207 protein-coding genes, 2 pseudogenes and 2 riboswitches (2 of these 211 only partly in view) are annotated in these 228,553 nt (G+C 71.9%); of the genes and pseudogenes, 115 read left to right on the top strand and 94 right to left on the bottom strand.

Features of this window, described 5'->3' with window-relative positions; all coding sequences use genetic code 11:
- Both JOL79_RS10530 and JOL79_RS10525 read left to right on the top strand, forming a co-directional pair.
- Window positions 1-958, top strand: the 3' portion of a protein-coding gene (locus JOL79_RS10530) for a GNAT family N-acetyltransferase (protein WP_210155531.1). Its footprint begins 251 nt before the window's first position; the window shows 958 of its 1,209 coding nt (coding positions 252-1,209); the start codon falls outside the window, past its left edge; the stop codon is at window positions 956-958.
- Between the two features lie 7 nt (window positions 959-965).
- Window positions 966-2,027 (top strand): GTP-binding protein, encoded by a 1,062-nt coding sequence (locus JOL79_RS10525; RefSeq protein ID WP_210155530.1) that lies wholly within the window; start codon window positions 966-968, stop codon window positions 2,025-2,027.
- 1 nt (window position 2,028) lies between these two features.
- On the opposite strand, the gene JOL79_RS10520 is transcribed toward JOL79_RS10525, so the two are convergent.
- The gene (locus JOL79_RS10520) at window positions 2,029-4,494 is read right to left on the bottom strand and encodes a molybdopterin-containing oxidoreductase family protein (RefSeq protein WP_210155529.1); all 2,466 of its coding nucleotides are present in this window, start codon (window positions 4,492-4,494) and stop codon (window positions 2,029-2,031) included.
- Between the two features lie 82 nt (window positions 4,495-4,576).
- Between JOL79_RS10520 and JOL79_RS10515 the strand changes: the two genes are divergently transcribed.
- Entirely contained in the window at window positions 4,577-4,978 is a 402-nt protein-coding gene (locus JOL79_RS10515) for an arsenate reductase ArsC (RefSeq protein WP_210155528.1), read from the top strand.
- 10 nt (window positions 4,979-4,988) lie between these two features.
- On the opposite strand, the gene JOL79_RS10510 is transcribed toward JOL79_RS10515, so the two are convergent.
- Window positions 4,989-5,366, bottom strand: a complete 378-nt coding sequence (locus JOL79_RS10510) for an ArsR/SmtB family transcription factor (protein ID WP_210155527.1) — start codon at window positions 5,364-5,366, stop codon at window positions 4,989-4,991.
- Window positions 5,367-5,684: 318 nt separating this feature from the next.
- Here JOL79_RS10510 and JOL79_RS10505 point away from each other — a divergent pair, with 318 nt between their 5' ends.
- Together JOL79_RS10505 and JOL79_RS10500 are read left to right on the top strand one after the other, a co-directional pair.
- A complete protein-coding gene (locus JOL79_RS10505) occupies window positions 5,685-6,740 on the top strand; it encodes an inorganic phosphate transporter (RefSeq protein ID WP_210155526.1) in 1,056 nt (351 codons plus the stop codon).
- 247 nt (window positions 6,741-6,987) lie between these two features.
- A complete protein-coding gene (locus tag JOL79_RS10500) occupies window positions 6,988-7,425 on the top strand; it encodes an ArsI/CadI family heavy metal resistance metalloenzyme (protein WP_210155525.1) in 438 nt (145 codons plus the stop codon).
- A gap of 24 nt (window positions 7,426-7,449) precedes the next feature.
- Here the strand turns inward: JOL79_RS10500 and JOL79_RS34960 are convergent, their stop codons facing one another.
- Window positions 7,450-7,902 carry a MerR family transcriptional regulator gene (locus JOL79_RS34960; RefSeq protein WP_307848469.1) on the bottom strand — a complete coding sequence of 151 codons (453 nt, stop codon included), beginning with the start codon at window positions 7,900-7,902 and terminating at the stop codon, window positions 7,450-7,452.
- A gap of 76 nt (window positions 7,903-7,978) precedes the next feature.
- Here JOL79_RS34960 and JOL79_RS10490 point away from each other — a divergent pair, with 76 nt between their 5' ends.
- The 7 genes from JOL79_RS10490 (at window position 7,979) to JOL79_RS10460 (ending at window position 14,453) form a co-directional block, all read left to right on the top strand.
- On the top strand, window positions 7,979-9,457 hold the full coding sequence (locus JOL79_RS10490) for an MFS transporter (protein ID WP_210155524.1): 1,479 nt from the start codon (window positions 7,979-7,981) through the stop codon (window positions 9,455-9,457).
- Window positions 9,458-9,550: 93 nt separating this feature from the next.
- Complete coding sequence (locus JOL79_RS10485; protein ID WP_210155523.1) at window positions 9,551-9,991, top strand: helix-turn-helix transcriptional regulator; 441 nt, start codon at window positions 9,551-9,553, stop codon at window positions 9,989-9,991.
- A 10-nt stretch (window positions 9,992-10,001) separates the two neighbouring features.
- The gene (locus JOL79_RS10480; RefSeq protein WP_210155522.1) at window positions 10,002-10,412 is read left to right on the top strand and encodes a VOC family protein; all 411 of its coding nucleotides are present in this window, start codon (window positions 10,002-10,004) and stop codon (window positions 10,410-10,412) included.
- Between the two features lie 202 nt (window positions 10,413-10,614).
- The gene (locus tag JOL79_RS10475) at window positions 10,615-11,469 is read left to right on the top strand and encodes a hypothetical protein (RefSeq protein WP_210155521.1); all 855 of its coding nucleotides are present in this window, start codon (window positions 10,615-10,617) and stop codon (window positions 11,467-11,469) included.
- A 246-nt stretch (window positions 11,470-11,715) separates the two neighbouring features.
- On the top strand, window positions 11,716-12,357 hold the full coding sequence (locus tag JOL79_RS10470) for a GOLPH3/VPS74 family protein (protein WP_210155520.1): 642 nt from the start codon (window positions 11,716-11,718) through the stop codon (window positions 12,355-12,357).
- Window positions 12,358-12,387: 30 nt separating this feature from the next.
- Complete coding sequence (locus JOL79_RS10465; protein ID WP_210155519.1) at window positions 12,388-13,860, top strand: APC family permease; 1,473 nt, start codon at window positions 12,388-12,390, stop codon at window positions 13,858-13,860.
- Window positions 13,857-14,453 (top strand): GNAT family N-acetyltransferase, encoded by a 597-nt coding sequence (locus tag JOL79_RS10460; protein WP_210155518.1) that lies wholly within the window; start codon window positions 13,857-13,859, stop codon window positions 14,451-14,453. Before JOL79_RS10465 ends, JOL79_RS10460 begins: the two co-directional genes overlap by 4 nt.
- 97 nt (window positions 14,454-14,550) lie before the next feature.
- On the opposite strand, the gene JOL79_RS10455 is transcribed toward JOL79_RS10460, so the two are convergent.
- Window positions 14,551-17,340 (bottom strand): NACHT domain-containing protein, encoded by a 2,790-nt coding sequence (locus JOL79_RS10455; protein WP_210155517.1) that lies wholly within the window; start codon window positions 17,338-17,340, stop codon window positions 14,551-14,553.
- 179 nt (window positions 17,341-17,519) lie between these two features.
- Here JOL79_RS10455 and JOL79_RS10450 point away from each other — a divergent pair, with 179 nt between their 5' ends.
- Window positions 17,520-18,629, top strand: coding sequence for an aldo/keto reductase (locus JOL79_RS10450; protein WP_210155516.1), 1,110 nt, complete (start codon window positions 17,520-17,522; stop codon window positions 18,627-18,629).
- Between the two features lie 34 nt (window positions 18,630-18,663).
- Here the strand turns inward: JOL79_RS10450 and JOL79_RS10445 are convergent, their stop codons facing one another.
- Complete coding sequence (locus JOL79_RS10445; protein WP_210155515.1) at window positions 18,664-19,296, bottom strand: GOLPH3/VPS74 family protein; 633 nt, start codon at window positions 19,294-19,296, stop codon at window positions 18,664-18,666.
- Between the two features lie 293 nt (window positions 19,297-19,589).
- On the opposite strand from JOL79_RS10445, the gene JOL79_RS10440 reads away from it, so the two are divergent.
- Window positions 19,590-20,090, top strand: coding sequence for a GNAT family N-acetyltransferase (locus tag JOL79_RS10440; RefSeq protein WP_210155514.1), 501 nt, complete (start codon window positions 19,590-19,592; stop codon window positions 20,088-20,090).
- 365 nt (window positions 20,091-20,455) lie between these two features.
- On the opposite strand, the gene JOL79_RS10435 is transcribed toward JOL79_RS10440, so the two are convergent.
- Window positions 20,456-20,935, bottom strand: a complete 480-nt coding sequence (locus JOL79_RS10435) for a hypothetical protein (protein WP_210155513.1) — start codon at window positions 20,933-20,935, stop codon at window positions 20,456-20,458.
- The gene (locus tag JOL79_RS10430) at window positions 20,932-21,480 is read right to left on the bottom strand and encodes an RNA polymerase sigma factor (protein WP_210155512.1); all 549 of its coding nucleotides are present in this window, start codon (window positions 21,478-21,480) and stop codon (window positions 20,932-20,934) included. The genes JOL79_RS10435 and JOL79_RS10430 overlap by 4 nt, the downstream gene beginning before the upstream one ends.
- 156 nt (window positions 21,481-21,636) lie before the next feature.
- Between JOL79_RS10430 and argG the strand changes: the two genes are divergently transcribed.
- Both argG and JOL79_RS10420 read left to right on the top strand, forming a co-directional pair.
- The gene (gene argG / locus JOL79_RS10425; RefSeq protein ID WP_210155511.1) at window positions 21,637-23,085 is read left to right on the top strand and encodes an argininosuccinate synthase; all 1,449 of its coding nucleotides are present in this window, start codon (window positions 21,637-21,639) and stop codon (window positions 23,083-23,085) included.
- Between the two features lie 194 nt (window positions 23,086-23,279).
- Window positions 23,280-23,888, top strand: coding sequence for a winged helix-turn-helix domain-containing protein (locus tag JOL79_RS10420; RefSeq protein ID WP_210155510.1), 609 nt, complete (start codon window positions 23,280-23,282; stop codon window positions 23,886-23,888).
- On the opposite strand, the gene JOL79_RS10415 is transcribed toward JOL79_RS10420, so the two are convergent.
- Both JOL79_RS10415 and JOL79_RS10410 read right to left on the bottom strand, forming a co-directional pair.
- Window positions 23,889-24,578, bottom strand: a complete 690-nt coding sequence (locus JOL79_RS10415; protein WP_210155509.1) for a DUF1275 family protein — start codon at window positions 24,576-24,578, stop codon at window positions 23,889-23,891.
- Between the two features lie 256 nt (window positions 24,579-24,834).
- Window positions 24,835-25,434 (bottom strand): YdeI/OmpD-associated family protein, encoded by a 600-nt coding sequence (locus JOL79_RS10410; protein ID WP_210155508.1) that lies wholly within the window; start codon window positions 25,432-25,434, stop codon window positions 24,835-24,837.
- A 503-nt stretch (window positions 25,435-25,937) separates the two neighbouring features.
- Between JOL79_RS10410 and JOL79_RS33875 the strand changes: the two are divergent.
- A pseudogene (locus tag JOL79_RS33875) lies at window positions 25,938-25,988 on the top strand (hypothetical protein); the annotation flags it as partial.
- Window positions 25,989-26,070: 82 nt separating this feature from the next.
- Window positions 26,071-26,646, top strand: coding sequence for a WYL domain-containing protein (locus JOL79_RS10405; RefSeq protein WP_230984535.1), 576 nt, complete (start codon window positions 26,071-26,073; stop codon window positions 26,644-26,646).
- On the opposite strand, the gene JOL79_RS10400 is transcribed toward JOL79_RS10405, so the two are convergent.
- Window positions 26,630-29,458 carry an ATP-binding protein gene (locus JOL79_RS10400; protein WP_230984614.1) on the bottom strand — a complete coding sequence of 943 codons (2,829 nt, stop codon included), beginning with the start codon at window positions 29,456-29,458 and terminating at the stop codon, window positions 26,630-26,632. The genes JOL79_RS10405 and JOL79_RS10400 overlap by 17 nt on opposite strands.
- Window positions 29,459-29,630: 172 nt before the next feature.
- On the opposite strand from JOL79_RS10400, the gene JOL79_RS10395 reads away from it, so the two are divergent.
- Together JOL79_RS10395 and JOL79_RS10390 are read left to right on the top strand one after the other, a co-directional pair.
- Complete coding sequence (locus JOL79_RS10395) at window positions 29,631-29,981, top strand: VOC family protein (protein WP_210155506.1); 351 nt, start codon at window positions 29,631-29,633, stop codon at window positions 29,979-29,981.
- A 59-nt stretch (window positions 29,982-30,040) separates the two neighbouring features.
- Complete coding sequence (locus tag JOL79_RS10390; RefSeq protein ID WP_210155505.1) at window positions 30,041-30,493, top strand: iron chaperone; 453 nt, start codon at window positions 30,041-30,043, stop codon at window positions 30,491-30,493.
- Window positions 30,494-30,529: 36 nt separating this feature from the next.
- Here JOL79_RS10390 and JOL79_RS10385 read toward each other — a convergent pair whose 3' ends face one another.
- The 6 genes from JOL79_RS10385 to JOL79_RS10360 form a co-directional block, all read right to left on the bottom strand.
- The gene (locus tag JOL79_RS10385) at window positions 30,530-31,684 is read right to left on the bottom strand and encodes an alpha/beta hydrolase family protein (RefSeq protein WP_210155504.1); all 1,155 of its coding nucleotides are present in this window, start codon (window positions 31,682-31,684) and stop codon (window positions 30,530-30,532) included.
- Between the two features lie 38 nt (window positions 31,685-31,722).
- On the bottom strand, window positions 31,723-33,144 hold the full coding sequence (locus JOL79_RS10380) for a S41 family peptidase (protein ID WP_307848467.1): 1,422 nt from the start codon (window positions 33,142-33,144) through the stop codon (window positions 31,723-31,725).
- Complete coding sequence (locus tag JOL79_RS10375; RefSeq protein ID WP_210155503.1) at window positions 33,138-34,217, bottom strand: ABC-2 membrane transporter-related protein; 1,080 nt, start codon at window positions 34,215-34,217, stop codon at window positions 33,138-33,140. Before JOL79_RS10375 ends, JOL79_RS10380 begins: the two co-directional genes overlap by 7 nt.
- Window positions 34,214-35,104: an ABC transporter ATP-binding protein gene (locus tag JOL79_RS10370; protein WP_210155502.1), complete on the bottom strand. Its 891-nt coding sequence runs from the start codon at window positions 35,102-35,104 to the stop codon at window positions 34,214-34,216. Before JOL79_RS10370 ends, JOL79_RS10375 begins: the two co-directional genes overlap by 4 nt.
- Entirely contained in the window at window positions 35,101-35,493 is a 393-nt protein-coding gene (locus tag JOL79_RS10365) for a GntR family transcriptional regulator (protein ID WP_210155501.1), read from the bottom strand. Before JOL79_RS10365 ends, JOL79_RS10370 begins: the two co-directional genes overlap by 4 nt.
- Window positions 35,494-35,560: 67 nt before the next feature.
- Complete coding sequence (locus JOL79_RS10360) at window positions 35,561-36,268, bottom strand: SDR family oxidoreductase (protein ID WP_210155500.1); 708 nt, start codon at window positions 36,266-36,268, stop codon at window positions 35,561-35,563.
- A gap of 65 nt (window positions 36,269-36,333) precedes the next feature.
- On the opposite strand from JOL79_RS10360, the gene JOL79_RS10355 reads away from it, so the two are divergent.
- Together JOL79_RS10355 and JOL79_RS10350 are read left to right on the top strand one after the other, a co-directional pair.
- Entirely contained in the window at window positions 36,334-37,140 is an 807-nt protein-coding gene (locus tag JOL79_RS10355) for a helix-turn-helix transcriptional regulator (RefSeq protein ID WP_210155499.1), read from the top strand.
- An 82-nt stretch (window positions 37,141-37,222) separates the two neighbouring features.
- The gene (locus JOL79_RS10350; RefSeq protein WP_307848466.1) at window positions 37,223-38,032 is read left to right on the top strand and encodes an ArsR/SmtB family transcription factor; all 810 of its coding nucleotides are present in this window, start codon (window positions 37,223-37,225) and stop codon (window positions 38,030-38,032) included.
- Window positions 38,033-38,042: 10 nt separating this feature from the next.
- Here the strand turns inward: JOL79_RS10350 and JOL79_RS10345 are convergent, their stop codons facing one another.
- The gene (locus JOL79_RS10345; protein WP_210155498.1) at window positions 38,043-39,290 is read right to left on the bottom strand and encodes a glycosyltransferase; all 1,248 of its coding nucleotides are present in this window, start codon (window positions 39,288-39,290) and stop codon (window positions 38,043-38,045) included.
- A gap of 331 nt (window positions 39,291-39,621) precedes the next feature.
- On the opposite strand from JOL79_RS10345, the gene JOL79_RS10340 reads away from it, so the two are divergent.
- The 4 genes from JOL79_RS10340 to JOL79_RS10325 all read left to right on the top strand — a co-directional run bounded on the left by JOL79_RS10340 (window position 39,622) and on the right by JOL79_RS10325 (window position 43,441).
- Complete coding sequence (locus tag JOL79_RS10340; protein WP_210155497.1) at window positions 39,622-40,242, top strand: dihydrofolate reductase family protein; 621 nt, start codon at window positions 39,622-39,624, stop codon at window positions 40,240-40,242.
- 52 nt (window positions 40,243-40,294) lie between these two features.
- Complete coding sequence (locus tag JOL79_RS10335; RefSeq protein ID WP_210155496.1) at window positions 40,295-40,618, top strand: YciI family protein; 324 nt, start codon at window positions 40,295-40,297, stop codon at window positions 40,616-40,618.
- Window positions 40,615-41,853 (top strand): RNA polymerase sigma factor, encoded by a 1,239-nt coding sequence (locus tag JOL79_RS10330; protein WP_307848464.1) that lies wholly within the window; start codon window positions 40,615-40,617, stop codon window positions 41,851-41,853. Before JOL79_RS10335 ends, JOL79_RS10330 begins: the two co-directional genes overlap by 4 nt.
- A gap of 145 nt (window positions 41,854-41,998) precedes the next feature.
- On the top strand, window positions 41,999-43,441 hold the full coding sequence (locus JOL79_RS10325; RefSeq protein WP_210155495.1) for a pyridoxal phosphate-dependent decarboxylase family protein: 1,443 nt from the start codon (window positions 41,999-42,001) through the stop codon (window positions 43,439-43,441).
- A 6-nt stretch (window positions 43,442-43,447) separates the two neighbouring features.
- Here JOL79_RS10325 and JOL79_RS10320 read toward each other — a convergent pair whose 3' ends face one another.
- Window positions 43,448-43,888 carry a YkvA family protein gene (locus tag JOL79_RS10320; RefSeq protein ID WP_210155494.1) on the bottom strand — a complete coding sequence of 147 codons (441 nt, stop codon included), beginning with the start codon at window positions 43,886-43,888 and terminating at the stop codon, window positions 43,448-43,450.
- 40 nt (window positions 43,889-43,928) lie between these two features.
- The gene (locus JOL79_RS34955) at window positions 43,929-44,054 is read right to left on the bottom strand and encodes a hypothetical protein (RefSeq protein WP_269143769.1); all 126 of its coding nucleotides are present in this window, start codon (window positions 44,052-44,054) and stop codon (window positions 43,929-43,931) included.
- A 154-nt stretch (window positions 44,055-44,208) separates the two neighbouring features.
- On the opposite strand from JOL79_RS34955, the pseudogene JOL79_RS10315 reads away from it, so the two are divergent.
- Window positions 44,209-44,371: pseudogene (locus JOL79_RS10315) on the top strand (IS5/IS1182 family transposase); the annotation flags it as partial.
- 18 nt (window positions 44,372-44,389) lie between these two features.
- Here the strand turns inward: JOL79_RS10315 and JOL79_RS10310 are convergent.
- Window positions 44,390-45,154, bottom strand: a complete 765-nt coding sequence (locus JOL79_RS10310; protein WP_210155493.1) for a maleylpyruvate isomerase family mycothiol-dependent enzyme — start codon at window positions 45,152-45,154, stop codon at window positions 44,390-44,392.
- Here JOL79_RS10310 and JOL79_RS10305 point away from each other — a divergent pair.
- On the top strand, window positions 45,143-45,286 hold the full coding sequence (locus JOL79_RS10305) for a hypothetical protein (RefSeq protein ID WP_210155492.1): 144 nt from the start codon (window positions 45,143-45,145) through the stop codon (window positions 45,284-45,286). The genes JOL79_RS10310 and JOL79_RS10305 overlap by 12 nt on opposite strands.
- 64 nt (window positions 45,287-45,350) lie before the next feature.
- Here JOL79_RS10305 and JOL79_RS10300 read toward each other — a convergent pair whose 3' ends face one another.
- Both JOL79_RS10300 and JOL79_RS10295 read right to left on the bottom strand, forming a co-directional pair.
- Entirely contained in the window at window positions 45,351-45,995 is a 645-nt protein-coding gene (locus JOL79_RS10300) for a response regulator (protein WP_210155491.1), read from the bottom strand.
- Window positions 45,980-47,209: a sensor histidine kinase gene (locus JOL79_RS10295; protein ID WP_307848463.1), complete on the bottom strand. Its 1,230-nt coding sequence runs from the start codon at window positions 47,207-47,209 to the stop codon at window positions 45,980-45,982. The genes JOL79_RS10300 and JOL79_RS10295 overlap by 16 nt, the downstream gene beginning before the upstream one ends.
- A 48-nt stretch (window positions 47,210-47,257) precedes the next feature.
- Between JOL79_RS10295 and JOL79_RS10290 the strand changes: the two genes are divergently transcribed.
- The gene (locus JOL79_RS10290) at window positions 47,258-47,830 is read left to right on the top strand and encodes a Tn3 family transposase (protein WP_210155490.1); all 573 of its coding nucleotides are present in this window, start codon (window positions 47,258-47,260) and stop codon (window positions 47,828-47,830) included.
- A 115-nt stretch (window positions 47,831-47,945) separates the two neighbouring features.
- Here the strand turns inward: JOL79_RS10290 and JOL79_RS10285 are convergent, their stop codons facing one another.
- The 7 genes from JOL79_RS10285 to JOL79_RS10255 form a co-directional block, all read right to left on the bottom strand.
- Window positions 47,946-48,767, bottom strand: coding sequence for an NAD(P)H-binding protein (locus tag JOL79_RS10285; protein WP_210155489.1), 822 nt, complete (start codon window positions 48,765-48,767; stop codon window positions 47,946-47,948).
- 14 nt (window positions 48,768-48,781) lie between these two features.
- Window positions 48,782-49,402, bottom strand: coding sequence for a TetR/AcrR family transcriptional regulator (locus tag JOL79_RS10280; protein WP_230984533.1), 621 nt, complete (start codon window positions 49,400-49,402; stop codon window positions 48,782-48,784).
- Window positions 49,403-49,529: 127 nt separating this feature from the next.
- Window positions 49,530-50,027, bottom strand: coding sequence for a MerR family transcriptional regulator (locus JOL79_RS10275; RefSeq protein ID WP_210155487.1), 498 nt, complete (start codon window positions 50,025-50,027; stop codon window positions 49,530-49,532).
- Window positions 50,028-50,037: 10 nt separating this feature from the next.
- Window positions 50,038-50,898 (bottom strand): SDR family NAD(P)-dependent oxidoreductase, encoded by an 861-nt coding sequence (locus JOL79_RS10270; protein WP_210155486.1) that lies wholly within the window; start codon window positions 50,896-50,898, stop codon window positions 50,038-50,040.
- A 176-nt stretch (window positions 50,899-51,074) separates the two neighbouring features.
- Entirely contained in the window at window positions 51,075-51,869 is a 795-nt protein-coding gene (locus tag JOL79_RS10265) for a class I SAM-dependent methyltransferase (protein ID WP_210155485.1), read from the bottom strand.
- Window positions 51,870-51,979: 110 nt separating this feature from the next.
- The gene (locus JOL79_RS10260) at window positions 51,980-52,921 is read right to left on the bottom strand and encodes an NADP-dependent oxidoreductase (RefSeq protein ID WP_210155484.1); all 942 of its coding nucleotides are present in this window, start codon (window positions 52,919-52,921) and stop codon (window positions 51,980-51,982) included.
- Between the two features lie 37 nt (window positions 52,922-52,958).
- Entirely contained in the window at window positions 52,959-53,774 is an 816-nt protein-coding gene (locus JOL79_RS10255) for an alcohol dehydrogenase catalytic domain-containing protein (RefSeq protein WP_210155483.1), read from the bottom strand.
- 86 nt (window positions 53,775-53,860) lie between these two features.
- Between JOL79_RS10255 and JOL79_RS10250 the strand changes: the two genes are divergently transcribed.
- The gene (locus JOL79_RS10250; protein ID WP_210155482.1) at window positions 53,861-54,430 is read left to right on the top strand and encodes a TetR/AcrR family transcriptional regulator; all 570 of its coding nucleotides are present in this window, start codon (window positions 53,861-53,863) and stop codon (window positions 54,428-54,430) included.
- A gap of 47 nt (window positions 54,431-54,477) precedes the next feature.
- Here the strand turns inward: JOL79_RS10250 and JOL79_RS10245 are convergent, their stop codons facing one another.
- The 3 genes from JOL79_RS10245 to JOL79_RS10235 form a co-directional block, all read right to left on the bottom strand.
- Window positions 54,478-55,224 (bottom strand): hemerythrin domain-containing protein, encoded by a 747-nt coding sequence (locus JOL79_RS10245; protein WP_307848462.1) that lies wholly within the window; start codon window positions 55,222-55,224, stop codon window positions 54,478-54,480.
- Between the two features lie 186 nt (window positions 55,225-55,410).
- Entirely contained in the window at window positions 55,411-55,791 is a 381-nt protein-coding gene (locus JOL79_RS10240) for a VOC family protein (protein WP_210155480.1), read from the bottom strand.
- Window positions 55,788-56,567 (bottom strand): arsenate reductase/protein-tyrosine-phosphatase family protein, encoded by a 780-nt coding sequence (locus JOL79_RS10235; protein WP_210155479.1) that lies wholly within the window; start codon window positions 56,565-56,567, stop codon window positions 55,788-55,790. The genes JOL79_RS10240 and JOL79_RS10235 overlap by 4 nt, the downstream gene beginning before the upstream one ends.
- A gap of 83 nt (window positions 56,568-56,650) precedes the next feature.
- On the opposite strand from JOL79_RS10235, the gene JOL79_RS10230 reads away from it, so the two are divergent.
- The 6 genes from JOL79_RS10230 to JOL79_RS10205 all read left to right on the top strand — a co-directional run bounded on the left by JOL79_RS10230 (window position 56,651) and on the right by JOL79_RS10205 (window position 65,155).
- On the top strand, window positions 56,651-57,802 hold the full coding sequence (locus JOL79_RS10230; RefSeq protein WP_210155478.1) for a GDSL-type esterase/lipase family protein: 1,152 nt from the start codon (window positions 56,651-56,653) through the stop codon (window positions 57,800-57,802).
- Between the two features lie 172 nt (window positions 57,803-57,974).
- Window positions 57,975-60,362, top strand: a complete 2,388-nt coding sequence (locus tag JOL79_RS10225) for an ATP-binding cassette domain-containing protein (RefSeq protein ID WP_210155477.1) — start codon at window positions 57,975-57,977, stop codon at window positions 60,360-60,362.
- 22 nt (window positions 60,363-60,384) lie between these two features.
- A complete protein-coding gene (locus tag JOL79_RS10220; RefSeq protein WP_210155476.1) occupies window positions 60,385-61,341 on the top strand; it encodes a tyrosine-type recombinase/integrase in 957 nt (318 codons plus the stop codon).
- A 440-nt stretch (window positions 61,342-61,781) separates the two neighbouring features.
- Window positions 61,782-62,432 carry a lysophospholipid acyltransferase family protein gene (locus JOL79_RS10215; RefSeq protein ID WP_307848461.1) on the top strand — a complete coding sequence of 217 codons (651 nt, stop codon included), beginning with the start codon at window positions 61,782-61,784 and terminating at the stop codon, window positions 62,430-62,432.
- Between the two features lie 113 nt (window positions 62,433-62,545).
- Complete coding sequence (locus JOL79_RS10210) at window positions 62,546-64,150, top strand: penicillin-binding transpeptidase domain-containing protein (protein ID WP_307848460.1); 1,605 nt, start codon at window positions 62,546-62,548, stop codon at window positions 64,148-64,150.
- Between the two features lie 141 nt (window positions 64,151-64,291).
- The gene (locus tag JOL79_RS10205; protein WP_210155474.1) at window positions 64,292-65,155 is read left to right on the top strand and encodes a class I SAM-dependent methyltransferase; all 864 of its coding nucleotides are present in this window, start codon (window positions 64,292-64,294) and stop codon (window positions 65,153-65,155) included.
- 103 nt (window positions 65,156-65,258) lie between these two features.
- Here JOL79_RS10205 and JOL79_RS34950 read toward each other — a convergent pair whose 3' ends face one another.
- Together JOL79_RS34950 and JOL79_RS10195 are read right to left on the bottom strand one after the other, a co-directional pair.
- On the bottom strand, window positions 65,259-66,716 hold the full coding sequence (locus JOL79_RS34950) for an SMP-30/gluconolactonase/LRE family protein (RefSeq protein ID WP_210155473.1): 1,458 nt from the start codon (window positions 66,714-66,716) through the stop codon (window positions 65,259-65,261).
- 358 nt (window positions 66,717-67,074) lie between these two features.
- Window positions 67,075-67,347, bottom strand: coding sequence for a DUF3040 domain-containing protein (locus tag JOL79_RS10195; RefSeq protein WP_210155472.1), 273 nt, complete (start codon window positions 67,345-67,347; stop codon window positions 67,075-67,077).
- 135 nt (window positions 67,348-67,482) lie between these two features.
- Between JOL79_RS10195 and JOL79_RS10190 the strand changes: the two genes are divergently transcribed.
- The 7 genes from JOL79_RS10190 to JOL79_RS10160 all read left to right on the top strand — a co-directional run bounded on the left by JOL79_RS10190 (window position 67,483) and on the right by JOL79_RS10160 (window position 74,364).
- Window positions 67,483-68,517 carry an Rv2578c family radical SAM protein gene (locus JOL79_RS10190; RefSeq protein ID WP_210155471.1) on the top strand — a complete coding sequence of 345 codons (1,035 nt, stop codon included), beginning with the start codon at window positions 67,483-67,485 and terminating at the stop codon, window positions 68,515-68,517.
- Between the two features lie 91 nt (window positions 68,518-68,608).
- Window positions 68,609-69,328 carry a class I SAM-dependent methyltransferase gene (locus JOL79_RS35390; RefSeq protein WP_210155470.1) on the top strand — a complete coding sequence of 240 codons (720 nt, stop codon included), beginning with the start codon at window positions 68,609-68,611 and terminating at the stop codon, window positions 69,326-69,328.
- Window positions 69,329-69,481: 153 nt separating this feature from the next.
- Window positions 69,482-70,711: a glycosyltransferase family 4 protein gene (locus JOL79_RS10180; RefSeq protein ID WP_307848459.1), complete on the top strand. Its 1,230-nt coding sequence runs from the start codon at window positions 69,482-69,484 to the stop codon at window positions 70,709-70,711.
- A 104-nt stretch (window positions 70,712-70,815) separates the two neighbouring features.
- Window positions 70,816-71,703 (top strand): ABC transporter ATP-binding protein, encoded by an 888-nt coding sequence (locus JOL79_RS10175; RefSeq protein WP_210155468.1) that lies wholly within the window; start codon window positions 70,816-70,818, stop codon window positions 71,701-71,703.
- Complete coding sequence (locus tag JOL79_RS10170) at window positions 71,703-72,461, top strand: ABC transporter permease (RefSeq protein ID WP_210155467.1); 759 nt, start codon at window positions 71,703-71,705, stop codon at window positions 72,459-72,461. Before JOL79_RS10175 ends, JOL79_RS10170 begins: the two co-directional genes overlap by 1 nt.
- 23 nt (window positions 72,462-72,484) lie before the next feature.
- Entirely contained in the window at window positions 72,485-73,762 is a 1,278-nt protein-coding gene (locus tag JOL79_RS10165) for a sensor histidine kinase (protein ID WP_210155466.1), read from the top strand.
- On the top strand, window positions 73,759-74,364 hold the full coding sequence (locus JOL79_RS10160) for a response regulator transcription factor (protein WP_210155465.1): 606 nt from the start codon (window positions 73,759-73,761) through the stop codon (window positions 74,362-74,364). Before JOL79_RS10165 ends, JOL79_RS10160 begins: the two co-directional genes overlap by 4 nt.
- A gap of 55 nt (window positions 74,365-74,419) precedes the next feature.
- Here JOL79_RS10160 and JOL79_RS10155 read toward each other — a convergent pair whose 3' ends face one another.
- Window positions 74,420-75,235: an SGNH/GDSL hydrolase family protein gene (locus JOL79_RS10155; protein ID WP_210155464.1), complete on the bottom strand. Its 816-nt coding sequence runs from the start codon at window positions 75,233-75,235 to the stop codon at window positions 74,420-74,422.
- 170 nt (window positions 75,236-75,405) lie between these two features.
- Between JOL79_RS10155 and JOL79_RS10150 the strand changes: the two genes are divergently transcribed.
- A complete protein-coding gene (locus JOL79_RS10150) occupies window positions 75,406-76,629 on the top strand; it encodes an isochorismate synthase (protein ID WP_210155463.1) in 1,224 nt (407 codons plus the stop codon).
- 87 nt (window positions 76,630-76,716) lie between these two features.
- Here JOL79_RS10150 and JOL79_RS10145 read toward each other — a convergent pair whose 3' ends face one another.
- The 5 genes from JOL79_RS10145 to menB form a co-directional block, all read right to left on the bottom strand.
- Complete coding sequence (locus JOL79_RS10145; RefSeq protein WP_210155462.1) at window positions 76,717-77,337, bottom strand: IMPACT family protein; 621 nt, start codon at window positions 77,335-77,337, stop codon at window positions 76,717-76,719.
- 105 nt (window positions 77,338-77,442) lie between these two features.
- On the bottom strand, window positions 77,443-77,979 hold the full coding sequence (locus JOL79_RS10140; protein ID WP_307848457.1) for a flavin reductase family protein: 537 nt from the start codon (window positions 77,977-77,979) through the stop codon (window positions 77,443-77,445).
- A 172-nt stretch (window positions 77,980-78,151) separates the two neighbouring features.
- Complete coding sequence (locus JOL79_RS10135) at window positions 78,152-78,799, bottom strand: DedA family protein (RefSeq protein WP_210155461.1); 648 nt, start codon at window positions 78,797-78,799, stop codon at window positions 78,152-78,154.
- A 136-nt stretch (window positions 78,800-78,935) separates the two neighbouring features.
- Entirely contained in the window at window positions 78,936-80,585 is a 1,650-nt protein-coding gene (gene menD / locus JOL79_RS10130; RefSeq protein WP_210155460.1) for a 2-succinyl-5-enolpyruvyl-6-hydroxy-3-cyclohexene-1-carboxylic-acid synthase, read from the bottom strand.
- Window positions 80,586-80,792: 207 nt separating this feature from the next.
- Window positions 80,793-81,623 (bottom strand): 1,4-dihydroxy-2-naphthoyl-CoA synthase, encoded by an 831-nt coding sequence (menB, locus tag JOL79_RS10125; protein WP_210155459.1) that lies wholly within the window; start codon window positions 81,621-81,623, stop codon window positions 80,793-80,795.
- Between the two features lie 113 nt (window positions 81,624-81,736).
- On the opposite strand from menB, the gene JOL79_RS10120 reads away from it, so the two are divergent.
- The 3 genes from JOL79_RS10120 (at window position 81,737) to JOL79_RS10110 (ending at window position 84,899) form a co-directional block, all read left to right on the top strand.
- On the top strand, window positions 81,737-82,837 hold the full coding sequence (locus JOL79_RS10120) for an AMP-binding protein (RefSeq protein ID WP_210155584.1): 1,101 nt from the start codon (window positions 81,737-81,739) through the stop codon (window positions 82,835-82,837).
- A gap of 39 nt (window positions 82,838-82,876) precedes the next feature.
- The gene (locus tag JOL79_RS10115) at window positions 82,877-83,239 is read left to right on the top strand and encodes a hypothetical protein (RefSeq protein WP_210155458.1); all 363 of its coding nucleotides are present in this window, start codon (window positions 82,877-82,879) and stop codon (window positions 83,237-83,239) included.
- 292 nt (window positions 83,240-83,531) lie between these two features.
- Complete coding sequence (locus JOL79_RS10110) at window positions 83,532-84,899, top strand: RNA polymerase sigma factor (RefSeq protein WP_210155457.1); 1,368 nt, start codon at window positions 83,532-83,534, stop codon at window positions 84,897-84,899.
- Between the two features lie 92 nt (window positions 84,900-84,991).
- On the opposite strand, the gene JOL79_RS10105 is transcribed toward JOL79_RS10110, so the two are convergent.
- Window positions 84,992-85,387: a hypothetical protein gene (locus JOL79_RS10105; protein ID WP_210155456.1), complete on the bottom strand. Its 396-nt coding sequence runs from the start codon at window positions 85,385-85,387 to the stop codon at window positions 84,992-84,994.
- Between the two features lie 181 nt (window positions 85,388-85,568).
- Between JOL79_RS10105 and JOL79_RS10100 the strand changes: the two genes are divergently transcribed.
- Window positions 85,569-86,147: a TetR/AcrR family transcriptional regulator C-terminal domain-containing protein gene (locus tag JOL79_RS10100; protein ID WP_210155455.1), complete on the top strand. Its 579-nt coding sequence runs from the start codon at window positions 85,569-85,571 to the stop codon at window positions 86,145-86,147.
- Between the two features lie 375 nt (window positions 86,148-86,522).
- Window positions 86,523-86,723 carry a DUF5999 family protein gene (locus tag JOL79_RS10095; RefSeq protein ID WP_210155454.1) on the top strand — a complete coding sequence of 67 codons (201 nt, stop codon included), beginning with the start codon at window positions 86,523-86,525 and terminating at the stop codon, window positions 86,721-86,723.
- On the opposite strand, the gene JOL79_RS10090 is transcribed toward JOL79_RS10095, so the two are convergent.
- On the bottom strand, window positions 86,710-87,321 hold the full coding sequence (locus JOL79_RS10090) for an alpha/beta hydrolase family protein (RefSeq protein ID WP_210155453.1): 612 nt from the start codon (window positions 87,319-87,321) through the stop codon (window positions 86,710-86,712). The two genes, JOL79_RS10095 and JOL79_RS10090, sit on opposite strands and share 14 nt — an antisense overlap.
- A gap of 179 nt (window positions 87,322-87,500) precedes the next feature.
- On the opposite strand from JOL79_RS10090, the gene JOL79_RS10085 reads away from it, so the two are divergent.
- Window positions 87,501-87,845: a hypothetical protein gene (locus JOL79_RS10085; RefSeq protein ID WP_210155452.1), complete on the top strand. Its 345-nt coding sequence runs from the start codon at window positions 87,501-87,503 to the stop codon at window positions 87,843-87,845.
- A 5-nt stretch (window positions 87,846-87,850) separates the two neighbouring features.
- Here the strand turns inward: JOL79_RS10085 and JOL79_RS10080 are convergent, their stop codons facing one another.
- The 10 genes from JOL79_RS10080 to JOL79_RS10035 form a co-directional block, all read right to left on the bottom strand.
- Window positions 87,851-88,399 carry a hypothetical protein gene (locus JOL79_RS10080; RefSeq protein ID WP_210155451.1) on the bottom strand — a complete coding sequence of 183 codons (549 nt, stop codon included), beginning with the start codon at window positions 88,397-88,399 and terminating at the stop codon, window positions 87,851-87,853.
- Between the two features lie 196 nt (window positions 88,400-88,595).
- Entirely contained in the window at window positions 88,596-91,421 is a 2,826-nt protein-coding gene (gene gcvP, locus JOL79_RS10075; protein ID WP_210155450.1) for an aminomethyl-transferring glycine dehydrogenase, read from the bottom strand.
- A 75-nt stretch (window positions 91,422-91,496) separates the two neighbouring features.
- Window positions 91,497-91,603, bottom strand: a riboswitch (glycine riboswitch).
- Window positions 91,604-91,693, bottom strand: a riboswitch (glycine riboswitch). It lies immediately after the preceding riboswitch.
- 55 nt (window positions 91,694-91,748) lie between these two features.
- On the bottom strand, window positions 91,749-92,366 hold the full coding sequence (locus tag JOL79_RS10070; RefSeq protein ID WP_307848452.1) for a MerR family transcriptional regulator: 618 nt from the start codon (window positions 92,364-92,366) through the stop codon (window positions 91,749-91,751).
- 155 nt (window positions 92,367-92,521) lie between these two features.
- Window positions 92,522-92,992: a bifunctional nuclease family protein gene (locus tag JOL79_RS10065; protein WP_210155448.1), complete on the bottom strand. Its 471-nt coding sequence runs from the start codon at window positions 92,990-92,992 to the stop codon at window positions 92,522-92,524.
- A 77-nt stretch (window positions 92,993-93,069) separates the two neighbouring features.
- Window positions 93,070-93,723, bottom strand: a complete 654-nt coding sequence (gene ftsR, locus JOL79_RS10060) for a transcriptional regulator FtsR (protein ID WP_210155447.1) — start codon at window positions 93,721-93,723, stop codon at window positions 93,070-93,072.
- Window positions 93,724-93,742: 19 nt separating this feature from the next.
- Complete coding sequence (locus tag JOL79_RS10055; protein WP_210155446.1) at window positions 93,743-94,246, bottom strand: FHA domain-containing protein; 504 nt, start codon at window positions 94,244-94,246, stop codon at window positions 93,743-93,745.
- Between the two features lie 209 nt (window positions 94,247-94,455).
- Complete coding sequence (locus tag JOL79_RS10050; RefSeq protein WP_210155445.1) at window positions 94,456-96,957, bottom strand: mannose-1-phosphate guanyltransferase; 2,502 nt, start codon at window positions 96,955-96,957, stop codon at window positions 94,456-94,458.
- A 3-nt stretch (window positions 96,958-96,960) separates the two neighbouring features.
- Entirely contained in the window at window positions 96,961-97,524 is a 564-nt protein-coding gene (clsA, locus tag JOL79_RS10045; RefSeq protein WP_210155444.1) for a cardiolipin synthase ClsA, read from the bottom strand.
- Window positions 97,525-97,534: 10 nt separating this feature from the next.
- Window positions 97,535-98,224 carry a response regulator gene (locus JOL79_RS10040; RefSeq protein ID WP_210155443.1) on the bottom strand — a complete coding sequence of 230 codons (690 nt, stop codon included), beginning with the start codon at window positions 98,222-98,224 and terminating at the stop codon, window positions 97,535-97,537.
- A gap of 7 nt (window positions 98,225-98,231) precedes the next feature.
- Window positions 98,232-99,920, bottom strand: coding sequence for a sensor histidine kinase (locus JOL79_RS10035; RefSeq protein WP_230984532.1), 1,689 nt, complete (start codon window positions 99,918-99,920; stop codon window positions 98,232-98,234).
- Between the two features lie 130 nt (window positions 99,921-100,050).
- Between JOL79_RS10035 and JOL79_RS10030 the strand changes: the two genes are divergently transcribed.
- Together JOL79_RS10030 and JOL79_RS10025 are read left to right on the top strand one after the other, a co-directional pair.
- Window positions 100,051-100,641 carry a class I SAM-dependent methyltransferase gene (locus tag JOL79_RS10030; protein ID WP_210155442.1) on the top strand — a complete coding sequence of 197 codons (591 nt, stop codon included), beginning with the start codon at window positions 100,051-100,053 and terminating at the stop codon, window positions 100,639-100,641.
- Window positions 100,642-100,696: 55 nt separating this feature from the next.
- Window positions 100,697-101,878, top strand: coding sequence for an acyl-CoA dehydrogenase family protein (locus tag JOL79_RS10025; RefSeq protein ID WP_210155441.1), 1,182 nt, complete (start codon window positions 100,697-100,699; stop codon window positions 101,876-101,878).
- A 21-nt stretch (window positions 101,879-101,899) separates the two neighbouring features.
- Here JOL79_RS10025 and JOL79_RS10020 read toward each other — a convergent pair whose 3' ends face one another.
- Window positions 101,900-102,598 carry a gamma-glutamyl-gamma-aminobutyrate hydrolase family protein gene (locus JOL79_RS10020; RefSeq protein ID WP_210155440.1) on the bottom strand — a complete coding sequence of 233 codons (699 nt, stop codon included), beginning with the start codon at window positions 102,596-102,598 and terminating at the stop codon, window positions 101,900-101,902.
- Between the two features lie 332 nt (window positions 102,599-102,930).
- Here JOL79_RS10020 and JOL79_RS10015 point away from each other — a divergent pair, with 332 nt between their 5' ends.
- Both JOL79_RS10015 and JOL79_RS10010 read left to right on the top strand, forming a co-directional pair.
- Entirely contained in the window at window positions 102,931-104,070 is a 1,140-nt protein-coding gene (locus tag JOL79_RS10015; protein ID WP_210155439.1) for a globin domain-containing protein, read from the top strand.
- Window positions 104,071-104,340: 270 nt separating this feature from the next.
- Complete coding sequence (locus JOL79_RS10010) at window positions 104,341-105,417, top strand: WD40/YVTN/BNR-like repeat-containing protein (RefSeq protein WP_210155438.1); 1,077 nt, start codon at window positions 104,341-104,343, stop codon at window positions 105,415-105,417.
- A 21-nt stretch (window positions 105,418-105,438) separates the two neighbouring features.
- On the opposite strand, the gene thyX is transcribed toward JOL79_RS10010, so the two are convergent.
- From thyX to JOL79_RS09985, 5 genes are all read right to left on the bottom strand, one after another.
- Window positions 105,439-106,221, bottom strand: a complete 783-nt coding sequence (thyX, locus tag JOL79_RS10005; RefSeq protein WP_210155437.1) for an FAD-dependent thymidylate synthase — start codon at window positions 106,219-106,221, stop codon at window positions 105,439-105,441.
- 121 nt (window positions 106,222-106,342) lie between these two features.
- Window positions 106,343-107,122, bottom strand: a complete 780-nt coding sequence (locus tag JOL79_RS10000; protein ID WP_210155436.1) for an ABC transporter permease — start codon at window positions 107,120-107,122, stop codon at window positions 106,343-106,345.
- Complete coding sequence (locus tag JOL79_RS09995) at window positions 107,119-108,009, bottom strand: ABC transporter ATP-binding protein (RefSeq protein ID WP_210155435.1); 891 nt, start codon at window positions 108,007-108,009, stop codon at window positions 107,119-107,121. Before JOL79_RS09995 ends, JOL79_RS10000 begins: the two co-directional genes overlap by 4 nt.
- A gap of 85 nt (window positions 108,010-108,094) precedes the next feature.
- Window positions 108,095-109,270, bottom strand: coding sequence for an amidohydrolase family protein (locus tag JOL79_RS09990; protein ID WP_230984531.1), 1,176 nt, complete (start codon window positions 109,268-109,270; stop codon window positions 108,095-108,097).
- 161 nt (window positions 109,271-109,431) lie between these two features.
- Window positions 109,432-111,558: an anthranilate synthase component I gene (locus tag JOL79_RS09985; protein ID WP_210155581.1), complete on the bottom strand. Its 2,127-nt coding sequence runs from the start codon at window positions 111,556-111,558 to the stop codon at window positions 109,432-109,434.
- Window positions 111,559-111,860: 302 nt separating this feature from the next.
- Here JOL79_RS09985 and JOL79_RS09980 point away from each other — a divergent pair, with 302 nt between their 5' ends.
- The 3 genes from JOL79_RS09980 (at window position 111,861) to mctP (ending at window position 115,405) form a co-directional block, all read left to right on the top strand.
- The gene (locus JOL79_RS09980) at window positions 111,861-113,468 is read left to right on the top strand and encodes a CocE/NonD family hydrolase (protein ID WP_307848451.1); all 1,608 of its coding nucleotides are present in this window, start codon (window positions 111,861-111,863) and stop codon (window positions 113,466-113,468) included.
- Window positions 113,469-113,618: 150 nt separating this feature from the next.
- Window positions 113,619-113,822, top strand: a complete 204-nt coding sequence (locus JOL79_RS09975; RefSeq protein ID WP_307848450.1) for a DUF3311 domain-containing protein — start codon at window positions 113,619-113,621, stop codon at window positions 113,820-113,822.
- Complete coding sequence (mctP, locus tag JOL79_RS09970) at window positions 113,819-115,405, top strand: monocarboxylate uptake permease MctP (RefSeq protein WP_307848448.1); 1,587 nt, start codon at window positions 113,819-113,821, stop codon at window positions 115,403-115,405. The genes JOL79_RS09975 and mctP overlap by 4 nt, the downstream gene beginning before the upstream one ends.
- Window positions 115,406-115,758: 353 nt before the next feature.
- Here mctP and JOL79_RS09965 read toward each other — a convergent pair whose 3' ends face one another.
- Complete coding sequence (locus tag JOL79_RS09965; protein ID WP_230984530.1) at window positions 115,759-116,760, bottom strand: DMT family transporter; 1,002 nt, start codon at window positions 116,758-116,760, stop codon at window positions 115,759-115,761.
- 111 nt (window positions 116,761-116,871) lie between these two features.
- On the opposite strand from JOL79_RS09965, the gene JOL79_RS09960 reads away from it, so the two are divergent.
- Complete coding sequence (locus JOL79_RS09960) at window positions 116,872-117,411, top strand: CGNR zinc finger domain-containing protein (protein ID WP_210155433.1); 540 nt, start codon at window positions 116,872-116,874, stop codon at window positions 117,409-117,411.
- A 33-nt stretch (window positions 117,412-117,444) separates the two neighbouring features.
- Here JOL79_RS09960 and JOL79_RS09955 read toward each other — a convergent pair whose 3' ends face one another.
- Complete coding sequence (locus JOL79_RS09955) at window positions 117,445-118,677, bottom strand: cytochrome P450 family protein (protein ID WP_210155432.1); 1,233 nt, start codon at window positions 118,675-118,677, stop codon at window positions 117,445-117,447.
- Between the two features lie 266 nt (window positions 118,678-118,943).
- Window positions 118,944-119,327, bottom strand: coding sequence for a histidine kinase dimerization/phospho-acceptor domain-containing protein (locus tag JOL79_RS09950; RefSeq protein ID WP_210155431.1), 384 nt, complete (start codon window positions 119,325-119,327; stop codon window positions 118,944-118,946).
- A 323-nt stretch (window positions 119,328-119,650) separates the two neighbouring features.
- Between JOL79_RS09950 and JOL79_RS09945 the strand changes: the two genes are divergently transcribed.
- The 4 genes from JOL79_RS09945 (at window position 119,651) to JOL79_RS09930 (ending at window position 122,917) form a co-directional block, all read left to right on the top strand.
- Window positions 119,651-121,012, top strand: coding sequence for a S8 family peptidase (locus tag JOL79_RS09945; RefSeq protein ID WP_210155430.1), 1,362 nt, complete (start codon window positions 119,651-119,653; stop codon window positions 121,010-121,012).
- A 24-nt stretch (window positions 121,013-121,036) separates the two neighbouring features.
- Window positions 121,037-121,411 (top strand): hypothetical protein, encoded by a 375-nt coding sequence (locus JOL79_RS09940; RefSeq protein ID WP_210155429.1) that lies wholly within the window; start codon window positions 121,037-121,039, stop codon window positions 121,409-121,411.
- Window positions 121,408-121,971, top strand: a complete 564-nt coding sequence (locus tag JOL79_RS09935; RefSeq protein ID WP_210155428.1) for a P-loop nucleotide/nucleoside kinase family protein — start codon at window positions 121,408-121,410, stop codon at window positions 121,969-121,971. The genes JOL79_RS09940 and JOL79_RS09935 overlap by 4 nt, the downstream gene beginning before the upstream one ends.
- Window positions 121,972-122,170: 199 nt before the next feature.
- Window positions 122,171-122,917 (top strand): dienelactone hydrolase family protein, encoded by a 747-nt coding sequence (locus JOL79_RS09930; protein WP_210155427.1) that lies wholly within the window; start codon window positions 122,171-122,173, stop codon window positions 122,915-122,917.
- Window positions 122,918-123,014: 97 nt separating this feature from the next.
- Here the strand turns inward: JOL79_RS09930 and JOL79_RS09925 are convergent, their stop codons facing one another.
- Window positions 123,015-124,028 (bottom strand): NAD(P)/FAD-dependent oxidoreductase, encoded by a 1,014-nt coding sequence (locus JOL79_RS09925; RefSeq protein ID WP_210155426.1) that lies wholly within the window; start codon window positions 124,026-124,028, stop codon window positions 123,015-123,017.
- 102 nt (window positions 124,029-124,130) lie between these two features.
- Here JOL79_RS09925 and JOL79_RS09920 point away from each other — a divergent pair, with 102 nt between their 5' ends.
- The gene (locus JOL79_RS09920) at window positions 124,131-124,703 is read left to right on the top strand and encodes a helix-turn-helix transcriptional regulator (protein WP_210155425.1); all 573 of its coding nucleotides are present in this window, start codon (window positions 124,131-124,133) and stop codon (window positions 124,701-124,703) included.
- On the opposite strand, the gene JOL79_RS09915 is transcribed toward JOL79_RS09920, so the two are convergent.
- A complete protein-coding gene (locus JOL79_RS09915) occupies window positions 124,700-125,479 on the bottom strand; it encodes an ion transporter (protein ID WP_210155424.1) in 780 nt (259 codons plus the stop codon). The two genes, JOL79_RS09920 and JOL79_RS09915, sit on opposite strands and share 4 nt — an antisense overlap.
- Window positions 125,480-125,519: 40 nt before the next feature.
- A complete protein-coding gene (locus JOL79_RS09910) occupies window positions 125,520-126,695 on the bottom strand; it encodes an ROK family transcriptional regulator (RefSeq protein WP_210155423.1) in 1,176 nt (391 codons plus the stop codon).
- A gap of 106 nt (window positions 126,696-126,801) precedes the next feature.
- Here JOL79_RS09910 and zwf point away from each other — a divergent pair, with 106 nt between their 5' ends.
- Genes zwf through eda form a run of 4 tightly spaced genes read left to right on the top strand, consistent with a single transcriptional unit; the run spans window position 126,802 to window position 131,697 of the window.
- Window positions 126,802-128,271, top strand: a complete 1,470-nt coding sequence (gene zwf, locus JOL79_RS09905; RefSeq protein WP_210155422.1) for a glucose-6-phosphate dehydrogenase — start codon at window positions 126,802-126,804, stop codon at window positions 128,269-128,271.
- A complete protein-coding gene (gene edd, locus JOL79_RS09900; protein ID WP_210155421.1) occupies window positions 128,268-130,106 on the top strand; it encodes a phosphogluconate dehydratase in 1,839 nt (612 codons plus the stop codon). The genes zwf and edd overlap by 4 nt, the downstream gene beginning before the upstream one ends.
- A complete protein-coding gene (locus tag JOL79_RS09895; RefSeq protein ID WP_210155420.1) occupies window positions 130,103-131,083 on the top strand; it encodes a glucokinase in 981 nt (326 codons plus the stop codon). The genes edd and JOL79_RS09895 overlap by 4 nt, the downstream gene beginning before the upstream one ends.
- Complete coding sequence (eda, locus tag JOL79_RS09890; protein WP_210155419.1) at window positions 131,080-131,697, top strand: bifunctional 4-hydroxy-2-oxoglutarate aldolase/2-dehydro-3-deoxy-phosphogluconate aldolase; 618 nt, start codon at window positions 131,080-131,082, stop codon at window positions 131,695-131,697. The genes JOL79_RS09895 and eda overlap by 4 nt, the downstream gene beginning before the upstream one ends.
- Window positions 131,698-131,912: 215 nt before the next feature.
- On the opposite strand, the gene JOL79_RS09885 is transcribed toward eda, so the two are convergent.
- Together JOL79_RS09885 and JOL79_RS09880 are read right to left on the bottom strand one after the other, a co-directional pair.
- Complete coding sequence (locus tag JOL79_RS09885; RefSeq protein ID WP_210155418.1) at window positions 131,913-132,935, bottom strand: LacI family DNA-binding transcriptional regulator; 1,023 nt, start codon at window positions 132,933-132,935, stop codon at window positions 131,913-131,915.
- Between the two features lie 10 nt (window positions 132,936-132,945).
- Window positions 132,946-134,562 carry a glycoside hydrolase family 13 protein gene (locus tag JOL79_RS09880; RefSeq protein WP_210155417.1) on the bottom strand — a complete coding sequence of 539 codons (1,617 nt, stop codon included), beginning with the start codon at window positions 134,560-134,562 and terminating at the stop codon, window positions 132,946-132,948.
- A gap of 427 nt (window positions 134,563-134,989) precedes the next feature.
- Between JOL79_RS09880 and JOL79_RS09875 the strand changes: the two genes are divergently transcribed.
- Window positions 134,990-136,273, top strand: a complete 1,284-nt coding sequence (locus tag JOL79_RS09875; RefSeq protein WP_210155416.1) for an ABC transporter ATP-binding protein — start codon at window positions 134,990-134,992, stop codon at window positions 136,271-136,273.
- A gap of 12 nt (window positions 136,274-136,285) precedes the next feature.
- Here the strand turns inward: JOL79_RS09875 and JOL79_RS09870 are convergent, their stop codons facing one another.
- Window positions 136,286-136,906, bottom strand: a complete 621-nt coding sequence (locus JOL79_RS09870) for an ACT domain-containing protein (protein WP_210155415.1) — start codon at window positions 136,904-136,906, stop codon at window positions 136,286-136,288.
- A 346-nt stretch (window positions 136,907-137,252) separates the two neighbouring features.
- Here JOL79_RS09870 and JOL79_RS09865 point away from each other — a divergent pair, with 346 nt between their 5' ends.
- The 5 genes from JOL79_RS09865 (at window position 137,253) to JOL79_RS09845 (ending at window position 144,321) form a co-directional block, all read left to right on the top strand.
- The gene (locus JOL79_RS09865) at window positions 137,253-138,674 is read left to right on the top strand and encodes a HAMP domain-containing sensor histidine kinase (RefSeq protein WP_210155414.1); all 1,422 of its coding nucleotides are present in this window, start codon (window positions 137,253-137,255) and stop codon (window positions 138,672-138,674) included.
- 96 nt (window positions 138,675-138,770) lie between these two features.
- Window positions 138,771-140,837 (top strand): N-acetylneuraminate synthase family protein, encoded by a 2,067-nt coding sequence (locus JOL79_RS09860; RefSeq protein WP_210155413.1) that lies wholly within the window; start codon window positions 138,771-138,773, stop codon window positions 140,835-140,837.
- A gap of 13 nt (window positions 140,838-140,850) precedes the next feature.
- Window positions 140,851-141,792 (top strand): glycosyltransferase family 2 protein, encoded by a 942-nt coding sequence (locus tag JOL79_RS09855; protein ID WP_210155412.1) that lies wholly within the window; start codon window positions 140,851-140,853, stop codon window positions 141,790-141,792.
- A complete protein-coding gene (locus JOL79_RS09850; protein ID WP_210155411.1) occupies window positions 141,789-143,051 on the top strand; it encodes an alpha-2,8-polysialyltransferase family protein in 1,263 nt (420 codons plus the stop codon). Before JOL79_RS09855 ends, JOL79_RS09850 begins: the two co-directional genes overlap by 4 nt.
- 52 nt (window positions 143,052-143,103) lie before the next feature.
- On the top strand, window positions 143,104-144,321 hold the full coding sequence (locus tag JOL79_RS09845; RefSeq protein WP_307848447.1) for an AI-2E family transporter: 1,218 nt from the start codon (window positions 143,104-143,106) through the stop codon (window positions 144,319-144,321).
- A gap of 88 nt (window positions 144,322-144,409) precedes the next feature.
- On the opposite strand, the gene JOL79_RS09840 is transcribed toward JOL79_RS09845, so the two are convergent.
- Together JOL79_RS09840 and JOL79_RS09835 are read right to left on the bottom strand one after the other, a co-directional pair.
- Complete coding sequence (locus JOL79_RS09840; RefSeq protein WP_210155410.1) at window positions 144,410-145,624, bottom strand: DUF6716 putative glycosyltransferase; 1,215 nt, start codon at window positions 145,622-145,624, stop codon at window positions 144,410-144,412.
- Complete coding sequence (locus tag JOL79_RS09835) at window positions 145,621-146,631, bottom strand: hypothetical protein (protein WP_210155409.1); 1,011 nt, start codon at window positions 146,629-146,631, stop codon at window positions 145,621-145,623. The genes JOL79_RS09840 and JOL79_RS09835 overlap by 4 nt, the downstream gene beginning before the upstream one ends.
- Before the next feature lie 168 nt (window positions 146,632-146,799).
- Here JOL79_RS09835 and JOL79_RS09830 point away from each other — a divergent pair, with 168 nt between their 5' ends.
- The 7 genes from JOL79_RS09830 (at window position 146,800) to JOL79_RS09800 (ending at window position 156,346) form a co-directional block, all read left to right on the top strand.
- Complete coding sequence (locus JOL79_RS09830) at window positions 146,800-148,293, top strand: sulfatase family protein (protein ID WP_210155408.1); 1,494 nt, start codon at window positions 146,800-146,802, stop codon at window positions 148,291-148,293.
- A 312-nt stretch (window positions 148,294-148,605) separates the two neighbouring features.
- Window positions 148,606-149,958, top strand: a complete 1,353-nt coding sequence (locus JOL79_RS09825; RefSeq protein ID WP_210155407.1) for an ABC transporter substrate-binding protein — start codon at window positions 148,606-148,608, stop codon at window positions 149,956-149,958.
- An 84-nt stretch (window positions 149,959-150,042) separates the two neighbouring features.
- On the top strand, window positions 150,043-151,017 hold the full coding sequence (locus tag JOL79_RS09820) for a carbohydrate ABC transporter permease (protein ID WP_210155406.1): 975 nt from the start codon (window positions 150,043-150,045) through the stop codon (window positions 151,015-151,017).
- Window positions 151,014-151,907 carry a carbohydrate ABC transporter permease gene (locus JOL79_RS09815; protein WP_210155405.1) on the top strand — a complete coding sequence of 298 codons (894 nt, stop codon included), beginning with the start codon at window positions 151,014-151,016 and terminating at the stop codon, window positions 151,905-151,907. Before JOL79_RS09820 ends, JOL79_RS09815 begins: the two co-directional genes overlap by 4 nt.
- Before the next feature lie 41 nt (window positions 151,908-151,948).
- Window positions 151,949-153,340, top strand: a complete 1,392-nt coding sequence (locus tag JOL79_RS09810) for a GH1 family beta-glucosidase (RefSeq protein ID WP_210155576.1) — start codon at window positions 151,949-151,951, stop codon at window positions 153,338-153,340.
- Window positions 153,341-153,372: 32 nt separating this feature from the next.
- Complete coding sequence (locus JOL79_RS09805; RefSeq protein ID WP_210155404.1) at window positions 153,373-154,392, top strand: LacI family DNA-binding transcriptional regulator; 1,020 nt, start codon at window positions 153,373-153,375, stop codon at window positions 154,390-154,392.
- Window positions 154,393-154,450: 58 nt separating this feature from the next.
- The gene (locus tag JOL79_RS09800) at window positions 154,451-156,346 is read left to right on the top strand and encodes an AfsR/SARP family transcriptional regulator (protein ID WP_307848478.1); all 1,896 of its coding nucleotides are present in this window, start codon (window positions 154,451-154,453) and stop codon (window positions 156,344-156,346) included.
- A 78-nt stretch (window positions 156,347-156,424) separates the two neighbouring features.
- Here the strand turns inward: JOL79_RS09800 and JOL79_RS09795 are convergent, their stop codons facing one another.
- The 5 genes from JOL79_RS09795 to JOL79_RS09775 form a co-directional block, all read right to left on the bottom strand.
- Window positions 156,425-156,607 (bottom strand): hypothetical protein, encoded by a 183-nt coding sequence (locus JOL79_RS09795; RefSeq protein WP_210155402.1) that lies wholly within the window; start codon window positions 156,605-156,607, stop codon window positions 156,425-156,427.
- Between the two features lie 98 nt (window positions 156,608-156,705).
- A complete protein-coding gene (locus tag JOL79_RS09790; protein WP_210155401.1) occupies window positions 156,706-157,152 on the bottom strand; it encodes a S26 family signal peptidase in 447 nt (148 codons plus the stop codon).
- On the bottom strand, window positions 157,149-158,990 hold the full coding sequence (locus JOL79_RS09785; protein WP_307848443.1) for an ABC transporter ATP-binding protein: 1,842 nt from the start codon (window positions 158,988-158,990) through the stop codon (window positions 157,149-157,151). Before JOL79_RS09785 ends, JOL79_RS09790 begins: the two co-directional genes overlap by 4 nt.
- Before the next feature lie 2 nt (window positions 158,991-158,992).
- On the bottom strand, window positions 158,993-159,535 hold the full coding sequence (locus tag JOL79_RS09780; RefSeq protein WP_210155400.1) for a TlpA family protein disulfide reductase: 543 nt from the start codon (window positions 159,533-159,535) through the stop codon (window positions 158,993-158,995).
- 38 nt (window positions 159,536-159,573) lie between these two features.
- Entirely contained in the window at window positions 159,574-160,098 is a 525-nt protein-coding gene (locus tag JOL79_RS09775) for a MauE/DoxX family redox-associated membrane protein (protein ID WP_210155399.1), read from the bottom strand.
- Between the two features lie 453 nt (window positions 160,099-160,551).
- Here JOL79_RS09775 and JOL79_RS09770 point away from each other — a divergent pair, with 453 nt between their 5' ends.
- From JOL79_RS09770 to JOL79_RS09760, 3 genes are all read left to right on the top strand, one after another.
- Window positions 160,552-161,871 (top strand): GH1 family beta-glucosidase, encoded by a 1,320-nt coding sequence (locus tag JOL79_RS09770; RefSeq protein ID WP_210155398.1) that lies wholly within the window; start codon window positions 160,552-160,554, stop codon window positions 161,869-161,871.
- A gap of 536 nt (window positions 161,872-162,407) precedes the next feature.
- Window positions 162,408-163,304 (top strand): aldose 1-epimerase family protein, encoded by an 897-nt coding sequence (locus JOL79_RS09765; protein ID WP_210155397.1) that lies wholly within the window; start codon window positions 162,408-162,410, stop codon window positions 163,302-163,304.
- A 1-nt stretch (window position 163,305) separates the two neighbouring features.
- Entirely contained in the window at window positions 163,306-164,331 is a 1,026-nt protein-coding gene (locus JOL79_RS09760) for a phosphotransferase family protein (RefSeq protein ID WP_210155396.1), read from the top strand.
- Between the two features lie 111 nt (window positions 164,332-164,442).
- Here the strand turns inward: JOL79_RS09760 and JOL79_RS09755 are convergent, their stop codons facing one another.
- Complete coding sequence (locus tag JOL79_RS09755) at window positions 164,443-164,619, bottom strand: hypothetical protein (protein WP_210155395.1); 177 nt, start codon at window positions 164,617-164,619, stop codon at window positions 164,443-164,445.
- A 124-nt stretch (window positions 164,620-164,743) separates the two neighbouring features.
- On the opposite strand from JOL79_RS09755, the gene JOL79_RS09750 reads away from it, so the two are divergent.
- Together JOL79_RS09750 and JOL79_RS09745 are read left to right on the top strand one after the other, a co-directional pair.
- Window positions 164,744-165,976, top strand: coding sequence for an FAD-dependent oxidoreductase (locus JOL79_RS09750; RefSeq protein WP_210155394.1), 1,233 nt, complete (start codon window positions 164,744-164,746; stop codon window positions 165,974-165,976).
- A gap of 39 nt (window positions 165,977-166,015) precedes the next feature.
- The gene (locus JOL79_RS09745) at window positions 166,016-167,350 is read left to right on the top strand and encodes a class II 3-deoxy-7-phosphoheptulonate synthase (protein WP_210155393.1); all 1,335 of its coding nucleotides are present in this window, start codon (window positions 166,016-166,018) and stop codon (window positions 167,348-167,350) included.
- Window positions 167,351-167,429: 79 nt separating this feature from the next.
- Here JOL79_RS09745 and trxA read toward each other — a convergent pair whose 3' ends face one another.
- A complete protein-coding gene (trxA, locus tag JOL79_RS09740) occupies window positions 167,430-167,795 on the bottom strand; it encodes a thioredoxin (protein WP_210155392.1) in 366 nt (121 codons plus the stop codon).
- Between the two features lie 131 nt (window positions 167,796-167,926).
- Between trxA and ctaD the strand changes: the two genes are divergently transcribed.
- Window positions 167,927-169,609 (top strand): aa3-type cytochrome oxidase subunit I, encoded by a 1,683-nt coding sequence (gene ctaD / locus JOL79_RS09735; protein WP_210155391.1) that lies wholly within the window; start codon window positions 167,927-167,929, stop codon window positions 169,607-169,609.
- Window positions 169,610-169,738: 129 nt separating this feature from the next.
- Here the strand turns inward: ctaD and JOL79_RS09730 are convergent, their stop codons facing one another.
- Both JOL79_RS09730 and JOL79_RS09725 read right to left on the bottom strand, forming a co-directional pair.
- A complete protein-coding gene (locus JOL79_RS09730) occupies window positions 169,739-172,117 on the bottom strand; it encodes an ExeM/NucH family extracellular endonuclease (protein WP_307848442.1) in 2,379 nt (792 codons plus the stop codon).
- A gap of 208 nt (window positions 172,118-172,325) precedes the next feature.
- Complete coding sequence (locus JOL79_RS09725; RefSeq protein ID WP_210155389.1) at window positions 172,326-172,799, bottom strand: universal stress protein; 474 nt, start codon at window positions 172,797-172,799, stop codon at window positions 172,326-172,328.
- Between the two features lie 373 nt (window positions 172,800-173,172).
- Here JOL79_RS09725 and JOL79_RS09720 point away from each other — a divergent pair, with 373 nt between their 5' ends.
- Entirely contained in the window at window positions 173,173-173,871 is a 699-nt protein-coding gene (locus tag JOL79_RS09720) for a permease prefix domain 1-containing protein (RefSeq protein WP_210155388.1), read from the top strand.
- On the opposite strand, the gene JOL79_RS09715 is transcribed toward JOL79_RS09720, so the two are convergent.
- Entirely contained in the window at window positions 173,863-174,186 is a 324-nt protein-coding gene (locus JOL79_RS09715; RefSeq protein ID WP_210155387.1) for a PadR family transcriptional regulator, read from the bottom strand. The genes JOL79_RS09720 and JOL79_RS09715 overlap by 9 nt on opposite strands.
- A gap of 95 nt (window positions 174,187-174,281) precedes the next feature.
- On the opposite strand from JOL79_RS09715, the gene JOL79_RS09710 reads away from it, so the two are divergent.
- From JOL79_RS09710 to cydC, 4 genes are read left to right on the top strand one after another with little or no spacing between them, the layout of a single operon-like run.
- Entirely contained in the window at window positions 174,282-175,469 is a 1,188-nt protein-coding gene (locus JOL79_RS09710) for a cytochrome ubiquinol oxidase subunit I (RefSeq protein WP_210155386.1), read from the top strand.
- A gap of 7 nt (window positions 175,470-175,476) precedes the next feature.
- Window positions 175,477-176,268 carry a cytochrome d ubiquinol oxidase subunit II gene (locus JOL79_RS09705; protein WP_210155385.1) on the top strand — a complete coding sequence of 264 codons (792 nt, stop codon included), beginning with the start codon at window positions 175,477-175,479 and terminating at the stop codon, window positions 176,266-176,268.
- Window positions 176,269-176,280: 12 nt separating this feature from the next.
- Window positions 176,281-178,098 carry a thiol reductant ABC exporter subunit CydD gene (gene cydD, locus JOL79_RS09700; RefSeq protein WP_210155384.1) on the top strand — a complete coding sequence of 606 codons (1,818 nt, stop codon included), beginning with the start codon at window positions 176,281-176,283 and terminating at the stop codon, window positions 178,096-178,098.
- 7 nt (window positions 178,099-178,105) lie between these two features.
- Window positions 178,106-179,857: a thiol reductant ABC exporter subunit CydC gene (gene cydC / locus JOL79_RS09695; RefSeq protein ID WP_210155383.1), complete on the top strand. Its 1,752-nt coding sequence runs from the start codon at window positions 178,106-178,108 to the stop codon at window positions 179,855-179,857.
- 146 nt (window positions 179,858-180,003) lie between these two features.
- Here the strand turns inward: cydC and JOL79_RS09690 are convergent, their stop codons facing one another.
- Both JOL79_RS09690 and lon read right to left on the bottom strand, forming a co-directional pair.
- Window positions 180,004-181,305, bottom strand: a complete 1,302-nt coding sequence (locus tag JOL79_RS09690) for a S1C family serine protease (RefSeq protein WP_210155382.1) — start codon at window positions 181,303-181,305, stop codon at window positions 180,004-180,006.
- 188 nt (window positions 181,306-181,493) lie between these two features.
- The gene (lon, locus tag JOL79_RS09685; RefSeq protein ID WP_210155381.1) at window positions 181,494-183,884 is read right to left on the bottom strand and encodes an endopeptidase La; all 2,391 of its coding nucleotides are present in this window, start codon (window positions 183,882-183,884) and stop codon (window positions 181,494-181,496) included.
- A gap of 152 nt (window positions 183,885-184,036) precedes the next feature.
- Here lon and JOL79_RS09680 point away from each other — a divergent pair, with 152 nt between their 5' ends.
- Entirely contained in the window at window positions 184,037-185,530 is a 1,494-nt protein-coding gene (locus JOL79_RS09680; RefSeq protein ID WP_210155380.1) for an MFS transporter, read from the top strand.
- A 102-nt stretch (window positions 185,531-185,632) separates the two neighbouring features.
- The gene (locus JOL79_RS09675) at window positions 185,633-187,069 is read left to right on the top strand and encodes an FG-GAP repeat protein (protein WP_210155379.1); all 1,437 of its coding nucleotides are present in this window, start codon (window positions 185,633-185,635) and stop codon (window positions 187,067-187,069) included.
- A 6-nt stretch (window positions 187,070-187,075) separates the two neighbouring features.
- Here JOL79_RS09675 and JOL79_RS09670 read toward each other — a convergent pair whose 3' ends face one another.
- Entirely contained in the window at window positions 187,076-188,641 is a 1,566-nt protein-coding gene (locus JOL79_RS09670) for an alkaline phosphatase D family protein (protein ID WP_210155378.1), read from the bottom strand.
- 130 nt (window positions 188,642-188,771) lie between these two features.
- A complete protein-coding gene (locus tag JOL79_RS09665) occupies window positions 188,772-189,350 on the bottom strand; it encodes an HAD family hydrolase (protein WP_210155377.1) in 579 nt (192 codons plus the stop codon).
- A gap of 218 nt (window positions 189,351-189,568) precedes the next feature.
- On the opposite strand from JOL79_RS09665, the gene arfB reads away from it, so the two are divergent.
- Window positions 189,569-190,006 carry an alternative ribosome rescue aminoacyl-tRNA hydrolase ArfB gene (arfB, locus tag JOL79_RS09660; protein ID WP_210155376.1) on the top strand — a complete coding sequence of 146 codons (438 nt, stop codon included), beginning with the start codon at window positions 189,569-189,571 and terminating at the stop codon, window positions 190,004-190,006.
- Between the two features lie 149 nt (window positions 190,007-190,155).
- Here arfB and JOL79_RS09655 read toward each other — a convergent pair whose 3' ends face one another.
- Window positions 190,156-190,809: a hypothetical protein gene (locus JOL79_RS09655; protein ID WP_210155375.1), complete on the bottom strand. Its 654-nt coding sequence runs from the start codon at window positions 190,807-190,809 to the stop codon at window positions 190,156-190,158.
- Window positions 190,810-190,866: 57 nt separating this feature from the next.
- Window positions 190,867-191,649, bottom strand: a complete 783-nt coding sequence (locus tag JOL79_RS09650) for an HAD-IIA family hydrolase (protein WP_210155374.1) — start codon at window positions 191,647-191,649, stop codon at window positions 190,867-190,869.
- Between the two features lie 131 nt (window positions 191,650-191,780).
- Here JOL79_RS09650 and JOL79_RS09645 point away from each other — a divergent pair, with 131 nt between their 5' ends.
- On the top strand, window positions 191,781-192,803 hold the full coding sequence (locus JOL79_RS09645) for an LLM class flavin-dependent oxidoreductase (RefSeq protein WP_307848439.1): 1,023 nt from the start codon (window positions 191,781-191,783) through the stop codon (window positions 192,801-192,803).
- Window positions 192,804-192,824: 21 nt separating this feature from the next.
- Here JOL79_RS09645 and JOL79_RS09640 read toward each other — a convergent pair whose 3' ends face one another.
- Window positions 192,825-193,718, bottom strand: a complete 894-nt coding sequence (locus JOL79_RS09640; protein WP_210155372.1) for an LLM class flavin-dependent oxidoreductase — start codon at window positions 193,716-193,718, stop codon at window positions 192,825-192,827.
- A 171-nt stretch (window positions 193,719-193,889) separates the two neighbouring features.
- On the opposite strand from JOL79_RS09640, the gene JOL79_RS09635 reads away from it, so the two are divergent.
- The 9 genes from JOL79_RS09635 to JOL79_RS09595 all read left to right on the top strand — a co-directional run bounded on the left by JOL79_RS09635 (window position 193,890) and on the right by JOL79_RS09595 (window position 203,309).
- The gene (locus tag JOL79_RS09635; protein WP_210155371.1) at window positions 193,890-194,825 is read left to right on the top strand and encodes a phosphotransferase family protein; all 936 of its coding nucleotides are present in this window, start codon (window positions 193,890-193,892) and stop codon (window positions 194,823-194,825) included.
- A gap of 17 nt (window positions 194,826-194,842) precedes the next feature.
- On the top strand, window positions 194,843-195,100 hold the full coding sequence (locus tag JOL79_RS09630) for a TFIIB-type zinc ribbon-containing protein (protein WP_210155370.1): 258 nt from the start codon (window positions 194,843-194,845) through the stop codon (window positions 195,098-195,100).
- A gap of 250 nt (window positions 195,101-195,350) precedes the next feature.
- A complete protein-coding gene (gene efeU, locus JOL79_RS09625; RefSeq protein ID WP_210155369.1) occupies window positions 195,351-196,193 on the top strand; it encodes an iron uptake transporter permease EfeU in 843 nt (280 codons plus the stop codon).
- Between the two features lie 13 nt (window positions 196,194-196,206).
- Window positions 196,207-197,361: an iron uptake system protein EfeO gene (gene efeO, locus JOL79_RS09620; RefSeq protein WP_210155368.1), complete on the top strand. Its 1,155-nt coding sequence runs from the start codon at window positions 196,207-196,209 to the stop codon at window positions 197,359-197,361.
- Window positions 197,358-198,635: an iron uptake transporter deferrochelatase/peroxidase subunit gene (gene efeB, locus JOL79_RS09615; protein ID WP_210155367.1), complete on the top strand. Its 1,278-nt coding sequence runs from the start codon at window positions 197,358-197,360 to the stop codon at window positions 198,633-198,635. Before efeO ends, efeB begins: the two co-directional genes overlap by 4 nt.
- A 123-nt stretch (window positions 198,636-198,758) precedes the next feature.
- Window positions 198,759-199,874: a hypothetical protein gene (locus JOL79_RS09610; protein ID WP_210155366.1), complete on the top strand. Its 1,116-nt coding sequence runs from the start codon at window positions 198,759-198,761 to the stop codon at window positions 199,872-199,874.
- A gap of 39 nt (window positions 199,875-199,913) precedes the next feature.
- Entirely contained in the window at window positions 199,914-201,080 is a 1,167-nt protein-coding gene (locus JOL79_RS09605; protein ID WP_307848437.1) for a toxic anion resistance protein, read from the top strand.
- Complete coding sequence (locus tag JOL79_RS09600) at window positions 201,077-202,702, top strand: vWA domain-containing protein (RefSeq protein WP_210155365.1); 1,626 nt, start codon at window positions 201,077-201,079, stop codon at window positions 202,700-202,702. The genes JOL79_RS09605 and JOL79_RS09600 overlap by 4 nt, the downstream gene beginning before the upstream one ends.
- On the top strand, window positions 202,689-203,309 hold the full coding sequence (locus JOL79_RS09595; RefSeq protein WP_210155364.1) for a hypothetical protein: 621 nt from the start codon (window positions 202,689-202,691) through the stop codon (window positions 203,307-203,309). The genes JOL79_RS09600 and JOL79_RS09595 overlap by 14 nt, the downstream gene beginning before the upstream one ends.
- A 37-nt stretch (window positions 203,310-203,346) precedes the next feature.
- Here JOL79_RS09595 and JOL79_RS09590 read toward each other — a convergent pair whose 3' ends face one another.
- The 4 genes from JOL79_RS09590 to JOL79_RS09575 all read right to left on the bottom strand — a co-directional run bounded on the left by JOL79_RS09590 (window position 203,347) and on the right by JOL79_RS09575 (window position 210,499).
- Window positions 203,347-205,299, bottom strand: a complete 1,953-nt coding sequence (locus JOL79_RS09590) for a CehA/McbA family metallohydrolase (protein ID WP_210155363.1) — start codon at window positions 205,297-205,299, stop codon at window positions 203,347-203,349.
- 153 nt (window positions 205,300-205,452) lie between these two features.
- Window positions 205,453-206,466 carry a methylmalonyl Co-A mutase-associated GTPase MeaB gene (meaB, locus tag JOL79_RS09585; protein ID WP_372446743.1) on the bottom strand — a complete coding sequence of 338 codons (1,014 nt, stop codon included), beginning with the start codon at window positions 206,464-206,466 and terminating at the stop codon, window positions 205,453-205,455.
- A gap of 8 nt (window positions 206,467-206,474) precedes the next feature.
- Entirely contained in the window at window positions 206,475-208,652 is a 2,178-nt protein-coding gene (gene scpA / locus JOL79_RS09580; RefSeq protein WP_210155361.1) for a methylmalonyl-CoA mutase, read from the bottom strand.
- Entirely contained in the window at window positions 208,649-210,499 is a 1,851-nt protein-coding gene (locus JOL79_RS09575; RefSeq protein ID WP_210155360.1) for a methylmalonyl-CoA mutase family protein, read from the bottom strand. The genes scpA and JOL79_RS09575 overlap by 4 nt, the downstream gene beginning before the upstream one ends.
- Before the next feature lie 170 nt (window positions 210,500-210,669).
- On the opposite strand from JOL79_RS09575, the gene JOL79_RS09570 reads away from it, so the two are divergent.
- Complete coding sequence (locus tag JOL79_RS09570; protein ID WP_210155359.1) at window positions 210,670-211,197, top strand: GNAT family N-acetyltransferase; 528 nt, start codon at window positions 210,670-210,672, stop codon at window positions 211,195-211,197.
- Window positions 211,198-211,244: 47 nt separating this feature from the next.
- Here JOL79_RS09570 and JOL79_RS09565 read toward each other — a convergent pair whose 3' ends face one another.
- Window positions 211,245-211,967: a peptidoglycan recognition protein family protein gene (locus JOL79_RS09565; RefSeq protein ID WP_307848435.1), complete on the bottom strand. Its 723-nt coding sequence runs from the start codon at window positions 211,965-211,967 to the stop codon at window positions 211,245-211,247.
- Between the two features lie 257 nt (window positions 211,968-212,224).
- On the opposite strand from JOL79_RS09565, the gene JOL79_RS09560 reads away from it, so the two are divergent.
- The 8 genes from JOL79_RS09560 (at window position 212,225) to fxsT (ending at window position 224,512) form a co-directional block, all read left to right on the top strand.
- Window positions 212,225-213,379 (top strand): DUF5925 domain-containing protein, encoded by a 1,155-nt coding sequence (locus JOL79_RS09560; RefSeq protein ID WP_269143768.1) that lies wholly within the window; start codon window positions 212,225-212,227, stop codon window positions 213,377-213,379.
- A 187-nt stretch (window positions 213,380-213,566) separates the two neighbouring features.
- Window positions 213,567-214,829, top strand: coding sequence for a M20/M25/M40 family metallo-hydrolase (locus JOL79_RS09555; RefSeq protein ID WP_210155357.1), 1,263 nt, complete (start codon window positions 213,567-213,569; stop codon window positions 214,827-214,829).
- A gap of 74 nt (window positions 214,830-214,903) precedes the next feature.
- Window positions 214,904-215,398, top strand: coding sequence for a hypothetical protein (locus tag JOL79_RS09550; protein ID WP_210155356.1), 495 nt, complete (start codon window positions 214,904-214,906; stop codon window positions 215,396-215,398).
- Between the two features lie 31 nt (window positions 215,399-215,429).
- The gene (locus JOL79_RS09545; protein WP_210155355.1) at window positions 215,430-216,311 is read left to right on the top strand and encodes a DUF4231 domain-containing protein; all 882 of its coding nucleotides are present in this window, start codon (window positions 215,430-215,432) and stop codon (window positions 216,309-216,311) included.
- Window positions 216,312-216,603: 292 nt separating this feature from the next.
- Window positions 216,604-216,780: an FxSxx-COOH-like cyclophane-containing RiPP peptide gene (locus JOL79_RS35985; protein WP_504739987.1), complete on the top strand. Its 177-nt coding sequence runs from the start codon at window positions 216,604-216,606 to the stop codon at window positions 216,778-216,780.
- A gap of 20 nt (window positions 216,781-216,800) precedes the next feature.
- Complete coding sequence (locus JOL79_RS09540) at window positions 216,801-219,095, top strand: FxsB family cyclophane-forming radical SAM/SPASM peptide maturase (RefSeq protein ID WP_210155354.1); 2,295 nt, start codon at window positions 216,801-216,803, stop codon at window positions 219,093-219,095.
- Between the two features lie 286 nt (window positions 219,096-219,381).
- Entirely contained in the window at window positions 219,382-220,635 is a 1,254-nt protein-coding gene (locus JOL79_RS09535; RefSeq protein WP_210155353.1) for a TIR-like protein FxsC, read from the top strand.
- Window positions 220,616-224,512: an FxSxx-COOH system tetratricopeptide repeat protein gene (fxsT, locus tag JOL79_RS09530; protein ID WP_210155352.1), complete on the top strand. Its 3,897-nt coding sequence runs from the start codon at window positions 220,616-220,618 to the stop codon at window positions 224,510-224,512. The genes JOL79_RS09535 and fxsT overlap by 20 nt, the downstream gene beginning before the upstream one ends.
- A gap of 24 nt (window positions 224,513-224,536) precedes the next feature.
- Here fxsT and JOL79_RS09525 read toward each other — a convergent pair whose 3' ends face one another.
- Window positions 224,537-225,409, bottom strand: coding sequence for an alpha/beta fold hydrolase (locus JOL79_RS09525; RefSeq protein ID WP_210155351.1), 873 nt, complete (start codon window positions 225,407-225,409; stop codon window positions 224,537-224,539).
- Between the two features lie 165 nt (window positions 225,410-225,574).
- Here JOL79_RS09525 and JOL79_RS09520 point away from each other — a divergent pair, with 165 nt between their 5' ends.
- Window positions 225,575-226,390 (top strand): DUF4253 domain-containing protein, encoded by an 816-nt coding sequence (locus JOL79_RS09520; RefSeq protein WP_210155350.1) that lies wholly within the window; start codon window positions 225,575-225,577, stop codon window positions 226,388-226,390.
- 98 nt (window positions 226,391-226,488) lie between these two features.
- Window positions 226,489-227,298: an SAM-dependent methyltransferase gene (locus JOL79_RS09515; protein ID WP_210155349.1), complete on the top strand. Its 810-nt coding sequence runs from the start codon at window positions 226,489-226,491 to the stop codon at window positions 227,296-227,298.
- Window positions 227,299-227,332: 34 nt separating this feature from the next.
- Here the strand turns inward: JOL79_RS09515 and JOL79_RS09510 are convergent, their stop codons facing one another.
- A complete protein-coding gene (locus JOL79_RS09510; RefSeq protein WP_210155348.1) occupies window positions 227,333-228,379 on the bottom strand; it encodes a lactonase family protein in 1,047 nt (348 codons plus the stop codon).
- Between the two features lie 141 nt (window positions 228,380-228,520).
- A protein-coding gene (locus JOL79_RS09505; RefSeq protein WP_210155347.1) for a cellulose binding domain-containing protein crosses the window boundary here: on the bottom strand, window positions 228,521-228,553 show its 3' portion. Its footprint extends 1,317 nt past the window's final position; only the last 33 of its 1,350 coding nucleotides appear in the window; the start codon falls outside the window, past its right edge; it ends in the stop codon at window positions 228,521-228,523.

Below are 228,553 nucleotides of genomic sequence, written 5' to 3'. Positions count from 1 at the left end.
CCTCGGGCACGACGCCGACGTGTTCCCGGCGCTGGTGCTGGGGTCTCCGGAGGCGTACCGGACGGAGATCGCCTTCAACTTCTGGACGCCGGCGCTGGCGAAGACGATGATCGACGCCGTGGTGGCCGAAGCACGGGCCGCCGGGGCGCGGAGCGTGGTCGCGCCATGGATCGCCGAAGGGCCGGGGTCCGGGTCGCTGGTCGAGGCGCTGGACGGGCACGGCGCCGGGCGGGCGTTCTGGGCGGTCGAGGACTACGTTCCACTCAATCAGGAGAGCTGGGACGCTCACCTGGCCGCGCTCCCCAAGAAGACGCGTTACCGCCTGCGCGAGGACGCCCAGCGCGCGGACGAACTCGGTGTGGAGATCAGGCGGTTCGACGGCGAGATGATCAGCCCGCAGCTGACCCGCATCGCCGAACTCATCACGAGGACGCAGCGGAAGCACGGGACCCCCACCACCCGGATCGACGTGCTGATCCAAGGGCTGATCGACGCGGGTGTGACCGTACGGGCATACGCCGGAATCCGTGACGGCGTCATCGTCTCGGCCTCGGTCGCCGTACGCAAAGGCCGCAAGCTGTACGTGAAATGGTCGGGCACCGACGACGCCGCCCTGGGCGAACGCAGCGGCGTCTACTTCCCGGTCACGTTCGTGACCGCGATCAGGGACGGGTACGCCGAAGGGCTGCGCGTCGTCGCGTTCGGTGCCGGTTCGCACCGCGCGAAGGCGCTGCGGGGCAGCCACTCGCGGGAGATCACGACGTCGCTGCTGGTCCTGGACGAGGAACTCCGGCCCGACGCGGTCGAGTGGCTGCACGCGACCGGCGAGGCCCGGCGGCGGATCTACGAGGCGTCCCGTCCCACGCCCGAGATCGACGAGACCGACGCCGTGACGCCCTCCCGGACACTTCCGTTGTTCGCCGCCGAGGCCGGCGGCGGCTGCTGCTCGAACGGATAGGTGAACCTTGATCACTTTCATTCCGCTCGGCGGATTCCTGGGCGCAGGCAAGACAACCACGATGATCGCCGCGGCCGCCGCGATCGAGGCCACCGGCCGCAAGGTGTCCGTCATCACCAATGATCAGGGCGTCGACCTGGTGGACACCAAGCTCGCCCGCAGCGCGCTCGGCGACGTTTCCGAGGTGACGGGCGGCTGCTTCTGCTGCCGTTTCGAGGATCTGGCCGCCATCGTCGTCAAGCTGGTCGACGACGGCGCCGACACGATCATCGCCGAAGCGGTCGGAAGCTGCACCGACCTGCAGTCGACGGTCGTCCGGCCGCTCGAACACCACTACGGCCGGGCGCTGACGGTGGCCCCGCTGACGACCGTGGTCGATCCGTTCCGGCTGCGGGCCTTCACCCGATCGGCGCACGAGTCCGACCTGTCGTACCTGTTCAAGCGGCAACTCGAAGAGGCCGACGTGATAGCCCTCAACAAGGTCGACATGATCCGCGACGCCGACGCGGTCCGGGGAGATCTGGCGGAGCGATACCCGAAGGCCGAGGTCGTCGCGTACTCTGCGGCAACCGGGGAGAACCTCACCGGCCTGGTCGCCGCCTGGACGGAGAAGGCCGGCAATCGCGACCACCGCATGCGGGTCGACTACGACCGTTACGCGGCGGCGGAAGCCGAGCTCGCCTGGCTCAACCAGGAGGTCGAGCTCACCGGCGACGGCTTCGACCCCGACGAATGGGGTGCCGCGGTCCTGCGGGAGCTGTCCCGCTGGGCAGCCGGCCGGCAGATCGTCATCGGCCACGCGAAACTCACCGTGGAAAGCGGCGACCGGATGGCCAAGCTCAGCCTGACCCAGGCCGGGGCGGAGCCGACCACCGACACCCGCGTCGGGACGCCGATCGAGCGAGCGAGGGTCATCGTCAACGCCCGGGTCGCCTGCCCGCCCGAGGAGATGGACGCCGCGCTCGAAGCGGCGATCCGGACGGCCGACACGGCCGCCCGGACCCGCTCCGCCGCCCAGGCGGCCACGTCGTTCCAGCCCGGCTATCCGCAGCCGGTGTACCGCATGTGAGTCAGGCCTTCCGGATCCGGCAGGCGAAGCACTTGTACGCCTGCTGGCCGGACAGGTTGTCATAGAACTGGTCGTCCACGAGCATGTTGGCCGGTTCGTAGCGGGGGCCGCCGAAGATGTCGCCCACGCGCTGGGCCGGGCCGAAGGTGTTGGGCAGGAAGACGGTGTCGGTCCTGATGCCCTCCCACAGCAGCGCCGTACCGCCGGCCGAGCCGCGCGGGCTCTCGATCACGATGTCGTCGCCGTCGCCGATGCCGTACTTCTTCGCCGTGCTGGGGTGGATCTGGATCAGCCGGACGCCGTTCTGCTGCTCGCCGGTGTACGTCCAGTGGGTGACGCTCGCGAAGTGGACCACGCTGGGCCGCCCGGTCATCCCCATCAGCGGATACTGACGGTGAACCGCGCCGTTCCCCGGGACGCCTACCGTGACCCGCTGTGTCACGGCACCGGGATTGATCGGATTTGCGACGTAGGCGTCCTGGTAGGCGATGGTCGGATGGGCACCGGTCACCTCGGGATGGGTGTAGAAGACGGGCAGCGCGCTGTGCCCGGCGGTCTTCAGCCGGGCGTCCAGTTCGGGTGTGTGGATTTCGACCTTGCCGCTGGGGGTCAGGAACCGCCGGCCCTTGGCTCCCAGGGCGGCGGTCACCTCGTACCAGGATGGATGGTCGAGGTAGAGGGCGCTGACGCCCGGATGGCGCTCGGACGGGCACGGCCAGCGCAGCGGTTCGCGGCGGGCTCTCATGCGGCGTTCGGTCATGCCGCCCATCGCGGGGGTGAGCTTCACGAACTCGGCCCAGAGGTTCGAGTAGTCCTTCCAGGTCAGCGGGAAGGCGTCGGTCCAGTAGGAGGCGGGCTTCCGGGTGTCGTTGCGGCCGAGCGCGTGTGCCAGGTCGATCCAGATGTGCCAGTCGGGGCGCGATTGTCCGACCGGTTCGAGTGCCCGTTCCTGCCAGCGGATCGCGCGGTCGTCGCGGCGCATGTAGACGCCGTCGATCTCCAGTCCGCCGGTCACGGGCAGGATGACGTCGGCGTAGTAGGCCGCCTCCTCCATGAACAGGCCGGTGTAGACGTAGAACTCCAGTTGTTCGTACGCCTGCCTGACCTGGGCGGTGTTGGCCGAGGAGAGCAGCGGGTTGCCCTCGGTCATCACGGCCCGCAACCTGTACGGCCTGCCGTGCAGGATGGAGCCGGCGAAGTGGTCGGGGCCGACGGGCAGCGCCGTTCCGCGCTCCGGCGTGGTGACCGTCAGCGCCGGCAGGTGCAGGTCGCCCGGCCAGGTGTTGTGCATGAAGTTCGCGCCGCCGCCGAGCCTGCCGATGTTGCCGGTCACGGCGGTGAGGAAGGCCAGCACGCGGTAGGTGTCGAAGGCGCCGAGCTGGTGGGAGATGCCGGCGTTGCAGAAGATGGCGGCCGGTTTGGCGCGGGCGTATTCCTCGGCCACGCGGCGGATCGTCCCGGCCGGGATGTCGCAGATCTTCGCCGCCCATTCCGGGGTGTAGCCGTGCCCGGCGAGGTGGTCGCGCAGCTCGTCGAAGCCGAGGACCCAGCGGCCGACGAACGCCTTGTCGTACAGGCCGCCGGTGATGACGTGGGACAACATGCCGAGCGCGAAGGCGAAGTCGGTGTGCGGTTTGGGCGCGATCCACTCGTCGGCCCTGGCGCCGGTGGCCGTACGGCGCGGGTCGACGACGACGAGCCTGGCCTTGGTCCTGGCCCGGCCGCGCAGCAGGTAGTCGAAGGTGACCGGGTGGGTCTCGGCCTGGTTGGTGCCCAGGAACAGCAGATATTCGGCGCTGCCCAGATCCTCTTTGCCGGTCGCGCCGTCACGGCCGTAGCCGTTGGTGAAGTTGCCCATGCCGAAGGTCGCGGCCAGCGCGTTGCCGCCGGCGTCGTTGCAGACCGGTCCGACATCGGTGTTGTTGGGGCTGCCGAGCAGCGCGAAGAGCCGGGCGGCGAGCGACCCCGTGCCGCGCGGAAGGCGTCCGGTGGTGCGGTTGGCGATCGACCGGGCCTCACCGGCGTCACGCAGCTGGAGCCACTTCTTGGCGATGACGTCGAGCGCCTCGTCCCACGTGGCCTCCTTGAACGTCGATTCGGGAGAGCCCTTGGCCCCGCCCGTACGGACAAGAGGAGTGGTGAGACGCAGCGGGTTGTAGGAGAGCTGGACCATCATCGGGCCCTTGACGCAGATCTTGCCGTCCTGGACGGGGTCGTCGGCGAAGCCGCGGACGTCGATGACGCGACCGGCCTTCACGCCGACGTCCAGGCCGCACAGCGAGTTGCAGAACTGGCAGGCCGAGCGGACGACCTTGTCAGGGTCCAACGCGGCGGACCCTTCGGTGAAATCGATGAGCTGGGGCTCATCCGGCTCCGCGGAGGCGGACTGGGGCACGACACCGCCGGCGATGAGGGCGGTGCCGCTAAGTAAGGTGCCCTGCAGAAATCCACGACGCTCGATGCTCATGGACATGAGCATATTTATGTGTATCTATATATGAACAGATCGATATTGGTGAACGAATGAGCACAGTTTGAAGGGGACCCGGATGAGTGGCAAGCCCAGCGTGTTGTTCGTGTGCGTCCACAATGCCGGACGGTCGCAGATGGCGGCGGGATGGCTGCGCCACCTGGCCGGCGACCGGATCGAGGTCCGCTCCGCCGGCTCGGCGCCCGGCCACGCGGTGAACCCGGCGGCGGTCGCGGCGATGGCGGAGGTCGGCATCGACATCGGCGACCAGCGGCCGAAGATCCTCACCGCGGACGCGGTCGAGGTCTCCGATGTCGCGATCACGATGGGCTGCGGCGACGTCTGCCCGGTCTTCCCCGGCACCCGCTACGAGGACTGGCGGCTCGACGATCCCGCCGGGCAGGGCATCGAGGCCGTACGCCTGATCCGTGACGAGATCCGGGTACGCGTGGAGAAGCTGATCGCCTCGCTGGACGTCTAGCCGGGGGGAATCAGGCGAGGGCCGGATGGAGGCCGGTCACCGTCTGGAGCGCGGCCACGGCCTGGCGGACCGCGTCGCGATTGACCGAGTACCAGATCCAGGTGCCGCGGCGTTCGGAGTTGATCAGCTCCGCCTCGCGGAGCACCTTCAGGTGGTGGCTGATGGTCGGCTGGCTCCGGCCGAGCGGTTCGACCAGGTCGCAGGCGCAGACCTCGCCGCCGGGGGACGTGGCCAGCAACTCCAGAAGCCGGAGACGGACGGGGTCGGCCAGGACCTTGAGGGCGGTCGCGAGCTTGACGGCGGCGACCTCGTCCAGAGTGACGACGCCGGTAACCGAGCCAGCGCAGTCAGGGGCCTCTGCTCCGTCGCAGCATTCTGACGTGCTCATGCTTCGAGTATGCCCTATGCCCGCGCACGAAATATCGATGCGCTTCAATATTGACATTGACCGATAAGTGAACGTGGGGGAAACTGCGCGTGAACCCCTGGTGGAGCTCCAGCCTGACGGAGGATGGGTGTCACATCCGCGCGTTCGCGCACCCCCGGCACCCCCCCGCACCGGCGCCCTGATCGCGAACAACGACACCGACGTCGCCGACCGCCTGGGCCTTTCTCGACTCGTGGACCAGCGCGCAGGCGTTCCTGACGTCTGTTCGCACACCCGCACGGTCAGATCGCACTGCCCTGAGGGACAAGGAAGCCTCTGATGCTGCTTGTCGTCTTTGTCGCCCTGCTCATCGCCCTGTCGGCCGCGAACGGCGGAAACGACGTCTCCAAAGGAGTCGCCACCCTCGCCGGAGCCGGCGCCACCGCCTACCGGACCGCCGTCATCTGGGGAACCGTCACCACGCTGGCCGGATGCCTCGTCTCCCTGGTCATCGCCGGCAATATGACCGCTCTGTTCTCTTCCGGAATCGTCGCCGCCAAGCCGACCGACGGCTTCGCGATCGCCGTGCTGGCCGCGACCGGCCTGTGGGTCGCCCTGGCCACCTGGCTGAGCCTGCCCGTCTCGACGACGCACGCCCTGGTCGGCGCCCTGGTCGGCGCGGGCATCCAGCTCGCTCCAGGCGCCGTCAAATGGGGCGCCCTACCGGCCAAGGTCGTCTATCCGCTGATCGCCTCGATCTTCGTGGCTTACCTGCTGTCGATGGCCCTGGCCCTTGTCGCGGGCTTCTTCACCCGCGCTCGCCGGAGCAGCCCGGCCCCCGTCCCCGTCGGCTCCGGTGGCCTGTCCGCCGAGGCCGCGACCGCGCGGGCCCCGCACGAGGCCCCGGCCGACGCTTCCGACGGGACCGCCTCGGGCCGGGTCGTCACCGCCGCCCACTGGATCTCCAGCGGCGCCACCAGCTTCGCCCGCGGGCTCAACGACACGCCCAAACTTGTCGCGGTCGGGTCGTTCGCGCTGGTCCCCGCGGGGATGTCGACCAACGGAATCCTGTTCATCGTGGCCTTCTCCATGGCCGCCGGCGCCCTGGCGGTCGGCATGCGCGTCGCCAGGCGGCTCGGGGAAGACGTCGTCAAGATGAGCCACACCGAGGGCCTGCGGGCCAACGTGACCACGGCCGTGCTCGTCGGGTTCGGCGCACAGGCCGGTCTGCCCATGTCCACGACGCAGGTGTCGGCGGGGGCCATCGCGGGGTCGGCCGGGCTGCAACTCGACCGCATCAAGTTCAAGACTCTGCGCGACTTCCTCATCGGCTGGACGATCACGCCCGCCTTCGCGGCAGGCGTCGCCTGGCTTCTCGGCCTCATCCTCATCTGAACCGGCACCGCGCCGGACCGGCATCGCCTCCCACACCAGGGGCGGACGGCATCCCCACCGGACGTACCGGACGCCCCACCAGATACCGCCACGCCCGTGTCAACGATTGGCAGCATTTGTTTCGACATAGCTCTAAGTTGACACTTATCTAATGAAGGCGGCAATCCGCGGATGGCGGTTGGTCAGAAGGCCATCCAGCCCGGGGGTAGCGTCGCCGCCCGCTGCTTGCGATCAAGGAGGAGAGCCCATGCCCCGTGTGCAGCTCGCTCTGCGCGTCGCCGACCTGGAAGGCTCGATCGCGTTCTACTCCACGCTGTTCGGCACGGAGCCCGCCAAGCGCCGCCCCGGCTACGCCAACTTCGCCATCGCCGAGCCGCCGCTCAAGCTCGTCCTCATCGAAGGCGAGGCAGGGCAGGAGACCCGGATGGACCACCTCGGAGTCGAGGTCGCCTCCGGCGAGGAGGTCACCGCCGCCGCCGAGCGCCTGAAGGAGTCCGGCCTGGCCACCTTCGAGGAGAACGACATCTCCTGCTGCTACGCCCTGCAGGACAAGGTCTGGGTGCACGGCCCGGGCGGCGAACCCTGGGAGGTCTACGTCGTCAAGGCCGACGCCGGCACCCTCGGCAGGAGCGCCACCGCCACAGGCGGCGATGCCTGCTGCCGTGCCACCGGCCCTGAGGCATAGAGAAAGCCGGATCAGGAATCCCGCTCACTCAGCATCCGGCCCGGCGCCCACAGCCGTATCGGCGTCGAGGCGGCCCCGATAGACATCGATCTTGCGATCGATCAGCCTGAGATTCTCACGCACTTCGGCGAGCCTGGCAGCCACCTCGGCGCGGTGGGCCTCCAGAAGCGCGAGCCGTTCCTGCTCGTTGCCGTACCCGGCGGAGACGAGCTGGGCATAGCGGCGGATGGTCTTGATGGGCATGCCGGTGGCGCGCAGTCTCGTGCACAGGACGATCCACTCGAGGTCGATCTGGTGGTAGCGCCGCCGGCCGCCGGCGGTGCGGCCGACGGGCATGGCGACCAGCCCGGCACGTTCGTAGTAGCGGAGGGTGTGGACGCTGACCCCGGTGCGGCGGGCGGCCTCGGCGATGCTCACGCCCGCCCGCTGATCGGAGGGAGCGGGTCCGGATTCCGGCTGCGGATTGACTTCGAGCACGCTCTAAATCCTAGCGTCGAGTCAGTCCCCGCAACCGTGCCGCCGAAGACTCCGGCGGTCCACCGAACGGAGCCGCATGCCCGAGCTGAGCCGGCGCCGCCGCCTCCTGGTGCTCGCCATCTGCTGCGCCAGCATCGTCGTCGTGGTGATGGACGTCTCCATCGTCAACGTCGCGCTCCCCGCGATCCGCCGTGACCTGCGTGCCTCGGAGTCCGGCCTGCAGTGGACGGTCGACGCGTACACCCTCGTGCTGGCGAGTTTCCTGGTGCTGGCCGGATCGACGGCCGACCGGGTCGGCCGCCGGCGGGTATTCCAGGTCGGCCTGGCCGCGTTCGGGCTCGGCTCGACGCTGTGCGCGCTGGCGCCGGGCATCGGCTGGCTGATCGCAGCGCGGATGGCGCAGGCCGTCGGCGGCACGATGCTCAACCCGGTGGCGATGGCCATCATCGCCACAACGTTTCCCGATCCGGTCGAGCGGGGCAGGGCCATCGGCGTGTTCGGCTCGATGTCCGGTCTGTCGCTGGCGCTGGGCCCCATCCTCGGCGGCGCTCTGGTCGACGGCTTCGGCTGGCGCTCCGTCTTCTGGGTCAACGTGCCGATCGTGGCCGCCGCGATCGTGGGCACCGCGCTGTTCGTGCCCGAGTCTCGCGCCGCACGGGCGCGCCGGCCCGACCCGGTGGGCCAGATCCTGGTGATCCTGGTGCTGGGCAGCGTCGTCTACGCGATCATCGAGTCCAAGGGGCTGGGCTGGAGTTCACCGGTCATCGTCGGCCTGCTCGCCGTGGCCGCGCTCGGCCTCATGGGCATCCTGGGCTACGAACCGCGCCGCGCCGACCCGCTGCTCGAACTGCGTCTCTTCCGCAGTGTGCCGTTCAGCGGTGCGATCATGACGGCGCTCTTCGCCCTGTGCGGGTTCAGCGCGTTCCTGTTCGTCTCCACCCAGTATCTGCAGGACGTGCGCGGAATGTCGGCGTTGACGGCCGGGCTGTGCATGCTCCCGGTCGGGCTGCCGGTCATGATGCTCTCCCCACGCGCCGGCCGGCTGGCCGCGGCACGGGGGCCCGCGCTCCCCCTGCTGGTCTCCGGGGCCGCACTGGCACTGGGCGGCGCCGCGTCGCTGTGGATCGGCGCGAGCACCCCGCTGCCGTGGGTGCTCGCCACCTTCCTGCCGTTCGGCGTCTTCCTCGGCACCGTGAACCCGCCCATCACCAATACGGCGGTCTCCGGGATGCCGCGCTCGATGGCCGGGGTGGCCGCTTCGCTGGCCTCCACCGGCCGGCAGACCGGGACCACCCTGGGAGTCGCGATCGCGGGAACGATCGTGGGACCGGCCCTGGCCCGCGGTGGAGCGGCCTCCATGGGGGCGGAACACGGCGTGTGGTGGCTGGTGCTCGGGCTCGGCGCCGGTGTCGGCGTCCTCGCGCTGTTCAGCACGGGGCGCCGCGCCATGGCCACCGCTGCCCGGGCGGCGGCGCTGTTCGAGAAGACAGACCGCGAGAGCGGTCACGAGACGGAGCACGGCACGGCCCGCCGGACCACCTCGCCCCGTCGGTGAGGCCTCCCCCGGCCGCCGTCGCCCGGAGCCTGGACGACCACATCGTCGCAGGTCAGAGGCGATCTTGTCGGCCGGCGGGTATAGCCTCTCCGCATGACTCCGGAAGAGCTCGCCAACCTCGCGCACCTGCGCCGGGCGCGGGATTTGATCGACAGGGAATACGCACGCCCGCTCGACGTGCCGACGATGGCCCGCCGCGCGCTCATGTCTCCGGCGCACTTCTCGCGGCAGTTCCGGGCGGCCTACGGCGAGACTCCGTACCGCTACCTCATGACCCGCCGGATCGAGCGGGCGATGGCGATGCTGCGCGCGGGGATGAGCGTGACCGACGCGTGCATGGCGGTCGGCTGTACCTCGCTCGGCTCGTTCAGCTCGCGGTTCAGCGAGCTTGTGGGCGAGACGCCGAGCGCGTACCGGGCGCGGGAACACGGCGCGGTGACGGCGATGCCCTCCTGCGTGGCGAAGGTGAACACCCGGCCGGTCAGAGACCTGCGGAGCAGAATTCGAGAAGCGGAACGCGAGGCCGCCGCCTAGCGTTGCCCGCATGACCATCGCACTTCAGTACTGTCACATCACTGTCAACGACGTGGACGAGGCGCTCGCCTTCTACCGCGACGCGCTCGGCCTTGAGCTGCGCAACGACGTCGCGTCCGGCGAATTCCGCTGGGTCACCCTCGGCAGCCCGACCCAGCCGGGCCTTGAGCTCGTGCTCTCCGAGCCGCACGCCGGCCGGTCGCAGGCCGACGGCGACGCCCTGCAGGAGCTCCTCACCAAGGGCGTCATGCCGATGATCGTCTTCCGTACCGACGACCTCGACGTGACCTTCGAGAAGGTCCGGGCCTCCGGCGCCGAGGTGCTGCAGGAGCCCATCGACCAGCCCTGGGGTCCGCGCGACTGCGCGTTCCGCGACCCCTCGGGCAACATGGTGCGGATCTCGCAGCAGCCGGCCGCGTAGCCGCATGCGTCCGTCCGGCCGCCGCGCCTCGGCAGGCAGCCATGCGCCCGCGAAACACGGGTAACGCACCGGCCGCCGCCCGCGATCACGATGTGTGACCAGGAAGGGCACCTCGGACGGGGTGTTCCCCCCGAGGCGCCCGGACAGGCGCCCGGCCAGGGAAGCCGGCTCAGGTCTCGCCGAGCACGGATACGGCCAGCTGATGAACGTCGTGGCCGGGAGCGTGACGGTCGCGGCCGGTGTGCTGGGCGTGTCGGGCGTCACCGCCGGGGTGGCCACCGCCCTGCTGCGCAACATCACCGAGGCCACCCTCACGGCCACGGTCATCGCGGGCGCGGGCGTGCTCGTCGGCCTCGTCTCGGCGTTCGTTCCCCGCGAGCGGACCTTCGCCGGACATCCCCGGATGCTGCGCGCCGGTCTCGTCGCGGCGACCGGGCTCGTCGTCTGGATGTGGGCAATCATCGGCTGGTCGTTCGTGGACAACGCCGGCCGATCCCCGTCCGGCTCGACCGGATGGGTGGCGTTCCTGGCCGCCATCGCCCTGTCCGCGGTCGCGCTCGCCGTGGTGGCGGGGCGCCATCCGCAGTGGCCGGTGGGACCGGTGCTGACCGTGGGCGCCCTGTACGTCTTCGGGTCCGCGGTGCTCGGCCTGGTCGTCCTGACCGCGACGGTGCTGCGCACCACGGCCCGCCCGACGATCACAACCACCACGCGGGCCTCCGGCGAGTCGGCCGTCTCGATGACCGCCACGGTCAGCGCCAGCGGACTGTCCTCGCGGGAGCGCTATGAGATCGCCGCGCAACTCCTCGACAGGGAGATGGCGCCGACACGCGTGGACACCAGGTTCCGCACGTACGCGGGACCGGACGCGCTGGGGAACCTGACGTACACCTTCAGCATCGAGATTCCCCGGGCCGCCGGTGCGACGTGGGTGGTCGTCGGCGCCGCACTCGTTCAGGAGGGGTCGAAGGCGCCTTCACCGGCCGGCGCGTGCGGCCTGTCCACGGGGCAGCGGCTCCCGGTGTCGGGCGTGACCTGCACCCTCATTCACCTCTGACCGCGCAGCCGGGTGAGGCCACGGCCCGATCCCAGGGCTCGAAGCCCCTGCCGCGACTCCCCCGCATGCCGGCCCTTCGGCCGCCCGGGCTTTCGGTTCGATGAAAACTCTGGGTAAAGCAGAAGCCTAAAAGGCGCGTTCCGCCACATAACCATGGCCAGCCGCCCAAAGTTCGGTTATTCCGTTAGCCGCCCATACGCACTCGTCGATGACAGATTAAACAAAACGCCTATATCATCGCCGATCGTGGCTGAAGGTGATCTTTCTGGCCCGTCGCTCGCCGACGATCTGTACTTCGTCATGCACGACGGCGTGACAGGTCATGCACGGCTACATCCGCGCCTGGCGAGCCTGGGGCTGGCCGGTGCCGTCATCGCCGAGTTGCTGCTGGCCGAACGTGTGGCCGTCGACCTCGAGTCGGGCCGGGACCGCCTGTACGCGACCGGCCGCGGCGCCGTCGGCGACCCACTGGCCCAGAACGTGATCGACCACGTCGACGCGGAGCCGGACCACCCGCTGGACACCTGGCTGCTCTTCCTCTCGCGCACGGTCTACGCCGACGTCCAGTCCAAAATGATCGCCGCGAAGCTGCTCAGCCCGCCCGCGAAGCGGCTGCTGAAATCTCAGCAGCCGGCGCCGACGGACACGAACACGGCCGTCTGGCCGCTCGCGCGTCTCAACCTCGCCATCCAGCGGCGCAAGCCGCCCGCCGTACGGGACTGCGTCCTCTACGGGCTCTGCGTCGCCACCGGCTGCGCCCAGCAGGCCATGTGGGAACACGACTCCGCCTTCGCGTCCGCCATGACGGCCACGCTGCCCGCACCACTTCAACGACTCATCATTCACACCGAGGTCGCCATCGGCCGCGTCGTCATCAGCCGAAGGTGACCTTCACTTCCCCATCTCACGGAGTTCCGTATGTCCCTCACAGAGAAACGGCCCAGCAGCGTCTCGTCCGCGCTGGCCGAGGATCGGCTCGGCGTGCCGTCGGTCGTTTTCTTCGTCATCTCCGCCGCGGCGCCGCTGATGGTCGTCGCTGGTTCGGTCCCCACCGCGTACCAGGTGACCGGCGTGATCGGCGTGCCGTTCGCGTTCCTGCTCCTGGGCGTCATCTTCGCGCTGTTCGCCGTTGGCTATGTGACGATGGCCCGGCACGTCGTGAACGCGGGCGCCTTCTACGCCTACGCCGCCCAGGGCCTCGGCCGGACGCAGGGAGTGGCGACCGCGTGGGTGGCGCTGCTGGTTTACAACGCCCTGCAACTCGGCCTGTACGGCATCATCGGCTCGGCGGTCGAACCGCTGCTGCAGGACTGGTTCGGCGCCTCACCCCCGTGGTGGGTGATCGCGCTGTTCGCGTGGGCGGTGACGGGTGTGCTCGGCCTGCTGCGAGTGGACGTCAACGGCCGGATCCTGTCCGTCCTGCTGGTCAGTGAGATCGCCATCGTCCTGCTGTTCGACATCGGTGACCTGATCGGCGGCGCGTCGAGCGGCATCAGCTTCGAGGGCTACAGCCCGGGGGCGCTGTTCGTCCCCGGCGTGGGCGCCGCGCTCGCCACCGTCGTCGCGGGATTCGCCGGCATCGAGTCGTCGGTCGTCTTCGCGGAGGAGTCCAAGGACCGCACCAGGACGGTGCCTATCGCCACATACCTGGGCATCACGATCATCGCCGTGCTCTACTCGATCTCCGCCTGGGCCCAGACGGTGCCCCCGGGGCCGGACGGCATCGTCAAGGCGGCGACCGACCAGGGACCCACGCTCATCTTCAACCAGGCGAGCGACCACCTGGGGTCCACCATCGCGACGGTCGGCTCCGTGCTGTTCGTGACCAGCAGCATCGCCTGCATGATCGCCTTCCACAACACCACGGCCCGCTACATCTTCGCGCTGGGACGGGAGAACGTGCTCCCGGCGGTGTTCGGGCGCACCTCGGCCCGGACGGCCGCCCCTGTAGCCGGGTCGGTGATGCAGACGGTGCTCGGGCTGATCGTCATCACCATCTACGCGGTCTCCGGGCTCGACCCCGTCACCAAGTTGTTCTTCACCTTCGGCGCCTTCGGCGGCCTCGGGCTGCTGACCCTGCTCACCGTCACGTCGATCTCGGTGATCGTGTTCTTCTCGCGCGACTCGCGGGGCGAGACCGCGTGGCGGACCCGGATCGCCCCCGCGCTGGCGATCGTGGCGCTCTGCGTGATCATCGTCCTCACGCTGGTCAACTTCGACACGGTCCTCGGAGTCTCTCCCGACTCGGCCATCCGCTGGATCCTGCCCTCCATCTTCATCGTGGCGGTCGTCTTCGGCGTCGCGTGGGGCCGGGCGCTGAAGGCGCTCAAGCCCGAGGTGTACGCCAACGTCGGCCTCGGCGCCCAGGCAGTCGCCGGAGGCTCCAGATGACCCCGGTGATCAGCAGGATGACCGACGCCGAGGCGGTCGGCGGGCTCATCGCCGAGACGTTCCACACCGATTCGATCACCAGGTGGCTGATCCCGCACGCCGAGGACCGCCTGCCGATGCAGCGGCGGTTCTTCACCATGTACGCCGAGCACGCCCTGGAGCACGGTGACGTGTACGGGATCCACGAGGGGGGCGAGCTGGCCGGGGTGGCGGTCTGGTTCACCGCGCCGTTCCCCGAGATCCCCGGCGAGCAGGAGTCCGTCGCCTCCTTCGCGGGTGACAACGCCGATCGCTACCGCCTCCTCGGCGAGCTGATGGAGAAGATCCACCCGCACGAGCCGCACCACTACCTGGCGTTCATCGCCCTGGAGCGGAGCAGGACCGGCCGCGGCCTGGGCACCCTGCTGCTGGAGGAACACCACCGCCTGCTCGACGCCGAGGACACGCCCGCCTTCCTGGAGGCCAGCAGCGAGGCGAGCCGGCGGCTCTACCTCCGCCACGGCTATGTGGACATGCCGGAGCTGCTCCGGCTGCCCGACGGCCCGGTCATGTATCCGATGTGGCGCGCGCCCCAACCGGCCGAAACGGGCTGAGGCACGCCGACGCGGCTGAAGGCCGGTGAATTCCAGCGGGCGGGACAGGGGGTGACCCCCCCTGCCCCGCCCGCCTCGTGTTAGGGCCGTCCGATCGTTACGCGGTCGTCCTGAAGGGGCGGCCGTCCTGGTCGGTGATAGTGCTGGAGCCGGACTGCCCCGCGCTGGTCCAGCTCACGTCGACGACCCACGAGCAGTCGCATCGTTCCGTCCGCACCTGTAGCTCCACGGCCACGTGTTCCATGTCCCTGACCGGGACGGCCGCCCAGGGAGTCGCGCCTCCGGGGGCGCCGAACGCGGGGTGCGCCTGGTCGAGGTCCGCCACGAGGCCGACCACGGGCGTTTCGCCGCGCGGAGCGGGCACCCGGCGGAAGGCGTCCGCCAGGTCCGTCCACGCCGCCGCGGTGACGAAACCCGTGCAGCCGACCGTCGCGCCCCGCATCGGCTTGTTCCGCGCGACGACCCGGGGCCGGATGCCCGTGATGACCGCCGCCTGGGGGACGCGGCCTCCGAACACGAGACGGAGACGGGTGACTCCCTTGTCGACGGCGCCGTTGCGGTCCAGCCACTCATGGAAGTCCAGGCCCTGCGGATGGCCGGGCCAGGTGGGATGTCCCGGCACCTTCCACCGCTGAGCTTGCGTCCCGTCGAGGTCGCAGGTGTCGTTCTCCGACACGACGAACCGCACCGGGGGATCGGCCGGCGAGAACGATTGGACGGGCGCCCCCACGGACAGGACCGCGTTCAGTCCGGCCGAGGCGATCACCCCGGTGAGCACGCCGACTGAGACGCCGGCGGCGGTGGAGAGCGAACCGCGGGACCACGCGCGTGTGCGGACGGTCTCCGCCCGTTCGGCGTCGGCCGCCTTCCCGACGGCCAGGAAGTGCTGCCGTAGCTCGTCGTGCCGGAACTGGTAGGCCCTGCCCGAGCCTCGCATCAGCCCGGCCGGCACCGCCCAGTCGAGGAACGCCGCGAGCCGCAGCGGCAACCGGCCCCGGGCAGCCTGGATGCCCAGCGAGAGCGCGTAGCGCACCGTCGTCCGGGTGAACCAGATCCCGGACAGGACGCCGATCAGGAGACCGAACGCGATGACCGCCTTCACCTCCCGATACGCGAGGTCGAAGCGGAGAACCAGGCCCAGGACGGCGGCGCCCCCGCCGCTCGTCACCAGTATGGGAAGCACGGTCACCAGCACGCCGACGACGACCTCGGTGCGCATGGCCCCGCGTACGGACACCGTCACGGTCTCGTCGACACCGGTGAAGAGGGCCGAGACGACGGCCATGCAGAGGATCGTGACGGCGGCGAACGCGAGCGCGGGGCGGCCGGCGAACCAGAGCAGCGCGACGAACAGCACAACAAGGATGGCCGCCGACAGGACGATCCGGCGCGGCACCCGGTGGACGGCCGAGACGGGATCACGCAGGTAACGCAGCGGCGTAGCGGCCGACAGCGTGCCCGCCACGACGGACCCCCCGGCCACGACGATCGCGGCGGCGGCCACCAGACCGTTGGGATCACCCGTCAGGGGCGCGATGAGGACCCACGCGACCGGAACGATGATCGCGCAGCTCAGCGCGGCGTGGACAAGCCTGGGCAGCCGCTCCCCGGAGATCGTCCACAACCGGTCCAGCGCGATGTCCGACCCCGGCCGGCCCGTCTCCCGCTGCCGTTCGAGGTGCGCGGCCAGCGTGCCGAGCCAGCGTCCGGCCTCGTCTTCTCCGTAGCGGGATCCGCGGCAGACGATCCGGAGGAGGCCGTCGACAAGGACCGCGCGGAAGCCGGCGGCCGTGGCGGCGGCCATTTCCCGGGGCGACGCGGTGAAGGCCCGGACCGCGATGGACAGCCAGAGAGGGGTACGCAGCATGGACTTGCGTTCGCCGTCCAGAGCGCGCAGAACCCGGCGCCACTCGTCCCGGACGGCCTCCGCCCGGGCGAACCTGCCCCGGAGGTAGGCGTCTACGGCGCCGTCGTCCAGTGGCATGACGCGGATCAGGGTCTCCCCGCCGACGTGCCCGGGGCAGCTCTCGTACGGCTCCGGTTGAGTGGTCAGCACGATTCCGCGCACCTCGTCCGCCGCATACGCGTCGATCCGCTCCACCGCCATACGGAGGCGGGGCGCGCCGGCCGCGGCCGGGTCGAGTTCGTCGAGCCCGTCGAGCATCGGCAGGACGCGGCCGGTGCGGACGAGTTCGCGCGCCGTCGGCGGCGGCACGTGGAACTCCTCCGCCAGTCGCGCGGCGATCCAGTCCGACAGCGCCCCGGCGTACGGGTCGTACGACGCGGCGGGCAGCCGGTAGGGCAACCGGCGATCGCCGTCGATCCCCCTCCGGCTCTTGAGACAGCGGATGGCCAGGGCGGTGATGAGGACGGTCTTGCCGGATCCGGCCGGGCCGAGCACGGTCAGGCGGGGACGCCGGAGCGCGCGGAAGTACAGATGGACCGTCGAGATGTCGCCGGCGTCGCGGCTACGGTCGTCGCCGAACACGATCAGAGGGCTGTTCTGCCAGCGTGGCACGGGCTCGTCGCTGACCAGCGACAGCCGGATGGCCTCCTCGACGTCCCCGTCGATCATCTGCTTGAGGCCGTCGACGTAGGCGGTGAGCATCCGCTCGGCCAGGAGGTCGGCTTCCCGGTCGAGCTCACCCGCGAGGATCGCCTTCGAGGCGAGCGCCCAGCCCAGGACCGTCAGCCCCAGCCCGATGACCCCCGGCGGCAGGGCCAGGATGTTCGCCCATCCGACCCACCGGTTGAACTCGTCGTCCGACGACGCGGCCACGGCCCGGATGACGGGCGTGAACGCGAGCAGCATCGCGGCTCCCGTGAGAAGCACGAGACCGCGGCGCACCCAACGGGTGCCGGCCGCCTTGCCCCATCTTCTCCTCACGGAGATCAATCATCCAGCCGGCGGCGCATCCGCGGCAGGCGTTCGCCCGTCCGGGCGGGGACCGACTTTTTGGACTGGACAGTCCATTTTTTGCCACGCAGACTGGGGCCGAACGACGGGGCCACGGCCGCGAAAGGCCGGTCTCCGCGCATCCCCATCTCGAACGGAGCGACACTGTCATGCCTCTCGACCAGTATTTCCTGCTCGGACGTTCCGGGCTCCGCGTCAGCCGGCTCGCGCTGGGCACGATGAACTTCGGCACCGGCGGCTTCCACGCGTCGTACGGCAAGACCGAGGAGGAGGCCCGCGCGATCTTCGGCCGCTACCTCGAAGCGGGCGGCAACTTCATCGACACGGCGGACTTCTACACGGCCGGTGAGAGCGAGACCATCCTCGGCGGCCTCATCGCCGGAAGCAGGGCGCGCGACCGGGTGGTGCTCACCACGAAGTTCACCAACAGCGTCGACCCCGGAGACCCGAACGCCGGCGGCAACGGCAGGAAGCACATGATCAGGGCGGTCGAGGCGTCGCTGCGCCGCCTGCGCACCGACTACATCGACCTCTTCCTCATGCACACCTGGGATCGGATCACTCCGGTGGAGGAGGTCCTCCGGACGTTCGACGACCTCACCACGGCCGGAAAGATCCGGTACGCGGGCCTGTCCGACGTGCCCGGCTGGTACGCGGCGCGTGCCCAGACGTACGCGGAGGCCCACTCGCTGGTGCCGATGGTGAGCCTGCAGCTGCCCTACTCACTCATCGACCGGACCATCGAGCTCGAGCACGTCGCCATGGGGCAGACCCTGGGGCTCGGTATCACCGCCTGGAGCCCGCTCGGCGGCGGTTTCCTCACCGGCAAGTACCGCCACACCGAGCAGGGCCCGGCAGGCGACGGGCGGCTCAGCGGCGACGGCGCGCACGGACGCACCTGGACGGAGCGGGAGTGGCGGTTCCTCCAGACCCTCGAGGACGTCGCCGCCAAGCTCGGCGTGACCATGGCCCAGGTCGCGCTCAACTGGGTCGCCACCCAGCCCGGGATCTCCTCGGCGATCATCGGGGCGAGCAGCCCCGCCCAGGTCGACGCCAACGTGGCCGCCCTCGACTTCGAACTGCCGGCCGAACTGCGCGACACGCTCGACGAGGCGAGCGCCGTGCCGCCCCCGTCGGTCTACGCGATGTTCACCCCCGGCTACCAGGGCTGGATAATCAACGCCGGAGCGAAGGTCGGGGACAAGCCGGCCGGGCACATCCCCCTCGTGCGCAACTGGACGGCCGCGAACACGGGCTGACGGTCCCGCCCGCCACGCACAGCGGTTCCGGGCCCTACCGGCGGCTGATCACCGCGCTGCCGACGGCGGCCGCCGTCTGGGCGATCAGCTCCGCGAGCGGCGCCGGCAGGGCGGCGACCGCGTCGGTGAGGTAACGGGGATCCCGGCTCCACAGCACGAACTGGGCGACTCCGGTCACGTCGAGGAGGCCCAGCAGGACGACGTTCCGCACGCCGAGGGGCTCACCGCGCTGCATCGCCAGGTTGAGACGGGCGACCGGCAGGATCGCGGTGTTAGGGTCGACCGGAACGTGCCTGCGCACCCATCTCGTGGGCGGATTCAGCAGTCCCGCGGCCGTCATCCGGGCCGCCACGTCGGCGCACGCCGTACGGGCGAGGAACTGCAGCCAGGTCTGCAGGGGATGCGCGGGTTCTGCCACCATGTGATCCAGGGCGGCCTGGGTGAGCGGGTCACCGGTCGGCGTCGTGTCGAGGAGGCCGATCCGGCCCTGCCCGGCGACCCGCACGACGGTGATCCGGCGTGGCAGCAGCAACTCGCCCACGATCGCGGCGGCCAGCCCCAGGGCGGTGAGCCGGGGATGCAACCGCATCCGCCCTGACCTGTCGTCATGCATGACGAAATAGAGATCGTTCGCCAGGGGGGCTTCCGCGAGATCGGCGTCCGTCACGAAGGGTAATCGTATAGGTCAATTGTTACGACGTGCGCCGCCGTTCCGGGATATGGCGACACGGAAAGGCCCGAATTACACCTCCTGCCGGTGAGATGTGGTGCCATGACGGGATCCGCATCACCGGGGAAATGCCCACACCTTTCGCCATGCGCTTTAAGTCGGGACCGTAATTCGGCGGAATGAAAGGATTAATGCGCCCATATGTTGGAACGCCGGCCACCCGGTCACTCCCTCTCCCCCACCCGGGTCACCCGAGGCCGGCGATTCGGCGCGACCTAGGATCACAGGTCATGGACTTCTTCGTACGTCCCGCGGGACCGCAGGACCACACGGCTCTGGGGGAGCTCACCGTCGAGGTCTATCGCGATCTGCTGCCCCAGCGGCCCGAGACCCGCGACTACATGGCCAAGATCCGGGACATGGGCAGCCGGGCGGGCGACGGGGAACTGCTGGTGGCCGTCGACGCGGCGAGCGGCCGCGTGCTCGGCGGGCTCCTGTTCGTGGTGCCCGGCAGCCCGTTCTCCAACACCGCCCGTCCGGGTGAGGGAGAGTTCCGGCTGCTCGCGGTCGCGGCGACCGAGCGGGGCCGCGGGGTCGGCGAGGCCCTCGTCCAGGCGTGTCTCAGCCGGGCGGCCGAGCTCGGCCTGCGCGCCGTGGCCATCAGCACGCAGCCCAACATGTCGGCCGCCCACCGGCTCTACCGGCGGCTGGGATTCGTCCGGGCTCCCGAACGCGACTGGGAGATCCCCTCCGGCACCCCGCTGTGGGTGTTCGTCGCCGACGTCACGTGAGCGCCTGACCCGAGCCGCCGCGCATGAGCTCGTAGAGGCGACCCCGCTCCAGCTGGATGTCGCGCATGCGCCGGCCGACCAGTTCGTGCCCCCGCCGAAGTCGGAGCCCGCAGTCGCCCGGAGGGCGGCCCTGGCCTCGTCGGGGGTAGGCGGCCGGCGGGGAGCGCGGTTCAGCTCAGCAGCATGATCACCCCGGCGAGGAGCAGCGCGCCGACGAGCGCGGCCACCACGACCAGGGCCGTCGCGCCGAACCGGCGGCGGATGAATTTGGCGTTGTGGACCATCGTGATCTCCTTCATGATTGGGCTGCGGTCGGGGTCGTGGTCAGGTCTGCGTCGTATCGCCAGGGGGGCGATCCCGGGCGTTCACTCCTCCGGGCCGGTCAGCTCGCGCACGCGCCGCAGCAGCGCCGCCCGCCGGGCATGGGCGCGCACGGTCAGCACCAGGGCCACCGCCACGAACAGGCCCCCCACCGCCAGAGCGGGTCCCGTCCCCGTGCCGCGCCGTACGGCGACGGCCGTCACGATCCCCGTGGTGGTCAGCGAGGCGACCAGGCCGATCCAGGCGGCGATCACCCGGTCGGTGGCGAACAACGCGGCCCGGCGCGTCAGCAGCCACCCGCCGTACCCGGCCCAGGCCAGGCAGAACACGGTGAACACCGCGAACGCCAGCTGGGTGCGGCCGGGCAGCGGGCCGGGCTCCGACCACCACAGCGTGCCCACGAACACCGCGCCCGCCAGGCCGGCCAGCAGCGCCGCCACCGCCCGGATCCGGGTCATCGGCGACAGCGCCGGCTCCAGCCGCTCGATCATGTCCTGCGCCGACAGGCGCGGTTCCTCGTTCATGGCCTGTATCCCTTCTCCTCCAGGCGCTGACGCAGCAGACGACGGGCACGGTTGAGCCGGGACTTGACCGTTCCGGCCGGGATCTGGCAGATGTACGCGCATTCCTCCACCGGCAGGTCCTCCAGGTAGAACAGGACGAGGATCTCCCGCTCCGGCACCGGCAGCTCCGACAGCACGCTCACCAGCGCGGCGCGATCGACCGCGGCCTCCGCCGGGTCCTCGGCGATCCCCTCGCCCGCCGTGCCGCCGGACGCGTCGCCGAATCCGGACGCCTCCCTGGCCCAGGCGTACTCACCGCGCAGCCGGTCGGTCACCGACCGCCGGGCGATCGTGAACAGCCACGGCGCGAACCGGCCGGGTTCCCTGAGCCGGGGCAGGCCGCGGACCACGGCCAGCCAGATCTCCTGGGTCACGTCGTCGGCCCGTTCGCCGTCGAGCATGCGCCGCACATACGTCCACACCGGCACCCGCCAACGGGCCAGCAGCTCGGCCAGCGCGGCGCGCTCGCCCAGCTGGGCGCGAATCACCAGCAGCTCATCGGTCATCTCGTCCTCCCGTCATCCTGCACAGTCGGGCGAGAGACCCGGCGGGTTCACGGTTCCGGGCGGCCGTTCAGCCGGGCCGTCCCGGGCCCCGGCGAGCGAGACGGCCCTTCACATCCCATTGCATCTTCATGCAGTGGTGTGTATATACTTCTACTCGTGTCCAAGGTACTCACCTCCCTGCCCGTCGGTGAACGTGTCGGCATCGCCTTCTCCGGCGGCCTCGACACCTCGGTAGCGGTCGCGTGGATGCGCGAGAAGGGTGCAGTGCCGTGCACCTATACCGCTGACGTCGGCCAGTACGACGAGCCCGACATCGGCTCAGTCCCCGGCCGTGCCACGGCCTACGGGGCGCACATCGCCCGGCTGGTCGACTGCCGGGTGACCCTTGTCGAGGAGGGGCTCGCGGCCCTTGCCTGCGGCGCCTTCCACATCCGGTCCGGCGGCCGCACCTACTTCAACACCACCCCGCTCGGGCGGGCCGTCACCGGCACCCTGCTGGTGCGCGCCATGCTGGAAGACGGCGTGCAGATCTGGGGCGACGGCTCCACCTTCAAGGGCAACGACATCGAGCGGTTCTACCGCTACGGCCTGCTCACCAACCCCTCCCTGCGGATCTACAAGCCCTGGCTCGACGCCGACTTCGTCGGCGAGCTCGGCGGCCGCCGGGAGATGTCGGAGTGGCTGCTCGCCCACGACCTGCCCTACCGGGACAGCACGGAGAAGGCCTACTCCACGGACGCGAACATCTGGGGCGCGACCCACGAGGCCAAGTCGCTTGAACACCTCGACACCGGCATCGAGATCGTCGACCCGATCATGGGCGTGCGGTTCTGGGACCCGGCCGTGGAGATCGCCGCGGAAGACGTCACCATCGGGTTCGAGCAGGGCCGGCCGGTGACGATCAACGGCAAGGAGTTCGCCTCCCCCGTCGATCTGGTGCTGGAGGCCAACGCGATCGGCGGCCGGCACGGACTGGGCATGTCCGACCAGATCGAGAACCGCGTCATCGAGGCCAAGAGCCGCGGCATCTACGAGGCGCCGGGCATGGCGCTGCTCCACGCGGCCTACGAGCGGCTGGTCAACGCCATCCACAACGAGGACACCGTCGCCAGCTACCACAACGAGGGCCGGCGCCTGGGCCGGCTGCTCTACGAGGGCCGCTGGCTCGACCCGCAGGCGCTGATGGTGCGCGAGTCGCTGCAGCGCTGGGTCGGCACCGCGATCACCGGCGAGGTGACGCTGCGGCTGCGGCGCGGCGAGGACTACTCCGTCCTGGACACCTCCGGGCCGGCGTTCAGCTACCACCCGGACAAGCTGTCCATGGAGCGTGTCGAGGACTCCGCGTTCGGGCCGGTCGACCGCATCGGGCAGCTCACCATGCGCAACCTCGACATCGCCGACTCCCGGGCCAAGCTGGAGCAGTACGCCGGGCTCGGTATGGTCGGCAGCGCCCACCCGACGTTGATCGGCGCGACGCAGGCGGCCCCGACCGGTCTCATCGGCGCGATGCCCGAGGGCGGAGCCGAGGCCATCGCGTCCCGCGGAGAGGTCTCCGAAGACGACGAGCTGCTCGACCACGCGGCTCTGGAGTCGGGCACGGACTGACCCGGCCCGCCCGCAGGCCACGACCCGCCCGCACCCCGTCGTACCCGCCGCCTATCCCGGACGCGGCGCGGACGGCGGGGTGCAGTCGGTTGACTCAAAAGGGCGGTCGTGCGAGTCCGCTGTTTCGCCAGGTACGGCACCGTGTCCGCACGGTGCGTTGACAAACCGCCACCTTACGTAAGGATGGCGGTGAAATGAGAGACGTCCTTTACCTGGAACGGATCGAGCAGGCGGAGACCCTGCTCAAACCGCAGCGCATCGAGGTGCTCCGGCAGCTGGCCGAGCCCCGCACCTGCGCGGAGCTGGCCGCCCGGCTCGACCAGACGCCGCAGCGCGTCTACTACCACGTCAGGCGCCTGGTGAAGGCGGGCCTCGCCGACCAGGTGTCCGCACGGCGGGTACGCGGCATCGTCGAGGGCACCTACCAGGCGAGCGCCCGGTCGTACTGGCTGTCCCCACGTCTCGTCGGGCCCATCGGCGGGTTGCGCGCCCGGCGGGACGAGCTGACCCTCGGCCGCCTGCTCGACCTCACCGAGGAGGTGCAGGCGGACGTCGCCGAGCTCGACCGCACCGCCCCCGGTCTCCCGTCGTTCGCCATGTCCGGCGAGATCCGGGTGCCCGCCCATCGCCGCCGCGAGTTCCTCGCCGACCTTCGATCGGCCCTGCACGAGGTGTCCGCGCGATACGGCGATCCCGGGGACGCTCCGGAGGACGGCCCGGACGGTGACGCGGACGGTGACGCGGACGGTGACGCCTTCAAGCTGGCCGTCGCCTGCTACCCGCTCCCGGGCCGCCGGGCCTGATCACCGCTTCTGCTCACTGCGGTCCGGGTAGACCAGCAGCGCGGCCAGACCGGCCGCGACCAGCGCGGCGGGCAGCGCAGGCGCAACGGGCACCACACGGACGGCGAGACATCCGCCGCCGGCCGCCCCCACAGTCAGCGCCGACAGCAGGGCGACACTGTGGAGCCGCATTCGCCGCCCACCGTTTGGAGTCGACAGCACACCGGTCAGGGTGCCGGTGAAGAAGGTCGTCGACAGACCCGAAATGCCGAACGACCGCGCCGCCCCGCTCTGCAGGCCCATCGCGACCGACGCCAGCGCCCCCAGCGTGAACCGCTCCGCCGCCGACGGCCGGCCCCCCGCGAACGACCAGGCCGCCAGCATGGCGGTCAGGAGCGCGAGCTCGCCCGCCAACACCATCGCCGTACGGCCCCGCCACTCCGGCTGCCCCGCCGTCACGGCTCCCATCGCCCGCCGGGTCGCCAGCACGCCCACCGCGAACCCGGCCAGCGCCCCACCCGCGTGCGCGGCGAGCAGCGGATCGAGACGCGCGACCGACAGGCCGAGAAGCACCAGATTGCCCGTCATGACGCTGGTGAACACGCCGCCGAGCCCCACGAAGCTGATCGCGTTCATCGCGCCCGCGGCCGCCGCCAGCGCCACCGCCATGACCATCCGCCCCTGCTCGGCGCCCTCGTCGCCAGGCCGCATGCCCCGCCTCCCGCCCCGGCCCTCAGGCCGGACTCCGAGGGCTCCTCACGGGATGATTCCCCGCCGGGCCGTCGCCGTTCGCGCGCGGCCCTCAGCCGGGGTGCCCCACGGCCGCCGGCGTGCCGGCTATGCCGACGTCCGTCACCGTCACCCGCCTTTCCGGCGGTGCCGCCTCCACCACTCTGTCCTGCAAGCTTGCCAGCGTGGCAAGTGCGCTCGCGGCGTGGGCGTGGAAGAGCGACGAGTGGGCCGGCATTCAACTGCCGAGGGCTCGCTTTTGTGGGTGGATCGTCTCCCCACGGGCGAGCATGTCAACGAACTGGGTGATACGGCGGGCTCGAGTCTCGGCGCGTTTGGCGTTCGCGATCCGATAGAGAACGGCGTAGCGGTTTTGGGCGGTGAGGATGTCGAACATCGCTTGTGCCTGCGGATTCGCGGCCAATGCGGCGGCCAGGTCGGCTGGTACCTCGATGCCGGCTTGTCCCGCGTAGGCCGTGTCCCAGCGGCCGTCGGCCTTGGCGCGTTCGACCTCGGCCGTTCCGGCCGGATGCATCCGGTCCTCGCGGATCAGACGCGTGACGATGGAGACGTTCCGCGCTGACCAGGAACTCTGCCTTCCGCGAGGGGTGAAGCGCCGGCTGAAGGTGATCTCATCCCGCCGTCGTAGCCGGCCATCGATCCAGCCGTGACACAGGGCTTCGTCGAGCGCCTGGTCATAGGTCAGGCTTGTGGGCCCGGCCGTGTTCTGCTTGGCGAGGACCAGCCACACCCCTGCCGAGCTGTCGTGGTGCCTGCCGAGCCACTCCCGCCAGGCTTGGGCATCGGTTACGGTCAGTTCCGGTAGTTCGTTGCTCATCGTCTGTGTCCCTAAGGTTGTCGGCGGTCACCCGAAGGTGGGAGCCCGGGACGGGGCCCGCCCGGAGTGGCGCTGGATCGATCAGCGGTGGAGCCGGCCGATCACGTCCTTCGCCGCGTCGCCACCGGGCCCCCTGGACGGATGACGCCCGCCCGTCTTCACCAGGTCTTGCCGGCCGGCTCCCGGATCGTATGGTTGATCCGGTTGAAGAAGTTGGTGAGTGCGATCATGCGTGCTTCCACGGGTCCTGCTCCTCGTCGGTTACGTGCGCCCATCCGGGCCCGTCCTCTGGTGCACCTTGGCGGAGATCATCGTGGCCCTAATGGACTTTTCGGCCGAGGCGTTCTCGGTCATGCCGGCGACATTACGGTGTGACCCGGTCAGAAACGGTCCTGGTTATCGAGCAAACTGTTGGCCGTGGTCAACACCTCGGCGCGGCTGCTGCGGCTGCTGTCTTTGCTGTCAACGCGGCGGTCCTGGACGTGCGCTGATCTTCAGCCCAGCTGGAGATCACCGAACGGACGGTTCGCCGGGACATCGCCCGGCTACGTGAACTCGGCTACGGCATCGAATCGGAGATGGGCCCATGGGGCGGCTACCACCTCGGGCCGGGAACCAGCATCCCGCCACTGATCCTTGACGAGGAGGAGGCCCTCGCGGTCGCTGTCGGGCTGCACCGCACGACCCGACGACAGCCAGATCTCCCCCGCGCTGCTGCTCGACCTGGCCACCGCGTGCCGGCGAGGCGAACGCACCCAGTTGACCTACCGCGACGGGGCCGGAACGACGTCCACCCGCAGGGTGGACCCCTACCGGCTTCTCGCCTACGACCTGACGCGGCAGGACTGGCGGACCTTCCGTACCGATCGCATCATCGATGCCACAGCCACCGGGCAGGCCACTGCCATGCCCGACCCGCCGGATCCGGCACACACGGTCAGCGCGGGCGTCGCGCTGAGGCCCTACCCGGTGCGGGTGACCATCCGCCTGGCCGTACCGGCCGATGAGGCCCGCAGGCTGGTGCCACCAACGGTCGGCGTCCACCGCCCGGACGGCGACGACGCCACGATCATCGACATCGGCGGGCCAGACGCCGACGGCCTGGCCCGCTACCTGCTCAGCCTCGGCCGGCCACTCCAGATACTGCACCCAGAAGAGGTCCGCCAGGCATTCCTCACCCGGACACGACAGCTCCTCAAGGACAACCAGTAACCGGACCACCCTCGATCTCCCACCTGTCCGCCGGATCGGGGGCCATCGGGGCGAGACCGAGGGCGTCGAACGCGGCCGCGCCACGCACGGCATGGTCGCCGCCGGCCAGCACCAGGGTCCGTGCGGACTGGTAGCGGCAGCCGGCGGCGTCGAACGCGTCTGCTGCGGCGAGCAACGCCTCCCGGTCGCCGTCGAGCAGGGCTTCGGCCCGCTTCACGATGGCACCGGCCACCGGGTTGCCGGCCACGACGGTCCGGGCCTCGGCCACACGATCTCGAGCGTCGGGGCTACCGGCGAGCACGGCGGCCTCTGCGCGCAGCGCGACGTACCAGTGATGCCAGATCCAGGTGACCCACTGCCACACCTGTCCGGTCTCGGGCGCCAGGCGCTCCAGCGCATCCGGCGCCTGGCCACGGTGAAGCAGCAGCATCGCGTCGAAGACGGCGCCGTAGCCGCGGGTGTTCCTCGGTGAGGGGTCGAGCCGCATCAGCACCTCGCTCCAGTCACGCCAGGCGTCGTGGTCGTCGCGCAGGCCGTGGATCGTCGCCACCGCGGCCGCCGGCGGACCGAGGACCGACCTGGCCGGGCCACCCGCCCGCTGCCACCCGTCGAGGAACCGCACGCCGCCGGTGAGCGTCTCCTCGACCTCGCCCGCCAGCGCGCCGGCCACCAGCAGCCAGCCCGTGGCACGATGACCGACTTCCGCCAGCAGGGGATGATCGGCCAGTCGCCGTGCCCATCTGCGGGCACCCCGCAGGTCGCCGGTGCCGAGGCCGGCCTCGGCGGCCTCGCTCAGCGCCTCGATCAGCTCGTGGGTGCCGGCCGGGGTGTCCGGTGCGGACGAGAGCAGCGTGATCCGGCGCCGGGCCGTGCCGGCGGCGGCGAACGTGTCACCGGCCCAGCTCTGCGCGCAGGTGAGCGTGTCGAGAGCGGCGGACTCGGTGAGCGGGTCACCCGTGCGGTGTGCCAGTTCGACCGCTCGTCCGGCGCGTGCGATCGCCACCGGGACCGCGTCGTCGTCCAGATCCTGCGCGGCGCCGATCTCGGTGAGCGCCCGACCGGCCTCGGCCAGCGCCACCGCGGCCTGAGCCGCCGGGTCGTCGCCGGCCAAGTCCCGCGCCTGGCCGATGAGCGCGATCACCTCGTCCCGCTGCGGGTTCCGGACGAACTTCCCGGAGAACCGGTAGGCGCAGGCGGCGGCGGTCGCCAGGTCACGGGCCGCGCCGATAGTGTCGCCGGTCCGGTGGGCGGCGTCCGCGGCCGCGCGGTGCAGGCGGTACATGTCCTCGCCGTTCATCCGGCAGCCGGCCACGGCCGCGGCGTGCCGGAGCATCGACGCGCCGGCGGTGGCGTCGCCGGCGAGCGCGGCCGCCTGCTCGTAGCGCCGCTGGGACTCGCCGATCAGGTGACGGGTGAAGGTCAGCTCCGCCAGGCACCTGGCGAGGCGGTACGCGACCGTGCGCTGCTCCGGCCGGTCGGCCGCCCACGCCAGGGCCGCGCGCAGATCGTCGGCCACCGCGTCGAACCCGGCCCGCCAGTCCTCCCGCGCCACCGCCAGCTCGGCCGCCCTGGCCAGGCACCAGCCGATGTGGCGGGATCGGGTGCCGGCCAGCTCGCCGGCCTCGGACAGCCGCTCCATTCCATACTGGCGGATGGTCTCCAACGCCCGGTACTCCGTCCTGCCACGGGACGCGGTCACCACGAGCAGGCTCTGCTCCGCCAGCCGGGCCAGCCCCTCGGCGACGATGCCTTCCTCGCCCCCGGCAACCTCCGCCGCCGCCACGGCGGTGAACGGCGCCACGAACACCGACACCTGGCGAAGCAGCGCCCGGTCGGCCGGCTCCAGCAAAGCATGACTCCAGTCCAGCACCCCCCGCACCGAACGGTGCCGCTCATCGGCGCGAGAGCCGCCGGTCAGCATCCGCAGCGGGTGGGACAGGGCGGCGGTGATGCCGTCCAGCCCGAGCGTGGGATATCGGGCGGCGGCCAGCTCGATCGCCAGCGCCATCCCGTCCAGCCGCTCACAGATAGAGGCGATCCGCTCGCGCAGCGCGGGATCCGGCGACCGGCCCACCGCCGCCGCCCGGTCCATGAACAACGCGACCGCGTCCGACTCACCGTCGGCGGGCATCGACAGCGGCGGGACCGGATACACCCGTTCGAACGGCACCATCAGCCGTGCCCGGCTGGTCGCCAGCACGGTCACCCGAGGGCACCCCGCCAGCAGCCGCTCGAGAAGCGGCGCCACCCCGTCGACCACGTGCTCGCAGTTGTCCAGCACCAGCAGCGCATGCCGGTCGGCCAGCGCGGCGACCACGGACTCGGTCATGTCGCGGCCGGGCTGCTCGCCGAGGCCGACCGCCCCGGCGACCGCGGTGGCGATCAGATCCGGATCGGCGACCGGCACCAGGTCGACGAACCACACCCCGTCGGAGTAGTCGCCGGCCGCTTCCGCGGCCACCGCCAGCACCAGCCGGGTCTTGCCCACTCCGCCGGGCCCGACCGCGGTCACCTGACGGTGCGCCCTGATCATCTCGCCCAGCTCGGCGCGCTCGTTCACCCGGCCGACGAACGACGTCAGCGGGGCCGGCAGCGCCGGTGCCGGACGCGGCGCCGCGGCGCCGGCCGGCTCGGGCGAGCGCCGGGCGAGCGCCCTCCGGTCCGGCACCTCCAGCTTGCGCAGCAGCGAGGAGACGTGACTCTCCACGGTACGCACCGAGATGCACAGCTGTGCCGCGATCTCGGCGTTGCTCAGATGGCTCCCGACCAGCTCCAGCACCTCGGCTTCCCGAGGTGAGATCTCCACTCCCATCACCACTGTCCAAGTTTGTCGCATCCACTCCGTTCCCCCATCCGCACCGGCCACCGTACGCAGATCCGTGGCCGGTTCCGTGGTCACCACGGATGCGGACCGGCCGGGCCGGGAGGAAAGCTGTGCATACCTACACAGCGGGTCGACGTGACCCACCACTACAGGAGTGACCATGACCGGCTCTTCCGGCATCAAGACCGTGCTTCACCCCGTGTCCGACCTGGCCAAGGCCAAGGCGGTGTACGCGGCCCTGCTCGGCATCCCGCCGCAGGCGGACTCGCCTTACTACGTCGGCTTCGACGCCGAGGGCCAGCACATCGGACTGGTGCCGGACGGCGGCCCGCAGGGCATGACGTCGCCGGTGGCCTACTGGCACGTGGATGACATCGAGGCGAAGCTGGCCGAGGTGACCGCCGCGGGGGCCACCGTGAAGGAGGCCGCGCACGAGGTCGGTGGCGGCCGCCTGGTGGCCACCGTCACCGACCCCGACGGCAACGTCCTCGGGCTGATCCAGGACCGGTGAGCGACGGCCCGAGAACCGCGAACTCCGAATATCACGATCTACACAAGGGAAGTTCCGCCATGAGCAGCACAGAAAGCAGCACGTACGAGGGTTTCACGGCCGAAGAGCGCGCCGCGATGAAGGAGCACGCCAAGGACCGCAAGAAGGCCGCGCGGCCCGGCTCGCGCGCCGACAAGGCGGCGGAGGCGGCCCGGGACGTGCTCGCGAAGATCGCCGAGATGCGGGACTCGGATCGGATCATGGCCGAGCGCGTTCACGCCGTCATCACCGGCGTCACCCCGGACCTGGCGCCGAAGCTCTGGTACGGAATGCCCGCCTACGCGCTGAACGGCAAGATCGTCTGCCACTTCCAGCCCGCGGAGAAGTTCAAGACGCGCTACGCGACACTCGGGTTCAGCGACCAGGCGAACCTGGACGAGGACACGATGTGGCCGGCCGCGTTCGCCCTGACCGAGGTGACGCCCGAGGTGGAGGCGCGGATCAGCGCCCTGGTGAAGCGTGCGGTGAGCTGACGCGCGGCCGACCCGGCGCGCAGGGGCCGCCGGGTCTCAGGACTGAGCGCAGGTCGCCGGGCAGAACCTGACCTCCGGGTAGCGTGCGGACGGCCCGTCCAGGACGGGCTGCCGCCGCCCCTTCAGCTGCAGGTCGAGAAAGGCCGCCACATAGGTCCGGTCGAGCTCGGCGGCGCGGGCCCCCGGCAGGACGCCGGCCGGGGACGTGACGCCGAGCGCGTCCGACAGCAGCGGGGCGTCGGTGAAGGACCGGTGCTCCGCGCCCGACACCACCAGCCACCGTTTCCACCCCGTCAGCAGCCGCCAGTCCCGGTCCCACGAATTGTCGAGACCGCCGGACGCGTGCTGCGGCGAACCGACGAACATGAACGGCCGGGACAGCCCCTTCTTCGGGATCCGGGCGTACGTGGTGCCGTCCAGGTCGATCCCGGCGCGTACCCGCGAGTCCTCGACCATGGTCGCCAGGGCGGCGGCCCCGCCGATCGACTGGCCCACCATCGCGATCCTGCCTCGGTCGATGAGATCGGCGCCGTCCCACTCCGACGTCAGCCGGTCGAGCACGAAGGACACGTCGGCCGCCCGGCTCTTGACCACTCCCGCACCGAACCCCGGATCGGTGTCGCTGTCACACGCGAGGCATTCGGCGACCCGCCCGTCGGACAGGGTCGTGGCGTAGTTCTCATAGGTGTGATCGATCCCGGCCACCACGTATCCCCGGCTGGCCAGATCCTCCGCCAGCGACGTGAGCGTGCTCACCGGCTCGGTGAAACCCGGAGACAGCACCACCAGAGGAAGCCCCTGCCCCACCGGTTCGGCGTCCTTGACGGCGTTCGTGCGGGTCCTGCTCAGCATGTCGTACGGCGCGCCCGTGACGCCCAGGCCCTTCAGGGTGAGCTCCGACTCCTTGGGCGTCATGTACGGCGCCCGCCGCCCGTCGCGCCGCTCGGCCGGATACCACAGGGTGACCTTGAGCTCCCTGGCCTGAACGTCGAGGTTCCAGGGATCGGGGCGCGAGGTGTCCTTCAGGTACAGGGCGGTGGTGCCGACCGCCCCGCCGCCGGTGGGCGCGGGCAGCGTGGCGGGCCCGGCCGGCGCCGTAGACGCGGCGGCGGCTCTGGGCGGAGCAGGGGCCGAGCAGGCGGACGCGGCGAGGGCGGCCAGTGCCGCCGCGGCGGCCACGATCGGTCTCATGGGCTGTTTCAGGGGGTCTCTCATGGAAAGGTCCATCCTCATTCGCGCAGCAGGGTCAGGGCCCTGGCCAGTGCGGGGTCGCGCCCGGCCGCCGCGTCCTTGGGGGTCGGCGCAACGTGATAGTCGGGCGGCACGCCGATCCGGTCGATCACCTCGCGATTCGGCCCGAGATGATGCCTGGCGGGAAAGACCAGCACGGTGTTGTTGCCGAGCAGGTACGCCTGCGCCGGGCCGGAGATCGCCCCGGCGGTTCTCGTGCCGACCAGCCGGCCGAGGTGCAGGTCCTTGACCGCGGAACTGAAGTGCTCGCAGGCCGAGGCACAGCCGCGGTCGGTGAGCACCACCAGCGGCAGGCCGAGCAGTTCGACCGTGTCATCGGTCCGCCCGGCCTCACACGCTCCGCCCGCCGTGCACTGATAGGCGGTGACCTTGCCGTGGACGAACGCGCCCAGCAGCCGGTTCGCCTCCGTTGGGCTCCCGCCGCCGTTGCCCCGCAGGTCCAGCACCACGCCGGACAGCGTCCGGCCGCTCCGCAGCCGCGAGATCGCCCGCAGGACCCGGTTCGCCGAGTCCGGCGAGAATCCGGTCATCCGCACATAGGCGACGTCGTCGTCCAGCAGCTTCGACCGCACCACCTGCAGGGCGGCCAGATCCCGCGGGTAGAGCGCGGGCTTCAGCGTCACGCTCCAGCGGCGGCCGGTGCTCTCCCGCAGCAGCCGCACCTCGACCGGGCGCGCGTCCGGATACCGCGGATACAGGGCGCCGATCGCGGGGGTGGCCTCGCCGTCGACGAACGGCGCCGACCCGTTGACCGCCTCGACGATGTCGCCCGGCCGCAGCCCGGCGGCCCGCGCCGCACCGCCCAGCACGGCGGTGACGAACAGCGGGGCGAGTGCGACGCCGGAATCGCCGTCCATCTGCGAACCGGTGACGTTCGTCTCCAGCCCCAGGCCGTAGTCGTCACCGTCGTAATAGTCGAGCGGACGCTTGAGGTCGTGCGTCCAGCGGGCGTGGTCGTCCCCGAGGGCGGCCACGATGGCCTCAAGGGTGACGACGGCCAGCCGGTCACGCAGATCGGGGACCCGGTCGGTGATCTTCCGGTAGGCGCTCGCGAAAGCGGCCCAGTCGGCCTTCCGGTCGCCGGTCAGCGCGGGCATGATCGCCTCGGGCACCTCGCGTCCATGTCGGTTGATCTCCCGCGTCAGGGCGGCGAAACCGGCGGTCAGCAGCGAGCGGGCGTCCAGCGTGGCGCCGCTGTAGTAGTCGCCGAGGATGCAGAAGTACGCCTGCCCGATGACGTCGATCGTGGTGGCGGTCTCCGCCTCCGGCGGCGCCTGGGCCCGCGCGCAGGCCGTACCGGCCGCCGCGCTCGCTTGGCTGCGCGGCGGCGCCGGCGCGGCGCAGCCCGCCGCCAGGAGGACGGCGAGCCCGGCGGCCGCCGTCCTCATGACGGTCAACACAGGCGTCTCCGGATCCACCAGAAGGACAACCCGGTCAGGCCCAGAGTGAGGAGCGCGTAAATCCCGGTCTCGATCCACTGGAAGAGCCAGAAGCGCTCAAGTGGCTGGTAGGTGGCCCGCTGCCGGTAGCCGAGCCGGTTGACCTCGGCCATGCACGCGTCCATGCTCGGCGGTCCCCCCGTGCGCGCGCACGGACCCGACGTCGTGGACACCGGGATGGACCCCGCGATCGTCGACGACGGCCCCCGCTTGGCACCGCTGCCGGCGAGCGTGCGTCCGGATGGATCGACAAGTTCGCTGGACAGGACCCAGGCACCCGCGTGGCCCGGGACGGCCGTCGTCCGGACGAACAGCTCCAGCGGCCCGCCTCCCTGCGGCAGGATTTGCAGGCCGTCCACATTCACCGAGCCGAGCTCGAAGCTCCCGGTGACCGGCGGCAACAGGTGCGGACGGACCGCCAGCGGCATGGCGATCTGGATCGCCGCGAAGACAGCCACCGTGAGGGCCATGGCGGGCAGAGTGCGGCGCACCAGCATGCCCACGGTCACCCCCAGCGCGAAGGCGAAGGCCGCGTACCCGATCGGCGCGATCCCACGGGCGCTGAACACCAGGGGCGACATCTGCGCCAGCTCCGGAGCGGCCGACTTGTCCAAAGGCCCGGACCACCATGTCACCACCAGGCCGCACAACCCGGCGGCGACCATGGCCGCCAGGCCGATGAGACCGAGCTTCACCGTGAGCCATCGACCCCGGGTGATGCTCTGGTTCCACACCAGCAGGTGCGTGCCCGCCTCCAGCTCACGGGTGATCAGCGGCGCTCCCCAGAAGAGCCCGATCAGAGCCGGCAGCACCAGCACGGCAAGGGTCACGGCCACGAAGGGCGCCTGGTAATCGTCGAAGAACCGGTCGAAGAAGTCGGCACAGGTGTTGCCCGGCACACACTCGGCGATCCCGGCGGCGTAGCGGGCGGCCAGATCCGGGCCGGTCAGGGCCAGTACGGCGGTGAGAATGAGGAGTACGGCGCCCATCATCACGGCCGAGCCGCGGAACTGGCGCCAGGTCAGCCACATCATCGCTGCACCTCCAAGGCGACGCGCCGGCGCTCGGCGGGGCGCCTGTCCATGTAGGCCAGGACGAGGTCTTCCAGACCGAGCGGGGTGACCGTCCAGGCGGGGTCGTGAATCGGGGCCTCGGTGCGGACCACGTACGTGCTCTGCCGGTCGGTGTGCGACGCGGACACCACATGCTGGTCGGCGGGGAGCCGATCGGGATCGCGCCGCGGATCGGTGAGCCGGTGATGCGTGGCGAGCAACCGATCGACCTCCCCGGCCAGCTGCACGCGGGAGTCCACCAGCACGATCAGGTAGTCGCAGACCCTCTCCAGGTCGGAGACCAGGTGAGAGGAGAGCACCACGCTCAGCCTGTGCTCGACCGTGGCCTCCATCAGCCCCTGCAGGAACTCGCGGCGCGCGAGCGGATCGAGCGAGGCCACGGGCTCGTCCAGGATCAGCAGCTCCGGCCGCTTGCACAGGCCCAGAGTGAGGGCGAGCTGGGCCCGCTCGCCGCCGGACAACCTGCCCGCCCGATGCGCGGGGACGAGACCGAGCCGCGCGATCCGCTCCCGCGCCATGCCGTCGTCCCAGTGGGGGTTGAGCCGGGCGCTCAAGCGCAGGTGTTCGGCGACGGTCAGGCCCGCGTAGACAGGGGTGTCCTGGGCGACGAACCCGACCCTGGCCAGTTGCGCGGGCGTGCTCCCCGGCCTGCCGCCGAGCACGGTGACACCACCCGTGGTCGGTTCGAGCTGGCCGCCGGCCAGCTTCAGCAGCGTGGTCTTCCCCGCGCCGTTGGGCCCCACCAACCCGACGACGTGGCCCGCCGGGATCTCGATGGTGCACTCGCGCAACGCCCAGCGTTTGCCGTACTTCTTGCCCAGCGCCCGGGCTTCCAGGACGAAGGTCACGCTATGTCCTCCTGAGCGACGCTCCGAAAGGTGGTCATGAAAAGGGCCTCGATGCTCTCGTCGTCGAGGCCCGCCCTGCGGGCCTTGGCCAGCCAGCGCCGCAGGTCGAGCCGCAGCGGGCCGTGCGCGGCCAGCGAGGTGTCGGTGAGGGTCGCCGTCACGAACGTGCCCACCCCCGGCCGGGCGGCGACGAGAGCCTCGTGCTCGAGTTCCCGGTAGGCCTTCAGGACGGTGTTGGCGTTGATCGCCAAGTGCGCCACGACCTCCTTGACGGTCGGCAGCTGGTCGCCCTCGCGCAGCAGGCCGAGCCGCAGCGCGTGCCGTACCTGCTGGACCAGCTGCTGGTACGGCGAGAGGCCGGACTTGGCATCCAGGTAGAACTCGATCACCGTTACTCCATATATCTAATGTCCTAGTACTATAGATCCTTGCATATAAGGAGCCGGTGAGGAAGCGTCACCACGGGACCGGCGTACCGTCCCAGGAGACGAACTCCCCGGAGGGCCCGTCGTCGGCCAGCAGCGCCAGCCGTACCGCACCCGCCGCGGCCTCGGCCGGATCGCCGCCCGCCGCCGCGGCGGTGGCATTGAGGTCGGTTCGGCGCAGGCCGGGGGCCAGCGCGTTCACCTTGACGCCGTCGCCGGCCAGGGCATGGGCGTAGAACACGGTCAGCGCGTTCAGCGCGGACTTGGACGACCGGTAGGCGGCGTAGGCGCCCTGGTGCGGGAACCGCGGTCCGGTGGCCCAGGCCAGCGATCCCGTACCGGAGGAGACGTTCACGATCCGGGGGCGCGCGGAGCGGCGCAGCGCCGGCAGGAAGGCGTTGGTCACCGCGACGACTCCGAAGACATTGGTCTCGTATATGCGACGGAAAGTGGCGATCTCCTCCAGGTCGGGTGTCCGGTCATCGCCGGAGATTCCGGCGTTGTTGACCAGAATGTCTAGCGTGCCCACCTGGCTCGCGGCGTCGGCGATGCTCGCGGAATCCGTCACGTCGAGGACGAGCGGGCGGGCGTCGCCGCCGATCTCCTCCACGGCGCGCTCTCCGCGCGCGGCGTCGCGCGAGCCGACGTAAACGGTGAGACCCGCGCCCGCGAGCAGGCGTGCGATCTCCTTGCCGATGCCCTTGTTTGCGCCGGTGACCAGCGCGATCGAGTTGTCCATGCCATCGAGGGTGTCTGCGGGTGGGGTGGGCGATCCAGGCACAATCGATACCAGGGAGGTACAAGATGGGAAGAGGCGAACTGGCCCGTTTCCTGCGCGACCGGCGGGAGGGGCTGCGCCCGGACGGCGTCGGCCTGCCCGCAGGACCCGGCCGCCGCACGCCGGGCCTGCGCCGCGAGGAGGTCGCCGACCTGGCCGGAATGTCGGTGGACTATTACGTACGGCTGGAGCAGGCCCGAGGGCCACGCCCGTCGCCGCGAATCCTGGAGTCCCTGGCGGGTGCGCTGCGGCTCACGCCCGCCGAGCGGACACACCTCTTCCGCCTGGCCGGCGTGGCCCCGCAGTCGCCCGCCGTACCACCGCGCACGGTCCGTCCGTACGTGGCCGACCTGCTGCACCGTCTGCCGCAGACCGGAGTCGTCGTCACCGCGGCCACCTACGACGTGATCGCCTGGAACCCGCTCGCGGAAGCGCTGCTCGGCGACCTCCGTGACCGGCCCAACCTGGCCAGGCGGCGCTTCCTGCTGCGCGAGGAGGTGCTGACCACGGGCCACGAGGAGTTCGGCGAGTTCGCGGTGGCACGACTGCGGGCCGCCGCCGACCGCTACCCCCGTGACAGCGCCCTCGCCGCCCTGCTGGCCGAACTCAGGGCGGGCAGCGCCGAGTTCAACCAGATCTGGGCCACCAATCCGGTACGCGCCCCCGGCCACCGCACGAAGACCATGACGCACCCCGAACTCGGCCCGCTCCGCATCAACTGCGACGTCCTCACCGTCCCGGACGACGACCAGCAGGTCGTCTTCATGACCGCCGACCCGGACACCCCGACCGCCCGCGCCCTGCGCCACCTGGCCGCCCTGCTCCCGGCATAACGCCACCTCAACGCCGGCGCCGCCCCCCTCGGTAACGGCCCCGACTTGAATTATGCAGGCAAACGCCTGCATAATTTGGCGGGTGAAGCCCGAAGCGACCCAGATGGACCTGGTCTTCAAGGCGCTGGCCGACCCGACCCGGCGGCTGCTGCTCGACCGCCTGCGCCAACACAACGGTCAGACGCTGCGCGAGCTGTGCGAACACCTCAACATGGCACGCCAATCGGCCACCCAGCACCTCGACATCCTCGAGCGGGCCCACCTCGTCACCGTCGTACGGCGCGGACGGGAGCGGCTTCACTACCTCAACCCGGTGCCCATCCACGAGATCGAGCAGCGCTGGATCTCAGGATTCGACCGGCCCCGCCTCGACGCGATCACCGCCATCAAGAACCAGGCAGAGGAGTACGCCATGAGCGACGAACCCACGACCGTACCGACCTACGTCTACGTCACCTACATCCGCGCCAACGCCGACCAGGTGTGGAAGGCCCTGACCGACGCCGACCTGACGGCACGCTACTGGGGACACGCCAACGTCTCCGACTGGCAGCCGGGCTCCACCTGGGAACACCGGCGCACCGACGGATCAGGCGCCGTCGACGTCGTCGGTCACGTGATCGAGACCGAACCTCCCACCCGCCTGGTCATCACCTTCGAAGACAGCCCCGACACCGAAACGCCCAGGGAACCGTCGGTCGTCACCTTCCTGGTCGAACCCCACCAGGACATCGTCCGCCTCACCGTGACCCATGAGAACCTCGCCAACCAGGCGATGTTCGACGGCGTCTCACACGGATGGCCGGCCGTCCTGGCGAACCTCAAGTCGCTGCTCGAGACCGGCGACATCCTCCCCCAGGCGCCCTGGGAGATGAACCCCGCACACACCTGAGACGCCAGGATCAGCCCTCGGACACCGCCGGCCCGCCCCGGCCGATCAAGTCGAGCAGCAGCTTCGCGGCCAGATCCGCCCCATCGGTCCGGACCGTCTCGGCCACGGCGGCCGCACGGGCACCGGTCTCGGGTGCCAGGGCGATCGCGAGCGCGGCCGACAGGGACTCGGCGGTCGGCGTGGGACCGTCGTGTCCCGTGCCGATGCCCAGCTCGGTCACCCGGCCCGCCCAGTACGGCTGATCCGCGACCTGCGGCACGATCACCTGCGGCGCCCCGGCACGGGCCGCCGCCGTCGTGGTGCCCGCGCCGCCGTGATGCACGACCGCGGCCACCCGGCGGAACAGCGCCTGCTGGTTGACCTCGCCGACGAGAAAGCAGTCGTCCCTGCCGTCGATCAGGGCCAGGTCGGCCCAGCCGCTCCCGAGCAGGACACGACGGCCCCACGCCCGGACCGCCTCGATGACGGCCCGGGAGACCTCCTGCGCGCTCGCCCCCCGCATCGGCATGCTGCCGAAGCCCACGTACACCGGCTCCGCACCGGCCGCCAGGAACGCCTCCAGACCGGCCGGCAGCGGGCGCTCATCCGGCCTGATCCACGCGCCGGTCTGCGTCACGTCGAGCTCCGGCGTCTCCCGCCACGGACCCAGGACCGGATCGGCCGCCAGGAACGGGCGGCCGGTGAAGACGTAGTCGCGGACACCGCTCACCGGCGGCAGGCCGATCGACGCCCGGTGGACGTTGATCGTCTCGCCGAACATGTCCTCCATGTTCTCGGCGTGCAGGTCCCACAGCGCCCGGTTGCCGGTCACCTCAGGAGGAATCACCTGACCCGGCCGCCGGACAGGCGGGTGATGGGGCGACGGCAGATAACACGGAGAGAAAGTCGTGAACACATAGGGCACGCCCAGCCTCTCGGCCGCCGCCCGCGTACCCGCCACGGCCGGGAACGAACCGGTGGCCACCACCGCGTCGCAACCCTCCGCCGCCCCGGCGACCGCCTCGTACGCCATGGCGGTCAACTCGGCGGCGATGTCGGACAGAGTCACCTTCGCCTTACCGGGGATCGCCCCCGTCGCCAGCGCGCGGATCGGCCAGCCCACGGGAGTCAGCGGCACACCGGCATCGTCCAGCAGCTCCGCGAAGTCCGGCGGCGCGCACACCCGCACCTCGGCGCCGAGCGCCTGTAGCCGCACCGCCAGCCCCGTCATCGGCTCGACGTCCCCGCGCGACCCGTAGGTCACCAACACAACGCGCATTCCGCGGCCCCCCAGTCTCCGTACGTCCCGCTGTCGAAGGGCGATTGTGCGGCACGACCGGGGTCTTGTGGCAAGCCCCCCCATGCGCTATAGCTTGGTAGTGGCAAGGAGTGGGTGTTCCCCTTGCCCTTCTCGCCGCCCACTGGGTAGCCCCTCCCCCACATCACTCCTGCTCAGGCCGTGTTGACGTGCTGGGTTTGGGCGCGGACGACCGGCGTCCTGGAAAGTTCTTCAAAGAAATCCAGGAAGCGGTGTCGGATCGGAGCGGTGGTGTTCGTAGCAGGGGTGAGGCCGCCCACAAGGGGCGGCGCCAAGACAAGGAACCCCGATCATGAAGCTGACGACCATGACCCAGATCACCATCGATGGAGTGATGCAGGGAAACGGCGGCGCGTCGGACGAGGACCGCAGGAACGGATTCGAGCGCGGCGGATGGGCCCTGGGCAAGGGCGACAACGAGACCCACGCGTTCATCAACCAGACCTACCAGCGCGCCGACGCCTTCCTCCTCGGGCGCCGGACCTACGAGCTGTTCGCCGACTCGTGGGGGTCCTGCACGGTCCAGGATGTCCCTGGCTGGGAGCCCGTCATGCGGGCGTTGAACACACGGCCCAAATACGTGGCATCGACCACACTCGCCGACCCTGCGTGGTCCGGCACCACCGTCCTGTCCGACGACCTTGCGACCGCCATCGCGGACCTGAAGGCCAAGCCGGGGGGTGAGCTGCAGGTCCACGGCAGCGGCACCCTGACCCGGTGGCTGCTGGAGAACGAACTGGTCGACGAGATGACTCTGATCGTGATCCCGGTGATTCTCGGCCAGGGCGCGCGACTGTTCCCGGACGCCGGCCTGGATCATGCGCTCGACCTGGTCGAGTCGCGAATCGACTCCAAAGGCGTGACGATCCAGATGTACCGGCCGGCCGGGCGCCCGCGGTACGCGCAGGCTTGAGCACCCGACCGGCACACCACACTGTCCTGACACCACAGGAGACGATCCTCAGATGCAGTACCTGATCTCCGTGATCCACGACCAGGCCGGCCTCGCCACCCCGGAGGAGGACGCCGCGATCGACGTGTTCAACGAGCGGCTCCAGGCCGAGGGCCACTGGGTCTTCGCCGGCGGCCTCGCCTCGCCCAGCGCGGCGACCGTCATCGACAACCGGGGCGAGGACGCGATGCTCACCGACGGACCCTTCCTGGAGTCCAAGGAGTACCTCGCCGGCTTCTGGATCATCGAGGCCCCCGACCTCGACGTGGCGCTCAAGCTCGCCGCCGAGGGGTCGAAGCATTGCAACCGGAAAGTCGAGGTGCGGCCGTTCCTGTGACCAGGATCGACGTCCGTGAGGCGATCACCCAGGCGCACCATGAGGAATGGGCACGGGTGGTCGCCTCCCTGACCAGGCGCTTCGGTGACCTCGACATCGCCGAGGAGGCGGCCGCCGAGGCGTTCGCCACCGCCGTCCAGCGGTGGCCGGCCGACGGCGTGCCCCCCAACCCGGGCGCCTGGCTGACCACCACCGCCAACCGCCAGGCCATCGACCGGATCCGGCGCGAGAACAAGCGCGACGACAAGCACAGGAAGGCTCAGATGTCCTACGACGACCCGCCCGAGCCTCTCGGCGTCATCGACGACGACCGGCTCCGGCTGATCTTCACGTGCTGTCACCCGGCGCTGGCGATGGAGACCCGCGTGGCGCTGACGCTGCGCATGGTCGCCGGCCTGACCATGCCCGAGATCGCCCGCGCCTTCCTGGTGGCCGAGAGCGCCATGGGGCAGCGGATCACCCGCGCGAAGGCCAAGATCAAGGCGGCCCGCATCCCCTATCGCGTGCCGTCCGCCGAGGATCTCCCGGCACGCGTCTCCGGCGTCCTCGCCGTCCTCTACCTCGTCTTCAACGAGGGCTACCTGGCCACCAGCCCCGGCACCGATCCCCTACGGCCCGAGCTGACCGCCGAGGCGATCCGGCTCACCCGCCTGATCCGTGCCCTCCTGCCCGACGACGGTGAGGTGGCCGGGCTGCTGGCGCTGATGCTCCTCATCGAGGCCCGCCGCCCCGCCCGGATCTCGGCCGGCGGCGAACTGGTCTCTCTCGACCAACAAGACCGTGGGACCTGGGACGCGGCGCTGATCGCCGAGGGCCACCGGCTGGTGCGCGAGCGCCTCGCCGCTGCCGCCGCCGGCGTGGCCCCGGGTCGCTACCAGATCCTCGCGGCGATCAACGCCGTGCACACCTCCGCCCGCGACATGCGCGACACCGACTGGTCGCAGGTCCTCGCCCTCTACGACCAGCTCGTCCGCCTCGACCCCTCGCCGATCATCGCCCTCAACCGGGCCATCGCAGTCGCCGAGCTCGACGGCCCGGAGGTGGCACTGGCGGCCGTCGACCGTCTCGAGCCCAGGTTGGCCCGCTATCACGCCTACCACGCCACCCGCGCCGACCTGCTGCGCAGGCTGGGCCGCGGCCGGGAGTCGCGCGCGGCCTACGACAAGGCCATCGACCTGGCGGGCAACACCGCCGAGACCGCCTCTCTGACACGCCGCCGCGACCAACTGCGATAGCTCCCACGGACGCATCCAGGCGATGCGCCGAGGTTCGGTCTCCCAGTGGACGTAGAATTTGTCGATCTTGAGGATCCTGACCTCAGCCGGCGCCTTTACAATGTAGATTTATTACGATGTCACAATCCGGGGCACGGAGATCGACATGAGTGACCTGAACGACGCTCTGCGGTTCGCCGCCGACATCGCGGCCGACCACCTGAACGCCGTCCCCCGCGGCCCGGTCTGGCAGCCGGTTCCCGAGCCCGACCGGGAGTGGCTGACCGGCCAGCCGCTCCCCCTCACCGGTCGCCCGCTGCGGGAGCTGCTCGACGACGTGCGCGAACGCGTGCTGCCCCACCCGATGGGCAACGGGCATCCCCGGTTCTTCGGCTGGGTCAACTCCCCGCCCTCCCCCGCCGGGGTCCTGGTCGCCGCGCCGTCGGCCGCCCTCAATCCCAGCTGCGCCGGCGGCGACCACGCCGGTGCCCTGCTGGAGCGCACGGCCGTACGATGGCTCGCCGAGCTGGTGGGCTTCCCCCACCCGCCCGGCGCGGGGCTGCTCACCAGCGGAGCGTCCATGGCCACCGTCATCGCCCTGGCGACCGCCCGGCAGCGGGCCGTACACCGGCAGGGCCTGAACGTCCGCGCGACCGGCCTCTACGGGTCCGCTCCGCTCGCCGTGTATCTACCGGCCGAGGGACACAGCTGCCTGCGCAAGGCGGTCGAGCTCCTGGGTCTCGGCGGGCAGTACACGCGCACCGTTCCCGTCGACCGCGCCTTCCGGCTCGACCCCGGCGAGCTGCGCCGCCTGATCAGCGCGGATCTCGACGCGGGCGTGCGGCCGTTCCTCATCGCCGCCAGCGCGGGCACGGTGAACACCGGCGCCGTCGACCCGCTGAACGAGGTCGCCGACATCGCCGAGGCACACGGGATGTGGTTTCACATCGACGGGGCCTATGGCGCGCTCGGGGTCCTCGCGGAGCGGGCCCGTCCCGCTTTCACCGGCCTGGAGCGAGCCGACTCTCTCGTCATCGACCCGCACAAGTGGCTCGGTGTGCCGGTCGACTGCGGATGCGTCCTGTTCCGCGATCCGGCCGGGCCGCGCGGCACCTTCAGCCTCGTTCCCGCCTACCTGGAGGACGACTCGGACGATCTCGGCTGGTTCTCCGAGTACGGCCCGGAGCAGACCCGTCCGTTCCGCGCCTTGCGGGTGTGGGCCACGATCGCCCATCTCGGGCGGGACGGCGTCACCCGGCTGGTACGCGCCACCACCGGGCTGGCCGCGACCCTGGCCGACATGATCGACTCCGCGGCCGACTTCGACCTGCTCGCGCCTGCGGTCACCTCGGTGGTCGCGTTCCGCTATCGGCCCGCGTCCCTCGACGACGGTGCCGTCGAGGCGCTGAACCGTGCCATCCCCGCCGCCGTCCAGCGACGGGGGCGGGCCTTCCTCACCGGCACCCGCCTGTCCGGCTCCGCCGTCCTGCGGGCCTGCATCCTGCACCCGGACACCACCGAGGGCGACCTCCAGGTACTGCTGGACGAGATCAGGGACGCCGCCGGGGAGACTGAGCCCGGCAACCGATGCGGAAGAAGAGCCGGCTGATGCCGATCACTCGGCCGTGCTGCCGTGCGGCGCGGGCGGGGTCAGGCCGGTCAGGCGGGCCAGGGCGCCGAAGCCGTCGTCGGTGCCGGGCCAGTGCCGGCGCACAGCGTCCAGGCCGGCACGGCGGACCACCGAGCGCAGGACCACGGTGACGATGATGGCGTCGTCGGCGTAGCCCAGCACGGGGATGACGTCGGGCACCAGGTCGATGGGGAAGGCCAGGTAGGCCAGCAGCAGCGCGAGCCGGACACGGACGCCGCGGGGCAGGCCGGGATCGGCGGCCAGACGGCGCACCAGGCGCAACGTGTCGGGCAGCAGCCGCAGCGCCTCGCGGAGCAGGCCGCCGCGGGGGCGGGCGACGGCCAGTGCGGCGATCAGGAGGAGCCAGGTGGCCAGCAGCGCGGCCGCGATGCCGATGAGCAGGTCCCATCCCTGTGATCCGGTCATGCCTGCTCTCTTTGGTCGCGGCCGGGCTCCGTGTTGGGGCTCACCCGCTGATCGGGCCCGGCCAGGTGCGGTCCACGGCGGCGCCGGCGAGATCGCCTTCGGCGATGCGCAGCGGCAGCCGGGTGAACTCCAGGGTGTCACAGGTGTAGCCGATCATCAGACGCATGGGTTGCATTCCGTACCTGGGTACAGGCTTACCGTCGAGGCATGACACAGGGCATTGCCATTGACCAGGGATGGGTGCCGTCGGCGTGCACGCTCCCGGCCGTTCCCCGGTGGACCGAGGCAAACAGGGCCTGAAGCGTTCGGTGGCCACCGAAGTGAACGGCTTCGGCAAGTTGCGGCGCTGTACCGAGAAGCGCAGCCGCGGCGTGGACTTCTACCTCTATCTGTCCGCAGCGATCGTCACGCTGCGTATGCTCATCCGCCGCGCGACCCCGCTACCGCTGGGACGGCCGCCCCACCACCCGACGCCTCAAGTGATCCATTTGCTGGTCGGTCTTAGTCCCAGTCCTGCAGCTGCTGGAGCAGGTCGGCGTCGCCCTCCATCCGCAGCGAGCCGGCCGGGATGCGCTTGTACATGAGCAGGGCCATCTCGCTCGCCGTGCCGTAGATGGCGGCGGTGGGCTTGCTCTCGGCGGCCTCCGCCGCGGTGAGGCGGGTGAAGCGGGAACCGGCGGCGTCCACCGTCTGGCGCCAGGAGCCAGCCTCGGCTGCGTGGTAGTCCATGGTGGCGGGCTCGCCCGGCCACGGGATCGTGCCGGTGCAGACGGTGGCGAGGAACTCCTCGATGGCGTCGCCCGCCTCGGTCGTCGGCAGCTCCTGCGGGGTACCGGAGGCCAGCTGGGCGTCGTAGGTGTGGATCAGCGACTCTGGGACGCGGCGGCGGGCCACGGCGGCCACCGTGTGCGGCGAGGCCAGCGGCTCCCACCAGGCCCAGCAGCCCCGGTCCGGGCCGGCCTCGCGCAGAGCAGTAAGCAGCTGCTCCGTCGAGTCGGCCAGCCAGGTTATGAGGGCCTTGCGCTCCATGGGCGCCGCCAGCCCGTCCTTGCTCGGCCGCTCGTCGCCGGGCGCGGTGTTCAGCACGATGTAGGCCCAGAAGCGGTCCCCCTCACTGAGGTGGTTCGCCAGGTCGTACAACGTCCAGCCCGGGCAGGATGGGACGTCGGCGTCGAGGCTGGGGGCCGCGGCGACGGTGGCGCGGAACGCGGCGGACCGCTCGTCAATCATCCGCAGCAGGGTGGAGAAGTAGAGATGCTCAGTCATGCAGACCTTGTATCACTGCCGTCGTTCTCCACCATGACCCCGCACGCCATCCGCTGCGACCGCGGACCGGCCGAGATCCTGTGCATCCTCGACCACAACGGCGAACACAACCGCCTCCGCACCAGCACCTGACACCCGCAGCCGACACGCTGGTCTCGGTCACGGCTCGTCCACTGAGCGGTCCTTGAGAACGAGTTCAGGCTTGCAGGTAGGCCAGGACAGCCAGGACCCGCCGGTTGTCCTCCTTGGCCTGCTGCAGCCCGAGCTTGGCGAAGACGTTGTTGCTGTACTTACTCACAGCCTTCTGCGTCACGAACATGCGGGCGGCGATGGCGGCATTGGAGCGGCCTTCGGCCATCAGCGACAGAACCTCCCGCTCGCGCTGGGTCAGCGCCTGCAGCGGTTCATCGTCCTGGTGCCGGGCCAGCAGGGACGCGACCACGTCGGGGTCCATGATCGTCGCGCCGGCGGCGACCCGGCGCACCGTGTCGATGAACTGCCCGACGTCCGAGACCCGGTCTTTCAGCAGGTAGCCGACCGCCCCGGCCCGGTCGGACATCAGCTCGCGGGCGTAGAGCTGCTCCACGTACTGCGAGAGTATCAGCACCGGAAGGCCCGGGATCCGCGCGCGGGCGTCGATCGCGGCGTGCAGTCCCTCATCGGTGAACGTCGGGGGCAGCCGCACGTCGATCACGGATACGTCCGGGCGGTGCCTGTCCAGTGCGCGCACCAGGGACGGGCCGTTGTCCACCGCCTCGACGACCTCGAACCCGTAGGCTTGGAAGATCCGGATCAGCCCGTCGCGCAGCAGAGCCAGGTCCTCGGCTACGACAACACGCATGGCACAGACATCCTCACGTCGGTAGGTCCGCCGACCGGACTGTCGATGCTCACGGTCCCGTCGAACGCGCTCAGACGCCGTTCGATTCCCCGCAATCCGGCACCGCCCTCGAATGAGGCCCCGCCGCGGCCGTCGTCACTGACGACCATACTCAGCAGCCCTCCGCCGTCATCGGTGTACTCCAGGCGGATCGAAATGCGCTGCGCGTTCGCGTGTTTGATCGCGTTGGCCAGGGCCTCGGCGACCGCGAAGTACGCCGCCGACTCCACCGCGGCCGGCAGTCGCCCGGGAATGCGGATGCTGACCGCCGTCGGCACCGGGTTGCTCAGGGCCAGCGCCTGGACCGCCCCGTCCAGGCCCCGATCGGCCAGCACCGGCGGATGGATACCCCGTACGAGGTCCCGCAGTTCCACCAGTGCAGTCGAGGTCGATTCCCGAGCCTCGGCCAGCAGACCGGCCACCGCCTGCGGGTCCTCCGCCAGCATCTGCTCAGCCAGCCCCAGGCTCATCCCCAGCGATGCCAGGCGGGCCTGGGCGCCGTCATGCAGATCCCGTTCGATTCGGCGCAGCTCACTGGCCTGGGTGTCGACGGTCTCCGCCCGCGAGACCGCCAACTGCGCTACCCGCGCCCGCAACCGGGCCTGTTCGGTCGGGGCCAGCAACGAGCGGATCACCAACGCGTTCAGCCTCGCCAACGGCACCGCGCTGACGTACCAGAGGACGAGGAGAATCAGGCCGAGCGGGACCATGACGAACGATTCGGTGACGGTCTGCAGGTGGAGATGCGGGCCGAACGGGGTTCGGAACACCTGTGCCGGGGTCAAGGCGAACACCAGCGGATAAAGCAGGTAGAACACCCCGGCCGCGAAGATCAGGAACGAACCGCCGGCGGTGAACCACCCGGCCACCGAGTCGACCACCAGCCAGGCCCAGTCCCGCCAGGTCGCCGGGTCCCTGAGGACCGCCCGCAGGCGGGTCAGCCAGTTCCCCGCCGGGATCGGCAGGTAGGGGCGGGCAACCGGCTCGCCCATCCACTGCCCCGCCCACTCACGGTGCCGATCGGCGAACCAGCGCACCAGCACCGTCGCCAGCAGAGTCACCGGCAGTCCGACCCCCATCAGGACCAGCCCCGCCGCCGTGCTCCACAGCGTCAGCAATGCGAAAGCCACCGCCGAGGCCAGTAGCAGCACCAGCGACCAGCCGAGCAACTCCACACGCAGCACCAGGCCCGCACGCAGGCCACGGCCGGGGAGCTGCCCAGGTTGAAGAACATCGGGTCAGCGCGGTTGTATCGGCCCGGGATCGGTGAGGACGAGGCCTGGCCGGCACTGGAGGAGGTGCTGTCGAACAAGACCATCGACTGGGACCTGATCGCCAACAACTACGACCAGATGGTCAAGTACGCCACCGCGCTGCGGCTCAAGACTGCCGAGGCGCACCAGATGCTGCGGCGCTTCACCCGCGGCGGCCCCAAGCACCCCACCTACCAGGCCATCGAAGAGCTGGGCCGCGTCGTAAGGACGATCTTCATTTGCGACTATCTCGCCGACGAGGACATCTTCTACGGCAAGGCCGGTGACCTGACCGGCGACGACCGCGAGCACGTCGAGGTATCCGCGCTGGCCCTCCACCTGGTCCAGGCTACGATCGCCTACCTCAATACCCACTTGATCCAGATCGTGCTGCGTGATCCCGCCTGGCGGGACAGGCTCACCGAGGAGGATCGGCGCGGGCTGTCGGCCCTGTTCTGGACCCACCTGCACCTGTACGGGCGGCTGGAGCTGGACATGACCAACCACCTCGACCTCGATCTCGACGACCAGGGCGCGGCCTGACGCCACGAGCGTTCAGCGGTAGGTCCAGGCCTGCCCGGTACCACCTTCCACCTCAACCCCTGACTGCCGACAGGAGGGCAAGGGCGTACAGCGGGGTGGAAGGCAACCCGGGTCGTCAGGGACGGAAGTCGTCGGCGTGGTCTCTCGCCCATTCCGCGAACATCTGAGCAGGCCGCCCGGTGAGCTTTTCGACGATGGCGGAGGTCTCGGGGACGATCTCGGCGCCCGCCGCCCACGCGCGCATGATCGCCTCCACACCCATCGCGGGCATCGTCCTGCCCAGGTCGGCCCGCGCTTGTTCGGGTGTGACCGCCTCGATCGGGATCTGCCTGCCGATGGCTGCGCCGATGTACCCGACCTGCTCGCGCAGGGTGAGCGCCTGCGGCCCGTACAACGTGTACGCCTGTCGTCCGTGCCCCCGCTCGGTCAGCGCCGTCACCGCGAGTCCGGCCATGTCCAGCTCGCTGACGGGAGCCGTCAGCGCCTCCGGGTACGGCAGCCGCACGGCTTCCCCACCCTTGATCGCCCGCGTCCACCACCATCGGGTGTTGGTCGCGAACATCCCCGGCCGGATGAAGGTCCAGGACAGCCCGGACTCCTCCAGGGCCGACTCCACGACCCGATGGTCCCGTGCGATCGGATTGCGGTCGGCGCCGGGCTGCACGACCGCCCCAGACGACAACAGCACCACGTGCCGCACCCCGGCCGAACGGGCGGCCGCCACGAACCCGTCGATGCCCGCGGGTTTGGCGTAGAGAAAGACCTGCGACGCGCCCTCCAGCGCGGCGGGCAACGTTTCCGGCACATCCAGATCCGCCGCCACGTGGGAGGCGTCCGGCGTCCTGCTCGTCAACCGGACCGGCACACCCGACGCGGCCAGACCTGCGGCGACATGGCGGCCAACGTTCCCCCGGGCACCGAAAACAACCGTGACCATCGTGCGGGGCCCCCCTAATCCTCAGTGAGCAGCTTGATGAGTTGGGTGCGCAGGACCTGCCGGGTCTCGGACGACAGTGGGTCGCTGCCGAGGATGTCCCGGACGAACTGCGGCATCGTGACGGGCGCGAAGATGATCGCGTAGGCTGCCAGGAGCGCGAACGCGGGGTCGAGCCCGGCGCGGATCTCGCCGTCCACTTGCCGCCGGCGGGCCTCGTCCACCGCCGCCGCCATCGCTTCCCGCTGCCGCCCTGCCTGTCGCTTGCCCTCTTCGGCGTCGGCGTACGGGCAATCGCCCAGCGCCTGCCAGACCACGAGCCCGGCCCAGTCGGGCCGGTCAAGCGTCGCGTCGAGATACGCGCCGAGGGACTCGGCGAACGAGGCCCCAGGCGGGACGATCTCCGCCTGCACCTCCTGCCACCGGCGCCGGAGCTCGTCGAGCAGCCCCTGCTTGCCACCGAAGTAGTAGGAGATGAGCTGCTGGTTGACGCCGGCCCGCACAGCGATGCCCGCCGTCCGGGCCCCCGAGTAGCCCTTGGCCCCGAACTCGGCGACGGCTGCGGCGAGGATGCGCTCCCGCGTCCCCTCCGCCGCCTGCCCGCGCTCGTTCGACCGCCACTCCTTTGATGAAGGCATGCAGCACATAGTAGTCAATCAATTAATTGAATGATCCTCAGGGGGTGCGGGTTGGAACAACGACGGAATGGCCCGGCACACCCAGCCCCACATCTGATCACGAAAGCACGCCGCCGGAGCAGGGCGGTTAGGCGGCGGCGTCGCGCGAAGGGCGGCGCTCGACGTCGGAGCCGGTTGCCCCGCCGTACGTGGTGATCTTGTAGTCGACGGCCGCCAGCGACAACGTCAGCTCGCGCAGCCGCCGCACGATCGTGTCGCGGTGCTCGGCCAGCATGGCCATCCGCTCGGGCACCGTGCGCTCGCCCGCGTCGACCAGCTCGATGTAGTGCTGCAGCTCGCGCATGGACATCCCCGACAGCCGCATCCGGGTCAGGAACACCAGCCGTCGTACCGCGTCGGCGTCGTAGACCCGGTGACCCTGGCTGTCCCTGGCCACGGTGACCAGCCCGGCCCGCTCGTAGTAGCGCAGCGTGTGCGCCGAGAGGGCGAGCCGGTCGGCGACCTCGGCGATCGTCATCGACGACGGCACCTCGGCCAGGTCGGTGAGGTCGTGGATCGCCTCCACCGTGGGCTGGGCGTCGCCGAGCGCTTCGAGGACCTTGGACATCAGGTCGTCAGTGGCCATGACCGCCAGCCTAGACGGGCCGGACCGAGGCGGGCGCGTCGGCGAAGTCCGCAGCTTGGGCGACCTCGGCCCAGCGGGCGGTCTCGGCCAGGCCACGCCGGTAGACGCCGGAGATGCGCTCGACCGCCTCGCGCCCGAGCGGCAGCCGCAGCGGCACCTCCTCGCCGTGCACGAGCGAGACGATGATCTCGGCCGCCCGCGCCGGGTCGCCTTCCTGGCGGCCGTCGGTGCCGGCCATGTCGGCGCGCACGGCGGCCAGCACCTGGCGGTAGGTCTCCGACGGCTCGGCGAACTCCAGCACGTCGGCGCCGTTGAAGCCGGTGCGGAACCGGCTCGGCTCGACGATCATCACGCGGACGCCGAACGGTGCGACCTCTCCGGCCAGCGCCTCCGACCAGCCTTCCAGGGCGAACTTCGACGCCGAGTAGGCCGACACGCCGGGGAAGGACATACGCCCGCCCTGGCTGCTCATCTGCACGATGGTGCCGGAGCCGCGGGTGCGCATGCCGGGCAGCACCGCCCGCACGAGGGCGGCGGGACCGAACAGGTGCAGGTCCATCAGCTCGCGCAACTGCTCGTCGCCGACCTCCTCGACCGCTCCGACCACGGCCCGTCCCGCGTTGTTGACCAGCACGTCGACCTGGTCGAACCGGTCGATCGCGGCCTGCACGAGGGCGGGCGCCGCGGCGACGTCGCGGGCGTCGAAGGGGGCGGCCAGGAAGGCGCCGGGGTGCGCGTCCACCAGGTCGGCGACGCTGCCGGGGGTGCGCACCGCGGCCACGACGTTGTCGCCCGCCGCGAGGGCGGCCTCGGCCAGTGCGCGCCCGAGTCCGCGGGATGCGCCGGTGATGACCCATGTCTGTGTCGTCATGGATGTGACGCTAGGACTTCGAGCGCGCTCTAACGCAAATCGCCGTTTATCGGGTGATCTTCGCGCCGATCATGGTGAACCGTTCGAGTCGTCGGGTACGTCGTCGCACTGGTCGACCACACCTACGAGACTTCAGGCACGACCTTGGCGCCGGCGGGGGCACGCCTTCGTCGTGCTCAGTGCGCCGCGCGGACCGCCGAGACCAGTCCGCCGGCGCCCTCGTCCTGTTGCGACGGGTTGAGCACCGGACGCCCGTAGGCCTCGGCGCGCTCACGCAGGGTGAAGGTCTCCGCCTCCCAGCCGAGGCCGTCCAGCCAGCCGACCGGGTCCTCCGGCATCTCCGAGACCCACATCGACGCCGGCGATGCCGGAGCGGCGTCCGCGCGGAAGCGTTCGACCACACCGCGCGAGGCCAGTGTCAGGCCCATCCTGCTGCCTGCGGCGGACAGCGCGCCGACCTGTTCGAGCAGCGACTGCACCGCGTCCTCGGGCAGATAGACCAGTAGTCCCTCGGCGATCCACACCGTCGGCTGCGCCGGATCGTGCCCGGCCGCGGCCAGGGCGCCGGGCCAGTCCTCGCGCAGGTCGACCGGGACGGTGATCCGCTCGCAGCGCGGAACGGCCCGCTCCTGACGCAGCACCGAGGCCTTGAAGCCCAGCGGTTCGGCCGTGTCGATCTCGAACAGCCGGGTCCCCGCAGGCCAGTCCATCCGGAAGGCCCTGCTGTCCATCCCGGCTCCGAGCAGCACGACCTGCCGGACGCCGGACGCGACCGCCTGGTCCAGCAGGTCGTCCAGGAACTTCGTCCGGATGACGATCGAGAAGGCCACCCCGAGCCAGCGGCGCCGCGCCGCCTCGTCCGCGTGCGGGGACGGCGGCGTCCCGGGGTCGATCCCGCCCGCCGTGGCGAAGGCCAGCGCCAGCGGGTCCCGGAACAGCGGTTGCTCGCGTGCCGTCTCGATCGCCCTCACCCGGCCCACACCCCGGACGGCTCAACCCGTCCCGCTGCATCAGTCATGCGGTCAGCCTAGGCCGCCGGGGCGTCACACCGGCGCGGTGGTCACCAGCGCCTCGTGGAGGGTCATCCTGGCGTGATGATCAGCTTGCCCCGCTTGGCCGTGCCGTTCCGTTCGAGTTCGGTGAGCGCCGGGATGGCTTGCGAGAGCGGGACGGTGCGGGCGATCGGTAGCCGCAGCGTTCCCTGGCCCGCGGCTCGGGCGACCTCTTCGAGGTCTTTCGTGACCGGTCGCGCGATCATGGCGTGGAACGGCCCGGGCAGGACACTCCTTGCGAGGTTCGACGGGGTGGGAAGGACGCTGATGACGCGGCCGCCGGGCTTGAGCATCGTCCGCGCGGCTTTGACCGGGAGCGTGCCGGCGGCGACGAGGACGAGGTCGAACCGCCTTCTGAGCGAGACGGGGTCGAAGCCGAAGTCGACGACCGGGTCGATACCGAGGTCGCGTGCTTCGGACCTGGCGTTGTCGCGGCAGCTACCTGCGACCGTGGCCTGGTGTGCGAGGGCGATCTGCACGGCGGAGCGGCCGACTCCGCCGAGGCAGCTGTGAACGAACACGGCCTGGCCCGGCTGCAGCCTTCCCTTCGTGATCAGGGCCTGCAGGGCGGTGATCCCGACCGTCGGGATAGCGGCGGCGTCCTCGAACGAGAGGTTCCCTGGCTTGTTGACGACGCCCTTCTCCTGAGCGACCACCACGTCGGCGAACGCGCCCGCGGACTTGATCGTCGTCCCGCCGAGCACTTCGTCACCCACGTGTAACCGGGTGACGTGGTCGCCGACTGCCTCGACGACGCCCGCGAAGTCATAACCCATCGCGCGCGGGAAGCGCCGGCCGGTCACGTGCTTCATGCGGCCGGCGCGGATGCCGAAGTCCATCGGGTTGGCCGCGGCCGCGCGCACACGGACAAGGACCTCGTCGGCGCCGAGCGGCGCCGGCTCGAAGTCTTCGAGCCGCATGACTTCCGGCCCGCCGTACTGGTGATACTGGATCCGCTGCATCGTCGTCATCCCTTCATCGCTTCCACATGAGGTCTTTGCGGCGCGGTCACAGCGTGACCACGACCTTGCCGTGGACGTGGCGTCCGGCCTGCAGCGTCACGGCGTCGCGGATCTTCTCGACCGGGAAGGCAGCGGCGATGGGGACGGTGAGCTCGCCGGCGAGGATCGCGTCGGTGATCTGCCTCAGGGCGTCCGGCACCGCGTCGACGGCGCCGGTGGCGCGTACGCCGCCGGGAGGGTTGGGGCCCGCGGCGACCGTGGAGATCCGCTCGGGCGCCACGCCGAGCGCCAGCGCGGTCTCGGCCGTCTCCGTGCCGAACAGGTCGGTCGCGGCGGTCACCCCGCCGGGCGCCAGCGCCCGGACCCGGTCCGCCAGCCCGGCGAACACCCCCACGCCACCGGCGGCTCCCCCGATCAGGACGGTGTCGCCGGGCCGCGGGCCGATCGCCGTTAGGGCGGCGGCGGCAGTCAGGCCGGCCACCGGAAGCGTGCTCGCCACCTCATCGCCGATTCCCTCCGGTGTATGCCACAGCGAATCGGCGGGCGGCTTGATCACCACGAAATCGGCGACCGCCCTGCCCAGGGCGCCGCCGAAGACACGGTCGCCCACGGCGAAGCCCGTGACACCGTCACCTACCTCGTCGATCACTCCGGCGAGGTCGGACCCGAAGCCGGCCGGCACGGCGATGCCGAACCGCGCCGCCGCCTCCGGCCGCGAGGCGATGCCCCAGTCCATCGGGTTCAACCCGGCGGCCGTCACGCGCACGCGGACCTCACCAGGGCCGGCGTGCGGCTCGGGAACCTCCCGCAGCTCCAGCACTTCGGGGCCTCCGAACGCTTCGTAGATCACAGCTCGACTCATTGACGCACTCCTCGCAGAGCAAGTGACGGGACTTGGTTCCATCACCGTAACACGAGTGACGGAACCAAGTCCCGTACACTGTGTTCATGGCTCGCTGGGAACCGAACGCACCAGAACGGCTCGCTAACGCCGCCCTCGACCTGTTCGCCGAGCGGGGCTACGAGAACACGACCGTGATCGACATCGCACAGCGCGCGGGGCTGGCGAAGACCACCTTCTTCCGGCACTTCCAAGACAAGAGGGAAGTCCTCTTCGGCCGCGGCACGGTGAACGAACTGCTCGCCGAGGCGACAGCCGCAGCCCCGGCGACCGCCGGCCCGCTAGAGGCGGTCGCTCACGCGCTGGACGCGGCGGGCAGACAAGTCTTCACGTCCGAACGCCGCGAATTCATCGCCCGCAGACAGGCGGTGATCGCCGCCAACCCCGAACTGCGGGAACGCGAGGCGCTGAAGAACCTCGCCCTCATCGCATCAATGGTCGACGCGCTCAAACGGCGCGGCGTTCCCGAGCTGACCGCTCGCGTGGCCGCGGAGCTCGGCGCCCTCGCCTCCACGATCGCCTACGAACGCTGGAGCCAGACGACCGCCGGCGAGGACTTCGGCGAGATCGCGCGACAAGCGCTCGACGACGTGCAGGCGTCCACAGCCTTCTGCTGACGCGGCACGCGACGGATCCTCCTCGCGGGCCGGTACGGCCCGGCTGGTCATCTGGCGGGCGTGAACTGGGACAGGTCGTAGATGCCGAGGGTCTTCTCGATGTCGGCGACCTGGTCGACGATGCCCTCGAAGCCGCGCCGGCCGAAGCGGCGGTGTTCTTCGTCCTCGAAACGTTCGGCCAGCTCAAGGAACTCCTTGGCGGGCACGACCTCGCGGAAGGCGGGGAACACGACGGTGTCCTCGCGGGCTTCGTGGGGTTCGTACATGCGGATGAACGCGGCCATGTCGGCGACCAGTGAACGGCGGGCGTGGGTGCCTGAGGCGCCGGAGCGCCCGGTGGCGGCGAGGATGCGGCCGGTCAGCGCCCGCCCTCTGCGGTGTTGCAGCTGGAGGACCGAGACGGTGTCGGTGAGCTTGCCGGCCTCGCGCAGGCGGGGGAAGACGTACTGCTCTTCCAGATGCTCGTGGTAGTCCTCGATGAAGTCGCGGATGATGCGGGCGGCGGCGTTCAGCGGCTGGGCGGGTGCGCTGCCCCCGCCCTCGACCCGGCGGATGCCCTCACGGTAGACCAGCAGGATCCGCTTCAGCACGCCGTGCTCACGCATCAGGTCTTCCGGCGGGGTCACCTCCGCCTCCTGCTCATGGGGCGCCGCCTGCGGGCCGGGTGTGGCCGCGAGAGCCGGGGCGCCGGGCAGGCCGCGGTAGGCCGTGACGCTCACCGCGCCCGCCAGGGCGGCGGAAGACAGGCCCAGGAGGTCACGGCGGCGCACCGCCGGTGAGTTGCGATCGTCCACGACATCCCCGTTTTCGCCCGGTCCCGACGCTTGTCCACGCGCACAGCGTGTCGTCGGGACACTCCCCCGCATGGACGGCCCGCACGCCGCCGGCTGAGTAAATGCTTCGCCCGGCTACCACGGTGTTGCCGCGACGCGGCTTCCTCGGCCCGGCCGGCCGCACGCCATCCCGCCTCGGGCGTCGCGTCAGGCGGGTTGGAACAGTTCGACCAGGTTGCCGGCGGGATCGGCGAGCAGGATCTGCCGCCCGCCGGGGCCGGTGACCACATCACTGCGGAACGACGGCAGTCCTGCGGCGCGCAGCCGGGCGATCTCGGCGTCCAGGTCGTCGACGACCAGGTGGATACGGTTGCGCCCCGCGACGGCGGCGTCGGCGGGTGTGGCGCGAGCGCCGGAACTGGCGGGCCCCGACAGCAGCAGGCGCAGCGGCCCACGGATCACGTCGGCGAACGCGGGCCCGGCGCTGCTGTTGAGGGTGAAGCCGAGGTGGGTGGTGTAGAAGCCGACGGCTGCCTGGACATCGTCGACGAGGTAACGGACGCTGGCGTACTGGTCGGGTGCCGTCATGCGTGGGCCTCCGGGGTCTGGGCGAGGACGGGCAACAGGTGGCGGACGCGTGCGTCCATGTCCGCCGCGGCGTGAGCGAATGCGGCATGGCTGTCCTCCGCGCGGCCTGCGGTGGCCGGGTCGGGGATGCTCCAGTGGACCCGCCTCGCATGGTCGCCGAACTCCGGACAGACTTCGCGGGCCCTGTCGCACAAGGTGATCACGTAATCGAACCGGCGGCCGCGCAACGTGTCCAGATGCCGGGGCTGCCGGCCGGCGATGTCGATGCCGTACCGCTCCCGCAGCACCCGCACGGCGTGGGGGTGCACATGAGCCTTGGGCCGGCTGCCGGCGCTGGTCACCATCACATCGCCGGTGGTCAGATGGCGTAGCAGGGCTTCGGCGATCGGTGAGCGGGCGCTGTTGCCCGTGCACACGAACAGCACCGCCAGGCGCGGCCACCGCCGCCGGCCGTCCGGGGACCTCGATGGCGTGGCGGCGCGGCGCAGTGCCGGATGCAGGGCGGCCCCGGCATCGGCCAGCGCCTGTCCGCAGCGGTCCAGGTCCAGGTGGTAGTAGCTGTCGCGGCCGTCGAAACTGCTCCGTGTGACGGCGACCAGGCCACCGTCGCGCAACAGCCGCAGATGATAGGAAACCAGGTTCTGGGGTGCATCGACCAGCGACATGAGCTCCCGCACCCGCAAGTCGCCGGCGGCGAGCTCGGTCAGCAACCGCCAGCGCAGCGGGTGGGCGGCCAGACGCACGAACGCCGGGACCGCCTCACTCGAGGACGCCATGCGTTCGACAATATATCAAACCCATTTGATGGAATAGCCGCCTGCACGAACCATTCCGGAAACACCGATCAACAGGTTGAGGCATGAACACCGAGCACGACTGGATCACCACACCCGTCACCGCGGACATATTGCGCGGTTTCCTCGATCTGGAAGCGACCGCGCACGGCCTGCTGCCGCATCGGCTGCCCGCTCGGGCACGCCGGCAGATCCCCGACGACCAACTGGCCGTAGCCGAGGCGCAGCCCTCCGGCGTGCGGCTGGCGTTCCGCACCCGGGCCACCGCGATCGAGCTGGACACGTTGCCCACCAAGCGGGTCTACGCGGGTTTCCCCACCCCGCCGGACGGCATGTACGACCTGCTGGTCGACGGGCGTCTCACCGCCCAGGCCACGGTGCCCGGCGGCAGAGTGCGCACGATCGTCGACATGGTCACCCAGGCCGCCGAAGTACACGAGGGGCCTGCCGGCACCGCCCGCTTCACCGATCTGCCCGTGGGTGACAAGAACGTCGAGATCTGGCTTCCGCACACGGAGATCACCGAGCTGATCGCCTTGCGCACCGACGCCCCGGTCGAGCCGGCGCCCGACAGTGGGCGCAGGGTGTGGCTGCACCACGGCAGCTCCATCAGTCACGGCTCGAACGCCGCCCACCCGACAGGCACCTGGCCGGCACTGGCAGCCGCCCAAGGAGGGGTGGAGCTCGTCAATCTGGGGTTCGCCGGCAGCGCGCTGCTGGACCCGTTCACCGCCCGTGCGATGCGGGACGCGCCCGCGGACCTGATCAGCGTCAAGATCGGCATCAACGTCGTCAACGGCGACGTGATGCGCCTGCGCGCCTTCGTCCCTGCGGTCCACGGCTTCCTGGACACCATCCGCGAGGGGCATCCGGCCACTCCGCTGCTGGTCGTGTCCCCCATCCTGTGCCCGGTCCAGGAGGACACCCCCGGCCCCCTCGCGCCGGACTTCGACGGCGGTGTCCTGCGGTTCAAGGCCACTGGCGATCCAGCCGAACGTGCCGCCGGGCGTCTGACGCTCAACGTCATCCGCGACGCGCTCGCCCGGATCGTCGAACAGCGGTCGGCTGACGACCCGGACCTGCACTACCTCGACGGCCGAGACCTTTACGGCGAGACGGACTACGCCGAACTCCCGCTGCCCGACGGGGTTCACCCTGATCCCGCAGGACACCGCCGCATCGCCGAGAACTTCTCGCGGCTCGTGTTCGGCGATTAGGAGCGGCGGGAGTGTGGAACGGCCAGACGCCGCCGTTCACGGTAGGAACCGAGGACAGGCCGATCAGGAATCGAGAAGCACCGATCACCCGGCGCGGCTAACGTGATTGAACGGACCGTCAAAAATCACCAAATCGGGCATGGCGGCCCTCGGCCCAACAGATGGAGACAGGATGAGCATGGCCACGAGCCCGGACGTCCCGAACGTCGACAGCCACGGTGTGATCCGCGTGCACGGCGCGCGCGAGAACAACCTCAAGGACGTCAGCGTCGAGATCCCGAAGCGCAGGCTGACCGTATTCACCGGTGTCTCCGGCTCGGGCAAGAGCTCGTTGGTGTTCGGCACGATCGCCGCGGAGTCGCAGCGGCTGATCAACGAGACCTACAGCGCCTTCGTGCAGGGCTTCATGCCGACCATGACACGGCCCGACGTCGACGTCCTCGAAGGGCTGACGACCGCGATCCTCGTCGACCAGCGGCGGATGGGCGGCGACGCCCGTTCCACGGTCGGCACCGCCACCGACGCCAACGCGATGCTGCGCATCCTGTTCAGCCGCCTCGGACAGCCGCACATCGGCTCACCCAACGCGTTCTCCTTCAACGTCCCCTCGGTGCGGGCGAGCGGCGCGATCACGGTCGAACGCGGCGCCGGCAAGACCAAGACCGAGACGGCGACCTTCACCCGTCTCGGCGGCATGTGCCCGCGCTGCGAGGGCCGGGGCTCCGTCTCCGACTTCGACCTGTCCGCCCTCTACGACGACGCCCGGTCGCTGAACGAGGGGGCGCTCACCATCCCCGGCTACACCATGGACGGCTGGTACGGCCGGATCTTCCGCGGCTGCGGATTCTTCGACCCGGACAAGCCGATCCGGAAGTTCACCGAGAAGGAACTGCACGATCTGCTCTACAAGGAGCCGACCAAGATCAAGGTCGAAGGCATCAATCTGACGTACGAGGGGCTGATCCCGAAGATCCAGAAGTCGTTCCTGTCCAAGGACCGGGAGTCGCTGCAGCCGCATGTCCGGGCGTTCGTTGACCGGGCGGTCACGTTCACCGCCTGCCCCGCCTGCGGCGGCACCCGGCTCAGCGAGGCGGCCCTGTCGTCGCGCATCGCCGGGATCAACATCGCCGACGCCTGCGCCATGCAGATCAGCGACCTGGCCGAATGGGTCGGCGGCCTCGACGAGCCGTCGGCGGCGCCGCTGCTCGCCACGCTGCGGCGCACCCTCGACTCGTTCGTGGAGATCGGGCTGGGCTACCTCTCCCTCGACCGGCCGTCGGGCACGCTGTCGGGCGGTGAGGCGCAGCGCGTCAAGATGATCCGCCACCTCGGCTCCGCGCTCACCGACGTCACCTACGTCTTCGACGAGCCCACCACGGGCCTGCACCCCCACGACATCCAGCGGATGAACGACCTGCTGCTCCGGCTGCGCGACAAGGGCAACACCGTGCTCGTCGTCGAGCACAAACCGGAGACGATCGCGATCGCCGACCACGTCGTCGACCTCGGCCCCGGCGCCGGCACGGAGGGAGGCACCGTCTGTTTCGAGGGCACCGTGGAGGGGCTGCGGGCCGGCGGCACCGTCACCGGCCGTCATCTCGGCGACCGGGCCTCCCTCAAGGAGAAGGTGCGGACGCCCACGGGCACGCTGGAGATCCGCGGCGCGGCGGCGCACAACCTGCGCGACGTCGACGTCGACATCCCGCTCGGCGTGCTGGTCGTCGTCACCGGCGTCGCCGGCTCCGGCAAGAGCTCACTCGTCCACGGATCGATCCCCGCCGGCGCGGGGGTGGTGTCGATCGACCAGGGGGCGATCCGCGGTTCACGACGCAGCAACCCCGCGACCTACACCGGGTTGCTCGACCCGATCCGCAAGGCGTTCGCGAAGGCCAACGGCGTGAAGCCGGCCCTGTTCAGCGCCAACTCCGAGGGCGCCTGCCCCGGGTGTAACGGCGCGGGCGTCGTCTACAGCGACCTGGCGATAATGGCCGGCGTCGCCACCGTGTGCGAGGAGTGCGAGGGCAGGCGATTCCAGGCGTCGGTGCTGGAGCATCGCCTCGGCGGCCGCGACATCAGCGAGGTGCTCGCGATGCCGGTGACCGAGGCCGAGGAGTTCTTCGGGGCCGGCGAGGCGCGCACGCCGGCCGCCCACGCGATCCTCGCCCGGCTCGCCGACGTCGGGCTCGGCTACCTCACGATCGGCCAGCCGCTCACCACTCTGTCGGGCGGTGAACGGCAGCGGCTCAAGCTGGCCACCCACATGGCCGACAAGGGCGGCGTCTACGTCCTCGACGAGCCGACCGCCGGGCTCCACCTCGCCGACGTGGCACAGCTGCTCGGCCTGCTCGACCGGCTCGTCGACTCCGGCAAGTCGGTCATCGTCGTCGAACACCACCAAGCGGTCATGGCGCACGCCGACTGGATCATCGACCTCGGCCCCGGCGCGGGCCACGACGGCGGCCGGATCGTCTTCGAGGGCACCCCCGCCGACCTCGTCGCCGCTCGTTCCACGTTGACGGGTGAGCATCTCGCGACCTACATCGGCGCCTTTACATCGTAGATTCGTATTATGATCGGTGCCGATGACAGCGCCAGCGGTGCCGGAGCGGCTGCCGGCCCAGCAGCCCCCACGTGACCCGTACGAGGTGTACCTGGACGGCCTGCCCAGTCCCGAGTCGAGGCGGACGATGCGCGGCTGCCTCGACCGCATCGCCCGGCTCATCACCGGCGACCCGCACGCCACCGGCGCCGGCCAGCCCTGGGAGCTGCTCCGCTACGAGCACACGGTCCGGTTGCGGACTCTCATGCGCGAGCAGGGCTGGTCGCCGTCGCACGTGAACAAGCACCTCGTGGCGCTGCGGCGGGTGCTCAAGGAGGCCTGGCGACTCGGGCTGATGACGGGCGAGGACTACCAGCGAGCGGCCGACCTGCCCGCGTACAAGCACACCCGGGTGCCGGCCGGGCGGCACGTCGAGTCCGGCGCGCTGGTCTCGGTGCTTCGCGTCTGCGACGACGACCACTCCCCCGCGGGCAGGCGGGACGGCGCACTGCTCGCGACGCTCTACTCGACGGGTTGCCGCAGGGCGGAGCTGGCCGGGCTCACCCTCGCCGACTTCGATCCCGGCGCCCGCTCCCTGCGGGTGCGCGGCAAGGGCGACAAGGAACGCCTCGTCTACCTGACGGTCGAGGCGGTGGAGCGGCTCGACCTGTGGCTGGCCGTACGCGGCGGGGAGCCCGGGCCGCTGTTCTGCCCCGTCAACAAGGCGGGCAGGCTGCGGCTCTCCCACATGACCGGCCAGGCGGTCGCCGACATCGTCTCGCGCCGTCTGGCCGCGGCGGGCGCCGCGCGCCGGACGCCCCACGACTTCCGGCGCACGTTCATCGGCGAGCTCCTCGACGCGGGCGTGGACCTCGCGACCGCGCAGGCGCTGGTCGGCCACGCCTCCCCCGCGACCACCGCCCGGTACGACAGGCGTCCCGAGCGCCGCCGCCGGGAGGCCGTCGACCGCCTGCGGATGCCCGGCGCGGACGGCGCCTGACCACTCGCCGGAGGCCTGGCAGGCGTCTAGAAACGGCATATATCGGACAGGGGCCGGAGCGCCGAGCCCGAGCACGTCCGGAGTGGGCTAGAGTCGTACGTGGCCGATGTGGTTTGTGTCCCCCGGGCCGCAAATACCGCCTTCACGGAATACCGTCCGGCTGGAGCCGTGTTGTGCGTCTCGCCGAGGAGGCGACCGCCACATCGGCCACTGACGTCGCGCCCCGCGAGACCACCGTCTCGCGGGGCGCTTCGTGTTCCGGGGGCCCTCTCCAGCCGCGTCGTCTTGGGAGTGCCGTCTCGCCGGCGCCGCCGTTGTCTTGGCGCCGCCGTCTTGGCGGTGTCATACAGAAAAACAGGGCTCCGCTTGCACAATGTCCACACTCGGACCGTCAGGCGGGGGTCCTAGGGTTGTCCGCATCGCCAGGTGAAGGAGAGCCCGTGATTTACCGCGCCGCGAAGATCATCAGCGTTCCCGTCATGCGCGCGCTCTGGCGGCCCCGTGTGGAGGGCCGCGAGCACGTCCCCACGCACGGTCCGGCGATCCTGGCCTCCAACCATCTGTCCATCCTCGACTCGTTCTTCCTGCCCGCGGTGCTGCCGAGGGACATGACCTTCGTGGCCAAGAAGGAGTACTTCACCGGCAACCGGCTCACGGCCCTGTGGATGCGCGCGACCGGGACCATGGAGATCGACCGGCAGAACGCCGCCGCGGCCCAGGCCATGCTCGACGCGGCCGTTGACGTGCTGAAGTCGGGTGAGCTGTTCGGCATCTACCCCGAAGGGACCCGCTCCCCCGACGGGCGCCTCTATCGCGGCAAGATCGGAGTGGCCTGGCTCGCCCTCACCACGGGGGCTCCGGTCCTCCCCGTGGCGATGCTGGACACCGAGAAGGTCCTGCCGCCGGGCACCTCCGTGCCGCGGATCCACCGGATCGGCATCCGCATCGGCGAGCCGATGCTCTTCACCGGCGACGCGGCCAGCGCCCGCGACCGGCGTCAGGTCACCGACGAGGTCATGGAGGCGATCCGGCGGCTGTCGGGGCAGGAGTACGTCCCGAGGTACGCCTCGAGCCTGAAGGACGCCGGCTGATCCGCGGGTCCTCGTCCACAGCTCCCCCGACCGGCCTGTGGCGGCCCGTGAAGGGACGCTAGGCTCGGGGACTACTCGGACACAGGGGGTGGCACGTGCCGCGAGGACGCACCGTGGCGATCGGGTCCGCTGTCGCGGTACTGGTGGCGGCCGGAGCGGCGGGGGGCGCCTACTACGTCCTCCACACGCGCGGCACCCCGCAGGAGACCGCCTCCCGTTTCACCGCCGCGTGGTCGCGCGGCGACACCGCCGCGATGAAGACGGAGCTCGCCGCCCCGGCCCCCGGCTTCGACGCCGCGTACGCCGAGCTGACCAGGAACCTCGGCGCGTCCTCGGTCGCGGTCACCGGTGTGCGGGTGACGACGACCGCCGGCGATCGGGCCACCGCCTCCTACACGGTCACCGCCCGGCTGAAGAACGTGGGCGACTGGACCTACCAGGGGCGGCTCCCGCTCAGGGTGAAAGACCACTACTGGAAGGTCGACTGGACCCCCGCGGCCGTCCACCCGGCCCTGGCCGGCGGCGGCCACCTGTCGATCAAGACGACGTGGCCGCAGCGCGCGGCCATCACCGACGCCAACGGCGACCGTATCGACGGCGGCGACGTGGGCGGCTCGGTCCAGCAGCTCGTGGGATATCTGGCCAAGGCCACCGCCAAGGACGTGAAGAAGCTGGGCGCGGCGTACCGCCCGGGTGACGCGATCGGCGCGGCCGGGCTGCAGGCGGCGTTCCAGAAGCGGCTCGCCGGCACCCCGACCACGCGCATCCAGGTGACCGGCGCCCATCCCGCCGTGCTCCACACCATCGACGGCGAAGCGGGCGAGGAGCTGCGCACCACGCTCGACCTGCGGGTCCAGCGGTCCGCCGCGGACGCCGTCCGCGACGTCGAGAAGCCCGCCTCCCTGGTCGCGATCCGCCCCTCGTCGGGCGAGATCCTCGCCGTCGTGAACAACAAGGGCGGCTTCAACCGGGCGCTCGACGGCAACTACGCGCCCGGCTCCACGTTCAAGACGATCACCGCGGCCGGGCTGCTCGCCGAGGGGCTCACTCCGCAGTCCAAGGTGACCTGCCCCAAGCAGGTGAAGGTCGGCGGCCTCGACATCCGCAACTCCGATCACGAGGCGTTCGGGTCGCTGTCGTTCCTCGACTCCTACGCCCACTCGTGCAACACCACGTTCGCCCCGCTCGCCGCGGACAAACTCGGCGCGCAGAAACTGTACGACCTGGCCACCGCCTTCGGGTTCAACCTGCCGCTGAACATCGGCGTCCCGGCAACCCAGGGCAGCATGCCCAAGGCGACCAGCGACGCCGAGCTTGGGGCCGAGGCGTTCGGTCAGGCGAGGATCACCGCCAGCCCGCTGGTGATGGCGACGGTGGCGGCGGCCGTGGCCGACGGCAGCTGGCGCCCGCCGACCCTGGTGCCGGACCTGAAGCAGAAGACCTCGCCCAAGTCGCTGCCCGATGGTGTCGCCGAGCAGTTGCGGGCGATGATGCGCGCCGTCGTCACCAAGGGCACCGCCCACGCGGCCGGCCTCCCGGCCGGGACCGCCGGCAAGACCGGCACGGCCGAGTTCGGCACCGGCCCCAAGCTCGACACCCACGCGTGGTTCATCGGCTTCCGCGGCGATCTCGCCTTCGCGGTCGTCGTGGAGGGCGGCGGGATGGGCGGCGACGTGGCCGCCCCGATCGCCACCGCGTTCCTGAAGGGACTCGGCTGAGGATCCAGGCGTTTATCCCGGCGAAGAACGCCAGACCGATGTCGAGATAACCAGAGCTAGTAAACCAATTCGTTATTCTGGCGATATCGGAAAAATTTATTCGCCTGATATGATTGGCGAAGAGTAATTTATGTTCTCTGTGTGAACAGCAATGGAGAACCCAGCCAGACCGCCCTCACCGCCGCCGCGGCGCGGGCGGCCCATCTGATCGTCGACGACGAACCCCTCATCTTCCGGGACACCCTCGCGTACGAGCTGCTCGGAGACGCCGCCGAGACGCTGGTGCACTATCACCGGGCGAACGGCGCGCACCCGGTTCTGGCGTCGGCCCGAGCCGCCGTGGTCACCCGCGCCCGTTACACCGAGGACCGCCTGGAAGAGGGCGTGGGGCGCGGCGTCGGACAGTACGTGATCCTCGGGGCCGGCCTCGACTCCTTCGCCCTGCGGTCGCCCCTCGCGCAGCGCGTCCAGATCTTCGAGGTCGACCATCCGGCGACCCAGGAGTGGAAGCGCGCCCGGTTCGACAAGGCGGGGATCGCGATCCCGCCCACCCTCACGTTCGTCCCCGCCGACTTCGAGTCACGGTCCCCCGCGGACGCTCTCGTCGCCGCGGGCTTCGACCCCACCCGGCCCGCCCTGGTCGCGTGGCTGGGCGTCGTCATGTACCTGACCCGCGACGCCGTCGACGGCACTCTCGCGATGATCGCGGGCTTCGCGCCCGGCACAGAGATCGTCCTCGACTACATGCTGCCCGAGGAACTGCGCGACGCCCGCGGTCAGTCGTACGTCGAGCAGGTCATGCCGTTCGCCGCCGAGCGCGGCGAGGCGTGGCTGTCCTTCTTCGGCCCCGAGGAGATGGCCTCTCTCCTCGGCGCGCACGGTTTCGAGGTGATCGAGCACGCCGGGCAGCGCGAGTCCGTCGACCAGTCCCTGTGGCGGAGGCCGGACGCGCTGGCCCCGAGCCGCCTGTCGGTCCTGACCCATGCCCGCCTGACCGCCCGCTGACGCCGGCGGGGCCCCGCCCGCGCTCTACCCGCCGGGCGGGGCCCCGCCGTACGGGCCTGGTGCAATGACAGGCCGCGCCGGGCTCGACCGGCGCGGCCCCAGGTCAGTACGGCCAGCCGGGGACGTTCAAGCGGACACGGTAGAGGCCGAAGTTTCCGGTGTTCCCGCCGCGGGAGGGTGCGCCCGAGGTGATGTACAGCGTCCGGCCGTCGGAGCCGCCGAAGGCGACGTTGGTGGTGTTCAGTCCGGCGGAGATGGTGCCGAGCTGCACGCCGGAGGGCGCGTACACGTGGATCTTGCCGTCGTTGAAGGAGGCCTGGTAGAGGTTGCCGGCACAGTCGATGGTGGCGCCGTCCGAACCGTTGAGGGACGCGAAGTCCGTGCGGGAGCCGACGCTGCCGTCGGAGTTGACCGGCCACTTGTAGATCCGGCCCGTGCCGTTGCCGCCGACGTAGAGCGTCCTGCCGTCGGGCGAGAGCACGATGCCGTTCGGCTCCCGGATGGTGTCGTCGATCAGCGAGACGACGCCGTTCTTGACCCGGAAGACGCCGGTGCGGCCGGACATCTGGTCGGCCCGGTTGGCGCGCTGGAAGTCGGGGTCGGTGAAGTAGACGGTGCCGTCGGCGCCGACGGTGAGGTCATTGGGCGAGTTGAAGGCGTGGCCCTGGTAGGAGGAGGCGACCACGCCGCGTGTCAGGTCGGTCAGGCGGAAGGAGGAGACACTCCGCTGGTCGTGTGTCGCGGCCAGCAGGGTGCCGCCGTCCCGGCTGAGGGCCAGGCCGTTGCTGCCGGAACCGGAGATGAGGGTCTGGAAGGTGTTCGGCTCGGTGAATCGCAGCACGTCCGATGGCTGGACGCCCTCCGGCCCGGTGCCGTCGCGCATGAGCGTCAGCAGCAGGCTCTGGGTGGTGGCGTCCCAGACCGGGCCTTCCAGGAAGTTGAACCCGTCCCGGATCTTGGTGGCGGTCACCGACGACGACGGCAGCGGATTGGGGTAGGTCGTGCCCGGCGTGCACGGTCCGACACCGGGACGCGGCGTGCCCGGCGTGGGGGTGACGCTCGGCGTCGGTGTCGGGGTGGGGCTGGGGGTCGGCGTCGGTGTCGCGGTGGGGGTCGGCGTGGGAGTCGGCGTCGGCGTGGGGGTGAGGGTCGCGGGGCCGCTGCACATGGCGCCGTTGACCCAGAAGGTGGTGGGTAAGGGGTTGGCGCCGGTGAGGTTCGCGGTGAATCCCATGCCGCCGGCCGTGGCGTTGGTGGCGATGGAGCCGTTGTAGGCCATGCTGGTGGCGGTCACGTGCGCGCCGGTCTGCGTCCAGGTGGCGTTCCAGCCGGAGGCGATTCTCTGGCCGGAGTCGGGGAAGTCGAACTCCAGCTTCCAGGCGCTGATCGGGTCGCCGAGGTTGGTGATGGCCACGTCGCCTTGGAAGCCGCCGCCCCACTGGTTCGCGATCTTGTAGGTCACCTTGCATCCGGCGGCCGCCGCGGCCGGCATCGTCACCGTTGCGACTCCACCGGCGGCGACCAGCGCGGCGGCCAGTCCGGTGGCGAGACTTCGTCTCATCAGGAAGTCCTTTCGGGAAACGACGACGGTCGGCTGCCGCCCGCGTCGGGGTGCCGGCCGGGGGCGGCAGGCCACCGGCACGCCACGCGGCGCACCGTCGGCCGCGCGTCCCGAAATTAAGCGACCAAGCGGCCGGTCGCGATCAGTCGCCCGGTGCGGCGTTCGCCGAGTGAGACGCGATGTGATCACCCGTGTCGCGGTGACCGGTCGTGCGCCGCGCCGATGACCGCCTCACCTGGACGAACGCGGCCGCCCGCCCATCCGGCGAGCCGATCGGCGGCCGAAGGGAACCCGGGCCACGCCGTTGAAACGTTCAGTCCGCGCCGGGGCGTGGCACGCCGCCGGCCGGGCCGTCCGGTCAGATGGGGAACGCGGCGGCGTCGTGGCGGAGCGCCATGACGAGCAGAGTGGCGATCAGCGTCGCTATGAGCAGCCAGCTGACCGCGATGATCACAGTCGAGCGGCTCGGCCTGCGGCGGGGCGGCCGGTCCGTCGACCGGCGCCGCTGATGCTTCCCGCGCTCCACGCGCTGGTTGAACGACTGGAGCCGTGCGGCCAGCTTCGGGTCATCGTCGCTGAGGTGCCGCTCGATCATCGCCAGCATTCGCTCTTCGTCCTGCGACCAGGCCATGACGCAACTCTCCAGAACGCGAGGTGTGTGCCGTCGTTCTGCCCATCGATGAAGATCGTTAGCCGTTTCGAGGGAATCGATTTACGGAGCGTTGGCGGTTGCGATCGGCATCGAAATCTTGTTCTAATGGGGAGTATGCGCTGGGACCACCTGCGCCTGGCCGAGCCGAGCCGGGACGAACAGGCCATTCCTCTCTTCGCCGGTGGCGCGGTCACGCGGACCTTCGATACGCCGGAGTTCCGCGGCATCACCTTCTACGAGGTCCAGGCCCGCTCGATCATCAACCGCGTGCCCGGCGCGAGCCGGGTCCCGTTCGAATGGACCATCAATCCCTATCGGGGATGCAGCCACGCCTGCGTCTACTGCTTCGCCCGCAGGACGCACGAATACCTCGACCTCGATTCCGGGCACGACTTCGACTCCAAGATCGTGGTGAAGGTCAACGCCCCCGACCTCGTCCGGCGGGAGCTGGCCTCTCCCCGGTGGACCGGGCAGCCGATCGCCATGGGCACCAACGTCGACGTCTACCAGCGGGCCGAGGGCCGCTACCGGCTCATGCCGGGCATCCTCGCCGCCCTCCGGGACGCCGCCAACCCCTTCTCGATCCTCACCAAGGGGTCGCTCATCCTGCGCGACCTCGACCTGCTCGCCGAGGCCGCCGAGGTGACCGACGTGAGCGCGGCGGTCTCCGTCGGCTTCACCGACCAGGACCTCTGGCGGACGGTCGAGCCGGGGACCCCCGCCCCCCGCAAGCGGCTGGAGGTCTGCGCCACGCTCAACGAGCGGGGCATCCGCTGCGGCGTGCTGATGGCCCCGATCCTCCCCTACCTGTCCGACTCCCCGGAGGCGCTCGCGAGCACCGTCCGGGAGATCGCCGATGCCGGGGCGACCTACGTCGCCCCGATGGCGCTGCACCTGCGGCCCGGAGCGCGCGAGTGGTTCCTGGCGTGGCTGTCCCGGGAGCACCCCCGGCTGGTCCCCCGCTATCAGGAGCTGTACGGCAGGGGCGCCTACGCGCCGAAGGCGTATCAGGATCGCCTCACCCGGCAGGTGGCCGAGCTCGCGCGGAGGTTCGGGATGAGCAGCTCACGACCGCGCGGGGCCCGCGGGTCCGAGCGGGCGCCCCGCCCGGCGGCTCCCCCGGCGCCACAGCAGCTCACGATCATCTGAGCGCCCGCGCCCCGGTGGGTGCGGCCATACGGATCACCGGCTCCCGGCGGAGTCGGGCGGACGATTCCGCCTCCCCGGATACGATCGCGGCGTGGACGACGTCGCGATCCCGCCCGGCCCGGCGCCGGACCCCGCCCTCGCGGCCTTCGTCCGCGATCACACCACGCTCGCCCCGGTGCCGTACGTCCCGGAGATCCGGCTGCGCACTGCGGCCCGGCCCGGGACGGTCGGCGCACCCGGCCGCGACGGCACCGACAGCACCGACGGCACTGAGGGGGAGCTGTACGAGCTCTGGGAGCTGGCCGGGCGGCTGCCGTTCTGGGCCTATCCGTGGGCGGGCGGGCAGGCGCTGGCCCGGCACATCCTCGATCATCCGGAGCTCGTCCGGGGACGCACCGTGCTCGACGTCGCCACCGGCTCCGGGCTGGTCGCCGTCGCCGCCGCCCTGGCGGGCGCGGCCGAGGTGACCGCCAACGACGTCGATCCGAACGCCCTCGCGGCCACCGCCCTGAACGCCCGCGCCAACGGGGTGAGCGTCCGCCTGCTCCCCGGGGACCTGCTCGACCGCGCCCCCGGCCAGGACGTCGTGCTGGCCGGGGACGTCCTCTACGAGCGGCCCCTGGCCGAACGCGTGATCCCGTTCCTCTCACGGCCCGGTGTCGCCCTCGCCGGAGTGCCCGACCGCGCCTGCACCCACCTCCCGCCCGGGGTCGCCACCCGGGTCGCGACGTACGACGTGCCGGCCGTCCTGGAAGACACCCCCACGAAGCAGACCGCTATATACCGATTTATCCGATCTATCGATTTATAGTGAGATAGATCACATCAACATTAAGATCCTGGGAAACGTCTGAGAAAAGGGGGACAAACTTCGAGGGAACGGGGGACGACCGTGTCCTTAACGTCGTCAGCATCTTCAGGGACTTCAGGGTCTTCACGGGCTTCAGGGTCGCCGACCCGCCGCGTGGCACGCTTACTCGTGCGGGCGCTGGAGGCCCGCGACCGGCGGCGCGCCCGTACGGCACCGCCGCCGGACGGCCGTGAGATCCGCATCCTGCTGCTCCACGCCAACGGGATGGGCGGCACGATCCGGACCGTCTTCAATCTGGCCGGCCACCTCGCCAGGACCCACGACGTCGAGATCGTCAGCGTGGTCCGCGAACGCGACGAGCCCTTCTTCCCGGTGCCGCCCGGCGTCCGGATCCGCTACCTCGACGACAGGCTGCCCAGACGCCGGGGCCTGCTGTCACGCTTTCCCAGCCGCCTCGTGCCCGAGGACGAGCCCGCCTATCACTGGTTCAGTCTCCGTACCGACCTCAAGATCGTCCGGTACGTCCGTTCGCGCCGCCGGGGCATCCTCCTCGGCACCCGCCCCGGGCTCAACCTGATCGCGGCGCGTTTCGCCCCACCCGAGATCATCACCGTGGGCCAGGAACACAGCCATCTGTCCGCCCACGGGCCACGCGTCCGCGGCCAGATCATGCGCCGGTACGGCAGGCTCGACGCTCTGGTCACGCTGACGCCGACCGACCTCCTCGCGTACGAGCGGGCCTACGGGAAGGGCGGGCGCACTCCTCCTCGCGTCCTGACCCGGATCCCCAACGCCGTGCCGCCGCTGACGGGCGGCGACTCCGCGCTGACGGCCAAGACGGTCGTGACCGTCGGCAGGCTCACCCACGTCAAGGGCTACGACCTGCTCATCCGGGCGTGGGCTCACGTGGCCGAGCGGCACCCCGACTGGACGTTGCGCATCATCGGGTCAGGGCCCCGCGAGGAGCGGCTGCGGGCGTCCATCGACAAGCGGGGGCTGACCGGCCGGGTCATCCTGGCCGGGCCGGTCTCCGACGTGGGGGCCGAGCTCGGCGCGGCGTCGATGTTCGTGCTCAGCTCGCGCCGCGAGGGCATGCCGATGGTGCTGCTCGAGGCGATGAGCAAGGGGCTGCCCGTGGTCAGCTACGACTGCCCGACCGGGCCGGCCGAGCTGATCACCCACGGACTCGACGGCCTGCTGGTGCAGCCCGGGAAGATCCACGCCATGGCCGACGCGATCTGCTCGGTGATCGAGGACGAGGATCTCCGGCACAAGCTCGGCAGCCGGGGCAAGGAGACCGCCACCGCGTACGGGCTCGACGTCGTCGGTGCCCGCTGGGACGACCTGCTCGACTCCCTCGTCCGCGCCCGTCGGCCCTCCTGACCCGAGCCGACGCCTTTACGATGTAGATCACCAGTACTTTTGTCCCGTCGTACCGCGGATTCATCGATCTACTGGCGCGCCTCGTGGATTTCTACGTTGGGACCGTGGAAACCAACGCCGTCTCCCTCGAATCGGTGACGAAGACCTTCGGCTCCGTCCGGGCCGTGGACGACCTCACCCTCCGCGTCCCCCGTGGACAGACCGTCGCCCTGCTCGGCCCGAACGGCGCGGGAAAGTCGACCGCCATCGGCGTCCTGCTGGGGCTGCTGCCACCCGACTCCGGGCGGGCGACGGTCTTCGGGCTGGATCCCGAGCGTGCCGTGCGCCGCGGTCGGGTGGGCGCCATGCCCCAGGAGGGCGGGCTGATCCCGCGCGTCACCGTGCGGGAACTGCTCGGCTTCCTCGCCGGGACCTACCCCGCTCCCCTGCCCCTCGACCGGCTGCTGGCGCTGGCCCAGATCACCCACCTGCGGGACCGCCGCGTCGACCGGCTGTCCGGCGGGCAGGCCCAGCGCGTCCGGTACGCGACCGCCCTGGCCGGCGACCCCGATCTGCTCGTGCTCGACGAGCCGACGGCCGCGCTGGACGTCGAGGCCAGGCGCGAGTTCTGGGACAGCATGCGGGGCCTGGCCAGCCGGGGCAGGACCATCCTGTTCTCGACCCACTACCTGGAGGAGGCCGACGAGCAGGCCGATCGAATCATCGTCGTCGACCGCGGCCGGGTGATCGCGGACGGCACGAGCGCCGACATCAAACGGGCCGTCGCGCTGACCACCGTGAGCGTCACCGCCCGTGGCGACGCGACCTGGCTGGGCGCGCTGCCGGGAGTCCGCCATCTGGAGATCCACGGCGACCGGGCCCACCTGCGCAGCGGGGACCCCGACGCCACCGTCATGGCCCTCGCCGAGGCGGGAGCCGTACGCGACCTTCAGGTCGTCCCCGCGAACCTGGAGGACGCCTTCGTCGCCCTGATCCGGAAGGAGACCGTCTGATGGCCCCACTGACACCCCGCCCGATCCGGCTGACCCTGGGATACGTCGCGCTGGAACTGCGGCGGACCGCGCGCGACGGCGGGTACGTCGTCTTCGGCGTCGCCACCCCCGTCGTCATGTACCTCGTCTTCACCAACCTCGGGCTCGCCTCAGGGGACAGGCGGCACGCGGCGATCTTCACCATGGTGAGCATGGCGGCGTACGGCGCCCTCGGCAGCGCGTTCAACAACGGCAGCGGCCTCGCCGAGGACCGCGAGGCCGGATGGCTGCGCCGGCTCCGCCTCACCCCGCTCGCTCCGGTCCAGGTGGTGACCGGGAAGGTGCTGACGGGCGCCGTCGTGGTCGTGCCCGGCATCGTGGCCGTCCTGCTCACCGGGGCGCTGGTCAACCACGTCACGCTGGACGCAGGTCAGTGGCTGTCCATCGCCGGCCTGCTGTGGGCGGGCACCGTGCCCTTCTCGCTGTTCGGCCTCGGCAACGGCTACCGGCTGACCGGGCAGACCTCCGGAATGGCCAACATCACCGCGATGCTCCTGCTCTCCATCGTCGGCGGCCTGTGGGTGCCCGTTGACGGGTTCCCCGCCTGGCTGCGGCACATCGCGGAGTGGACCCCGTCCAACAGCTACGCCTCGCTGTCGTGGCACGTGGCCTTCGGACAGGCCCCGGGCGCCCGCGAGGTCGCCGTACTGGCCGGATGGCTCGTGCTCTTCGGCGTCTACGCCCTGTACGGCTACCGCCGGTCGGGCCGCCGGGCGTGACCCGTATGACATCCTTTGAACCGATGAGTGACCGGCGCGACGTGTGGCTGGACCCGCTCGGCAAGGACGAGAAGGGGCCCGACGCCAGGGGCATGTACATGTGGGCCGCCTTCACGGCGGGAGGCGTGTGGGACACCGTCCACGGCCGGTCCCATCCCGTCTGGCTCGCGGCGGCGGCCCTCGTCGCCTCCGCCGCCCTCTACTGCGTCGTCGTCCACTTCGCGTTCACCGACCGGCGGCGGGCCACCCGGACGCTTCCGTTCCTCATGGTGACGGCGTTCGCGGCCGCCGCCGGCTTCCAGGACAACTGGTGGTTCCTGATGCCGATGGTCGCCGTGGCGGCGGGCACCGCCCTGCGCGGGCGGGAACTGCCGGTGGCGTTGTTCGCCATCTGCCTCGCCGGCATGGTGTGTCAGTTGTGGAGCGGCGCCCAGGACGTCGGCGGCGTGCTCACCCTCGCCTGGGGAACCCTCATGGCGGGAATCGTCCCGGCCATCATCATCAGGCTCTGGGAGGCCATCCGGGAGCTCCAGGCCACCCGGCGAGAGCTCGCCGAGGCCGCCGTGGCCCAGGAGCGGCTCCGCTTCGCCCGCGACCTGCACGATCTGCTCGGTCACACCCTGTCGGTCATGGTGGTGAAGGCGGAGGCCGTACGCCGCCTGGCGCCGGTGGACGCGGGCGCCGCCGCCGGGCAGGCGGCGGACATCGAGAAGATCGGGCGGCAGGCCCTCACCGAGGTGCGCGCCGCCGTCACCGGCTATCGGGGGCGGGGCTTCGCGGCGGAGCTCGACTCCGCGCGCACGGCCCTCACCGGCGCCGGGATCGCCGTCGTCGTCAGCGCGTCGTCCGTGTCCCTCCCGCCGGAGACGGAGGCCCTGCTCGGCTGGGCCGTGCGGGAGGGCGTCACGAACGTGATCCGCCACAGCGACGCGGCCACCTGCACGATCGACCTGCGCCGCGGCGACGGGCTCGACGGGCTCGTCCTGGAGATCCGCGACGACGGCGCGCACGGCGCCGGGCACGGAAACGGGCACCGCGACGGCCACGGGAGCGGCCACAGAAACGGCTACGGGAACGGGTTGACCGGTCTGCGCGAGCGGGTCGGCGCGGCGGGCGGCACGATGGAGGCCGGGCCGCTCGCGGCGCCGCCGGCCGCACCGACAACCGCGCCGTCCACCACGCCGCCGCCCGGGGCGGCCGCCGGACCCGGCTTCCGGCTCCGGGTGACCGTGCCGTACGAAGCCGTGCCGTACGAAACCGTGCCGCGCGCAGCCGTACCGCACGCGGAGGAGACCGAGTGATCAAGGTGCTGCTCGCCGAGGACCAGGGCATGATGCGGGGTGCCCTCGCCCTGCTGCTCGGGCTGGAGGAGGACATCGAGGTGGTCGCGCAGGTGCCGTCCGGCGACGAGGTCGTGGCGGCCGCGCTGCGGACCCGTCCGGACGTCGCCCTGCTCGACATCGAGATGCCGGGCCGCGGGGGCCTCGACGCCGCGGCCGACCTCCGGCAGGCGCTGCCGGGCTGTGCCGTCCTGATCCTCACCACCTTCGGCCGCCCCGGCTACCTGCGGCGGGCCATGGAGGCGGGCGCGTCCGGGTTCCTGGTGAAGGACGGGCCGGTCGAGGAGCTGGCCGCCGCCATCCGCAGGGTGCTGCGCGGCGAGCGGGTCATCGACCCCGCGCTCGCCGCCGCCGCGCTCAGCACCGGCTCGAGCCCGCTCACCGGCCGGGAGCGCGACGTCCTGGCAGCCGCGGCGGACGGCTCCACGGTCGCCGACGTCGCGGCCCGGCTCCACCTTTCGGAGAGCACGGTGCGCAACTATCTGTCGTCGGCCATCGGCAAGACCGGCACGAGGAACCGCATCGAGGCCGCGCGGCTGGCTCGCCACAACGGCTGGCTCTGACCCGGCCCCGCCGCGGACATGTCGCGCATCAGGGTCCCCGAGGAAGGTGCCGGGGTCAGGGCTCCAGCGGAGCGAGGAACCCGGCGTCGAACGTCACCTTGGCGAGCGCCTTCTGTCCTTCGGCGTTCGGATGGAAGTAGTCCCAGCCGCTGACCTGCTTCAGCGTGAAGGGATAGGAGAAGACGGCGCCTCCGTCATATCTGCATGCGGGCCCGTACCGGGCGCAGGCCTGCCTGAGCTGCTCGTTGTAGGCCATCACCCGCTCGCGCACGGCCTCCCGGCGGGCCACGTCCTTCTTCGCGGCCGAGGTGGGCCGGGCCAGCATGGCCTGGCAGATGTGCCCGACCGCCCAGAACGTGCGGGCCACGGCGTTGTCCTTGCCGGCCCGCCACAGCCGGGCGATGTCGGGAATGCTCGCGACGAGCACCTTCGCCCCGGACGGCCGCAGCACAGCGAGGGCGTCGTCGATGTGGCGGCGGTAGTCGGCCACCGGGGTCATCTGCGCGGGGGTGCCCGTGCACGCGTCCTGCGCGCCGATGAGGATCGTGACGTAGCCGGCTCCGCTCTGGACGGCCCTGCGCGCCTGGCCGGGCAGGTCGGCGCTGGTGGAGCCGGGCACGGCGAAGTTCAGGTTGTGGCCCTTGACGGCGGGGGTGAGGGCGAGCAGGCGCAGGTAGTGGCTGTCGATCGCCGCGTTGTCGCCTGTGGACCACGATCGCGAGGTGCACGAGACGTACCAGCCGCAGGCGTTGAACCCGGCGCTGATCGAGTCGCCGAGCGCCGCCATCACCGCCGGCGTGGTCCCGGCCCGCGCGGCGGCCGGTGTGAGGACGATCGACGCGGCCAGCACGGCCCCGATTTTCAGGATCATGAACACCTCCGGGAGATCAAAGGTAGGGATCCGCTGGAGGTGTGCTCTATCGCCACCAGGGAAGGCGAGCCTTCCGTGACCAACTCCCTATCGCCGCTTGACAGCCGGGCCCCGGGCATCCAAGGGGGGTTGGGGTCGAACACGTTCAGATCGTGCGTAGAGTGAGTCGGGTGAGTGTCGCCCTTATCCGTCCTCTTGTGGTCAGAACGATCGCGGTGAGCGATCCACGGGATCTACCGGCACGCCTTCCGGACTCCGCGCCGTACGCCTGGATCAGGCACGGCGAGGGTCTCGTGGGCTGGGGTGAGGCGGCCCGTGCCGTCATCCCGCCGGGTCCCGGCCGGTTCGACCGCGCGCGGGAGTGGCTGTCCTCGCTCTTCGCCGGCGCGGACATCGAGGACGAGGTCCTGATGCCGGGATCGGGGCCGGTGGCGCTGGGCTCCTTCACCTTCGACGCCGACTCGCCCGGCTCGGTCCTGGTCGTCCCGCGCGTCGTACTGGGCCGGAGGAACGGCCGGGCGTGGCTGACCACGATCGGCGACGACGCCCTCCGGCTCGCGACGCCGCCCCGCGATCCCGGCCGCATCCGGTACGGCGACGGCTCCCTGTCCGCCCTGGAGTGGGAGCACCGGGTCGCGCTGGCCGTGGAGAGGATCAGGGACGGCGCCCTGGGCAAGGTCGTGCTCGCGCGCGACCTCACCGTCACCGCCGAGCGCGACATCGACCCCCGTGTCCTGGTGGCCCGGCTGGCCGGACGCTACCCCGAGTGCTACACGTTCTCCGTCGACGGCCTGGTGGGCGCCACACCCGAACTGCTCGTCCGCCACAGCGGCCAGTCGATCGAGTCGCTCGTCCTGGCGGGCACCACGGCGCGGGGCGCCGACGCCGCCGAGGACGAGGCCCGCGGCGCGGCCCTGCGGGCCTCGGAGAAGGACCGGCACGAGCACGCGTACGCCGTCGCGTCGGTGCGGGAGGCCCTCGCGCCGCTCTGCTCGTCGCTCACCGTCCCCGAGGAGCCGGAACTGCTGGTGCTGCCGAACGTGCAGCACCTCGCCAGCCGGGTGACCGGCCGGCTGTCCGACGGCGCCTCCGTGCTCGACGTGGTGGCCGCGATGCATCCCACGGCCGCGGTCGGCGGCACCCCCACCGGCACCGCCCTGCGGGTCATCCGCGAGCTCGAAGGCATGGACCGGGGGCGTTACGCCGGCCCGGTCGGCTGGATCGACGCGCGCGGCGACGGCGAGTGGGGCATCGCGCTGCGCTGCGCCGAGGTCTCGGGCGCGACCGCGCGGCTCTTCGCCGGGTGCGGGATCATGGCGAAGTCGGATCCCGCCGCCGAGCTGGCGGAGGCGCAGGCCAAGCTCCGCGCCATGCAGTACGCCCTGGAGGGCTGAGCGGAGGGTGAGCACCGCGGGCACCCGCAGCGCACCCTCCGGGCGACGCGCTGGGCGGGTGCCCGGCGGGGACGGTCAGCGGTGCCGTCAGCGGGGCAGACGGACGAGGGCTCCTGCGGACATCCGCGCGCGGCCCGCGGTCGCCGCGGCCAGCCACCGCTCGAAGCCCGGCATCCCGTCCGCCGCCACCGCGACCTCGAACGCCACCCGGGAGCCGTACTCCACGCCCCGCAGCGCGTACGGCGAGGCGCGCAGGTCGTTTTCCAGCCGCCCCGCCTCGGCGTGGCCGACGGTGACGGTCACCAGGGTGGCCGGCACCATCTCCACCACCGGCGCCCGGTCGAGCGCCGCGCCGACCGCTCCGCCGTAGGCCCGGGCGAGGCCGCCCGCGCCGAGCAGGACCCCGCCGAAGTATCGGGTCACGACGGCCACGACGTCGGCGAAGCCGCGCCGGGCGAGCATCTCCAGCATGGGCGTGCCCGCGGTGCCCCCGGGCTCCCCGTCGTCGTCCGCCCGGCGTGGCCCGTCCCCGATCACGTACGCCGAGCAGTTGTGCGACGCGTCGGGGTGCAGCCGCCTGCGCGCGGCGACGAACTCCCGCGCGGCCTCCTCGGTGGGCGCGGGGGCGAGCGCGCACACGAACCGCGAGCGGCGCACCTCCGTCTCGTGCTCGACGGGGGCACTGATCGTCCGGTACGACGCGGTCACGGCGTCACTGTACCGGCCGGGCGGTGGCGCGCGACCGGACGCCTTTACGAAGTAAGGTCGCCGTAGCGACCCCGGCCGACCGGGTTCTCCGGCAGCGTGCCGTGATCAGTCATCGGTGCCTCCCGCGGATTTCCGGCGGTCGTACGGGATCAGGGCGTGATACGTCCCGTCGTGATAGAGCAGGGGGCGGTGCCGGGGATCGGAGCCTCCGTCGACGACCTGGCCGAGGATCAGCCGGTGGTCTCCGGCGATGAAGCGTTCCCGCACCCGGCAGCGCAGCCAGGCGGCGACGCCGTCGAGCAGCGGCTCACCGGTGGGCAGGCGGCTCCATCGGGTGAGCGGGCCGAACCGGTCCGCTCCCCTGCGGGCGAAGAGCGCGGCCAGGTCGTGCTGTCCCTCGGCGAGGATGTTGACCACGAAGCCGTCGGTGTCGCGGACCGCGGGCCAGCACGAGGAGGCCACGGCGATCCCGAACGACAGCAGCGGGGGCTCCCTGGACACCGACGCCAGCGAGGTGATCGTCACCCCGGCCGGTCCGTTCTCCGACATCACGGTGAGGACGGCGACCCCGGACGCGTGCCGCCGGAAGGCCGACAGGAACGCCTCGCGCGGCGAGCCCCCCTCGATCGCGTCCGCGCTCACGCGGCGCCCCCCGCGCGGCGCCGCGACCGGTGCCGGAGACGCGGGGACGAGGAGCGGGGGCAGCGCAGGTGGTCGTGGCGCGCCGTCATCGACCGAACCTCCCTCTGTTTCGTGGGCAGGTTCCAGTTTGATCGGCCCGCCGGGCGAAGGCACACCCGGGGTCCCCCGTGGATCACCCCGCGCTGACGGGCTCGGCGGACTCCGCCGCCTCCTCCTGCTCGGCCGCCTTCGCGGCCTTGCGCTTCATCCACAGCGTGGTCGCGAGGCCGAACACCACGGCCACCCCCAGCCCCGCCCAGGAGAAGTTCTTCAGCCACTTGTCCGCCGCCCGGCCCAGGTAGTAGATCGCCGTGGTGGTGCCGCCCGCCCACAGCGCGCCGCCCAGCACGTTCGCGATCAGGAACCGCCAGTACGGCATGCGCAGGGCTCCCGCGAGCGGGCCGGCGAGGATGCGCAGCAACGCGACGAAACGGCCGAAGAACACGGCCCACATGCCCCACCGGCCGAAGAACTGCTCCGCCTTGGCGATGTGCGCGGGCCCGAAGTGCTTGGGAAACCGCCGTCCGAGCCGGTCGAAGAGCGGCTGCCCGCCCTTGCGCCCGATGAGGTAGCCGATGGAGTCTCCGATGATCGCGCCCGCGCTCGCGAAGATCCCGACCGTCAGCGGGCTTACCACCCCCTTGGCCGCCAGCAGCGCCGCGCTGACCAGCACGATCTCCCCCGGCAGGGGAATGCCGAGGCTCTCCAGGCCGATGACGACCCCGACCGCCAGGTAAACCCAGACAGACGGGATGGTCTGCAGCCACTCGTCGACGTGCATGTCGCTCCTCAGAAGGGGAAACCTCGCCCCATTCTGCCGCCAGGCACGGACTGCGGCATCCCTCTGAAGGACCAACGCGGGGTCGGACCTCAGGACCATGTCCGCCGGGTGAGCCTCAAGGCCCGCCCGGTGGGCCTCAGGAGCGCATCGCCGCCCGGACCGCGTCGCGCAGCGCCGAGTGGATCGCCGCGTTGGCCCGGCGGTCGGTCCTCGCCTCGACCAGGCGCAGTCCGTCGCCCTTCAGCGCCCTCGGCAGCTCGTCCGGTTCGGACACCAGCGTGTACGGCAGGCCCGCGGCGGCCGCGACGTGCGCGAAGTCGACTCCGTGGGGCGTCCCGAAGATCCGCTCGAACTGGTCGTCGAGCGCGGCCTGGGGCAGCAGCGAGAAGATCCCGCCCCCGTCGTTGTTGACCACGACCAGGCACAGGTCCGGCCGGGGCTCCCGGGGGCCGAGCACGAGACCGTTCTGGTCGTGGAGCAGGGTCAGGTCGCCCATCAGCGCGTAGGCCGGGCCGTTGTGGGCCAGCGCGGCCCCGATCGCGGTCGACACGACGCCGTCGATCCCCGAGGCGCCCCGGTTGGCCATCAGGCGCAGCCCGCGCCGCGGCCGCATGGTCTGGTCGAGGTCCCGGATCGGCATCGACGACCCGGAAACCAGCAGCGAGCCGTTCGGCAGCAGCTCGGCCAGGTCCCTGGCCAGGCGCGGCTCGCTGAGGCCGGACGCGTCGAGCACCTCGTCGACCGCCTCCCTGGCCACGTGTTCGGCGTGCCGCCACGACCGCAGCCAGGCGTCGTTCCCGGCCGCGATGGGGATCTCCACCGCCTGCGCGACCTGGGTGGCCGAGCGGGTCGGGTCGGGCCAGCGGGCCAGGTCGGGCGTCACCACGATGTGCTCCTGGACCCCCCGCAGCCACGACAGCAGCGGCCGGGAGAGACCCGGACGGCCGAGCGTGACCACGACGTCGGGCCGGTGGGCGCCGGCGAAACCCTGGTCGCCCAGCAGGAAGTGGTACATCGACACGGCGTGGTCGCCGTAGCGACCGCCGCCGTTGGGCTCCGACAGCACCGGCCAGCCGGCCATCCCGGCCGCGGCGACGTAGCGGCGCACGTTGGCGGCGCCGTCTCCCACGACGAGGACGCCGCGCCGGGTCGGCGGGATGTGCAGCGCGGCGGCCGGGGGCGCCACCCGGGCGCGCACCCAGGGGCCCGATTCCTCCGCGGCGAGCGGCTCGCACCAGCCGGTGTCGCCGTCCGGGACCAGCGGCTCGCGGAAGGCGACGTTCAGGTGGACCGGGCCGGGGTCGACCGGACCGGCCGCCCGCTGATAGGCCCGGCAGGCGAGCGAACGCCAGTACGCCACCTGGCCCGGCCGCTCCTCCGGCACGCCGATCTCGGCGAACCACCGCACCGCCGAGCCGTACAGCTTGATCTGGTCGATCGTCTGGTTGGCCCCGGTGCCGCGCAGCTCGGGCGGCCGGTCGGCGGTCAGCACGAGCAGCGGCACGCCCGACTCGGACGCCTCGATCACGGCCGGGTGGAAGTTGGCCGCCGCGGTGCCGGACGTGCAGACGACCGCCACCGGGCGCTCCGACCGCTTGGCCAGGCCAAGCGCGAGGTAGGACGCCGACCGCTCGTCGACCCGGACGTGCAGCCGCAGCCGGGGCTCGGCGTGCGCGGCCAGCGCGAGCGGCGTCGACCGCGAGCCGGGCGCGAGCACCAGATCGGTCACCCCGCAGCGGACCAGCTCGTCGACCAGGACGGTCGCCAGGGCGGTGGCCGGGTTCACCGCCCGCCTCCGTGGCCGATCCCGTCCCTGATTCCGTGCCTCACCCTGAGGCCGGCCGTGGGCCCGATCAGGCGCGCGTTCTCCGGCGTCCAGCGCCCCGGCGCCGGATTCCCGTTCACTCGGCCGCCTCCTCCCGCTTTCCAGCCCGCAACCGTACGGCACGACGGACGTGCCGTCCTCATGGGATCCACCTCGGACGGCGGCGCGCTACGGGCGGCGCGGGAACTTACCGAAGTCGGGGGTCCGCTTCTCCTTGAACGCGTCACGGCCCTCCTGGGCCTCCTCGCTCATGTAGTAGAGCAGCGTGGCGTCGCCGGCGAACTGCTGCATGCCGGCCGCCCCGTCGGTGACGGCGTTGAGCGCGCCCTTCAGCATCCGCAGCGCCAGGGGGGACTTCTCCAGCAGCTCGCGCGCCCACTGGACGGTCTCCTCCTCCAGCCGCTCCAGCGGCACGACCGCGTTGACCAGGCCCCACTGCAGGGCGGTCTGCGCGTCGTACTGGCGGCAGAGGTACCAGATCTCGCGGGCCCGCTTGAGGCCGACCGTCTCGGCCAGCAGCCAGGAGCCGTAGCCGCCGTCGAAGGACCCGACCTTCGGGCCGGTCTGGCCGAACCTGGCGTTGTCGGCGGCGATCGTCAGGTCGCAGCACACGTGCAGGACGTGGCCTCCGCCGATCGCGTAGCCCGCCACCATGGCGATCACCGGCTTGGGGCAGCGGCGGATCTGCACCTGCAGGTCGAGGACGTTGAGCCGGCCGATGCCGTGAGTGGTGTCGTCGACGTACCCGTCGTCGCCGCGGATCTTCTGGTCGCCGCCGGAGCAGAACGCCCGGTCTCCGGCGCCGGTGAGGATGATCACACCGATGCCGGTGTCCTCCTGCGCGACGTTGAACGCGTCCCTGAGCTCGAAGAGGGTCGTGGGGCGGAACGCGTTGTGCCGCTCGGGCCGATTGATAGTGATCTTCGCGAGGCCCTCCGCGGTCTCGTAGACGATGTCCTCGTACTCTCCTGACCGCTTCCAGTCGACGTCGCTCGCCACACCCGCTCCTCAGTCCGTCACCCACCGGGGCGGACGCCGGCGGCGCCCGTGCCCGCACTAACCTTACGACCGTGCTCAGCCCGCCCGGACATCGCCCGCTACACGCCCTCGTCATGCCCCCGGGCGCCGCGCTGTTCGACGCGGTGCGCGCGGCGCTGGACGGCACGGGCCCGGCCGTGCTGCCGCTGTCCCCCGACCTGCCGCGCCCCGCGCTCGACGCCGCGCTCGACGCCCTGCGCCCCACCCACGTCGTCACTCCCGACGGAATGCGCCGGGAGCCGGACGGACGGCCCACCGACGCGGCTGTGATCATCGCCACATCCGGCTCGACCGGCGTCCCCAAGGGGGTCGAGCTGTCCGCCGCGGCGGTCACCGCCTCCGCGCGGGCGTCGCTGGCCCGGGTCGGCGCCCGGCCGGGCGAGCGGTGGCTGTGCTGCCTGCCGCCCGCCCACGTCTCCGGCCTGCAGGTGCTCGTCCGGTCGATGCTGAGCGCGACCGAGCCGGTGATCCACGCGCGGTTCTCGCCGGCGGACGTGGCGGGCTCCGGCGCCGACCACGTCTCGCTCGTCCCGACCCAGCTCAGGCGCATGCTCGACGCGGGAGCCGACGTGGCCGCCTTCCGCACGATCCTGCTCGGCGGCGCCGCGGCCCCGCCCGGCCTCCTCGCCGAGGCCCGGGCCGCCGGCGCCCGCGTCGTCACGACGTACGGCATGAGCGAGACCAGCGGCGGCTGCGTGTACGACGGGGCGCCCCTCGACGGCGTCGAGATCGCGACGGGCGACGACGGGCTGGTGCGCCTGCGCGGGCCGGTGCTGTTCGACGGCTACCGCCCGCCTCGGGGACGGCCGTTCGAGGACGGCTGGCTCGTCACCTCCGATCTCGGCGTGATCGAGGACGGGCGGCTCACCGTGCTCGGCCGGGCCGACGACGTGATCATCACGGGTGGTGAGAAGGTCGTCGCCGCGGCGGTCGCCGAGGTCCTGTCCGGGCATCCCGCGGTGCGCGACGTGGTGGTCGTCGGCCGCCCCGACCCCGAGTGGGGGCAGGCGGTCACGGCCGTCGTCGTGGGCGACGTCACCCTGGACGAGCTGCGTTCCTACGCCAAGCGGCGGCTGCCGGCCCACGCCGCGCCACGCGCGGTGGAGCGGGTGGCGCGCATACCGCTGCTGCCGAGCGGCAAACCGGATATGGTCGCCCTGCGGAACCAGAAATGACCTTCGTGCGTCTATAGGAGCAGGGAAGGGGGAGTCCGCATGAAACCGAGCCGCAAAATCCTGGTGTCCACCGGAGTCGTCGGCGTGGTGCTCGCGGGCGGGATCTCGATCACGGCGACCGCCTTCGCCGGTCGGCTCGACCAGACGCCCAAGGCCGGCACGACCGGTCAGGGCTCCGATTCCCGTGCCGATTCGGGCACCGGGCAGGTCCCTCCGGCGGAGCCGGGCCAGAAGGCCACCGTCACGCCCGAGCCGCCCGCCGATCTTCCGGACGTGGTGTCGTCCGAGCTCGCCGAGGATCCGGGCGAGGTCGGCGAGTACTGGACGACCGAGCGCCTGGAGAACGCGGAGCCGATGCCGATGCCCGAGGTGAGCATCAGCATCATCACGCCCGGCAACTGACCTCCCCGGTCACGCCCCTGCGGGGTGACGCGCCACCGGACGACCTTCCGGGCACTGCCCGGTTTCTTCGCTCCGCTTTGCCGCACTTTGCGGCTCTTTGCCGGCCCTTGCCGCTGCCATCACCCCCGCCGGGATCCCGCGCCAGGCCGCCGGATCCATCCGATCTCTCCGACAAAGGGAACAAACTGGGCGCGATGGCGTTATTGATAACGGTGCGCCGAGCGCGTGCGGAAGCCGCGCCCCACCTGACGATTCCGAACGACGACGAACTCCGTAAGGAGGAGGTGTCCACATGCCCCGAACCGCCGTGGCGGCCTCGCCCGAGCGCGAGCTGACCCCGACGCCCCTCGACCAGCTTCTGGATCGAGGTCGAGCTCAGGGTCGCCTTTCCCTGTCGGAGCTGCGTGAGGCCTTCGCCAAGGCCGGCGTCAGCCCCGCGGAGGGCCGCTCGATCCTGCGCGAGCTCACCGAGGCGGGCGTGGACCTCGGCGCGGAGAGCGGGCCCGGTGTCGCCGAGGCGACGACCACGTCCCGCACCCCGGCCAGGAAGACCCGCAGGAGCAAGGCCGCGGCGAGCAGGAAGACGGCAGGCCAGACGGCAGGCGCGACGGGCGACACCGCGCGTGATGGCGCTCCCGTGGACGGCGGCGCGGCAGAGTCCGTGGAACCGGACGCGGAGAGCCTGGCCGGCGAGGAGGCCGACGACAGCGGGACGCTCGACCTCGACGACACCTCGTCCGTCATGGGCGACTCCGTGCACACCTACCTGAAGTCGATCGGGCGGCGCACGCTGCTGACGGCGGCTCAGGAGGTCGAGCTGGCCAAGCGCATCGAGGCCGGCCTGTACGCCGAGTACAAGCTGGAGACGGCCCTGGAGGGCGGCGACAAGCTCGCCCCCGGCGTCCGGGACGACCTTGAGTGGGTCATCGAGGACGGCCGGCGGGCCAAGGACCACATGCTGGAGGCCAACCTCCGCCTCGTGGTGTCGGTGGCCAAGAAGTACACCGATCGCGGCATGGCCCTGCTCGACGTGGTGCAGGAGGGCAATCTCGGCCTGATCCGCGCCGTCGAGAAGTTCGACTACACCAAGGGCTACAAGTTCTCCACATACGCCATGTGGTGGATCCGGCAGGCGATCCAGCGCGGGTTCGCCGACTCGGCCCGCACCATCCGGCTGCCCGTCCACGTGCTGGAGATGCTGTCCAAGCTCTCCCGCGTCGAGCGGGACATGCACCAGCGGCTCGGCCGTGAGCCCACCCCGGAGGAGCTGGCGGCGGAGCTGGACAAGACCCCCGACCAGATCGAGGAGCTGCTCCGCACGAGCCGCCAGCCGATCAGCCTCGACTCGACCATCGGCGAGGACGGCGAGACCCGGATCGGCGACCTCATCGAGGACGTCGACTCCCCCGAGGCGTCCGAGGTGGTCGACCGGCAGCTGCTGGCCGAGCAGCTCAAGGGCGTGCTGGGCAACCTGTCGCCGCGCGAGGCCAAGATAATGAGCCTGCGGTTCGGTCTCACCGACGGCAAGCCGCACACGCTCGACGAGATCGGCAAGCACCTGGGTCTCACCCGGGAGCGGATCCGCCAGCTGGAGAAGGAGTCGCTGTCGAAGCTCCGCCACCCCAGCAACACCCGGCCGCTGCTCGACTGGGCGAGCTGATCCCCGCCGGCGACGCCGCCGGCCACGATGTCAATGAAGGAGGGCCGGGTCATCCCGGCCCTCCTTCTCGTTTCACGGCGTCCCGCCGGGCCCTAACGGGCGGCGGCGACGGGGCGCGGCACCCGCGGAATGCTCAGCCGGTGGGCCTCCCGCAGCGTCCGCAGGCGGTTCACCTCGTCGGTCCACAGCGCGCCGTCGGGCGTCGCCCGGCCCTTGCGCCGCGCGATGCGGTCGTCATAGGCCTTCACCCCGAACGTGGCCCGCTGGGCCGCCTCGGCCGCCCGCAGCGCCTCGGTCAGAGCGCGGTCGAAGTCCAGGGCCGCCGCGCGCAACTCGGCGGCCGAGACGCCGGAGGCCTGCACCGCCCGCCAGCGCAGCTCCGCCTCCCGGAGCCGGCTCAGCTGGGTGCCGAAGCTCTTCCCGACCTCCTGGTCCGCGTGGTAGCGGACCTCCGCCTCCCGGCTCACCCGCGGACGGAAAAACGCCATCGTCACTCCTCCAGGCTCACGGCCGCCATCTCAGTTCATCGCTGCCCGTAGGGTACGCGGTGCCCCCGCGGACCGCACATCAGGGCCCCGGAACTGGAAGCCGGCGCCACCCGCTCGGCACCCGGCGCGGGGAGCGCGTCGCCCTTTACGAAGTAAGGTCACCTGTGGCAGCATGATCGCCATGCCCGCCAAACGACCGCCGATACCGCTGTCCCTGGAGCGGATCCTCGACGCCGCCCTGCACATCGCCGACGGGCAGGGGCTGCGCCGGCTGACCATGCGACGGCTCGGCGACGCCCTGCAGGTCGAGGCGATGGCCATCTACCACCATCTCCCCCGGGGCAAGGACGCGCTGATGGACGCGCTGGCCGAGCACGTCACCGCCGTCCGGGTCGAGCCCGCGGACGGCACCGCCTGGCAGGACCGGGCGCGGGCCTGGGCCAGGGCGGGCCGGGCGGCACTGCTCGAACACCCGGGCGTGCTCTCGCTCGCCCTCACCAAGCCGCCGAAGGGAGCGGCGCTGATCGCGATCCGGGAGCAGGCCGAGCAGCTGCGCGAGGCGGGGCTGGAGGGCGACGCGCCCGGGGCGGTCCGGACGCTGCGGGCCTACGTCTTCGGCAGCGTCGCGGTGGAGGTGCAGCAGTCGGGCTGGGCCGACCCGGACGCCGCCGTCCGGGACGCCCGCACCACCGAGGGGGAGCGCGAGTTCGAGCGGGGGCTCGACGCTCTGCTCGCCGGGCTCGCCGCGACCGGTTCCTGACCGGCTCCCGATCGGGCCCGCCCTGTCCTCGCCGATTCGCCGCCCCGTGGTTACCGTACGGACGGCGTGTCGACGTAAGGCCGTTATCATCGATGAGGCACTCTTGTGTATTAGGTCACATCAGTGTGCGTGGCTCCGGGCGGGGCCGCCACCGGGTCCCCTTACCCCGACCGGCGGAAACCCTCCCAATGGGCTATGTCACGCGGGTGCGGCCGAGACGCAGACTGGAGTGGTCCGGTGTGGCGTTGGTCATACCCGTCGCTCCCGAGGCACGTCCGGCCCACGGACGGGGGAAGGGAAGACGCGGATGGCCACGATGCCGCCATCCCGGACCGGACAACGACGAGCATACGAAATAGACACGGAGCCCCGGCGATGTGCCCTCATGAACCGGCCTGTCCCCACGCGGACGCCAAGGACCGAGAAGCCGCACGCACGATAGCGTCCCACCCGGAGCAGGGCTGGAGCCTGCTCTGCAACGGGGTCGTGCTCTTCGAGGACACCGGCGAACTGCTGCCGGACGGCGGTGTGATCGCCCCTCATCGGCCCACCGACATGGCGATCAGCGCGGCCTAGGCGACCGCAGCCAGCGCGCCACCTCCTCGCCCACGCGGGCGGGGTCCTTACGCAATTCGTGCCCCTCCCCCGGGAGCACCACGAGACGCGCGGCGTCCCCTTTCTCAGGGACGCCGAACGGGTCCCGGTCTCCGCTGATCGCGAGGACGGGAACACCCGCCCCTCTCAGCTCCGCCGCCCGCGAACGCTCCGGCCGCTTCGGCGGATGCATCGGGAACGCCAGCGCGACGACCGCCTCGGCCCCCACGTCCCGCGCCGTACGGCAGGCCACCCGCGCCCCGTTGCTGCGGCCGCCCTGGACGAGCGGCAGGCCCGGGTGACGTTCCCGCAGGGCCGCGACGATCGCCCCCCATGCTTCGTCCTGCCTGACCGCCGACCCCGGCGCCCGGGCTCCCCGCAGCCGGAACGGCTGCGTCACCCGCGCCACCACTCCCCCGATCGCCACCACGGCGTCCCGTACGGCGAGCAGGTCGGGCGCGTCGACCCCGCCGCCCGCGCCATGGGTCAGCACCAGCAGCAGCCGGCCGGCTCCCGTATCCGCGCCCCCCGCCCCGTCGACCTGGACGGACGCGGGCCCGTGCGGCGTCGTCACCTCCATGCGGCCGACGGTATCGGTCCATCCCGTGCAGGACACGGCGACCCTCCCAATGGAGGATGGCGGCACCCGTGAAGGGGCGGGACAATGGCGCAATGCCGGAAACCGCATCGCATTCCACCCCCGCCGGACCGCCCGGGCCGATCCGGCCGGAGGGCCCTCCTCCCGTCACGCACGCGCCCATGTCCAACCGGGACGATCTTCGGGCCGTCATCTCCGCCCGCCGGGATCTCGGCGCGGAGTACGAGGACCCGCTGGTCGACTCGTTCCTCGACAAGCTCGACGTGGAGATCGCCGCACGCGTGCGCAACGAGGTCGACGCCCGGACGCGCCACCAGAAGGAGGACGGCCCCCGCCAGCAGCGGAAGGACACCGGCATCGTGGTGGCCCTGGGCTCGCTCGCCCTGGGCATCCCGCTCACCGGCATCGCGGCGGCCCAGGCCCACGGCACGGGCCTGCTGCTGGCCTGGGCCGGGATCGTCGGGGTCAACCTCGCCTTCGCGCTGGGGCGGCGCAGGGAGCGCTGAGGCCGTCAGGCCTCGGTGCCCTCCAGCACGGGGCGCACGTCGCGGCCGAGGCGCAACCGCACCTGCTCCGCCAGCGCCTGGTCGGGATGGTCGAGGCCGTAGCGCCACACCGTCTCGGCGTCGTCGTCGCGGCCGCGCAGCGGCAGCGTCCGCGCGAGCAGCTCGATCGCGAGCGCCCCGGTCTCGGCGTCCCCCTCCTGCTGCCAGCGGCCCTCCTCGACGGCGCCGGCGAACTCGGCACAGGCCAGCTCCAGATGGGCGATGCCGAGCAGCACCCGCAGCCGGGCCGCGTCGGCCACGCCCTCGATCGACAGGGCCTCCAGCAGCAGGTCGGCGGCCTGGCCCGGCTGTCCCTCGTCCAGCAGCCCCATCGCCATGCGCTCGGCGACGACGGACAGCCCCGCCGCGGCCTCGGCCCGGCCCGCGTCGTCCACGCCGGTGCCGTCCGCGCCGGCGGCGATCTCGGCGAATATCGCGGCTGCCGCGTCGAGGTCGCCGCTCTCGGCGAGCCGGCGCGCGTCGTCCAGCCGCCGTCCGGGGTCGATGGCCGTCATGGATGGGCCTCGCAGGGATCGGGGTGTCAGGAGTTGATCACCATGATCCTAACGATCCGGGCCCGCCGGCGGGACCGACATGCCCAAGCCGGGGTATCGGTAAGGAACGTGTCACCGCCCGCCAAAGCGGCCACGGCCCCGGCGTCTCCCGGCCCGCGCGCCGTTCCCCGGAAGCCGGGGAACGGCGCGGCGGGGCTCAGTCCTCGTACGCCGCGAGGGGCGGGCAGGAGCAGACGAGGTTGCGGTCGCCGTACGCCTGGTCGATGCGGCGCACCGGCGACCAGTACTTGTCGTCGCGCAGGCCCGGCACCGGGTAGGCCGCCGCCGTCCGCGAGTAGGGGTGGGACCACTCGTCGGCGGTGAGGCTCTCGGCGGTGTGCGGGGCGTTGCGCAGCGGGTTGTCGGTCCTGTCGTACTCGCCCGACGCCACCTTGGCGATCTCGCCCCGGATGGCGATCATCGCGGCGGCGAAGCGGTCGAGCTCCGCCAGGTCCTCGCTCTCGGTCGGCTCGATCATGAGCGTGCCCGCGACGGGGAACGACATCGTGGGCGCGTGGAAGCCGTAGTCGATCAGCCGCTTGGCCACGTCGTCGACCGTCACGCCGGTCTCCTTGGTGATCTGGCGCAGGTCGACGATGCACTCGTGGGCGACCAGGCCGTCCCTGCCCGTGTACAGGACCGGGTAGTGCGGCGCCAGCCGCCGGGCCAGGTAGTTGGCCGACAGGATCGCCTGCTCGGTGGCCTGCCGCAGCCCGTCGGCGCCCATCATCCTGACGTACGCCCAGGAGATCGGCAGGATGCCCGCGGATCCGTACGGCGCGGCCGACACGTGCTCCGGCAGGTGCTCGGCGAGGTGGGCCTTGACCGCCACCGGGCCGACGCCGGGGCCGCCGCCGCCGTGCGGGATGCAGAAGGTCTTGTGCAGGTTGAGGTGGGACACGTCCGCGCCGAACTCACCCAGCCTGGCCAGGCCCACCAGCGCGTTGAGGTTGGCCCCGTCGACGTAGACCTGACCGCCCGCCTCGTGGACCCGCGCGCAGATCTCGACGATCGTCTCCTCGTACACGCCGTGCGTGGACGGGTAGGTCACCATGATCGCGGCCAGCGCGTCCCGGTGCTTCTCGATCTTGGCGGCCAGGTCGCCCAGGTCCACGTTGCCGTCGTCGTCGCAGGCCACGACGACCACCCGCATGCCGGCCATCACGGCACTGGCCGCGTTGGTGCCGTGCGCGGACGACGGGATGAGACACACGTCGCGGCCGTCGTCGCCCCTGGAGCGGTGGTAGGACCGGATCGCCAGCAGCCCGGCGAACTCGCCCTGGGAGCCGGCGTTCGGCTGGATCGACACCCGGTCGTAGCCGGTGACCTCGGCCAGCCAGCCCTCCAGCGTCGCGATCAGCTCGGCGTACCCCTCGGCCTGCGCGGCCGGGGCGAACGGGTGGATAGAGGCGAACTCCGGCCACGTGACCGGCTCCATCTCGGTCGTCGCGTTAAGCTTCATCGTGCAGGAGCCCAGCGGGATCATCGAGCGGTCGAGCGCGATGTCCCGGTCCTGCAGGCGCCGCAGGTAGCGCAGCATGGCCGTCTCCGACCGGTGGGCGTGGAAGACCGGGTGGGTGAGGAAGCCGGAGGTCCGCTGCAGACCGGCCGGGACCGCGTCGAGGGTCACCCGGTCGAGGTCCTCGACCACCAGGCCGGACACCCCGAAGGCCGCCCACACGTCCCGCAGATGGCCGGTGGTGGTCTTCTCGTCGCAGGCGACGCCGACGTGGTCGGCGCCGGCCAGGCGGAGGTTCACGCCCCGCTCGGCCGCGGCGGCCACGACCTGGGCGGCCCGGCCGGGCACGCGGGCGAGCACGGTGTCGAAGAACTCCTCGTGGACCACCTCCACGCCGCCCTCGCGCAGCCCGGCGGCGAGGACCGCCGCGTGGCGGTGCGCCCGCTGGGCGATCCGCCGCAGCCCCTCGGGCCCGTGGTAGACGGCGTACATCGACGCCATGACCGCGAGCAGGACCTGCGCGGTGCAGATGTTGCTGGTGGCCTTCTCGCGCCGGATGTGCTGCTCGCGGGTCTGCAGGGCGAGCCGGTAGGCCGGGCGGCCGTCGGCGTCCACCGAGACCCCGACCAGGCGGCCCGGCATCTGCCGCTGCAGGCCCTCGCGGACCGCCATGTACGCGGCGTGGGGTCCGCCGTAACCCAGCGGGACGCCGAAGCGCTGGGAGGAGCCGACGGCGATGTCGGCGCCCTGCTCGCCCGGCGGCCGCAGCACGGTCAGCGCCAGCAGGTCGGCCGCGGCGACGAGCAGCGCCCCCTGGGCGTGCGCCCGCTCGGCGACCGCCCCGAAGGGCGCCACCCGGCCGCTCGCGCCCGGATACTGGACCAGCACCCCGAAGCACTCGGGAAGATCACCGGCGAGGTCCGACTCCACCAGGGTGATGCCGAGCGGCTCCGCGCGGGTCGCCAGCACGGCCTTGGTCTGCGGCAGCGCGTCGGCGTCGACCACGAACACGTCCGCCTTGACCTTGCTCGCCCGGCGGGCCAGCGTCATCGCCTCGGCCGCGGCCGTCGCCTCGTCGAGCAGGGACGCGCCGGCGACGTCGAGGCCGGTGAGGTCGGACACGACGGTCTGGAAGTTCAGCAGCGCCTCCAGCCGCCCCTGCGAGATCTCCGGCTGGTACGGCGTGTACGCGGTGTACCAGCCCGGGTTCTCCATCACGTTGCGCAGGATGACGCCGGGGGTGATCGTGTCGTGGTAGCCGAGGCCGATCATCGAGGTCAGCACCCGGTTGCGCCCGGCGAGGGCGCGGAGCTCGGCCAGGGCCTCGGACTCTCCCACCGCCCCGGGCAGGTTCAGCGGGCCACGCGTGCGGATGGCCTCGGGCACGGCCACGGCGACCAGGTCCGCCACCGAGCCGTAGCCGACGACGTCGAGCATGCGGGCGCGGTCGGCCTCGGAGGGGCCGATGTGACGGGTCGCGAAGGGCGGGGCGGAAAGATCGCGAAGCGTGGATCGGTCGGTCATGACAGGGGCCTCCTGGGCGGGTCGAGACCTGCGGCGGCCGTCCCGCGCCCGTGCGGCGCGGCCGGTCGTGAAGCGGTCTCCCCCTCTGTCATCGGACCTGAGAGCTTCACCGGATCACGCGGGATCCGGCTTTCCCCTTCGGTGGGGCCCACCTGGCTGGTGTGCCCGCTTTCCAGAGTCGCCTCGCCCGCGCGGTACGGATGCCTGAGAGATTCCGGGGAGGGTTGCTCCTTCGGCGCCCCCGTTGAAGGGGACTCTCCCGCGCGAGGTCGTCGGCCTGACCCACTCTACCCGTACCCGTTCGCGCGCCCGCGTGCCTACCGGCCGTCAGCCGGTCCTGCGGGCCTTCCTGCGCTGTGCCAGCTCGTCGGCCGGATGATCTCCCTCCGCATCTGAGGACGTCGCGGCGCGCTCACACGGGAGCTCCGCCAGCGATCCCTCCACCTCGCGCCAGACGCGCCCGAGGGCGATGCCGAACACGCCCTGACCGCCCTGCAGGAGATCGATCACCTCGTCGGCCGAGGTGCACTCGTAGACGCTCACGCCGTCGCTCATGAGAGTGATCTGGGCCAGGTCGTTGACTCCCCGGTCGCGCAGGTGCCGCACCGCGGTGCGTATCTGCTGGAGGGACACCCCCGTGTCCAGCAGACGTTTGACGACCTTGAGAACGAGGATGTCCCGGAAACTGTAAAGCCGTTGCGACCCCGAGCCCTGAGCGGCTCTTATGGTGGGGAGCACGAGTTCCGTCCGGGCCCAGTAGTCGAGCTGCCGGTAGGTGATGCCGGCCGCCGCGCACGCCGTGGGCCCGCGGTACCCGACGTCCTCGGGCAGCGCCGCCGGCTGCTCGTCGAACAGCAGACCCTGCTCACCGGCGCGCTCCCGCGCCGACTGCCGGGCCGGGTCGTGCTGGCCGGCCGACTTACCCTCGCCGCTGCTGACCGCCACTGCGGACCTCCGGCTTTCTCTCATCCCACGGTCTGATCTGGGGGTTCGTGAATTACAACCGTGGTTTCCCTTGCACCGTAGGACCGGGGCCATCGTCAGTCAACGACCCGGTCCGGCGCGTCGTGAAGCGTAATCGCCCGAATTGGCCGGGGACGTCAGCCCGCCCGGCCGAAGTCTTCGGGAGTAATCTTGTCCAGGAACTCGCGGAATTTTTCCACTTCGTCTTCCTGGTCGTCGGGCATGGTCACGCCCGCCTCCTGCACCACGTCCTCACTCGCGTAGATCGTCGCGCCCGTGCGGAGCGCCAGCGCGATCGAGTCCGACGGGCGGGCGCTCACCTCCACTCCGTTCGAGAAGACGAGATCGGCGAAGAAGATCCCGTCACGCAACGCCACGATGTTGACGGTGCGCAGGCGGACCCCCAGGGCCTCGAGCACGTCACGGAACAAGTCGTGGGTGAGCGGCCGGGGCGGCGGCTCCTCCGCCTGGGCCAGCGCGATAGCGGTCGCCTCGGTCATGCCAATCCAGATCGGCAGGTACCGATCACCGCTCGTCTCCTTGAGGAGAACGATCGGCTGGTTGGTGGGCATCTCAACGCGAACCCCCACGACCTCCATCTGCAACACGGGCGGCTCCGTCTCAAAGCGTCGCGGCATATCACCAGGCATTCAACGTAACACCCACGAGGGAGCGGATGTGCCGGTCACCGCCCCAGAATGCCGCGAACACTCCCACGGAGTAACGCGTTGTGCAATTCCTGGAGAAGTCCGGAGATCTCTCGCGCGGTCTCCTCGGCCTCGCCGATCGCGCCGGGAGCGCGCCGTCGCATGATCGGCGCGACGGCCTGCTCGACGAGCGCCGCCTCGCGCTCCACCGCCGCCTTCAGCACCCGCAGGTGCCGGGCCCCCACGCCGAACCGCGCCAGCGCCCCCACGCTGCGCGCGATCTCCAGGGCCTCGGCGTCGTATCGGCGGGCCACCGCCGCGACCAGGCCGAAGCCCTCCATCTCGGCGAGGGTCTCCTCGTCGATCCCGGCGGCCTCCAGCAGTTCCTCCCGGCTCAGCCGCACGGGAGGGGCCTCGGCCGTCACGCCACGCGGGCGCGCCGCCCCGTCCAGGTGATCCTTGATCACGCGGAGCGGCAGATACTGGTCCCGCTGCGCCGTGAGGATGTAGCGCAGCCGCTCGACGTCGCCGTGGGTGAACTTGCGGTATCCCGAGGGGCTGCGCTGGGGCTCGATGAGCCCCTCACCCTCCAGGAAACGGATCTTGGAGACCGTCACGTCGGGGAACTCGCCCTGAAGCAGGGCGAGCACCTCCCCGATGCTCATGAACGCCCGTACGGCCTGCGCGCTCATGACCCCACCTCCTCAGCGATCACACCCCTCCAGGGCCGCGCGTGAGGAACACCAGCCGGAACTTGCCGATCTGCACCTCGTCGCCGCCCACAAGAGGAGACTCCTCAATGCGCTCGCGGTTGACATAGGTGCCGTTGAGGCTGCCGACGTCACGGACGGTGAAGTGGCCGCCACGGCGGTAGAACTCCACGTGCCTCCTGGACACCGTCACATCGTCCAGGAAGATGTCGCTCTCCGGGTGGCGACCCGCCGTGGTGAGATCGCTGTCGAGCAGGAAACGGCTCCCGGCGTTCGGGCCGCGCATGACCACGAGGAGCGCGGTCCCCGGCGGCAGCTGCTCGACCGCGGCCCGATCCGGCAGCAGCGTCTGTCCCGTCTCCGCCTCAAGCGCGTCCAGCGAGATCGTCGAGGTCGTCTCGGCTGGGGCGGGCGCCGAAGCACTCAGCGGCGAACCGCATCGTGAACAGAAACGGGCATCCTCGGGGTTGGCATGACCGCACTGCGTGCAGTAGACGCTGGGCATCGAACGGCTCGGCCTCTCTCACGACTTGCTCAGACTGCGAATGCCGCAACTTACGCTGATCAGGGACAAAGGTCAAGAAGCGTCGCTGGGCGTGGACTGACCAACGCTACAGCCCCCGCCCGTCCAAGGTCCATCCCGCCACACACTGCTCATGGGCGCTCGCCGGGCTCAGGACGCCCACGGGTCACGGCTTCCTGCTCGACGGCCGGTCATTCACCGGCCGCCTGCTCGACGACGCGGGCCCAGTGTTCCAGGAGACTCTGGGCGGTGTCCATGTCGTGGCCCTCCGCCCACAGGTGGGTGACGGCCTCGGCGGGGTCGGGCAGGACGAGTGCCCAGCTCCCGTCGTCCTCGACGACGCGCACGCCGTCGGTCGTGTCCAGACGGTGGCCCTCCGCCGCCTCCACGACCGAGCGCATGACCGCTCCCTTGTGCGCCCAGGGCGTGGGAACCGTGCGCTTGAGCAGCCGCGCCTCCGGGATGCGGGCGTCGATCTGGCTCAGCGACAGCCGGGTGCGCGCGACCAGCCCGAGCAGGCGCAGGAAGACCGCGAGGCCGTCCAGGGTGGGCGCGAACTCGGGAACGATGAACCCGCCGCGCCCGTCGCCCGCGAAGATCATCTCGGGGTGGGCGGCGGCCCGGGTGAGCGTGTCGAGGCTGGTGGCCGTCCAGTCGACCTGGACGCCGTGGAAGCGGCAGACCATCTCCGCGACCCGGGTCGTGGTCACGGGCAGGGCCACCCGCCCGCCCCGGCGCTCGGCCGCGACGAGGTCGAGCACGACGAGCAGCGCCCGCTCCTCGCTGATGAGCTGACCCATCTCGTCGACCAGCGAGACCCGCTCCCCCACCGGGTCGAACCGCACGCCGAACGCCGCCCGGGACGAGGCGACCAGCTCGGCCAGGCGCTGCAGGTCGCGGCGGCGCTCGGCCAGGGTCTCCGTCGGCGAGGCGTCGTCGAGCCGGTTGTTGACGGTGAGGACGTCGACGCCCACCCGGCCGAGCAGGCTCGGCAGCACGAGCGAGGAGGTGCCGCCGGCGCAGTCGACGACGACCTTCATCTCGGTGTCCTTCACCCCGCTCATGTCGACGCACCCCAGCAGCTCGCGGGCGTAGGTGTCGACGGCCCTCGCGGGGAAGGTCAGCTCGGCGATCTCGCCGGGGAAGGCCCTCCGGTACTCCTGCCGGGAGAAGACCCGTTCGAGCTTGCGCTGGGCGACCTGGGACAGATCGGCCCCGGCCCCGTCCATGAACACGATGTCGACGCTCTGCGGGTCACCCGAGGTGGTCCGCAGGGCGATGCCGCCCTTCACGTTCTCCCTGGAGGTGTTGAACCTGGCCACCGGCAGGGCGGCGGCCTCCAGGTCGACCACGTTGATGGCGCTGGAGTTGAGCGCGCTGATGACGGCCCGCTTCAGGGCCCGGGCGGCGCGCGAGGCGTCGCGGGAGGTCACCACCGTGTCGCCCTTGCGGAGTGTCGTGGCGTACGCGCTGGCCAGCCGGACGCACAGCTCGGGGGTGATCTCCACGTTGACCAGGCCGGAGACGCCCCTGGGGCCGAAGAGGCTGCGCTGCCCCCGCGACTCCCAGATCACGCTGGTGTTGACGACGCTGCCGGCCTCGATCGTCTTGAACGGATAGATCTTCACGCTTGAGGAGACGTACGCCTCCGCCTCGATGACGCACTCGTCTCCGACGACCGCGTTCTCCTCGATCCGCGCGCCGGTCATCACGTCGGTGTTCTTGCCGATGACGCAGCCGCGCAGGTGGGCGGCCGGGCCGACGTAGACGTTGTCGCTCACGACGGCGCGCTGGAGGAAGGCGCCCTCCTTCACCACGACGTTGCTGCCGAGCACGGTGTACTCCCGCACCTCGGCCCCCGCCTCGACCTTGGCGTAGTCGCCGATGTAGACGGGGCCGTGGAGCACCGCCTCGGGGTCGACGGACGCGCCCTCGGCCACCCACACGCCGGGCGCGAGCTCGAACGCGTCGAGGTCGACCTTCACCTTGCCTTCCAGCACGTCCGCCTGGGCCTTCAGGTAGCTCTCGTGGGTGCCGACGTCCTCCCAGTAGCCGTCGGCCACGTAGCCGAACAGGCGGCAGCCGCGGTCGAGCATCTTCGGGAAGACGTCGGACGACCAGTCCGCCGACTGCCCGGCCTCGATCTCGTCGAGCACCGACGGCTCCATGATGTAGATGCCGGTGTTGACGGTGTCGGAGAAGACCTGGCCCCAGGTCGGCTTCTCCAGGAACCGCTGGATGCGCCCGTTGTCGTCGACGATGATGATCCCGAACTCGAGCGGGTTGGGCACCCGTTTGAGGCCGATCGTGACGAGCGCGCGGTTCTCGCGGTGGAACCGGAGCATGTCGGTCAGGTCGATGTCGGTGAGCGCGTCGCCTGAGATGACCAGGAAGCGGTCCTCCCGCAGCTTGTCGGCGGCGTTCTTCACGCTCCCGGCGGTGCCGAGCGGCACCTCCTCGGTCGCGTAGTGGAGGCTCATGTCCAGCTCGTCGCCGTCTCCGAAGTAGTTGCGGATGAGCGGGGCGAGGAACTGCACGGTGACCACGGTCTCGGTGAACCCGTGCCGCTTCAGGAGCCGCAGCACGTGCTCCATGATCGGGCGGTTGATGATGGGAAGCAGGGGCTTCGGCTGGTTCGCGGTCATCGGCCGGAGCCGTGTCCCCTCCCCGCCCGCCATGACGACGGCCTTCACGGGTCACCCCTTCGTTAGCTCGCGCACCTGGACGACATACAACACCCCCGCCCACCAATACAGACCAGTTCCCCAGATGGCGAAGGCCCATCCGAATATCCCGCACATCTCGGCGTACCAGCCCTGGTGGGAGGCGAGGAAGAGGAGCGGGAAGGCGTACATCAGGCAGGCGGTCCCGGCCTTGCCGAGGAAGTGGACCGGCAGGGCGGGGCCGTACCCGTGCCTGCGCAGCACCGGCGGCACCCAGAGCAGCGAAACGTCGCGCAGCACCACGACGGCCGCCAGCCACCAGGGGATGGCGTCGCGCAGGACCAGCCCGGCCAGGGTGGCGAGGATGTAGAGCCGGTCGGCGAGCGGGTCGATCAGGCGGCCCAGCCTGCTGGTCTGGTTCCACGCCCGGGCGAGCTTGCCGTCGAGCCAGTCGCTGAACCCGGCCAGCATGAGGAGGACGATGGCCCAGCCGTCGGCCCGGGGCCCGAGGACGAGCCAGAGGAAGACCGGCACCCCGAGCAGCCGCAGGAAACTCAGCAGGTTGGGGACGGTCAGGATGCGGTCCTCAGCGTTCACGCCCCAGACCCTACATGCCGGTACGGCGGCCCCTGGGCCGCGGACCCAGGGGGTCGAACCCCGGATCGATCAAGCCGAACCGATGGGCCATGACGGCGGCCTGGGTGCGGTTGCGCAGCCCCAGCTTCTCGATGAGCGCGGCGACGTGGCTCTTGACCGTGGTGACGCCCACGTGCAGCCGGGCGGCGATCTCCGCGTTGGACAGGCCGGCCCCGACGAGCGTGAGCACCTGCACCTCCCGCTCGGTGAGTCCGTCCGGGACCGGCAGGACCTGCGCCTCGGCCGCCAGTGCCCGTTCCACCACCCGCCGCAGCACGGACGGGGCGAGCAGCGGCTCCCCCGCGGCGGCCCGGCGCACGGCGTCGACCATGCGGTCCGGCGGGTCGTCCTTGACGAGGAACCCGAGGGCTCCGGCGCCCAGGGCGGCATAGAGGTTGCGGTCCTCGGAGAACGTGGTGAGCACCACGATCCGGGCGCCCGGCTGGGCCGCCAGGACGCGGCGGGTCGCCTCCAGCCCGTCGACGCGGGGCATCCGCAGGTCCATCAGGACGACGTCGGGGCGGTGCCGCTCGGTCAGCCGTACGGCCTCGGCGCCGTCGGCGGCCTCGCCGCAGACCTCCATGTCCCCCGCGGCCTCCAGCATCATCCGGACCCCCGCCCGCACCAGGGCCTGGTCGTCGGCGATCACGACGCGGATCATGTGAGCCTCATGTGAGCCGGGGCGCCGAGGGGATCCGGCAGTCGTGGCCCACACCCGCCCCGGCGTCGTCGCGTGGCAGGGGGAACGTCGCCGCGAGCCGCCAGCCGCCGTCGCCTGTCGGGCCCGCGGTCAGCCGGCCGCCCAGCGCGCGGGCCCGTTCGCGCATGCCGGCGACGCCGTGCCCGGGCGAGGGCAGGACGTCGGCGGGCCGGCCCGCGCCGGGCCCGTTGCGCACCTCCACCGTCAGCGCCCGGTCCTCCAGGCTCACGGCTATCTCCGCCCGGGCGCCCGGCCCGGCGTGCTTGAGCACGTTCGTCAGTCCTTCCTGCACGATCCTGGCCGCGGACGCCCGGACCACGAGCGGGGCGCGGGCGGGGTCTCCGGCCATCCGCAGCCGGACCCGCAGCCCGGCGGCCGACATGCGGTCGACGGCGTCGCGCATCACGTCGTCGGGGTCGGCGAGGACGAGTTCCTCTCCGCCGGGGTCGCGCAGCACGGTCAGCAGGCCCCTCAGGTCCTCCAGGACCCGGTGGCCGGTCTCCCTGATGTCGGCCAGCGCCTCGGCGGCCGGGCCGGTCGCCCCCGCGTACTGCGCCGCGCCCGCCCGCAGCACCATCGCGCCCACATGATGGGCCACGATGTCGTGCACCTCGCGGGCCAGCCGCTCGCGTTCGGCCAGCCGGTCGGCCCTGGTGCGCTCGGCCTGGAGATCGGCCGCCTGGCGGGCCTCCGCCTGCCGGGAGCGGGCGTACCGGCCGATCGCCACCGGCGCGGTGACCATCGCCATGAGGGCGATCACCCGGAAGAGCGTGATGTCGGAGGGGTCGTCCACGATCACGATGGCGGTCACCGAGCAGGTCAGCGCGTAGGCGGCGGCCACCCACGACCAGCTCGCCCGGGTCGCGAACATCCCCAGGGCGATCAGCGCGAGCAGCTGCAGCCCGTTGCCGGTCTGGGGCACGTACTGGTCGGCGACGACGAGGACGACGCTCTCCAGCAGCAGGACCGCCCCGGGCAGGTGGCGGACGACGCCCAGCGCGAGCCCGGCCAGCACGACGCCGAGGCCGACCGCCCACACCGGCGGCGTCCCGCTGTCCCAGCTCGGCCAGGTGCCGAGCACGGCGAACGTCACACCGCCCCCGGCGAGCAGCAGGTCGAGCAGCGGGGCCGGGTCCTCCCGCAGGCGTCCCTCCTGCCCGCGCAGGTAGCGGCCGATCAGCGCGGGGGCCGCGACGAGACCGACGGAGTAGTACCAGGCGCCGCGGGTGAACGCGATCCCGGGATCGGCGAGGTTGACCGCGGTCGCGGCGCAGGCGAGCACCGCGACCGGCGCCGTCCAGCGCAGGTCTGCGAACCGGGCCACCACGCCCACGGCGATCGGCAGCAGGAGCTGCACGGTGTTGGCCGTGAAGGCGCCGAGCTGGTCGCAGACGACGAGCAGCGCGGACAACAGGACGGCGGCCGTCGCCGGCCTGCGCCGCAGCGGGGCGAGGGCGAGACCGGCGCCCAGCGAGAACATGACCGCCATCCACACCGGCGCCGTCGGCCCGCCCCACGAGCCCCAGGTGACGAGCAGGTCGAGGACCGCGCCGGAGACCACGAGGACCGCTTCGGGCCACACCCCCCGCCAGGGGAGGCCGTCTCCGTCCGCCGCGGCCGGGGAGAACCGGGCGAGGGGACGCCGTACGAGGGACATACCGGCACGGTACCCGGCGGGACGGCCGCGCCCGGTCCTCCACCGGGAGGAGGACGTCTCCTCCTTCTGGCCACCCGGCCGGGCCGGTCGGCGGGCGGCCGGGGCGGGGGGCCCGCCCTAGCGTGTGATCATGACCAGTCAATCGGCCCTCTTCCTGGGCCAGTTCCTCCGCTCCCCCGCCGTGATCGGGGCGGTGGCGCCCAGCTCCCGGCGGCTGTCGTCCGCCGTCTGCGTCCCGGTGCCCGAGCGGGGCGACCCGGTCGTGTTGGAGCTCGGACCGGGCACCGGGCCGTTCACCGCTGAGATCCAGCGGCGGCTCGGCGGGCGGGGCCGCCACGTGGCCGTCGAGATCAACACGCGGCTCGCCGGGCACCTCGCGGAGCGCCACCCCGGCGTGGAGGTCGTCGTCGACAGCGCCGCCAATCTGCCCGCCCTGCTGGCCCGGCGCGGCCTGGCCGCCGCCGACGTGATCGTGAGCGGGCTTCCCTGGGCCGCGTTCTCCTACGGCCGGCAGTCGGCCGTGCTTCGGGCGGTGGTGGACTCGCTGGCTCCGGACGGGGCGTTCACCACGTTCTCCTACGTCCACGCCCGGGCGCTGCCCCCGGCCGTACGGTTCCGCGGGCGGCTGACCACGGCCTTCGAGGAGGTCGTGCCGGGCCGCACGGTGTGGCGGAACCTGCCGCCGGCCTTCGTCTACCACGCGCGCCGCCCGAGAAGATGATCTCGCGGCCGGGCCGAACTTCGTTCTAGTATGGCCCGCGAACGATTGGAGACCCGTGGACTTCTCGCTGCCCGAAAGCGCGCAGGCGGTGCGCGAGGGGATCGCCGGCATCTGCTCCCGGTACGACATGGCCTACTGGGAGCGGTGTGAGACCGAGAAGCGGTGGCCGGAGGAGGTCTGGGCGGAGCTGGCCGCGGGCGGGTGGCTCGGCCTGGCCGTCCCCGAGGAGTACGGCGGGGCCGGGCAGGGGCTGCTGGAGCTCGCGGTCGCCACGGAGACCCTGGCGGCGTCCGGCGCCGCCGGCGGCTCCGCCTTCGTCTACGTGCTGACCCCCGGCTTCGGCGCGCTGACGCTGGCGCGGCACGGCTCCGACGAGCAGCGGGCCGAGCTGCTGCCGAAGCTGGCGACGGGCGAGGCCGAGACCTGTTTCGCCCTGACGGAGCCGGACGCGGGGTCGAACTCGCTGGCGGTCTCCACGTTCGCCCGGCGCGACGGCTCCGACTTCCTGATCAACGGCAGGAAGATCTGGATCACCGGGGTGCAGCGGGCCACCTGGATGCTGCTGGTGACCAGGACGGTTCCGGCCGCCGAGGCCCGGCCGCGCACGCACGGCATGACGGTGTTCCTGGTCAACGTGCCCGAGGCGGTGGCGTCCGGCCGGCTGGACTACCGGCCGATTCCCAAGATGGGCGCCAACACCACCCCGTCCAACATGGTCTTCGTCGACGACCTGCGGGTGCCGGAGAGCAGCGTCGTCGGCGAGCTGCACGGCGGGGCCGCCGTGCTCTGGGACGTCCTCAACCCCGAGCGGATCCTGCTGGGCGCGAGCTCCCTCGGCGTCGCCGAGGTGGCGCTGCGGGTCGGCGTCGGCTACGCGAAGGAGCGCTCGGTCTTCGGCCGGCCGATCGGGGCCAACCAGGCGATCGCGTTCCCCCTCGCCCAGGTGAAGGCGAAGATCGAGCTGGCCCGGCTGATGCTGCACAAGGCCGCCTGGTCGTTCGACCGCCGCCTGCCCTGCGGCACCGATGCCAACATCGCCAAGCTCACCGCCTCGCAGGCCGCCTGGGAGGCGGCCGACGCGGCGTTCCAGACCCACGGCGGCATGGCGTACTCGCTGGAGTATCCCGTCGCGCGGCTGCTGGCGGACGCCCGGATCGGGCGGATCGCCCCCGTCACGGAGGAACTGCTGCTCAACTACCTGGCCACCCAGGTTCTCGGCCTGCCGCGGAGCTTCTGACCCCTTCCGGCCCCGGAGGGGTCAGGGGCGCGCGGCCTCGACCAGCGCCTCGATCAGCCGGTTGTCCGAGCCGCGCTCGGGATGCCACTGCACGCCCACCGCGAACCGGTGGCCCGGCAGCTCCACGGCCTCGACGATCTGGTCGTCCGCCCAGGCGACGGCGATCAGCCCGGTGCCCAGCCGCTTCACGGCCTGGCGGTGCGCGCCGGTCACCTCGGCGCGGTCGCCGATCGCCTTGCCCACCCGGCTTGACACGCTGACCGTCACGACGTGCCCGGCGGTGTCGTGCCGTTCGTGCCCGACCGCCGCCGGCAGCGAGGGGATCAGGGTCCCGCCCCGCGCGACGTTCAGCACGTGCATTCCCCGGGAGACCGCGAGCAGCGGCAGGTCCGCCTCCACCGCCGCCTCCACGAGCGCCGTCTCGAACCGGTCCCGGTACGGCTGGGGGTCGCGCACGTCGTCGCCCGTCCCGTCCTCGGGGGCCTCCTCGCCGTACAGGGCCGGGTCGAGCGGGACGCCGCCTGCGAGGATGACGGCGTCGAGCCTGCGCACGTAATCGCGCACCGAGACCGTGCCGAACGGGGGAAGCAGCACGGCCGCGCCCCCGGCCCGCTCGACCGCCCGACCGTACGCCTGGGGTGAGACCGCGGCCTCCCGGACCCACTCACCCCATCGGGCGGCCTCCAGATACGTGGTGATGCCGACAATCGGACGCGCCATGACGCAATCTCCCGTTAGTGGTGCATAGGGGCACGCCCATCATGGCGTACGCGATTTCACGTTCGTCACTTTTCTTAACAAACGACACATGTGCAACTCCTGTCCCAACTCTGCCTGAAGCATGGCGTTCACCCGGCATCACGGACTGATCACTATCCGTCGGTCTCAATATCCCTTGTCGGGAATCGGTTGTGACGCCCGAGTACGGGTGAAACACTCCTGGTGAGCGTTCGGTCGGGCCGGGGCCTCCGGCGCTCGTCACCCGGAGCCGTCAGGGAGGTGGATCGACAAGACCGGAGCGCGTTTCCGGTCCCAAGGGTGGGACACAATCGATGTCGCTGAATCCGCGCCTCGTCAAGGAGAGCTTCTCCGTCGTCGAACCCGTCGCGGAGGAGGCCGCCGCGTACTTCTACGGGCGGCTGTTCTCCGGCAGTCCCCGGCTGCGGGCGATGTTCCCGCCGGCCATGGGTGAGCAGCGCGAGCGGCTCTTCGCCGCGCTCACACGGATCGTCTGGATGGCCGACAACCCCGAGGGCCTGTCGGCGTACCTCGGGCGGCTCGGCCGCGACCACCGCAAGTACGGCGTCGTCGCCGAGCACTACACCGCGTTCGGCGACGCCCTGATCGCGACGATCCGGCGCTTCGCCGCCGAGATCTGGACCCCGGAGATGGAGGCGGCCTGGGCCGCCGCGTACCGCATGGCGGCGGACATGATGAAGGAGGCGGCCGAGGCCGACGCCGAGGCCGCTCCGCCCTGGTGGCCCGCCGAGGTCGTCGCGCACGAGCGGCGCACCCGGGACATCGCCATTGTCACCGTGCGGCCCTCCCAGCGGATGGACTTCCGGCCGGGACAGCACGTGGCCCTGCAGACCGCCCGCTGGCCGCGCGTCTGGCGGGCCTTCTCGATCGCGAACGCGCCGCGCGCGGACGACACCCTCTCCTTCCACGTCAAGGCGGTGCCGGGGGGCTGGGTGAGCTCGAGCCTGGTCCGGGAGACCCGCATCGGAGACCAGGTGCTGCTCGGGCCTCCGGCGGGCACCATGGTGCCGCCGGACTCCGGCCGCGACATCCTCTGCGTGGCCGGCGGCACCGGGCTGGCCCCGCTCAAGGCGATCGTCGAGCACGTCGTCGAGCACACCACAGGACACACCACCGGGCCGGGCCGCGTGCCCGGCATCCACCTGCTGTTCGGGGCACGGCACGCCGCCGACCTGTACGACCTCGACGACCTGATCCGCATGGAGTCGGGCCACCCGAGGCTCCGGGTGCTCCCCGTGGTCTCCGACGAGCCCGACTACGACGGCATCACGGGCAGTCTCCCGGATGTGATGGAACGACTCCGGCCGTGGGGGGAACACGAGGTCTACGTCTGCGGGCCGGCCCCGATGGTTGACGACGCCGTGAGCCGCCTGCGGAGGTCGGGCGTCCCCACGTCCCGCATCCATCACGACTCACCGTACGGCGCGCCCTGACGCCGGCGCGCCACCACTCGCCGGCCCCGTCATCGGGCCTGTCCACCGGGCCTGTCACCGGCTCCGGACACGCCCGGAGGGCACGGCCTGGATCGTCCGGATTCCGGACGATCTGTGCCCTGGGCCGCTCGCGAAGTCGGCGTTCCAGGCCGTGCACGGCCCCGGCGTTCGCCGGGCGGTAGGCCATCCTGCCTGGCAGGATGGCCTGCGCCCGTTCGTCCCCGCGGGCGGCGTCCGCCGGGACGACAGCCGGACAGGAAGGCAGCGATCATGGAAGCTCTGCTCGCGATCGGGACGCGCAAGGGCCTGTTCCTCGCACGGTCGGCGAACGGCGGCCCGTTCCGGGTCGAGCCCGTGCGCTTCTCCACCATCGGCGTCCCGTCGATCGCGATAGACACCCGTCAGGCCCCGGTCCGGCTGCTCGCCGGGCTCGAGTACGGGCACTTCGGGCCCTCGTTGAGGTGGTCGGACGACCTCGGGAAGACCTGGCAGGAGGCGCCGTCACCGCCGATCGCGTTCCCCGAGCGGACCGGGACGTCGCTCGTCAAGGTGTGGCAGCTGCTGCCGTCCCCGGCCGAGCCGGACGTCGTCTGGGCCGGCGCCGAGCCGGCGGCGCTGTTCCGCTCCGAGGACCGCGGGGAGACCTACCGGATGGTGGAGGGCCTGTGGGACCACCCCACCCGGCCGCAGTGGCGGCCCGGCGGCGGCGGGCTGTGCCTGCACACGATCGTCCCGCACCCCGAGGACGCCGGCCGCATCGCGATCGCCGCCTCCGCGGTCGGGTTCTTCCGCAGCGCCGACGGGGGCGCCACCTGGGAGCCGGCCAACCGGAACATCCGGGCGCCGTTCCTGCCGGAGGGCGCGCAGTACCCGGAGTTCGGGCAGTGCGTCCACAAGGTGGCCCAGCACCCGGCCCGGCCGGAACGCCTGTACCTCCAGCACCACTTCGGGGTCTACCGGTCGGACGACTTCGGCGGCACCTGGACCGACGTCGGCTCCGGCCTGCCGAGCGACTTCGGCTTCCCGATCGTCACGCATCCGGACGACCCCGACCGGCTCTGGGTCTTCCCGCTGCACTCCGACATGAACCGGACCCCCGTGGGCTACCGCTACCAGGTGTTCCGCAGCGACGACGGCGGAGCCGCCTGGCAAGGCTTCTCCGCCGGCCTGCCCGAGGGCCCCGTCCACGCCTCCGTCCTGAGGGACGCGGCGACCGCCGGCCCCGCGGGCCTGTTCTTCGGCACGCGCGACGGCGAGGTCTACGGCTCCCGCGACGACGGGGAGTCGTGGTTCACGATCGCGAGACACCTCCCCGACGTCCTGTGCGTGCGGGCCGCGGTGCTCTGACCTGCCCCCGCAACCGGCTGATCAGACCTTGCGCCAGCCGGGGATCCACGCGCCGTTCTCGACGACGTAGTCGCCGAACAGCGCCGGGGCCTCCGCGCGCATGATCTCGCCGATCCGCTGGAAGACCAGGCGGATCTCCTCCTCCGCCCCCTCCGCCGTACGCGCCTCGATCGTGTGCCGGAGGGTCCGCACGTTCGCCGTCCAGACCAGCCCGGTCGCGACCCCTTCCGGGGCGAAGCGCCGCATGAAGGACGTGCGGTGCTTCTTGTCCGCGAACGGCACGCCCTCCTCGTCGAGGCCGAAATGGCCCGCCATCCACGTCTGGAACTCCTCCATCCGGTCCAGCAGGTCGGCCGCGCGCTTCATCAGCTCGGCGTCCTGCTGAGCCCACTCGGGGAACCAGAAGGGCAGGTCGGTGAGCCGCACGAACCGCAGCGACTCCTGGGAGATCGCGACGCCGGGACGATGCCGGACCAGCTCGTGGGTGAACACCCGGGACACGTTGTGCAGCACGAAACTGAAGCTGACGTGTTCGAGCACGCTGCCGTGGGCGCTGGCCAGGATGTTGCGGAGGTAGGCGTCCTGGTCGGTGCGGATGCGCGTCACATTCGGGTTGAGACCCGGCTCGAAGGACCGGTAGCACAGACGTCCGGCGAACTCGGCGAGATTCTGGGCGTCGAACTCACCCCGCTCCAGGCGCTCCAGCCACTTCTCCCCGCCGATCTCCCCCAGGTAGCGGGCCAGCTCGTCATAGTCCAGCTCGGGCCTGGCGACAAGAAAGATCTCGGGTTCGACGCTGCGCATTCACATTCCCCGTAGTGCCGTGCGGATGAGACCGTCCTAGCAAACCAGATCCCGGCGCTCCTGCCGCACTGACCCCGCGCATCACGGCGGAGCCCCAACCGGGGCCCCGCCTGCGGGGGCGTCAGGTGATGTCACGCCGGACGGTCGTGGCCGACGCGACGAAGGCGAACAGGACGGCGTACGCGATCAGCACGAGGGCGCCCGCCCAGGCGGGCAGCAGATCGGGTCTGCCCAGCCCGGTGTCGATGTCGATGCTCATCAGCGCCCGCGCCGCCCCGCCCGGCAGCCACTTGCCGACGGGCTGCAGGGCCGGGAAGGAGCTGAAGATCCCCTCGATCGCGTACGACCAGACGATGGCGGCCACGACGCCGGCGATCTGGTTGCGGACGAGTGCCCCGAGGCCGATGCCGAACAGGACGTTCAGGGCCAGGTTGGCCAGGATGCCGAGGCTGATCTGGGGGATGTGGGACGCCGTGAGCGAGACCTCGCCGCCGGAGATCAGGACGGCGGGGATCGCGACGACCGTCTCGAACAGCAGCGCCGCCACGGCGAACAGGGCGCCGACGATCAGGCCCGCCACCAGCTTGGCGGCGATCACCGGGGTCCGGCGGGGCGTCGCGAGGAACGTGCCGGTGACGGTCTGGTAGCGATACTCCGAGGTCATCATGATGACGCCGAGGATCATCACGAAGATGCTCCCGCTCGCGCCCGCGGACCAGGCGAGCTCGAGCCACTCGGGCGAGGTGCGGGCCGGGGTGCTCAGGCCGTTCGACTCGACCCCGGCGGATCCGATGGCGAAGCCGAGGGAGATCCCGATCAGCAGGATCATGACGATCATCATGATCCACCACAGGCGGGTGGTGAACAGCTTGTGCAGCTCGGCCCTGACGAGCGCGGTCATCGTCCCTCCGTCAGCTCGAGGAAGACCTTCTGCAGGTCCGACCGCTCCTGGCCGACCTCGGTCAGCACGATGCGCCGGTCGAGGGCGAGCTGTCCGATCGCCTCGGAGTCGAGGCCACGGACCCGCAGGGTGTCCTCCGTGACCCGCTCCACCGTGGCCCCGGCCGCCTCCAGCGCGTCCGCCAGTTCGGGGGCCCTGGCCGTCCGGACGCGTACGGAGGCGTCGTCGCCGGTGACGATCTCGTCGAGCGCGCCCTGCCGGACGAGCTTCCCGCGGGCGAGGATGACGACGTCGTCCACGGTCTGCTCGACCTCGGACAGCACATGGCTGGAGACGAGGACCGCGGCGCCCTGGTCGTGCGCGAGATGACGCAGGAACCCCCGCAGCCACTCGATACCGGCCGGGTCGAGCCCGTTGGCCGGCTCGTCCAGGATGAAGACGCGGGGCCGGCCGAGGATCGCGCCGGCCAGCGCGAGGCGCTGCCGCATGCCGAGGGAGAACCCGCCGACGCGTTTGCCGGCCACGTCGGCGAGCCCGACCTGGCCGAGCGCCTCCTCGGCCCGCTTGACGGGCAGCCTGCCGGCGATGCACAGGCCGCGCAGATGGTTGGCCGCTGTGCGGCCGGGATGGAAGCTCGTGGCCTCCAGTACGGCTCCGACCTCGGCCAGCGGCGCCTCGATGTCGCGGTAGCGGCGGCCGTGGATGAGCGCCTCGCCCGAGTCGGGGGTGACCAGGCTCAGCAGGCTGCGCAGAGTCGTCGTCTTCCCGGCCCCGTTGGGGCCCAGGTATCCGGTGACCGAGCCCGCCTCGACGGTGAAGGTGACGTCGTCGACCGCCTTGACCGCGCCGAACGACTTCACCAGATTTCGGATCTCTATGGCAGTCATCCCGGCGATTATCACTCGCCGGCCCGGGGCTTTCCTCCCCTTCGAGACGTATCTTTTCGGGTACCCAGGGATGAGCCGGGGGCGGCTAAAGGCGGTAGATCCGGCGGGCGTTGCCGGATCCGATCATGTGGGCCACCCGCTCGGCGTCGGCGGCGCTCCACTCCCCTTCCGCGACGCGCTCGGCGAGCACCCGGGCCAGCCCGAGCCGATGATAGAGCGCGCCGAGGTAGCTCGACTCGGCAGCGCCCCGGCCGCCGGAACCGAACAGCTGCTTGTGGAACGGCACCAGTTCGAGCGTCTCCGCGACGATGCGTGCGGCACCCGCCGCGGCGCGGGCCAGGGCCGGCCCGACGTCCACCAGGACGTTGGGGAACGCGTTCGCGAGGTGACCGGCCTGCCGGTGATGGGGATAGCAGTCGAGGAGCACGACGGGGACCCCCAGCGGCGCGAGCGCCCGGAGGAACCCGGCCAGCGGCGACGGGTCCGCCCGGTGCGCGTCCGGGCCGGGGCCGCCGGCCCCGCAGTGGAGCTGGATGGGCAGGCCGCGCTCCCTCGCCACGTCGACCGCGGCCCACAGCAGGTGCCGCGCGAGCACGGGGTCGTCCAGCCGCCGCTTGGGGTCCGCGATCCGCCGCCCGGCCGCGGCCACCACGCTCCCGCGCGACGGCCGGGAGGGCTCCGCGCCGAGGCCGTACCGGTGGGCGGCGACGGACTTGAGCCCGGCGGCGCGGGCCGCCCGGACGGCCAGTTCCTCCCGCAGCACCGCGGAGTACCGCACTGCGGGCAGCCCCGCTTCCGCGACCTCCTGCTCGATCCGCTCCAGCCGGACGATCTCGTCGGCCGCCGCCCCGGCGAGCCGTCCCGTCTCGGCGGGGGTGAGCCGGCCGGGCCCGTCGTCGCCGGTGTCGACGAGGAACGCCGAGATCCCCGCCTCCCGCAGCATGCGCCGGTTGACCTCGGTCCCGCCGAGCTCGGCCCGGCGGGACAGGTACACGGCGGGCGACGCGTGGGGTGCGAGGCCGAGGACGGGCGCGCACCAGCGCCGCACCGCCGCCCCCACCGGCGTGTCGAAGTGGGTCGTGCCCGGGGGCGCGGGCGCGGCGGACCCCGTGATCAGGAGCTCGAACTCCGACCTCGGGGAGTCGCCGCGGCGCGGGCCCTGGCAGTGATGATCCACCATCGGCGCGAGCAGCGCGGCGCGGACGGCGTCGGGGACGGCCGCGGGGAACGCGTCGTCGAGCATGGTCACCGGCACGGACATGGACCTTACGGCGGCGCCCGGCCGCCGCCCCGCGGCTTTCCCCCGTCTTTACCGCGCTACGTCCTTACCTACGTCCTTGCCGAGCTCCGTCCCTGCCCCGCGACGTCCTTAGCGACGTCCCTACCGCGATCCGGCCGCCCGCGGAGACCGGATCTCCGCCGTCAGGAGCACAGGCGCAGCACGTTGGCGATGATCTTCGCGCCCGCTCCGCCCTCGGTCGTCAGGATCGACTCGGGGTGGAACTGGACGCCGAAGCGCCTGTTGCCGCGGTCCTCGATCGCCATGGCGGCGCCGTCAGGAGTGAAGGCCGTCACCGTGAATCCCTCGACTCCGTGTTCCTTGGCGTGTACCGAGTGGTAGCGGGCGGCGACGAACTCGTCCGGCAGCCCTTCGAGTAGCGCGCTGTCGCCCTGCCGCTTGACCCGGCCACGCTTGCCGTGCTCCGGGTACGGCAGCAGCTCCAGGGTGCCGCCCGCGTGCTCCACCATGGCCTGCAGGCCCAGGCAGACGCCGAAGACCGGCAGGTTCCTGGCGTACAGCGCCTCGATCAGCTTCGAGCAGCCGAAGTCGGACGGCCAGCCGGGGCCGGGCGACAGCACGACGAGCGTCGGCGCGATCTCGCCGAGGGTCTCCGGCGGGAAGCCGTGCCGCAGCGTGACCACCGAGGCGCCCTGCTGACGGAAATAGTCGGCGAGAGTGTTGACGAACGAGTCCTCGTGATCGACCAGCAGCACCGTGTGACCCTCACCCGGCCCGGCGACGGCCTCCGGCGCGGCCGCGGCGGCGGGCGGGTTCGCCACGGCCTCCAGGGCCCGGAGCAGGGCGCTGGCCTTGAGCTCGGTCTCCCGCTCCTCCGCGTCGGGGTCGGAGTCGTAGAGCAGGGTCGCCCCGGCCCGTACGGCCGCGACGCCGTCGCGGATCTGCGCGGTGCGCAACGTCAGGCCGGTGTTCATGGAGCCGTCAAAGCCGATGAAGCCGACCGCGCCGCCGTACCAGCGCCGGGTGGTCTCCTCGTTGTCCTCGATGAACTGCATGGCCCAGGTCTTGGGGGCGCCGGTCACCGTGACGGCCCACATGTGGGTGAGGAACGCGTCTAGCGCGTCGAACTCCGGCCGGAGGCGGCCCTCGATGTGGTCCACGGTGTGGATCAGCCGGGAGTACATCTCGATCTGGCGGCGGCCGATGACCTTGACGCTGCCCGGCACGCAGATGCGGGACTTGTCGTTGCGGTCCACGTCGGTGCACATGGTCAGCTCCGACTCCTCCTTGACGCTGGACAGGAGGGTCCGGATGTTCTCCGCGTCCTCGACCGGGTTGGCGCCGCGGGCGATGGTGCCGGAGATCGGGCAGGTCTCCACCCGGTCGCCGGTCACCCGGACGTACATCTCGGGCGAAGCGCCCACCAGGTGCTCGCCCTGGCCGAGGTTCAGCAGGAACTCGTACGGCGCGGGGTTGCCCGCCCTGAGCGAACGGTAGAACGCGGACGGGTCGGCGCAGGACGAGTGGAACACCTGGCCGGGGACGACCTCGAACAGGTCGCCGCGGACGAACTTGTCCTTGGCCTTGGCGACGATGTCGGCGTAGGCCCCGGCGCGCGGGTTCGGCGGGATGCTCGCGGGGGTGACCGGCGGGATCGTCTCGCCGGTCCGGGGCAGGCCGCGGGTGGAGACGCCGTCGACGGTGAACTCGTAGGTGACCTCGGTGCTGGTCTCGCGCACGCGGTCGATCACGACGAGGCGGTCGGGCAGATGCAGGACGAGGTCGCGCTGGTCGTCCGGCCGCTCCAGGCGGTAGCGGATGGGCTCGAACTGGAAGGCGAGGTCATAGCCGAAGGCGCCGTAAAGCCCGAGGTGGGGGTCGTCTCCCCGGAAGGCGGCGATGATCTCACGGATGGCGGTGAACACGGTGGGGCGGCGGCTGCGCATCTCCTCGGGCAGCAGGTCGGCCGACTCCGGCACGTGCACCTCGGCGAACCCGGCGTCCGGCGCGCCGACCGCCTCCCCCGCAGCCAGCAGGCACGCGGTCACCACCGGCAGCACGACACGCCCCCGGTCGTTCAGCGCCCGGGCGGAGATCCGCCTCCCCCGCGCCACGATCTCCAGGCAGGGGTCCACATATCCGAAGGCCCATCTGCTGTATCTGCCGGGATAGTCCATCCCGGACGAGAACGCCCCGCCCCTGCGCGTTCCCAGCGACGTCACGATCTCCTCGAGCGCCGCCTCGGGCACCTCGCGCACGCCGCGCTCGACCGCGATGCCGCCGGCCGTGGTGTATTCGCCGATCTCCACTATGTCCACGCCCCTTTAAGTCGTATGCCCCGGGGGCGGACACATAGAAGGCCGCCTCTCGGGGCGGCCGTTCACCGTTGCTCGCTGATGCGAAAACGCCGCCTGCTAGCGGCGCCACCACTGGGAAGGTGCGGGAGTTCGCATGTGGCAAGGGTAGCGGCGGGTGTCGGGGTCATGCAATCCACCTCGGCGGGCGCCGCCGCGAATAGATATTCTGTTACTGGCGAGTAAAGCGGGGTATTTCATCACATACCTCCGGGAGAAGGAGGGGGGGTATGGTCGACCTGCCCGTTCGTCTGCCAGTGAGACGCGGGCGCCGCGGGCCCGGCGGCCCGTTCCGCCGGGTGCGGGTGCGGCGTGATGTGCCCGTCCCCATGCCCGACGGCGTGGTGCTGCTGGCCGACCATTACACCCCGGTCGGTGCCGAGCGTCCGCCGACCGTGCTCATCCGCTCCCCGTACGGCCGGGCCGGGCTGATCGGCTGGATGTACGGGTGGACCTTCGCCCGGAGCGGGTTCCAGGTCGTCCTGCAGAGCTGCCGCGGCGGCTTCGGCTCGGGCGGGCGGCTCGACCCGCTGGCGGACGAGCACGGCGACGGCCTGGCGACGGTCGAGTGGCTGCGCCGCCAGCCCTGGTACGGCGGGCGCCTCGCCATGCACGGGCCCTCCTACCTCGGCTACGCCCAATGGGCGATCGCCGCGGAGGTGCCCGATCTGCGGGCCATGGCGACGCAGGTCACCGCCTCATGTTTCCGCGACGCCGCCTACGTCGGGGGCGCGTTCGCGCTGGAGTCGACCCTGATCTGGACCACCCTCACCGCGCAGCTGGACGGCCGGCTCGGTGGCATGGCGGCGTTCACCGCCCCCCGGCGCACCCGGCGCGCCCTGCTGACCGGACGGCCGCCGCACGAACTCGACGTGCTGTCGGCCGGCCGGCCGCTCCCCTTCTTCCGCGAACTGCTCGATCACCACGCCGGCCCCTCGGCGTACTGGGACCGGCGGGACTTCTCCGCCTCGGTGGGGCAGGTCACGGCGGAGGTCACCATGACCGGCGGCTGGTACGACGTGTTCCTGCCCTGGCAGCTGAACGACTACGCGGCGCTGCGGGCCGCCGGGCGGCGGCCCTACCTCACGATCGGGCCCTGGTATCACGCGGACGTCCGGCACGGGCGGGCCGCCACGGCGGACGCGGTGGCCTGGTTCCGCGCCCATCTGCTTGACGACCCCTCCGGTCTGCGGGCGGCGCCGGTCCGGCTGTACGTCACGGGCGCGGGAGAGTGGCGCGACTTCCCGGACTGGCCCGTGCCCGAGGCCCGGACGCGGCGATGGCACCTGCAGCCGGGCCTCGCGCTCTCCACCGACGCCCCGGCCGAGTCCGAGCCCGACCGATACCGGTTCGACCCGGCGCACCCGACTCCTGTGGTCGGCGGGCCGGTGCTGATCGGCGACTCCGAGCCCCGCGACAACCGGCGGCTGGAGGCCCGGCGTGACCTTCTCGTCTACACCTCCTCCCCCCTCGCCGCCGACACCGATGTGATCGGCCCGGTGACGGCCGAGATCTACGCCCGGACCAGCCGGGCGTACACCGACCTCGTGGTACGGATCTGCGACGTGCACCCCGGCGGGGCGTCGATGAACGTCTGCGAGGGGGTGCGCCGGCTCACCCCAGCCGACCCCGCCGACGAGGACGGCGTGCGCCGGGTGACGGTGGACCTGTGGCCGGTGGCGCACCGGTTCCGCCGCGGCCACCGGATCCGGGTCCACGTCGCCAGCGGCGCCTACCCCCGCATCGCCAGGAACCCCGGCACCGGCGCGCCGCTGTCCGACGGCGCCGGCCCTATGCTCCCCTCCGAGCAGGAGATCCTGCACGATCCCGGCCATCCGTCCGCGGTGCTGCTGCCGATCGTGTGATCCCCGGAGACCGATCACCCGGCGGGCGGAGTGGTGATCGGCGACACCCGGCGCACCGACCCGACCGTTCGGCGATCAATCGCGCCGATCTCCACGGCGGGAGCTTACGCTGCGGCGTCGACTCCCTGCCTGCGAGATTGGAGAGAGTGCGTGACCACCCCCCGCACGGATCGCAGCCACTGGAACTGGCTGCTCCTGCTGCCGATCGCGATACCGCTCATCCCGGCGCTCTACAACGCGGTGGAGCCCCGCCTCTTCGGCATACCGCTGTTCTACTGGCTGCAACTGGCCTTCATCATCATCGGCGTGGCGACCACCACCCTCGTCTACCGCATGACGAGGAGGAACGGGTGACCACCGAGATCGTCGTCTTCGCCGTCCTCTTCCTGCTGGTCAGCGGGATGGGGTTCGTCGCCTCCCGCTGGCGGCGCCCCGACAACCTCGACACCCTGCACGAATGGGGCCTCGGCGGGCGCAGCTTCGGCAGCTGGGTCACGTGGTTCCTGGTCGGCGGCGACCTCTACACCGCGTACACCTTCGTCGCCGTCCCCGCCCTCCTGTTCGGCGCGGGCGCGATGGGCTTCTTCGCCCTGCCGTACACGATCGTGACCTATCCGATCGCCATGCTCGTGCTCATCCGGCTGTGGTCGGTCTCCCACGTGCACGGCCTGGTCACCCCGGCCGACTTCGTGCGGGCCCGGTTCGGCTCTCCCACGCTGGCGCTGCTGATCGCGATCACCGGAATCGTCGCGACCATGCCGTACATCGCGCTGCAGCTCGTCGGCATCGAGGCCGTCCTGAAGACGATGGGGGTGACCGGCGACCTGCCGCTCATCATCGCCTTCGCGATCCTCGCCGCGTACACCTACCAGTCGGGCCTGCGTGCCCCGGCGCTGATCGCGTTCGTCAAGGACGCGCTGATCTACCTGGTCATCCTGGTGGCCATCATCTACATCCCGGCCAAGCTCGGCGGCTGGGGGTCGATATTCGACACCGTGCAGGCGAAGTTCGACGCCACACCGGCGCCGGGCGACGGCATCCTGCTCAACGCGAACAACCAGCTGCAGTACGTGACGCTCGCGCTGGGCTCGGCGCTGGCGCTGTTCCTCTACCCGCACAGCGTCACCGGCATCCTGGCCTCGCGCAGCCGCGACGTGATCAAGCGGAACATGTCCGCGCTGCCGGCCTACAGCCTGGTGCTCGGTCTCATCGCCCTGCTCGGTTACATGGCGATCGCGGCCGGGATCAAGCCGATCGGCACGGACGTCAACACCGTCGTCCCGCAGCTGTTCGAGAAGCTGTTCCCCGACTGGTTCGCCGGCGTGGCGTTCGCCGCCGTCGGCATCGGCGCGCTCGTGCCCGCCGCGATCATGTCGATCGCCGCCGCGAACCTGTTCACCCGGAACATCTACCGCGAGTATCTCAAGCCGGACGCCACCGACGCGCAGGAGGCCTCGGTCAGCAAGATCGCGTCGCTGGTGGTGAAGGTCGGCGCGGTGCTGTTCATCCTGCTCATCGACCCTCAGTTCTCCATCGACCTGCAGCTCATCGGCGGCGTGATCATCCTGCAGACCCTTCCGTCGGTCGCGCTGGGCCTGTTCACCCGCTGGTTCCACCGGGGCGGCCTGATCGCGGGCTGGATCGCGGGCATGGGCTCCGGACTGCTGATGCTCTACAACATCGCCAACCCTGCCACCAAGCACGACCACTTCGGCGGTTCGGCCTTCCCGTTGGCCAAGCTCGGCCTGGACACCAAGATGACGATCTATGCCGGCTTCCTCGCGCTGATCGTCAACCTGATCGTGGCCGTGCTCGGCACGCTGATCGCCCGTGCGATGGGCAGCGCCGACGGGCCGGACGCCACCAGCCCGCACGACTACGTCGCGGAGCGCGGCGACCCGAGCGTCCACGACCTGGAGGTCACCAGCTCCACCTGACCCCGTACGGCGGCCGCGGCCGTGATCCGTGGCGGATGATCCATGGCGACGATCCATAGTGGTGAAGCGCGGTGGTGAACCTCCGTGGCGAACCGCGGCCGGCGCACGGCTGTGAGCGGGCGCACCGCACGATCGGCCCACACTCCGGGGCTGATCGTGCGGTGCTCTTTTCATTCCGGCTCCCGCCTGGGTGCGCGGGCGTCGCGGTGGTCGCGGCTTGCCGCGGGGCGGTCGATGGCGGGACAGCCCGGCTCTGGATCGACGACGTTGGGTCCGGACCGACGCGCGCGGGCCGCCTGCCGCCGCCCGTGCGTGTGGTTAGGGGTGGGTACGCGTGAGTGGGTGGGCAGAGCTCACTTCCGGCCGGTGAGCAGGACGCCGGCGCCGCCGAGCACCAGACCGGTGATCGCCATAGGGCTCAGTGTCTGCCCGATGACGATCCAGGAGAGCAGTGCGGTGACGGCGGGCGTCAGGAAGAAGAGGGTGCCGACCCGGCTCGCCGCCTGCTTGCGCAGCATCGTGTTGAGCAACAGGAACGTTCCCACCGAATTGATCAGGACGATCCACGCGAGGGAAGCGCTGAACGCGCCCCAGTCGCTGACCCGCTGGTCCTCCAGCAGCAGTGAGAGCAGGCCGACGACCGGCGCGCTCACGAGGAAGTGCACGGCGGTGCTGCTCCGGACGTCGGTGCCCTGGGTGAACCGCTTCTGGTAAACGGTGCCAAGGCTCAGTCCGAGCAACCCGAGGAAAGACAGCAGCACCGCGGTGAGGGAGACGCTCAACTGCCCGACGACGGCCATGCCGACCCCTACCGCGCCGACGGCGAAGCCGAGCCACTGGCTTCGGTTGATCTTCTCGCCGAGCACGCCGCCCGCGAGCAGGGCGATGATCACGGGATTGAATCCCTGGATCAGCGCCACCACCCCGCCAGGCAGACCGGCGCCGATCGCGTTGTAGAAGGCGCCGAACTGGACGGCCTGCATCAGCAGGCCGACGACGATCACGTGCAGAAGGAGCCGCCCGCGCGGCCACGGCGACCGGGAGAACAGGGCGATCAGCGTCAGCAGCACGCCCGCCACGGCGAACCGGGCGAACGTGAGCATCAGCGGCGGGGCCGCGTCGGTGCCGAACACCGCCGCGATGAAGGCGCTGCTCCACAGCACCACGAACACCGCGGGAACGGTCAGCGACAGCCACTGCGGTGCTCGATCCGGCCGCGTGCCGCCCGGCATGACCGGGGTGGCCGGCGTGGCGGGGGCGGCCGGGGCGGGGGGAACGGCCGGGTCTTCGGAAGCCTCGGGGGGAGAGGAAGGCACGGAAGGCACGGCCAGTTCGATGTCTTCACCATGGGACATGGAGGTGATCCTCACACACCTTTAACCACCTAGTGTGGTTACGGGTCATGTTAGGCCTCACGTATCACCCGAGGCAACCGGTCAATACGGTTACGTAGTTATGCTGAAGCGATGAAGTTCGCATTCGTCAGCGGCCATCCGGCCCTGGACTTCGCCGGCACCGTTCAGCACCGGCGCAGCGATGCCAACGACCTCCTGGCGACACCCGAGGATCTGTCCGCCTGGGCGGCGGCTTCGGACCTCGTGGACACGCCGGAACCCGCCGACGCGGCCGGACTCGCCCAGGCCGTACGGTTACGGGAGGCGATCTACCGGCTCGCGTACGCCCGCTCTGTCGGCAGCCCGTACGACCCGGCCGACTGCGCGCTGCTGACCGGCGAGGCGGCCGGGGCGCGGATCCGGCTCGAACTGCTTCCCGACGGGACTCTCCGGCGTGCCGGGAGCGTCCAGGCCGTGCTGGCCACGCTGGCCAGTTCCGCCGTGGAACTGCTCGCGGCCCCGCCCGCACTCGTGATCAAGGAATGCACGGCGGAGCCGTGCACCCGGCTGTACCTGGACCGGTCTCGCCGCGGTTCCCGCCGGTGGTGCGACATGGGCGGGTGCGGCAACCGGGCGAAGGCGGCGAAGTTCAGGGAGCGCCACGCCCCCTGACCCGGTCCCCGAGTGCGGACCGGGGCCGACGGCTCAGCGCAGTTGGACGGGCAGAGCGGTGAGGCCATTCATGATCATGGAGCCCGCTCGGGTGAGACTGTCGTCCGGCACGGCCAGGCGCATGCGGGGGAAGCGGTCGAGGAGCGTGGCGAACGCGATACGCGCCTCCACGCGGGCGAGCGGCGCGCCGACGCAGTAGTGGATGCCGTGCCCGAAGGCCACATGGGTGGGGGCTGCGCGGGTGATGTCCAGCGTGTCGCCCTCCGCGTAGAGAGCCGGGTCGCGGTTGGCGGCCAGGAGAGAGACGATCACCGGCACCCCTTCGGGGATCGTCACGCCCCCGACCTCGACCGGCTCCGTCGTCCGGTACGGCAGGGTGTTCTGCAACGGCCCGTCGTGGCGCAGGAGTTCCTCGATCGCCGGCTCAAGCAGCGCGGGCCGCTCTCGGAGCAGGGCGAGCTGGCCGGGGTTGGCGAGCAGGGCGCGCACGCCGTTGCCGATCAGGTTGACGGTCGTCTCGTGGCCCGCGACCACCAGGAGGAAGATCATCGAGGTCAGCTCGTCCTCGGTCAAGCCCTCCCCGTCGTCGCGGACGGCGATCAGGTCGGAGAGCAGGTCGTCCAGCGGGGAGCGCCGCTTCTCCTCGATCAGCTCCCGCGAGAAGCGCAGCATCGCCGCCGCGGCCTCGGCGAACTCCTCGAAGCTGAAGATGCCCGGAGCCACCAGGGGCGCCGTCCACGCGCGGAAGTCCGCCCTGGACTCCTGGGGGATGCCGATCAGGTCACAGATCACGCCGATCGGGAGAGGGAACGCCAGCGCCGAGATGAGGTCGACCGTCTCCTCGCCCTCGACGGCGTCGAGCAGTTCGTCCGTCATCCGCTGGATCCGCGGGACGAGCTTTTCGACCCGGCGGCGGGTGAAGGCGGCCGTCACCAGCTTGCGCAGCCGCACGTGGTCGGCACCGTCACTGCTCAGCATGTGCGTGAAGATGCCGCGCGCGACCTCTTCGGGCAGCTCACGGGCGTAGACGGCGGCCTGCCAGCCGCCCTTGACCAGCCGTGGGTCCGACAACAGCGCCCGCGCCTCCGCGTGCCCGGTCACCAGCCACGCCGTCACCCCGGTGGGCGTCGTGATCTGGTGCACCGGCCCATCGGCCAACAGGGCCGCGTAGACCTCGTGCCGGTCGTCGCCGTTGACCGCGGTGAAGGGACTCGCCGCCGTCCACGCCGGAGCAGCGGACAGATCGGTCTCCACGGTTTCGGTCATTCGTCTTCCCCCAGTGATTCGAAAACGGCCGTGGGGAGACGAGCGATCACCCCCCGGTTGACCACATCGGAAGACCATAGCAGCACGAATCAGACAGATCTCGGCGGTCTATTGAGGCTCACAGGTCACGGCTGCCCCACGGCCCCACCTCCGAGGCGTCCCAGCCGACGTGGCGGCGTCGCGTCAGGTCGCGGGCGATCGCGGCGGCGCGGCGGGGTCGTGACTGGGTCGCGGCGGGGGTCGCGGCGGGTCCGACCAGGGTCGGCTCAGCAGTCGCGGCAGGGGTCGGAGCAGGGACCGGGGCAGGATTCGCCCGAGCGGCAGTCGTGCGCGCCGTCGTACGGCCCGTCGTACGGTTCCCGCCGGGTGAGGGCGCGCAGTCCGGCCACGATCTCCTCCGCCCGGTCGACGCTGGGCAGCACCCGGTCCAGCAGATCGGGCACGTCGGTCCTGCGGATGTCGAGGGCGGCCTCCTCCAGCAGGGCCCGCAGCGCCGCGACGGGTCCGCGCAGCTCATGCAGCAGGTCCGCGACAGACAGGTCCGTGAAAGACAGGTCCGCGACAGACAGACCGGCATCGGACGGGGCAGCGGACCGGGCAGCGGCGGACGGGGTGTCCGCGGGCAGCTCCGCGACAGGCAGGGCACCCATTGGGAGAGCACCCACGGGGAGGGCACCCACGGGCACGGCGGCCTGCCACCGGCGCTTCCCGAACGGTTCGCCCGGTCCCGGATCCACAAACCTCAGCATGACCCCACCCCCGCCCGCCGGGCCCCGCTGTCCCGCCCGGCGCGCGAGCCGGGACGGACCGGCGTCCGGCGTTGCCGAAAACCTTCCTACTCCTTATACGGACAGCCGGATGCGGAAGGTTGCATGGCCATGCTGTAGCCCAACCGCGCGGAACCGGTGGACGGCGCCCGCCGCATGACGCATCGTTGTGACGTAAGGTAAACGACAAGTCACGGAGCGAATCGGTGCGCGTACTCATCCAGCTGCGTCCCTCCCCCGACCTGGTGGCCGCCGTCGCGGACCCCACGGTGGTGGCCACGACCGCGGACGTGGCGGACGATCTGCCGGGAGTGGTCCTCGACCAGTCGTACACGCCGGTGGCGGTGCCCCGTCCGGTTCCCGTTCTCCCCGGGGGCGACCCGCTGTCCCTGAACCAGCCGCTGGCGTTCTCGCTGGCGCCGCGCGACGCGTCGGTGGTGGTCCGGGGCGAGATCGCCGACGACGAGATCTCCAGACGCGTCTCGCTGCTACCCGCGACGCACCGGGACGTCGTCGCCGTGTACGCCGATCCCGCCATCGCGACCACCCCGGCCTGCGGCGGGGACGGCCCGGTGGGCGACTGGCACGACGTCCGGCGGCTGCTGCGGGCCGATCAGCTCGCCGCCGAGGGCCTCGACGGGAGCGGAGTGGCCCTGGCCATCACCGACACCGGGATCAACGCCGGTCACCTGTCGTCCGTGCTGGGCCGCGAGGTGTCCGTCGACGGCTCCCGGAGCTGGAATCCGGCGGGGGTCCGGGGGCAGGCCGGCGGTTTCGCGGTGGACCACGGCACCATGTGCGCCTTCGACTCGCTGATCGCGGCGCCGCAGGCGTCGCTCGTCGACATCCCGGTGCTGCTGTCCCGCCGCCGGGGCGGGACCACGCTCGACGGCCTGCTGTCCGACGCGATCGCGGCGTACGCGCACCTGCGGACGGTGCTGGAGACCCAGCCGGACGAGTCGCGGGCGCTGGTGATCAGCAACAGCTGGGGATCGTTCTCCCCCGAGTGGGACTTCCCGCCGGGCCATCCGGGCAACTACTCCGACAACCCCGCGCACCCGTTCAACCTCATGGTCGACAGCCTCGCCGAGGCGGGGGCCGACGTCCTGTTCGCCGCGGGCAACTGCGGCCGGGACTGCCGCGACCGCCGCTGCGCCTATCCGGACCGGCCGATCGTGGGAGCCAACTCCCATCCCCGCGCGCTGTCCGTCGGCGGCGTCGACACCACCGGCGAGCGGGTCGGCTACTCCTCCCAGGGCCCGGGAAGGCTCACCGAGCGCAAACCGGACCTCTGCGCGTACACCCATTTCGCGGGTTCTGGCGCGTTCGGCGACGGTGAGCCCGACTCGGGCACCTCGGCCGCCTGCCCGGTGGCGGCCGGCCTCGTCGCGGCGATCCGCACCCGCTGGCCTGCGACCGTGCTCTCGCCGAGCCAGCTGCGGACCCTGCTCCGCCGGACCTCCGATGATCGCAGTCACGTAGGCTACGACTACGACTACGGGTACGGCGTGGTGGACGCCGCCGGCGTCGTCGCGGCCCTGCGGAGGAGGGCGGCGAAGGCGGCCTGAGACCAGCCGAGCGAGGGGGCGGGCATGACGGGCGTTCTCATCACCGTGCGGCTCCCGCCCGGGGCGACCCTCGATTCGGCCCTGCGCGAGCTCGGCCTGGACACGGACGAGGTCGACGTCGAGTACGGCCTCGTGCCGGTCGATCCCGTACGCGGCCTGTACGCGATGCGCGTCACGGAGAGCGCCGGCCACCGGATCGCCGAGGCCCGGATCGCCGGAGCCCGGGCCGCGGCGGAGCCGGTGAAGCCACCAGGCTCCTCAGGCCGGCCGAGCCCCTCAGGCCCATCGGGCCCGCCGGGCGCTGCGACCGATACGGCGGATACGGCGGATGACGGAACGGGCCAGGTGGGCGGTCCGTACGCCGACCCGCCCATCGAGCCGTACGGACCGCCGCGGTGACCGTCCCCTGCTGGGTGGTCTCGGGGCCACCCGGGGCGGGCAAGTCGACGGTCTGCTCGCTGCTGCTGGCCCGTCTCGACCCTGTCCCCGCCCTGCTCGACAAGGACACGATGTACGGCGGCTTCGTGGCCGCCACCCTCTTCGCGCACGGCCGCCCGCCCGGCGAACGGGAGGGCCCCTGGTACGACGAGCACATCAAGCGCTTCGAGTACGACGGGATGACGGCGACGGCCCGGCAGATCCGGTCCCACGGCTGCCCGGTGATGCTGGGCGGCCCGTTCACCTCCCAGGTCCACGACGCCGCCCGGTGGCGGGCCTGGGTCGAGGAGCTTGGCGGGCCCGGGGTGCGCCTGCTCTGGATCAGGTCTGACGGGCCGACCCTTCGGGAGCGCCTGCTGAGCCGCGGGCTCGGCCGCGACTCGGGCAAGCTCGACCGGTTCGGCGACTACCTCACGGCCATCCGGGTCGACGAACCTCCCGTGGTGCCGCACGTCGAGATCGACAACCGGATCGGCGCCCCACCCATCGAGGCTCAGCTCGACGCGCTCCTGACCGGCTGAGCGAGCAGACGCGCGGCCGGTGCCGTCACTCGGTGCCGTAATAGGGCGACGCCTGGGACGTCTGTGATACGTTTTGCGCCGCCATGCGTCGCCGCGAACCGAGGAGGTGAGACCGATCAACGCTTTGACAGATCGGGGCTCCCTCACCCGCATGGTCTAGGGAGCCCCGCAGCAGGCATCCCGAAAGGCGTGAAACGCTTTGCGCTTCATCTCCCAGACGTCGTCGGACGGCGTCACCGAACAGCTGTTCACCCTCGGCGAGCTACCCGGCGTGTTGTGGACGCCGGACGACCGCGCCGGGACCCGTCCCCTGATCCTCATGGGCCACGGCGGCGGGCAGCACAAGAAGGCCCCGGGCGTCGTCGCCCGCGCGCTTCGCCTGGTCACCGAGGGCGGTTTCGCGGTGGTCGCGGTCGACGCGCCCAACCACGGCGACCGGCCGAAAACCGAGGAGTTCGCCCGGGTCGTGGCCGGGTTGCGGGCCGGTGTGACCGCGGGTGAGGACATCGCCCCGCATCTCGCCGCCATGCACACGCTTCTGGCGGAGCAGGCCGTCCCGGAATGGCAGGCGGTCGTGACGGCGGTTCAGGAGCTCGACTTCGTCGGCGCCGGCCCGGCGGGCTACTGCGGCATGTCGATGGGCTGCGGGCTCGGCGTCCCCTTCGTCGCCGCCGAACCCCGGATCCGCGCGGCGGTGCTCGGCCTGCTCGGCGTGCACGGCCTGGCCGAGACCGCCGCCCGGATCACGGTCCCGGTGCGGTTCCTGCTCCAGTGGGACGACGACAGGGTGCCGCGGGCCCAGGGCCTCGCGCTGTTCGACGCTCTGGCGTCGGCCGACAAGACGTTGCACGCCAATCCGGGCAAGCATGAGGAAGTCCCCGAGTTCGAGACGGGCAGCGCGGTGCGATTCCTCACCCGGCACCTCGGCCAGGCCACCGTCTCGTGATCCGCGGCGCGCCGGCGGGGGGGCCCCCCCCCCGCGCCCCCCGCGGGCGCGCGAGTGGGGGCCTGCGCTCGCAGGAGGCCGGGGTGCGTGCGGGGTTTCAGGCGGGTCCGCCGCCCGGCTGTGCGGCGGCGAGGGCCGCCTCGGTGTCCGCGGCGGCCAGGTCGGCGTTCATGTGGGCGCCGGCCAGGGCGCCGGCCGCGGCGGAGGCGCCGACCTGGGCCATCAGGTCGGTGGCGTTGCCGGCCACCCATACGCCCGGCACGTCAGTGGTGCCGGCCACGCCGGCCGCGAAGCCGCGGCCCATGCCGCCGGGCAGATCCGTCATCGGCAGGCCGAGCCCTTCCAGGCCCTCGGTGCGGGCCCGCAACCGGGTCGCGACCGCGAGGACCCGCCGCGGCACCAGCCGCCCGCCGCTGAGACGCACTCCCGCGACGGTGCCGTCCTCGGCGGTCACGACCCTGTCCACCTGGGCGTCGACGACCTCGATGCCGCGTACGGCGAAACGCGCTCGCGTGTCCGCGCCGAGCTCGGTTCCGCGGGTGAAGTAGACGAGATCGTCGGTCAGCTGGCGGAACAGCAGCGCGTGATGGATGGAGGCCGGGCCCGTCGCGAGGATTCCGATGGGCTCGTCGCGTACCTCCCAGCCGTGGCAGTACGGGCAGTGCACGACGCCGTGCCCCCAGTGCTCGGCGAGGCCGGGAACCTCGGGCAACGTGTCGCGCAGGCCGGTCGCCACCAGCAGACGGCGCGCCGTCAGGGTGCGGCCGTCTGCCAGGGTGACGCTGAAGCGCGGGTCGCCCCACTCGGCTGGGGTGGCCGGGCGGGCGGAGGTCACTTCGCCGCCCACGACGAGGCCGCCGTAGCGGCGCACCTCCTCGCGGCCGACGCGCAGCAGCTCAGCCGGCGGGGTGCCGTCCAGACCGAGCAGGCCGTGCACGCCGTCGGCGGGTGCGTTACGGGGATCGCCACTGTCGATCACGACGACCGAGCGGCGGGAGCGGGCGAGCATCAGCGCGCCGTTCAGACCAGCGGCGCCTCCGCCGATCACCACCGCGTCGACGGTCTCGCCCGGCAGGCGGTCGGTCGCGTTCGCGACGGTCGTCACAGCCATGGTGTTCGCAGCCTTTCGTTCATGCGGCCCAGGCCGGGTGCCAAGGGGCCGTACACGAAGGACGGTAACCACGCCTTGCGAATAAAGCATAGAATCTTGCCTATGACGCAAGACAATGACGACCTGGACGGCCTGGTACGCAAGAGGATCCGCGCTCTGCGGGTGGCTCAGGGCTGGTCACTGGAAGAGCTGGCCACCCGCGCCAAGCTCAGCCAGTCGACCCTGAGCCGCATCGAGAACGGCCGGCGCCGCCTCGCTCTGGACAGCCTCGTCACCCTCGCCCGCGCCCTGGACACCTCGCTGGACCAGCTCGTCGAGACCGCCACAGACGACGTCATCACCAGCCCGGTGATCGACAGTGCCCACAGTCTGATGCACTGGCCCATAAAGGCGGATCCGAGCGTGACGGTCGTGCGTCAGCGCCTGACCGAGCCGCCACCCGGCGGCCCCGCACGCATGCGCGCTCATCCCGGCCGCGAATGGTTTGTCGTCCTGTCCGGCGCCGCCGTGCTCCTGCTGGGCGACCGGCGCTTCCGGGTCGAGACCAATCAGGCGGCGGAGTTCCCCACGATGCTCCCGCATGCCATCGGCGCCGCGGGCGCACCGTGTGAAATCCTGGGCGTCTTCGACCGCGACGCCCGCCGCGGCCACCGGCCCACCGCCCAGGAGCCCTAGGACGGGACCCGGTCGGCCAGCAGGTCGCGCAGGCCGCGGATCTCCGCGCGGAGCGCGGCCACCTCCTCGAGGACCGACCTCTCCTCCTGCTGGCTCTCCTCCCGCTGCTCCTCCTCCATGGCGCTCACCACGACCGCGATGAAGAGGTTGAGCACGACGAACGTGCACACCAGCACGAACACCACGAAGTAGATCCAGGCCGTCGCGTGAGTGCGCATCAGCTCTCTGGTGATCTCCGACCAGCCATCCCCGGTCATCACCTGGAACAGGGTGAACAGCGCGGTGGGCAGGTCGCCGAAGTAGTCCGGGGAGGCCGCGCCGTACAGCTTGACCCCCATGACCGCGGCGACGTAAAGCACCAGGCCGAGCAGCACGACGATCGAGGTCATCCCGGGGACGGCGGTGAGCAGCGCGGAGACCACCCGGCGCAGCGAGGGCACCACCGAGATCAGCCGCAGCGCCCGCAGGACGCGCAGGGCCCGCAGCACGGACAGGCCCCCGGCCGTGGGCAGGAACGAGAAACCGATGATGATCGCGTCGAAGACGTTCCAGGGGTCGCGGAGGAAGCGCAGCCGCTGGACGTAGATTTTGGCCAGCAGCTCGGCGACGAACAGGTAGAGGGCGACGTGGTCGGCCACGTGGAGCGCCGTGCCGTACCGGGCCAGCGCCTGTGCCGATGTCTCGATGCCCAGCGTGGCGGCGTTGAACACGATCACGCCGATGATCACGTACTGGAAACGTCGCGATTCGATCACGAGGCGGACGCGCTCGCGCACAGCTGCTCCCCCAGTTAGGCCGTAAAGATCGCGGGAGAGCCTACTGGACCGCGGGAGCGGCCACCCGCCGGCCGCCGGAGTCGACCGCCTCCGGCGACAGCACCTTGTCGAGGACCATGAGCGCGCATCCGGTCAGACCCGCGCCGGCGCCGAGGCGGCTGCGCTCGATCCGCAGGCTGCGGGTGGCGAGCTGGGTGGACCGCCGGTAGATCACCTCGCGGACTCCGGAGACCAGCGGCTGGAACATCTCGGCCACGTCGCCGCCGAGGACCACGACAGCGGGGTTGAGCAGGTTGACCGCGCCGGAGATGACCTCGCCGAGCCAGCGGCCGGCCTGCCGGACGACCGCCATCGTCTCGGCGTCGCCCGCCCGCACCAGTGCGGTGACGTCGGCCAGCGAGCTCACGTCGCGGCCCTTGGCGCGCAGGTCCCGCAGGATCGCGGTGCCGCTGGCCACCGAGTCGACACAGTCGAGGTTGCCGCAGCGGCACAGCACGCCGCCGCCGTCCCGCACCGGGATGTGGCCGATCTCACCGGCCGCGCCGAGCGCGCCGCGCAGGATGCCGCCACCGGAGATGACGCCCGCACCGATCCGGGTGGAGACCTTCACGAACAGCAGGTCGTCCAGCTCGGACTGGTAGGCGATGCGGTGCTCGCCCATCGCGATGACGTTCACGTCGTTGTCGACGAGCACGGGGACGGGGAACCGTTCGGCGATGATCGGGGGGATCACCACGCCGGTCCAGCTCGCCATGACGCGGGCGCTCTCGGTGCGACCGGCGGCGAACTCCACGGTCGCAGGGACGCCCAGGCCGATGCCGACCACGGGGCCCTGCCCGTCGAGCAGCTTCTCCCAGATGTCCATCACCAGGGGAAGGACGACCGCGGGGCCCTCCTCCACGTCGATGTCGACGTCGGTGCGGTGGATCACCCGGCCGGACAGGTCGCAGACGGCGATCTGGGTGCGGCGGGCGCCGAGCGACGCCACCGGCACGACACCGCCGGTGGGGTCGAAGCGCAGCCGCATGGGGGGTCGCCCGCCGGTCGACGGGCCCTCGGCGTCTTCCATGATCAGGCCGCGGTGGAGCAGCTCGGCCACCCGGTGGGCGACGGCCGGGCGCGACAGGCCGGTGACGCGGCCGATGTCGCCGCGCGTGACCGCCTCCCCGCTCCGGATGAGCTGGAGGACCTCGCCGGTGGTGGTAAGTCGTGACATTAACGAGAAGTGAAGCACAGGTGCTTACCGAAGTTCAATGACTTATTCATCGGAAGTTACAAAAGTCAGCTTGAAATGGCACATATCTACCCGATACTGTCCCCCCATGCCCGACCTACCCAACGGCCCCGCGCCGGCGGATCTGATCATCTTCGGTGGCACCGGCGACCTGGCCATGCGGAAGCTTCTCCCCGCGCTCTACCACTGCGACGTGGACGGAGGGCTGGCCCCCGGCACCCGGATCATCGCCCTGTCCCGCAGCGGTCTCGACGACGCGGACTACCGTGGCAAGGTCGACGCGGAGGTACGTCCCGCCCTGCACGGGAGCGAGGGCTGGGACGCGTTCCTCCGCCGGCTGCGTCACGTACCGGTGGACGTCACCACGCCCGAGGGCTGGGCCGGGCTCGCCGGGCTGCTCGCCGGGCACGAGGACCGGGACCGTGTCTTCTACCTCGCCAGCCCGCCCCTGGCGTTCGGCCCGTTCTGCCGGGGGGCGCGGGAGGCGGGACTGGTCACGCCCGGTTCGCGGGTGGTTCTGGAGAAGCCGCTCGGCCGCGACCTGGCCGGCGCTCAGGCGATCAACGACGAGGTCGGCGCGATCTTCGACGAGTCGCAGATCTTCCGCATCGACCACTACCTGGGCAAGGAGACGGTCCAGAACCTGCTCGTCCTGCGGTTCGCCAACTCCTTCCTGGAGCCGATCTGGAACTCGCGGTGGATCGACCACGTCCAGATCACGGCGGCCGAGTCCGTCGGCACGCCGGGCCGCCGCGGCTACTACGACCAGGCCGGCGCGCTGCGCGACATGGTGCAGAACCACCTGCTCCAGTTGCTCTGCCTGGTGGCCATGGAGCCGCCGTCCCGAAACGACCGTGAGGCCGTCCGCGACGAGAAGGTCAAGGTGCTGCGGTCGCTGCGGCCGGTGACGGGCGCGGACGCCGACCGCTTCACGGTCCGCGGGCAGTACACCCACGGGCTGGTGGACGGCGCCGAGGTGCCGGGCTACCTGGACGAGCCGGACAAGAACCCGCCGACCGACGCGTCCCGGCGGGTCGAGACGTTCGCCGCCGTGCACGCCGAGGTGGACAACTGGCGGTGGGCGGGGGTGCCGTTCTTCCTGCGCAGCGGCAAGCGGCTGCCGTCCCGGCGGTCCGAGATCGTGGTCCAGTTCAAGAACGTTCCACACGCGATCTTCCCGGGCGCCACGCCGAACCGGCTCGTGCTGCGGCTCCAGCCGGACGAGGGCATCCACCTGTCTCTGATGGCCAAGGAGCCGGGCGCGGGCGACATCGCGCTGCGGCCGGTGCCGCTCAGCCTCAGCTTCTCCGACGCGTTCAGCGCCCGGGTGCCCGACGCGTACGAGCGGCTGCTCATGGACGTACTGTCGGGCAACCCGACTCTCTTCATGCGGCGTGACGAGGTCGAGGCCGCCTGGCGGTGGATCGATCCGATCGTCCGGCGGTGGGAGGGCTCGGCGGCCCTGCCGGAGCCGTACCCGGCCGGGACCTCGGGGCCCGCCGGCGCCCACGATCTGCTGGCCCGCGGCGGGCGGGCCTGGCACGAGGAGGAGCTGTGACGAATCCCGTGATCCCTCAGATCGCCGCGGTCACCGACCGCGTGCGTGAACGGAGCCGCGAGCGCCGGAGCGTCTACCTCGACCGGATCGGCCGGGCCGGGCAGGAACTGCGCGAGCGCGGTCCGGCCCGCGGCCGGCTGGCCTGCGCCAACCTCGCCCACGGCTTCGCCGCCGCGCCCGCCGAGGACAAGCTCGACCTGCGGGGGGCGGCCAAGCCCGGCGTGGCCATCGTCACGTCGTACAACGACATGCTCTCGGCCCACCAGCCGTTCGAGACGTACCCGCCGGAGCTGAAGCGGGCGGTGCGCGCGGCGGGCGGCGTGGCCCAGGTGGCGGGCGGCGTCCCGGCCATGTGCGACGGCGTGACCCAGGGCCGGGCCGGCATGGAGCTGTCGCTCTACAGCCGCGACCTGATCGCCATGGCGACCGCGATCGCGCTTTCGCACGACATGTTCGACGCGGCGCTGCTGCTCGGCGTCTGCGACAAGATCGTGCCCGGTCTGCTCATCGGCGCGCTGCGGTTCGGCCACCTGCCCGCCGTCTTCGTGCCCGCGGGCCCGATGCCCTCGGGCCTGCCCAACAAGGTCAAGGCCCGGGCCCGGCAGGCGTACGCCGTCGGCAAGATCTCCAGGGCGGAGATGCTGGACGCCGAGGCGGCGTCCTACCACTCCCCCGGCACGTGCACCTTCTACGGCACCGCCAACTCCAACCAGCTCCTCATGGAGGTCATGGGCCTGCACCTGCCGGGCGCGACGTTCGTCAACCCGCACACGGAGCTGCGGCACGCGCTGACGGAGGCGGCGGGCCGCCGGGCCGTCGAGATCGGCCCGCACGGCGGCGAGTACACACCGGTGGGCGAGATCGTCGACGAGCGGGCCATCGTGAACGCGGTGGTGGCGCTGCTCGCCTCGGGTGGCTCCACCAACCACACCATGCACCTGGTGGCCATGGCCGCCGCCGCGGGCATCGAGCTGACATGGGACGACATGGCCGACCTGTCCAGGGTCGTGCCGCTGCTCAGCCGCATGTACCCCAACGGCCAGGCCGACGTGAACCACTTCCAGGCCGCGGGCGGCATGGCCGTGTTCATCGGCGAGCTGCTCGACGCCGGGATGCTGCACGGCGACGTGCTGACCGTGGCCGGGCGCGGCCTCGACGCCTACCGGACGGCCCCCGCCCTCAAGGAGGGGACGCTGGTCTGGGAGGAGCGGACCGAGGGCAGCGGCGACCCCGACGTGCTGCGGCCGGTCGCCGAGCCGTTCTCGGCGGACGGCGGCATCCACATCCTGGACGGCAACCTCGGCCGGGCCGTGAGCAAGGTGTCGGCCGTCAAGCCCGAGCACCTGGTGATCGAGGCGCCGGCGAAGGTGTTCGACGACCAGCTCGACCTCCTGCGGTCCTTCGAGGCGGGCGAGCTGGACGACCAGGACTTCGTCGCGGTCGTCCGATACCAGGGTCCCCGCGCCAACGGCATGCCGGAGCTGCACAAGCTCACCCCGCCGCTGGCCGTCCTGCTCGACCGGGGCCGCACGGTGGCCATCGTCACCGACGGCCGCATGTCGGGCGCGTCGGGCAAGGTCCCGGCCGCGATCCACCTGTCCCCGGAGGCCGCCGACGGCGGGCCGATCGCGCTGCTGCGCGACGGCGACCCGATCCGCCTCGACTCGTCCGCCGGGACCCTCACCGTGCTCGCCGACCTGTCCGGGCGCGTCCCGCAGGGGGCGCCGCCGTCCGACGAGCGGTGGTCGGGAACGGGCCGTGAGCTGTTCGCGCCCTTCCGCCGCGCGGTCGGCCCGGCCGAACGGGGGGCGAGCGTGTTCGGGGACGTCGCGTGAGCGCGCGATCCGGCGGGCCCGGCCTCCCGTGGCTCGTCGCCGACGTGGGCGGCACCAACGCCCGGTTCGGACTGGTGACCCGGCCCGGCGGGCAGCCGGAGTCGGTCGCCGTACTGAACGTTTCCCAGCATCAGGGCCTCGCCGATGCCGTAGCCGCCTATCTCGCAGACCATGCGGGCGGAGTTCGGCCGGTGGCCGCGTGCCTGGCGATCGCCGGGCCGGTCGACAGAGACCGGTACCGGTTGACGAACGGGGTGTGGGAGGGGTCGGTAACCGGCCTCGGGATTCCCGGCGCGGTGGTCCTGAACGACTTCGAGGCGCTCGCGCTTTCGCTGCCCTACCTGGCGGGCGCCGACCTCGTCCCGCTGGGCGGCCCCCCGCCGCCCGAACGCGCGGTCAAGGCCGTGCTCGGGCCCGGCACGGGCCTCGGCGTGGGCGGGCTGGTCCCGGCCGGCGACGGCTGGGTCCCGCTGCCCGGCGAGGGCGGCCACGTGTCGGTGCCTGTCGTCACCGATCTGGAGATGGAGGTGGCCCGGGCGCTGCGCGCGGACGGCCTGCCGTACGTGGACGCCGAGCACCTGCTCTCCGGCACCGGCCTGCCCCGGCTCCACCGCGGCCTCGCGCTGGTCCGCGGGGAGACCCCGGAGCCGATCACCGCGGGTGAGATCACCTCCTCCGCCGATCCGGCGTGCGTCGAGACGGTCGAGGTGTTCCTGGCGCTGCTGGGCGGCTTCACCGCGAATGTGGCGCTCACCCTGGGCGCCCGGGGCGGCGTCTATCTGGGCGGCGGAGTGCTGCCGAGGCTGGCCGGCCGGATCGGCGGCAGCGCGTTCCGCCGCCGGTTCGAGACGACCACCCCGCCCCTGACCCCCTATCTCGCGTCGATCGCCACGCTGCTGATCGTCGCGGAGTATCCCGCGTTGACCGGGGCCGCCGCCTGGCTCGCCCTGCGATCCTCTAATGTGGAGCGGCCATGAGCCTTCTCGATCTCGCCCCCGTGGTCCCGGTCGTCGTCGTGGACGACGCCGCCACCGCCGTGCCGATGGCCCGCGCGCTGGTCGCGGGCGGCCTGCCGCTGATAGAGATCACGCTGCGCACCGAGGCGGCCCTGGAGGCCGTCCGCCGGATCGCGGCCGAGGTGCCCGACGCGGTGGTGGGGGCCGGCACGGTCCGCACGGCCGACGACGTGACCGCCGCCGTCGAGGCCGGTTCGCGTTTCCTCGTCTCCCCCGGCACGACGCCGGGCCTGCTGGCGGCGATGCTCGCCTCCGGGGTGCCGTTCCTGCCGGGAGTCGCGACCGCGACCGAGGCGATGACCCTGGCGGAGCGCGGCGTGCGGGAGCTGAAGTTCTTCCCGGCCGAGGCCGCGGGCGGCGTCGGCTACCTGAAGTCCCTCGGCGGTCCGCTCCCCGACGTCCGGTTCTGCCCCACCGGCGGCATCACTCCCGCCACCGCCGCGTCGTATCTCAGCCTGCCCAACGTCGCGTGTGTCGGCGGGAGCTGGCTCACCCCCGCGGACGCGCTGGCCCAGGGCGACTACGCCCGCGTGGAGAAGCTCGCCGCCGAGGCGGCCGCGCTGCGTTCCCGCTAGCCGTTCCCGCTGACCGTTCCCGCTAGCCGTTCCCGGCGGCCGCGCGGACCGGAGGCGGGGAACCCGGACATGCCGGCCGAGTCATCCTCCCTCGGCGGAGCCGGCGGCCATGCTCGTGCCCGCGACCCGGCGCCACGTTCATGGAAAGGGCTCGTGGCCTGCCCACCCCCCGCCGGTCACGGGCCCACTCCAGCGGCGCCGGCCCTCCACGGGAGTCACCGGCTGACGCGCGGCCCCGAGCCGGTGGAGCCGCGCACGACCAGTTCGGGCTGGTAGACGAGCTCGATGTGCCGGGCCGGGGTGCCGCCGATTTCCTCGATCAGCGTCTGCACGGCCGCCGCGGCCATCGCCCGGATCGGCTTGCGCACGGTCGTCAGCGGGGGGTCGGTGAACGCCATCAGCGGCGAGTCGTCGAACCCGACGACCGACACGTCGCCGGGCACCGAGAGGCCGCGCTCGCGGGCGGCGCGGATCGCCCCGAGCGCCATGAGGTCGCTGGCGCAGAAGACGCCGGTGCATCCGCGGTCGATGAGCGCACCGGCCGCGGCCTGCCCGCCCTCCACGGAGAACAGCGAATGCTGGATCAGCTCGTCGGCGGCCGGCCGGCCGAGAAGCTGCTCCATGGCCTGCCGGAAACCCTCGATCTTGCGGATCACCGGCACGAAACGCCGCTGTCCCAGCGCGAGGCCGATGCGCTCGTGCCCGAGGTCGACCAGGTGCTGTACGGCGAGGCGGGCCGCGAGCCGGTCGTCGGGCGAGATGAACGGCGCGGGGATCCCCGCGTTGTACCCGTCGACCAGCACGATCGGCATGCCCTGGTCGGTGAGGCGGATGTAGCGGTCCATCCGGGCCGTGGTGTCGGCGTGCAGCCCGGACGCGAACACGATGCCGGCCACGCCCCGGTCGAGGAGCAGCTCGGTGAACTCGTCCTCGGGCGCGCCGCCGGGCTCCTGGGTGCACAGCAGAGTGGTGTACCCGTGCTTGGTGAGCGCCTTCTCCACGGCCTGGGCGAAGGCGGGGAAGATCGGGTTGCCGAGCTCGGGGACGACCAGGCCGATCAGCCCGTTGCTGCGCCGGCGCAGGCGGTGCGGCCGCTCGTACCCCATCAGGTCGAGGGCCGCCAGCACGGCCTGGCGGGTGGTCGCGGCGACCCCCGCCCTGCCGTTCAGCACCCTGCTCACGGTCGCCTCGCTGACGCCCGCCTGAGCCGCGATGTCGGCGAGCCGCGTGTGGTTCATGAGCATTACTTTAGACAGCGACGACGTCCCACCACGTCGCCGAATCGGGCGCCAGCCGCACCCGGTCGCCCGAGATCTCCGGGGCGGCGCTCGCCAGGAGCGGCTCACCGGCCGGGCGGGCGGTCTCGATCCACTCCGCCGTCATGTTCATCAGGCACACGAAGGAGTCGCCGCGCCCGAAGGCCAGCGTGCCGCGCGGGCCGTCCAGCCAGGTCAGGCCGCCGTCGCCGAGATCGGGGCGGTCGCGCCTGATCCGCAGCGCCGCCCGGTAGAGGCTGAGCGTGGACGTGCCGTCCCGCCGCTGCGCCTCCACGCTGAGCCTGCTCCACCCCGCGGGGGCGGGCAGCCAGCTCCTGCCGCTGCCCGGCGGGGCGAAGCCGTGGGTCGGGTCGCCGGACGCGGTCCACGGCAGCGGCACGCGGCAGCCGTCGCGCCCGCTGTCCGGGTCGCGCAGCCGCTGCGGGTCGCGCAGGTACTCCTCGGGCAGGTCGAGCACCTCGGGAAGACCGAGCTCCTCCCCCTGGTAGACGTAGGCCGAGCCGGGCAGCGCGAGCATGAGCACCGCCGCCGCGCGGGCGCGGCGCAAGCCCCGCTCACCGCCGCCGTACCGGGTGACGTGGCGCTTCACGTCGTGGTTGGACAGCACCCAGGTGGAGGGCGCGCCCACGAGGGCGGCCGTGCGCAGCGACTCGTCGACCACCTCGCGGAACGCGTCCGCGTCCCAGGGCGCCTTGAGGAAGTGGAAGTTGAACGCCTGGTGCAGCTCGTCAGGGCGGACGTAGTTCGCCAGCCGTTCCGGCGAGGGCGCCCACGCCTCGGCGACGCCGATCCGTTCGCCGTCGTAGGAGTCGAGGATCCTGCGCCAGGAGCGGTGGATCTCGTGCACGCCGTCCTGGTCGAAGAACGGCACGATCTGGCAGCCGATCATCTCCGCCTGGCCGGCGCGGCCGACGTCCGGCAGGCCGGGAGCCTTCACCATGCCGTGCGCCACGTCGATCCGGAAGCCGTCCACGCCCAGGTCGAGCCAGAAGCGCAGAACGTCGGCGAACTCGGCGTGCACCTCCGGGTGCTCCCAGTTCAGGTCCGGCTGCTCGGGCGCGAACAGATGGAGGTACCACTGCCCGTCCGCGACCCGGGTCCAGGCCGGCCCGCCGAAGATCGACTCCCAGTCGTTCGGCGGCAGCTCGCCCGACGCGCCCCGGCCGTGCCTGAAGATGTAGCGCTCGCGCTCCGCGGCTCCCGTCCCCGCGCGCAGCGCCGCCTGGAACCAGGGGTGCCGGTCGGAGGTGTGGTTGGGCACCACGTCCACGATGATCCGCAGGCCGAGCCGGTGGGCGTCCTCGATGAGGGCCGCCGCGTCGGCGAGCGAGCCGAAGACGGGATCGACGTCGCGGTAGTCCGCCACGTCGTATCCGAAGTCGGCCATCGGCGAGCGGTAGAACGGCGTCAGCCAGACGGCGTCGACGCCGAGGTCGGCCAGGTACGGCAGGCGGCTGCGCATCCCGGGCAGGTCGCCCACTCCGTCCCCGTCGCCGTCGGCGAAGCTGCGCACGTACACCTGGTAGATCACCGCGTCCCGCCACCAGCGGGTGCCGGCCGTGGTGGCGCAGACGGCGAGTTCAGTCATCGAGTCCCCGATTCGCATATGAGATCACGCCTCGCGGCGTCGCGTTGCCCAACCGATGCCCATGTGGGCCGCGCCGCACACGAGGGGCCATGCCGCGGCCCCGCCGACTCACCCATCCGTCATCCGTCCCGATCGAGGTGATTTATGGCGGAACGTAACAGGGACACAACCCGAGTGAAAGGCCTTGCGGAAACTTTCCGCAAAGTCGTTACCCCGGCGGGGACGCGGACCCCTGGACAGGCCCGACCGGCCAACCTGACAACCGACTTTCACCTGGGGAAAGACACGAGTAACGAAAAGTTGCAGGCAGATGACGGATTCTTCCCGACACATATGGACACGGGCGCCTGCGACACGATGTACTACCTCATCATTTACACCGACGGCTGGGGATCCGGGCACGCGTGCCCGGGAGGAACGAGCGTGTATGAGCACCGTCGTCCTCGACAACGTGACGAAGATTTACCCCGGGGGTTACCTCGCGGTCGACCGCATGAATCTGCGCGCCGAAGAAGGAGAGCTGCTGGTTCTGCTGGGACCCTCGGGTTGCGGGAAGTCCACCCTCCTGCGCATGATCGCGGGCCTGGAGGAGATCACCTCTGGTGATCTGTGGCTGGGCGGCGAGCTCGCCAACCACCTGGCGCCACGCGACCGCGACGTGGCGATGGTGTTCCAGAACGGCGCCCTCTATCCGCACCGGAGCGTCAGGGGCAACCTGTCCTTCCCCCTGGAGATCGCGAAGGCCGATCCGGCGCTGGTCAAGGAACGGGTCACCGAGCTGTCCCGTGCCCTGCACATCGAGGAAACGCTGGACCGGCGGCCGGGAACGCTCTCCGGCGGCCAGCGTCAGCGGGTCGCGATGGGGCGCGCGATCGTCCGGCAGCCCTCGCTCTTCCTCATGGACGAGCCGCTGTCCAACCTGGACGCCGGGATGCGCACCGAGCTCCGCATGGAGATCTCCTCGCTGGTCAGGGCGCTTGGGGTCACCACGATCTATGTGACGCACGACCAGGTCGAGGCGCTCACGCTGGCGGACCGGATCGCCATCATGAACCGCGGCGTCCTGCAGGACATCGGCACCCCCGCCCAGGTGTACAACGACCCGGCGACCGCGTTCACCGCGGCGTTCCTCAGCTCCCAGCAGCTCAACCTGCTGGCGGCGACCGTGCGAACCCCGCAGAACCAGTTCATCCTGCTCGATTTCGGCCCGCACCAGATCACCATGCCCTGGACCGATCCACGTGCTTACGCCGTGTCACAGCACACCGGCAGCCAGATCATCGTGGGGATCCGGCCGGACGGGCTGGTGCCCGTGCCGGAGAAGACCGAGGGACCGACCTTCTTCGGCCGTGTCCGCACCCTCGAGTACCACGGCCACGAGTGGCTCGCCTATCTGGAGGCCGGCATCCCCGCGGTGGTGGTGCCCGAGCCGCCGGACCGGCGGCGCGGCCACGTCAACGGCGGCCAGTCGGGGATGAACGGCAAGGCGCGCTCGATGATGCGGCGGCTGCTGAACGGCGGTTCCGCCGAGGACGACCACGAGGACGAGCAGCCCCAGGCGTCCGGCACGCACCGCCGCGCCGACCTCATCGTCCGCCTCGGCAACCGGCCCGTCTGGCGAGCCGGAGATCACGGCCGGGTGGCCGTCGACATCTCCCGCCTGATGCTGTTCACGCAGAACGGCTCCAGGATCGACCCTCCCCGCCGCTGACGCCGTCTCCGTTCACGCGCGGGTGACGCTCGCCCGCGCGAGCACGGACACGATGCCGACCAGCCGGGTCACCTTGTCGAGTTCCGCCCGGTGGAACGCGGGCCCCTGCGAGCGCGCCACCACCAGGTGCAGGCCCTCCATCGGGACGCTGACGAGGTGCAATTCCCCCTCGCTGAGGGTGGCGGCTCGCAGCGGGGTGAGGCCGGGCACGGCCGGCACGGTCTCGGGGGCCTGCCAGCTGCGATGGACGGCCTCACCTGTCGTGGTGTCGACCGCGACCGCCCAGTCCGCGCTCACCAGGTCGGGCACCGCGTCGACGAGCGTCACGAACGCGCGGTCGGGCTCCCCCGCGACATGTCCCAGGAGGTCGTAGTCGGGTGTCGTGCCGGGGGCCTCCCTGGTCGGCCAGACAGCCTCCACCCGCGCGCCGGGCACGACGGCGATCCGGTCGCGCAGCTCGTCCGGCTCGAACAGGCCCGACCACGAGACGGTGAAGTCGTCCACCGCCCGGCCGGACTGCCGTTCCAGCACGGTCACCTGCAGGATGTCGGCACCCATCACGCCGAACGCGCGCGCGACCTGGCCGAGCACGCCGGGCCGGTCGGGTAGCGACACCCGCAGCCGCAGCAACATCTCATCACCTCCACCTCGTGCGACACCAACAGTGTCGGACGGACGTTTCCGCCGCGTTACGCCACTGGGTCCGGGACCTGTTGCAACCTTGCGGCATCTTTCCGCAATTCTCCGCAACGAGCACGCACCCGTCGAGACGCGGCCGCCCAGCGATTCCGTCGTCCGGGGCTCACCACCGGACCCCGCGCCGTGCGGCCGCCACCGGACGATCCGGGTACGGGCCCTTCTGGCCCGATCCGTCGGATGATCCTACTTCCGACACCCTTGACGGTCTTTTTAGCAACTTTGGGGACAGCTTTCCAGAAGAGCGAATTCAGCATGCGATGTCCATAAGTAATCTCAGGTAATGCTCCTCCCCAGGCTGCGTTCCCTCTCGCTCAGGGCACGGTTGGCCCTGATCGCGATCGGCGCCGCAGTCTTCGTCCTGGCGCCACTCGTCGTAGCGGTCAACGTGGTGGTGCGGCACGCGGTGGCCGACCGCATCTGGGACGAGACCCTGGACGTCGCCACCCGGGTGGCCGGACAGGTGCGCGGCGGCACCGTGAGCGACCCGTTATCTCCGGGCCGGGACGACGTGGACCTGATCGAGGTGGTGGGCCCGAAGGGCCGCGTCCTGGCCGCGTCCCCGGCGGCCGGCAAGCTCCACCGGCTGACCCTGATGAGCCCCACCGCCGCCGCAGGCGTCACCCAGACGACCTCCTGCTCCCTGCCCCACCACGACTGCGTCCTGGTGACCGCTCTGCGGGTGTCGATCGGCGGAGACTCCCCCACCGTGTACGCCGGGCGCACGGCCCCCACCATCCTCACCAGCCCGCTGCCCGAGCTGGAGCTGTTCGCGCTGGCGCTGCTGTTCGCCGCGGCGACCGGGTGGGTCGCCTGGACGGTGGCCGGGCGGGTCCTGCGCCCGGTCGAGGCGATCAGCTCGGAGTTCGCCGAGATCACCGCGGCGACCTCCGCGACCAGGGTCTCGGAGCCGCCGGGAAACGACGAGATCGCCCGCCTGGCCAGGACGGCCAACGACGCGCTCTCCCGGCTCGACCGTTCGATCCGGCTGCAGCGGCAGTTCGCCGCGGACGCCTCGCACGAGTTGCTCACCCCCATCGCCGGCATCCGCGCGCAACTGGAGGGGGCGCGGCTGCATCCGGAGGACACCGACGAGGCGGTCGACGCGGCGCTCTGCGGGGTCGACCGGCTTGAGGCGATCGTGGCCGACCTGCTGCTGCTGGCCCGGGTGGGGACGACCCCGCAGGCGGCGCGGGAGGATGTGGACCTCGGCGGCCTCGTGGCGGCCGAGGTGGGCCGGCGGGCCAAGCGCCTGCCGATGATCGTCGACGCCGCGTCCGGGGTGACGGTCCGCGTACTGCGGGGGCAGTTGTGCCGGGTCGTGGCCAACCTCCTCGACAACGCCGAGCGGCACGCCCAGAGCCACGTGAGCGTGGAGGTGAACGGGGACGGCGACGAGGCCGTGCTGCGCGTCGTCAACGACGGCGACCCGATCTCCGAGCCGGACCGCGAGCACATCTTCGAACGGTTCTACCGCACGGACTCCGCGCGCAGCCGTACTCACGGGGGCACCGGGCTCGGCCTGGCCATCGCCCGGGAGGTCGTCGAGGCCCACGACGGGACGATCACGGTGGAGAACGGCGACCGCAGCGTGCGCTTCGTCGTCCGCCTCCCGCGGTCCGGGGAGCCCGGCCCGGGAGTCGCGGTCCCGGGGGTCACGGTCCCGGAAATCCGCGACACCCAATGTTCAGATCGGCGCCCCTGACCGTTCAGCCGGGCAACCCCCTGAGTGACATCCCTGTGGCTAGTTTCGGGACACCCCGCGTTAGGGGCTCCGTTGTCGCAGGTAGGAGGATCACTCGTGCGAGTGCTGGCCGTTGTCCCCGCCCGTGGAGGTTCGGCGGGCGTCCCGCTCAAGAACCTGGAGAAGGTGGGCGGCATCCCGCTGGTGGCGCGCGCGGTCGACGCCTGCCTGCGCGCCGAGCTCATCGACGAGGTGATCGTCAGCACCGACCACGACCGCATCGCGGCCGTCGCCCTGGACGCGGGCGCGCGGGTGGTCCGCCGCCCGGCCGACATCAGCGGCCCCACCGCCACCAGCGAGTCGGCCGTGCTCCACGCCCTGTCGGAGGGCGTCGAGGCCGACCCTGAGGTCGTGGTCCTCGTCCAGTGCACCAGCGCGTTCATCGACCCGGCCGATCTGGACGCCGCCGTCGCCAAGGTCCTGAACGGCGAGGCCGACTCCGTGTTCTCCGGCACGGAGACCTACGAGTTCGTGTGGACCGGCGCCGGTGAGGGCGTCAACCACGACCCGGCCGTCCGCCCCCGCCGGCAGGACCGGGAACCGCACTACCGCGAGACCGGCGCCTTCTACGCGATGCGGACCGCCGGCCTGCGCGAGCGCGAGCACCGTTTCTTCGGCACCGTGGCCGTGCAGCCCGTGCCGGGCAGCCACGCCGTCGAGATCGACACCCCCGAGGACCTGGACATCGTCCGGGCGCTCGCCCCGTTCGTCGACGAGCCGCTGCCGATCGACGTCGACGCCGTGGTGACCGACTTCGACGGCGTCCACACCGACGACCGGGCGTTCGTCGACTCCGAGGGCCGCGAGATCGTCGCCGTGAGCCGCTCCGACGGCATGGGCGTGGCCCTGCTGAAGCGATCGGGGGTGAAGGTCCTGGTTCTGTCCACCGAGCGCAACCCCGTGGTGGCCGCCCGCGCCGCCAAGCTCGGCGTACCCGTCCTGCAGGGCCTCGCCGCCAAGGACGGCGCGCTGCGCGAGTGGCTCGCCGTCGAGGGCCTCGACCCGGAGCGGGTCGCCTACGTCGGCAACGACGTCAACGACCTCTCCTGCATGGCGCTCGTTGGCTGGCCGGTGGCCGTCCCCGACGCCCACCCGCGGGTGCGCGCCGCGGCCCGGGTCGTCCTGTCCGCCCCGGGCGGCGCGGGCGCCGTCCGCGAGATGTCCGACCGCGTCCTGGCCGCCCGCCCGCCGCTGGGCGACGCCGTGCCGCTCGCCGAGGCGCCCGCGCCCATCTCCTCGTTCCGGGTCCAGCCGCGGCCGGTGCGCATCGGCAGGTCGCTCGTCGGCCCCGGCCAGCCGGTGTACGTGATCGGCGAGATCGGCATCAACCACAACGGCGACGTCGACATCGCCCGCAAGCTCATCGACGTGGCGGCCGACGCGGGCTGCCAGGCGGTCAAGTTCCAGAAGCGCACTCCCGAGATCTGCGTCCCGCTGGACCAGCGCGACCAGATCCGGCAGACGCCCTGGGGCGAGATGACGTACATGGAGTACAAGATCCGCACCGAGTTCGGCGCGGACGAGTACGGCCACATCGCGAAGTACTGCGAGGAGCGCGGGATCGACTGGTTCGCCTCCCCGTGGGACGTCCCCTCGGTCGAGTTCCTCGAGAGCATGGACGCCGTCGCCCACAAGATCGCCTCCGCCTCGGTGACCGACCACGAGCTGCTGCGGGCGCTGGCCGCCACCGGCAAGCCGCTCATCCTCTCCACCGGCATGTCGACGATCGAGGAGATCGACCGGGCCGTGGAGATCCTCGGCACCGAGCGGCTCGTGATGATGCACGCCACCTCGACCTATCCCCTCCCGCCGGAGGAGGCCAACCTGCGCATGATCCACACGCTGCAGGAGCGGTACGGCGTGCCGGTCGGCTACTCCGGGCACGAGCGCGGCCTGCAGATCTCGCTGGCCGCCGTGACGCTGGGCGCCGTGACGGTCGAACGCCACATCACGCTGGACCGCACGATGTGGGGCTCCGACCACGCCGCCTCGCTGGAGCCGAGCGGCCTCGAGCACCTGGTCCGGGACATCAGGATCATCGAGACCGCTCTCGGCGACGGTGTGAAGCGCGTCTACGCCGGCGAGGAGGGCCCGCGCGCCCGCCTGCGCCGCACCACGGCCTGACGCCGGGGGGACAGTGATCACCCTTTCCGTGATCGTGCCGGTCAGGGACGGCGAGCCGTTCCTGGCCGACGCGCTGACGTCGCTCGTCCGCAACCGGACCACGGAGTTCGAGACCGAGGTCGTGGTCGTGGACGACGGCTCCGTCGACGCGACCCCGGAGGTGATCGAGGACTTCCGGCGGGACCTGCCGGGGCTGACGGTCGCCCGCAACCCGGCCCCGGTGGGTCTGGCGGACGCCCGGAACATCGGCCTCAAGCTGGCCTCCGGCCGGTACGTCACGTTCCTGGACGGCGACGACTGGCTCGCACCCGGCTACCTCGCCCCCCTGGTGGCCGCCATCGACCGGCTGGGCTGCGACTTCGTCCGGGTCGACCACGTCCAGTCGGAGGGGCGCAGGCGCGAGACCCACCGCGCGCCCCAGGCCCGCAGGAACGTCGTGCTCGACCCGCGCGACGCGATCATGCCCGCCGCGGCGAAGACGATGGTCGACTACCCCTACGCCTGGGCCGGCGTCTACCGGCGGGAGCTGGGCGACCTGCTCGCCTTCCCCGGCGGCCTGCGCACGGCGGAGGACCGGCCGTGGATCTGGCGGCTCCACCAGCGGGCCGGGTCGTTCGCCGTGGTCTCGCTCGCCGGGGTGTTCTACCGGCGCGGGGTCGCGGCGTCCCTCACCCAGATCGGCGACGAGCGGCAGCTCGACTTCTTCCGGGCGTTCGACCTCGTCTTCGCCGAGGTGGAGCAGGAGTTCCTGCCGAAGGCCGTCCGCACCTTCTGCGCGCTGCTGGTCAACCACTGGGAGATGAGGGAGCGCTTCACCCCCGACATCGCCGCCAGGTTCGAGGCGCTCGGCCGGGCGGCCCTCGACCGGCTCCCCGCCGACCTCGTACAGGACGCGGTGAGGGGCTACGAGCCCGATCGCCAGGCGCTGTTCCGCCGACTCAAGGAGGGCTCGTGACCCAGCTGTTCCACGCCTCCCGGCTCTTCGGCGCGATGACGCTGGCCGCGGCGATCGACGCGGGCGCGTTCGGCCCGGCCGACCGGCGGCGGATGCTGCTGGTGACGAACAACGCCGACATCCCCGAGATCACGGTCCCCCTCGACGAGACCCCCGGCTTCGCGGCGCTGCGGGACCGGTTCGACGAGATCCGGTCCTGGAACGAGATCATCGCGCCGCTGCACCCGTCCGAGTGGAAGCCCCGCGCGGTGGAGGGGCCGATGATCGGCCGGCTCCTCCAGTCGCATCTGGGCCTGGGCGAACTGGACGAGATGGTGCTGGAGTCGGTCATCGTCCCCCCGGCCCGCGTGCTGCCCGGGCTGTTCAAGGACTGCCCGCTCACGATCTACTCCGACGGCCTCATGGCGCACGCGCCCACCCGCGACGTCCTGCCCGGGGAGATCTCCGACCGCATCACCCGGCTGATCCACCTCGACCTCGTGCCGGGGCTGACGCCGCTCCTGCTCTCCGAGTACGGCGTACCGGCCGAGGCGCTGCCCGCCGAGGCGTTCCCGCGGGTCGTCGGCCAGGTCGCCGCCCGGTTCGGCGACCAGCCGGGGGACGCCGTGATCCTCGGGCAGTACCTGGCGTCCCTGGGCATCCTCACCGACGAGGAGGAGACGCGGCTGTACGGCGACATGCTGCGAGCCCTCGTGGCCCGCGGGAACCGGCGCGTGGTGTTCAAGGCCCACCCGGCGGCGGGGCCCCGGCAGCTGCGCGCGCTCAGGCGGACCGCCGCCGGTCTGGACGTCGAGCTGGTGTCCGCCGGCGACGGCGTCCCGGCCGAGGTCCTGTTCGCCAGGCTCCGCCCGGCGCTGGTGGTCAGCTGCTTCTCCACGGCGCTCGTCACGGCCCGGAGGTTCTTCGGGCTGCCGGTGGCGACGATGGGCACGGAACTGCTGCTCGAACGGCTCGCCCCCTATGAGAACAGCAACCGGATCCCGGTCACGATCGTGGACGCCTGTCTGCCGAGACTCGCGATGGACGGGTCGCTCTCGGACCCGCCGCCGGTCGACCTCGCGGCCCTGACCGGCGCGGTCGCCTACTGCATGCAGAGCGAGGCCCATCCGGAGCTGCGGGAGACGGCGGCGGAGTACGTCAAGGTCAACGGGCCGGCTCGCTACTTCAAGAAGCGCAGGCTGACGGCCCTCGGCCTGATCGAGGAGCCGGCGCCGCAGCAGCGCCCCGACTCCCGCCTGCGCCGGCTGCTGTCCCGCTGACGGGCGACCCGGCCGAGGTGTCGGGCGATCGTTTCCGGGCAGTCGCGAAGCCGTGCTCGAGACGGACGACACCCGACAGCCCCCAGGCGAGCCCCGAGACCGGATCCCCGCGGAAATCCCCGCCGAGATCCCCGCCGAGATCCCCGCCGGCACCGGGCACACGGCCCCAGGCGAGACCGCCGGCGAGACCACCGGCGACCCCGAGCCGGCCGGCCCCGATCGGCCGTTCGGCCGGCCGGGCCGTCCGCTGCGGAGCAACCCGTTCATGTTCGGCCTCACCGGCGCGCTCGGCGTGCTCACCGCGTGGCTGCTGGTGCAGGCGATCGCGAGCGCCGGGTCCGCCCTCATGCTCATCGTGGTGTCGCTGTTCCTGGCGATCGGGCTCAACCCCGCGGTGGAGGCCCTGCAGCGGCGCGGCCTGTCCCGCCGGGTCGCCATCACCGTCGTGTTCGGCTCGGTCATCGCGTTCTTCGCCGCCTTCGGGCTGGCGATCGTCCCGCCGCTCACAGAACAGACCACGGGGTTCGTCCAGCACCTGCCGGAGTATGTGCGGCAGCTCCAGGATCACCCGCTGATCCGCTCGGTCGACGCGCGTTACCAGGTCCTGGAGCGGATCCAGCAGTACGTGACGAGCGGCGGCCTGGCGACGCAGATGTTCGGCGGCCTGCTCGGCGTGGCCGGCGTCGTGATCAGTGCAGTGTTCAGCGCGTTCACGATCCTGGTGCTCACGCTCTACTTCCTCGGGTCGCTCAACTCGATCAAGGAGACCGCCTACCGGTTCGTGCCCAGGTCGCGCCGCACCCGGGTCCGGCTGCTCGGCGACGAGATCATCCACCAGATCGGCGGCTACGTCGCCGGCAACCTGATCATCTCCCTGATCGCCGGAGTGGTGACGTTCCCGTTCCTCGCCGCCCTGGACGTGCCGTACGCGCTGGCGCTCGCCATCTTCGTCGCGGTCACCGACCTGATCCCCCTCGCCGGCGCGGTCCTCGGCGCCGTGGTCGCCTCCGGGGTGGCCTTCCTGACGTCGGTGCGGACCGGCATCGCGTGCGCGGTGTTCTTCGTCGTCTACCAGCAGGTCGAGAACTACCTGATCTCGCCGCGCGTGTTCAAGTCGTCGGTGGACGTGCCCCCGGTGGTCACCATCGTCGGTGCGCTGCTCGGGGGCACGCTGCTCGGCATCGTCGGGGCGCTGCTCGGCATCCCGCTCGCCGCGGCTCTCATGCTCGTGGCCAGGGAGGTCGTGCTCCCGCGCCAGGAGAAGCTGTGAGCCGCCCGGGACGTCGCCGCGCAGAAACGCCGCCACGCGGAACGGCCTGGTCAGAAGCGCGGCCAGAGCGCCAGGCCGGCGAGCGCGGTCAGAACGCCTTGAGGTAGCGGCGCATCCGGCGCTTTGCGCGATAGCCGTACCGGAGGACCTTGGGCGGCACCTCCAGGCGCAGGCGGGCCCGGCGGCGCGCGGCGGCGTGCTCGGGGCCGTCGAGCAGCGACCGCGCCGGGACGAGCCGGCCCTGCCGCGACTCCTCGACCAGCGCGTCGACCCGGCCGGCCCAGTCCGACGCGGCCGCGTCGTGGAAGTAGTTGGCGTCGCACCATTCCGCCGTCGGCCGGCGGAAGTCGGCCTTGGCGAGGTCGTCCAGCGTGCCGAGGCAGCCGCTGCCCTCGAACACCAGGTTGATCATCTCGGCGCTGACGCCGAAGTCGGACAGCACGAGCAGGGGGACGTCCCCCGCGATCGCCTCGAGCGCGGCGGTCGAGCTCACCGTGACGAACCCGGCCGCGTGGCTCAGATGCTCGTGCATCGGCCCGGCGGCGAACCGCACCGCGTCCCGCGCGACCCGTCCCTGCGCGGCCATCTCGTTCCACAGCCGCTCGTAGTGGTGACGCTCGTTGTGGGTCTGCCGCTCGGAGTCGCGCGCCCGGAGCTTCACCACGACGTCGAGGTCGGGCCGGGCCTCGGCCAGCGCGGCGAGGGAGAGCAGGACGGCCTCCCGCTCCTCCCGCCGGCGGGGCACCTTGGCCTGGGTGGCGAAGACGACCCGGTCGCGCTCGCCGGCCGACCGCTCGCCGAGGTCCAGGTAGGGCAGGCGGGCCAGGGCCACCCCGCCTCCCCCGCCGAGCCGGTGGCCGATCTCGGAGAACTCGGCCACCTCGCGGCCGCTGTGCACCACGAAGAGGTCGCAGCCGCTGCGGAAGATCCAGGCCTTCTCCGTCGCGGGCACCGAGATGCCGGGCAGGCCGGACACCAGAACGGGCCGGGGCCGCAGGCCGGCGAGCACCTCGGCGGCCAGCGCGTCGACGACCGGACCGGTGCAGGCCAGCAGCAGGACGTCGGGCTCGAACCGCTCGGCCGCCCGGCGCAGCTGGCGGGCGGACAGGACGGCCGGGGCGGTGCCGGACCCGCCGCCGATGCGAGTGCCGCTGACCGCGGCGGCGATCTGCCCGTCGGAGGGGGCGATCGGGGTGCGTATCACCGCGAGCTCCGTCGTCCACGACGCGGGGGCGGCGTCGAGCAGGCCCGCGGCCCACTTGAGATACGAATCGGAGTCGGCCACGGCGAGCAGGCGGGTCAAGGAGCGACCTTTCGGGGGGCTTCATGTGCGAACAACTGCAGGTGCGAGCGGAGCGAGGGACCGGCGGACGCCGTCCACCAGTCGTCGGGGACGTCGACGGTCTCCACCGAGACGCCCCGGGCGGACAGCAGGACGCGGAGCGAGGTCACCGCCGTCGACGGCAGGCTCAGCACCCGCTGGTCCGGCCGCAGGTCGCGCAGCGTCATCTCGGCCGGGACTCCGGCGTCGTAGACCGTGAGGCCGTCGATGCGGCTGACGCGGTCGAGGTCGCGCGGGTCCTCCCGCCGATGCGGATAGTACGCGACCGGCTCGTCGATCCGCTCCAGCCAGTGCAGGTAGCGGTCGCGGTGGATCAGCCCGTTGCGCACGAGAGAGGTGCCCAGCACGACCGTGCGCTCGGCCGGCGGACTGTCGGCGGGCTGGGAGCGCAGCCAGGCGAAGTCGTGCCGGACGAGGCGGGCGCCGCGCCGCTCCACCGCCTCGGCCAGGGAGTCGGGCACGGGGAGCGCGGTGAAGACGGTCGGCTTGCGGGTACGCAGGCGCACTCCGGCCGCCGCGCCCAGCGCCGCGCGGCCGACGCCGTGCTTGCCCCGGGCGCGCAGCAGCGGCCGCCGGGCGACGAAAAGCTCCAGCAGGCGGATCGTGGCCAGCCCGTCGTCCACCAGGACCGTACGGCCGGGCGGCGCGGTGACCAGGGCGAGCTGCACCCGGCCGGAGAAGGCGTCGCCCACCGCCCAGACACGGCCCGGCCGGGGCACGCGGCCGGCGGGCTCGTCGAACTCCAGGCCCTCGGGCAGGCCGAGCCGCTTGAGCTCGCGGCGGGTCAGCCGCAGGGCGGCCAGGCCGGCTCTCGGCACCACCCGGGTGGTGCGGCCCAGAAGGCCCGCGTGGTGTGCCTCCACCACGCACAAGAGCTGCAGTGGGGACTCAACCCACGCGACGGCCGACCCCTGCTCGGCGGCGTGGTGCCGACCCTCGTTCCCCACGCCGCGTAAAGAGACGTTCACGACGCGCTCACCATAGCCCGCCAACACGACACCAGCGGGAACTCGCGGTGAACAGACCACGACGGGACCTTCCTGATCCGCCGGCGGACCGCCGGCCGCCGGAAGGGCCATCCCGGTGGTCACGCCGCGTACGTTTCCCGTCACGCGGCGGTGGCAAGGATCAGTTCCATGCCCCTACCGCAGAGATTCCGGCGATGGTGGGCCGGTACCGCCGTGGCGCTCGCCGCCTGCCTCATGCTCACCGGAGCCGCTCACGGCGTCCCCGCGCAGTCCGGCCGTCCCAACGTGGTGCTGATCCTCACCGACGACCTGGACGCGGCCAGTCTGGAGCGCTTTCCCCACATCTGGAACCTGCTCGTCCGCCAGGGCGTGTCGTTCAGCCGCTTCTTCGTCACCAACCCGTGGTGCTGCCCCTCCCGCTCCTCGTTGCTGCGCTCCGAGTACATGCACAGCCACCAGGTGGAGAGCAACCGCGCCCCCACGGGCGGGTTCCCCCGGTTCCGGCTGCTCGAGCCGTCCACCGTGGGCACCTGGATGCGGGACGCCGGCTACCGCACCGGGCTCATGGGCAAATACCTCAACCAGTATCCGAAGGGCGCGCCCCGGTCGTACGTTCCCCCGGGATGGGACGAGTGGGACGTCCCGGTGACCCGGCTCTACCAGGAGTACGGTTACGCGCTCAACGAGAACGGCGCGGTCCGGCAGTACGGCCACGAGCCGGGCGACTATCTGGAGGACGTGCTCAGCGCCAAGGCGGACCGCTTCGTCCGGGAGGGCGCCGACCCCTTCTTCCTCTATCTGGCGCCGGTCGCCCCGCACCTGCCGGCCCACTACGCCCCGCGGCACGCGGACGCGTTCACGGGCGAGCGGGCCCCCCGCACTCCGTCGTTCGACCAGGCCGACCTGTCCGCCGAGCCGCTGTGGCTGAGGCAGCGCACGCCGCTGCCGGCCGGCGACGTCCGCCGCATCGATCGCGTCTACCGGGACCGGATGCGCGCGATGCTGGGCGTCGACGACATGGTGGGCAGGCTGGTGTCCTCGCTCGCCGCGGCGGGCAAGCTGGACAACACCTATATATTCTTCACTTCTGACAACGGCTTCCATCTGGGCCAGCACCGGCTGCGACCGGGCAAGACCACGCCGTTCGAGGAGGACATCCGCGTTCCGATGGTGGTGCGCGGGCCCGGCGTCCGGGCCGGGACCTCCGTCACCGCCCTCTCCTCGACCGTGGACCTCTCCCCGACCTTCGCGGATCTCGGCGAGGCGGCCACGCCGCCGTTCGCGGAGGGCCGGTCGCTCGTGCCGCTGCTGCACGGCCGCGACGTGCCGTGGCGGGACGCGGCCCTCATCGAGTTCGTGCACGCCGCCTACTCGCCGGGCTGCCCGCCCACGTACAACGCGCTGCGGACCGACCGTTACACCTATGTCGAGTACGAGACCGGCGAACGGCAGCTCTACGACCTGTACGAGGACCCGGCGGAGCTGCGCAACGTCGCGGCCACGGCCGATCCCGGGCTGATCGCGACCCTGTCGGCCCGGCTCGCCCTCCTGCACGCCTGCGAGGGCGCGGCCTGCCGGGTGGCCGACTCGGCCGGCCCGGTGGCCGTGGGCGTGCACGCGGAGGTGTCCGTCACCGGCCCGCGCGCCCCGCCCCCGTCGTAAGCCGAGGGACTCCGGGCGGCCATCTCCCGTTGGGGAGATGGTCGCCCGGCCTTTCCTCCCCCTATGCAATTGGGAGCGCTCCCAAGCACCTTATGTACCGTAACGTACCTTTTTGGACCCCTAACCACGGCAGGAGTAACAGTTAGGTTTCGGCATATTGACGCCCGCGTTGCTCATAGAGGACCCTTCGTGGGAGCGCTCCCAACGTGCTGCGCACCATCGAAGCATCACCATCACGGGCCGTGGAGTCGGGGACCGGCCTGGGATATCACCTCCCATGAACTTCGGGATACCACCTGAGAGGGGTCCGGAATGATTCACAACTCGCGCCGGGGCAGGATGCTGGCGATCGCCGCTGTGGCGACGCTGGCGCTCGGCGTCACCGCGGCCTGTTCCTCGTCGGACAACAGTGGCGGGTCGTCGGCGTCAGGCGGGTCCTCGGCCGCGGCCGAGCCGATCACGATCACCGTGCAGACCTTCGGCGGCGGCAAGAACTTCGGTTACAAGGAGGCGGTCGACAAGTGGAACGCCTCCCACACCGACATCAAGATCAAGAATGACAACCTGACGGACCAGTTCGAGCAGGTCTACTGGCCGCAGATGATCCAGTGGCTGCAGTCCGGCGCGGGCGCCGGCGACGTGGTCGGCATCGACGAGGGCGGCATGGGCCTCGCCAAGGCGCACCCGGAGTGGTGGGCGGACCTCGGCGAGCTCGGCCTGCAGAACCGCAAGTCCGACTTCGCCGACTGGAAGTGGCAGAACGGTGTCACCGCCGACGGCAAGCTGTTCGGCCTCGGCACCGACATCGGCGGCATGAGCCTGTGCTACCGCAAGGACCTGTTCGAGAAGGCCGGCCTGCCCTCCGACCGTGACGAGGTCAGCAAGCTCTGGCCCACCTGGGACGACTTCGTCAAGGTCGGCGAGAAGTTCCAGAGCAAGGTCAAGGACACCAAGTTCGTCGACGGCACCAACACCCTCTACAACGTGGTCCTGGTGCAGGAGGCCGCCAAGAACGGCAACGTCTCCTACTTCGACACGAGCAACAACCTGATCGTCGACAAGAACCCGGCGGTCAAGTCGGCCTACGACTTCGCGGTCAAGATCAGCCAGGACGGCCTCACCGCCAAGCTGCGCAACTTCACCGACGAGTGGAAGACGGGCATGAAGAAGTCGCAGTTCGCGACTCTCGGCTGCCCCTCCTGGATGCTCGGCGTGGTGAGCGGTGACGACGCCGCCGGACCGGAGCTCAAGGGCAAGTGGGACGTCGCGGCGGTGCCCGGCGGCGGCGGCAACTGGGGCGGTTCCTGGCTCGCGGTGCCCAAGCAGTCGAAGCACCCCAAGGAGGCCGCGCAGGTCCTCGACTACCTGACCGGCAAGGACGCGCAGGTCAGCGTCTTCACCTACGCCGGCAACATGCCGAGCAACACCCAGGCTCAGCAGGACCCGGCGGTGCAGAGCACCAAGAACGAGTACTTCAACAACGCGCCGATCGGTGACATCTTCGCCAAGTCGGCCTCCTCGCTCCAGCCGGTCTTCCTCGGCGTCAAGCACGCCCAGGTCAAGAACGCCGTCGAGTCGGTCATCTCGGCCCTCGACGACGGTTCCGTCCCGTACGCGCAGGCCTGGCAGAAGCTCGTCGACGACGCCGTGAAGGCGGCGGGCTGACCTCAGGTCCGCAAGTCGACACCGGTCCGCCGCAGCGGCACCCCGCCGGCGGACCGGTCGCCTGCTTTCGCTGAAAGGTAACGCATGAGCCTGCACGTCGGCGCGGGGCCGACGACACGGAGCCCCGCACCTCCCCCACGGAGGCACAGCCGCACGCGAACGAGCCGCTCCTTCCTGTCCTGGCTGGACCTGAAGGCCGCGCCCTACTTCCTCATCTCTCCCTACTACCTGCTCTTCCTGCTGTTCGGGCTCTTCCCGCTCGGCTTCACGCTGTACTACTCGCTGTTCGACTACGACCTGACCGGCACCGTGAAGTGGGCGGGCCTGGGCAACTTCGCCTCGCTGCTCGACGACTCCGCGTTCTGGAACGCCGTCGTCAACACGCTGGGCATGTTCGTGATCGCGACAGTGCCGCAGCTCCTCCTCGCACTGCTGCTCGCCAACGCACTCAACAAGCGCATCAGGGGCCGCCTGTTCGTCCGCCTCGGCGTGCTGCTCCCCCTCGTCACGTCGGTCGTCGCGGTCGCCGTGGTCTTCACCCAGCTCTTCGGCCGTGACTGGGGTCTGGTCAACTGGGTGCTCGGCTGGTTCGGCGCCGATCCCGTGAGCTGGAAGACCGAGCGCCTGCCGTCCTGGCTGGCCATCTCCAGCATGATCGACTGGCGGTGGACCGGCTACAACGCGATCATCTTCCTCGCCGGCATGCAGACGATCCCGAAGGACCTGTACGAGGCGGCGGCCATCGACGGGGCCTCGCGACGGCGCCAGTTCTGGCAGATCACGATCCCGATGCTGCGACCCACCATGATCTTCGTGGTGCTGAACTCGACCATCGGCGGTCTCACCCTCTTCGCCGAGCCGACCACGTTCTACAACGGCAACGTCCACGGCGGCACGAACAGCCAGTTCCAGACCGTGTCGATGTTCATCGTGGAGCAGGGCTTCCGCGAGTTCGACTACGGCTACGCATCGGCGGCCGCGTGGCTGCTGTTCCTGATGATCCTCGTCGGATCTCTCATCAACTTCATGCTCATCCGCCGGATCGGGGGCAACAAGTGACCACGCTCTCGGCGCCCGCCGACACCCGGGGACGGCGGGCGGCCTCGCGGCACGGGGCCCTCAGCCTGTGGACGGCCACGCCGTTCACGAGGATCGTCCTGATCGCGACCCTCATCATCTCGGCCTTCCCGCTGTACTGGATGCTGGTCATCGCGTCCAGGTCCAACCGGGATGCGACGGACATCCCGCCGCCCTTCCTCCCCGGCGGCAACCTGGGCGAGAACATCCGGCGCGTGCTGTCGAACCCCGACGCGCACTACCTGACGGGTCTCACCAACTCGGTGATCGTCGCGTCGACGGTGACCATCTCGGTCGTGCTGATCTCGACCTTCGCGGGATTCGCGTTCGCCCGGCTGCGCTTCAAAGGCGGGCGGATCCTCCTGCTGATCGTCCTGCTCACCATGATGGTCCCGCTGCAGCAGATGGGCATCGTGCCCCTCTACCGGGTGATGGTGAGCCTCGAGTGGGTCGGCACCCTCAAGGCGGTCATCCTGCCATACCTGCTGAACGGCTTCGGCGTCTTCCTGATGACGCAGTACACCGAGCAGGCCGTGCCCAACGAGCTCGTCGAGGCGGCCCGGGTCGACGGCGCCAGCACCCTGCGGATCTGGTGGAACGTCGTCCTGCCGGCCGTGCGGCCGGGCATGGCGGTGCTGGGCATCAACACCTTCATGCTCATCTGGAACGACTTCATGTGGCCCATGATCGTTCTCACCCCGGACAACCCGACCGTGCAGGTGGCCATCAACTCCCTCAACGCGAAGTACGGCACGGACTACGTGCTCATCTTCAGCGGCACGGCGATGTCCATCCTCCCGCTCATCGTCGTATTCATCGTGTTCGGCCGACAGATCATCGGCGGACTCATGGAAGGTGCAGTCAAGGCGTGACAACGCAAGGCACACGACCCGAGACAGAGATCCCCAGCCAGATGTTCCCCACCGGGTTCGTCTGGGGAGCCGCGACGTCCGCGTACCAGATCGAGGGTTCCCTCGCGACGGACGGCCGCGGCACCTCGATCTGGGACACCTTCTGCCGCCGCCCCGGTCGTATCGTCGAGGGACACGACGCCGAGGTCGCGATCGACCACTACAACCGCTACCGGGACGACGTCCGGCTGATGGCCGACCTCGGCCTGACGGCCTACCGGTTCTCGGTCTCCTGGCCGCGTATCCAGCCGGACGGCTCCGGCGCGTACAACGCGAAGGGCCTCGACTTCTACAAGCGGCTGGTGGACGAGCTGCTCAGCTACGGCATCGACCCCTGGCTGACCCTCTACCACTGGGACCTCCCGCAGGCGCTCGAAGACGCGGGCGGCTGGCCCGCACGTGACACGTCGAAGCGCTTCGCCGACTTCGCCGCCACGGTGCACGCCGAGCTCGCCGACCGCGTCACCAACTGGAGCACGGTGAACGAGCCGTGGTGCGCGGCGTTCCTCGGCTACGCCTCCGGTGAGCACGCGCCCGGCCGGCGCGAGCCGGAGGCCGCCCTGCGCGCCGCCCATCACCTCAACCTCGCCCACGGGCTTGCCGTGCAGGCGATGCGCGCGCAGAACCGGAACACCCGTATCGGCGGGTGCGTCAACCTCTACGCGATCTCCCCGGCGACCGGCAGCGAGGCCGACCGGGACGCGGCCCGCCGTATCGACGGCATGCAGAACCGCTTCTTCCTCGACGCGATCCTCAAGGGCGAATACCCCGAGGACGTGCTGACCGACCTGAGCGACGTCTCCGACATGGGCTTCGTGCGGGACGGCGACCTCGCGACGATCGCCGCGCCGCTCGACATGCTGCTGATCAACTACTACAGCCGGTTCACGGTGTCCGGGGCGCCGGGCGGGGCGCTGTCGGCCGCCGCCGCCCCGACCGACTCCGGCTCCCCGTGGGTGGGCAGCGAGCACATCGGCTTCGTCAACGGAGGCCGTCCCGTCACCGCCATGGGCTGGGAGATCGACGACTCCGGTCTGTACGAGGTGCTGACGCGGCTGCACGAGGAGTACCCGTCGCTGCCGCTCTACATCTCGGAGAACGGCGCCGCGTTCGACGACGTGCTCGAGGAGGACGGCACGATCCACGACCCCGAGCGGGCCTCGTACATCGAGGCGCACCTGCGCGTGTGCCACGCGGCCATCGACGCGGGCGTGCCGCTGCGCGGCTACTTCGCGTGGTCTCTCATGGACAACTTCGAGTGGGCGTGGGGCTACGGAAAGCGGTTCGGCCTGGTCTACGTCGACTACGAGAGCCAGGTGCGCACCCTGAAATCGAGCGCTCTGTGGTACGCGGACACGATCAGGCACGGCGGCCTGATGAGTCGGGCACAATAAGCAGCGCAGACGCGATAAGGGGGCAAGTTCATATGAACGGGGACCGCCGTTCCGGGGGGCGCCCGACTCTTGAAGCGGTCGCCGCCCGCGCCGGGGTCGGCCGCGGCACCGTCTCGCGCGTGATCAACGGTTCACCCAAGGTGAGCGACCGGGCGCGAGACGCTGTGCTGCTCGCCATCGAAGAGCTCGGCTACGTGCCCAACCGGGCGGCGCGCACCCTTGTCACGAACCGGACCGACACCATCGCCCTGGTGGTGTCGGAGTCCGAGCAGCGCGTGTTCGACGAGCCGTACTTCGCGGGCCTGATCCGCGGCATCGGCTCCGCGCTGTCGGAGACGGGCCTGCAGCTCATCCTCACCATGGCGCAGAACAGGCTGGAGCACGACCGGCTCGAGCTCTACCTGACCGGGCAGCACGTGGACGGTGTCCTGCTGACCTCGGTCCACGGCGCCGACCCGCTGCCAGGACGCCTGGAGGAGATGGGCGTGCCCACGGTGCTGGGTGGCCGTCCGGTCGGCCTGAACCCCTACAGCTTCGTCGACATGGACAACCGGGCCGGCGCCCGGCAGGCGGTCAAGTATCTGGTCTCCAAGGGCCGGACACGGATCGCCACGATCGCCGGCCCCCAGGACATGGGCGTGGGTGTCGACCGTCTCGCCGGATACCGTGACGCGCTGCTCGCGACGGGGATGACCGAACTCGTCGTCTACGGCGACTTCTCCGAGGAGAGCGGCTCGGCCGCGATGCGGGAGCTGCTGGAGCGGCACCCCGACCTCGACGCCGTGTTCACCGCCTCCGACCCGATGGCGGTCGGCGCGCTGCGCGTGCTGAAGGAGCTCGGCAAGGTGGTCCCGGACGACGTCGCGATCATCGGGTTCGAGGACTCCAAGGTCGCCCTGCACACCGATCCCCAGCTGACCAGCGTGCACCAGCCGACGGAGGCCATGGGCCGCCAGATGGTGCAGCTGCTGATCGCCCGGATCAACGGCGAGCCGCTGGAGCAGCCGGTCGTCATCCTCGACACCCACCTGGTCATCCGCGCCTCCGCCTGAGCTCGTCCACGGCACCGCGGCACCGGAAGGAGCACTCGCCACGAGGGCGGGAAGATCGATACGACCACGGTTCGCCCTGCTCGGACCGGTCGAGGCGCGGCGCGACGGCAGGCCGATCCCGCTGGGCTCCGCCAAGCAGCGGGCCCTGCTGACCGCCCTGCTCCTCGACGGCAACCGGGTGGTCTCGCTGGACCGGCTGATGACCGCGGTGTGGGACGAGGATCCGCCGCGCTCGGCGGTGGCCAACGTGCGCACCTACGTCAACCGGTTGCGCGACGCCCTCGGCCTGTCCGGCCGGCTGACCGCGCGGCCGCCCGGCTACCTGCTCACGGTAGACCAGGGCGAGCTCGACGTCGTGGAGTTCGCCGAGGCGCTGCGGCGCGGCAGGGAGGCGGTGGCGGACGGGCGTCCGGAGGAGGCGCTCGGCCACCTGTCCCCCGCCCTGGCCCTGTGGCGGGGGGCGCCAGCGGAGGACGTCCCCCGGACGCGGGCGCTGACGCCGCGCCTGGACGCCCTCTCCGAGCAGCGCTGCCTGGCCCTGGAGACCGTGGCGGAGGCCCGTCTCATGCTGGGCGAGCACGAGGAGGCGGTGGCGGAGCTCCGCGACATGACGGCCGCCCATCCGACCAGGGAACGGCTGTGGGGCCGCCTCATGCTCGCCCTCTACCGGACGGGGGACGTCGCCGCCGCGCTCACCGCGTACGGCAGGGCGCGGGAACTGCTCGCCGACGAGCTGGGCGTGGAGCCGGGCCCCGAACTGGCCACCCTGCATCTGGCCATCCTCAACCGGGACCCCGCGCTCGGTTTCACCCGGGCCGCGCGCCGCCCGCCCCCGCCCCCCGCGGGTGTCACGCGAGTCGCGGGCGGCACGGGTGGCAGCGGCGGCGCGAACGGCACTGGCCGCGTGACCCTGACCGCGGCCCTGACCGCGACGCGGACCGGCGCCGGGCGCCTCGTGGGCCGGGACAGAGAGCTCCAGAAGATCCTTTCGGCGCTCGGCGAGGTGGCCGGCGGTCCCCGTGTGGTGGCGCTCGACGGCCCGGCCGGGGTGGGCAAGTCGGCCCTGGCGAGAGAGGCCGCGCGGATCGCGGACTTCCCCGACGGCGTGATCCACGTCGACCTGCGTGAGCCGCCCGGGCTCGGCCCGCCCGACCCGTACGACGCCGTCCGCCGGGCGCTGGCGGCGGCCGGCCCGCCCGGCGACGGGGCGGATCCCGGCATGGAGCGGGCGACGGGCCGGCTGCGGGCGGCGCTGGCCGGGCGCCGCGTCCTCGTGCTTCTCGACAACGCGGTGGACGAGCGGCAGGTGCGTCCCGTCCTGGAGGCGTCCGCTGGGTGCCGGGTTCTGATCACCAGCCGCGTGGTGCCGGCCGCGCTCGACGACGTCGCGCATGTGGCGGTGGCCCCGCTCGGCGACGAGGACGCGGCCGAGCTCCTGCTGGGGCTGTGCGACCGCGGCCGGGGCGACATCCGGCAGGCGAAGCGGGTGGTCAGGTTCTGCGACAACCTCCCGCTGGCCCTGATGATCGCGGGCAAGCGGCTCGCGGTGCGGCGGGAGTGGACGCTGGGCGCGTTCGCGGACATGCTCGCCGACGAGGACCAGCGGCTCGACCTGCTCACCTGCGGGGACCTGTCGGTCCGGGCGGCGATCGGCGCCGACTACCGGGTCCTGTCGCGCGGCGAGAGCGCGGCCGACGCGCACGCTCTCGAATTGTTCCGGCTCATGGGCGCCCGCGGCACGGCCGACTGCGGCCCGGGGACCGCCGCCCGCCTCCTGGGCTGCGACCCGCGGTCCGCCTCGGCGGCGCTCGGCCGGCTGGCCGACCTCCGGCTCCTGGAGCCGCTCACCCTGAGCCGCCTGGCCACCCTCTGCCTTGTCGGGCCGCTCACCGTCGACCACTACCGGATGAGCGGCCTCACCCGCCTGTACGCCCGGGAGATCGCCCGCGGATGACGACCTTCCCGGGGCGTACCGGGAGACAGGGCGCGCCCCGATCCTTCCGCGCGCCCTGTCATCGGCCATTCGCCGGGATCAGCCGCAGTAGTAGTAGAACCCACTGCAGTAGACGCCTCCCGGGACCTCGGCTCCCGTGCAGCAGGTGCGAACCCAGCAGGCTCCCCTGTAGTCGCTGCTACAACTGATGGCCCCGGCCCTGACGGTGGGGACCAGCCGGGCCACCATGCGGTCGGCCAGGCCGCGGATACCTCTTGTCATCATGTCCTCCTTCTGTCTTCGCCCCTTGTCCCGGACGCTACGAGGACCGCCGACGACCGGCATACCGCGCCGATACACGCCCGCCTGTACGGCCGCGGTCAGAGCGCCATCCGCCGCAGGACCACGCCCCTGACCCTGTCCAACGGCAGGAAGCCCCATTGGCGCGAGTCCGTGCTCTCGGCGGGGTTGTCGCCGAGCACGAGCAGCCGCCCGGGCGGCACCCGCGCCTCGCTGAAGGACTCGAACCCGGGAGGGACCGGGTCGCCCGCCACCGCCACCGCCCGCTTCACGATGAGGATCTTCCCCGAGGACTCCAGCCCCGCCCCCGGTCCGACTCCGGCGAGCACCACGACGTCCCCCGGCCGGATCCGGGCGGGGTCCCGGCGCCGCACCAGGACCCGGTCACCCGCCCGCAGGGCCGGCTCCATGCTGCGCCCGTAGATCTCCACGACGAGCAGGACGCGCCGAGCCGACATCGCGACCGCCCCGGTCACGGCGGCCGCCGTGACCGCGGTGATCGCCACGGCCGCCGGCAGGGAGGTCATCGGGGCTCCGGCAGGCGCTCGGGGCGGTAGCCCTCGGCCTGCAGGCCGAACAGGTGAGCGTACAGACCGCCGCGGGCCATCAGCCCGTCGTGGGTCCCGCGCTCGGCGACCCGGCCGCCGTTGAGGACCACCACCTCGTCGGCGTCGCGTACGGCCCCGAGGCGGTGTGAGATCAGCAGGCTGGTCCGCCCCCGTCTGTGCTCCCGGAGCCCACGGTGGATCTCGTGCTCCGCCTCGGCGTCCAGGCCCGAGCTGGGCTCGTCCAGGATCAGCAGGTCGCGCTCGCCGCGCAGGTAGGCCCGGGCGAGCGCGAGCCGCTGCCACTGCCCGCCCGACAGGTGGACGCCGCTGTCGCCGGCGCCGTCCTCGCCCTGCTCCCAGAAGATCCGCGACAGCAGGGTGTCGTAGCCGCGGGGCAGCGCCGCGACGCTCGGGTGCGCCCCGGCCCGCCGGGCCGCGTCCTCGATCCGGGCCCGGTCGCCCATAGCGTCGAGGTCGCCCAGGCCGATGTTCTCGGCCGCCGTCATGTCGTACTGCATGTAGTCCTGGAAGACGGCGCCGATCCGGGCGCGGAGCCCGGCCGGATCCAGCTCCCTGATGTCGACGCCGTCCCACAGGACGGCCCCTCGCTCCGGGTCGTACATCCGGCACAGCAGTTTGACCAGGGTGCTCTTGCCCGCGCCGTTCCGCCCGACGACCGCCAGGGCCCGGCCGCAGGTGATCGTGAGGTCGAGTCCCCGCAGCGCCCAGTCGTGGCCGGGCGAGTAGCGGAACCACACGTCCCTGAACTCGACGCCCCGGCGCAGCGGGGCCGGGGCGCGCGGTGCGGGCGGGACCGTCAGGTCGGGGGGCGCGCCCACCACCGCGAGGTAGTGGCCGAACAGCAGCATCTGCTGGTGGCCGGCCACCAGCTCCGCGATCATGCCGGTGGCCGCGCCCTGGACGCCGGCGACGGCCGCCACGAAGAGCGACACGTCTCCGATGCCGCCCTTTCCGCCGGCCGCCGAGACGAGGACCCACAGCAGGCCGGCTCCCGTGGCGAGCGCGGCGGGGACCGCGGTGAGCACCTGCGCCACCAGCTCCCGCCGGTCGGTCCTGCTCCGCTCCGCGTTGACCGCCCGCCGCTGCCCGCCGACGAGCCGGCGCAGATGGGCCGTGGCCCCGAACAACCGGAGCTCCTTGGCCGCCTGCACGTTGAGCAGCAGCTCGCCGAAGAACAGCTCCCGGCGCTCGGCCGGGCCGATCCGCCACAGCATCGCGGCGCGGCGGCGCGACAGCCCCAGCTCGGCGAACAGGGACGGCGCCGTCGCGACGACCACCGCCAGCGCCGTCCACACGTTGATCGTCAGCAGGGACACGAGGAATCCCGCCCCGGTCAGCGTCGCCCTGACGACGCCGAGGGTGGCCGAGACGAGCAGCGCGGGGGTGATCCCGCCGTGCTGCTGAGCGAGCCGGATCCGGTCCAGGAATTCGGGATTCTCGAACCGGGCGAGCCCGACGAACCGCTCGGTCGCCCGGAACAGGCGATCCTGCGCGACCAGGCTCGCCCGGCGGCCGATCTCGTCCCGCACGTACTGCGTGGCCTGCGGCACGAGTGCCGACAGCAGCGCGCACACCGCGAGCGCGACCCCCAGCAGGACGACTCTCCGCACGCCGGCACCGCCCGTGTCGAGGTCGTCGAGGACGAGCTTCGTCCCCCACGCCGCGACCAGGGGGACGGCCGCGGACGTCGCGCTGAGAACGACGAAGAAGAAGGTGTGCCACCTGGCCGCGGTCCACGCCAGCGCGAGCGCCGCGGCGGCGCCGCGCAGGCCGCGGGCGCCGCCGCTCTCCGCCACGTTCACGCGGTCGCGGGCGCGTCGTCGAGGACGTCGAGCGTGACTCCGCTGGCCAGCACGGTGCCGCCGGCGCCCAGGAGGGCGAAGGACGGGAATCCGCGCACCCGCAGCGCACGCGACACACCGGTGCCTGGCGGCTCGATCACCACGCGCGCGACTCCCACGAGGGCGTCCCGTTCCGCGGCCACCTCGGGCTCGGTGCCGGTGAGGACGGCGAGGACGTGTTCACGCCCGCCGGGGAAGGCGCGGGCGCGCTCGGCGAACAGCGGAAGACGCTCCGCGCATGCCGGGCAGCCCGGCGAGAACACCCCGACCAGGGCCGGGACCGGCAGCGTCGCGTCGGAGATCTCCACCCCGCCGACGGTGACCGCGGAGAACGGGCCCACCGTGCCGCCGGGGGCCATGACCGGGTCGTCCTGCGGCCGGGTGGAGCCGGACAGGAGCTCGGAGTGCACGCGCAGCCGCCGGATCACGCCGACCGTGAGCAGCAGGTCGGTGAGGCACACGGCGGCGAGCAGGGCGACGAGGGCGATCAGGAAGGGCATGAGATCTCCGGTCGTGACGGGTGGCGAGCGGGGCCGGCTCAGGGTGAGCCGGTGAACAGACCGGCGATCTCAGCCGCGTGCACGACCAGGAGCGCCGCCGACGCGGCGGCGAGGGCGGCGACCGCCAGCCCGGGCGCGGCGAGCGCCTCCGGCCCCCCGGCCGTGAGGCTCAGCAGGCCGCCGGAGGCCGCCACGGCCAGGAGCAGCAGGTCGCGGGCCAGATCGACCGGGCCGATGGGCACGGAGGACGCGCCGAAGCACTGGCAGGACGGCCGTGCCCCCCGGCGGAGCGCGAACGCGATCCCCACGGTGAATCCGGCGAGCAGCACGCACGCCACACCGAAGCCGAGAGGGACGGCCGGTCCCCAGGCCAGCAGCGGGGCCACCGCGACCTCTCCTCCCGCCACGGCCGCCGCGAGCGGTCCGGAGGGCAGTCCGGGGGCGAGGCCCGCGGTCGCCGCCCGGAACCGCGCGTACGCGTCACGGCCGCGCAGCTTTCCGGCGGCCGAGACGACGAAGACGATCCCTGTCAGCAGCCGTAACGCGACGAGCAGGTAGCCCATGTCCCTCCACGGTCGGGCGGAAGCGCGTGCGGGCGACGCTAGTGGGGGCGGGCGGGGGCGGCGTACACGCGGCCTACACGCTCCGATGTACGCCTCCGGCGGCGGAAACGCTCCCACTGAAACGATCGGGCGCATGCCCCGAAACATTCACGGAAGCGGGCCCCGCATAGCCGCGCCTCCACCGCGTCCACCTGGGGCGACACGATGTCACCGACAGGCGAGACCGCCCAAACGGCGTCGGGGGTGTTGACAGCGGCACATGCCGTTCCTACAGTCTTGGGAGCGCTCCCACCGGCATGCGTCCGCCCAGGAGGCCATCGTGCTCGAGACCCGGGTCTCCGCGTTCACCCGAACGCCGCGGAGCCCGAGGCCGCGGTACGACGTGGCCGTGCCGTCCCACGCGGCTCACCGGCGAGCCGGCGAGACACCCCGGACGCCACATAAAGGAGACTCATGAACGCCCTGCGGTTCCCGGACGACTTCGTGTGGGGTGCGGCGACCTCCGCCTACCAGGTGGAGGGCGCCACGGCGGAGGACGGACGGGGCCCATCCGTCTGGGACACGTTCTCGGCCACCCCCGGCAAGGTCCAGAACGGTGACACCGGTGAGCCCGGCGCCGACCAGTACCACCGGTACGGCGAGGACGTGGAACTGATGGCCGACCTCGGCCTCGGCAGCTACCGCTTCTCGATCTCCTGGCCGCGCGTGCAGCCCACGGGTGCCGGCAAGCCCAACCAGAAGGGGCTCGACTACTACCGGCGGCTGGTGGAGTCGCTGCTGGAGCGGGGCATCCGGCCGGCGACGACGCTCTTCCACTGGGACCTCCCGCAGGCGCTCCAGGACCTGGGCGGCTGGGAGAACCGCGACACCGCCTTCCGTTTCGCCGACTACGCCGAGATCGTGTTCGACGCCCTGCACGTGCGCGACTGGCTCACCATCAACGAGCCCAAGACGGTCGTCGACTGCGGGTACCGGTTCGGCACGCACGCGCCTGGGGTCGAGGACGACGCGCGGGCCTTCGTGGTCTGCCACCACCTGCTGCTCGCCCACGGGCTGGCGTCCCGGGTCCTGCACGAGCGGCATCCCGGACGGCGGATCGGGCCGGCCCTGAACCTCCACCCCACCTACCCGGCCGACGACAGCCCCGAGGCGCACGAGGCCGCCCGGTGGCGTGACGGCCTGGAGAACCGCCTCTACCTCGACCCGATCTTCCTGGGCCGCTACCCCGAGGACACGCTGGACTGGATCTCCGAGCGCGGCCCCATGCGCGACCACATCCGCGAGGGCGACCTGGCCGCGATCAGCGAGCCCGTCGACCTGCTCGGCGTGCAGTACTACACGCCGATCTTCGTGGACGGGGCCGGGGAGCGCGTCTTCCTCCACCCGCGGACGCAGGCGGAGTGGCTGGAGGTCTACCCGGAGGGGATGTACGACATCCTGGTCCGTCTCACCGCCGACTATCCCAAGGTGCCGATCGTCATCACCGAGAACGGCCTGCCCACCCTCGACGCCCCCGGGCCGGACGGGCGGGTGCGGGACGAGGGCCGGATCTCCTATCTGCGCGACCACCTGACGGCCGTGCACCGCGCCATGAAGGCCGGCACCGCCGTGGAGGGATACCACGTCTGGTCGCTGCTCGACAATTTCGAGTGGGCCGAGGGATACACCCAGCGATTCGGCATCGTTTATGTCGACTACCCGACCCAGCGGCGTATTCCGAAGGACAGCGCTCTGTGGTACCGCGACGTCGTCAAAAGCGGCGAGTTGCGGTGACCCGCGCCCGGACCTGAGCCGGGGGGCTCCGCGCCGCGCGGCACCCCCCCGCTCCCCCGTGGTGTCATCCTCGCGGAAACCCCAGGTGTCATCCCTGTAGGAGGTCCGTGGGAAGACCGGCGTGCCCATGGGAAGGCCGTGGCAAGTCCGGGAGAAGGCCGCAGGGAAGGCCGGGTGAAAGTCCGCGGAGAGAGCCGCGCCTCGGGTCTTCGGCGTGCGCGGGGTCCGGCACGGCCGGCGCATGCTGGGAAATGAAAGTTTCATTCCGGCCGATGGGGCCAGAGCCGTTTTCGCGCTGTTTTTCGGCATTCCCATTCCTCTGGAACGGTCATTTAATGGATGCCGGGCCCCGCGTTCCAGATATTCGCTGACACGGTTGACGCTCGGGGCGCGAAGTCGTAATTTACCGGCGTTGGGAGCGCTCCCACCCCATCCGGGCCGGTGTCGATCACATCGGTGAGCTGGGCTAAAGTCCCTGTTACATGGCGAAATCAGCCAATTTTTTGTGATGGCACGTCCGAGCGAGAGGACTCCCCGTGCCCAATCTGACGCTTCTCGGCGGCCCCTACGAGGCCGTGGCCAGCGAGTTCGGCGGCGCCCTGCGCGTGCTCCGGCACGGCGGCCGCGACCTGGTGACGAGCTGGCCGGAAGGTGGCCCGATCCCCCTCTACAGTGGCGTCATGCTGGCCCCGTGGCCCAACCGGGTCGTGGGTGGCGCGTACGTCTTCGCCGGCGAGCGCCGGCGGCTGCCGGTGAACGAGCCCGACCGCGGCCACGCCCTGCACGGTCTCGTCGCCGACCGCGCCTGGGAGTGCGCGGAGGTGCTGTCGGTCGAGGACGAGCACGGGCACGTCCGGCTGACGACCACCGTCGAGCCGACCGAGGGGTACCCGTTCCGGGTCGCCCTGGAGGTGCGGCACGCGCTGTCCGCCGACGGGCTCACCACCACGCTGACCGCCCAGAACATCGGCGACTCCCCGGCGCCGTACGGCTGCGGGCCCCACCCGTGGCTGCTGGCCGGCCCCGACGTCCGCGAGTACGAGCTGGAGCTGCCCGCCTCGCGGGTGCTGCTCACCGACGAGTCCCTGGCCCCCGTCGAGTCGGTCGCCGTGGACGGCACCCCCTACGACTTCCGCGCGCCGCGCCGGATCGGCGAGACGGCGATCGATCACGCGTACACCGAGGTCGAGACCGGCCGGGTGCGGGTGCGCGGCCCCGAGGGCGGGGTCGAGATCAGCTGGGACGCCACGGCGATGCCGTGGGTCCAGGTGTGCACCGGCACCGGCCTCGGCCACCGTGGTCTCGCGGTCGAGCCGATGACCTGCCCGCCCGACGCGTTCAACTCGGGCACCGACCTGATCGTCCTGCAGCCGGGAGACAAGCACGAGGCGACCTGGACCATCGCGGCCCTCGGCGCGGCGGGGGAAGGCTGACTTGGACAGCAGGACCAAGCGGCGGCTGTCGTCCGCCCAGCTCGACGCGCTCGCCCTGGACGCGGTCGGAGCCGGAGTGGTGAACGCCGAGGAACTGACCGACGGCTTCGCCAACGCCGTGTGGCGGCTCGACCTGGAGGACGGACGCCAGGTCGTGCTCAAGGCCGGGCCGCCGCCCGGCCTGCGCCTGCTGAACTACGAGCGGCATCTGCTGCGGACCGAGGCCATGGTCTACCACCTGGCCGCGCCCACCGGTCTGCCGATGCCCTCGCTGATCCACGCGGGATTCGACGACCCGCTGCTCGAAGGCGACTACCTGATCCTCTCGGCGCTCGAGGGCGTTCCCTGGAACCGCACCGAGCTGACGCCGTCCGAGAACGCCTCACTCCGGTCGGAGCTGGGCGGTCACCTCGCGGCGTTGCACTCGGTCTCCGCGTCCGACGTCTTCGGCTACCCGTACGCGGGGCTGACCGGCCGGAGCTGGCGGGAGGCCTTCCTCGTCATGATCGGCGCGATGCTCGACGACGCGGTGCGCTACAACACGCCGCTGCCGGCGTCGATCGTGGAGATCGCCGGCCTGGTCCACCGGAACGCGGACGCGCTCGACGGGGTTCCGGTCCCCGCGCTCGTGCACTTCGACATCTGGCCGGGCAACGTCTTCCTGACGGCCCCCGGGCGGAACGGCCGGCGGATCGAGGCGGTGATCGACCACGAGAGGGCCTTCTGGGGCGACCCGCTGGCCGACTTCGTCACGCCAACACTTTTCGGGGAGCTGCGCGACGACGACCCGATCCTCACCGGCTACCGCGCGGCGGGCGGCGTCATCGAGCTCACCGGCACCGACATGGTCAAGATGGCCCTCTACCGGGTCTATCTCTACCTGGTCATGCTCGTGGAGAACGGCCCCCGGCAGTATCCGGAGGAGTCGTACGCCCGCGTGCGCGACCTCTCGACCCGGGCGCTCGCGCGCTCCCTCGACGTCCTGCGCGCCCCGCCCGCCCGCCTGGAGGCCGGAGCCGGGATCTGAGGACCGCACACCCACCCCGTCCTGCCCGCCGCCCCGCACGCACGCGGACGCGGCTCACGGGGCGCTCCGGCGCCGTCCCCGCCCGAAGTGGGGGGCGGCGGCCCCGGTGAGTCAGGCGTCCAGCGTCAGCGACGGAGATCCGCACCCGTTGCCGGTGTGCGGCTCGTCGTCGGCCACGGCCGCGACCGCGGCGGGCGCTCCGACGGTGAGCGACGTCACGAGCGAAAGAGCCAGCACGGCCGCCGGAAGGCGGAGCAGTGCCCGGCGGCCGGAAACGTCACCACGCATGACGAACCCCCAGAGTCCACAGCAGTGATCACCACGGTAGCGCCGGGACCCCGAGGGCGGAAGGCCCAAACCCGCCGTCGGGTCGCCGGAGGGCCCGTGAGATAATTTCAGCGGGTGATGAATTATGCGGACGACATGTGTGATCGCGGGCGGCGGGCCCGCGGGAGCCGTACTCGGCCTGATCCTCGCCCGGGCGGGCGTGGACGTGACCCTTCTGGAGAAGCACGCAGACTTCCTGCGCGACTTCCGGGGTGACACCATCCACCCCTCGACGCTGCAGGTGCTCGACGAGCTCGGGCTGGCCGCCGCGTTCCACCGGCTGCCGCACCGGAAGGCGGACACCCTGTGGCTGCACACCGACGAGAGCCGGATCACGCCGATCGCCGACCTGCGCGGGCTGCACGGGAAGTACCGGTACATCGCCTTCGTGCCGCAGTGGGACTTCCTCGACCTCGTCACGTCGGAGGCGAGCGCGTATCCGAACTTCAGGCTCCTGATGAACGCCGAGGTCACCGGGCTGCTGTGGGAGGACGGCACGGTGCGGGGCGTCCGCTACCGCGACCACCGCGACCCGCACGGCGCCGAGCACGAGATCCACGCGGTGCTCACCGTGGGCGCCGACGGGCGCGGCTCAGACGTGCGGCGGCTGGCCGGGCTGCGGCCGCGGGAGTTCGGCGCGCCGATGGACGCCGTCTGGTTCCGGCTCCCCCGCTCGGCGGGCGACCCGGACGAATGGGTCCTGCGGGTGTCACGGGGCGCCCTCATGGTCGCGATCAACCGGGAGACGTACTGGCAGCTCGCCTACGTCATCCCGAAGGGCGATTTCGCCCGGCTCCGGCGGCGCGGCGTCGGGGCGTTCCGCGCGGGCGTCGCCCGGCTGCTGCCGTTCGTCGAGGACCGGCTGGAGACGCTGGGCGGCTTCGACGAGGTCGGGGTGCTCCAGGTGGCGCTGAACCGCCTCCGCCGCTGGCACCTGCCGGGCCTGCTGCTCATCGGGGACGCGGCGCACGCGATGTCACCGGTCTTCGGGGTGGGCATCAACCTGGCGGTCCAGGACGCGGTGGCCGCGGCCAACATCGTCGGCCCGGCCCTGCGGCACGGCGCCGCGCCCGAGGCGCTGCTGGCCCGGGTCCAGCGCCGCCGGGCGCCGGCGACGGCGATCACCCAGACGGCGCAGCGGATCGTGCAGGACGCGCTGATCGGCCGGGCGCTGCGGGCCCGGTCGTCTCGGCTGGCCGCCGTGCTGGCCGGGCTGCCGCCGGTGCGCCTGGCGACCCGCCGGTTGGTCGGACTCGGCGTCCTGCCCGAGCACGTGCGGCTGCCCCGGGTGAGGCGATCTCAACACGTGGACACGTGAGAGGTGACAAGCCCACCTGGTGCAATAACCTTGGATCCCGTGAGCGTATCCAACCTCGACACGTGGCGTGACCTGCCCGCCGCCCAGCAGCCGGACTGGCCGGACCGGGGCGAGCTCGACAAGGTCGTGGCCGAGCTGCAGACGCTGCCCCCGCTGGTCTTCGCCGGCGAGTGCGACCAGCTCAAGGGTGCCATGGCCGCCGTCGCGAGGGGCGAGGCATTCGTCCTGCAGGGCGGCGACTGCGCGGAGACCTTCGCCGGAGCCACCGCCGAGAACGTGCGCAACAAGCTCAAGACGCTGCTCCAGATGGCGATCGTGCTCACGTACGCGGGGCGCGTCCCCGTCGTCAAGATCGGTCGTGTGGCCGGGCAGTTCGCCAAGCCGCGCTCCAAGCCCAACGAGACCCGCGACGGCGTCGAGCTGCCGGCCTACCGGGGCGACATGGTCAACGGCTTCGACTTCACGCCCGAGGCCCGCCGCCCCGACCCGGCTCGGCTGCTGCGCGCGTACCACTCCTCGGCGGTCACGCTGAATCTCGCCCGCGCGTTCACCAAGGGCGGCTACGCCGACCTGCGCCAGGTCCACGCGTGGAACCAGGACTTCGTGGCCGAGTCGCCCGCCGGCCGGCGCTACGAGCAGCTCGCCCGCGAGATCGACCAGGCGCTCGCCTTCATGCGGGCCTGTGGCGCCGAGCCCGAGGAGTTCCACACCGTCGAGTTCTACTCGTCGCACGAGGCGCTCATCCTCGACTACGACCGGGCACTCACCCGGATCGACTCCCGCACGGGCCTGCCGTACGACGTGTCGGCGCACATGGTCTGGATCGGCGAGCGGACCCGTCAGCTCGACGGGGCCCACGTGGAGTTCTTCAGCCGGATCCGCAACCCGATCGGCGTGAAGCTGGGCCCGACCACCACGCCCGAAGAGGCCATCGCGCTGATCGAGAAGCTCAACCCGGACAACGAGCCGGGCAGGCTGACCTTCATCAGCCGGATGGGCGCGGGCAGGGTGCGTGACGCGCTGCCGACGCTGGTGGAGAAGGTCCGGGCCAGCGGGGCCAACGTCGCCTGGATCTGCGACCCCATGCACGGCAACACGTTCGAGGCGCCGAGCGGGCACAAGACCCGCCGCCTTGACGACGTGCTCGACGAGGTGGCCGGATTCTTCGAGGTCCACCACGCCCTCGGCACCCACCCGGGCGGCATCCACATCGAGTTCACCGGCGACGACGTCACCGAGTGCGTGGGCGGCGGCCACGAGATCGCCGAGTCGGATCTGGCCCTGCGCTACGAGACGGCCTGCGACCCGCGGCTCAACCGCGGCCAGTCACTGGACCTGGCGTTCCAGGTCGCGGAGCTCTACCGCTCCAGCTGAGACTCCCGTCCGTTCTCCGGCCGTCTCCGGCGCCCAGTCGTCCCGGGCGCCGGGCACGGCCTCTCAACCGGCCGCGCTCTCAGCCGGCCGTGTTCTCAGCCGCGATCTCGGCGCGGATGGAGTCCATGTCCAGGGCCCGGAGCTGCGTGATCAGGTCTTCGAGCGCGGGCGCGGGGAGTGCCCCGGGCTGAGCGAAGACCACGATGCCGTCCCGGATCGCCATGATCGTGGGGATCGCGGTGATGTCGAAGCCCTGCGCGAGACCCTGCTGAGCCTCGGTGTCGATCTTTCCGAACGTGATGTCCGTGTGCTCCTTGGACGCCTTCTCGAAGACGGGGGCGAAGGCCCGGCACGGACCGCACCAGGAGGCCCAGAAGTCGAGCAGTACGATGCCCTTGTCGGCGATGTCGTTGAAGTTCTTCTCGGTTACCTCGATGGTCGCCACGGAAGCGACTCCTTTCGTCCGGGTCTTCAGCGGGCATAACCAGCGCGACACAGCACGCATTCCGATTCCAGTGATCCTGGTGTCCCGCGATCCTGGCGGGGCAGGGCCTCCTTGCCGAAGGGAGCCGCCAGATGACCACCCACGCCGTCCGGCCCGCCGCCACGAGGCGGCGCCGCACCGGCACCGTCATCGCCTCGTGGCTGTCGAGCACGGACCACAAGGTGATCGGCAACATGTACCTCATCGCCTCGTTCGCCTTCTTCCTGGTGGGCGGCGTCGAGGCGATGGTGATCAGGGCGGAGCTGCTCGAACCCGGCATGCAGTTCGTGTCGCTGCAAACCTACAACGAGCTCTTCACGCTGCACGGCACGAACATGCTGTTGCTGTTCGCCACGCCGCTGTTCGCGGGGTTCGCCAACGCCGTCATGCCGCTGCAGATCGGCGCGCCCGACGTGGCCTTCCCCCGGCTCAACATGGTGAGCTTCTGGCTGTTCCTGTTCGGCGGGATCATCGTGCTGTCGAGCACGCTGTTGGGCGGGCCGCCCGGCTTCGGCTGGACCGCCTACACCCCGCTCTCCCGGGCGCCGTACACGCCGATGCTGGGCGGCGACCTGTGGTGCATGGGGCTGGCGCTGGCCGGGCTGGGCACGATCCTCGGGTCGGTCAACTTCATCACCACGATCATCGCGATGCGCGCGCCGGGCATGCACCTGTTCCGGATGCCGATCTTCACCTGGAACGTGTTCTTCACCTCGATCCTGGTGCTGATGGCCTTCCCGGTGCTGGCCGCCGCGCTGCTCGCCCTGGAGGCCGACCGGAAGCTCGGGACGCACGTCTACGATCCCGAGACGGGCGGGCCGCTGCTGTGGCAGCACCTGTTCTGGTTCTTCGGCCATCCCGAGGTGTACATCATCGCGCTGCCCTTCTTCGGCATCGTGACCGAGATCATCCCGGTGTTCAGCCGCAAGCCGCTCTTCGGGTACGTGGGGATGGTCGGCGCCACGATCGCCATCACGGGCCTGTCGATAACGGTGTGGGCGCATCACATGTTCGCCACCGGCAGGGTGCTGCTGCCGTTCTTCTCCCTGATGTCGTTCCTGATCGCGGTGCCGACCGGGGTGAAGTTCTTCAACTGGACGGGCACGATGTGGCGGGGACACCTGACGTTCGAGACGCCCATGCTGTTCAGCGTGGGCTTCCTGGTGACGTTCCTGCTCGGCGGGCTGACCGGGGTCATCCTGGCCTCTCCCCCGCTCGACTTCCACGTCACCGACACCTACTTCGTGGTCGCCCACTTCCACTACGTGGTCTTCGGCACAGTCGTCTTCGCCATGTTCGGCGGGTTCTACTTCTGGTGGCCCAAGCTGACCGGGAAGATGCTCAGCGAGACCCTGGGGAAGATCCAGTTCTGGATGCTCTTCATCGGCTTCCACATGACGTTCCTGGTGCAGCACTGGCTGGGCGTGAGCGGCATGCCGCGGCGCTACGGCGACTACTCCGCGGCCGACGGCTTCACGATCTACCACCAGATCTCCAGCGTCGGCGCGTTCCTGCTGGGGGCCTCGACGCTGCCCTTCCTCTACAACATCTGGTGGGCGGTGCGCCGCGGAGAGCGGGTCACGGTCAACGACCCGTGGGGCGCCGGCAACTCACTGGAATGGGCCACCTCGTGCCCGCCCCCGCGGCACAACTTCGTGTCCATCCCGCCCATCCGCTCCGAGCGGCCGGCCTTCGACCTGCGCCATCCCCGGGTCGGCGGCAAGCCCGGCGAGCCGCCGGAGCAGAAACGGGACGCGGTCGATCCCACGGCCTGACCAGGCGACGCGGGGGCGGCTGGGCGGCGGACTCGGGGCACATGGGCGCGTGGGGACGCGCGAAGGGGCCCCCGGGCGTGCCGGGAGCCCCTCCTGCGGGACGGACGCCGGGACGGCGCCGTCAGCGGATCACTTGCCGCCGGAGAGGTCCAGCCCGATCAGCAGCGGATCGTGGTCGGACGAACGGAACGCGTCCGGGGCGTACAGGGCCGGCGGGTTGAACTCCGTGTTGTAGTCGAGGATGCGCGCCTCGTCGGAGTTGACGTGCCAGATCGCCGCGCCGGTGACCCGCTTGAGCAGCCCGTGACCGGCGAGGGCGTGGTCGAGCTCGCCCGACAGCCCGTCGAACAGGTAGCTGTAGCGGTCGCGCCTGGGGATGAACTTCTTGGTGAGGCTGGTCAGGCCGCCGGACTCCAGGGTGTGGATCGGGTCCTCCTCGCCGTAGGCGTTGAGGTCGCCCATGACCAGCGGGTTGGGCAGGTTCATCGACGAGATGAGGCCGAGGACGGCCTTCGCCTGCCGGACCCGCTCGTCGTTGAAGCAGCTCTGCCCGTCGCCCTGGTCGAGGTCGGCGCCGGCCGCGCCGTCGCAGCCCTTCGACTTGAAGTGGTTGACGATGAGGGTGAACGACTGGCCGCCGCGCGCCCGGCGGAACTCCTGGATCAGCGGCGGGCGGCGGAAGACCGGGTCGGTGGACGAGCGGGTCTCGCCGACCGGCGTGACCCTCGCGGGCTTGTAGATCGCGGCCACCCGGATGGCGTCGCTCCCCGGGTAGGGGTGGCCGAGCGCCGCGTAGGTGCCGGCGCCGACCTGGGCGTTGAGCTCGTCCACGATCGCCTGCAGGGCGGTCTGGCCGTTGTTCTCGACCTCCATGAGGCCGACCACGTCGGCGTCCAGGCCCTTGACGGTCGCGACGATCTTGGCGAGCTGACGCCGCTGCTCCTCGGCCGTGTCCGCGCCGCGCGAGCCCAGCGTGGTGAACCAGTTCAGCGTGTTGAGGCCGGCCACCCGGACGTCGCCGCCCACCTTCGGCGGGGCGGGCCTGCGGGGGTTGGCCCGCTTGAAGGCGATCTGCTGGGTGGGCTCGACCCGGTAGACGTCGAAGCCGTAGGTGAGCACGCCGGTGACCCCGGTCGTGGTGTCGCCCAGCCGGGCGACCTGCGGCGTCGTGTAGGGGATGACGGCCGGGTTCTGGACGTTCGACCCGTCGTCGATCAGCATCGAGCGGCGGGCGTTGAGCGCCGCGTCGACGCCGGGACGGTCGGTCGGCTGGAAGGTGCGGCCGCCGGAGGAGACCGTCACCTCGCCGTAGCGGCCGAGGTTGTAGTGGTCGGTCAGGGTCAGCCGCTGCCGGAAGGTCACCAGCATGTTCTCCAGCGGCTCGAACGTGGTGCCGGCGGCTCTCGGGAGCTTGACGGCGACCGGCTTGATCTTCCCGGTGCCGCAGACGTCGACCGCGGTGACCGGGGACAGCTCGGTGAGGCCGTTGAACTCGGTCACCTTGCCCGTGACGAGCACCCGGTCGCCCACGCCGACGTTCCGGAACGTGTCCTTGGCGTAGGCGAACAGGCCGTCGGAGGTCGCGGGGTGGGCGTCCGGCGTCTGGTCCTGGAAGTAGAACCCGCTCTGCTGGTCACTCCGCTGGAAGTCGCCGGTCACGACGCCCTCGACGCGGACGGTCTGCCCGGCGAGCGGCGAGGCGTCACCGGCGCCCTGGACCTCGGCGATCTGGTGGTCCGCGGGGACGTCGCACGGCGCGGCCGTTGGGCTGGGCGACGGGCTCGCGGAGGGGCTCACGGACGGGCTCGCCGAGGGGCTCACCGTCGGGCTGGCGGACGGCGACGGCGAGTCCGACGGCGACGGGCTCGGCCCGCCACAGGGGGCCGGCGCGGTCGCCGTGGTGCGCGGCGCCGGAGCCCCGGCCGCGAAGTCGGCCGCGTTCACGTCGGTGTCGGCGCAGCCGCCGTCGAGCCGGAGCGCGGCCGTGGCGTTGGTCAGAGCCGGAGCGGGAGCGCCCTCGAAATAGTTGGCTGTGCCGTAGCCGACGAGGTCGGCGATCTGGGCCGTCTGTTCGGGTGCGCACGGGGTGGACCCGCCGTTGCAGGCGAGCCCGTCGGCCGACCGGACCAGGGCGACCTTGCCCGCGGTGGCGCTGAGAGCCAGGTTTCCGGTGGCGTCCGCCGGGGGCAGCGGCCCGCTCGGCGTCGTGCCCGCCCCGAGCTGGACCAGGTAGTACTGCCCGGGGGCCAGGCCGCCCGTCAGGCCGACCTTGTTGGCGCCGAAGGCGCCGGTGCCGGTGGCGCTCGCGTACTGCACCGACCAGCCGTCCAGGGAGACGGTCGCGCCGCTGCGGTTGAAGAGCTCGACGAAGTCGTTGGTGTAGGGGGCGCCCGCGTTGCCGCCCCCTCCGTACACCTGGCTGATCACGACGGTGCCGGGATCGGCCGACGCGGGGGTGAGCGAGACGACGGTGAGGCCCACAGTGGCGAGCACGGCGGACAGGGCCACGGCGATGATCGCACGCGGGCGCCGGCGCGGCGCCCGCGCGCGGAGGGGGAAGGATGCGGGATCGCCCGGGGGGCCACCGGCGTGTGCACGGAAGGAAGCACGCATGCCCCCGGACTTTACGGTGGATCGACCGTGAAATCGGGACCTATGGATGTCTAAAGCATGAAATTGGAGAGATCAGCGCCACTGCCGCGAGACGGCGGCGGCGTCAGGCGCGGCTGCCGGCGAACGCGCCCTCCAGCGGACGGCCGTGGGTCATGCCGGGAAGCACGACGACGACCGGGCAGTGCGCCCGCAGCAGGCAGGCGGAGACCACCGGGTTGATCACGGGGTACGGCTCGCCCTCGGCCTCGCGGGTGCCGAGCACGAGCAACTCGGCGTCGTCGGTGGCCCGCAGCAGGACCTGCGCGGGCGGCCCCTCGACGACCACGGGCGCCACGTCGCCACCGCCGAGCTCACGCACGGCCCGCTCGGCCACGTCCATGGCGGCCCGCCGCTCGTCCTCACGCGAGGTGCGTTTGGACAGGGGCGCGTAGTACGCGTGCAGACCGCTCGTCCACTCCCACGCGTACACGGCCTCGACCCGCGCGCCCCGCAGCGCCCCCTCGGCCGCGGCCCACCGCAGTGCGGCCTGCGACGCGATCGATCCGTTGATGCCCACGACGATCTTCGGCTGGTTCACGTCCCGCCTCGCTCTCCACTCCAAGTGTCGCGCGCCCGGATTAACGGGGTGTTGCTCCGGCGAAACGTCCACACGACATCTTCCCCGGGCACCCCGCCACCCCCGTCGGACACACCCGTCCACGCCGCGTACGACGGCCGGATCGGGGTGACCGATCCAGGTTATCGGGGCCGTGGTCATGGTCCGTTCATGGTCCGACATGGTGCGTCCTCAGGACACAGGACACCACCGCGGGAAGGTGCGGCGGCAGGGCCGAACGTCCCGGCGCCGTCCGGCGGACGACCCGGGGACATCCCTGACCCCGGATCAGGGATCGCCCGCATGGCGGACCGGCGGGGCCCCTGCATAGGCTTGCCGGGGCCGGGAGGGGAAGATGGCGGACGCCGATGTGATCGACCAGTACGTGGCCGCGCTGGGCCGGGGCCTGCGCGGTCCCGGCGCCGCCAGGCGCGACCTGCTCACCGAGGCCCGCGACAGCCTGCTCGACGCGGCCGAGGCGTACGAGCAGGAGGGGCTCTCCCGCCCGGAGGCCGAGCACCTGGCGGTCGCCGATTTCGGCGCGGTGGACGAGATCAGGCCGGACTACCAGCGGGAGCTGGCCCTGAGCCAGGGCCGCAGGACCGCCGCGCTGCTCTTCCTCAGCGTGCCGCTCACCGCTCTGATGTGGGCCGTGATCTGGCGGGTGTTCCCCGAGTCCGCCGTCGTGACGATGGCCAAGCCGGGATGGTTCGACCTGGTGGCCCGCGGGGTGGACGGCCTGCAGGCGGTGACGGGGGTGGTGGCGGGGATCGCGCTGTTCGCGCTCGGCCGGGGGCTGCGGGTGCTCCGGCGGCCGGTGCTCGTCATCCGCGCGCTGGGGCTGTTCGTCTGGCTGGAGACGCCGTTCATGGCGGCGATGGGCGTGGCCCTGTCGAAGGCCGCCCACGGACCCGTGGGCTTCGCCGACTACGCCCCCGGCGTGACCCTCTCCATGATCACGTACGCCCTCACCCTGTGGCAGCTGTGGAGCGCGACCCGCTGCCTGCGCGTCACGGCGGTGCCGGCGCTCACCGTGCCGCATCCCTCACCGTGACGGATCCAGCACGCTCCCTATCACCGCGGTGAACGACCGCCAGGCCGATCGCTCCCCCGCCAGGGCCGCCTGCCCTTCGCCGGTGAGCCGGTAGGTCCGCCGCCTGCGGCCGCCCGCCTCCGCCCACTCGCTCGCCAGGTAGCCCGCCCGCTCCAGTCGCCGCAGCGCCGGGTAGACGGTGCCCGTCGGCACATCGAGGGCGCCGCCGCTCCGCTCACGCAGCGCCTCGATGATCGCGTAGCCGTGCAGCGGTCCGTGCTCCAGTACGGCGAGGAGGAGGGCGTCCATGTGCCCCCGGAGCTCGTCGGCGTTCACTGCGGCAGCCTAACCCGGTTCACCATGCTCCGCATTCTATATATAGGCTGTCTACATGTAGCTTGCCTACACGTAGACAGACACAAGGAGTATCGATGGACGTCGTCGGCCTGGCCCGGGCGCAGTTCGCGGTGACGGGAAGCCTCCACTTCCTGTTCGTCGTGCTCACCCTGGGGCTGGCGCCCCTCGTGGCGATCATGAACACCCGCCATGTGCTGAGCGGGAACCCGTTACACGAGCGGATGACCCGGTTCTGGGGCCAGATATATGTCATCAACTACGCGCTCGGCGTCTTCACCGGGCTCGTGATGGAGTTCCAGTTCGGGCTGAGCTGGAGCAGGCTGTCGCACTACGCCGGAGACGTGTTCGGGGCCCCGCTCGCCATGGAGACGATGATCGCCTTCTTCCTGGAGTCGACGTTCCTCGGCCTGTGGATCTTCGGCTGGCACCGGCTGCCACGGGGGCTCCACCTGGCGTGCATCTGGCTGGTCACCGTCACCGCGTACGCCTCGGCGCTGTTCGTCCTGGTGGCCAACGCCTTCCTCCAGCACCCGGCGGGCGCGGTGGAGCGGGGTGGCCGCCTCGCGCTCACCGACCCCGGAGCCCTGTTCACCAACCCGACCCTGGTCATCGCGCTCCCCCACGTGATCGGCGCGGGCCTGACCACGGCCGGTTTCACGGTCATCGGCGCCAGCGCCTACCACCTGTTCCGGCGTACGGCCGAGCGGGAGTTCTTCGTCCGGTCGCTGCGCGTCGGCGTCGTGACCGCGTTCGTCGGCACGCTCGTCGTCGTCGGCTTCGGGTACGCCCAGTTCGAGCCGGTGAAGACGTATCAGCCCGGCAAGTTCGGCGGCGCCGTCCCGGGCACCGCCCTCGACGCGATGATGGGCATCGGGCAGACGCTGCAGCTCATCGCGATGTTCGGACTGCTCCCGCTGCTCTTCCGCGACCTGCTCGCCCGGTGGCGGTGGCTCCACCCGGTCCTCATGCTCATGACGCCCCTGCCGTTCGTCGCCGCCGTCTGCGGCTGGCTGGCGCGGGAGGTCGGCCGTCAGCCCTGGCTCGTGTACGGCAAGCTCACCGTGGCCGACGCGCTCACCCCCGGCCTGACCAGGACCGACGTCACGACGTCGTTCGCCGGCTTTGTCACGGTGCTCGGCCTGCTCGCCCTTGTCGATTACGCCCTGATCGCCCGTGCCGTACGGCGGGGCCCGTCACGGGTCGCGCTCGGCGCGGCCGACGACCCCGCCGCCCCCCTGCCCGTCCCCGCCCCCACGTTCTGAGGCCCCGATGGACATCTTCTGGTTCGTCACGTTCGCCGTGCTGCTGGCCGGCTACTTCGCCCTTGAGGGCTTCGACATCGGCCTCGGCGTGCTGCTGCCCTTCCTCGGCCGGTCGCGCGAGGGCCGGGACCGGCTGGTCGCCGCGATGGCGCCGTTCGTGCTCGCCAACGAGGTGTGGCTGGTCGCGCTCGCCGGGCTGCTGTTCGGCGCGTTCCCCGTTCTGGAGGGCCGCGTCCTGAGCGGGCTGTATCCGGTGGTCGTCGCCCTGCTGCTGTCGTGGATCCTGCGCGACGCCGGGCTGTGGTTCCGGCGCCGCGCCGACGGCGCCGCCTGGCGCACGCTGTGGGACGCCGTCCTGTGGGCCGGATCGGCGGGCCTCGCCGTGACGTGGGGAGTGGTCCTGGCCGGCGTCGCCCGCGGGCTGCCCCCCGCCCCGTTCGACCTGCCGGGGCTGGCGGCGGGCGTCGTCGTCCTGGCCCTGTTCGCCTTCCACGGACGCGCCTTCGCCGCCTGGCGCCTGTCCGGTGAACCCACCGCGGGCGACCCCGCCGCGGGCCACCCCACCACAGGCGGCCCGCGGCGCGGCGGGCGCGCCCTGCTGGCGTCCGGGCTCGTCGCGGCGCTGCCCGCCGTGGTGGCGATGGCCGCCCTGGCCTCGGAGATGCTCGGGAACGCGGCCCCGGATCGGACCCTGACGTTCCTCGGTGTCATCGTGGTGCCGTTCGCCCCCGTTCTCGTGGGCGCGCAGGTGTGGGTGTGGCGCGCCTTCGGCCGGGGTGCCCTGCCGTCGTTCTTCTGAGGGGGTCGTGGCTTGCACAAGGATCTCCTGCGGTTCGCGCGCTCGGAGCCGGGCGTCCGCCTCCACCTGGCCGTCTGCCTCGCGTCCGCCGTGGCGGCCGGCCTGCTCGTCCTCGCCCAGGCCGAACTGCTCGCCGGCGTGCTGTCCGGGGCGTTCGCCGTCGTGGCCCTGTTCCCCCTGGCCCTGGTCGTCGCCGCGCGAGGGGCGCTCGGCTGGGCGCAGGGGCTGGCCGCCGGCCGCACGGCGACCGCGGTCAAGTCCGGGCTGCGGCACCGGCTGCTGGCGCGGTTCGAGGACCTCGGGCCGGGGGCGTACCGGTCGGGCGAGCTGGTCACGCTCGCGGGGCGCGGGCTCGACGCCCTCGACCCGTACCTGACCGGCTACCTGCCCGCCGTCGCGGTCGCGGGAGTCATCCCCCTCGCGGTACTGATCCGGCTGTTCACGGCCGACCTCGGCACGGCCGTGATCGTGCTGCTCACGCTGCCGCTGATCCCGGTGTTCGGCGCCCTCGTCGGCTGGACCACCCGGGCCGTGACCGAACGCCAGTGGCGGGCGCTGTCCCGGCTCGGCGGCCACTTCCTCGACGTGGTGCGCGGCCTGCCGACGCTGCGGGCCTTCGGGCGGGCCCGCCACCAGGTGTCGGTGATCCGCGACGTCGCCGAGGCCCATCGGGCGGCGACGATGCGCACGCTGCGCGTCGCCTTCCTGTCGTCGCTGGTGCTCGAGCTCGTCGCCTCCCTGTCGCTCGCCCTGGTCGCGGTGCCCGTCGGCCTTCGGCTGCTGTCGGGCTCCCTCGACCTGCACACCGCCCTGCTCGTGCTGCTGCTCGCGCCCGAGGCGTACCTGCCGCTGCGGGCCATGGGCACGAGATTCCACGCCGCGATGGAAGGCGTGGCCGCCGCCGACGAGGCGTTCGCCATGATCTCCGGAGCCGAACCCGCCGCCGAACCCGTCACCGGGCCTGTCGCCGCGTCCGCCCGGCCGGTCACGGCGGCCGGGACGGCACGGGAAGACCACCGGGAAGAGCAGGAACGGCGGGAACGGCCGGGGCGCGCCGTTCCGCCGGAGATCCGGCTGGAGGGAGTGACCGTCCGCTACCCGGGCCGCGACGACCCGGCGCTCGACGACGTGTCGCTCGTCATCGCGCCCGGCGAACGGGTCGCGATCGTGGGGCCCAGCGGGGCGGGCAAGAGCACGCTCCTCCACCTGCTGCTCGGATTCGTGACGCCCTTGCGGGGCCGTGTGCTGGTGGACGGCGCCGACCTCGCCGGGCTCGATCCCGGCGCGTGGCGGCGGCGCCTCGCGTTCGTGCCCCAGCGGCCGCACCTGTTCGCCGCCTCGGTGGCCGACAACATCGCGCTCGGCTCGGCCGCGACCCCCGGCGAGATTCGGGCGGCCGCGGCGGCGGCCCAGGCGGCCGATTTCGTGACGGACCTGCCACGCGGCTACGACACGGCCCTCGGGGAACACGGGGCAGGCCTGTCCGCGGGCCAGCGGCAGCGGATCGCCCTCGCGCGGGCGTTCTGCCGCCCGTCGGCGCGGGTGCTGCTGCTCGACGAGCCCACCGCCCGGCTGGACGGCCGCAGCGAGGCCGCCGTGGTCGAGGCGACCAGGAGGCTCGCCGAGGGCCGCACCGCGATCATCGTGGCCCACCGGCCCGCCATGATCGATCTCGCTGACCGGGTGATCCGGGTGGACGGCGGCAGGCTCGTCCCACGGCCCGGTGGCGCCCTTCCCGGCCCTGTACCCGACCCCGTGCCCGACCCATTTCCCGGGCCCTTTCGCGGACCCTTTCCCGGGCCCGCGACACCCGCCCGCGACGGACGGTGACGCCGCCATGACCTCCACGAATTCCCGGACCTCCACGATCTCCGCGGCCGCCGCGGCCTTCGCGTTCCTCTCCGTGATCCGGCGCGCCGGGACGACCCGCCGGCTCGTCCTCGCCGCGCTCGCCGGGTCGGCGGCCGATCTCGCGGGCGTCGCACTGATCGGCTCGGCCGCCTGGCTCATCACGCGGGCCGCCGAGCGACCGCCGCTCGCCGCGCTGTCGGTCGCCATCGTGGCGGTGCGCGCCTTCGCGACCTCCCGGGGCGTGTTCCGGTACGGCGAGCGCCTCGTCGGGCACGATGTCGCGCTGCGCGCGCAGGCCGGCACCAGGGAACGGCTCTACGAGTCGCTGATCCCGCCGAGGCCGCCCGCGCAGCGCGGCGGCGACCTGCTCAGCCGCATGGTGGACGACACCGACGCCGTCCAGGACCTGCTCGTCCGGTGCCTGCTTCCGGCCGCGGCGGCCGCGGTGACCGGCGCCGCCGCGGTGACCGCCGCCGCCTTCCTGCTGCCCCGCGCCGCGCTGGCGCTGGCCGCGGGCCTGATCGTCACCGGGCTGGTCCTGCCCGCGGCGACCGGGGCCGCCGCGCGGCGGTGGTCGGCGCGGGTCGCCCCGGCCCGGGCGGAGCTGGCCACCCGGGTGACCGACCTGGTGCACGGCGCCGCCGACCTCGCGGCGTACGGCGCCGGTGAACGGGCGCTGGCCGCCGCGATGGAGGCGGACGCGAAGCTGTCGCGGCTGGAGCGGCGCCGGGCGAGGATCGACGCGGCCGCCCTGGGGATCGGCACGCTCACGCAGGGTCTCACCGTGGTCGCCGTGGTGCTGGCCGCCGGGGCCGCGGACCTCGGGCGCGTCCCCACGGCCGTGCTCGCGCTGGTCGCGCTCGTCTCCTTCGAACCGGTGCTGCCGCTGGCCGCGGCCGGAGAACGGCTCGCCGGCGTGCTGGGCGCGCTGCGGCGGCTGCGGGAGACCGGCGCGACGCCCCCGATCGTCACGGAACCCGCCGACCCCGCGCCCCCGCCCGAGCCGCCGCTGACCGTGGAGGTGCGGGACCTGGTCGTCCGGCACGGTGACCGGGAGCCCGCCCTCGCCGGGGTGAGCCTCACCCTCACCCCCGGCAGGCGGGTCGCGGTCGTCGGGCCCAGCGGCGCGGGCAAGAGCACCCTGCTGGCGGCCCTGATGCGGACGGCCGAGATCGAGTCGGGCGACGTGCTCGTCAACGGCGTGGACGTGCGGCGGCTCCGGTCCGACGACGTGCGCGCCCGGATCACCGGGCTCACCCAGGATCCGTACGTCTTCCACGCCACGGTCCGCGACAACCTGCGCCTGGCCGGTCCTGACGCCTCGGACGAGGAGCTGGCCGAGGCGATGCGGCGGGCGCGCCTGGACGCCTGGGCCGGCCGGACGGGCTGGGACACGGTCCTGGGTGAGGACGGCCGCACGGTCTCGGGCGGTCAGCTCCAGCGCCTGGCCCTCGCCCGCGCGCTGCTGTTCGACCCCTCGGTCCTGCTGCTCGACGAGCCGGCGGAGGCCCTCGACGAGGAGACCGCCGACCTGCTCATGGCCGACCTGCTGGACGCCACCCGGGGCCGGACGACCCTGCTGGTCACCCATCGGCTGCGGGGCCTGGAGCAGGTGGACGAGATCGTGGTCCTGGAAGACGGCCGGGTCGCGCAGCGCGGCACGCACGCCGAGCTGGCCGCCGTCCCCGGCTACTACCGGGACCTGTGGCGGTCGGAGGCGATGACCCGCCACAGATGACCCCCGCAGACGACCGCCACAGCTGAGCCCCGCGGACGACCCGCCGCGGATGCGCGGCCCTCGCGGCGGAAGGCGACCGCGGAACGCGGACCGCCGGCGGGCCCGGGCGGGCCCGCCGGCGGCGGACAAATCTGGTGGGGGCCGGGTCAGCCGGTGGCCGACTGCTCGGCCAGCGCCGCGGTGATGGTCGCGGTGTTGCCGTTGCGCTGGTAGGTGAGGGTCACCTTGTCGCCGGGGCGGGAGGTGCGGATGACGCCGACGAGGGTCTCCGCGCCGTCCACGGGGGTGTCGTTGATCTTCGTGATCAGGTCGCCCTCCTTGAGGCCGGCCTTCTCCGCGGGGCTGCCCGCGGTCACCGAACTGACCACCGCGCCGGAGACGCCGCCCGTCGCGTCGGCGAGGGTCACGCCGAGGTAGGCGTGGGTGGCCTTGCCGGTCTTGATGAGCTGCTCGGAGACGACCTTCGCCGTGTTGATGGGGATGGCGAACCCGACGCCGATGTTGCCCGAGCTCTGGCCCGAGGTCGCGATCGCCGTGTTGATACCGACCACCTGGCCGGAGGCGTTCACCAGCGCGCCGCCCGAGTTGCCGGGGTTGATCGCCGCGTCGGTCTGGATCATGCCACCGATCGTCGCGCCCTGCTGCGGCTGGGGCTGCTGGTCCATCCCCCAGGGGAACTGCGGGGTCTGCGGCTGGTCGTTGCCCTCGGTCAGCGTGCGGTCGAGCGCGCTGACGATGCCCGAGGTGACCGATCCCTCCAGGCCGAGCGGGCTGCCGATCGCGAGCACCGAGTCGCCCACCTGGAGCTTGTCGCTGTCGCCCAGCGAGGCCGGGGTCAGCCCGGAGACGCCCTGGGCCTGGATCACGGCCAGGTCGTTGAGGGGGTCGGTGCCCTTGACCGTCGCCGTGGCCGTCCTGCCGTCGCTGAACTTGACCGTGACCTGGCTGGCCCCGCCACCCTCGGACACCACGTGGTTGTTGGTCAGGATCAGCCCGTCGGCCGAAAGGATCACGCCGGAACCCTCGCCGCCGCCGGTCGCCGTCGTCACCTTGATCGAGACGACGGACGGCATGATCGCCTTAGCGACCTCCGCCACCGTGTTCGCCGAGGAGTTCGATGCCGGGTTGACGATGGGGCTGGAGATGACCGTCTGGCCGCCGTTCGCCGCGTTCGCGACGAGGGCCCCTGCGACCCCGCCGCCCAGCGCCACCGCCACGAGGGCGAGACCCGCCCCCGCCTTCTGCCTGCCCGTCAGCGTCACCCGTGGTCGCTGCGGCGGTCCGGGCATCACCGCCGTGTCGTACGGACCCTGGTTCCCGTACACGCCGTACGCCTGGTAACCGCTGTACTGCCCGTGCTGCGGCGGTGTCGTGCCGAACTGGCTCCAGCCGTGACCGGGGAGTACGTCGGTGTTTTCGTTCCCGGGAACGTGCTCCTGTGAGCTCATCGCCATCCCCCTTGATGGATCTGCCGGTTTCTCCGGCTCTCCGCCGGTACATGACTACGATGACAAATCACCGATAAGGCCACGCTAAGCGATCAGTTCGCCCGCGCCGCCGGGCCGTACGCGCCTGTTATATCCGCAGGCGGCGGGCCCGGCGAACGCATTGGGACGGCCAGGAGTCAGTCTCGGTGTCAGGCCGCGGCCTGCTGGGCTCCGGGCTGCTGGGTTCCCGGCTGCCCGGCGACGGTCGCCGGGGTGAGCGCGAGCTCCAGCACCTCGCGGACGTCGCTCACCGCGTGGACGGTGAGGTCGGCCAGCACCTCGGCCGGCACGTCGTCGAGGTCGGGCTCGTTGCGCGCCGGGATGAGCACGGTGGTGACACCGGCCCGGTGAGCGGCGAGCAGCTTCTGCTTGACTCCGCCGATCGGCAGGACCCGGCCGGTCAGCGAGACCTCGCCGGTCATCGCGACGTCGCCCCGGACCGGGCGGCCCGACAGCAGCGACGCGAGCGCCGTGGTCATCGTCACCCCGGCGGAGGGGCCGTCCTTCGGCACCGCGCCCGCGGGAACGTGGATGTGCACCGAGCGGTCCTTCAGCGAGCCGACGGGCAGCTCCAGCTCCACTCCGCGGGACCGGAGGAAGGACAGCGCGATCTGCGCCGACTCCTTCATCACGTCTCCGAGCTGGCCGGTCAGCGTCACCCCGGTCGAGCCCGTCTCCGGGTCGGCCAGGGACGCCTCGACGTAGAGGACGTCGCCGCCCGCGCCGGTGACCGCGAGACCGGTGGCCACGCCCGGAACCGACGTACGCTGCCGGGCTTCGGGCAGGGACGACTCCGGCACGAACCGCGGCCGGCCGAGGTAGCCGACCAGGTCGGGGGCGGTGACCGCCACCGGCAGCTCGGTCTCGTCCAGAGCGACCCTGGCCGTCACCTTCCGCAGAACACGCGCCAGCGACCGCTCCAGTGAGCGCACCCCCGCCTCGCGGGTGTACTCGCCGGCCAGCCGGCGCAGCGCGTCCTCGTCGATCGTGACGTCCTCGGCCGTCAGGCCGGCCTTCTCCAGCTGCCGCGGGAGCAGGTGATCGCGGGCGATGGCGACCTTCTCGTCCTCGGTGTAGCCGTCGAGCGTGACGATCTCCATCCGGTCCAGGAGCGGCCCGGGGATCTGCTCGAGCACGTTGGCCGTGGCGAGGAACAGCACGTCGCTCAGGTCGAGCTCGACCTCCAGGTAGTGATCGCGGAACGTGTGGTTCTGCGCCGGGTCGAGCACCTCGAGCAGCGCCGCCGTCGGGTCGCCCCGGTAGTCGGCGCCGACCTTGTCGATCTCGTCGAGCAGCACGACCGGGTTCATCGAGCCGGCCTCGCGGATCGCCCGGACGACGCGGCCGGGCAGCGCGCCGACGTACGTGCGCCGGTGGCCGCGGATCTCGGCCTCGTCGCGGACGCCGCCGAGCGCGACGCGGACGAACTTACGGCCCATCGCCCGCGCGACCGACTCGCCGAGCGAGGTCTTGCCGACGCCGGGAGGACCGGCCAGCGCGAGCACGGCGCCGCTGCGGCGCCCGCCCACGACGCCCAGGCCCTGGTCGGCCCGGCGCTTGCGGACCGCGAGGTACTCCACGATGCGGTCCTTCACGTCGTCGAGCCCGGTGTGGTCGGCGTCCAGGACGGCGCGGGCCCCCGCGATGTCGTACTCGTCGGTGGTGTGGACGTTCCACGGGATGTCGAGCAGGGTGTCGAGCCAGGTGCGGATCCATCCGGTCTCCGGCGACTGGTCGGAGGTCCGCTCCAGCTTGTCGACCTCCTTGAGCGCCGCCGCGCGCACCTTCTCCGGCAGGTCGGCCGCCTCGATCCTGGCCCGGTAGTCCTCCTCCTCGTCGGAGGGGTCGCCGTTCAGCTCGGCCAGCTCCTTGCGGACGGCGGCGAGCTGCTGGCGCAGCAGGAACTCGCGCTGCTGCTTCTCCATGCCCTCCTGGACGTCCTTGCGGATGGTCTCCGCGACGTCCAGCTCGGCCAGGTGGTCGCGGGCCCAGCCGACGAGCTTGTCGAGCCGCTCGGCCGGATCGGCGGTCTCCAGAAGCAGCAGCTTCTGCGACGTCGACAGCCAGGGGGCGTAGCCCGCGCTGTCGGCGAGGACCGCGGGGTCGGTGATCTGGTTGACCGAGTCGACGACCTGCCACGCCCCCCGCTTCTGCAGGATCGTGGTGGTCAGGGTCTTGTACTCCTTGGCGAGCTCGTCCGCCCGCGCGCCGGCCGCGACCCGCTCGACGACCTCGGCCTCCACCCAGAGGGCCGCGCCGGGGCCGGTCGTGCCGGTGCCCACGCGCATGCGGTCGACACCGCGGACGACGGCGGCCGGCTCTCCTCCCGGCAGCCGGCCGACCTGCTCGACCACGGCGGCCACGCCGACCGCGCCGTAGCGTCCGTCGACGCGGGGCACGAGCAGCACCCTGCTCTCACCACTGGCCCGCGCGGCCTCGATGGCGGCCCGGACCTCGGAGGCCGACAGATCGAGCGGAACCACCATGCCCGGCAGGACGACCTCGTCGTCAAGCGGAAGGACAGGAAGGATCTGTGACATTCGCGCTCCAAAGGTTGAGTTATGCCGACTCAACTAACAGGAGTCCGGCCCTGTTCCCTCATTTGCGTCTGTTCGCCATGAGCGATCGTAATCGTGTAATCACCAAGGGGGCCCCGGCATTCCCCCATCAGGGGATGGGTCAGGATGGCCCTATGGTCGAGGGATATGTACGGTTCCGTACGCGTGCGGGCCGCTGGATTCTGCTGACCACCGTGCTGGGCTCCGGGATGGCCACCCTGGACGGCACGGTGGTGAACGTCGCGCTGCCCGATCTCGGGCGGGACCTCCACGCCGGCATGTCCGGCCTGCAGTGGACGATCAACGCGTACACCCTCACCCTGGCCGCGTTCATCCTGCTCGGCGGGTCGCTGGGCGACCGTCTCGGCCGGCGGAAGATCTTCCTTGTGGGCGTCGCCTGGTTCGCCCTGGCGTCGGCCGCGTGCGGCCTCGCGCCCACGACGCCGGTCCTCGTGCTCGCCCGGGCGCTGCAGGGGATCGGGGGCGCCCTGCTCGTGCCCGGCTCCCTCGCCATCATCCAGGCGACCTTCGCCCCGGACGACCGGCCGCGCGCGGTCGGCGCCTGGTCGGGGCTCGGCGGCGTCGCCGCGGCGATCGGGCCGCTGCTCGGCGGCTGGCTCGTGGAGGTGGCCGGCTGGCGCTGGGTGTTCCTGCTCAACCTGCCCCTCGCCGTGCTCGTCGCCGTGACCGCGCGGCACGTGCCGGAGACCCGCGACGGCGGCCCGCACGGCCGGTTCGACGTGCTCGGAGCCGCGCTCGCCGCCCCCGCCCTCGCCGGGCTCACGTACGGGCTGATCCTCGCGGGCGACGGCCTCCTGCCGCTGGCCGCGGGGGTGGTCCTCGCGGTGGCGTTCGTGGTGGTCGAGACGCGCCGATCGCCCAACGCGCTGGTCCCGGTCGGGGTCTTCGCCTCCCGCGAGTTCACCGCCGTGAACGTCGTCACGTTCGTCATGTACGCGGCGATGGGCCTGGTCTTCTTCCTGCTCGTCGTGCAGCTCCAGGTGGCGGCCGGCTTCTCGCCCATCGCGGCGGGGTCGGCGATGCTGCCGGTGACGATCCTCATGCTGCTGCTGTCGTCCCGGGCAGGCGAGCTGGCCAGGCGGGTGGGCCCGCGACCGCTGATGACCGGCGGCATCCTGGGCTGCGCGGCCGGGCTGCTCATGATGAGCCGCATCGGGCCGGGCTCGGCCTACCTCACCGACGTGGTGCCCGCGGCCGTCGTGTTCGGGCTCGGCCTGTCCGCCGCGGTCGCGCCGCTGACCGCCACCGTCCTCGCCACCGCCGAGGAGCGGTACGCGGGGGTGGCGAGCGGGGTGAACAACGCGCTGGCGAGGACCGGCGGGTTGCTGGCCGTCGCGGCCGTGCCGCCCCTGGTGGGGCTGACCGGCGACGCCTACAACTCCCCCGCCGGGTTCACCCATGGATACCGCGTCGCCATGCTGGTCTGCGCCGCCATGATGGCCACCGCCGCGGTGATCACGTTCCTCACGATCAGGAGGAACGTGCTGGCGGCGGCGCCCGAGCCCGCCTGCCGCAGCCACTGCGCGGTCGAGGCCCCTCCGCTTGGGGACCTCCCCGGCGACGGCACCCGCCACGGCGCGCCCACGGGGCCCGGCCCGACCGGATGAGTTCAGGGCGGATGAGTTCAGGCCGGATGAGTTCAGGCGCCGGACGCGGGGGGTTCACGCACCTGTGAGCCGGGTGTCCTGGTGCGCGGGGACGATCCGGCCATGAGCGTCTCGCGCACGTCCGCCCTGCTGGCGGCCGCCCTGGTCCTCCCCTCGCTCGCGCCCGCCGCCACCGCCACGGCGGCCACCACCGCGGCCACCGCGGCCACGGCCCGGAAGTCCTGCGCGGCCTTCCTCGCGGTGGCCGCGCCGTACGCGACGGTCGGCGGGCAGGCGCGGGCCGGCACGGTCACCCTCTTCTCCGGGGCGGGCGGCGACCCGCACCCGGTGAAGGTCCTCCACCAGGGCGCGGACGGCATCGGGGACGCCCCGGAGCGGGGCGACTCGTTCGGCTCCGCGCTCGCCCGGGGCGACTTCGACGGCGACGGCTGCGCCGACCTGGCGATCGGGGCATCCGAGGAGTCCTTCGGCCCGCGCGTGCCAGGGGCCGACGGTCACGGCGTGGTCCACATCCTGTACGGCGGGCCGGGCGGCCTCGGCCGGGCCAAGGCCGTCGACGTCACCCGCCTGGGCCGCGAGCACGGCACCGACCGGTTCGGGGCCGCCCTGGCCGCGGGCGACCTCGACGGCGACGGCGACGACGAGCTGGTCGTGGGCGCGCCCGGGCTGGACGGGGGCGGCGCCGTGGGCGTGTTCGGCCTGCGCCACCGCTCCGTGTACGGCACGGGCACGCTGATCACGGAGTCGACCGGCTGGGTCGGACAGGACGCGGGCGCGACCGACGAGTTCGGCGCCGCGCTCGCGACCGGCGACTTCGACGGGGACGGCGACGCCGAACTGGCCGTCGGGGCCCCGGGCGGCGGCGGTCAGCGGTCCGGCTCCGGCGTGGTGACCGTGATCGACGTGCGCGGGCGGCGCGCGGGCGTCTACACGCAGGAGAGCCCGGACATAAAGGGCTCGGGCGAGAAGTGGGACGCGTTCGGCGCCGCCCTCGCCTCCGGCGACTTCAACGCCGACGGCCGCGACGATCTCGCCGTGGGCGTGCCCGGCGAGGACCTGTCCGCGCGCCAGCGCGGCATGGACTACGGCGACGGCGTGGTCGACGTGTTGTACGGCACCCCGCGGGGGCTGAGCGCGATCGGCGGCGAGGTGTGGTCGCAGACCATCCTGAAGGGCACGCCGCGCTACTTCGACAGGTTCGGCACCTCGCTGGCGGCGGGCGACCTGAACGGCGACGGCGACGACGAGCTCGTGGTGGGCGTTCCCGGCGAGGACGCGGTGCAGGTGATCGCCGGAACGCGCGCGGGCGGCCTGACCCGCGACCACAACGCGCTGATCACCGGCGGGAAGGACACCGACTTCGGCGCGTCCGTCCTGGTCGAGGGCGGCCGGCTGCTGGTGGCCGCCCCCGGGTCCGGGCGGCTCACCCTCATCGGGACCCGGACGAGGAAGGGGTCCTACCCCGGCGTCGTCCCCGGTTCGGCCCGGGTGATCGGCAGGGGCGGCGCGGACGCCATGTTCGGCTACGCCCTGAGCTGACGCCCCCTACGCGTTGAGCTGGGCGTGCCCGGACGGGACGGTGAAGCGGGCCGCCGTCCTGGCCGGGGCCCCCCGCCTGCTGATGTAGTCGAGCGTGCGGAACTCGGCCCGCATCTCGTCCTCGGACAGCTCGCACATGATGTAGCCGCGACGCTGGTCGATGTACGAGATGTGCGGGTTCTCGCGCAGCAGCTGGGCCACCTTGGCCCGGTCGCGGTAGCCGTCCCCGTCGCTGGAGACGGACGACGTGACCAGCTCCACGGCGACCCGCGGCGAGTCGGGATCGTCGAAGTCGGGCTTCAGGTCGGCCGCGTGGTGCATGTGGGCGTCGCCGGTGAGCACGACCGGGTTGGCCGCGCCCGACGCCCTGACACCCTCGAGCAGGCTCGCCCGCTCCGCCGGGTAGCCGTCCCAGCTGTCCATGTTCAGCTCGGTGCCGGGGCCGGGCCGGAAGTCGCGCTGCGCCATGAGCACCTGCTGGCCGATGAGGTTCCACCGGGCCTGCGACCCGGCCAGCCCGTCGAGCAGCCAGCGGTGCTGGCCCGCGCCCAGGATCGTCCGCCCGGCGTCGAGCCGCTCGTCGCAGCCCGCCCGGTCGCCGTCCTCGCACGCCTGGTCGTCGCGGAACTGGCGGGTGTCGAGCAGGTGGAACCGCGCGGTCTCCCCCCACTGGACGCGGCGGTTGATCCTGATGGACGCGCCGCGCGGCACGCATGCCCGCCGCAACGGCATGTTCTCGTAGTACGCCTGGAAGGCGTGCGCCCTGCGCTCGGCGAAGCCCGGCGCGTCCGTGCTCGACGCCGTGCCCGCCCAGTTGTTCTCGATCTCGTGGTCGTCGAAGGCCACCAGCCAGGGCGCGACCAGGTGAGCGGCCTGCAGGTCGCGGTCGGTCTTGTACTGCGCGTGCCTGATCCGGTAGTCGGCCAGGGTCTGGCACTTGTTGCCCGCGTGCTCCCGGACGGTGCCGCCCAGCGCCGTGTAGCCCTCCGGCTGGTATTCGTAGATGTAGTCGCCGAGGTGCACGACGAGTTCCGGCTCCTGTTCGGCGATGCGCCGGTAGGCCGTGTAGTAGCCGTGCTCCCAGTGCGCGCAGGCGGCGACCGCGAAGCGCAACGGCGACATCCCGGTGGGCGCGGTGCGGGTGCGCGCGGTCTCCGAGAGATGTCCGTCCACCCGGAAGCGGTAGAAATACTCCCGGCCCGGCTCCAGGCCGTCCACCTCGACGTGGACGCTGTGCGCGGCGGTGGGGCGCGCGGCGGCGGTGCCGGACCGCACCACGGTGGAGAACCGCTCGTCCGAGGCGAGCTGCCACTGGACGTCCACGGGCCTGGACGGCATGCCGCCGAGTCCGTCCGGGGCGAGCGGGTCGAGGGCCAGCCGGGTCCACAGGACGACGCCGTCGGCGGCCGGCTCGCCCGAGGCGACCCCCAGCGCGAACGGATCCTGCCGCAGCGCCCGCGAGGGCAGCGCGGCGGAGGTCCGGGACGGGAGCGCCGAGCCGCCGAGGACCAGGCCGCCGGCTCCGGCCGCGAGAGCGGACAGGAACACTCTTCTGGACGCATTCGTCTGCACGGCACCAGTGCAGCCGCGGCGGTCGACCTCCGTACTTTACGGTCGTTACCCTCCCGGGAACCCCGGATGAACAGTGCTTCTGACTACCCGTCCTGTCTGAACGGCGGCCGACGCCCGCCGCTCGATCGCGTTAACGCATAACCGGTTTGAGGTCGTCGCGCAGGGTCGCCGCGTCGGTGAAGTGGACGCCGGTGAGGCCCGCCCGCTCGGCCCCTTCGATGTTCTCCCTCCGGTCGTCGACGAAGACGACGTCCTCGGGGCGGACGCCGAGCTCGGCGACGACCCGCAGATAGATCTCGGGATCCGGCTTGACCATCCCCATCCGGCCGCTGAAGAAGCGCGGCCCGATGGGCGCCAGGGCGGCCAGCGGCTCGATCCCGTCGGCGACGCAGACGGGCGCGTTGGACAGGAGCGCCATCGGCACCCCGGACGCGCCCAGCTCGGCGACGATCGCCGCGGTCTCCTCGTTGATCCGCGACCAGCTGGCCACGTCGAGGGCGACGATCCGGTCGAGCTCGGCGCCGCTCACGGGCCGTCCGAGCACCAGGGACCAGTAGTCCCGCGGGCCGAGGGTGGCCCGGTCGAAGTCGAGCCTGGGGGCCCAGTAGCGCTCGGCGAAGCCGGTCACGCCGGCCGCCATGCGGGCCACGTCGCCGGGGTCCTGGTCGAGGCTGATGACATTGCCGTAGTCAAAAAGCACAAGAGTCATGATTGAACGAGCATAACTTATGTTCGATCTCTGTTTCCAGACCCCGCCTTATTGGGGGATGCCCGGTTCGCGGGGAGATGTGAGGGGGAAAATAAGATGCCCGGCGAAGCGTGCGGGCACCACAATGTTCGCCGGCAAGAGTGGCGTAGGGGCCACTCACAAGAGCCACTCACAAGAGTCGTCCGTACGAATCACCGCAGAAGTCACGGAGAGAGACCATGCCAGGCCCGCTGCACGTCCGCGGCTCGATCGTCATCCCCGAGGCGGAGCTGGGGTGGCGGTTCTCCCGGTCGTCCGGGCCGGGTGGCCAGGGCGTGAACACCACGGACAGCCGGGTCGAGCTCAGCGTCGACCTGACCTCCACCACCGCGCTGGATCCGGCGCTCAGGTCGCGGGCCCTGGAACGGCTCGCCTCGCGCCTGGTCGACGGAGTGATCACGGTGACCGCCTCGGAGTTCCGTTCGCAACTGCGCAACCGGGAGGCGGCCGAGGCCCGGCTGGCCGCCCTGCTGCGCGACGCGATCGCCCCGCCGCCCGCGCGGCGGCGGCCGACGAAGCCGTCCCGGGGCGCCGTCGAGCGCAGGCTCACGGCCAAGCGGCGGCGGTCGGATGTCAAGCGGCGGCGGCGCGGGGACTCCGGGCCCGGAGACGACTGACCAGCGACGGAAGGCGGCGTGGGCTCGGGCCGCTACCAAGCGCCCTATCCGGGACCCGATGGCCTCGACCGTCCCGCGCCCGCCCGGCAGTCACGGCGCGAGTCACGGGCCGAAGTCACGACCGAAGTCACCGGGGAGCCGGGCGGCCGTCACTCGCGGCGGTCCTCGATCTCCCAGATGTGGTCGATCACGTGCCAGGCGATGCGGCGGGCCGCGTAGCGGGCGGGCCACCCCTTCTCCCCGTGCGGCTGACCGTCCGAGGGGCGGCCGAGGACGTCGGTGATGTCCCGGCGCATCGCGGGGAGCGCCCCTTCGTCCCGCAGCGGCGGATAGCTGACGCCGATCTTCCTGGCGTAGGCCCGCTCGGCCTCGACGACGTGTGCAACGATCTTGTCGCGGTCCCTGCCGCCGCCGCGGGGGCCCTTACGCAGGTCCTGCGGCGATGCGGCGGCCACCTCGCCCAGCACCTCCCAGGCGGCGCGGATGAGCGCGACGGCGCGGGCCGCCTCCTCCTCGCCCACGGCCTCGCGGTCCAGCGCGGCGACCGCCGCGGGCGCGCCGAAGTCGGTGGTGCGGTTACCCCGCACCCGTTCGACCACCGCCGGCTCGCCCGGGTCGAATTCCAGCCCGGCCCGCGCGGCGATGACGCGGTAGCGCGGCACGTACGTCATGAGGGCGTCGAGCGCGAGCTCCTCCGATCCGCCGACGCGGCACCATCCCGGCCAGGCGGCCGAGCACGCGAAGACCTTCTTCGGGCCGAGTTCGAGGTAGACCGGGGTCGGTGAAGTCGTCGGAAGAGCCATGAGACCAGCCTCGCAGCCGTACCTGTCAGGTGGTGACAGGTACGGTCTCAGGCCGTCTCAGCCGACCAGCTCGACGAGGTCCGCCACCGAGTCGACGATCTGCGAGGGACGGAACGGATACCTGTCGATCTGCTCGCGCTGGGTCACGCCGGTGAGCACCAGGATCGTGTGGAGCCCGGCCTCCATGCCGCACACCACGTCGGTGTCCATCCGGTCGCCGATCATCGCCGTGCTCTCGCTGTGCGCGTCGATCTGGTTGAGCGCGCTGCGCATCATCATCGGGTTGGGCTTGCCGATGAAGTAGGGCTCGACCCCGGTCGCCTTGGTGATCATGGCGGCGACCGCGCCGCAGGCCGGCAGCGAGCCCTCGGTGGACGGGCCGACGGCGTCGGGGTTGGTCGCGATGAACCGCGCGCCGTTGTCGATCAGGCGGATGGCCCTCGTGATCGCGGTGAAGCTGTAGGTGCGGGTCTCCCCCAGCACCACGTAGTCGGGGTCGATGTCCGTGAGCACGTAGCCGCACTCGTGCAGCGCCGTGGTCAGCCCGGCCTCTCCGATGACGTATGCCGAGCCGTTCGGGCGCTGGTCGGCCAGGAACTTGGCGGTGGCCAGGGCCGACGTCCAGATCGACTCCGGCGGCACCTCCAGGCCCGCCGCCCGCAGCCGTACGGACAGGTCGCGGGGGGTGTAGATCGAGTTGTTGGTGAGGACGAGGAACCGCTTCCCCGACTCACGCAGCCGCTTGATGAACTCGTCGGCCCCGGGGACCGGCTCCCCCTCGTGCACCAGCACGCCGTCCATGTCCGACAGCCACGACTCGATGGGCCTTCGCTCGCTCATGGATCCAAGCATGGCAGGTCACGCCACGCCCCGACACATCTCTGGAGATCCCCGAAAACCTGAAATATACGGAAATACACGGAACAGCGGTCCGGTTGGTCTCCGACATGGGTACGGACATGATTCGCGGTGTGGCGGCCGGCACGGCCCCGGCTCCGCTGTCGGTGCTGGAACTGGCCACCGTGGGCGAGGGGATCACCCCGGGCGAGGCGCTGCGACACGCCACGGAGCTGGCCGGGAAGGCCGAGGAGTGGGGCTACCACCGGCTGTGGGTGGCCGAGCACCACGGGATGCCGGGTGTGGCGAGCTCCTCCCCCGCCGTGCTGATCGCGCACCTGGCGGCGGCGACCCGCAGGATCCGGGTCGGCTCCGGCGGCGTCATGCTGCCCAACCACGCCCCGCTGGTGATCGCCGAGCAGTTCGGCACCCTGCACGCGCTGCACCCCGGACGGATCGACCTCGGCCTCGGCCGGGCCCCGGGCACCGACATGGCCACGGCCAACGCGCTGCGCCGCGAGGCGGAGGTGGATCCCGACGCCTTCCCCCAGCAGGTCGCCGAGCTCACCGGCTTCCTCGACGGGGCCTTCCCGCCCGGTCACCCCTACCAGGCGCTCCAGGCGACGCCGCGGAGCGACGACCGGCCGCCGATCTGGCTGCTGGGCTCCAGCGGCTTCAGCGCCCGCCTCGCCGGGCTGCTCGGCCTGCCGTTCGCCTTCGCCCACCACTTCAGCGCCGAGAACACCGAGCCCGCGCTCGATCTCTACCGTTCGTCGTTCCGGCCGTCCGGCGTGCTCGACCGCCCGTACGCGTTGATCGGGGTGGCGGCCCTGGCGGCCGACACCGACGAGGAGGCGCTGCGGCAGGCCATGCCGGGGGCGCTGTCGTGGCTCCGCATGCGGCTCGGCCGCCCCGGCCGGGTCCCGACTCCGGACGAGGCGGCGGCCTATCCGTACACGCCGGCGGAGCGCGAGTTCGTCCGCGGCCGGCTGTCGAACGTGATCCACGGCGTCCCGGACCGGGTCCGGGACGGCCTTGAGGAGCTGCGCAAGCGCACCGGCGCCGACGAGCTGATGATCACCACTATGACGCACGGCGGCGCGGCGCGCCTGCGGTCCTACGAGCTCATCGCCCGGGCCTACGGCACGAACGCCTGACGCCCCGGCGGCCGGCCTCGGTCACCCGGCCGAGGGGGCCAGCTCCCGAAGGGCCTCCTCCGCCCGGCGCATGGACTCGCGCGGATCGGCGTCCGGGCTGCCGATCTCGGGGTCGAAGTTGAGGTCGTGGAACACCTCGGTGATCCCCTTGGCGGCCAGCGCCTCGACATCCCGGCGGATCTTGTCGTACGACCCGGTCAGCGGGCCGCCGTCCTCGTCGCGGACGAGCGTGACGCCGCGCACGATGAAGCGCAGCGCGCCGGGGTCGCGCCCGGCCTGCCTGGCCGCCTCCCGCACGATCTCGATCTGCTGGTCGATGGCGGACAGGTCCGCCCGGCTGGAACTGATCCAGCCGTCGGCGAGCCGGCCCGCCCGCTCGAGCGCGGGCCGCGCGGAGCCGCCGAGCAGCAGCGGCGGCGCGATCGCCGGCGCGGGGGCGAACTCCGACGCGGGCACCTGGTAGAACTCCCCCCGGTGCTCCACCGGGCCGCCGGCCAGCAGCCGGTGCAGCAGTTCGAGGTACTCGTCGGCGCGCCGGCCGCGCCGTTCCTTCGGCACGCCCACGGCGACCAGTTCGTGCTCCTGCGATCCCAGCCCGAGCCCCGCGTCGAGCCGGCCGCCCGACACCTCCTGCAGCGTGGCGAGTTGCTTGGCCAGCAGGGCGGGGGCGAAGAAGGGCAGGTTCAGCACGGCCACACCGAGCCGGATCCGCTCGGTGACGGCGGCCAGGTAGGACAGCTGGACCAGCGGATCGTGCACGCTCCGGTAGGTGGGCGGGAGCCCCTCGACGTAGAGGAGCCGCTGGAAGTTCCACAGCCCGTCGTAGCCGAGCTCCTCGGCCCGCCGGGCCACCTGCTTCATATTGTCCGGGGTGGCCCATGAGCCCGCGACCGGAACTCCGAATCCAATCTTCATACCAGCACAGTATTACCGCCGGTCGGGCGTGAAGATCCCAGGTGGTGGCCGGTGCCGGGCCGGGACGCCCGCAACGGCGATCGGGGGCCCCGGCATGCCCCCGGCAGGCCCCGGACAGACCCCCCGGCAGACCGCCGCCCGGCGCCGCGCGTGCCGACCTAGGCTGGCCCGGTGACCGATTCCTCCCCTCCACTCCCCTCGGTCGACGACCTCGTCCGGCTGTCCGGCCGCGAGGGTCCTGTGACCGTGCTCAAGCGGACCCGCGTCCTGGTGATCCGCGTGGGCGACGTCGTGGTCAAGGCCCATCCCCCGGCCACGGACGGGGACGCCCTGGCGCGCAGGCTGGCCGCCGTCCGGGAGCTTGACTACGTGCTGCTGGCGCCTCTCGGCCTGGAACGGCTGGGCGACCGGCTCGTCAGCCTGTGGCCGGCCGGGGAGCCGATCACCGTGGACGACCTGGACGCCGGCGCGGCTCCCTGGGAGGAGGGCGGCCGCCTGCTGGCCCGCCTGCACTCCCGGCCGGTCCCTCCGGGGCTGCCTCCCGCGGGCGGCCCGGCCAGGGCGCGCCGCGCCCTGGCGAAGCTCGACGACGCGGGCGTGCCGGCCGCGATCGCGGCGCCGGTGCGGGCGGCCTACCGGACGCTGTGGCCGGACACGCCGCGGGATGCGCGGCCGGATGCGCGGCCGGGCATGCGGCCGGACGACGACCTCGACGGAGCGCCGCCCACCAGGCTCACGCACGGCGACTGGCATCTGGGGCAGCTGGTCCGCCGGCGTGGCGGGTGGCTGCTGATCGACCCCGACGACCTCGGCGGGGGCGACGCCGCCTGGGACCTCGGCCGGCCCGCCGCGTGGTACGCCGCCGGCCTGCTCGACCCGGGCTCGTGGGACCGGTTCCTGTCGTCCTACCTCGCGGCCGGTGGACCCGCCGTCTCCGCAAGCGATCCGTGGCGGGAACTCGACGCGCCGGCCCGGGCGTTGACCGTCCAACTGGCCGCGACGGCCGTCGCGACGGCGTGGCGGGCGGGCGAACCGCTCGACCCGGCCGCCGAGGCGCTGGTCTCCGCCTGCGAGCGGATCGTGGCGGCCACGACGGTATCGATCTAGACAGGGAGACGTTGGAAATGGAGTGCCCCAAGTGCCGTGGCCGGATGCGGACGTTCGACCGCAACGGGGTCCACATCGAGCAGTGTGACAACTGCCGGGGGATCTTCCTGGACTACGGCGAGCTGGAGACGCTGACCCGGATGGAGGCACAGTGGGCACAGCAGAGCTACGCTCCCCCGCCTCCCCACGGCGGCCCCGCCTGGGGTGCTCACCACGGCGGCCACCACGGCCATCACCGCCACCGCAGCTGGGTGGAGGCCCTGTTCTCCAGCTGAGTTCTCCAGCCGAGTTCCGCAGCCGACGGCCGCCGTCCCGCTCGCCGGGCGGCGGCCGTCGCCATGCCGCCCCCATGCCGCCCCCGGTCTCCGGCGTCATCTCGCCGCGACGGCTCAGCGGGACGCTCCAGCCCCACCAGCCGCGGAATGTGACAAAGGTCTACCCGTCTCGATGACCTTCAGCCCTTGCGAGTAAGGTAACCCTGTCCTAATTTAGGTAAGGCTTACCGATCTACCGAAGGGCCTCCTCGTGTTCGCCAGCTACCTCATCGGCCTGCGTGAGGGCCTTGAGGCGACACTCGTCGTGTCGATTCTGATCGCCTTCCTCGTGAAGAGCGACCGCCGCGACCGCCTGCCGCTGGTGTACGCGGGCGTCGGAGGAGCCGTCCTGCTGTCGGTGGGGTTCGGCGCGCTTCTCACCTTCACCGCCGCGCACCTCCCCTCCCAGCAACACGAGCTCTTCGACGCGATCGCCTCGCTGGCCGCGACCGTCTTCGTCACCTTCATGATCTTCTGGATGCGCACCGCCGCCCGGAAGATGTCGGGCCACCTGCGCGAGAAGCTGAGCGAGGCGCTCGAGCTCGGCGCGACGGCGGTCGTCGTCGTGGCCTTCCTGTCCGTCGCGAGGGAGGGCCTGGAGACCGCGCTGCTGTGGTTCGCCGCGGTGCAGGGCGCCACCACGAGCGCCAGCCCCCTCACCGGCATCACCCTCGGGCTGCTGACCTCGGTCGCGCTCGGCTGGGGCCTCTACCGGAGCGCCCTCAAGATCAACCTCACCACCTTCTTCACGTGGACCGGGCTGCTGCTGGTCCTGGTCGCCGCCGGCATCTTCAAGTACGGCGTGCACGATCTGCAGGAGTCCGGTGTCCTGCCGGGCCTGGCCACCCACGCGTTCGACCTCAGCGGGATCCTCGACCCGTCCGCCTGGTACTCGATGGTGATCAGCGGGATGTTCAACCTCACCGCCCAGCCCACGGTGCTGGAGACGATCGCCTGGGTCGTCTACGTGGTGCCCGTCCTCTTCCTGTTCCTGCGGCCCGGCAGCGCGAAGCCGGCCGCCCCCGCCCCCAAGTCGGCCCAGCCGGCTTCCTGACCGGAGTCCACGCATGCGCGCTCCCCTCGTCTCCGCCGCCGCGCTCCTCGGCGGCGCCGCGGTCATCGCCCTCGCGGGCTGCTCCTCGTCCACCTCCGGGTCCGGCACCGGCACGGCCGGCGCCGGAGAGCCGGCGGCCGGGAAGGTCGCCGTCACCGCCGGGGACACCCGGTGCGACGTGAGCGCCTCCCAGGTCGCCGCTGGCACCTCGACGTTCTCCGTCACCAACAACGGGACCAAGGTCACCGAGTTCTACGTGTACGCCCAGGGCGACCGGGTGATGGGCGAGGTCGAGAACATCGTGCCCGGCCTCACCCGCGAGGTCGTGATGGAGCTTCCGGCGGGCATGTACGAGACGGCCTGCAAGCCGGGGATGACCGGCAACGGCATCCGCAATCCGCTCAAGGTCACCGGTGAGCACAAGCCGCTCACGCAGAACGCCCAGCTCGCCGAGGCCGTCGCCAGCTACAAGCGGTACATCAAAAGCCAGTCCGACACGTTGCTGGACAAGACCCGCGAGTTCACCGAGGCCGTCAAGGCCGGAGACGTGGAGAAGGCCAAGGACCTCTACCCGGTCGCCCGCACCTACTGGGAGCGCATCGAGCCGGTGGCCGAGGTGTTCGGCGACCTCGACCCGGCGATCGACGCCCGGGAGAACGACGTGGAGCAGGGCCAGGAATGGACCGGCTTCCACCGCATCGAGAAGGATCTGTGGGTGAAGAAGGACGTCAAGAAGGACGGCCCGATCGCCGACAAGCTCCTGGCCGACGTCACCACGATCGTGCAGAAGGCCAACGCAGCGGAGCTGTCCCCGGTGCTGCTGGCCAACGGCGCGAAGGGCCTGCTCGACGAGGTCGCGACCGGCAAGATCACCGGCGAGGAGGACCGCTACTCCCACACCGACCTGTGGGACTTCGACGCCAACCTGGAGGGCTCGAAGGCCGCGATCCAGTCGCTGCGCCCGGTGCTCCAGCAGCGCGACCCCGCCCTCGTGAAGACGCTGGACGAGAAGTTCGCCGCGGCCCAGGCCGCGCTGGAGGCGCACCGCGACGGGGACGGCTGGCAGCTCCACACCGAGCTGTCCAAGGACCAGCTCCGGGCGCTGTCCGACACGATCAACGCGCTGGCCGAGCCCATCAGCGGGGTGGCCGCGGTGGTGGCCGGATGACCGGGCGGGGCGGCGGGCGCATCAGCCGCCGCGGCCTGTTCGGCCTCGGCGCCGCCGGCGTGGCCGTGGTCGGAGCGGGCGCGGCCACGGCGAGCGCCGTCACCCGGGAGGCCAGGGAGCACACTCCCGCGGCCGGCGCATCCGCCGCATCCGGCTCCGTGCCGTTCTACGGCGGTCACCAGGCGGGCATCACCACCCCCGCGCAGGACCGGCTGCACTTCGCCGCGTTCGACGTCACCACTCGCAAGCGCGACGAACTGGTCGACCTGCTCCAGCGCTGGACCGCCGCCGCGGCCCGGATGACCCAGGGCAGGGACGCGGGGACGTTCGGCGCGGTCGGCGGGGACCCGGAGGCGCCCCCGGACGACACGGGCGAGGCGCTCGGCCTGCCGCCGTCCGGGCTGACGCTGACGATCGGCTTCGGCACCTCCCTGTTCGACGAGCGGTTCGGGCTGGCCGGCCGCCGGCCGCCGGCCCTGGCCGACCTGCCCGCCTTCCCGGGTGACGACCTGCAGAAGGACATCTCGGGCGGCGACCTCTGCGTCCAGGCGTGCGCGCACGACCCGCAGGTGGCGGTCCACGCCATCCGCAACCTGGCCAGGATCGGCTTCGGCAAGGTCGCGGTGCGCTACTCCCAGCTCGGGTTCGGCCGGACCTCCTCGACGTCGCGGGCCCAGACGACCCCGCGCAACCTCATGGGCTTCAAGGACGGCACCAACAACCTGAAGCTCGAGGACACCGACATGCTCCGCGAGTATCTGTGGGCCGCCCCCGGGGACGGCCCGGACTGGATGGACGGCGGCAGCTACCTGGTCACCCGCAAGATCAGGATGCACATCGAGACCTGGGACCGGGCCCCGCTCGCCGAGCAGCAGGCGATCTTCGGCCGCGACAAGGGCAAGGGGGCGCCGCTCACCGGCGCCGCCGAGTTCGACGCGCCCGACTTCGCCAAGACCGGCCCCGACGGCAAGCCGGTCATCGCGGCCGACTCCCACGTGCGGCTCGCCCACCCGTCGTCGCACGGCGGCGCGCGGCTGCTGCGCCGTGGCTACAACTTCGTGGACGGATCCGACGGGCTGGGACGGCTCGACGCGGGCCTCTTCTTCATGGCCTACCAGCGCGACCCGCGCACGCAGTTCACGCCCATCCAGCGGACGCTGTCGGCCAAGGACGCGCTGAACGAATACATCAAACACGTCTCCAGCGGCCTGTTCGCCTGCCCCCCGGGAGTCGTCGACGCCGGTGACTACTGGGGTCGCGCGCTTTTTACATGAAATATCGGTGAACGGCCACTGAATTAAAAATACGTCGGCCTTTCTTCGCTCGCGTTTTCCTGGAATATCCCATAATTCGGGGTGCGGGGCCTCCGGCCTCCAGGAGTGCGCGAAGGAAAATCGATGAGACGTCGGATCGGCGCCGGGCTGGCGCTGCTCCTCGGCGCGGCCGTGGCCGCGGCCCTCGTCCTGGGAAACCGGGGGGATGACGGCGGGGACGCCCCGGCCGCCCTGGTCACGGTCCACGGCGTGATCGGCTCGGAGAAGAAGCCGTTCTTCGACGACCCCGGTGTCCGGGCCGCGTTCGCCCGGCACGGGCTGCGGGTCGAGGTCGACACGGCGGGCTCGCGCGAGATCGCGACCTCGGTCGACCTGAGCAGGTACGACTTCGCGTTCCCGTCGAGCGTGCCGGCGGCCGAGAAGATCAAGCAGAAGCGCGGCGCCACCCGGGTCTACTCGCCGTTCTACTCGCCCATGGCGATCGCCACGTTCGCGCCGATCGCCGACGTGCTGGCCAGGGCGGGGGTGGTCCGCGACTCGGGCGCCGGCTATCAGGTGCTCGACCTGAAGCGATTCCTCGGCCTGGTCGCCAAGGGGACGCGCTGGGACGCCCTGCCGGGCAACACCGCCTACCCGGCGCGCAAGCGGGTGCTGCCGACCACGACCGACATCCGCACGTCCAACTCGGCCGCCATGTATCTCGCCGCGACCAGCTACGTCGCGAACGGCGACGACGTCGTCGGCTCCGCCGGGCAGGCGGACCGGGTGGCCGGGACGGTCGCCCCGCTCTTCCTCGACCAGGGCTACTCGGAGTCGTCCAGCGAGGGGCCGTTCGAGGACTATCTGGCGATCGGCGCGGGCAAGACGCCGCTGGTGGTGATCTACGAGGCGCAGTACGCGTCCCGGCTGTTCGCCGCCGACGGGGCGATCAGGCCCGACATGCGGCTTCTCTACCCCGCTCCGACCATGCTCAGCAAGCACACGCTGGTGCCCTTCACGGACACGGCCGCCGAGGTCGGCCGGCTCCTGCAGGAGGACCCGCAGTTCGCCGGCCTCGAGGCGAGGTTCGGCTTCCGAACGTCGGATCCGAAGGTCTTCGCCGGCCTCGTCTCCGCCGCGAAGGCACCCATCCCCCCGGGTCTGGTCGACGTGGTCGAGCCGCCGACGTACGACCACCTGGAGCAGCTGATCTCGGCGATCGAGCGGCGCTACCCGGCCGCCGGCAAGCCGTCGTCCTGAACCGCCCCCGTGGCGCCCCCAGCGAGGAGAGACCGAACGGTGTCCAACGATCTGGTGCTGACCCCTCCCGCTCCGGTAGAGCCGGTGCCGGTCGAGAAGGCGGCCACCATGCTGCCGATGCCCGACGAGCGGAGCGCGGAGCTGGCCCGCAGGGCCGCGGGCTTCGCCGGCGAGCTGGCCGGGCTCGATCACCGGTCGCCGGAGTTCGGCCGGAAGGTGCACGACATCACGGCCATGGGCGACGCGGAGATCAGGGCGTCGTCCCAGGTGGCCAACCGGATGCTGAAGCGCCCGGTCGCCGCGCTCGCCTCCGCCAGGGGCGAGGGCGCCGACGCGCAGGCCCTGGTGGCCGGGCAGCTGGTGGCGCTGCGCCGCACGATCGTCGACCTCGATCCCAAACAGGCGTCGAGCGGGACGAGACGGTTGCTCGGGCTGATCCCGTTCGGCGACCGGCTGCGCGACTACTTCGCCAAGTATCAGAGCGCCCAGAAGCACATCGACGACATCGTGCGCGCGCTCGCGTCGGGCCAGGACGAGCTGCGCAAGGACAACGCGGCGATCGAGGGTGAGAAGGCGAATCTCTGGGAGTCGATGACGAAGCTCCAGGAGTACGCCGTCCTCGCGGCGGCGCTCGACGCGGCCCTGGAGGAGCGCATCGCCGCGATCGAGCCGGCCGACCCGGACCGGGCGACGGCGCTGAAGTCCGACGCGCTGTTCGGCGTCCGGCAGAAGCACCAGGACCTGCTGACCCAGCTCGCCGTCTCGGCGCAGGGCTACCTCGCGCTCGACCTGGTCCGCCGGAACAACCTGGAGCTCATCAAGGGCGTCGACCGCGCCACCACGACGACGATCGCCGCGCTGCGCACCGCCGTCACCGTCGCGCAGGCGCTGGCCAACCAGAAGCTCGTGCTCGACCAGATCACCGCGCTGAACGCCACCACGTCGGACCTGATCCTCGCGACCAGCGAGATGCTCCGCACCCAGGCGGGCCAGATCCAGACGCAGGCGGCGTCGACGTCGGTCAGCATGGAGACGCTGAGCCGGGCCTTCGACAACGTCTACTCGACCATGGACATGATCGACGGCTTCAAGGCCAAGGCGGTCGAGAACATGGCCGTCACGGTCGACAGCCTCACCGCCGAGCTCGACCACGCCCGCGCGTTCCTGGAGCGGGCCCGCCGCGGCGACGAGGCCGCGGCCTCATGAGCGACCGCACCGGACGCCTCGTGAGACGGGCGGTCGCGGGGGCCGCGGCCCTGCTGCTGCTCCCCGTCGCGGCCTGCGGCGGCTCCGGCGATCAGCCCGGCCGCGACGGGCCCGAGGTGCTGCGCGTCCTCGCCGGCAGCGAGGTCAAGGACCTGGAGCCGCTGCTGGCCAGGGCGGCCGGCGCCGCCCACGTCACCGTGAAGCTGACGTACGCCGGGACGCTCGACGGCGCGGACGAGGTCGCGAGCGGCGCCGCCGACGGCCGCTACGACGCGACCTGGTTCTCCTCCAACCGCTACCTGTCGCTGATCGACGGCGCGTCCGCGAAGCTGTCCACCCAGACCAAGGTGATGATCTCCCCGGTGGTGCTCGGCCTGCGGCGCGCCAAGGCGCACGAGCTGGGCTGGGACACCCACCCGGTCACGTGGGCGGACATCGCGACCGCCGCCGGACAGCACCGGTTCACCTTCGGCATGACGAACCCCGCCTCGTCCAATTCGGGCTTCTCCGCCCTCGTGGGGGTGACGGCGGCGCTGTCGGACGCGGGCGAGGCGCTCGACAGGGCCCAGATCGACGCGGTCACGCCGCGTCTCACCCGGTTCTTCTCGGCGCAGACCCTCACGGCGGGCTCCTCCGGCTGGCTGGCGGACGCCTTCGCGCGGCGCGGCGCCGACGGGAGCACGGGCGGAAGCACAGCAGCCGGACAGGTTGACGGGCTGATCAACTACGAGTCCGTGCTGCTAGGGCTGGCCGGCACGCTGAAGGAGCCGCTCACGCTCGTCTATCCCCGCGACGGCGTGGTCACCGCCGACTATCCCCTCACGCTGCTCGCCTCCTCCCCCAGGAAGGAGGCGTACGACAGGCTGGCGTCGTGGCTGCGCACCCCCGACGTGCAGCGGGAGATCATGACGACGACCAACCGGCGGCCGATCGTCCCCGAGGTCAGGCCCGACGCGAGGTTCGGCGCGGCCCCGCTCCTGGAGCTGCCCTTCCCCAACCGGCGTGACGCGGCCGACGCGCTGATCAGCGCGTACCTCAACCAGGTCCGCAGGCCGTCGCGCACTCTCTTCGTCCTCGACACCTCCGGTTCGATGCGGGGCGAGCGCATCGACGCGCTCAAGCAGGCGCTCGCCGCGCTGACCGGGGCCGACGCCTCGGTCTCCGGGCAGTTCTCCCGCTTCCGCGACCGGGAGACGGTGACCCTGCTGCCGTTCAGCTCCGCTCCCGGCGACCCGCGGACGTTCACCGTGCCGGAGCGGGACTCCGCCGCCGTGCTCGGCCAGATCCGCGCGTACGGCGAGGGGCTCGGCGCCAACGGCGGGACGGCCATCTACGACAGCCTGCGAAGGGCGTACGACACGCTCGCCGGCGAGCGGCCGACCGGCGACTTCACCTCGATCGTGCTGATGACGGACGGCGAGAACACCGACGGCTCCACCTACGACGACTTCGCCGCGTACTACCGGACGGCGTCCCGCACGGCTCCGGCGTTCGTCGTGCTGTTCGGCGACAGCGACACCGGCGAGATGCGGCGGGTCGCCGAGCTCACCGGCGGCGCCGTGTTCGACGCGCGGACGGGCTCGCTCGCGTCGGCGTTCAAGGAGATCCGTGGCTACCAGTGATCGCGTGCTCGCCTACCTGGGGTCGACCCGCAACATCGTCGGCTCGGTGCTCGCCCTGGCGGGCCTGGCGCTGTACTTCCTCGGCCTGGCCGGGTCGCTGTGGCCGATCGTCGTCGCCGGCCTCTACGGCGTCGGCGCGCTGCTCGCCCCGCCCGACCGGGTCCGGCTGACCGTCTCGCACGCCGAGGTCGAGACCCGGCGGCTGCGGGAGGACCTCGACGCGCTGGTGGCTAAGGTGACTCCGCCGCGCTTCCCCGCCGACGTGGTGAGCCGGGTCGGCGAGCTGGCCGCGGTCCTGCGCGGCGTCCTGGCCCGGGCCGAGGCGCTCACCTCCTCCCCCGACCAGCTCCACGAGGTCTCCCAGGCCATCCGCGACTACCTGCCGACCAGCCTGGAGGCGTACGCGAACCTGCCCCGGTCGTACGCGCTGACCCGGCGGGCCGAGCGGGAGCGCAGCGCGCACGAGGAGCTGATGGCGCAGCTCGGGCTGCTGGAGACGGGCCTCGGCAGGATCGCCGAGGCCGTCTACCGGGGGGACGAGCAGGCCCTGCGCGACCAGGGCCGGTTCCTGCGCGACCGTTTCGGCGGCTCGTCGCTCGACCTCTGATCCGGGGTCCTGGGACGCGGGACCGGCCCGCCGGCCGCTACAGCCGCGACTCGTAGACCGCGCGGGCCTTCTCGATGAGGTCGAGGTGGTCGCGGAGCTGGGCGCGGGTGCGCAGCCGGGCCCGGCCGCGCACCAGCCCGTCGAGCAGTTCCAGCCACCGCAGGCACCAGCGGACGTCGTCGGGCCGCCCCACACGGCGGCCGTCCACGTCCAGGTAGACCGGGCTGGTGTGCGCGAAGGCGTCCCGGTGGGGCGAGCGCGACGACCGGCCCCCGGCCGCCACGGCCACCACGTAGGTCGCCTCGGTGACGTCGAGCGTCGCCCGCAGCTCGCCGCCCGGCCCCTCGGCGAGGCGTCCGGCGGCGGTGCGGATCTCCAGGCGCTCCACCTCCGGCCCGGCCGAGCGGGCCGTGATCGTCACCCGGTCGCCGCGCCGCGGCTCCAGCGTCTCGCCCGGCCCCCGCCCGTCCACCTCCAGCTCCAGCCAGGGCCCCGTGGTCACGAAGGTCCGGCCCCGCCGCAGCGCCCGGGCGTACGACTCGGCGGTGAGCGGCCCGTCGGGTCGGGCGTAGACCCGTTCCCAGCCGGGCGGGCTCGACACCGTCTCCTGCCGGGTGAACGACAGCATGGTGTCGGTCCCGGCGAGCGCGGCGAGGCGGCAGCCCGCGCCGAGCAGCCGCCGGTAGACCGTCACGCTGCCCGGCACGCCCGACATGTCGGAGAAGTGGAGCAGTTCCACCCCGTCGACCAGGCCGAGCGCCGCGTCGACCACCAGCGCCCGGCCCGTGCAGTCGCGCCGTCCGTCGCCGATCACGTCCTCGGGCGAGGTGACCGGGCCGTGGAACGGGTGGGCGTAGCCCAGCGCCGCCCCCGGCTCCCTGAGCTCGCCGATGACGCTCCCGTTGGGCGGCCAGTCGGCGTCCGAGCCGAAGCCGGTGTGACAGACGGGCGGCGGGGCGGCGAGCCCGAAGGCGTGCACGTGCCCGAACAGGTCGTTGCGATACTCGACCCCCATGCGGGCGAGATGGGCGGCGTCCGACCACGGCAGATCCCGGCCGGCCCAGTGCCGGAGCGCCTCCTGATCGTAGACGCGCTCGCCCCCGACATTGCCGGCGACCAGGTTGAGGACGTGCAGGTCCTCGCCGAGCTGGGCCGCCGCCGCCTCGGCCGGGGAGGCGACCAGGTCTCCGGCCCAGTTCATGTGCACGTGCAGGTCGGCGCCGTACCAGCCGCGCGCCGCCGCGTCGTGGATCCGCCGGGGCGCGAGCGCGACCGGCGTCTCCTCCCCCGCCCTCGGCACGACCGTCGTCTCGGCCGTGTCCCACTCCATGCCGCGCGCCACCCGCACCGTGAGCCGCTCGGCCGGGACGTCGACCACCAGGTCGTCGCCGTGGAAGAACGGCACGTCGGCGCCGTCGCGCCGGTGGGGCACGCCGGGCGGGTACCAGCCCTGGCCGTCCGGCGACACGACGGTCCAGCGGCACGGGAACCCGGCCCGCAGCCGCAGCCGCGCCGGAGCGGCCGGCCGGGTCAGGGCGGCCACGCCGACCGGCTCGCCTTCGACCCGGACGTCCGCGCCGGTCGTGACGTCGAGCAGGCGGGCGCCCCCGGGCTTGATCTCGTACGGCGTGCCGTCCACGGTGACCCGCACGGGCGACCGCCGGGCGGAGTCCACCAGCAGGGCGAGCGGGAGGGGCTCCGGCGACAGGATCGCCCGCGCCGGGCCGTGCCGCAGCCGGTGACCGTCCGGCGTGATCCGCAGCACGGCGAGCCCGTGCGGCGGCTCCCCCGTCAGCGCGTCGCGGAACGCCTCGTCCAGGTCGGGCCCCGGGACCATCCGGCCGGCCACGGCCGGGAACCGCAGGAAGGTCATCATCCGCACGTACGAGAGGGACGGCTCTCCCCACGTGATCCCGTGCTCGGACAGCAGTTCCCGGTAGTCCCGCAGGGCCCGTCCCACGGACGCCGGAACCAGCGGATCGTGCGGCATGGTCTCCCCCTTGTGTGGCGCGTTGTCGTGTCGCCTTCGGCGAACCCCTCGCCGAAGCGGCCACATCGTCACACGGCCAAGGCCGGGGAAAACGTGCAATCGTGCGTTTCGCCCGACAGGGGTAGCGATATCTGCCACCAGGGAGGAAAAGCGTCATCCAGACAGCGCTGTGTTCTTCTCCCCCACGATCTTCTCCCCCACGTTCTTCTCCGCCGCGCCGCCGGGAGAGGGCGGCTCGGGCCGGAACGCGGCGAGCAGCCGGTCGGCGGCCAGCGACGGGGTGAGCGTGCCGTCGAGCACCTGGCGCTCGATCTCCCCGGCGACGGGCGCCGCGCTGTCCCGCAGCCGGGTGAGGAGCCGGTCCCTGGCCAGCGACCACGTCCACTCGACCTGCTGACGGCTCCGCTTGCCCGCCAGGTCGAGGCCTTCCTGGTGGCGCACGACCTTCGCCCACACCTCGTCGAGCCCGGCGCCGGTCAGGCCGCTGCAGGTCAGCACGGGGGTGTCGGAGTGCAGCAGCCGCAGCGCCCCGGACAGCTCGCGGGCCGCGCGCCGGGCGGCCGTCTCGTGCTCGCCGTCGGCCTTGTTGACGGCGATGACGTCGGCGAGCTCGAGCACACCCTTCTTGATGCCTTGGAGCTGGTCGCCCGTGCGCGCCAGGGTGAGCAGCAGGAACGTGTCGACCATGTCCGCCACGGCGGTCTCCGACTGGCCGACCCCGACGGTCTCGACGAGCACGACGTCGTAGCCCGCGGCCTCGACCACGACCATCGCCTCCCGGGTGGCCTTGGCCACGCCGCCGAGCGTGCCCGCCGTGGGAGACGGCCGGATGAACGCGCGCGGGTCGGCGGACAGGCGCGCCATCCTGGTCTTGTCGCCCAGGATGCTGCCGCCCGACCTGCGCGAGGACGGGTCGACGGCCAGCACGGCCACGCGGTGCCCCGCGGCCGTGAGCCGGGTGCCGAGCGCCTCGATGAACGTCGACTTGCCGGCCCCCGGAACCCCGGAGATCCCCACCCGCCGGGCCGCGCCGGCGTGCGGGGTGAGCTCGACCAGCAGCCGCTGGGCGGCGTCGCGGTGGTCGGCCCGGGTCGACTCGACCAGCGTGATCGCCCGCGCGATCCACCGCCGGTTCCCCGACAGCACGCCGTGGAGGTAGTCCTCCATCGCGGCCGTCATCGTCCGGGCGCGGCCGAGGGGGCGGCCGGGGGCGCCGCCGGGGGTGGGGCGGGATGGCCGAGCCGGGCGGACAGGTCGCGGAGCAGCTCAAGCGCGGCGTCCGCGATGACCGTGCCGGGCAGGAAGACGGCCGTGGCTCCGGCGTCACGCAGCTCGTCGATGTCACCCGGCGGGATCACCCCGCCGACCACCACCATGATGTCGTCGGCGCCGAGGCCGGCCAGCTCCCGCCGCAGGGCGGGCACGAGCGTCAGGTGCCCGGCGGCCAGCGAGGAGACCCCCACCACGTGGACGTCCGCTTCGACGGCCTGCCGCGCGACCTCCTCGGGCGTCTGGAACAGCGGGCCGACGTCCACGTCGAAGCCGAGGTCGGCGAAGCCGCTGGCGATCACCTTCTGCCCGCGGTCGTGCCCGTCCTGGCCGATCTTCGCCACCAGGATGCGGGGTCGGCGGCCCTCCGCCTTCTCGAACTCGGCGCACGCCGCCCTGACCTCGCCGGCCGAGTCGCCGACCTCCGCACGGTACACCCCGGAAATGGTACGGATCTGGGCGGAGTGGCGTCCGAAGACCTGTTCCAGCGCGCCGGAGATCTCGCCGACGGTGGCCTTCGCCCGGGCCGCGTTCACGGCGAGTTCCAGCAGGTTGTCACCGGCCTCGGCGCCCTTGGTCAGCGCCTCCAGGGCCTGCGCGACCGCCGGGGCCGACCGCTCCTCCCGGAGCCGGCGCAGCTTGTCGATCTGCTGCCGTCGCACGGCGGTGTTGTCGACCTTGAGCACCTCGATCGGCTCCTCGGTCTCGGGGCGATACCTGTTCACCCCGATGACGGGCTGCCGGCCCGAGTCGATCCGGGCCTGGGCGCGGGCGGCCGCCTCCTCGATCCGGAGCTTGGGCAGGCCCTGGTCGATCGCCCGGGCCATTCCGCCGGCCTGTTCGACCTCCTGGATGTGGCCCCAGGCGGCGCGGGCGAGATCATGGGTGAGCCGCTCCACGTAGTAGGACCCGCCCCACGGGTCGATGACGCGGGTCGTGCCCGACTCCTGTTGCAGCAGCAACTGGGTGTTGCGGGCGATGCGCGCCGAGAAGTCGCTCGGCAGGGCCAGGGCCTCGTCCAGGGCGTTGGTGTGCAGTGACTGGGTGTGCCCCTGGGTCGCCGCCATCGCCTCGACGCAGGTGCGCGCCACGTTGTTGAACGGGTCCTGGGCGGTCAGCGACCAGCCGGAGGTCTGGCTGTGGGTGCGCAGCGACAGCGACTTGGGGTCGGCCGCGCCAAAGCCCCGCACGAGCGAGGCCCACAGCAGCCGGGCGGCGCGGAGCTTGGCGACCTCCATGAAGAAGTTCATGCCGATGCACCAGAAGAACGACAGCCGGGGCGCGAACGCGTCGACGTCGAGGCCCGCCCGCATCCCCGCCCGGAGATACTCCACCCCGTCGGCGAGCGTGTAGGCCAGCTCCAGGTCGAGGGTGGCCCCCGCCTCCTGGATGTGGTAGCCGGAGATCGAGATCGAGTTGAACTTCGGCATCCGCCGCGAGGTGTACGCGAAGATGTCCGAGATGATCCGCATGGACGGCTCGGGCGGATAGATGTAGGTGTTGCGGACCATGAACTCCTTCAGGATGTCGTTCTGGATGGTCCCGGTGAGCCGCTCGGGCGGCACCCCCTGCTCCTCGGCCGCCACGATGTAGAGGGCCAGGATCGGCAGCACGGCGCCGTTCATGGTCATCGACACGCTCATCCGGTCGAGCGGGATCCCGTCGAACAGCTGCCGCATGTCGTAGATCGAGTCGATCGCCACGCCCGCCATGCCGACGTCGCCCGTCACCCGGGGATGATCGGAGTCATAGCCACGGTGGGTGGCCAGGTCGAAGGCGACCGACAGCCCCTTCTGCCCCGCCGCTAGGTTGCGCCGGTAGAACGCGTTCGACTCCTCAGCCGTCGAGAAGCCCGCGTACTGGCGGATCGTCCACGGCTGCGTGACGTACATGGTCGGGTACGGCCCGCGGACGTACGGCGGGATGCCGGGGTAGGACCCGAGGAACCCCACGCCCTCCAGGTCGGCGGCCGTGTACAGCTGCCGCACCGGGATGCCCTCCGGCGTCTCCCAGGCGGCGCCGCCGTCCGGGGCCGCGGACGCGTCGCCCGAACCCAGCTCGATCTGCGAGAAGTCCGGAATCATCGGCTCACTTCCTGCTCGGCGGACGTCACGCCCAGGTCGCTGAGGGTGGTGCGCAGCACGGCCAGGGCGTCGCATCCGGTGTGCACGGTGCCGTCCACACCCTCATAGTCGCCCTTCCCCGCGAGCCATATCCTGCGCGCCCCCGCCTCACGCAGGGCCGCGGCCACCGCGGCGGCGTGCTCGCCGTACAGGCGGTCGCCGGAGCAGAGGCAGGCGACCGCCGCGCCCGACTCGCGGAAGGCGGCCGCGATCTGCGCCGGATCGGTCAGGGGACCGCTCGCCACGGTCGCGATCCCGCCCGCGGCGAACAGGTTCGCGGCGAACGTCTCCCGCGCCGTGTGCGCCGCGAGCGGACCGATCGTGGCGAGGAACACCGCCGGCCGTTCCGGCTGGGCGTCGGCCAGCGAGCGCAGCCGCTCGAACTCCGCGGCGTATCGGGTGACCGGCAGACCCGCCGTGCCGCCCGCGGCGCCCCCTGCTGTGCCGCCGGTGAGGGCACCGCCCGCGAGCCCCGCGCCGGGCCGGCGGGACGGGGACCGCTCGGCCAGATCGGGAAACTCGCTGACTCCCGTGATGGGGAACCGGCGGTGCGCGACGTCGCCGGCCCGCCGGTCGCGGGCGCCGGCGAGGCGCTCCGGGATCAGGCCGCCGAGGGCGGCGGCCATCCCGCCGGCCCGTTCGATCTCCTGGAACAGCTCCCAGGCCCGCGCGGCCAGGTCGGCGGTGAGCCTCTCGGCGTACCAGGAGCCGCCGGCCGGGTCGGCGACCTTCGCGACGTGCGCCTCCTCGGCCAGCAGCGCGTGGGTGTTGCGCGCGATCCGCCGGGCGAACGCGTCGGGCAGCCCGAGGCAGGCGTCGAACGGCTGCACCGTGACGGCGTCGGCCCCGCCCACCCCCGCGGCGAAGCACGCCACGGTGGTGCGCAGCATGTTCACCCACGGGTCGCGGACCGTCATCATCGCCGAGGACGTCACCGCGTGCTGGAGCTGGGCGGCCGGGCCGCCGATCACGTCGGCCACCCGCGCCCACAGCCGCCGGGCCGCCCGCAGCTTGGCGATCGTCAGGAACTGGTCGGCCGTGGCCGCGTACCGGAACTCGATCTGCCCGAGGGCCTCGGCGACCGTCAGCCCGGCCCCCGTCAGCGCCCGCAGGTAGGCGACCCCGGTCGCGATCGAGCAGGCCAGCTCCTGCGCGTCGGCGGCGCCCGCGTCGTGGTACGGCAGCGCGTCCACGGTGACGGCGCGCAGGCGCGGGTGCCCGGTGGCGCACCGGCGCGCGAGCGACGCCGCCACGGTCAGCCCGTCGTCGAGGGCCGTCCGGTCGCCGGTGCGGGCGGCGAGCCCGATCGGGTCGGCGCCCAGGCTCCCCCCGGGGAGCACGGTGTCCCCGGCCAGCCGGAGGAAGATCTCGGCCGCCTCCGCCGTTCGGGGCCCGGCGTCGAGCACGATCGGGGCGAGGTCGAGCAGGACGCCGCGCAGGACGTCCGGAAGCGCCGCCGGGTCGATCGCCACGAGGTCGAGCCAGATCGAGGTGACGCCGTTCTCCAGGTCGGCGAGTATCGCCTCCCTGGTGGCGGCGGGGCCGGGGTCGGCGTGGCGTTGCCGCACGTCCCACGGGCCGGGCGGGCGGACGTGGCGCGGAGCGGCGGGAAGGCCGGCGGCGTCGTGCAGGGGGGCCACCGTGACGTCGTCGTAGGTGGCCGACGACAGCGCCCGCTCCACCTCGTCCGCCCGGCCCTCCCAGCCCGACTTGCGCAGCACCCCGAGCGCGAGCTCGCGCCATCGCTCCCGCGTCGCGGGAGGGAACCCGGAGGCGAGATCGGCGAAGTCAACAGGCGGCACCGTCATGCAGGGGATGCTAGGCGGAGCGGCGGCCACCCGGCACCCCAGGGTGACCCGCGTGTCGCCCCTATAGTGCGCGGTGGCGCGGAAGTCGTTGACCCGGTCGCCGCGCGTCATCACACTGGGGCGCGAGCGCCGGAACGGGACACGGTGGAGAAGACGCGCATGGACATCGCATGGAGACCGTGAGGCTCCGGCCGATCCGTGAGAGGGACATTCCCGCCATCGAGGCCGGGGCGTCCTCTCGCGAGGGCCTGGGAGAGCTCCAGTGGTTCGGGTTCCGCACGTTCCACAGGATGCGGGAGAGGGTGACCCTGGACGGATATCTCGGCCCGGACTCCGGCGGGCTCGCCGTCGACGTCGGCGGAGAGGTGGCCGGATGGGTCTCCTGGTCCAAGCAGTTCTGGGGACCCGAGACCACCTCGTGGAGCTGGACCATCGGCGTGATCCTGTTCCCGGCGTTCCGCGGCAGGGGCATCGGGACGGCGGTGAAGAAGGAGCTGGCCGACTACCTGTTCGCGCACACCGTCGCCGAGCGGATCCAGGCCACCACCGACGTGCGCAACGTCGCGGCGCAGCGGGCCCTGGAGAAGGCCGGGTTCCAGCGCGAGGGCGTGCTGAGGCGGGCGCAGTGGCGCCTGGGCGAGTGGCACGACCAGGTGCTGTACGCCGCCCTCCGGGAGCCCCGCGACCGGTTCGGCTGACGCGGCCCCGGCGGTGTTGCGGCTTGACGTGTTACGGCCCGGCGGTGTTACGGCTTGGCGGCGAAGGCGGCGTTCCAGGTGAGCCTGCCGACCACGCCGTCGGGGTCGAGGTGCCTGTCCTTCTGGAACCGGACGCACACGGCCTTGGACGCGGGGCCGTAGGCGCCGTCGACGTCGATGTCGTAGCCCAGCTTCGCCATCCGCCGCTGCCACGTGCGGACGTCGTCGCCCCTCGTCACGGGCGGATACCTCAGCAGGCGCCCGGGCCAGGCCGGCGCCGGCTGGGCGGTGCCGCTCCCGGTCCCGGTGCCGCCTCCTGTCCCGGTCCCGGTGCCGCCGCTCGTCCCCGGCCTGGGGGCGCCCTTCTTGACCCAGGAGTAGAGGGGATCGCCGGGGCAGTCGGTGGAGTAGCCGTCGCGATGACCCTTGATCTCCTTGCCCGCGCCGCCCTTGGCCCGCAGGTAGTCGACCGCGTCGAGGACGGCGTTCAGGATGCCGTCGGTCGGCTGGACGAGGCCGGCGTTGCCGACGAGCGCGAGCACCGCGTAGTGGCCGGAGTTGAGACCGGGGCCGTTGGCGGCGGGCAGATGGCCGGGGCCGCGCCCGACGAACACCTTCCGGTGCGGGCAGGCGACCATGGAGTAGCCGATGTCGAGCCAGCCGTTGCCGTCCATGTGGAAGTCCTGGATCGACTTCACCATGGAGACGCATCCGTCGTGGTCGCCGACGATGGACGGGGGCACCCTGCCGCCGGTGTAGTGGACCTTCACCCCACGGGTGGAACCAAGCGACGAGTATGAGCCCTTCGGGGGACGCGCCCCCCATTCAGCGCGGGACACGAGATCGATGGCCACAGAGACTCTCCCGTGACTCTCCGGTTGAACCTGACGCTGGAACAGCCGAGCGTAGTGGGAACGGTCGAACGCCAACGCCTTTTTACCGAGATTCGTGCCGCCAAACGGCAATGACCGTCCCACATGGCGAAAATTGCGTCGACATCCCCCGTGACCGTCGGAATCATGGTCCCATGTTCCAGGTGAAGGAGGCCGCTTTCCCGTCAGAGAACCCCGCTGAGACGGCTCCCGTGGCGGCCCGCGCGGGCGCGCCCGAGCCGATCCCGATGCGGCTGTGGCTCGACGACACCGACAGCCCGGCCGACGTGATCGACGCGATGGCGCTGTCGCCCTTCGCGACCGGCGAGCAGCCCTTCTCCCGCACCGCCAGCCTCGACCGGGTGCGGGCCGACGCCACCATGACGCCCGCGGGCGGCCGGGTCCTGCGCGTGGCCCAGCACGTCAACGGGATGGAGGCCCGGCTGATCGGCGGTGACGGGTGGACGCTGCGGGTGGTCCGCTACTCCAACCGCGCGGCCGTGGTCACCACCACCGCGGTCAGCCAGGAACTGGCGGGCTCGGTCCTGGACGAGGCCGTCAAGGGGGCCGAGGAGACGACCCCGGGCGACGACCAGGTCACCATGGGCTTCTGGTGGCGGTCGGGCCGCGGCCCGCAGCGTTCGGAGAAGCCGATCACGACCACGGCGTGGGAACTGATCCGGCGGAACTACTCCAGGGCTGCCGCCCCCAGGCTGGACGCGCTGATGGCCACCCGGGCGGCCGGGGTCACGGGCCGTCTGGTGCTCCTGCACGGCCCGCCGGGCACCGGCAAGACCACGCTGCTGCGGACCATCGCCCGCGAGTGGGCGAGCTGGTGCCAGGTCGACTGCGTGCTCGACCCCGAGCTGCTGTTCAACGACCCCGGCTACCTGATGGACGTGGCGGTCGGCTGGGACGGCCCGGACGACGAGGAGACGCCGCGCTGGCGGCTGCTCGTGCTGGAGGACTGCGACGAGCTGATCCGCGCGGAGGCCAAACAGTCCAGCGGGCAGGGCCTGTCGCGGCTGCTCAACCTGACGGACGGGCTGCTCGGCCAGGGCCGGGACGTACTCGTGGCGATCACCACCAACGAGGACGTAAGCCGGCTGCATCCGGCTGTGGTCCGGCCCGGACGTTGCCTGGCGCAGATCGAGGTCGGGCCGCTCGACGCGGCGCAGGCGGCCGAGTGGCTGGGCGAGCCGGCCGCGGCAAGCCCCGGCGGCGCGACGCTGGCCGAGCTGTTCGCGCTGCGGGACGGGCGTCACTCCGGTCCTCCGGATCCGCCCGTCTCGACCGGCCTCTACCTGTGACCCACTGAAGATCGGGCAGACCCGGGACGAGGCCGGCCGCCCCGGCGCCGGAGGGACCCCGGCGCCGGATACGTAGACTGATGAGCGTCCTGGCCGTCGGCGTACGCACGGCGATCACCCCGAGGAGGGTGGAGCCGTCCGGCGGCGTGCCACCCCCCGAGGCGCCGCCACCCGCTCTGGAGGGGACATGACCGACGTCGCGGAGATCTGCTCGCGGCTGCTGCGCATCGACACCACCAACGACGGCAGCGGCCGCGGCCCCGGCGAGCGCCGGGCCGCGGAGTACGTGGCCGGGCTGCTGACCGACGCGGGGATCGACCCCGTGGTGTTCGAGTCGGCCCCCGGCCGGACCAGCGTGGTCGCCCGCGTGCCCGGCGACAGCCCGGACGCGCTGCTCGTCCACGGCCACCTGGACGTGGTCCCAGCCGACCCCGCCGAGTGGCGCATCCACCCGTTCTCCGGGGAGGTCGAGGACGGCTGCGTCCACGGGCGGGGCGCCGTCGACATGAAGGGCACCCTCGCCATGACGCTGGCCTGGGTGCTGCGGGGCCGCCGTCCCCGGCGCGACCTGGTGCTCGCGTTCCTCGCCGACGAGGAGGCGACCGGCGCGTACGGCGCGGGCCACGCCGTCGAGCGGCACCGCGACCTGTTCGAGGGGTGCACCGAGGCGATCAGCGAGTCGGGCGGCTTCTCCTGGTACGAGGGCGGCACCCGGATCTACCCCATCGCCGTCGGCGAGCGCGGGACGGCCTGGATGCGGCTCACCGCCCGGGGCGTCGCCGGGCACGGGTCCAAGCCGGCGGTGGACAACCCGGTCGCCGAGCTGGCCCGGGCCGTGGCCCGCCTCGCCGACCACCGCTGGCCGGTTCGGCTGACCCCCGAGGTGGCGCGGCTGATCGACGCGCTGTCGCGGGCCCTCGGCACGCCCGTCGACCTCGACCGGCTGGACGAGGAGATCCAGCGGATCCCGCGGGCGGCCGCGCTGTTCAAGGGCGTGCTGCGCAACTCGGCCAACCCGACCATGCTCGACGCCGGCTACAAGGTCAACGTGATCCCGGGGACGGCGCAGGCGCACGTGGACGGCCGGTTCCTCCCCGGTCTGCGGGACGAGTTCCTGGAGACCGTCGACCGGCTGCTCGGGCCGAAGGTCACCCGGGAGTTCGTGAACTTCGAGGAGGGGGTCTCCTCGCCGGCCGAGGGACTGTTCGACGACCTCACCGCCGCGCTGCTCGCCGAGGACCCCGGCGGCGTCCCGGTGCCGTACGTGATGACGGGCGGGACCGACGCCAAGTGGTTCGCGAAGATCGGCATCAGGGGGTACGGCTTCGCCCCGCTCTTCCTGCCGCCCGAGCTCGACTACTTCGGCATGTTCCACGGCGTGGACGAGCGCGTTCCCGTCGAGGGCCTGGAGTTCGGCGTCCGCGTCCTCGACCGCCTCCTCGCCGCCTGAGCGTCTCCCGACCGGCTTTTGAGCGGTGCCGTGAGCCGCGCGGGCGGGTACAACGGGAAGGGAGGAGGTGCCCCGTGGACGGAGTGCTGCGCGTGGCGGTCACCGGGCACCGCGACCTCTCCCCTGCCACCGCGGCACTGATCGGCGCGGCCATCAGCGAGCAGTTGCGCGGGCACGCGCCCGACATCCTCGGCGTCTCCTGCCTCGCCCCCGGGGCCGACCAGATCTTCGCCGAGCGCGTGCTCGAGCTGGGCGGCACACTCAAGGTCATCGTGCCGGCGCGCACCTACGGCCACGGCCTCGGGGCGGGCCACCGCAGGCGCTTCCACCGCCTGCTCAGCCGGGCGGGGACCGTGGTCTGCCTGCCGTACGAGGAGGCGACCCCCGCCACGTACGAGGCGGCGAACGAGGCGCTGCTCGTGGACGTCGACCTGCTGCTCGCGGTGTGGGACGGCGCTCCCGCGCAGGGGCGCGGCGGCACGGCCGAGGTCGTGGACGGCGCCCGGCAGCGGGCCATCGAGGTCCGGGTTCTGTGGCCGGAGGGTGCCAGCCGTACCGGCCGCCCTTGACACGATCCACACGCGACCTTCCCCTCGATTTGTGGAGATACTGTCCGACGACGAGTTCCCCGCCCTCTTCCGCGCGGCCGACCACCGCGCGGTGACCGGGCAGCGGCGGCTGCTCGCCACGACCGGGCTGCGCCTCACCTGCCTGGTGCTGGCGGCGACGTTCGGCGCGTTCAGCCTCGACATCGCCAAGGTCGACGCCGCGGCCGTGGTCGCCGCCACCGCCCTGGCGTCCGCGCTCGTGATAGAGGTCTACCTGCTGACCGCCATGCCGGACCGCCAGTGGGCGGAGGCCCGCGCGGCGGCCGAGTCGGCGAAGTCGCTCACCTGGCGGTACGTCGCCGGGGGCGATCCGTTCGCCCGGCGGTCCCACGACGAGCACAGCGCAGACACGCTCCTGCTGAAGGAGCTCACCACGATCGCGCGGGACCTGCACAACTTCGCGCCCATTCCCCTGTCGGACGACGACGCCCAGGTCACGGACGGCATGCGCAGGATGCGGGGCCAGCCGCTGGACGAGCGAAGACGGCAGTACATCGCCGGGCGGATCGACGACCAGCGCTCCTGGTACCGCGCCAAGGCCTCGGCGAACGAGCGTCGCGCGTCGCAGTGGTCGGTGACCATGGCCGGCCTTGAGGCGCTGGGCCTGGTGACGGCGGTGCTCAACGGGGCGCAGGTCCTCAACCTCGACCTGCCCGGCATCGTCGGCGCTCTGGGCGCGGCGGGCATCGCCTGGATGCAGACGCGGCAGCACCGGCAGCTCGCCGGAAGCTACTCCGTCGCCGCGCTGGAGCTGGGCGACGTCGTCTCGCGGGCCAGCTGGCCCGCCACCGAGGAGGAGTGGGCCAGATTCGTCGACGAGACCGAGAACGTCATATCCCGGGAACACTCCCTCTGGCGCACCTCGCACAACTGACGCCCCACGACTCGTGTTGACAGCAATTAATTTAAAAAGCATCATTACCGTGGTTTGCCAATACCCCGGATTACGGTCGGCCGGTTCCACCAATTACATGCGCCGCGGTTGAGGTGTCCGCGGCCATGTGACACGGCGGCGCCGGTCCGCGTTGTCCCAGGTGATCGACTGTTCCAGTGGGGGAAATGGAGACGTCGGCGCCGGGGCTGCCGTATCCTTGCGCTAGCGCGCGGGCCCGAAGACCTGCGACTGCGCATTCGGGGGTTAAGCGCATTTGAAGGGATAAGGGCGGATGACTACTTTTACTGGCGACACGTCACTCATCATCTCTGATGTCCAAGATGTGACGGATATGTCCCTCTCTGAGGTCAGAGAACACGAGAACGAGGTTGAGGCCGCACTCAAGCGGATCATGCGTGACTCGGCGGATTCCGGCGTTCCGGTGGCCCGGTTCCAGTCCGCGATCTGATCAGAAGGGGGCGGAGCGGTATGAGCTCCCCCGTCGTACCGTTCCGCCAGTTCGTCTTGAAGGTTCACAGCCGGTGTGATCTCGCCTGCGACCACTGTTACGTGTACGAGCACGCCGACCAGAGCTGGCTGCGCCGGCCGAAGGTCATGTCGCCCGAGACGGTCGGCGCCGTGGTGGACCGCATCCGGGAACACGCGATCCGCCACCGGCTCGACGGCGTGAACGTCGTCCTCCACGGCGGCGAGCCCCTGCTCGCCGGCCCGGAGCGCCTCGACGCGATCTGCGCGGCGCTCCGCGCCGGGATGCCCGAGGGCTGCGACCTCGACCTGCGGATCCACACGAACGGCGTACGGCTCGACGAGCGCTTCCTCGACGTCTTCGCCCGGCACCGCGTCACGGTCGGCGTCTCCATCGACGGCGACCGCGCGGCCAACGACCGGCACCGCCGCTTCGCCGGCGGGCGGAGCAGCTACGACCAGGTGGTCCGCGCCGTCGGCCTGCTCCGCGACCGGCCCGCTCTGTTCGGCGGGCTGCTCTGCACGGTCGACGTGGCCAACGACCCCATCCGGGTCTACGAGGCGCTCCTCGCCCTGCGCCCCCCGCGGGTCGACTTCCTCCTCCCCCACGCCACCTGGGACACCCCGCCCTCGCGCCCGTCCCCCACCGCGTACGCGGACTGGCTGACGGCCGTCCACGATCGGTGGGAGGCCGACGGACGGCCCATGGGCGTCCGCCTCTTCGAGTCGCTCATCAGGGCGGCCTTCGGGATGAGCAGCCTGACCGAGGCGATCGGCCTCGACGCGAGCGCTCTGGTCGTGGTGGAGACCGACGGGACGTACGAGCAGGTCGACTCGCTCAAGGTCGCCTACGAGGACGCCCCGGCGACCGGATACGACGTGTTCGCCCACTCCCTCGACGAGGTCGCCGGCCACCCGGGCGTCCGGGCCCGCCAGACGGGGATCGAGGGCCTGTGCGACACCTGCCGCGGGTGTCCCGTCGTGGAGGCGTGCGGCGGCGGGCTGTACCCGCATCGCCATCGCTCCGGCAACGGGTTCGACAATCCCAGCGTCTACTGCGCCGACCTGTTCAAACTCATCACGCATGTCCGGGGGAGGACCGCCGTGACCACACACGCCATGCCGGTGTCCGTGCTCGACGCGCTCGCGGGCGGCTACGGCGGAGCGGCGGAGATCGCCCACCTCTCCCGGTCCCAGGACAGCTACCGGCGCATGCTGGTGACGCGGGTCGCCGGCCGGGACGGTTCGCGGACCACGGAGCTGCTCACCCGGCTGGACGCGGGCCACCGGGAGGCCCTCGACGCGGTCCTGGCCCATCCCTACGTCCGCGCGTGGGCCGTGGCCTGCCTGCGGGGCGAGGCCGACCGCGCGTACCTCGGCAACGTGGTGGCCGCCGCCGCGCTGCGAGCCGGCCTGCCCGTGAAGATGCCCGTGCTCCTCGTCGGCGGGGCCGCGCACCTGCCGACGGTCGGCACCCTGGTCGACGCCTCCGGCCTGCCCGAGAGCCTGCCGGTGCTGGTGGCCGAACCCGGCGGTCCGCCCCGGCTGGACGGAGCGGAGACCGTCTGGCACCCGGCGCGGCGGCTCGTCTCCGGCGACATGTCCGTCCTGCTTGAGGACGGCGACCCGCATCGCGACTGCCACGAGTGGCCCGCGGCCCCCCGGCTCGACGAAGACGAGGCGGCGCTCTGGCAGGTCAGGTTCGACGAGGCGTGGCGGCTGATCCAGCGCGACTACCCGGCCTACGTCCCCGCCCTGCGGACGGCGCTGACCACGCTCACGCCGCTGTCGCGGGTGGTGCCCGACGACCTGAGCTCCACCGCCCGCGACGCCTTCGGCGCGGTGGCCGCGGCCCTGCCCGGCGACCCCGCGACCCTCGCGCTGCTCATCCTGCACGAGTTCCAGCACGTCAAGCTCGGCGCGATCCTCGACCTGCTCGACCTGTACGACCCGTCCGACCGCCGGCTCTTCTACGCGCCCTGGCGCGACGACCCGCGCCCGCTGGAGGGGCTGCTGCAGGGGACGTACGCGCACCTGGCGGTGACCGACTTCTGGCGGCTGCGCCGCCACGCCGTGCCCGACCCGGGACACCGCCACTTCGCCCGGTGGCGCGCGGAGACGGCGCGGGCCGTCGAGACCCTGGCCGGGTCGGGCGCGCTCACCCCGCTGGGCGAACGCTTCGTCGAGCGCATGCGGCAGACCATGGCCGGGTGGCTGGCGGAGCCGGTGCCCGGCGCCGATCTGGAGGCCGCCGCCCGCGCCGCCGGCGAGCACGCCGCCGCCCATCCGCAGGCCTGATCCCCGCCCGCTCCCGGCCCCGCTTTCCCGGCCTGGAAGGGCCCGCCCGGCGCGCACCGTACCCCGGCACCGTATCCGGCCAGCCGTCCCCCGCGTTTCGCTTTGCCCGTAAACACGCCCGGATGATCGCCGCATATCCGCCCGGACGCCTTCTCCGCTGGTGGCCGGGCTTTCCACCGGCCGCATTCACTCCGCAGGTGAAAAACATTGACCGAACGGGGTGCTTCGGGAGCCTTTTTGACTTAGGTTTCGTTTCCCGGGGTGAACGTTCGGTGAAAGGAGGCGGATGGTCCCCCCACCGGCTCCTGGGCCGAACGACCAGTCCCCGTATTTCTTCCTGAGCTACGCGCACATCCCGTCGCACGACCCGGCCAGGAGGGACGACCCCAATCGGTGGGTCAAGAAGCTCTTCGAGGACCTCTGCGAGCACATCAACAATCTGACCAATCTGCGGCCGGGCGCGGCGGCCGGGTTCATGGACGTCGAGCTTCGCTCCGGGCACCACTGGCCGGAACGCCTGTCCGAGGCGCTGGCGACCTGCCGGGTGTTCGTCCCGCTGTATTCCCCGCGCTATTTCGAAAGTGAGCAGTGTGGCAAGGAATGGGCCGCGTTCCTGCACCGGCTCAGCAACCACGCCAATCCGGAGGGCCAGCTCCCCGAGGCGATCGTGCCGGCCCTGTGGATCCCCCTGCCGCCCCACCAGCTCCCCGAGGTCGCCAAGTCGATCCAGTTCGCGCACGAGGGCCAGGGGCCGCGCTACCGGGACGAGGGGTTCTACGGGCTCATCAAGGTGTCCTCGATGCGGAGCCAGTACCAGCGGGCGACCCTGACGCTGGCCCGCCGGATCGTGGAGGTCGCGGCCCGCACCCGGATCTCCGTCATGAATCCCACGCCCGAGTATCAGGCCTTCGCCAGCCCGTTCCGCGACTACCTCCCGCAGCGTCCCCTCAAGGTGACCGTGGCGGCCCCGTCCCTGTCGGGCCTGCCCAAGGGGAGGAATCCGTACTACTACGGCCACACCCCGCAGGGGTGGAATCCGTACCGGTGCGAGACCAGCACCCGGCCGCTGGCCGCCTACGCGGCCGACATCGCCGCGGCGCACGGCTTCCAGGCGGAGATCGGCTCGCTGGAGGAGCACGCGAACGAGCTGACCTCGGAGACGCCCCTCGGCCCGGCGGTGATGCTCGTCGACCCGTGGGCCACCACCCGCGCCGACTGCCAGGCGCAGCTGCGGAAGGTCGACCGCGGCGGCAAGAGGTGGGTGGGCGTGGTGGTGCCGTGGAACGACGACGACGGGCAGACGGCGCGGGAGCGGGCGCGTCTGCGCAGGTCGGTCGACCAGTGCCTGCCGGGCAGGCCGTCGGAGACGAGCGCCGACGTCGACTCGCTGAGCGCCTTCCACCGGGTCCTGCCCGATCTCCTCGGCAAGGCGGCCAACCAGTTCTTCAGGACCGCTCCCGCCTATCCGCCGGCGGGCCCCTCGAGCAGGAAACCCAGGCTGATGGATCCGGAGGATCGCCATGACCAGCACCCGGGCTGAGGGTCAGATCGTCACGTTCTACTCCTACAAGGGAGGAACGGGGCGGACGATGGCGCTCGCCAACACCGCCTGGCTGCTGGCGAGCAACGGCCATCGGGTGCTGGTCGTCGACTGGGACCTGGAGTCGCCCGGGCTGCACAAGTTCTTCCACCCCTTTCTCGACTCGGGGGTGATCACCGCCACGCCGGGGGTGATCGACATCATCAGCAACTACGTGTGGGCCGCGCTGCGTCCGATGCAGCGCGCCGGCGACTGGCACCGCGACTACGCCCGGGTGGTTCCCCACGCTGTCTCGCTGGCCTGGGAGTTCGACGGCGGGGGCACGCTCGACTTCGTCTCCGCCGGGCAGCAGAACCGGGACTACTCGTCCCTCGTCTCCACCTTCGACTGGGACAACTTCTACGACCGCCTCGGCGGCGGCCGGTTCCTCGACGCGCTGCGCGACGACATGAAGGCCAGCTACGACTACACGCTCATCGACAGCCGCACCGGGCTGAGCGACATCGCGGACATCTGCACGATCCACATGCCCGACGTCCTCGTCGACTGCTTCACCATGGCCGACCAGAGCATCGAGGGCGCGGCGCGGGTCGCCCGCTACATCGACGAACGCTACGGGGACCGGGCCATCAGGATCCTCCCGGTGCCCATGCGGATCGACGACGGCGAGAAGGACAAGCTCGACGCGGGCCGGCTGTTCGCCCGCAGCGCCTTCGAGGGCTTCCCGAAGGGCCTGGAGGGCGAGGGCCTGTCCCGGTACTGGCTGTCAGTGGAGATCCCGTACAAGAAGTTCTACGCCTTCGAGGAGACGCTGGCGACCTTCGGGGACACGCCCGGCTCGCCCACCTCGCTGCTCTCCGCGTACGAGAGGCTGGCGGGCGCCGTCACGGACGGGCGGGTCACGTCCTTCCCCCCACTGGAGGAGAGCGTCCGCTCACGGTGGCTGGAGGCGTTCACCCGCCGCGAACCGGCGCGCCACCCGGACGTCGTGGTGAGCTACGCCCCTGAGGACCGCATGTGGGCCGACTGGATCGGCGCGGTGCTCCGGCGGTCGGGCTGCCGGGTCGTCCCCCAGTCGCTGGGCGCGGAGGAGGAGCCGGGCGACGGCGCCGACGTCCTCGTGGTGCTGTCGCCCGCCTACACCCGCGGCGTGCAGAGCCGGCAGCCGTGGCACCGGGCGGCCCTTCCCGACCCGATCGACGGCGGCCGGAGCGTGATCGCCGTACGCGTGTCCGAGACGCGGCTGCTCCCGCCGTTCAACGACCGCCCGCCGGTCGACCTCATGGGGCTCACCGCCGAGCAGGCGACCGAGGCCGTTCTCCGGGCGGCCGGCCTGGACGACGCCGAGCACTTCGCGGACGGCTCGCCGCTCGGCTCGCGCTTCCCCGGCAACGTCCCGCCGGTCTGGAACGTCCAGGCCAGGAACGCCGCGTTCACCGGACGCGGCGTCGTGCTGGAGAACCTGCGTGACCAGCTCGTCGGCGGCAGCCAGGCGGTGGTGCTGCCGCAGGCCCTGTACGGCCTGGGCGGCGTCGGCAAGACGCAGGTCGCCCTGGAGTACGCGCACCGCTTCATGGCCGACTACGACCTGGTGTGGTGGGTGTCGGCGGAGCAGCCCGAGCTCATCAACCCGGCGCTCGCCGAGCTGGCGGGCAAGCTGGGGCTCCGGGTCGGCGACAACGTGGTCGAGGCGGCCGAGGCGGCGCGCGAGGCGCTCAGGCGCGGCCAGCCGTACTCCCGTTGGCTGCTCATCTTCGACAACGCCGGCGAGCCGGAGGAGGTCAAGCCCTACCTTCCCGGAGGCCCGGGGCACGTCCTCGTCACGTCGAGGAACAAGTCCTGGTCCGACGTCGCGGCCCCGCTCGAGGTGGACGTCTTCAGCCGGGAGGAGAGCGTGGAGCACCTGCTGCGCCGGGTGCCGCGGCTCGACCCGCAGGACGCGCTGCGCGTCGCCGAGGCGCTGGGTTACCTGCCGCTGGCCGTGGAGCAGGCGGCCGCCTGGCTGGGCGAGACCGGGATGCCCGCGGCGGCCTACATCGAGCAGCTCGACACCCAGGCCGCCGAGCTGCTGTCGCAGAACCCGCCGCCCGGCTATCCCAGCACCGTCGCCGCCACCTGGAACATCTCGCTCAACCGGCTGCGGGAGCGCTCGCCCGCCGCCGTGCGCATGCTCCAGCTCTGCGCGTTCTTCTCCCCCGACCCCATCGCGATGACCCTGCTCTACAGCGACGACATGATGCGCGCGCTCCTGCCGTACGACGACTCGCTGCGGGGCGAGAAGCTGATGATCGGCCGGCTGATCCGCGAGATCAGCCGGTTCGCGCTCGCCAAGATCGACCCGGGCAACAACACGCTGCAGGTGCACCGCCTGGTCCAGGCCGTCATCCGCAGCCAGATGACCTTCGACGAGATCGAGACCATCTCGCATGAGGTGCATCACGTGCTCGTCGGCGCCCGGCCGCGGCAGGGCGAGGTGGACGACCCGGAGAACTGGGCCGCCTACGACCTCATCTGGCCGCACCTGCTGCCCTCCGACGCGGAGAAGTGCGTGGAGGAGGAGACCCGGCAGCTGCTCACCGAGCGGGTCAGGTATCTGTGGAAGCGCGGCGAGTTCACCGGCGCCCTGCAGCTCGGCCAGCGCCTGGCCGACTACTGGGAGGAGAAGTTCGGCCAGTTCGAGCGGCAGCGGCTGCACATGCTCTTCAACATCGGGAACGTCCTGCGCTCGCAGGGCAGCTACCGGGAGGCGCGGGAGCTGAACGAGTGGGTGTGGCACCAGCAGACCGAGCTCCTCGGCGACAGCCATCCCCACACGCTGATGACGACGGGCGGCCTCGCGGCCGACCTGCGCGCCCTCGGCGAGTTCGACCGGGCCCTGGAGATGGACAAGGAGACGTACGAGCGCTGGAAGGAGCTCTACGGCGAGGACAACCAGCGCGCGCTGAGCGCGGCCAACAACCTCGCGGTCTCCTACCGGCTGGTGGGCGAGTGCGAGGCCGCCAGGGAGCTCGACGAGGACACTCTCGCGCGTATGCGCCTCGTGCTCGGCGAGGCGCATCCGTACACGCTGGGCAGCGCCACGAACCTCGCCAGGGACCTGCGGGAGCTCGGGGCCTTCGGCGCCGCCGTCGAGCTGCTGCGGCAGATGCTGCACCGCTACCGCGAGGTCCTGTCCGACGACTACATCGACACCCTCCGCACGGCGAAGACCCTGGCCGTGGCGCTGCGCAAGGCGGGCGAGCAGCAGGAGGCCATGTCCCTCGCGAAGGAGACCTACGACCGCTACCTGCGGGTCTACCCGACCTCCCCGGAGACCCTCGCCGCGGCGGTCGAACTGGCCTGCTGCATGTCGGCGCTGGACGACAAGGAGGGCGCCCGGGAGCTGGCCGAGGAGGTCCTGCGGCAGTACCGGGCGCAGTTCGGGGCCCTCCATCCGTGGACGTCGGCGGTGACGAACAACCTGACCGTCTACCTGCGGGGCACGGGCCGGCCGCGGGAGGCCCTGCGGCTCGGCGAGGAGACGCTGTCGGCCCTGCGCGAAAGGCTGGGCGACCGGCATCCGTTCACGCTGTCGTGCATGCTGAACGTCGCCAACTGCGCCGCCGACGTGGAGAGCTACGAGCAGGCGGAGGCGCTGGAGAGGCAGGCGCTGAAAGGCGTCCGCGAGGTGCTCGGGCCGGATCATCCCGACGCGCTCGCCGCCCAGGCCAATCTCGCGATCACGCTCCACGCCACCGGGAGGACGACCCAGGCCGAGCAGATGCGGGAGGCGACTCTGGACACGATGGCCGTGGTGCTCGGCGAGCGCCACCCCAACGTCATCAGCCTGGAGGCGTGGCGGCGGATCAACCGCGACCTGGAGATCCAGCCGACCTGATCCGGGCCGGCCTGGTCAGAGCCGCTATCGGTCGCCCCGGACCAGCCACAGGATCACCTTCGGCAGGACGTCGAAGGCGCCGAAGTGGGCCTTGCCCCGCTCCACCTTGAGCGTGGCGGTGGGGATCCGCTCGCCCAGCCACCGCGTGTGGCTCACCGGGGAGAAGATGTCGTTCTCCCCGTGCCACAGCAGGGTCGGCGTCCCGATCGCCGCCGGGTCGAAGCCCCATTCGCCGCAGAAGGCGAGGACGTCGTCGACCCAGCCGTCGGCCGAGTCGCGCAGCCCCTCCGCGAAGGTGCGCACGAGCATCCGGCGGATGCCGTGGTCGGCGACGACCCGGCGGTCCGACTCGGGCACCTGCTGGGACAGGCCGACCACCTTGCTGGCGGGGTCGGCCCTGATCTGCTCGGCCGCGGATGCCAGCCGCGAGGCCACGGCGCGGCGGGCGGCCTGGGCGAAGCGGTACTCCACGACGTTCGACTCGGCCATTCCCTCGAACCAGTCGAGCCCCTCGGCGCCGCGCGGGGCGAGGCCGACGAGAGCCGCGGCCCGGGTCAGCCGGTCGGGCAGCAGCGCCGCGCAGGCGAGCGCGTGCGGCGCCCCACCCGACCTGCCCACCACCGCGAACCGGCACACGCCGAGCGCGTCGGCGATCGCCGCCACGTCGGCGGCCACGTCGGCCACCGCGCGGCCCTTCATCCGGTCGGAGCAGCCGTAACCGGGCCGGTCGAAGCTGATCAGCCGGATCCCGAGCCGGTAGAGCACGGTGGCCCTCGGTGAGGGGCCCAACCTGCTCCCCGGAGTGCCGTGCAACAGGAATACCGGCCGTCCGCCCGGTTTCCCACGCTCCTCCACCGCGAGCCGTCTGCCGTCCGGTGCGAGCACGATCTGGGTCAATGCGAATCTCCCCGTCAATCGCCCACTGATCCATGCTCGCCCGGATCTAGGGCTCTGTCCATGCCCGGGCTGTACGACGCGGAGGCCACCGAAGTGGCGGCTTTCGCCAATATCAGAGATCGCCCTGGCGGGACGCGGCGTGACCGGGTCCGACATTATTTACGCATGTCGGTTCACGAGCATCGGCGGCTTCCCACGGGACTGGAGCTGCTGTTCGGCGACGACGGCGACGGGCGGACGCTGTCGGTCGAGCTCCCGTCCGGATCACTTGTGTGGCCCGACCCCGACTACGACCGGTTCCGCACCCACCGCCATCCGTCCCTGTGGCTGAGCGACGCCCCGGTGCCCGCCGGCCTGTGGAGCCGGCTGCGGCGGGATCACCCCCGGTCGGGGTTGTGGCCGTTGCTGCTGGAGGACGGCGTCCAGCCGTGGTCGGCCGGGCAGATCGCGCCCGACTCGGTTGACGAGATCGACCACTACTCGGCCGCGGGATTCATGGCCGAGGCCTGGCGGGACCTTCTCCTGGGCCGGGAGGAGGAGCTCGCGCCGTTCGGCGCCTCCTGCCCCGGCCCAGCCGAGCCCGGGGTCCCGGTCGCCGACCCCGACGAGGTCGCCGACTGGTACGCCGACGTGGTGGCCGAGCGCGTCACCCCCCTCGGGCTCGCGGCCGTGCGCCGGGGGGCGGACGCGCTCGTCGCGGTCGGCTGGCAGGGGGCGCTGCACCACAACGAGTGGGCCGTGCCGCTCGCGGCGGTGGTGCGGAGCTGGGAGGAGCGCTTCGGCGTCCGCGTCGTCGGCATGGGCTTCAACACGCTCGACCTCAGCGTGGCCGCGCCCCCGGCGACGCCCGCCCACGCGCTGCACGTGGCGGCCGAGCACTGGACGTTCTGCCCCGAGAGCATCCTGCAGGGGCCGGGAACGCTGGCCGGGTACGCCGATCAGCTCCTCGGCCGCAACGCCTGGTCCTTCTGGTGGGACTGACATTCCACACAAGACGCACCAGATCGCCCTCTTTCCCCATATCTGTGGGGATGGTTGGGCAATAATCGTCTGCAGGGACGAAGGCAAGGAGCCTGGGTTTGAGCGGCAGCGACCGGCGCGGCGTGGCGGGCTTCGACACGCGCACGGCCAACATCGCCAGGATGAGCGACTACCTCCTCGGCGGGAAGGACAACTTCTCCGCCGACCGGGAGTTCGCCGAACGGCTCCTCGCCATGGCCCCCGAGGTCAAGACCATGGCGGTCGACACCCGGCTGTTCATCGAACGCGTCATCCGCTTCCTCGTCGAGCGGGGCGTGACACAGTTCCTCAACATCGCGTCGGGGCTGCCCACGCAGCGCAACACGCACGAGGTGGCCCAGGAGCTTCATCCCGGCGCCCGGGTCGTGTACGTGGACGACGACCCGGTGGTGCTGACACATGCGCGGGCCGTCCTCGCCACCAATCCCGACACGGGGGTGGTGCGGGGCAACCTGCTGCGCCCGGCCGAGATCCTCTCCGACCCCGAGACCCTCCGGCTCATCGACCTCAGCCGGCCGGTGGGGCTGCTGATCCCGGCCCGGCTGCAGTACGTCCCGGACGCGGACGAGCCGTACAAGTGCGTGGCCTACCTGCGCGACCGCCTGGCTCCGGGGAGTCACCTGGCGATCGGGCACGCCGTCTTCGACTCGCGTCCCGAGCTGGCCGCCCCCGTCATCGAGCTGTTCCGGCAGATAACGCCGCGGGTCGACCACGTCAGGAACCGGGACGACGTGCTGCGCTTCTTCGAGGGGACCAGCCTCGTCGACCCCGGCCTCGTCTACATCCGCCAGTGGCGGGCCGGCCGTACCGAGAGCACCGCCCGCGCCCAGCGGGTGTGGATCGTGGGCGGCGTCGGCCTCATCTCCTAGCGCCCCGGTCAAGCCCGGCCGTCAGACCCGGCCGTCAGACCGGGCCCTCGTCCCCGGTGGCCGTCGCACGGCTCCGGACGAGCACGCACGAGGGGCTGCCGACCCCCATCGCGCGCACGCCCGCCCGCGGGAGACCGTCGACGAGGTCGAGCGCCGTCACCTCGTCGGACCGCTGCTCGGCCACATACAGCCGGTCCGGGGTCACGGCGAAGTGGCGCGGCCAGTGGCCGCCGCTCGGCACCTCCGCGACCCGCTCCAGCCGGGGACCGTCCGGAGCGAAGACCGTCACCGTGTCCGGGCCCCGGTTGCCGACGTAGAGGTGGCGGCCGTCGGCCGACACCGCGATGTGGGAGGGCAGGTTGTGCTCCCCGCTCTCGCTGGCCGCCGTGCCGCCCACCTCCCGCCAGTCCTCGTCGTAGACGCGGACCGTGCCGTCCAGCTCCCCGGTGACGTACCAGTGCTCCTGATGGTGGACGAAGTGCCGAGGGCCGCTGCCCGGCGCGAGCCGTACCGGTCCTTCGGGGTGCGGGACCATGCCCGGCAGGAAGCGGCGCATCTCGTCGGTGCCGAGGTCGGTCACGTGGAGCACCCGGTCCGGCCCGAAGACGGCCTGGTGGGCGTGCGGCCCCCGCTGCCGCTCCGGGTCCGGCCCGGAGCCCTCGTTGCGGAACAGCAGCGGATCCGGCGCGAGCATCCCGTCGTCGTCCAGCCGGTAGGCGGCCACCGTGCCGTCGCCGTAGTTGGCGACCGCCAGCCACTCCGCATCGGGGTCGATCGCGACGTGACACGGGAAGGAGCCGCCGCTGGGACGCTCGGCCAGCCGCCGCGGCCCGCCGGGCTCCTCGGCGAAGACCGCCACGCCGCCGTCGGGCCGCTCAAGCACGGCGTACAGCAGGGGCAGCTCGGGGTGCTCGACCACGAACGACGGGCCGGACGCCGGGGCCTCCGCCACCGGCGCCAGCCCACCGGACGGGTCGGCGCGCACGACGGTCAGACCGGGCCCGGAGCCATCGGTGTCCGGCGTGTATCCGCCGATCACCAGGTCACCGGACGTGGGCGTGCCGGTCTGAGGTCGTGACATCGTCGCTCCTGGAGTGGCCGGTCGTCGGGCGAGTCGCGGATCGCGTCCGGCCGCCCTCGGTCGAGGTGATCGAATGCTACCGGCGTGCCGCCGGCGGCCCCTCTCGCCCCCGCCGTGTCGCCCGCCCCGCCGGCCGCCGTGTCAGGAACAGGTGAAGCCGGACGGGCCCGGGTC

This window comes from Microbispora oryzae (assembly GCF_017896165.1).
GTDB classification, from domain to species: Bacteria; Actinomycetota; Actinomycetes; order Streptosporangiales; family Streptosporangiaceae; genus Microbispora; species Microbispora oryzae.
This window is presented reverse-complemented; position numbering and strand designations above follow the sequence as displayed.

Coding starts and splice junctions, on each gene's coding strand:
- JOL79_RS10520 (WP_210155529.1), bottom strand. CDS start 4,494: ATGAGCATCGAGCGTCGTGGATTTCTGCAGGGCACCTTACTTAGCGGC.
- JOL79_RS10515 (WP_210155528.1), top strand. CDS start 4,577: ATGAGTGGCAAGCCCAGCGTGTTGTTCGTGTGCGTCCACAATGCCGGA.
- JOL79_RS10510 (WP_210155527.1), bottom strand. CDS start 5,366: ATGAGCACGTCAGAATGCTGCGACGGAGCAGAGGCCCCTGACTGCGCT.
- JOL79_RS10505 (WP_210155526.1), top strand. CDS start 5,685: ATGCTGCTTGTCGTCTTTGTCGCCCTGCTCATCGCCCTGTCGGCCGCG.
- JOL79_RS10500 (WP_210155525.1), top strand. CDS start 6,988: ATGCCCCGTGTGCAGCTCGCTCTGCGCGTCGCCGACCTGGAAGGCTCG.
- JOL79_RS10490 (WP_210155524.1), top strand. CDS start 7,979: ATGCCCGAGCTGAGCCGGCGCCGCCGCCTCCTGGTGCTCGCCATCTGC.
- JOL79_RS10485 (WP_210155523.1), top strand. CDS start 9,551: ATGACTCCGGAAGAGCTCGCCAACCTCGCGCACCTGCGCCGGGCGCGG.
- JOL79_RS10480 (WP_210155522.1), top strand. CDS start 10,002: ATGACCATCGCACTTCAGTACTGTCACATCACTGTCAACGACGTGGAC.
- JOL79_RS10475 (WP_210155521.1), top strand. CDS start 10,615: ATGAACGTCGTGGCCGGGAGCGTGACGGTCGCGGCCGGTGTGCTGGGC.
- JOL79_RS10465 (WP_210155519.1), top strand. CDS start 12,388: ATGTCCCTCACAGAGAAACGGCCCAGCAGCGTCTCGTCCGCGCTGGCC.
- JOL79_RS10460 (WP_210155518.1), top strand. CDS start 13,857: ATGACCCCGGTGATCAGCAGGATGACCGACGCCGAGGCGGTCGGCGGG.
- JOL79_RS10450 (WP_210155516.1), top strand. CDS start 17,520: ATGCCTCTCGACCAGTATTTCCTGCTCGGACGTTCCGGGCTCCGCGTC.
- JOL79_RS10440 (WP_210155514.1), top strand. CDS start 19,590: ATGGACTTCTTCGTACGTCCCGCGGGACCGCAGGACCACACGGCTCTG.
- JOL79_RS10435 (WP_210155513.1), bottom strand. CDS start 20,935: ATGAACGAGGAACCGCGCCTGTCGGCGCAGGACATGATCGAGCGGCTG.
- JOL79_RS10430 (WP_210155512.1), bottom strand. CDS start 21,480: ATGACCGATGAGCTGCTGGTGATTCGCGCCCAGCTGGGCGAGCGCGCC.
- JOL79_RS10420 (WP_210155510.1), top strand. CDS start 23,280: ATGAGAGACGTCCTTTACCTGGAACGGATCGAGCAGGCGGAGACCCTG.
- JOL79_RS10415 (WP_210155509.1), bottom strand. CDS start 24,578: ATGCGGCCTGGCGACGAGGGCGCCGAGCAGGGGCGGATGGTCATGGCG.
- JOL79_RS10410 (WP_210155508.1), bottom strand. CDS start 25,434: ATGAGCAACGAACTACCGGAACTGACCGTAACCGATGCCCAAGCCTGG.
- JOL79_RS10400 (WP_230984614.1), bottom strand. CDS start 29,458: ATGGGAGTGGAGATCTCACCTCGGGAAGCCGAGGTGCTGGAGCTGGTC.
- JOL79_RS10395 (WP_210155506.1), top strand. CDS start 29,631: ATGACCGGCTCTTCCGGCATCAAGACCGTGCTTCACCCCGTGTCCGAC.
- JOL79_RS10390 (WP_210155505.1), top strand. CDS start 30,041: ATGAGCAGCACAGAAAGCAGCACGTACGAGGGTTTCACGGCCGAAGAG.
- JOL79_RS10385 (WP_210155504.1), bottom strand. CDS start 31,684: ATGAGACCGATCGTGGCCGCCGCGGCGGCACTGGCCGCCCTCGCCGCG.
- JOL79_RS10375 (WP_210155503.1), bottom strand. CDS start 34,217: ATGATGTGGCTGACCTGGCGCCAGTTCCGCGGCTCGGCCGTGATGATG.
- JOL79_RS10360 (WP_210155500.1), bottom strand. CDS start 36,268: ATGGACAACTCGATCGCGCTGGTCACCGGCGCAAACAAGGGCATCGGC.
- JOL79_RS10355 (WP_210155499.1), top strand. CDS start 36,334: ATGGGAAGAGGCGAACTGGCCCGTTTCCTGCGCGACCGGCGGGAGGGG.
- JOL79_RS10345 (WP_210155498.1), bottom strand. CDS start 39,290: ATGCGCGTTGTGTTGGTGACCTACGGGTCGCGCGGGGACGTCGAGCCG.
- JOL79_RS10340 (WP_210155497.1), top strand. CDS start 39,622: ATGAAGCTGACGACCATGACCCAGATCACCATCGATGGAGTGATGCAG.
- JOL79_RS10335 (WP_210155496.1), top strand. CDS start 40,295: ATGCAGTACCTGATCTCCGTGATCCACGACCAGGCCGGCCTCGCCACC.
- JOL79_RS10325 (WP_210155495.1), top strand. CDS start 41,999: ATGAGTGACCTGAACGACGCTCTGCGGTTCGCCGCCGACATCGCGGCC.
- JOL79_RS10320 (WP_210155494.1), bottom strand. CDS start 43,888: ATGACCGGATCACAGGGATGGGACCTGCTCATCGGCATCGCGGCCGCG.
- JOL79_RS34955 (WP_269143769.1), bottom strand. CDS start 44,054: ATGCGTCTGATGATCGGCTACACCTGTGACACCCTGGAGTTCACCCGG.
- JOL79_RS10305 (WP_210155492.1), top strand. CDS start 45,143: ATGCTCAGTCATGCAGACCTTGTATCACTGCCGTCGTTCTCCACCATG.
- JOL79_RS10310 (WP_210155493.1), bottom strand. CDS start 45,154: ATGACTGAGCATCTCTACTTCTCCACCCTGCTGCGGATGATTGACGAG.
- JOL79_RS10300 (WP_210155491.1), bottom strand. CDS start 45,995: ATGCGTGTTGTCGTAGCCGAGGACCTGGCTCTGCTGCGCGACGGGCTG.
- JOL79_RS10285 (WP_210155489.1), bottom strand. CDS start 48,767: ATGGTCACGGTTGTTTTCGGTGCCCGGGGGAACGTTGGCCGCCATGTC.
- JOL79_RS10280 (WP_230984533.1), bottom strand. CDS start 49,402: ATGCCTTCATCAAAGGAGTGGCGGTCGAACGAGCGCGGGCAGGCGGCG.
- JOL79_RS10275 (WP_210155487.1), bottom strand. CDS start 50,027: ATGGCCACTGACGACCTGATGTCCAAGGTCCTCGAAGCGCTCGGCGAC.
- JOL79_RS10270 (WP_210155486.1), bottom strand. CDS start 50,898: ATGACGACACAGACATGGGTCATCACCGGCGCATCCCGCGGACTCGGG.
- JOL79_RS10260 (WP_210155484.1), bottom strand. CDS start 52,921: ATGACGACGATGCAGCGGATCCAGTATCACCAGTACGGCGGGCCGGAA.
- JOL79_RS10255 (WP_210155483.1), bottom strand. CDS start 53,774: ATGAGTCGAGCTGTGATCTACGAAGCGTTCGGAGGCCCCGAAGTGCTG.
- JOL79_RS10250 (WP_210155482.1), top strand. CDS start 53,861: ATGGCTCGCTGGGAACCGAACGCACCAGAACGGCTCGCTAACGCCGCC.
- JOL79_RS10240 (WP_210155480.1), bottom strand. CDS start 55,791: ATGACGGCACCCGACCAGTACGCCAGCGTCCGTTACCTCGTCGACGAT.
- JOL79_RS10235 (WP_210155479.1), bottom strand. CDS start 56,567: ATGGCGTCCTCGAGTGAGGCGGTCCCGGCGTTCGTGCGTCTGGCCGCC.
- JOL79_RS10230 (WP_210155478.1), top strand. CDS start 56,651: ATGAACACCGAGCACGACTGGATCACCACACCCGTCACCGCGGACATA.
- JOL79_RS10225 (WP_210155477.1), top strand. CDS start 57,975: ATGAGCATGGCCACGAGCCCGGACGTCCCGAACGTCGACAGCCACGGT.
- JOL79_RS10220 (WP_210155476.1), top strand. CDS start 60,385: ATGACAGCGCCAGCGGTGCCGGAGCGGCTGCCGGCCCAGCAGCCCCCA.
- JOL79_RS34950 (WP_210155473.1), bottom strand. CDS start 66,716: ATGAGACGAAGTCTCGCCACCGGACTGGCCGCCGCGCTGGTCGCCGCC.
- JOL79_RS10195 (WP_210155472.1), bottom strand. CDS start 67,347: ATGGCCTGGTCGCAGGACGAAGAGCGAATGCTGGCGATGATCGAGCGG.
- JOL79_RS10190 (WP_210155471.1), top strand. CDS start 67,483: ATGCGCTGGGACCACCTGCGCCTGGCCGAGCCGAGCCGGGACGAACAG.
- JOL79_RS10170 (WP_210155467.1), top strand. CDS start 71,703: ATGGCCCCACTGACACCCCGCCCGATCCGGCTGACCCTGGGATACGTC.
- JOL79_RS10165 (WP_210155466.1), top strand. CDS start 72,485: ATGAGTGACCGGCGCGACGTGTGGCTGGACCCGCTCGGCAAGGACGAG.
- JOL79_RS10155 (WP_210155464.1), bottom strand. CDS start 75,235: ATGATCCTGAAAATCGGGGCCGTGCTGGCCGCGTCGATCGTCCTCACA.
- JOL79_RS10135 (WP_210155461.1), bottom strand. CDS start 78,799: ATGCACGTCGACGAGTGGCTGCAGACCATCCCGTCTGTCTGGGTTTAC.
- JOL79_RS10120 (WP_210155584.1), top strand. CDS start 81,737: ATGCCCCCGGGCGCCGCGCTGTTCGACGCGGTGCGCGCGGCGCTGGAC.
- JOL79_RS10115 (WP_210155458.1), top strand. CDS start 82,877: ATGAAACCGAGCCGCAAAATCCTGGTGTCCACCGGAGTCGTCGGCGTG.
- JOL79_RS10110 (WP_210155457.1), top strand. CDS start 83,532: ATGCCCCGAACCGCCGTGGCGGCCTCGCCCGAGCGCGAGCTGACCCCG.
- JOL79_RS10105 (WP_210155456.1), bottom strand. CDS start 85,387: ATGGCGTTTTTCCGTCCGCGGGTGAGCCGGGAGGCGGAGGTCCGCTAC.
- JOL79_RS10100 (WP_210155455.1), top strand. CDS start 85,569: ATGCCCGCCAAACGACCGCCGATACCGCTGTCCCTGGAGCGGATCCTC.
- JOL79_RS10095 (WP_210155454.1), top strand. CDS start 86,523: ATGTGCCCTCATGAACCGGCCTGTCCCCACGCGGACGCCAAGGACCGA.
- JOL79_RS10090 (WP_210155453.1), bottom strand. CDS start 87,321: ATGGAGGTGACGACGCCGCACGGGCCCGCGTCCGTCCAGGTCGACGGG.
- JOL79_RS10085 (WP_210155452.1), top strand. CDS start 87,501: ATGTCCAACCGGGACGATCTTCGGGCCGTCATCTCCGCCCGCCGGGAT.
- JOL79_RS10080 (WP_210155451.1), bottom strand. CDS start 88,399: ATGACGGCCATCGACCCCGGACGGCGGCTGGACGACGCGCGCCGGCTC.
- gcvP (WP_210155450.1), bottom strand. CDS start 91,421: ATGACCGACCGATCCACGCTTCGCGATCTTTCCGCCCCGCCCTTCGCG.
- ftsR (WP_210155447.1), bottom strand. CDS start 93,723: ATGAGCGCGCAGGCCGTACGGGCGTTCATGAGCATCGGGGAGGTGCTC.
- JOL79_RS10055 (WP_210155446.1), bottom strand. CDS start 94,246: ATGCCCAGCGTCTACTGCACGCAGTGCGGTCATGCCAACCCCGAGGAT.
- JOL79_RS10040 (WP_210155443.1), bottom strand. CDS start 98,224: ATGATCCGCGTCGTGATCGCCGACGACCAGGCCCTGGTGCGGGCGGGG.
- JOL79_RS10035 (WP_230984532.1), bottom strand. CDS start 99,920: ATGTCCCTCGTACGGCGTCCCCTCGCCCGGTTCTCCCCGGCCGCGGCG.
- JOL79_RS10030 (WP_210155442.1), top strand. CDS start 100,051: ATGACCAGTCAATCGGCCCTCTTCCTGGGCCAGTTCCTCCGCTCCCCC.
- JOL79_RS10020 (WP_210155440.1), bottom strand. CDS start 102,598: ATGGCGCGTCCGATTGTCGGCATCACCACGTATCTGGAGGCCGCCCGA.
- JOL79_RS10015 (WP_210155439.1), top strand. CDS start 102,931: ATGTCGCTGAATCCGCGCCTCGTCAAGGAGAGCTTCTCCGTCGTCGAA.
- JOL79_RS10010 (WP_210155438.1), top strand. CDS start 104,341: ATGGAAGCTCTGCTCGCGATCGGGACGCGCAAGGGCCTGTTCCTCGCA.
- thyX (WP_210155437.1), bottom strand. CDS start 106,221: ATGCGCAGCGTCGAACCCGAGATCTTTCTTGTCGCCAGGCCCGAGCTG.
- JOL79_RS10000 (WP_210155436.1), bottom strand. CDS start 107,122: ATGACCGCGCTCGTCAGGGCCGAGCTGCACAAGCTGTTCACCACCCGC.
- JOL79_RS09995 (WP_210155435.1), bottom strand. CDS start 108,009: ATGACTGCCATAGAGATCCGAAATCTGGTGAAGTCGTTCGGCGCGGTC.
- JOL79_RS09990 (WP_230984531.1), bottom strand. CDS start 109,270: ATGTCCGTGCCGGTGACCATGCTCGACGACGCGTTCCCCGCGGCCGTC.
- JOL79_RS09965 (WP_230984530.1), bottom strand. CDS start 116,760: ATGTCCCATGGTGAAGACATCGAACTGGCCGTGCCTTCCGTGCCTTCC.
- JOL79_RS09960 (WP_210155433.1), top strand. CDS start 116,872: ATGAAGTTCGCATTCGTCAGCGGCCATCCGGCCCTGGACTTCGCCGGC.
- JOL79_RS09955 (WP_210155432.1), bottom strand. CDS start 118,677: ATGACCGAAACCGTGGAGACCGATCTGTCCGCTGCTCCGGCGTGGACG.
- JOL79_RS09950 (WP_210155431.1), bottom strand. CDS start 119,327: ATGGGTGCCCTGCCTGTCGCGGAGCTGCCCGCGGACACCCCGTCCGCC.
- JOL79_RS09940 (WP_210155429.1), top strand. CDS start 121,037: ATGACGGGCGTTCTCATCACCGTGCGGCTCCCGCCCGGGGCGACCCTC.
- JOL79_RS09925 (WP_210155426.1), bottom strand. CDS start 124,028: ATGGCTGTGACGACCGTCGCGAACGCGACCGACCGCCTGCCGGGCGAG.
- JOL79_RS09920 (WP_210155425.1), top strand. CDS start 124,131: ATGACGCAAGACAATGACGACCTGGACGGCCTGGTACGCAAGAGGATC.
- JOL79_RS09910 (WP_210155423.1), bottom strand. CDS start 126,695: ATGTCACGACTTACCACCACCGGCGAGGTCCTCCAGCTCATCCGGAGC.
- zwf (WP_210155422.1), top strand. CDS start 126,802: ATGCCCGACCTACCCAACGGCCCCGCGCCGGCGGATCTGATCATCTTC.
- eda (WP_210155419.1), top strand. CDS start 131,080: ATGAGCCTTCTCGATCTCGCCCCCGTGGTCCCGGTCGTCGTCGTGGAC.
- JOL79_RS09885 (WP_210155418.1), bottom strand. CDS start 132,935: ATGAACCACACGCGGCTCGCCGACATCGCGGCTCAGGCGGGCGTCAGC.
- JOL79_RS09880 (WP_210155417.1), bottom strand. CDS start 134,562: ATGACTGAACTCGCCGTCTGCGCCACCACGGCCGGCACCCGCTGGTGG.
- JOL79_RS09875 (WP_210155416.1), top strand. CDS start 134,990: ATGAGCACCGTCGTCCTCGACAACGTGACGAAGATTTACCCCGGGGGT.
- JOL79_RS09870 (WP_210155415.1), bottom strand. CDS start 136,906: ATGTTGCTGCGGCTGCGGGTGTCGCTACCCGACCGGCCCGGCGTGCTC.
- JOL79_RS09865 (WP_210155414.1), top strand. CDS start 137,253: ATGCTCCTCCCCAGGCTGCGTTCCCTCTCGCTCAGGGCACGGTTGGCC.
- JOL79_RS09830 (WP_210155408.1), top strand. CDS start 146,800: ATGCCCCTACCGCAGAGATTCCGGCGATGGTGGGCCGGTACCGCCGTG.
- JOL79_RS09825 (WP_210155407.1), top strand. CDS start 148,606: ATGATTCACAACTCGCGCCGGGGCAGGATGCTGGCGATCGCCGCTGTG.
- JOL79_RS09820 (WP_210155406.1), top strand. CDS start 150,043: ATGAGCCTGCACGTCGGCGCGGGGCCGACGACACGGAGCCCCGCACCT.
- JOL79_RS09810 (WP_210155576.1), top strand. CDS start 151,949: ATGTTCCCCACCGGGTTCGTCTGGGGAGCCGCGACGTCCGCGTACCAG.
- JOL79_RS09805 (WP_210155404.1), top strand. CDS start 153,373: ATGAACGGGGACCGCCGTTCCGGGGGGCGCCCGACTCTTGAAGCGGTC.
- JOL79_RS09795 (WP_210155402.1), bottom strand. CDS start 156,607: ATGACAAGAGGTATCCGCGGCCTGGCCGACCGCATGGTGGCCCGGCTG.
- JOL79_RS09790 (WP_210155401.1), bottom strand. CDS start 157,152: ATGACCTCCCTGCCGGCGGCCGTGGCGATCACCGCGGTCACGGCGGCC.
- JOL79_RS09780 (WP_210155400.1), bottom strand. CDS start 159,535: ATGCCCTTCCTGATCGCCCTCGTCGCCCTGCTCGCCGCCGTGTGCCTC.
- JOL79_RS09775 (WP_210155399.1), bottom strand. CDS start 160,098: ATGGGCTACCTGCTCGTCGCGTTACGGCTGCTGACAGGGATCGTCTTC.
- JOL79_RS09770 (WP_210155398.1), top strand. CDS start 160,552: ATGAACGCCCTGCGGTTCCCGGACGACTTCGTGTGGGGTGCGGCGACC.
- JOL79_RS09755 (WP_210155395.1), bottom strand. CDS start 164,619: ATGCGTGGTGACGTTTCCGGCCGCCGGGCACTGCTCCGCCTTCCGGCG.
- JOL79_RS09750 (WP_210155394.1), top strand. CDS start 164,744: ATGCGGACGACATGTGTGATCGCGGGCGGCGGGCCCGCGGGAGCCGTA.
- ctaD (WP_210155391.1), top strand. CDS start 167,927: ATGACCACCCACGCCGTCCGGCCCGCCGCCACGAGGCGGCGCCGCACC.
- JOL79_RS09720 (WP_210155388.1), top strand. CDS start 173,173: ATGGCGGACGCCGATGTGATCGACCAGTACGTGGCCGCGCTGGGCCGG.
- JOL79_RS09710 (WP_210155386.1), top strand. CDS start 174,282: ATGGACGTCGTCGGCCTGGCCCGGGCGCAGTTCGCGGTGACGGGAAGC.
- JOL79_RS09705 (WP_210155385.1), top strand. CDS start 175,477: ATGGACATCTTCTGGTTCGTCACGTTCGCCGTGCTGCTGGCCGGCTAC.
- cydC (WP_210155383.1), top strand. CDS start 178,106: ATGACCTCCACGAATTCCCGGACCTCCACGATCTCCGCGGCCGCCGCG.
- JOL79_RS09690 (WP_210155382.1), bottom strand. CDS start 181,305: ATGAGCTCACAGGAGCACGTTCCCGGGAACGAAAACACCGACGTACTC.
- lon (WP_210155381.1), bottom strand. CDS start 183,884: ATGTCACAGATCCTTCCTGTCCTTCCGCTTGACGACGAGGTCGTCCTG.
- JOL79_RS09680 (WP_210155380.1), top strand. CDS start 184,037: ATGGTCGAGGGATATGTACGGTTCCGTACGCGTGCGGGCCGCTGGATT.
- JOL79_RS09675 (WP_210155379.1), top strand. CDS start 185,633: ATGAGCGTCTCGCGCACGTCCGCCCTGCTGGCGGCCGCCCTGGTCCTC.
- JOL79_RS09665 (WP_210155377.1), bottom strand. CDS start 189,350: ATGACTCTTGTGCTTTTTGACTACGGCAATGTCATCAGCCTCGACCAG.
- arfB (WP_210155376.1), top strand. CDS start 189,569: ATGCCAGGCCCGCTGCACGTCCGCGGCTCGATCGTCATCCCCGAGGCG.
- JOL79_RS09655 (WP_210155375.1), bottom strand. CDS start 190,809: ATGGCTCTTCCGACGACTTCACCGACCCCGGTCTACCTCGAACTCGGC.
- JOL79_RS09650 (WP_210155374.1), bottom strand. CDS start 191,649: ATGAGCGAGCGAAGGCCCATCGAGTCGTGGCTGTCGGACATGGACGGC.
- JOL79_RS09640 (WP_210155372.1), bottom strand. CDS start 193,718: ATGAAGATTGGATTCGGAGTTCCGGTCGCGGGCTCATGGGCCACCCCG.
- JOL79_RS09630 (WP_210155370.1), top strand. CDS start 194,843: ATGGAGTGCCCCAAGTGCCGTGGCCGGATGCGGACGTTCGACCGCAAC.
- efeO (WP_210155368.1), top strand. CDS start 196,207: ATGCGCGCTCCCCTCGTCTCCGCCGCCGCGCTCCTCGGCGGCGCCGCG.
- efeB (WP_210155367.1), top strand. CDS start 197,358: ATGACCGGGCGGGGCGGCGGGCGCATCAGCCGCCGCGGCCTGTTCGGC.
- JOL79_RS09610 (WP_210155366.1), top strand. CDS start 198,759: ATGAGACGTCGGATCGGCGCCGGGCTGGCGCTGCTCCTCGGCGCGGCC.
- JOL79_RS09600 (WP_210155365.1), top strand. CDS start 201,077: ATGAGCGACCGCACCGGACGCCTCGTGAGACGGGCGGTCGCGGGGGCC.
- JOL79_RS09590 (WP_210155363.1), bottom strand. CDS start 205,299: ATGCCGCACGATCCGCTGGTTCCGGCGTCCGTGGGACGGGCCCTGCGG.
- meaB (WP_372446743.1), bottom strand. CDS start 206,466: ATGGAGGACTACCTCCACGGCGTGCTGTCGGGGAACCGGCGGTGGATC.
- scpA (WP_210155361.1), bottom strand. CDS start 208,652: ATGATTCCGGACTTCTCGCAGATCGAGCTGGGTTCGGGCGACGCGTCC.
- JOL79_RS09575 (WP_210155360.1), bottom strand. CDS start 210,499: ATGACGGTGCCGCCTGTTGACTTCGCCGATCTCGCCTCCGGGTTCCCT.
- JOL79_RS09570 (WP_210155359.1), top strand. CDS start 210,670: ATGGAGACCGTGAGGCTCCGGCCGATCCGTGAGAGGGACATTCCCGCC.
- JOL79_RS09560 (WP_269143768.1), top strand. CDS start 212,225: ATGTTCCAGGTGAAGGAGGCCGCTTTCCCGTCAGAGAACCCCGCTGAG.
- JOL79_RS09555 (WP_210155357.1), top strand. CDS start 213,567: ATGACCGACGTCGCGGAGATCTGCTCGCGGCTGCTGCGCATCGACACC.
- JOL79_RS35985 (WP_504739987.1), top strand. CDS start 216,604: ATGACTACTTTTACTGGCGACACGTCACTCATCATCTCTGATGTCCAA.
- JOL79_RS09540 (WP_210155354.1), top strand. CDS start 216,801: ATGAGCTCCCCCGTCGTACCGTTCCGCCAGTTCGTCTTGAAGGTTCAC.
- JOL79_RS09535 (WP_210155353.1), top strand. CDS start 219,382: ATGGTCCCCCCACCGGCTCCTGGGCCGAACGACCAGTCCCCGTATTTC.
- fxsT (WP_210155352.1), top strand. CDS start 220,616: ATGACCAGCACCCGGGCTGAGGGTCAGATCGTCACGTTCTACTCCTAC.
- JOL79_RS09520 (WP_210155350.1), top strand. CDS start 225,575: ATGTCGGTTCACGAGCATCGGCGGCTTCCCACGGGACTGGAGCTGCTG.
- JOL79_RS09510 (WP_210155348.1), bottom strand. CDS start 228,379: ATGTCACGACCTCAGACCGGCACGCCCACGTCCGGTGACCTGGTGATC.